Annotated in this window: 206 protein-coding genes, 2 tRNA genes, 1 other RNA gene, 3 pseudogenes and 1 riboswitch (1 of these 213 cut by a window edge); of the genes and pseudogenes, 101 read left to right on the top strand and 111 right to left on the bottom strand. The window is 64.4% G+C overall.

The window, feature by feature from the left end; all coding sequences use genetic code 11:
- Positions 1–215: pseudogene (locus tag EN853_RS02160) on the top strand (5-aminolevulinate synthase); the annotation flags it as partial.
- Between the two features lie 155 nt (positions 216–370).
- On the opposite strand, the gene EN853_RS02165 reads toward EN853_RS02160, so the two are convergent.
- Complete coding sequence (locus tag EN853_RS02165) at positions 371–1537, bottom strand: pyridoxal phosphate-dependent aminotransferase (RefSeq protein ID WP_127857636.1); 1167 nt, start codon at positions 1535–1537, stop codon at positions 371–373.
- A 111-nt stretch (positions 1538–1648) separates the two neighbouring features.
- Entirely contained in the window at positions 1649–2071 is a 423-nt protein-coding gene (mscL, locus tag EN853_RS02170; protein ID WP_127857637.1) for a large conductance mechanosensitive channel protein MscL, read from the bottom strand.
- Positions 2072–2413: 342 nt separating this feature from the next.
- On the opposite strand from mscL, the gene EN853_RS02175 reads away from it, so the two are divergent.
- Positions 2414–5899, top strand: coding sequence for a PAS-domain containing protein (locus EN853_RS02175; protein ID WP_167524351.1), 3486 nt, complete (start codon positions 2414–2416; stop codon positions 5897–5899).
- 117 nt (positions 5900–6016) lie between these two features.
- Here EN853_RS02175 and EN853_RS02180 read toward each other — a convergent pair whose 3' ends face one another.
- A complete protein-coding gene (locus EN853_RS02180) occupies positions 6017–6652 on the bottom strand; it encodes a TetR family transcriptional regulator (RefSeq protein ID WP_127857639.1) in 636 nt (211 codons plus the stop codon).
- 88 nt (positions 6653–6740) lie between these two features.
- Here EN853_RS02180 and EN853_RS02185 point away from each other — a divergent pair, with 88 nt between their 5' ends.
- Both EN853_RS02185 and EN853_RS02190 read left to right on the top strand, forming a co-directional pair.
- On the top strand, positions 6741–7397 hold the full coding sequence (locus EN853_RS02185) for an O-methyltransferase (RefSeq protein WP_127857640.1): 657 nt from the start codon (positions 6741–6743) through the stop codon (positions 7395–7397).
- Positions 7398–7515: 118 nt separating this feature from the next.
- Positions 7516–8817, top strand: a complete 1302-nt coding sequence (locus tag EN853_RS02190) for an MFS transporter (RefSeq protein ID WP_127857641.1) — start codon at positions 7516–7518, stop codon at positions 8815–8817.
- A 17-nt stretch (positions 8818–8834) separates the two neighbouring features.
- Here the strand turns inward: EN853_RS02190 and EN853_RS02195 are convergent, their stop codons facing one another.
- Together EN853_RS02195 and EN853_RS02200 are read right to left on the bottom strand one after the other, a co-directional pair.
- Positions 8835–9494, bottom strand: coding sequence for a response regulator transcription factor (locus EN853_RS02195; protein WP_127857642.1), 660 nt, complete (start codon positions 9492–9494; stop codon positions 8835–8837).
- Positions 9495–9658: 164 nt separating this feature from the next.
- Complete coding sequence (locus EN853_RS02200) at positions 9659–10096, bottom strand: hypothetical protein (protein ID WP_127857643.1); 438 nt, start codon at positions 10094–10096, stop codon at positions 9659–9661.
- A 114-nt stretch (positions 10097–10210) separates the two neighbouring features.
- Between EN853_RS02200 and EN853_RS02205 the strand changes: the two genes are divergently transcribed.
- Both EN853_RS02205 and EN853_RS02210 read left to right on the top strand, forming a co-directional pair.
- Positions 10211–10561: a DUF952 domain-containing protein gene (locus EN853_RS02205; protein WP_127857644.1), complete on the top strand. Its 351-nt coding sequence runs from the start codon at positions 10211–10213 to the stop codon at positions 10559–10561.
- On the top strand, positions 10558–11637 hold the full coding sequence (locus tag EN853_RS02210) for a quinone-dependent dihydroorotate dehydrogenase (protein ID WP_127857645.1): 1080 nt from the start codon (positions 10558–10560) through the stop codon (positions 11635–11637). The genes EN853_RS02205 and EN853_RS02210 overlap by 4 nt, the downstream gene beginning before the upstream one ends.
- On the opposite strand, the gene EN853_RS02215 is transcribed toward EN853_RS02210, so the two are convergent.
- A complete protein-coding gene (locus tag EN853_RS02215) occupies positions 11630–12970 on the bottom strand; it encodes an MATE family efflux transporter (protein ID WP_167524352.1) in 1341 nt (446 codons plus the stop codon). The genes EN853_RS02210 and EN853_RS02215 overlap by 8 nt on opposite strands.
- A gap of 139 nt (positions 12971–13109) precedes the next feature.
- Here EN853_RS02215 and EN853_RS02220 point away from each other — a divergent pair, with 139 nt between their 5' ends.
- Positions 13110–14012, top strand: coding sequence for a histone deacetylase (locus tag EN853_RS02220; RefSeq protein ID WP_127857646.1), 903 nt, complete (start codon positions 13110–13112; stop codon positions 14010–14012).
- A gap of 11 nt (positions 14013–14023) precedes the next feature.
- Here the strand turns inward: EN853_RS02220 and EN853_RS02225 are convergent, their stop codons facing one another.
- The 3 genes from EN853_RS02225 to EN853_RS02235 form a co-directional block, all read right to left on the bottom strand.
- A complete protein-coding gene (locus EN853_RS02225; protein WP_189343852.1) occupies positions 14024–14293 on the bottom strand; it encodes a DUF6460 domain-containing protein in 270 nt (89 codons plus the stop codon).
- A 123-nt stretch (positions 14294–14416) separates the two neighbouring features.
- Positions 14417–15172, bottom strand: a complete 756-nt coding sequence (locus tag EN853_RS02230; RefSeq protein WP_127857648.1) for a glycosyltransferase — start codon at positions 15170–15172, stop codon at positions 14417–14419.
- The gene (locus tag EN853_RS02235; protein ID WP_127857649.1) at positions 15151–16137 is read right to left on the bottom strand and encodes a hypothetical protein; all 987 of its coding nucleotides are present in this window, start codon (positions 16135–16137) and stop codon (positions 15151–15153) included. Before EN853_RS02235 ends, EN853_RS02230 begins: the two co-directional genes overlap by 22 nt.
- A gap of 135 nt (positions 16138–16272) precedes the next feature.
- On the opposite strand from EN853_RS02235, the gene EN853_RS02240 reads away from it, so the two are divergent.
- Positions 16273–16346, top strand: a tRNA-Gly gene (locus EN853_RS02240).
- A 264-nt stretch (positions 16347–16610) separates the two neighbouring features.
- Here the strand turns inward: EN853_RS02240 and EN853_RS02245 are convergent.
- Together EN853_RS02245 and EN853_RS02250 are read right to left on the bottom strand one after the other, a co-directional pair.
- Positions 16611–16937 carry a protamine-2 (modular protein) gene (locus EN853_RS02245; protein WP_127857650.1) on the bottom strand — a complete coding sequence of 109 codons (327 nt, stop codon included), beginning with the start codon at positions 16935–16937 and terminating at the stop codon, positions 16611–16613.
- Between the two features lie 103 nt (positions 16938–17040).
- The gene (locus EN853_RS02250) at positions 17041–18030 is read right to left on the bottom strand and encodes a LysR family transcriptional regulator (protein ID WP_127857651.1); all 990 of its coding nucleotides are present in this window, start codon (positions 18028–18030) and stop codon (positions 17041–17043) included.
- 293 nt (positions 18031–18323) lie between these two features.
- Here EN853_RS02250 and chvE point away from each other — a divergent pair, with 293 nt between their 5' ends.
- The 5 genes from chvE to EN853_RS02275 all read left to right on the top strand — a co-directional run bounded on the left by chvE (position 18324) and on the right by EN853_RS02275 (position 24273).
- Complete coding sequence (gene chvE / locus EN853_RS02255; protein WP_127857652.1) at positions 18324–19394, top strand: multiple monosaccharide ABC transporter substrate-binding protein; 1071 nt, start codon at positions 18324–18326, stop codon at positions 19392–19394.
- A gap of 188 nt (positions 19395–19582) precedes the next feature.
- On the top strand, positions 19583–21118 hold the full coding sequence (mmsA, locus tag EN853_RS02260) for a multiple monosaccharide ABC transporter ATP-binding protein (RefSeq protein ID WP_127857653.1): 1536 nt from the start codon (positions 19583–19585) through the stop codon (positions 21116–21118).
- The gene (gene mmsB / locus EN853_RS02265; protein WP_127857654.1) at positions 21115–22407 is read left to right on the top strand and encodes a multiple monosaccharide ABC transporter permease; all 1293 of its coding nucleotides are present in this window, start codon (positions 21115–21117) and stop codon (positions 22405–22407) included. Before mmsA ends, mmsB begins: the two co-directional genes overlap by 4 nt.
- A 402-nt stretch (positions 22408–22809) precedes the next feature.
- Positions 22810–23799 (top strand): AraD1 family protein, encoded by a 990-nt coding sequence (araD1, locus tag EN853_RS02270; RefSeq protein WP_127857655.1) that lies wholly within the window; start codon positions 22810–22812, stop codon positions 23797–23799.
- Positions 23800–23826: 27 nt separating this feature from the next.
- Entirely contained in the window at positions 23827–24273 is a 447-nt protein-coding gene (locus EN853_RS02275; protein ID WP_127857656.1) for a hypothetical protein, read from the top strand.
- An 18-nt stretch (positions 24274–24291) separates the two neighbouring features.
- On the opposite strand, the gene EN853_RS02280 is transcribed toward EN853_RS02275, so the two are convergent.
- Together EN853_RS02280 and EN853_RS02285 are read right to left on the bottom strand one after the other, a co-directional pair.
- Positions 24292–25059 (bottom strand): ABC transporter substrate-binding protein, encoded by a 768-nt coding sequence (locus tag EN853_RS02280; RefSeq protein ID WP_127857657.1) that lies wholly within the window; start codon positions 25057–25059, stop codon positions 24292–24294.
- 90 nt (positions 25060–25149) lie between these two features.
- Positions 25150–26247 carry a 2'-deoxycytidine 5'-triphosphate deaminase gene (locus EN853_RS02285; RefSeq protein WP_189343857.1) on the bottom strand — a complete coding sequence of 366 codons (1098 nt, stop codon included), beginning with the start codon at positions 26245–26247 and terminating at the stop codon, positions 25150–25152.
- A gap of 207 nt (positions 26248–26454) precedes the next feature.
- A riboswitch (SAM riboswitch) is annotated at positions 26455–26532 on the top strand.
- 56 nt (positions 26533–26588) lie between these two features.
- On the opposite strand from EN853_RS02285, the gene EN853_RS02290 reads away from it, so the two are divergent.
- From EN853_RS02290 to EN853_RS02315, 6 genes are all read left to right on the top strand, one after another.
- Complete coding sequence (locus EN853_RS02290; protein WP_127857659.1) at positions 26589–27776, top strand: O-succinylhomoserine sulfhydrylase; 1188 nt, start codon at positions 26589–26591, stop codon at positions 27774–27776.
- Positions 27777–27958: 182 nt separating this feature from the next.
- Positions 27959–29467 (top strand): alpha-N-arabinofuranosidase, encoded by a 1509-nt coding sequence (locus tag EN853_RS02295; RefSeq protein ID WP_127857660.1) that lies wholly within the window; start codon positions 27959–27961, stop codon positions 29465–29467.
- A gap of 316 nt (positions 29468–29783) precedes the next feature.
- Positions 29784–31067 (top strand): ABC transporter substrate-binding protein, encoded by a 1284-nt coding sequence (locus EN853_RS02300; RefSeq protein WP_127857951.1) that lies wholly within the window; start codon positions 29784–29786, stop codon positions 31065–31067.
- An 84-nt stretch (positions 31068–31151) separates the two neighbouring features.
- Positions 31152–32036, top strand: a complete 885-nt coding sequence (locus tag EN853_RS02305) for a sugar ABC transporter permease (protein WP_127857661.1) — start codon at positions 31152–31154, stop codon at positions 32034–32036.
- Between the two features lie 74 nt (positions 32037–32110).
- Positions 32111–32923: a carbohydrate ABC transporter permease gene (locus EN853_RS02310; RefSeq protein ID WP_127857952.1), complete on the top strand. Its 813-nt coding sequence runs from the start codon at positions 32111–32113 to the stop codon at positions 32921–32923.
- 69 nt (positions 32924–32992) lie between these two features.
- On the top strand, positions 32993–33925 hold the full coding sequence (locus EN853_RS02315) for a helix-turn-helix domain-containing protein (RefSeq protein WP_127857662.1): 933 nt from the start codon (positions 32993–32995) through the stop codon (positions 33923–33925).
- A 34-nt stretch (positions 33926–33959) separates the two neighbouring features.
- Here EN853_RS02315 and EN853_RS02320 read toward each other — a convergent pair whose 3' ends face one another.
- Positions 33960–35105 (bottom strand): ceramide glucosyltransferase, encoded by a 1146-nt coding sequence (locus EN853_RS02320; RefSeq protein ID WP_127857663.1) that lies wholly within the window; start codon positions 35103–35105, stop codon positions 33960–33962.
- A gap of 222 nt (positions 35106–35327) precedes the next feature.
- On the opposite strand from EN853_RS02320, the gene apaG reads away from it, so the two are divergent.
- Together apaG and EN853_RS02330 are read left to right on the top strand one after the other, a co-directional pair.
- Positions 35328–35720 carry a Co2+/Mg2+ efflux protein ApaG gene (apaG, locus tag EN853_RS02325; RefSeq protein ID WP_124996092.1) on the top strand — a complete coding sequence of 131 codons (393 nt, stop codon included), beginning with the start codon at positions 35328–35330 and terminating at the stop codon, positions 35718–35720.
- 202 nt (positions 35721–35922) lie between these two features.
- The gene (locus EN853_RS02330; RefSeq protein ID WP_127857664.1) at positions 35923–36732 is read left to right on the top strand and encodes an alpha/beta hydrolase; all 810 of its coding nucleotides are present in this window, start codon (positions 35923–35925) and stop codon (positions 36730–36732) included.
- Between the two features lie 120 nt (positions 36733–36852).
- On the opposite strand, the gene EN853_RS02335 is transcribed toward EN853_RS02330, so the two are convergent.
- From EN853_RS02335 to EN853_RS02345, 3 genes are all read right to left on the bottom strand, one after another.
- Positions 36853–37887 (bottom strand): Hsp33 family molecular chaperone, encoded by a 1035-nt coding sequence (locus tag EN853_RS02335; RefSeq protein ID WP_127857665.1) that lies wholly within the window; start codon positions 37885–37887, stop codon positions 36853–36855.
- A gap of 108 nt (positions 37888–37995) precedes the next feature.
- A complete protein-coding gene (gene argF / locus EN853_RS02340; RefSeq protein ID WP_127857666.1) occupies positions 37996–38907 on the bottom strand; it encodes an ornithine carbamoyltransferase in 912 nt (303 codons plus the stop codon).
- Positions 38908–38923: 16 nt separating this feature from the next.
- Entirely contained in the window at positions 38924–40123 is a 1200-nt protein-coding gene (locus EN853_RS02345) for an aspartate aminotransferase family protein (RefSeq protein WP_127857667.1), read from the bottom strand.
- 356 nt (positions 40124–40479) lie between these two features.
- On the opposite strand from EN853_RS02345, the gene EN853_RS02350 reads away from it, so the two are divergent.
- The gene (locus tag EN853_RS02350; RefSeq protein ID WP_127857668.1) at positions 40480–40995 is read left to right on the top strand and encodes a GcrA family cell cycle regulator; all 516 of its coding nucleotides are present in this window, start codon (positions 40480–40482) and stop codon (positions 40993–40995) included.
- 102 nt (positions 40996–41097) lie between these two features.
- Here the strand turns inward: EN853_RS02350 and EN853_RS02355 are convergent, their stop codons facing one another.
- The 3 genes from EN853_RS02355 to EN853_RS02365 form a co-directional block, all read right to left on the bottom strand.
- On the bottom strand, positions 41098–42108 hold the full coding sequence (locus tag EN853_RS02355; protein WP_127857669.1) for a magnesium and cobalt transport protein CorA: 1011 nt from the start codon (positions 42106–42108) through the stop codon (positions 41098–41100).
- An 88-nt stretch (positions 42109–42196) separates the two neighbouring features.
- Positions 42197–42922 carry a phosphate signaling complex protein PhoU gene (gene phoU, locus EN853_RS02360; RefSeq protein WP_127857670.1) on the bottom strand — a complete coding sequence of 242 codons (726 nt, stop codon included), beginning with the start codon at positions 42920–42922 and terminating at the stop codon, positions 42197–42199.
- 108 nt (positions 42923–43030) lie between these two features.
- Positions 43031–44296, bottom strand: a complete 1266-nt coding sequence (locus EN853_RS02365; RefSeq protein WP_127857671.1) for an ATP-binding protein — start codon at positions 44294–44296, stop codon at positions 43031–43033.
- 191 nt (positions 44297–44487) lie between these two features.
- Between EN853_RS02365 and ppk2 the strand changes: the two genes are divergently transcribed.
- Positions 44488–45393, top strand: a complete 906-nt coding sequence (gene ppk2, locus EN853_RS02370; RefSeq protein WP_127857672.1) for a polyphosphate kinase 2 — start codon at positions 44488–44490, stop codon at positions 45391–45393.
- An 80-nt stretch (positions 45394–45473) separates the two neighbouring features.
- Here ppk2 and EN853_RS02375 read toward each other — a convergent pair whose 3' ends face one another.
- The 3 genes from EN853_RS02375 to EN853_RS02385 form a co-directional block, all read right to left on the bottom strand.
- Positions 45474–46220: an enoyl-CoA hydratase-related protein gene (locus EN853_RS02375; protein WP_127857673.1), complete on the bottom strand. Its 747-nt coding sequence runs from the start codon at positions 46218–46220 to the stop codon at positions 45474–45476.
- 11 nt (positions 46221–46231) lie between these two features.
- Entirely contained in the window at positions 46232–46870 is a 639-nt protein-coding gene (locus EN853_RS02380) for an acyl-homoserine-lactone synthase (RefSeq protein WP_127857674.1), read from the bottom strand.
- A gap of 282 nt (positions 46871–47152) precedes the next feature.
- Positions 47153–47884: a LuxR family transcriptional regulator gene (locus tag EN853_RS02385; protein WP_127857675.1), complete on the bottom strand. Its 732-nt coding sequence runs from the start codon at positions 47882–47884 to the stop codon at positions 47153–47155.
- A 299-nt stretch (positions 47885–48183) separates the two neighbouring features.
- Between EN853_RS02385 and EN853_RS02390 the strand changes: the two genes are divergently transcribed.
- Entirely contained in the window at positions 48184–48984 is an 801-nt protein-coding gene (locus EN853_RS02390) for a transporter substrate-binding domain-containing protein (RefSeq protein WP_127857953.1), read from the top strand.
- A gap of 66 nt (positions 48985–49050) precedes the next feature.
- Here the strand turns inward: EN853_RS02390 and EN853_RS02395 are convergent, their stop codons facing one another.
- Positions 49051–49464 (bottom strand): tellurite resistance TerB family protein, encoded by a 414-nt coding sequence (locus EN853_RS02395; protein ID WP_127857676.1) that lies wholly within the window; start codon positions 49462–49464, stop codon positions 49051–49053.
- A gap of 157 nt (positions 49465–49621) precedes the next feature.
- Here EN853_RS02395 and EN853_RS02400 point away from each other — a divergent pair, with 157 nt between their 5' ends.
- On the top strand, positions 49622–51271 hold the full coding sequence (locus EN853_RS02400) for a lysine--tRNA ligase (protein WP_127857677.1): 1650 nt from the start codon (positions 49622–49624) through the stop codon (positions 51269–51271).
- On the opposite strand, the gene EN853_RS02405 is transcribed toward EN853_RS02400, so the two are convergent.
- The 8 genes from EN853_RS02405 to EN853_RS02440 form a co-directional block, all read right to left on the bottom strand.
- Positions 51234–52151 (bottom strand): thermonuclease family protein, encoded by a 918-nt coding sequence (locus tag EN853_RS02405; protein WP_348631556.1) that lies wholly within the window; start codon positions 52149–52151, stop codon positions 51234–51236. The genes EN853_RS02400 and EN853_RS02405 overlap by 38 nt on opposite strands.
- 10 nt (positions 52152–52161) lie before the next feature.
- Entirely contained in the window at positions 52162–52803 is a 642-nt protein-coding gene (locus EN853_RS02410; RefSeq protein WP_127857679.1) for a helix-turn-helix transcriptional regulator, read from the bottom strand.
- Between the two features lie 94 nt (positions 52804–52897).
- A complete protein-coding gene (locus EN853_RS02415; protein ID WP_127857680.1) occupies positions 52898–53440 on the bottom strand; it encodes a thioesterase family protein in 543 nt (180 codons plus the stop codon).
- Positions 53441–53452: 12 nt separating this feature from the next.
- A complete protein-coding gene (locus EN853_RS02420; RefSeq protein ID WP_127857681.1) occupies positions 53453–55672 on the bottom strand; it encodes a 3-hydroxyacyl-CoA dehydrogenase NAD-binding domain-containing protein in 2220 nt (739 codons plus the stop codon).
- 15 nt (positions 55673–55687) lie between these two features.
- Positions 55688–56896: an acetyl-CoA C-acetyltransferase gene (locus EN853_RS02425; RefSeq protein ID WP_127857682.1), complete on the bottom strand. Its 1209-nt coding sequence runs from the start codon at positions 56894–56896 to the stop codon at positions 55688–55690.
- A gap of 31 nt (positions 56897–56927) precedes the next feature.
- Complete coding sequence (locus EN853_RS02430; protein WP_127857683.1) at positions 56928–58100, bottom strand: acyl-CoA dehydrogenase family protein; 1173 nt, start codon at positions 58098–58100, stop codon at positions 56928–56930.
- A gap of 52 nt (positions 58101–58152) precedes the next feature.
- Complete coding sequence (locus tag EN853_RS02435; protein WP_127857684.1) at positions 58153–59949, bottom strand: acyl-CoA dehydrogenase; 1797 nt, start codon at positions 59947–59949, stop codon at positions 58153–58155.
- A 226-nt stretch (positions 59950–60175) separates the two neighbouring features.
- Positions 60176–60637, bottom strand: coding sequence for a MerR family DNA-binding transcriptional regulator (locus EN853_RS02440; RefSeq protein ID WP_127857954.1), 462 nt, complete (start codon positions 60635–60637; stop codon positions 60176–60178).
- A 451-nt stretch (positions 60638–61088) separates the two neighbouring features.
- Here EN853_RS02440 and EN853_RS02445 point away from each other — a divergent pair, with 451 nt between their 5' ends.
- From EN853_RS02445 to EN853_RS02460, 4 genes are all read left to right on the top strand, one after another.
- Positions 61089–65180 carry a peptidoglycan-binding protein gene (locus tag EN853_RS02445; protein WP_127857685.1) on the top strand — a complete coding sequence of 1364 codons (4092 nt, stop codon included), beginning with the start codon at positions 61089–61091 and terminating at the stop codon, positions 65178–65180.
- Between the two features lie 190 nt (positions 65181–65370).
- On the top strand, positions 65371–66288 hold the full coding sequence (locus EN853_RS02450; protein WP_127857686.1) for a sulfite exporter TauE/SafE family protein: 918 nt from the start codon (positions 65371–65373) through the stop codon (positions 66286–66288).
- Positions 66288–67082, top strand: a complete 795-nt coding sequence (locus EN853_RS02455) for a TIGR02186 family protein (protein WP_127857687.1) — start codon at positions 66288–66290, stop codon at positions 67080–67082. Before EN853_RS02450 ends, EN853_RS02455 begins: the two co-directional genes overlap by 1 nt.
- Before the next feature lie 197 nt (positions 67083–67279).
- A complete protein-coding gene (locus tag EN853_RS02460; RefSeq protein WP_127857688.1) occupies positions 67280–68536 on the top strand; it encodes an Hsp70 family protein in 1257 nt (418 codons plus the stop codon).
- Between the two features lie 2 nt (positions 68537–68538).
- On the opposite strand, the gene EN853_RS02465 is transcribed toward EN853_RS02460, so the two are convergent.
- Complete coding sequence (locus tag EN853_RS02465) at positions 68539–69459, bottom strand: LysR family transcriptional regulator (protein ID WP_127857955.1); 921 nt, start codon at positions 69457–69459, stop codon at positions 68539–68541.
- A gap of 278 nt (positions 69460–69737) precedes the next feature.
- Between EN853_RS02465 and EN853_RS02470 the strand changes: the two genes are divergently transcribed.
- Genes EN853_RS02470 through EN853_RS02480 form a run of 3 tightly spaced genes read left to right on the top strand, consistent with a single transcriptional unit; the run spans position 69738 to position 74350 of the window.
- On the top strand, positions 69738–72668 hold the full coding sequence (locus tag EN853_RS02470; protein WP_127857689.1) for a molybdopterin oxidoreductase family protein: 2931 nt from the start codon (positions 69738–69740) through the stop codon (positions 72666–72668).
- Positions 72665–73399 carry a 4Fe-4S dicluster domain-containing protein gene (locus EN853_RS02475; protein ID WP_127857690.1) on the top strand — a complete coding sequence of 245 codons (735 nt, stop codon included), beginning with the start codon at positions 72665–72667 and terminating at the stop codon, positions 73397–73399. Before EN853_RS02470 ends, EN853_RS02475 begins: the two co-directional genes overlap by 4 nt.
- A gap of 12 nt (positions 73400–73411) precedes the next feature.
- The gene (locus EN853_RS02480; RefSeq protein ID WP_127857691.1) at positions 73412–74350 is read left to right on the top strand and encodes a DmsC/YnfH family molybdoenzyme membrane anchor subunit; all 939 of its coding nucleotides are present in this window, start codon (positions 73412–73414) and stop codon (positions 74348–74350) included.
- A 2-nt stretch (positions 74351–74352) separates the two neighbouring features.
- Here the strand turns inward: EN853_RS02480 and pdeM are convergent, their stop codons facing one another.
- The 5 genes from pdeM to EN853_RS02505 all read right to left on the bottom strand — a co-directional run bounded on the left by pdeM (position 74353) and on the right by EN853_RS02505 (position 80699).
- On the bottom strand, positions 74353–75069 hold the full coding sequence (gene pdeM, locus EN853_RS02485; protein ID WP_127857692.1) for a ligase-associated DNA damage response endonuclease PdeM: 717 nt from the start codon (positions 75067–75069) through the stop codon (positions 74353–74355).
- Between the two features lie 20 nt (positions 75070–75089).
- A complete protein-coding gene (locus EN853_RS02490; protein WP_127857693.1) occupies positions 75090–77624 on the bottom strand; it encodes a ligase-associated DNA damage response DEXH box helicase in 2535 nt (844 codons plus the stop codon).
- Positions 77625–77848: 224 nt separating this feature from the next.
- On the bottom strand, positions 77849–78709 hold the full coding sequence (locus EN853_RS02495; protein WP_127857694.1) for an NlpC/P60 family protein: 861 nt from the start codon (positions 78707–78709) through the stop codon (positions 77849–77851).
- An 89-nt stretch (positions 78710–78798) separates the two neighbouring features.
- Positions 78799–79149 carry a MarR family winged helix-turn-helix transcriptional regulator gene (locus tag EN853_RS02500; protein WP_059185013.1) on the bottom strand — a complete coding sequence of 117 codons (351 nt, stop codon included), beginning with the start codon at positions 79147–79149 and terminating at the stop codon, positions 78799–78801.
- A gap of 185 nt (positions 79150–79334) precedes the next feature.
- Positions 79335–80699: a leucyl aminopeptidase family protein gene (locus EN853_RS02505; RefSeq protein WP_127857695.1), complete on the bottom strand. Its 1365-nt coding sequence runs from the start codon at positions 80697–80699 to the stop codon at positions 79335–79337.
- Between the two features lie 367 nt (positions 80700–81066).
- Here EN853_RS02505 and EN853_RS02510 point away from each other — a divergent pair, with 367 nt between their 5' ends.
- Positions 81067–81894 (top strand): tetratricopeptide repeat protein, encoded by an 828-nt coding sequence (locus EN853_RS02510; RefSeq protein ID WP_127857696.1) that lies wholly within the window; start codon positions 81067–81069, stop codon positions 81892–81894.
- Positions 81895–81971: 77 nt separating this feature from the next.
- Here the strand turns inward: EN853_RS02510 and EN853_RS02515 are convergent, their stop codons facing one another.
- From EN853_RS02515 to EN853_RS02555, 9 genes are all read right to left on the bottom strand, one after another.
- Entirely contained in the window at positions 81972–82988 is a 1017-nt protein-coding gene (locus EN853_RS02515) for a type II secretion system F family protein (protein ID WP_127857697.1), read from the bottom strand.
- 12 nt (positions 82989–83000) lie between these two features.
- The gene (locus EN853_RS02520; RefSeq protein ID WP_127857698.1) at positions 83001–84014 is read right to left on the bottom strand and encodes a type II secretion system F family protein; all 1014 of its coding nucleotides are present in this window, start codon (positions 84012–84014) and stop codon (positions 83001–83003) included.
- Positions 84015–84043: 29 nt separating this feature from the next.
- Positions 84044–85543, bottom strand: coding sequence for a CpaF family protein (locus EN853_RS02525; protein ID WP_127857699.1), 1500 nt, complete (start codon positions 85541–85543; stop codon positions 84044–84046).
- 31 nt (positions 85544–85574) lie between these two features.
- Complete coding sequence (locus EN853_RS02530; RefSeq protein ID WP_189343854.1) at positions 85575–86858, bottom strand: CpaE family protein; 1284 nt, start codon at positions 86856–86858, stop codon at positions 85575–85577.
- A 30-nt stretch (positions 86859–86888) separates the two neighbouring features.
- Positions 86889–87620, bottom strand: coding sequence for a CpaD family pilus assembly protein (locus tag EN853_RS02535; RefSeq protein ID WP_127857701.1), 732 nt, complete (start codon positions 87618–87620; stop codon positions 86889–86891).
- Between the two features lie 14 nt (positions 87621–87634).
- Entirely contained in the window at positions 87635–89176 is a 1542-nt protein-coding gene (locus EN853_RS02540) for a type II and III secretion system protein family protein (RefSeq protein WP_127857702.1), read from the bottom strand.
- Positions 89173–89985 (bottom strand): Flp pilus assembly protein CpaB, encoded by an 813-nt coding sequence (cpaB, locus tag EN853_RS02545; RefSeq protein ID WP_127857703.1) that lies wholly within the window; start codon positions 89983–89985, stop codon positions 89173–89175. The genes EN853_RS02540 and cpaB overlap by 4 nt, the downstream gene beginning before the upstream one ends.
- A gap of 297 nt (positions 89986–90282) precedes the next feature.
- Complete coding sequence (locus EN853_RS02550) at positions 90283–90801, bottom strand: prepilin peptidase (RefSeq protein WP_127857704.1); 519 nt, start codon at positions 90799–90801, stop codon at positions 90283–90285.
- 173 nt (positions 90802–90974) lie between these two features.
- Entirely contained in the window at positions 90975–91148 is a 174-nt protein-coding gene (locus EN853_RS02555; RefSeq protein WP_127857705.1) for a Flp family type IVb pilin, read from the bottom strand.
- A 357-nt stretch (positions 91149–91505) separates the two neighbouring features.
- Here EN853_RS02555 and EN853_RS02560 point away from each other — a divergent pair, with 357 nt between their 5' ends.
- The 3 genes from EN853_RS02560 (at position 91506) to EN853_RS02570 (ending at position 93299) form a co-directional block, all read left to right on the top strand.
- Positions 91506–91928, top strand: a complete 423-nt coding sequence (locus EN853_RS02560; RefSeq protein WP_127857706.1) for a pilus assembly protein N-terminal domain-containing protein — start codon at positions 91506–91508, stop codon at positions 91926–91928.
- A 159-nt stretch (positions 91929–92087) separates the two neighbouring features.
- Positions 92088–92663, top strand: coding sequence for a TadE/TadG family type IV pilus assembly protein (locus tag EN853_RS02565; protein WP_127857956.1), 576 nt, complete (start codon positions 92088–92090; stop codon positions 92661–92663).
- Between the two features lie 24 nt (positions 92664–92687).
- The gene (locus EN853_RS02570) at positions 92688–93299 is read left to right on the top strand and encodes a TadE/TadG family type IV pilus assembly protein (protein ID WP_127857707.1); all 612 of its coding nucleotides are present in this window, start codon (positions 92688–92690) and stop codon (positions 93297–93299) included.
- Between the two features lie 5 nt (positions 93300–93304).
- Here the strand turns inward: EN853_RS02570 and EN853_RS02575 are convergent, their stop codons facing one another.
- Positions 93305–94204: a PhnD/SsuA/transferrin family substrate-binding protein gene (locus EN853_RS02575; RefSeq protein WP_245516794.1), complete on the bottom strand. Its 900-nt coding sequence runs from the start codon at positions 94202–94204 to the stop codon at positions 93305–93307.
- Between the two features lie 172 nt (positions 94205–94376).
- Between EN853_RS02575 and EN853_RS02580 the strand changes: the two genes are divergently transcribed.
- The 11 genes from EN853_RS02580 to EN853_RS02630 all read left to right on the top strand — a co-directional run bounded on the left by EN853_RS02580 (position 94377) and on the right by EN853_RS02630 (position 105883).
- Entirely contained in the window at positions 94377–95624 is a 1248-nt protein-coding gene (locus EN853_RS02580) for a phosphopentomutase (protein WP_127857709.1), read from the top strand.
- On the top strand, positions 95608–96498 hold the full coding sequence (mutM, locus tag EN853_RS02585; RefSeq protein WP_127857710.1) for a bifunctional DNA-formamidopyrimidine glycosylase/DNA-(apurinic or apyrimidinic site) lyase: 891 nt from the start codon (positions 95608–95610) through the stop codon (positions 96496–96498). Before EN853_RS02580 ends, mutM begins: the two co-directional genes overlap by 17 nt.
- A 41-nt stretch (positions 96499–96539) precedes the next feature.
- Positions 96540–97313, top strand: coding sequence for an enoyl-CoA hydratase (locus tag EN853_RS02590; protein WP_127857711.1), 774 nt, complete (start codon positions 96540–96542; stop codon positions 97311–97313).
- A gap of 247 nt (positions 97314–97560) precedes the next feature.
- The gene (rpsT, locus tag EN853_RS02595; RefSeq protein ID WP_127857712.1) at positions 97561–97827 is read left to right on the top strand and encodes a 30S ribosomal protein S20; all 267 of its coding nucleotides are present in this window, start codon (positions 97561–97563) and stop codon (positions 97825–97827) included.
- Positions 97828–98735: 908 nt separating this feature from the next.
- On the top strand, positions 98736–100208 hold the full coding sequence (gene dnaA, locus EN853_RS02600; RefSeq protein ID WP_245516795.1) for a chromosomal replication initiator protein DnaA: 1473 nt from the start codon (positions 98736–98738) through the stop codon (positions 100206–100208).
- Positions 100209–100406: 198 nt separating this feature from the next.
- Positions 100407–101525 (top strand): DNA polymerase III subunit beta, encoded by a 1119-nt coding sequence (gene dnaN, locus EN853_RS02605; RefSeq protein ID WP_127857714.1) that lies wholly within the window; start codon positions 100407–100409, stop codon positions 101523–101525.
- Positions 101526–101593: 68 nt separating this feature from the next.
- A complete protein-coding gene (gene recF, locus EN853_RS02610; RefSeq protein ID WP_127857957.1) occupies positions 101594–102733 on the top strand; it encodes a DNA replication/repair protein RecF in 1140 nt (379 codons plus the stop codon).
- A gap of 241 nt (positions 102734–102974) precedes the next feature.
- Entirely contained in the window at positions 102975–103730 is a 756-nt protein-coding gene (locus tag EN853_RS02615; protein ID WP_127857715.1) for a molybdopterin-synthase adenylyltransferase MoeB, read from the top strand.
- A 4-nt stretch (positions 103731–103734) separates the two neighbouring features.
- Positions 103735–104223, top strand: a complete 489-nt coding sequence (locus EN853_RS02620; RefSeq protein WP_127857716.1) for a GNAT family N-acetyltransferase — start codon at positions 103735–103737, stop codon at positions 104221–104223.
- Positions 104220–105473, top strand: coding sequence for an aconitase X catalytic domain-containing protein (locus EN853_RS02625; protein WP_127857717.1), 1254 nt, complete (start codon positions 104220–104222; stop codon positions 105471–105473). The genes EN853_RS02620 and EN853_RS02625 overlap by 4 nt, the downstream gene beginning before the upstream one ends.
- Positions 105470–105883: a DUF126 domain-containing protein gene (locus tag EN853_RS02630; protein ID WP_127857718.1), complete on the top strand. Its 414-nt coding sequence runs from the start codon at positions 105470–105472 to the stop codon at positions 105881–105883. Before EN853_RS02625 ends, EN853_RS02630 begins: the two co-directional genes overlap by 4 nt.
- Positions 105884–105956: 73 nt before the next feature.
- Here EN853_RS02630 and EN853_RS02635 read toward each other — a convergent pair whose 3' ends face one another.
- Complete coding sequence (locus EN853_RS02635) at positions 105957–106958, bottom strand: D-glycerate dehydrogenase (protein WP_127857719.1); 1002 nt, start codon at positions 106956–106958, stop codon at positions 105957–105959.
- 169 nt (positions 106959–107127) lie between these two features.
- Here EN853_RS02635 and EN853_RS02640 point away from each other — a divergent pair, with 169 nt between their 5' ends.
- Positions 107128–107685, top strand: coding sequence for an SH3 domain-containing protein (locus tag EN853_RS02640; RefSeq protein WP_127857720.1), 558 nt, complete (start codon positions 107128–107130; stop codon positions 107683–107685).
- Between the two features lie 50 nt (positions 107686–107735).
- Here EN853_RS02640 and EN853_RS02645 read toward each other — a convergent pair whose 3' ends face one another.
- Positions 107736–108116 (bottom strand): DUF4260 domain-containing protein, encoded by a 381-nt coding sequence (locus EN853_RS02645; protein ID WP_127857721.1) that lies wholly within the window; start codon positions 108114–108116, stop codon positions 107736–107738.
- A 9-nt stretch (positions 108117–108125) separates the two neighbouring features.
- Positions 108126–108557: an iron response transcriptional regulator IrrA gene (irrA, locus tag EN853_RS02650; protein ID WP_127857722.1), complete on the bottom strand. Its 432-nt coding sequence runs from the start codon at positions 108555–108557 to the stop codon at positions 108126–108128.
- 246 nt (positions 108558–108803) lie between these two features.
- On the opposite strand from irrA, the gene fabA reads away from it, so the two are divergent.
- The 4 genes from fabA to EN853_RS02670 all read left to right on the top strand — a co-directional run bounded on the left by fabA (position 108804) and on the right by EN853_RS02670 (position 113148).
- Positions 108804–109319, top strand: coding sequence for a 3-hydroxyacyl-[acyl-carrier-protein] dehydratase FabA (fabA, locus tag EN853_RS02655; RefSeq protein WP_127857723.1), 516 nt, complete (start codon positions 108804–108806; stop codon positions 109317–109319).
- A gap of 126 nt (positions 109320–109445) precedes the next feature.
- On the top strand, positions 109446–110666 hold the full coding sequence (gene fabB / locus EN853_RS02660; protein WP_127857724.1) for a beta-ketoacyl-ACP synthase I: 1221 nt from the start codon (positions 109446–109448) through the stop codon (positions 110664–110666).
- A gap of 13 nt (positions 110667–110679) precedes the next feature.
- Complete coding sequence (gene fabI, locus EN853_RS02665; RefSeq protein ID WP_127857725.1) at positions 110680–111492, top strand: enoyl-ACP reductase FabI; 813 nt, start codon at positions 110680–110682, stop codon at positions 111490–111492.
- Between the two features lie 102 nt (positions 111493–111594).
- Positions 111595–113148 carry a bifunctional diguanylate cyclase/phosphodiesterase gene (locus tag EN853_RS02670; protein WP_127857726.1) on the top strand — a complete coding sequence of 518 codons (1554 nt, stop codon included), beginning with the start codon at positions 111595–111597 and terminating at the stop codon, positions 113146–113148.
- 144 nt (positions 113149–113292) lie between these two features.
- Here the strand turns inward: EN853_RS02670 and EN853_RS02675 are convergent, their stop codons facing one another.
- The 10 genes from EN853_RS02675 to rimP form a co-directional block, all read right to left on the bottom strand.
- Positions 113293–114303 carry a class I SAM-dependent methyltransferase gene (locus EN853_RS02675; protein ID WP_127857727.1) on the bottom strand — a complete coding sequence of 337 codons (1011 nt, stop codon included), beginning with the start codon at positions 114301–114303 and terminating at the stop codon, positions 113293–113295.
- Between the two features lie 70 nt (positions 114304–114373).
- The gene (gene pnp, locus EN853_RS02680) at positions 114374–116524 is read right to left on the bottom strand and encodes a polyribonucleotide nucleotidyltransferase (protein ID WP_127857728.1); all 2151 of its coding nucleotides are present in this window, start codon (positions 116522–116524) and stop codon (positions 114374–114376) included.
- A gap of 369 nt (positions 116525–116893) precedes the next feature.
- Positions 116894–117205: a 30S ribosomal protein S15 gene (gene rpsO / locus EN853_RS02685; protein WP_277816125.1), complete on the bottom strand. Its 312-nt coding sequence runs from the start codon at positions 117203–117205 to the stop codon at positions 116894–116896.
- 147 nt (positions 117206–117352) lie between these two features.
- On the bottom strand, positions 117353–118441 hold the full coding sequence (gene corA, locus EN853_RS02690; RefSeq protein WP_127857729.1) for a magnesium/cobalt transporter CorA: 1089 nt from the start codon (positions 118439–118441) through the stop codon (positions 117353–117355).
- Positions 118442–118665: 224 nt separating this feature from the next.
- Positions 118666–119619, bottom strand: coding sequence for a tRNA pseudouridine(55) synthase TruB (gene truB / locus EN853_RS02695; RefSeq protein WP_127857730.1), 954 nt, complete (start codon positions 119617–119619; stop codon positions 118666–118668).
- Positions 119620–120045 carry a 30S ribosome-binding factor RbfA gene (rbfA, locus tag EN853_RS02700; RefSeq protein WP_127857731.1) on the bottom strand — a complete coding sequence of 142 codons (426 nt, stop codon included), beginning with the start codon at positions 120043–120045 and terminating at the stop codon, positions 119620–119622. It abuts the gene before it with no gap.
- A 122-nt stretch (positions 120046–120167) separates the two neighbouring features.
- Positions 120168–122747 (bottom strand): translation initiation factor IF-2, encoded by a 2580-nt coding sequence (infB, locus tag EN853_RS02705; RefSeq protein WP_127857732.1) that lies wholly within the window; start codon positions 122745–122747, stop codon positions 120168–120170.
- On the bottom strand, positions 122744–123394 hold the full coding sequence (locus EN853_RS02710; RefSeq protein WP_127857733.1) for an RNA-binding protein: 651 nt from the start codon (positions 123392–123394) through the stop codon (positions 122744–122746). The genes infB and EN853_RS02710 overlap by 4 nt, the downstream gene beginning before the upstream one ends.
- A 32-nt stretch (positions 123395–123426) precedes the next feature.
- Complete coding sequence (gene nusA / locus EN853_RS02715; protein ID WP_127857734.1) at positions 123427–125022, bottom strand: transcription termination factor NusA; 1596 nt, start codon at positions 125020–125022, stop codon at positions 123427–123429.
- A 46-nt stretch (positions 125023–125068) separates the two neighbouring features.
- Positions 125069–125701, bottom strand: coding sequence for a ribosome maturation factor RimP (rimP, locus tag EN853_RS02720; protein ID WP_127857735.1), 633 nt, complete (start codon positions 125699–125701; stop codon positions 125069–125071).
- Positions 125702–125993: 292 nt separating this feature from the next.
- Here rimP and EN853_RS33835 point away from each other — a divergent pair, with 292 nt between their 5' ends.
- Positions 125994–126155 (top strand): hypothetical protein, encoded by a 162-nt coding sequence (locus EN853_RS33835; RefSeq protein ID WP_167524356.1) that lies wholly within the window; start codon positions 125994–125996, stop codon positions 126153–126155.
- Positions 126156–126198: 43 nt separating this feature from the next.
- Here the strand turns inward: EN853_RS33835 and EN853_RS02725 are convergent, their stop codons facing one another.
- From EN853_RS02725 to EN853_RS02810, 18 genes and pseudogenes are all read right to left on the bottom strand, one after another.
- A complete protein-coding gene (locus EN853_RS02725; RefSeq protein WP_127857736.1) occupies positions 126199–126909 on the bottom strand; it encodes a tRNA (guanosine(46)-N(7))-methyltransferase TrmB in 711 nt (236 codons plus the stop codon).
- Positions 126906–128171: a methionine adenosyltransferase gene (metK, locus tag EN853_RS02730; RefSeq protein ID WP_127857737.1), complete on the bottom strand. Its 1266-nt coding sequence runs from the start codon at positions 128169–128171 to the stop codon at positions 126906–126908. Before metK ends, EN853_RS02725 begins: the two co-directional genes overlap by 4 nt.
- Before the next feature lie 167 nt (positions 128172–128338).
- Complete coding sequence (locus EN853_RS02735; protein WP_127857738.1) at positions 128339–128761, bottom strand: helix-turn-helix transcriptional regulator; 423 nt, start codon at positions 128759–128761, stop codon at positions 128339–128341.
- 139 nt (positions 128762–128900) lie between these two features.
- Complete coding sequence (gene lnt / locus EN853_RS02740) at positions 128901–130490, bottom strand: apolipoprotein N-acyltransferase (protein WP_127857739.1); 1590 nt, start codon at positions 130488–130490, stop codon at positions 128901–128903.
- A gap of 97 nt (positions 130491–130587) precedes the next feature.
- Positions 130588–131057, bottom strand: a pseudogene (locus tag EN853_RS02745) (VOC family protein).
- 12 nt (positions 131058–131069) lie between these two features.
- Complete coding sequence (locus tag EN853_RS02750) at positions 131070–132146, bottom strand: hemolysin family protein (protein ID WP_127857740.1); 1077 nt, start codon at positions 132144–132146, stop codon at positions 131070–131072.
- Positions 132147–132174: 28 nt separating this feature from the next.
- Positions 132175–132672 (bottom strand): rRNA maturation RNase YbeY, encoded by a 498-nt coding sequence (gene ybeY / locus EN853_RS02755; protein ID WP_127857741.1) that lies wholly within the window; start codon positions 132670–132672, stop codon positions 132175–132177.
- 11 nt (positions 132673–132683) lie between these two features.
- The gene (locus EN853_RS02760) at positions 132684–133676 is read right to left on the bottom strand and encodes a PhoH family protein (protein WP_241855517.1); all 993 of its coding nucleotides are present in this window, start codon (positions 133674–133676) and stop codon (positions 132684–132686) included.
- Positions 133677–133813: 137 nt separating this feature from the next.
- Entirely contained in the window at positions 133814–135223 is a 1410-nt protein-coding gene (gene miaB, locus EN853_RS02765; RefSeq protein WP_127857743.1) for a tRNA (N6-isopentenyl adenosine(37)-C2)-methylthiotransferase MiaB, read from the bottom strand.
- A 187-nt stretch (positions 135224–135410) separates the two neighbouring features.
- Positions 135411–136211, bottom strand: a complete 801-nt coding sequence (locus EN853_RS02770) for a 1-acyl-sn-glycerol-3-phosphate acyltransferase (RefSeq protein WP_127857744.1) — start codon at positions 136209–136211, stop codon at positions 135411–135413.
- A gap of 27 nt (positions 136212–136238) precedes the next feature.
- Entirely contained in the window at positions 136239–136733 is a 495-nt protein-coding gene (gene rimI, locus EN853_RS02775; protein ID WP_127857745.1) for a ribosomal protein S18-alanine N-acetyltransferase, read from the bottom strand.
- Complete coding sequence (gene tsaB / locus EN853_RS02780) at positions 136733–137485, bottom strand: tRNA (adenosine(37)-N6)-threonylcarbamoyltransferase complex dimerization subunit type 1 TsaB (protein ID WP_127857746.1); 753 nt, start codon at positions 137483–137485, stop codon at positions 136733–136735. The genes rimI and tsaB overlap by 1 nt, the downstream gene beginning before the upstream one ends.
- A 147-nt stretch (positions 137486–137632) precedes the next feature.
- Positions 137633–138736 carry a DUF1513 domain-containing protein gene (locus tag EN853_RS02785; protein ID WP_127857747.1) on the bottom strand — a complete coding sequence of 368 codons (1104 nt, stop codon included), beginning with the start codon at positions 138734–138736 and terminating at the stop codon, positions 137633–137635.
- A 4-nt stretch (positions 138737–138740) separates the two neighbouring features.
- On the bottom strand, positions 138741–139820 hold the full coding sequence (locus EN853_RS02790) for an imelysin family protein (protein WP_127857748.1): 1080 nt from the start codon (positions 139818–139820) through the stop codon (positions 138741–138743).
- Positions 139820–141424 carry a di-heme oxidoredictase family protein gene (locus tag EN853_RS02795; protein WP_127857749.1) on the bottom strand — a complete coding sequence of 535 codons (1605 nt, stop codon included), beginning with the start codon at positions 141422–141424 and terminating at the stop codon, positions 139820–139822. Before EN853_RS02795 ends, EN853_RS02790 begins: the two co-directional genes overlap by 1 nt.
- 12 nt (positions 141425–141436) lie before the next feature.
- Complete coding sequence (bfr, locus tag EN853_RS02800; RefSeq protein ID WP_127857750.1) at positions 141437–141922, bottom strand: bacterioferritin; 486 nt, start codon at positions 141920–141922, stop codon at positions 141437–141439.
- The gene (locus EN853_RS02805; RefSeq protein WP_127857751.1) at positions 141888–142199 is read right to left on the bottom strand and encodes a (2Fe-2S)-binding protein; all 312 of its coding nucleotides are present in this window, start codon (positions 142197–142199) and stop codon (positions 141888–141890) included. The genes bfr and EN853_RS02805 overlap by 35 nt, the downstream gene beginning before the upstream one ends.
- 58 nt (positions 142200–142257) lie before the next feature.
- A complete protein-coding gene (locus tag EN853_RS02810; RefSeq protein WP_189343855.1) occupies positions 142258–143574 on the bottom strand; it encodes an imelysin family protein in 1317 nt (438 codons plus the stop codon).
- Between the two features lie 431 nt (positions 143575–144005).
- Here EN853_RS02810 and EN853_RS02815 point away from each other — a divergent pair, with 431 nt between their 5' ends.
- Complete coding sequence (locus EN853_RS02815; RefSeq protein ID WP_127857752.1) at positions 144006–145259, top strand: FAD/NAD(P)-binding oxidoreductase; 1254 nt, start codon at positions 144006–144008, stop codon at positions 145257–145259.
- A gap of 1 nt (position 145260) precedes the next feature.
- Here the strand turns inward: EN853_RS02815 and EN853_RS02820 are convergent, their stop codons facing one another.
- Entirely contained in the window at positions 145261–146538 is a 1278-nt protein-coding gene (locus tag EN853_RS02820; protein WP_127857753.1) for a 4-aminobutyrate--2-oxoglutarate transaminase, read from the bottom strand.
- Between the two features lie 182 nt (positions 146539–146720).
- The gene (locus EN853_RS34465) at positions 146721–146945 is read right to left on the bottom strand and encodes a hypothetical protein (RefSeq protein ID WP_245516814.1); all 225 of its coding nucleotides are present in this window, start codon (positions 146943–146945) and stop codon (positions 146721–146723) included.
- Here EN853_RS34465 and EN853_RS02825 point away from each other — a divergent pair.
- Genes EN853_RS02825 through EN853_RS02835 form a run of 3 tightly spaced genes read left to right on the top strand, consistent with a single transcriptional unit; the run spans position 146938 to position 152086 of the window.
- On the top strand, positions 146938–147918 hold the full coding sequence (locus EN853_RS02825) for an efflux RND transporter periplasmic adaptor subunit (RefSeq protein ID WP_348631557.1): 981 nt from the start codon (positions 146938–146940) through the stop codon (positions 147916–147918). The genes EN853_RS34465 and EN853_RS02825 overlap by 8 nt on opposite strands.
- The gene (locus EN853_RS02830) at positions 147915–148988 is read left to right on the top strand and encodes an efflux RND transporter periplasmic adaptor subunit (RefSeq protein ID WP_127857755.1); all 1074 of its coding nucleotides are present in this window, start codon (positions 147915–147917) and stop codon (positions 148986–148988) included. The genes EN853_RS02825 and EN853_RS02830 overlap by 4 nt, the downstream gene beginning before the upstream one ends.
- Complete coding sequence (locus EN853_RS02835) at positions 148988–152086, top strand: efflux RND transporter permease subunit (protein WP_127857756.1); 3099 nt, start codon at positions 148988–148990, stop codon at positions 152084–152086. The genes EN853_RS02830 and EN853_RS02835 overlap by 1 nt, the downstream gene beginning before the upstream one ends.
- Here EN853_RS02835 and EN853_RS02840 read toward each other — a convergent pair.
- The 12 genes from EN853_RS02840 to ffs all read right to left on the bottom strand — a co-directional run bounded on the left by EN853_RS02840 (position 152083) and on the right by ffs (position 163725).
- Entirely contained in the window at positions 152083–152436 is a 354-nt protein-coding gene (locus EN853_RS02840) for a hypothetical protein (RefSeq protein ID WP_127857757.1), read from the bottom strand. The genes EN853_RS02835 and EN853_RS02840 overlap by 4 nt on opposite strands.
- Positions 152437–152477: 41 nt before the next feature.
- Entirely contained in the window at positions 152478–153227 is a 750-nt protein-coding gene (locus EN853_RS02845) for an ABC transporter ATP-binding protein (protein WP_127857758.1), read from the bottom strand.
- Positions 153224–154084 carry an ABC transporter ATP-binding protein gene (locus EN853_RS02850; protein ID WP_127857759.1) on the bottom strand — a complete coding sequence of 287 codons (861 nt, stop codon included), beginning with the start codon at positions 154082–154084 and terminating at the stop codon, positions 153224–153226. The genes EN853_RS02845 and EN853_RS02850 overlap by 4 nt, the downstream gene beginning before the upstream one ends.
- On the bottom strand, positions 154081–155007 hold the full coding sequence (gene nikC / locus EN853_RS02855; protein ID WP_127857760.1) for a nickel transporter permease: 927 nt from the start codon (positions 155005–155007) through the stop codon (positions 154081–154083). Before nikC ends, EN853_RS02850 begins: the two co-directional genes overlap by 4 nt.
- A gap of 196 nt (positions 155008–155203) precedes the next feature.
- The gene (locus tag EN853_RS02860) at positions 155204–156271 is read right to left on the bottom strand and encodes an ABC transporter permease (protein ID WP_127857761.1); all 1068 of its coding nucleotides are present in this window, start codon (positions 156269–156271) and stop codon (positions 155204–155206) included.
- A gap of 18 nt (positions 156272–156289) precedes the next feature.
- A complete protein-coding gene (locus tag EN853_RS02865; protein WP_127857762.1) occupies positions 156290–157921 on the bottom strand; it encodes an ABC transporter substrate-binding protein in 1632 nt (543 codons plus the stop codon).
- 268 nt (positions 157922–158189) lie between these two features.
- On the bottom strand, positions 158190–159419 hold the full coding sequence (locus EN853_RS02870; RefSeq protein WP_245516808.1) for a lytic murein transglycosylase: 1230 nt from the start codon (positions 159417–159419) through the stop codon (positions 158190–158192).
- Positions 159420–159462: 43 nt separating this feature from the next.
- Positions 159463–160068: a recombination mediator RecR gene (recR, locus tag EN853_RS02875; protein WP_127857764.1), complete on the bottom strand. Its 606-nt coding sequence runs from the start codon at positions 160066–160068 to the stop codon at positions 159463–159465.
- 104 nt (positions 160069–160172) lie between these two features.
- A complete protein-coding gene (locus EN853_RS02880; protein ID WP_127857765.1) occupies positions 160173–161153 on the bottom strand; it encodes a cell wall hydrolase in 981 nt (326 codons plus the stop codon).
- Between the two features lie 217 nt (positions 161154–161370).
- A complete protein-coding gene (locus tag EN853_RS02885) occupies positions 161371–161694 on the bottom strand; it encodes a YbaB/EbfC family nucleoid-associated protein (RefSeq protein WP_127857766.1) in 324 nt (107 codons plus the stop codon).
- Positions 161695–161716: 22 nt separating this feature from the next.
- A complete protein-coding gene (locus EN853_RS02890; RefSeq protein ID WP_127857767.1) occupies positions 161717–163528 on the bottom strand; it encodes a DNA polymerase III subunit gamma/tau in 1812 nt (603 codons plus the stop codon).
- A 100-nt stretch (positions 163529–163628) separates the two neighbouring features.
- Positions 163629–163725, bottom strand: an RNA gene (gene ffs / locus EN853_RS02895) — signal recognition particle sRNA small type.
- A 181-nt stretch (positions 163726–163906) separates the two neighbouring features.
- Here ffs and EN853_RS02900 point away from each other — a divergent pair.
- From EN853_RS02900 to EN853_RS02910, 3 genes are read left to right on the top strand one after another with little or no spacing between them, the layout of a single operon-like run.
- Positions 163907–164326 (top strand): HIT family protein, encoded by a 420-nt coding sequence (locus EN853_RS02900; protein WP_127857768.1) that lies wholly within the window; start codon positions 163907–163909, stop codon positions 164324–164326.
- Positions 164327–164363: 37 nt separating this feature from the next.
- Positions 164364–165305, top strand: a complete 942-nt coding sequence (nudC, locus tag EN853_RS02905) for an NAD(+) diphosphatase (RefSeq protein WP_127857769.1) — start codon at positions 164364–164366, stop codon at positions 165303–165305.
- Positions 165306–165320: 15 nt separating this feature from the next.
- Positions 165321–165623, top strand: a complete 303-nt coding sequence (locus EN853_RS02910; RefSeq protein ID WP_127857770.1) for a Dabb family protein — start codon at positions 165321–165323, stop codon at positions 165621–165623.
- A gap of 78 nt (positions 165624–165701) precedes the next feature.
- Here the strand turns inward: EN853_RS02910 and EN853_RS02915 are convergent, their stop codons facing one another.
- The gene (locus EN853_RS02915) at positions 165702–166565 is read right to left on the bottom strand and encodes a prephenate dehydratase (RefSeq protein WP_127857771.1); all 864 of its coding nucleotides are present in this window, start codon (positions 166563–166565) and stop codon (positions 165702–165704) included.
- 9 nt (positions 166566–166574) lie between these two features.
- Positions 166575–167303, bottom strand: a complete 729-nt coding sequence (locus EN853_RS02920) for a 3-deoxy-manno-octulosonate cytidylyltransferase (protein WP_127857772.1) — start codon at positions 167301–167303, stop codon at positions 166575–166577.
- 189 nt (positions 167304–167492) lie between these two features.
- Here EN853_RS02920 and EN853_RS02925 point away from each other — a divergent pair, with 189 nt between their 5' ends.
- The 7 genes from EN853_RS02925 (at position 167493) to EN853_RS02955 (ending at position 176947) form a co-directional block, all read left to right on the top strand.
- Entirely contained in the window at positions 167493–168140 is a 648-nt protein-coding gene (locus tag EN853_RS02925) for a cytochrome c family protein (RefSeq protein ID WP_127857773.1), read from the top strand.
- Between the two features lie 210 nt (positions 168141–168350).
- A complete protein-coding gene (locus EN853_RS02930) occupies positions 168351–170195 on the top strand; it encodes an extracellular solute-binding protein (RefSeq protein WP_167524364.1) in 1845 nt (614 codons plus the stop codon).
- A 14-nt stretch (positions 170196–170209) separates the two neighbouring features.
- Positions 170210–172072, top strand: coding sequence for an extracellular solute-binding protein (locus EN853_RS02935; protein ID WP_245516796.1), 1863 nt, complete (start codon positions 170210–170212; stop codon positions 172070–172072).
- Positions 172073–172102: 30 nt separating this feature from the next.
- Positions 172103–173203, top strand: a complete 1101-nt coding sequence (locus tag EN853_RS02940; RefSeq protein WP_127857776.1) for a microcin C ABC transporter permease YejB — start codon at positions 172103–172105, stop codon at positions 173201–173203.
- Positions 173203–174342 carry an ABC transporter permease gene (locus tag EN853_RS02945; RefSeq protein ID WP_127857777.1) on the top strand — a complete coding sequence of 380 codons (1140 nt, stop codon included), beginning with the start codon at positions 173203–173205 and terminating at the stop codon, positions 174340–174342. Before EN853_RS02940 ends, EN853_RS02945 begins: the two co-directional genes overlap by 1 nt.
- On the top strand, positions 174339–175967 hold the full coding sequence (locus tag EN853_RS02950) for an ABC transporter ATP-binding protein (RefSeq protein ID WP_127857778.1): 1629 nt from the start codon (positions 174339–174341) through the stop codon (positions 175965–175967). Before EN853_RS02945 ends, EN853_RS02950 begins: the two co-directional genes overlap by 4 nt.
- Before the next feature lie 38 nt (positions 175968–176005).
- Complete coding sequence (locus tag EN853_RS02955; RefSeq protein ID WP_127857779.1) at positions 176006–176947, top strand: glyoxylate/hydroxypyruvate reductase A; 942 nt, start codon at positions 176006–176008, stop codon at positions 176945–176947.
- Here the strand turns inward: EN853_RS02955 and EN853_RS02960 are convergent.
- Entirely contained in the window at positions 176941–177492 is a 552-nt protein-coding gene (locus tag EN853_RS02960; protein ID WP_245516797.1) for a hypothetical protein, read from the bottom strand. The two genes, EN853_RS02955 and EN853_RS02960, sit on opposite strands and share 7 nt — an antisense overlap.
- Entirely contained in the window at positions 177482–178399 is a 918-nt protein-coding gene (locus EN853_RS02965; RefSeq protein ID WP_127857780.1) for a methyltransferase domain-containing protein, read from the bottom strand. The genes EN853_RS02960 and EN853_RS02965 overlap by 11 nt, the downstream gene beginning before the upstream one ends.
- Positions 178400–178505: 106 nt before the next feature.
- Here EN853_RS02965 and EN853_RS02970 point away from each other — a divergent pair, with 106 nt between their 5' ends.
- Entirely contained in the window at positions 178506–179516 is a 1011-nt protein-coding gene (locus EN853_RS02970) for a ligase-associated DNA damage response exonuclease (protein WP_127857960.1), read from the top strand.
- A gap of 76 nt (positions 179517–179592) precedes the next feature.
- Positions 179593–181194 (top strand): cisplatin damage response ATP-dependent DNA ligase, encoded by a 1602-nt coding sequence (locus EN853_RS02975; protein WP_127857781.1) that lies wholly within the window; start codon positions 179593–179595, stop codon positions 181192–181194.
- Between the two features lie 104 nt (positions 181195–181298).
- Here EN853_RS02975 and EN853_RS02980 read toward each other — a convergent pair whose 3' ends face one another.
- Positions 181299–182498, bottom strand: a complete 1200-nt coding sequence (locus EN853_RS02980; protein ID WP_127857782.1) for a hypothetical protein — start codon at positions 182496–182498, stop codon at positions 181299–181301.
- Between the two features lie 345 nt (positions 182499–182843).
- Here EN853_RS02980 and EN853_RS02985 point away from each other — a divergent pair.
- The 10 genes from EN853_RS02985 to EN853_RS03030 all read left to right on the top strand — a co-directional run bounded on the left by EN853_RS02985 (position 182844) and on the right by EN853_RS03030 (position 190705).
- A tRNA-Thr gene (locus tag EN853_RS02985) sits at positions 182844–182919 on the top strand.
- A 346-nt stretch (positions 182920–183265) separates the two neighbouring features.
- Positions 183266–185089 carry an adenylate/guanylate cyclase domain-containing protein gene (locus tag EN853_RS02990; protein WP_245516798.1) on the top strand — a complete coding sequence of 608 codons (1824 nt, stop codon included), beginning with the start codon at positions 183266–183268 and terminating at the stop codon, positions 185087–185089.
- Between the two features lie 70 nt (positions 185090–185159).
- Complete coding sequence (locus EN853_RS02995) at positions 185160–185348, top strand: DUF2158 domain-containing protein (RefSeq protein WP_127857783.1); 189 nt, start codon at positions 185160–185162, stop codon at positions 185346–185348.
- Positions 185349–185482: 134 nt separating this feature from the next.
- On the top strand, positions 185483–185920 hold the full coding sequence (locus EN853_RS03000) for an acid-shock protein (RefSeq protein ID WP_127857784.1): 438 nt from the start codon (positions 185483–185485) through the stop codon (positions 185918–185920).
- A 45-nt stretch (positions 185921–185965) separates the two neighbouring features.
- A complete protein-coding gene (locus tag EN853_RS03005) occupies positions 185966–186508 on the top strand; it encodes an RNA polymerase sigma factor (RefSeq protein ID WP_127857785.1) in 543 nt (180 codons plus the stop codon).
- An 86-nt stretch (positions 186509–186594) separates the two neighbouring features.
- Complete coding sequence (locus EN853_RS03010) at positions 186595–187044, top strand: hypothetical protein (RefSeq protein ID WP_127857786.1); 450 nt, start codon at positions 186595–186597, stop codon at positions 187042–187044.
- Positions 187041–187487: a periplasmic heavy metal sensor gene (locus tag EN853_RS03015; RefSeq protein WP_127857787.1), complete on the top strand. Its 447-nt coding sequence runs from the start codon at positions 187041–187043 to the stop codon at positions 187485–187487. Before EN853_RS03010 ends, EN853_RS03015 begins: the two co-directional genes overlap by 4 nt.
- Positions 187488–187596: 109 nt before the next feature.
- Positions 187597–187881, top strand: coding sequence for a hypothetical protein (locus EN853_RS03020; protein WP_127857788.1), 285 nt, complete (start codon positions 187597–187599; stop codon positions 187879–187881).
- A gap of 104 nt (positions 187882–187985) precedes the next feature.
- Entirely contained in the window at positions 187986–189437 is a 1452-nt protein-coding gene (locus tag EN853_RS03025; protein ID WP_127857789.1) for a DUF1800 family protein, read from the top strand.
- Positions 189438–189466: 29 nt separating this feature from the next.
- A complete protein-coding gene (locus EN853_RS03030; protein WP_127857790.1) occupies positions 189467–190705 on the top strand; it encodes a DUF1501 domain-containing protein in 1239 nt (412 codons plus the stop codon).
- A 51-nt stretch (positions 190706–190756) separates the two neighbouring features.
- Here EN853_RS03030 and EN853_RS03035 read toward each other — a convergent pair whose 3' ends face one another.
- From EN853_RS03035 to EN853_RS03065, 6 genes are all read right to left on the bottom strand, one after another.
- Positions 190757–191023, bottom strand: a complete 267-nt coding sequence (locus EN853_RS03035) for a hypothetical protein (RefSeq protein WP_127857791.1) — start codon at positions 191021–191023, stop codon at positions 190757–190759.
- An 86-nt stretch (positions 191024–191109) separates the two neighbouring features.
- On the bottom strand, positions 191110–192693 hold the full coding sequence (locus tag EN853_RS03040; RefSeq protein ID WP_127857792.1) for an indolepyruvate oxidoreductase subunit beta family protein: 1584 nt from the start codon (positions 192691–192693) through the stop codon (positions 191110–191112).
- Positions 192686–194839, bottom strand: a complete 2154-nt coding sequence (locus EN853_RS03045) for an indolepyruvate ferredoxin oxidoreductase subunit alpha (protein WP_127857793.1) — start codon at positions 194837–194839, stop codon at positions 192686–192688. Before EN853_RS03045 ends, EN853_RS03040 begins: the two co-directional genes overlap by 8 nt.
- Positions 194840–194888: 49 nt before the next feature.
- Entirely contained in the window at positions 194889–195371 is a 483-nt protein-coding gene (locus EN853_RS03050) for a MarR family transcriptional regulator (protein WP_127857794.1), read from the bottom strand.
- On the bottom strand, positions 195371–196942 hold the full coding sequence (locus EN853_RS03055; protein WP_127857795.1) for an NAD(P)/FAD-dependent oxidoreductase: 1572 nt from the start codon (positions 196940–196942) through the stop codon (positions 195371–195373). Before EN853_RS03055 ends, EN853_RS03050 begins: the two co-directional genes overlap by 1 nt.
- A gap of 307 nt (positions 196943–197249) precedes the next feature.
- The gene (locus EN853_RS03065; RefSeq protein ID WP_127857796.1) at positions 197250–198041 is read right to left on the bottom strand and encodes a cyclase family protein; all 792 of its coding nucleotides are present in this window, start codon (positions 198039–198041) and stop codon (positions 197250–197252) included.
- A gap of 118 nt (positions 198042–198159) precedes the next feature.
- Here EN853_RS03065 and EN853_RS03070 point away from each other — a divergent pair, with 118 nt between their 5' ends.
- The 18 genes and pseudogenes from EN853_RS03070 to EN853_RS03155 all read left to right on the top strand — a co-directional run bounded on the left by EN853_RS03070 (position 198160) and on the right by EN853_RS03155 (position 216936).
- On the top strand, positions 198160–199734 hold the full coding sequence (locus tag EN853_RS03070) for an NAD(P)/FAD-dependent oxidoreductase (RefSeq protein ID WP_127857797.1): 1575 nt from the start codon (positions 198160–198162) through the stop codon (positions 199732–199734).
- A 110-nt stretch (positions 199735–199844) separates the two neighbouring features.
- The gene (locus EN853_RS03075) at positions 199845–201371 is read left to right on the top strand and encodes an ABC transporter substrate-binding protein (RefSeq protein ID WP_127857798.1); all 1527 of its coding nucleotides are present in this window, start codon (positions 199845–199847) and stop codon (positions 201369–201371) included.
- A gap of 70 nt (positions 201372–201441) precedes the next feature.
- Positions 201442–202449, top strand: coding sequence for an ABC transporter permease (locus EN853_RS03080; RefSeq protein WP_127857799.1), 1008 nt, complete (start codon positions 201442–201444; stop codon positions 202447–202449).
- Positions 202442–203290, top strand: coding sequence for an ABC transporter permease (locus EN853_RS03085; RefSeq protein ID WP_127857800.1), 849 nt, complete (start codon positions 202442–202444; stop codon positions 203288–203290). The genes EN853_RS03080 and EN853_RS03085 overlap by 8 nt, the downstream gene beginning before the upstream one ends.
- Complete coding sequence (locus EN853_RS03090) at positions 203287–204165, top strand: ABC transporter ATP-binding protein (RefSeq protein WP_127857801.1); 879 nt, start codon at positions 203287–203289, stop codon at positions 204163–204165. Before EN853_RS03085 ends, EN853_RS03090 begins: the two co-directional genes overlap by 4 nt.
- Positions 204158–204988 carry an ATP-binding cassette domain-containing protein gene (locus EN853_RS03095; RefSeq protein ID WP_127857802.1) on the top strand — a complete coding sequence of 277 codons (831 nt, stop codon included), beginning with the start codon at positions 204158–204160 and terminating at the stop codon, positions 204986–204988. The genes EN853_RS03090 and EN853_RS03095 overlap by 8 nt, the downstream gene beginning before the upstream one ends.
- A 78-nt stretch (positions 204989–205066) precedes the next feature.
- Positions 205067–205666, top strand: a pseudogene (locus tag EN853_RS03100) (VOC family protein).
- Between the two features lie 135 nt (positions 205667–205801).
- On the top strand, positions 205802–208096 hold the full coding sequence (locus EN853_RS03105) for a bifunctional salicylyl-CoA 5-hydroxylase/oxidoreductase (RefSeq protein WP_127857803.1): 2295 nt from the start codon (positions 205802–205804) through the stop codon (positions 208094–208096).
- Complete coding sequence (locus tag EN853_RS03110) at positions 208093–208866, top strand: SDR family NAD(P)-dependent oxidoreductase (protein ID WP_127857804.1); 774 nt, start codon at positions 208093–208095, stop codon at positions 208864–208866. Before EN853_RS03105 ends, EN853_RS03110 begins: the two co-directional genes overlap by 4 nt.
- Positions 208860–209324: a MarR family transcriptional regulator gene (locus EN853_RS03115; protein ID WP_127857805.1), complete on the top strand. Its 465-nt coding sequence runs from the start codon at positions 208860–208862 to the stop codon at positions 209322–209324. The genes EN853_RS03110 and EN853_RS03115 overlap by 7 nt, the downstream gene beginning before the upstream one ends.
- The gene (locus EN853_RS03120) at positions 209321–210133 is read left to right on the top strand and encodes an enoyl-CoA hydratase family protein (RefSeq protein ID WP_127857806.1); all 813 of its coding nucleotides are present in this window, start codon (positions 209321–209323) and stop codon (positions 210131–210133) included. The genes EN853_RS03115 and EN853_RS03120 overlap by 4 nt, the downstream gene beginning before the upstream one ends.
- Before the next feature lie 30 nt (positions 210134–210163).
- Positions 210164–211312 (top strand): acyl-CoA dehydrogenase family protein, encoded by a 1149-nt coding sequence (locus EN853_RS03125; protein WP_127857807.1) that lies wholly within the window; start codon positions 210164–210166, stop codon positions 211310–211312.
- A 43-nt stretch (positions 211313–211355) separates the two neighbouring features.
- Complete coding sequence (locus tag EN853_RS03130) at positions 211356–211751, top strand: RidA family protein (RefSeq protein WP_127857808.1); 396 nt, start codon at positions 211356–211358, stop codon at positions 211749–211751.
- 166 nt (positions 211752–211917) lie between these two features.
- The gene (locus tag EN853_RS03135; RefSeq protein ID WP_127857809.1) at positions 211918–212646 is read left to right on the top strand and encodes a GntR family transcriptional regulator; all 729 of its coding nucleotides are present in this window, start codon (positions 211918–211920) and stop codon (positions 212644–212646) included.
- A 157-nt stretch (positions 212647–212803) separates the two neighbouring features.
- Complete coding sequence (locus EN853_RS03140) at positions 212804–213943, top strand: aminotransferase class V-fold PLP-dependent enzyme (protein WP_127857810.1); 1140 nt, start codon at positions 212804–212806, stop codon at positions 213941–213943.
- Positions 213944–214026: 83 nt separating this feature from the next.
- Positions 214027–214812 carry an ABC transporter substrate-binding protein gene (locus tag EN853_RS03145; protein ID WP_127857811.1) on the top strand — a complete coding sequence of 262 codons (786 nt, stop codon included), beginning with the start codon at positions 214027–214029 and terminating at the stop codon, positions 214810–214812.
- A 111-nt stretch (positions 214813–214923) separates the two neighbouring features.
- A complete protein-coding gene (locus EN853_RS03150; protein ID WP_127857812.1) occupies positions 214924–215601 on the top strand; it encodes an amino acid ABC transporter permease in 678 nt (225 codons plus the stop codon).
- A 39-nt stretch (positions 215602–215640) separates the two neighbouring features.
- Entirely contained in the window at positions 215641–216936 is a 1296-nt protein-coding gene (locus tag EN853_RS03155; RefSeq protein ID WP_127857813.1) for a cysteine desulfurase-like protein, read from the top strand.
- A 167-nt stretch (positions 216937–217103) separates the two neighbouring features.
- Here EN853_RS03155 and EN853_RS03160 read toward each other — a convergent pair whose 3' ends face one another.
- Genes EN853_RS03160 through EN853_RS03180 form a run of 5 tightly spaced genes read right to left on the bottom strand, consistent with a single transcriptional unit; the run spans position 217104 to position 222348 of the window.
- Positions 217104–217931 (bottom strand): dipeptide ABC transporter ATP-binding protein, encoded by an 828-nt coding sequence (locus EN853_RS03160; RefSeq protein WP_127857814.1) that lies wholly within the window; start codon positions 217929–217931, stop codon positions 217104–217106.
- Positions 217928–218782, bottom strand: a complete 855-nt coding sequence (locus EN853_RS03165; protein WP_127857815.1) for an ABC transporter ATP-binding protein — start codon at positions 218780–218782, stop codon at positions 217928–217930. Before EN853_RS03165 ends, EN853_RS03160 begins: the two co-directional genes overlap by 4 nt.
- Positions 218782–219666, bottom strand: a complete 885-nt coding sequence (locus EN853_RS03170; protein ID WP_245516809.1) for an ABC transporter permease subunit — start codon at positions 219664–219666, stop codon at positions 218782–218784. The genes EN853_RS03165 and EN853_RS03170 overlap by 1 nt, the downstream gene beginning before the upstream one ends.
- Positions 219667–219692: 26 nt before the next feature.
- On the bottom strand, positions 219693–220700 hold the full coding sequence (locus EN853_RS03175; protein WP_127857817.1) for an ABC transporter permease subunit: 1008 nt from the start codon (positions 220698–220700) through the stop codon (positions 219693–219695).
- A 49-nt stretch (positions 220701–220749) separates the two neighbouring features.
- The gene (locus EN853_RS03180) at positions 220750–222348 is read right to left on the bottom strand and encodes an ABC transporter substrate-binding protein (RefSeq protein ID WP_127857818.1); all 1599 of its coding nucleotides are present in this window, start codon (positions 222346–222348) and stop codon (positions 220750–220752) included.
- Positions 222349–222828: 480 nt separating this feature from the next.
- Here EN853_RS03180 and EN853_RS03185 point away from each other — a divergent pair, with 480 nt between their 5' ends.
- Both EN853_RS03185 and EN853_RS03190 read left to right on the top strand, forming a co-directional pair.
- Entirely contained in the window at positions 222829–224799 is a 1971-nt protein-coding gene (locus tag EN853_RS03185) for a long-chain fatty acid--CoA ligase (protein ID WP_127857819.1), read from the top strand.
- A complete protein-coding gene (locus EN853_RS03190) occupies positions 224796–225509 on the top strand; it encodes a 50S ribosomal protein L11 methyltransferase (protein ID WP_127857820.1) in 714 nt (237 codons plus the stop codon). Before EN853_RS03185 ends, EN853_RS03190 begins: the two co-directional genes overlap by 4 nt.
- On the opposite strand, the gene EN853_RS03195 is transcribed toward EN853_RS03190, so the two are convergent.
- On the bottom strand, positions 225506–226231 hold the full coding sequence (locus tag EN853_RS03195; RefSeq protein ID WP_127857821.1) for an HAD family hydrolase: 726 nt from the start codon (positions 226229–226231) through the stop codon (positions 225506–225508). The two genes, EN853_RS03190 and EN853_RS03195, sit on opposite strands and share 4 nt — an antisense overlap.
- Positions 226232–226236: 5 nt before the next feature.
- Positions 226237–227880: a glucose-6-phosphate isomerase gene (gene pgi / locus EN853_RS03200; protein WP_127857822.1), complete on the bottom strand. Its 1644-nt coding sequence runs from the start codon at positions 227878–227880 to the stop codon at positions 226237–226239.
- A 322-nt stretch (positions 227881–228202) separates the two neighbouring features.
- Here pgi and EN853_RS03205 point away from each other — a divergent pair, with 322 nt between their 5' ends.
- Complete coding sequence (locus EN853_RS03205) at positions 228203–229696, top strand: PLP-dependent aminotransferase family protein (RefSeq protein WP_040993852.1); 1494 nt, start codon at positions 228203–228205, stop codon at positions 229694–229696.
- Positions 229697–229916: 220 nt separating this feature from the next.
- Positions 229917–230686, top strand: the beginning of a protein-coding gene (locus tag EN853_RS03210) for a trimethylamine methyltransferase family protein (RefSeq protein ID WP_127857823.1). The gene runs 820 nt beyond the window's last position; the window shows 770 of its 1590 coding nt (coding positions 1–770); it begins with the start codon at positions 229917–229919; its stop codon lies beyond the right edge, outside the window.

Below are 230686 nucleotides of genomic sequence, written 5' to 3' on the forward strand. Positions count from 1 at the left end.
TCCAGCCGATCAACTATCCGACGGTGCCGCGCGGCACCGAGCGGCTGCGCATCACGCCGACGCCCTTCCATTCGGACGCACTGATCGCCGAGCTGCAGGACGCGCTGGTCGAGACCTGGGACGCCCTTGGCATCCCTTATGCCACCTCCGGCCGCCCTGCCGTCGCCAAGAGCGACCGCATCATTCCGTTGCTGGTGCCGAAGTCAGGCGGCTGAAGCCCGTCTTAAACTCTACTCCGACGGCCATCTGACGCAGGTTTCTCCGCTTCCGGTGCTCACGGACCTAAATGTCCGCTGCGCTCCGTTCTCGAAACCCACGCCAGCTGACTCGCCGGAGCGAGTTTCAATCCGGGCTTCATCGACGTGGTGAGCTAAGCGGTCCTCATCCATTTCGCCAGGCGGTGCGCCGCTTCCTCGAGCTGATCGAGGCGGCGGTGGAAGCATAGCCTGAGGAAGGCCTCGCCGCCCGGGCCGAAAGCGGTGCCGGGCGCCAGGCCGACATTGGCGTTGTCGACGATGTCGAAGGCGGCGGTGCGGGAATCGGTGATGCCGTCGACCGTGAAGAACAGGTAGAAGGCGCCCTGTGGTACGGTGAAGCGTGCCTTGCCGGTCGCGCCCAGGATATCGCAGACCAGATCGCGCGCCGCTCGCGCCCGTTCCACCTGTTCCACGATGAAACCATCACCCTCGTCGAGGGCGGCGATGGCGCCGCGCTGCATGAACTGGGCGACGCCCGAGGTCGAATACTGGATCAGGTTCTCGAACACCTGCTGCAGGGCGGGATGGGTCTTGATCCAGCCGACGCGCCAGCCCGTCATCGCCCAGTTCTTGGAGAAGCTGTTGACGAAGAGGATGCGGTCTTCCGCCGTCGCGACATCCAAAAAGGACGGCGCGCGGCCGTGGCCATAGTGGAACAGCGCATAGATTTCGTCGGCGATGATCCAAAGGTTCTTCGCGCGGGCAAGGTCGAGAATCGCTTTGAGCGTCTCCTTGTCGGCGGTCCAGCCGGTCGGGTTGGACGGCGTGTTGATGAACAGCGCCTTCGTGCGCGGCGTGATGGCCGATGCGATCTTGTCGACATCGCAGAACCAGCCGTTGCCGGACTGATCGAGCGTAACCGCCACCGGAACGGCGCCGGCGACACCGGCGGCGGCGGCGAAATTCGGCCAGGCCGGCGACAGATAGATCACCTCGTCGCCGCTGCCCGCGATGGCGTCGATGGCGAGCTGGATCGCATGCATGCCGGAAGCGGTGACGATGAACTCTTCCTCGGCGAAGCACTTGCCGAAATGCCTGGCGTAGTAGCGGGCGAGCGCCTGCCTGAGCTCGGGAATGCCTTTCTGCCAGGTGTAGAAGGTCTCGCCGGCGGCCAATCCCCGAGCGGCCGCATCGCTGATGAAGGCAGGCGTCGGCAGGTCGCCCTCGCCGGCCCAAAGCGGGATCAGGCCTTCGCGCAAGCGGCCGTGGTTCACGACGGCGACGATGCCGCTTTCGGGCGCGGCGCGGGCCTCGGCGCGCAAGGTCTGGATCAGGGTCATGCAAGAATCCGTGCGGGTTTTCCACGACTGCTAACGTCTTTTACGACAGCCGCAAACAGAAAACCCCGGCCGCGAACGGCCGGGGTTTTGGTCCAGCGTTCGGTCCGCAGATTACTTCTTGGCGAGCAGGTCGCGGATTTCAGTAAGAAGCGCGACATCGGCAGGTGGCGGCGCGGCAGCGGCGGCGGGCTTCTCGCGTTCCAGCCTCCTGCGCAGATTGTTCACGGCCTTGACCATCAGGAAGATGATGAAAGCAAGGATCAGGAAATTCAACACCACGGTGATAAAGCTGCCATAGGCAAAAACCGCGCCCTCTTTCTTGGCATCGGCCAGCGCAGTCGAATGGACATTCGAGGACAGTCCAAAGAAATAATTGTTGAAGTCCAGCCCGCCGAAGATCGCGCCGACAATCGGCATGATGATGTCGTTAACCAGCGAATCGACGATCTTGCCGAAGGCCGCGCCGATGATGACGCCGACGGCCAAATCCATCACATTGCCCTTTGAGATGAATTCCTGGAATTCTTTCAGCATTCGTCCCTCCTTGCCATAACAGGCCGCGCTGCCGCCCCGGCTCTCCGGCGCGCCGGCCTAAAATCACAATAACAAAAACCCCCGGTTGCAAAACCGGAAAAAGGGCGAAGCCACCGGTTTGTGCTGTGCCGCGTCATCAACCGCATATGCGCCGAAAGCCGCGATGGACTTGGGCTCCAAGCTGTGGTTGCGTCTAGCGTGGTCCAGCGTTTGATGGAAACGCTGAACCGCATTAAGTATTTGTTCTTACGCAATTCCGGGCGGAAAACCGCGATACGCTTTTATCGGAATTGCTTGGGGCGCGGACCGGGTGAGGAACCGGTCAGGGAGGAAATACGAGCCGTGCAAGGCTGGTTCGTCGTCATCATCGCGATCGCCTATGTGACGCTGCTTTTCGCCATCGCCAGCGTCGGCGACCGGCGCTCGGCGGCAGCCGGGCTCGGCCGGGCGCGGCCTTTCATCTATGCGCTCAGCCTCGCCATCTACTGCACCTCCTGGACGTTCTTCGGCTCGGTCGGGCTTTCCTCCGAGCGCGGGCTCGAATTCCTCGGCATCTATACCGGCCCGGTGCTGGTCTTCGTCTTCGGCTTCCCGCTGCTCAACCGCATCGTGCGGCTGGCCAAGAGCGAGAAGATCACCTCGATCGCCGACTTCCTCGGCGCCCGCTACGGCAAGAGCTTCGCCGTCGCGGCGATCGCGACGATGATCGCGACAGTCGGCGCCGTGCCTTATATCGCGCTGCAGCTGAAGGCGATTTCGGGCTCGGTCAGCCTGATGATCGAGCATTACACCGGATCGCCGCCCTCCTTCGATCCGTTTGTCAGCGACATCTCGCTGGTGGTCGCGATGCTGCTCGCGTTATTTGCCGTTCTCTTCGGCACCCGCCACGCCGACGCCACCGAGCACCAGGACGGGCTGGTGCTGGCGGTGGCGGTGGAAACGGTGGTCAAGCTCGCCGCTTTCCTCGCCATCGGCCTGATGGTGACCTTCCTGATCTTCGGCGGCCCAGGCGACATGCTGGCGACGCTCGCCGCGAACGCCGAGGTGCGCCAGGCCATGGGTTACAACACTTCCCTGGCCACCTGGCTGGTGCTGACGACCTTGAGCGGCTTTGCCATCCTGATGCTGCCGCGCCAGTTCTACGTCGCCATCGTCGAGAACCGCAGCGAGGCGGAGCTGCGCACCGCGACCTGGGTGTTCCCGCTCTATCTGGTGGCGATCAACCTGTTCGTGCTGCCGATCGCCTTTGCCGGCCTGTCGCTGGTCGGCGCCAGGACCAGCAGCGACCTCTACGTCTTGTCGCTGCCGCTGTTCAGCGGCCATGACGTGCTGGCCATGGCCGCCTTCATCGGCGGCCTGTCGGCGGCGACCGCCATGGTCATCGTCGAGAGCGTGGCGCTGTCGATCATGATTTCAAACGACCTGGTGATCCCGCTCTTCGTGCGCCGCCTGCTCAGGACCACATCTTCGCAGAACGAGGACTGGTCGACGCTGATCCTCAATGTGCGCCGTGCCTCGATCTTCATCATGCTGTTCATCGCCTTCCTCTACTATCGCGAGAGCACCAACAGCGCGCGGCTGTCCTCGATCGGGCTGATGTCCTTCGCAGCGATCGCGCAATTCGCGCCGGCGCTGATCGGCGGGCTGATCTGGCGCCGCGCCAATGGCCGCGGCGCCGCCCTCGGCATGGTCGCCGGCATCGCGGTCTGGGGCTACACGCTGCTGCTTCCTTCGCTGGTCGGTGCCGGCTCCGACATTGTCGTCCATGGCCTGTTCGGCTTCGAGGCGCTCAGGCCGCAGGCGCTTTTCGGCACGGTCGGCGAGCCGCTGAACCATGGCGTGCTGTGGAGCCTGTCGATCAACACGCTGTTTTTTGTCCTCGGCTCCCTCTCCCGCGCGTCCGTGCCGCTGGAGCGCATCCAGGCGGCGATCTTCGTGCCGCGCGAGGCCGGGCCGATGCCGAGCCTGCGCCGCTTCCGCACCGCCGTCACCGTCAACGACCTCAAGGACACGATCTCCCGCTATCTCGGCGTCGAGCGCACCGAACGCTCCTTCCAGTCCTTCGAGAAGAACGAGAACGTCTCGCTGCACGGCAAGGAGCAGGCGAGCATGGACGTCATCCGCTTCTCGGAGCAGTTGCTGGCGAGCGCCGTCGGCTCGTCCTCGGCGCGGCTGATCCTGTCGCTGCTGTTCCGACGCAATGACCGCGACTCCAAGGATGCCTTTCGGCTGCTCGACGACGCCACCGAGGCGCTGCAGCATAATCGCGACCTGCTGCAGATCGCGCTCGACCAGATGGGGCAAGGCATCACAGTCTTCGACCGGGATTTGCGGCTGATCTGCTGGAACCGGCAATACCGGGCGCTGTTCGACCTGCCGGACGAGATGGGCCAGGTCGGCGTCTCGCTCGACCAGATCCTGCGTCATCTCGCCGAGCGCGGCGACATACCCGCCGACCAGCGGGTGGCGATGCTCAACCGGCTGACCAGCTTCGTCAGCCCCTGGCAGATGGAGCTGAAGACCAGCGGCCGCATCCTGGAACTGCGCTCCAACCCGATGCCGGACGGCGGCATCGTCGCCACCTATGCCGACATTTCCGGCCGCGTCGAGCAGGACCTGGCGCTGAAGCGGGCCAATGAATCGCTGGAGCAGCGGGTCAGGAGCCGCACCGCTGAGCTTACCCGCGTCAACGAGGAGCTGGCGCAGGCGCAGATGCTGGCCGAGGAGGCCAACCTCAGCAAGACGCGCTTCCTTGCCGCCGCCGGTCACGACATCCTGCAGCCGCTCAACGCCGCCCGGCTCTATTGCTCCTCGCTGATCGAGAAGGCCGGCAAGGGACCTGCCGGCAAAGCCGCGACCAACATCGAATCCTCGCTGGAATCGGTCGAAACCATCCTCGGCGCGGTGCTCGACATCTCGCGACTCGACGCCGGGGCGCTGAAGCCCGAGGACACCGCCTTCAGCCTCGGCGGGCTGCTCAGCCAGATCGGCAACGACTTCCGGCCGCTTGCCGCCGAAAAGAAGCTCGATCTCAAGATCATGCCGTCTTCGCTCGGCGTCATGACCGACCGCAACCTGTTGCGGCGGCTAATCCAGAACCTGGTTTCCAACGCCATCAAATATACGCGCGAAGGCCGCATCCTTGTCGGTGTCAGAAGGCGCGGCGAACTGGCAGAGATCCAGGTGATCGACACCGGTATCGGCATTGCAGGCGACAAGCTGAACACCGTCTTCCACGAATTCACCCGGCTGGACGAAGGCGCGCGCGAGGCCGAGGGCCTCGGCCTCGGGCTCTCCATCGTCGACCGCATTGCCAGGGTGCTCAGGCTCGAAATCCGCATCTATTCCAACCCGGGCAAGGGCACGCGCTTCTCGGTCATCCTGCCGGTCGCTGCAGTGGCGGCGCCGCCCCGCGAGGTCGGGAAGGCAACCACGCGCGCGTCATCGTCGGCTACCGGGCTCAACGTGCTGTGCATCGATAACGACGCGCGCATCCTCGACGGCATGCGGCTGTTGCTCGAGGGCTGGGGCTGCAGCGTCGAGACGGCTTCGGGATCGGGCGATCTGTTGCGGCCGGGCGCGCCAAGGCCCGATATCGTGCTTGCCGACTATCATCTGGACGGCGGCACCGGGCTCGACGCGATCGGCAGGCTGCGCGCCGTATACGGCCAGGACCTGCCTTGCGTCTTGGTCACCGCCGATCGTTCCAGCGAAGTGCGCACTGCTGCGGGCCAGCTCGACGTTCCGGTCATCAACAAGCCGCTGAAACCGGCGGTGCTGCGTTCGATGATGGCAAGGGTAAGGGCGCTGGCGACGGCGGCGGAGTGACTGCCTGGCTCGTGTCGGTGTTCTGCCCGCCTGGAGCAATTCGCCGTTTCGCGGAAACGCCGCTCTAACTATTCGTTTCCACGCAATTCCGGACGGAAAACCGTTCCTGGAATTGCGCTAACCGCCGTGACCGAGACTTCCGAGATAGGCGCAGAACATGTCGGCGAGCGCGTCGGCATAAGTCTCAATCTCCTCCGATGTCCGCGGGCTTGCCGAGAAATCCTGCCCCACCGTGCTGAGCGTCGTCAGGATGAGCTCGCCAGCCATGGCGCGCGCAGCTTGCGAGGCCTCGGGCAAGGCCTCGAGCATGAATTTCTCGGCCGTGCGCTCCGCCGAACTCCTTGCCTCCCGCGCCTCGGGCGCGTCCCGGTAAAGCGGCGCGGCGTCGTTCAGCGCGACCCGTACCGCGGCCTCTTCGCATTCCGAACGGATGAAGGCATGGACGAGGATGCGCAGCCGTTCGAGCGGCGGTTTTCCGCCATCCTCGAGGATGGCGCATAAAAGGTCGGTCGTCTGCTGCCATTCATCGCTCTGTAGCCGGAACAGAAGAGCCGCCTTGTTGGGGAAATATTGGTAGAGCGAGCCGACGCTGACGCCGGCCTTCTCGGCGACGCGCGTGGTGGTGAAACGCTGCACGCCCTCGCTGGCCAAAACCTGAGCAGCCGCCTGCAGAATCGCCGCGACAAGCTCCGTCGCACGGGCCTGTTTGGGCTTTTTTCGCGTGGAAATTGAAGGGCTTGGGCGTTGGATCATGGCCGCGCTCGGGAATGCGAATTGGAAACCTGAAGGATTATTCGTATTTTTCGAGGCGACACAAGAGCGCATTCGAACGGAGCCCACCATGACCACCCTGAACGCAACCCCGCTCGCGCCGCTGCTCGCCCGCCTGTTCGAGGAAGCCGCCACGGCGACCAGCCCGGCGATAGCCCGGTACTCGGGCGAGGAACGGGCGCGCCTGCTTCAGAGCAAGACCGAGTATCTCGATTTCTACGGCAACCTTAAGGATCTCTGGCTGGCAGTCTCGCCGGAGACCGGCACGCTGCTCTACATGCTGGCGCGCAGCTCCGGCGCGCGCATCGTCGTCGAGTTCGGCACTTCGTTCGGCATCTCGACGCTCTATCTTGCCGCGGCGCTCAGGGACAATGGCGGCGGCCGCCTGATCACGACGGAGTTCGAACCCTCGAAGGTGACGCGGGCCAAGGCCAATCTGACGGAAGGCGGCCTTGTCGACCTGGTGGAGATCCGCGAAGGCGACGCGCTGGAGACGCTGAGCAGGGACCTGCCCGATCGAATAGACCTTCTGCTGCTCGACGGCGCCAAGGCGCTCTATCCGGAAGTCCTCAGCCTGGTCGAGAGCCGGCTCAGACCCGGCGCGCTGGTCATCGCCGACAATGCCGACTTCTCACCGGAATATCTGGAGCGAGTGCGCTCGCCGGCAGGAGGCTACATGTCCACCCCTTTCGGCGATGACGTGGAGCTCTCGATGCGGCTGGGCTGAGCACATCCGCTCCAGGCCAACAGATAAACGGCTCATGCTGCTCTTCGAGCGGCCGTAGGCGTTCACGTCAGCCAACGCGCCATCCGGGCCTTCGGGCCTCTGACGCGTAGGTGACATCATGACCATAATTTCATCCTCCTGGCGCGGGCTGCCGCGCCCGGCGCTGCTCGGCCTCTTGCTGTTCTTCTGCGCAGGTTTCGCCGACGGCGCGCTGGTGCCTTTCTTCCCGCTGTGGGCGAGCAGCGAGGCCGGCATTCCCGTCGGCGCGATCGGCCTGCTGTTCGGCTGCTACGCCGGCGGCGAGCTGATCGCGGCGCCGCTGATCGGCGGCATCGCCGATCGCGTCGGCCGGCGGCCGGTGCTGATCTTCTCGTCGCTCGGTGTCGGATGCGGCTTCGTCGCGCTGTTCTTCGTGCAGGGCGCTGCCGCGACCGCGATCGTTTTGCTTTTGACCGGCTTGTGCGAGTCGGTGCTCCATCCGACCATCCTCACCGCGATCGCCGATGTGACGGCGCCGTCGGCGCATCCGCGCTGGTTCAGCATGGCGCGCGTCTCCTCGAGCGCGGGACAGATCCTCGGACCGGCCTGCGGCGCCCTGCTTGCGTTGATCTCGCTCAGCGTCGTTTTCCTCGCCGCCGGCGGCATGCTCATCCTGGGCGGCATAGTGATGCTGGCCGCGCTTGGCGAGACGATGGGCAGCGGACGTGGCACAGCTAGCGATCACGACGAAGAGGAAGATGGGCTGTCGGCGCTGCTGCCGGCGTTCAGCGACGGGCGCCTGGCGAAGCTCCTTCTCTGGGTCGTGCTGTTCGAGATTTCCGGCAACTGGATCGAGGCCGTCATCCCGCTCTATGCGCATGATGCCGGCACGCTTTCCCCATCCGGCGTCGGCGCGTTGTTTGCCTATGCGGCAGCACTTACGGTCGGCCTGCAGATGCTGGTGAACCGCTTTGCCGAGACGCGATCAGCGCTTTGGCTGACAGCCGGCGCGGGCCTCTCGACGATCGCCGCCTTTATACTGCTCATGACCTCGCCGGCGATGCTGCCGCTGATTGCCGCGGTGAGCCTCTGCTCGGTGGCGCAGATGCTGGTCGGGCCGCTCGTGCCGACCGCCGTCAACGCGCTTGCACCCGAAGCGCGGCGTGCCTCCTACATGGCGGCTTCGTCGGTGGCGGTGGATCTCAAGGACTCGCTCGGACCCTCAATCGGCACCGCACTCTATGCGCTCGCACCCCGCCTGCCGTGGGTCGCCGGCATTCCGCTGGTGGCGATCGCGTCGCTCGGACTGGGCGTTGCGATTGGGAGGGCGCGGCACGTTTCCGGCGCGGCGACCTCAAAGGCGGGTTACAGCGCAGGGGCCGCCGGGCCGGAGGAACCCGCGGCCTGGCCGACAGGCCCGGCGATGGAGGAATATTCCTGAAGCAAGAGGGCTGGCGATCAGGCGACCGGCTGCAGCGGGTCGCCGCCGATCTTGGAAAGCTGGATGACCGCCTGGGTACGGCTGTCGACGCCGAGCTTTTGCAATATGGCCGAGACATGCGCCTTGATGGTGGCCTCGGACACCCCGAGCTCATAGGCGATCTGCTTGTTGAGCAGGCCTTCGGCCAGCATGCCGAGCACCCGCGTCTGCTGCGGCGTCAGCGCCTGCAGCCGCTTGATCAGGTCCGAGATTTCCGGGTCGCGCTCGACGCCGAGCTCGATGCCGGCAGGCGCTGCGATATCGCCGGCAAGCACGGCCTGCACGGCGCGGCGTATCTCCTCCATGCTTGCCGATTTGGAGATGAAGCCGGAAGCGCCGAGATCGAGCGCGCGGCGAATGGTGACCGGATCATCATGCGCCGACACCACGACCAGCGGCACCGAGGAATGGATGCCGCGCAGCGAGATGAGACCCGACAGGCCGCTGGCGCCCGGCATCGACAGGTCGAGCAGCACCATGTCGACATCTTCATTGGCCACGACCAGCGCCTTGGCGCTCTCGAAATCGCCGGCCTCATGGATGGCGGCGACGTCGCCGATGCCGGCAAGCGCCTCCTTCAGCGCGCCGCGAAAAAGCGGATGATCGTCGGCAATGACGAAAGTGTGGCCCGACGGCAAATATTCCTCCCCGGATCCCATCGGTGATTTATGTGCTTCTTGCGGGATCGGACCCGATTATGCGGCGGCGCGGCGCGTTTTCAAGCGGCAAAGACCGTTCTGGCTCTTTGTTTTAAGCAATTCCGGACGGAAAACCGCTTCGCACTTCCTGCATCGCTCGTGGCTCACGTCTTTTGCGGGCTGGGCTTCACGCCGCCGTCGCCGTTTTCCTTGTCCATATCCTTGACGATGTCCATGAAACTGCGGAAGAAGCGCTCCATGTAGCTCATCGTCTTGTTGAAATCTTCCTCGCTCGGCAGCTGGGATTCCAGCCGGGCGGAGAGCGAATTCTCGAGCTTGGCGACGCGCTCGTCGAGCGCCTTCACCGAACCCTGCAGCCGGTCGATCTCGTCCTGGAAGGCGGCGCGCTCGTCGGCCGCCATCTTGCAGACGAGCTGGCCGGAGCGTTCCTCGCAGATCGACATGGCGCCGGTCTGGGTGTCCATGCGGACATAGCCATTGGCCGACTTTTCCAGCCGATAGCGGTCCGTCTCCTCGGAATAGGCCGATGCGGCGACCAGCGAGCACAGCGCCGCCGGGATCAGGATCTGCTGCAGACGCATGTTGTTTTTCCTCCATGAGCCGTTGCGCAAAGAATATTACAGGTTTGCGCCTGAAATGGGGAAGAGTCCGCAAGCGCCCTTTCCCCCATGGTTCGTTCGGACTATAGCGCGACAATGTCTCAGATTATCTACAAGATCGCGCCCGAAGCGCTGTGGCGCGAAGCGGAGCGGAACGGCCGCTTCACCGGAGCGCCGATCGACGTCGCCGACGGCTTCATCCATTTCTCCACCGCGGCGCAGGCGCGCGAGACGGCGGCCAGGCATTTCGCCGGCCAGGCGGACCTGCTTCTGATCGCAATCGACGAAGCACGGCTGGGCGATGCGCTGAAATACGAAGTCTCGCGCGGCGGCGCCTTGTTCCCGCACCTCTACGCTCCGCTCGGCCTCGATGCCGTTGTCTGGGTCAAGCCGCTGCCGCTCGGCGCGGATGGGTCGCATCGATTTCCGACGCTGGAGGGCGAATGAGCGTGCTGGACCGGATCGGCCAAAAACTGCTTTTCGCATTCGATCCGGAAACCGCGCATGGGATGTCGATCGCGGCGCTGCGATGCGGCCTGCCGGTCGCCTCGCCTCCGCCGCCCGACGCCCGGCTCAGGGTCGGCGTTTGCGGCCTCGATTTCCCGAATCCGCTCGGCATGGCGGCGGGCTACGACAAGAACGCCGAAGTGCCGGATGCGCTGCTCGGGCTCGGTTTCGGTTTCGCCGAGGTCGGCACGATCACGCCGCTGCCGCAGCCGGGCAACCCGAAGCCGCGCATCTTCCGGCTGACGGCAGACGAAGCGGTGATCAACCGGCTGGGCTTCAACAATGAAGGCCATGGGGCCGCCGAAAAGCGGCTTGCGGCGCGCAAGGGGCGCGGCGGCATCGTCGGCGTCAACATCGGCGCCAACAAAGACAGCGCCGACCGCATCAGCGACTATGAGCGCGGGGTCGCCCGCTTCGCGCCCCACGCCAGCTACCTCACCGTCAACATCTCCTCGCCCAACACGCCAGGCCTGCGCAACATGCAGGCGCGCGAGCAGCTCGGCGAGCTGCTGTCGCGGGTGATGGCCGCGCGTGCTGCGGCTTCGGCGCAGCCGCCCGTCTTCCTCAAGATCGCGCCGGACCTTGTCGAAGCGGAGCTCGAGGACATCGCCGCCGAGGTCGCCGAGAAAAAGATCGACGGCATCATCGTTTCCAACACGACGCTGTCACGGGCCGGGTTGCGCAGCGCAGGCCTCGCCGGCGAAACCGGCGGCCTGTCGGGCAAGCCGCTGTTCGAGCGCTCGACCGCCGTGCTGGCGAAGATGCGCAAGCTGCTCGGCCCCGAGATGGCGATCATAGGTGTCGGTGGCGTCGACTCAGCGGAAACCGCGCTGGAGAAGATCCGCGCCGGCGCCGACCTGGTCCAGCTCTATACCGGCATGATCTATGCCGGTCCGGCGCTGCCCGGCCGCATCGTTGCCGGCATGGCGCGCTTTGCGGATCGGGAACGGCTGACGTCGCTGCGCGCGTTGCGCGACACGGCCTCAGCACGTTGGGCCTCGAAGTCTCTCAGCTAAAGGCGGTCCGAACCCTGAGCCGCAGCACCGCGAAAAGGCTCAAACCCCGCACCAGCAGGAAGACATGCAATGATGCCCATAGGCCGCTGTTGCCGAAGGTCGGAGCCAGCGTGATCAAAGCGGCGCTGAAGGCGAGGAACGACAAAAGCATCATGTTTCGCATGTCGCGCGACCAGGTGGCGCCGATGAAGACGCCATCCATCTGGAAGGCGAGCACGCCGCTCAACGCCGTGAAGGCGGCCCAGGGCAGGTAGGTGTCGGCGGCCGTGCGGACATCCGCCGAGGTCGTCACCAGCGCCACCAGATTGGCGCCGGCCGTGAGCAGCACCAGGGTCGCAACGCCCGCGAGGCCAAAACCCCAGACCAGCGTCAGCCGTACGGCCTGGCGGAAAGGGTGGGCCGCCTGCGCGCCGATGGCGCGGCCGGCGAGCTGCTCGGCAGCGGTGGCGAAGCCGTCGAGGAAATAGCCGGCGATGAGGAAGAAGTTCATCAGCACGGCGTTGGCGGCGAGCGTCACCGTGCCGAACTGCGCGCCCTGCCTGGTAAACAGCGCGAAAGCGGCGAGCAGCGAGAAGGAGCGGATCATGATGTCGCGGTTGAGCGACAGCATGCGCCGGTAGGCCGGCAGGTCGAGGATGCGCCGGCGCGACGGCCGCTCCAGCTTGCGGATCCGCGCAAGCACGATGGCAAGGCCGAGCAGCATCGCCAGGAACTCGCCGGTTACGGTCGCCCAGGCAACGCCGGCGACGCCCCAACCGAGTTTCAGACCGAGCAGGAAGCAGAGCAGGATGTTGATGCCGTTGAGCACCGCCTGCAGCATCAGGCCCAGCCCGCCCTCGCCGCGGCCCAGCACGTAGCCCAATATGGCGTAATTGACGAGCGAGAAGGGCGCGGCAAGCAACCTGATGCGGATATAAACCGACATCGCCGCGCTGACGCTCGGCTCGGCGCCGATGAACCACTGGCCGGCAACGGCAAGGAGCGGCGCAAGCGCCGCGAGCACGACGCCGGCGACGACCGCGATCAGCACGGCGCGCCAGAGCACGGCCTGTTCCTCCAGCGGATCGCCGCGCCCGAAAGCCTGGGCGACAAGGCCGGTGGTGCCGGAGCGCAGGAAGTTGAAGGTGGTGAAGACGACGTCGAACACCAGCGATCCCGCCGCCAGTCCGCCGAGCAGGGCGGCATCGCCGAACTGCCCGACCACCGCAGTGTCGACGATGCCGAGCAGCGGCGTCGTGAGATACGCAAGCGTCATCGGCACCGCAATCGCCAGCACCGAGCGATTGGTGACGATGAAGGATCTGGCGTTGACCTGGGTCGAACCCTTGTCCAAAGGACCACGGCCTCGTTTGTTGCGGCTTGATCGAGCAACCGATGTGCCCCAGTTTGCCGCTGCCGCGCAATCGCCCAGCAATGGCGGCCAACCGAATTCCCAGACTGGCGCAGGAAGATTGGCGCGGGCCGTCCCCATCATGCCATTGCAGATCGTCCACCATCCCGACTACGACGCCGGCTTTGCGGTCAACCACCGCTTTCCGATGAGCAAGTATCCGCTCTTGATGGAGGCCCTGCGGCGCCGTGGGCTCGCCGAGCCGGAGGCGCTCGCGACGCCGGAACCAGCGCCGGCGGCGTGGCTGAGGCTTGCGCATGCGGCCGACTATGTCGGCCAGGTGCTCGCTTGCGAGGTGCCTGAAAAAATCGAGCGCGAGATCGGTTTTCCGGTCGGCCGGCGCGTGTCGCTGAGGGCGCAGCTCGCCACCGCTGGCACGGTGCTGGCGGCGCGGCTGGCGCTGAAGCATGGCATAGCCTGCAACGCCGCCGGCGGCAGCCATCACGCCCGGCGCGCGCAGGGCGCCGGTTTCTGCACCTTCAACGACGTGGCCGTCGCCTCACTGGTGCTGCTTGCCGAGCGAGCCGTCGAAAACATCCTGGTCGTCGATCTCGACGTGCACCAGGGCGACGGCACGGCGGACATTTTGAAGGATGAGCCCCGCGCCTTCGCCTTTTCCATGCATGGCGAACGCAACTATCCGCCCCGCAAGATCGCCTCGGATTTCGATATCGCCTTGCCGGACGGCACCGGGGATGCCGCCTATCTCGACCGGCTCGGCGCCGTTCTTCCGGAGCTTTCCGCAAAACGGCGCTGGGACATTGTCTTCTACAACGCCGGCGTGGACGTCCATGTCGAGGACCGGCTTGGCCGGCTGGCGCTCTCCGACGAAGGCCTGCGCAGCCGCGAGGCGATGGTCATCAGGCATTTCCGCATGTCCGGCGTTCCGCTTTGCGGCGTCATCGGCGGCGGCTATTCGACCGACGTGCCGTCGCTTGCCGCACGCCACGCCATCCTGTTCGAGGCCGCGGCCGCCTATGCCTGACGCTCGCCAGGCTACTTCCTGTAGCTGGCGATCCTGAGCAGGATGAAGGCCGGAACGACGATCGCGGCACCAAGCAGGATATAGCCCAGGAAGCGGTCGATGGCGTGGAAGCCGAGGTTCCACAGATCGACGAAGAACTGGCGGATGCCATAGAACACGTCCATCGGGCTCCAGCCGAAGGCGTGCATGACGAGGCCGACGAGGAAGGAAACCACCAGCAGCTTCACGAGCACCCTGAGTGGCGTGTCGCCGAGGAAGCGTGTCAGTGCGGACAAGACCATTTCTCCCGTTCGATCGCCCCGATTCGGAGCGTGGTTCCAGGAATACGCACTCAGTTGCTTACCATCAAGCCGAGGGACGAGCCCCACGTGCGGGATCCGGTAGGCAGGCCACGGCTCGCGCCGTCAGATTCGCCAGCGGAAGATGCGGGCCCAAAGCGGCCGGTCGCGGTAGACTTCCCTGGAGCGCCACAACCTGTTGTATCGATTGCCGCCGCCGATACCGAGTTGCGATATCGGCTTGCCGCCCCGCTTGCGCTTGATCGCCACCGGCTCGCCATCATGGCTGAGGTAATGGCTGAAATCCGTGGAAAACTGGGGAGCCGAGGCAGGCGGCATCGACCTGACGGCTTCGCCGACGATGAGGTCTTCCGGTTCGCAGGTCAGCGCGACGGCCTTGCCGAACAAGGTTGGGCCTGTAGGGCACAGCGCGGTCGGCCCGTAATATTCCCGTTTCACATTGGCGCAGACAAGCTCGATCGCCTTGGCGAGCGCCTGGTGGCGGGGTGGCGCGGCAACAACGCCGATGCTGGTATCCCAAGGGGTCGAGGTGAGGAAATCACGAAAGATCGACAATTTTCCGTCGCCGCGCGGCACGCCGCGCAGGAAGAAATAGGAGAGATCGGCGTAGAGGCCGCCTTGCTCATGGAGCAGGCAATATTTGGCGAGATCCGCTTTGTAGGAATAAGGCCGAAGCGTTCTGAACGCCGAAAGCACCTCTGCTCCGAAATGCATTGAAATGAACTCGGCCAATGCCGCTTCCCGGAATAGGAGGTGCTCTTCGCCGGGATGGGCAGCCGTGAGCGAACGGATGTTTTCGGCAACGAGCCCGGAAAGCTGCTCGCTGCCGTCATCGGTTATCAGAATGCTGAAGAGAGGCATCCGGCTTCCCTCTCGATCGAAATACCTTCGTGGGCCTTCAACTTCTCCCAGTCGCGCCACTGGTGGGGACAGGACTTCAGATAGGCCAGGTGCCGGTCCGCAAAGTCCTGCGCGGCGCCCTGGATCAGTTCGGCCTTGTCCCGGCCGCGATCGACATCGATCGGCTTTTCCACTGTCACCCGTATCTTGCCCGTGCTGTCGTCACGAACGACGAAGACCGGCAGCACCGGAGCACCGGCAATCCTGGCCAGGCGGGGCGCACCGCCGGCCAGTTCAATGGCCGATTGGCCGATCCGCGCGCGCACCAGCAACTCACCCTCCCAAGCGCCCGCGTACACAAACTTGCCCTGGCGAAGCAATCGCCTCGCCTCGTTCATGCTGGCGGCCGGATTGGCGCGGTCTATCACGATACGACCTGCCGCATATCTGAGCTCCACGCTGGTCCTGATCGGATTGAGGAACCGGATGCCGAAGCGCGATTTCGAGAAACCATGCTCGGGCCTGCTGACATGAAAGACGTCGAAGCCGGCCTTGGCGAAAGCCATTTTCCCCGCAAGCCCATTGAAGGCGAAATGAGCGACCCACAGGACGGCGCCATGACCCTTGCTGCTCGCCGCCTCGAGATGCTCGGCGCCGCGCAGTTCGATCTCGGGTCGCCAGCCGACAAGCCACTCCCGTACGATCTGGATGTTGTGTTCGCTGCGCATTGCGCCGACGCGAAGCCGATCCTCACGGCCGGCTACCCCGAAACCTGCAAGATCCGGTTGCTCACCGACGTCGCGCCGAGCCTCAGGAACGCGTTTCAGCCCCTCCAGCCATATGCAGATGTCGCGCCATCTCTTCTCGGGCACGAGAAGAGAGACGAGCACAAAAACAGGAAGCCTCAGCAGGAATCCGAGGTCCTCCAGAACGAAGACCCTTCCGGAGCGAGAGGCTCGCTTCCTCTTCCGAACATTGATTTGCAAGCTGGGTCCCCACCCTTACCCTGCGACGGCATTACCACGTCGGCGGGCGGCGTCAAAGCGCTTGTGGATCGCTCCGCGGCTTTCGATGCATCGCCGATTGCTAGATGCGGGGCCATCATGGTACGAGGCTGCAGCGCGGGTATGATGTAATGGTAGCTTGTCAGCTTCCCAAGCTGAACGCGCGGGTTCGATTCCCGCTACCCGCTCCAGTTTCCACTTCTCAAAGCAAAGCGCTTGTCGTGTGCGCTGCGGCCGAAGGGTGATCGCGCGGCCGCCTAGAGCGGTGCAGCGTTTCACGGAATCGCCGAACCGCTCTAAATATTTGTCTTACGCAATTCCGGACGGAAAGCCGTTAGACGCTTTTCCTGGATTTGCTCTGGCGGAACAGCCTCGGCGAGCTACCAGCAAAATTGGGTCTCGCACGGGTGTGCAAGACCCAATCCACTTCCTTCAGGGGCTGTTTGGCGCTTGAACTACAGCCAGATGCCTATCCAGACGCGTTCGCGCCAGCAGCGGCGATGCCAGTAGCCATAGCGCCAGTAGCGACGGCAGACCCGTCTCCACACGCGGCGCCGTCTGCGGCGACGGTGGCCGTAATGCCAATGACGATGGTAAACCTGCTCCAGCTCGGCCTGATCCTCTCCGTCCTCGAAAACGGTTGGATCCGGCTTGTCGAGCTCATCGAGAATACCATTGCCGCCGGGAATTCCGGCAACCGCCTTGCCGGATCCGGCGAGGCTTGCAAGTGCCGCCGCCCCCGCAACGCCAAGCATTCCAGTCAGAAACAACCGACGTTCCATCAAAACCTCCGACTGTTGAGCATCGGCAGTTCGTTCCCTCGCCCGAAACGGGCTCCAGTGAGCTGCCGATCGGTTTGAACGTACGAGCGGCGTTCTCGTTCCACTACCCCACTTCGCGCAAGATGAAGTCGTGCAGCATCTTGGCGGCGGGCGAGAGCACGCGGTTCTTGACCGTGATGAGGCTGTAAGGCCTGACCTCGATGTCGAACTCGGTCTGCACGACGTCGATCGCTCCGGACAGCCCGTCGGCGCTCTGGATGAACTTGGCCACCTGGACCGAAACAGGGGCGATAGCGTCTGATTGCGCCACCATCACCAGCGTCAGCAGCAGCGAGGACGTGTTGAGGATGCGGTCGGGAAGCGGGATGTTGCGGTTCAGGAAATTGCTTTCCATCGCCTGGCGCAGCGGCGAACCGCCGGACTGAAAGACCCAGTCATAGGCCGCCGTCTCCTCCAGGCCGACCATCTTGCCGCTGGCAAGCGGATGGTCGCGGCGCACGATCAGGCAGGCCTTCTCGATACCGATGACGCGCGATTCGAACAGCCGCGGATTGAGGTCGTCGGGAATGCGGGCGATGATGAAGTCATGGCGGGAAGCGATCAGTTCGCGGGCGAGCACGTTCGACGTCTCGACCTGCATGGTGATCTCGATGCGCGGATAGATGCGGCGGATCTCGCGAATCGCCGGCACGGCCAATTCGATCGCCGGCGCGGTCACCGCGCCGAGGAACACCGAGCCGCCCTTGCCGGTCTTGAGCTCGGAAATCTCGCGGTCGGCTTCGCGCATCTCGAGCAGGATGGAGCGGGCGCGTCTGGCGAGCGCCTGGCCGTAAGGAGTGAGCGTGATGCCGCGTGGAAGACGCTCGCACAACTTCACGTCGAGCACCGCCTCCATCTCGGCGATCATGCGCGAGGCGGCCGGCTGAGAGATGTTCATGACCTGGGCAGCGGCGCTCACCCGTCCGTGATCGTCAAGGGCAGCGATCATGCGCATATGGCGCAGGCTGAGGCCGCTGCGCAGGAGTGTTTTCCCATTCTCCGGCAATTTCTCGTAACCGCTTGAAATCACATCAGGATCGCGCAATGCCGCCATGATCTTCCCGTCACTCCACCAATGTTTCGTCGCGCGCTAAAATATACCAGTTTCGATATAGCAACCACCAAAGATCGCATTTGACAGTTATGTCAAAGGGACACACCCTTCGCGCGTTCCGAGACGCAACGATCGGCAACGAGCAAATTCGTATCGATTGAAATTGGGTCACGGGACCGATTGGGAGGATACCGGAGATCGATAAAGCCGACAGCAGCGCGCGAGCGCTACTGTTCGACTGCGCGGCCCGCGAAGCCCCGAGGTGTCGCGTCCATCAACCAGGGAGAGTAAATGTGAAGATCATCAAGACGCTGGCCGCCATCGCGGCCCTTGGCATCGCCGCCACGACCTATTCGGCGCATGCCGCCGACAAGGGTCTCGTCGGCGTGCTGATGCCGACCAAGACCTCGCAGCGCTGGATCAATGACGGCGACGCCGTCAAGTCCCAGCTCGAGGCCCTCGGCTACACCGTCGACCTGCAGTATGCGCAGGACGACATCCCGAACCAGCTCAGCCAGCTGGAAAACGAAATCACCAAGGGCCCGAAGGCGCTGATCATCGCCTCGATCGACGGCACCACCATGGCCGATGCGCTGCAGAAGGCCAACGATGCCGGCGTCGTCACCGTCGCCTATGACCGACTGATCAAGAAGACTCCGAATGTCGACTACTACACGACCTTCGACAATTTCGGCGTCGGCGTCATCCAGGCGAATTCCCTGGTCAAGGGCCTCAAGGAGCGCTTCCCGAACACCAAGCCGTGGAACGTCGAGCTGTTCGGCGGCTCGCCAGACGACAACAACGCCTTCTTCTTCTACAACGGCGCGATGTCGGTACTGCAGCCGCTGATCGACGACGGCTCGATCAAGATCAAGTCCGGCCAGATGGGCATGGACAAGGTCGGCACGCTGCGCTGGCTGGCAGCCACCGCCCAGGCGCGCATGGACAACCTGCTTTCGGCCAACTACTCGGACGGCAGCCGCGTCGATGGCGTTCTGTCGCCTTATGACGGCCTGTCACGCGGCATCACCGCCTCGCTGCGCGCCGTCGGCTACGGCACGGACGCTCAGCCGTGGCCGATCGTGACCGGCCAGGACGCCGAGACCGCCTCGGTCAAGCTGATCATCTCGGGCGAGCAGTACTCGACCGTGTTCAAGGACACCCGCGAACTGGCCAAGGCCACCGTCCAGCTGGTTGACAAGGTGCTTTCCGGCGGCAAGCCCGACGGGCTCGACGAAAAGACCTACAACAACGACGTCAAGGTCGTTCCCTCGATCCTCTTGACGCCGCACGAGGTCGACAAGTCGAACTACCAGGCTCAGGTCGTCGACTCCGGCTACATCAAGGCCGACGAGCTGAAGTAAGCCAGCCTTAAAGAAGGGGTCCTGCGCGACGCAGGGCCCCTTTTCGTTCAGAAGCGACCCCGGTATTGTTTCTTGCCGGTTTCTGCAGCGCCATGCGCCGTCGCGGCGCGGACAGGACTGCAGCATGTTGATTTCGCGCATGACACTTTCCGGTAGCGGAAGGCATGCGCCAGGGAGCGGAATTCCTGATGACTTCGACGATTTTGGAGATGCGCGACATCACCAAGACGTTTCCCGGCGTGAAGGCGCTGTCGAACGTCAATCTCAGCGTCGAGGAGGGAGAAATCCATGCCATCGTCGGCGAGAACGGCGCCGGCAAATCGACGCTCATGAAGGTGCTGTCGGGCGTCTATCCGTCCGGCACCTATGAGGGCGATATCGTCTTCCGCGGCCAGGAATGCCACTTCAAGGGCATCCACGACAGCGAGCATATCGGCATCGTCATCATCCACCAGGAGCTTGCCCTGGTGCCTATGCTGTCGATTGCGGAAAACATCTTCCTCGGCAACGAGCACGCCACCTATGGCGTCATCGACTGGAACGCCAACGAGAAGCGCACCAAAGCGCTGCTCGACAAGGTCGGCTTGAAGGAAGACCCCAAGACGCTGATCACCAATATCGGCGTCGGCAAGCAGCAGCTGGTCGAGATCGCCAAGGCTCTGAGCAAGGAAGTCAAGCTCCTGATCCTCGACGAGCCGACCGCCTCGCTCAGCGAAAAGGACAGCCAGGCGCTGCTCGATCTACTGCTCGAGTTCAAGCGCCAGGGCATGACCTCGATCCTGATCTCGCACAAGCTCAACGAGGTGAACCGGGTCGCCGACAAGGTGACGGTCATCCGTGACGGGCGCACCATCGAGACCCTGCCCAGGAAGGATATCAGCGAGGACCGCATCATCACCTCGATGGTCGGCCGCTCGCTCGACGACCGTTATCCGCCGCGCGAGCCGCAGATCGGCGACGTTGTTTTCGAAGTGAAGGACTGGTCGGTCTACCACCCGATCCATGCCGAACGGCAAGTGATCAAGAACATCAGCCTCAATGTGCGCAAGGGCGAGGTGGTCGGCATCGCCGGCCTGATGGGCGCCGGCCGCACCGAATTCGCGATGAGCCTGTTCGGCCGCACCTACGGCCGGCATATCACCGGCGAGGTTTTGCTCGAAGGCAAGCCGATCGACCTCTCGTCGGTGAGCAAGGCGGTGGAAAACCGCATCGCCTATGTCACCGAGGACCGCAAGACCTACGGGCTCAACCTCATCGACCACATCAAGCACAATGTGACTTTAGCCAACCTGGGAGGTGTTTCCAGCCGCGGCGTCATCGACGACATGCGCGAGATGAGCGTCGCCAACGACTATCGCAAGAAGACCAACATCCGCGCTTCCAGCGTCTACCAGCTGACCGGCAACCTGTCGGGCGGCAACCAGCAGAAGGTGGTGCTGTCGAAATGGCTGTTCGCCGACCCCGAAGTGCTGATCCTGGACGAGCCGACGCGCGGCATTGACGTCGGCGCCAAGTACGAAATCTACACGATCATCGCCCGTCTCGCAGCCGAAGGCAAAGCGATCATCGTCATCTCTTCGGAAATGCCGGAGCTGCTCGGCATCACCGACCGCATCTATGTCATGAACGAAGGGCGTATCGTCGGCGAAATGGCGGCAAGCGATGCCAGCCAGGAAAAAATCATGCGCGCCATCGTTCGGGGAGAAGGAAAAAAAGCATCATGAGCACAGACAGCGCTCCCGCGCCGCAAAGCGGCACCGCCGAAGACGTCAAGCATGGTCCGCGCATCGCCGTCTCGGCGCTGACGACAAATCTGCGCGAATACGGCCTGATCATCGCACTGATCGTCATCATGCTGTTCTTCCAGTACACGACGTCGGGAACGCTGTTCAAACCGGTCAACCTCTCGAACCTGGTGCAGCAGAACTCGTTCATCATCGTGATGGCGCTTGGCATGCTGCTGGTGATCGTGGCCGGCTATATCGATCTCAGCGTGGGATCGGTCGCAGGCTTCATCGGCGCGCTGGCGGCGATGATGATGGTCATCTGGCCGCTCGGGATATTCAGCAATCCGCTCGTCGTCTCGATCGTCTGCCTGATCGTGGGCGCCCTTATCGGCGCGGCGCAAGGCTACTGGATCGCCTATCACCGGATACCGAGCTTCATCGTGACGCTGGCGGGCATGCTGATCTTCCGCGGCATCTGCCAGGCGCTGCTAGGCGGCGGCTCCTCGGTCGGCCCGCTTCCCGACAGCTTCAAGGCGCTGAGCTCGGGCTTCATTCCGGACGTCATCGGCCCGCTGACGCTGATCCCGCCGACAGTGAACGCCGCCGGCAAGACCATCGTCGGCAGCGGGCTCACGCTGCACATGACCACGATCGTGCTCGGCCTGGTCGCGGTGCTCGCCTACGCCTATTTCGGGCTGAGGGCCCGCCGCAAGCGCGAGCGCCATGGCTATGAGGCCGAGCCCTTCCCGCTGTTCGTCATCAAGACGCTGGTGGGCAGCGCGCTGGCGCTGTTCCTGGTCTTCCAGTTTGCGAGCTACAAGGGCCTGCCGGTCGTGCTTATGGTCATGGGCGTGCTGATCTCGCTGTTCGTCTTCGTCACCAAGCGCATGACCATCGGCCGCCGCATCTATGCGATGGGCGGCAACGCCAAGGCGGCGCAGCTGTCGGGCATCAACACCGAAAGGCTGACGCTGCTCGTCTTCATCAACATGGGCGTGCTGTCGGCGCTCGGCGGCCTGATCATCGCGGCGCGCCTCGGCCAGGCGGTGCCAGCCGCGGGTCTCGGCAGCGAGCTCGACGTAATCGCGGCCGTCTTCATCGGCGGCGCCTCGGCGATGGGCGGCGTCGGACAGGTCATCGGCGCCGTGGTCGGCGGCTTCATCATGGGCGTGATGAACAACGGCATGTCGATCATGGGCGTCAACGTCGACTGGCAGCAGGTGGTCAAGGGCCTGGTGCTGCTCGGCGCCGTGATCTTCGACGTCTACAACAAGAACAAGGCCTGACAGGCCAGATCAATCCAGGAAAAGCGCACAGCGGTTTTCCGTGGGATTGCGTAAGAACAAATATTTGGGGCGGATCGGCGGTCCAGAGGCCGAACCGTCCCAACGAGGAAAGCAGGAGGCATACGGGTCCAGATCGCGAGGCTGCCGGCTTGCCCGTCGGCGCCAAGAAGTCCCCCGATGGACCGGGCTCGCGAGCGCAATCCGGAGGAAGAATTCAACCGTGGCACGGATCGGTACCGGGCCGCGCGGGTCAGGGTTTGCCATCGGCAGCCGGGCTTAGAGCAATTCCAGGAAAAGTGCGTAGCGGTTTTCCGTTCGGGATTGCGTAAACACAAGGAGCTAGAGCGGGTCTGTTTTCCGTCAAAACTGAACCGCTCTAGGCAAAAGAGAGAGGGTTTCATCATGCTGATTTCCCAGATCCTCGACGACGCCGAGACGATCCGCGTCGTTGCCCGCAGCGGCGGCAAGACCCGGATCATCAACGGCGCACGCAGCGTCTATTCGCTGGCGATGGAGGCGGCGCGCACCGGCACCGGGCTCGAAGCGCTGATCGAGCGCAAGGGCTATGGCGAGACCGTCGATCTCGACGCCGTCTACAAGAAGGGCCGTCTGGTGTCGCCGATCAATCATCCGGATCCCGCCCATCTGCACCTCACCGGCACGGGTTTGACCCATCTCGGCTCCGCGGCGACACGCGATTCCATGCACAAGAAGCTCAGCGACGGCGAGGAGCAGCTCACCGATTCCATGAAGATGTTCCGCATGGGGCTGGAAGGCGGCAAGCCGGCCAAGGGCCAGATCGGCGTGCAGCCGGAATGGTTCTACAAGGGCAACGGCACCATGGCGGTGGCGCCGGGCGCTGCGCTGATGTCACCCGCCTTCGCGCAGGACGCCGGCGAAGAGCCGGAGATCGCCGGCATCTACGTCATCGGTGACGACGGCGCGCCGTTCCGCGTCGGCTTCACGCTGTCCAACGAATTTTCCGACCATGTGACCGAGCGGGTGAACTACCTGTTCCTGGCCCATTCCAAGCTGCGCAATGCCTCGTTCGGCCCGGAAATCCTGATCGGCGACCTGCCCGCCGACATCAGGGGCGCATCGCGGATCTGGCGCAACGGCAAGGTGCTTTGGGAAAAGCCGTTCCTGTCGGGTGAAGCGAACATGTCGCACACCATCGCCAATCTCGAGCATCACCACTTCAAATATTCGGCCTTCCGTCAGCCCGGCGACGTGCATGTGCACATGTTCGGCACCGCGACGCTGTCCTTCGCCGACGGCATCCGAACCGAGGCCGGCGACATGTTCGAGATCGAGGCGAAGGATTTCGGATTGCCGCTGCGCAATCCGCTGGAGATCGAAAAGCCGGTGATGGTGACGGTCAAGGCGCTCTGAGCTCGCGAACGGTTTGGAGCCGGGTCAATGGGCTATATCTCGCCAAGCGCTAGAAATCTGGGCATCGCGCTTTTGATCGCTTGCTGGTCATCCGCGGCCTATGGTGCCGCGCAATGCAGCAAGACCTCCTATGGTGAGGCTCGCACCCTGATAACCAGCCGACTGCTGGAGACCGGATATTCACGAACTCAAACCCGCTTCCTAATGCGAAATGCCGATCAACGGATTTCACAACTTCGCAGCGCCGCGCTGAGCGACAGAGCCAAGCCTTGCCGCATCGACTCTGCTCGCGCCTATGTCCTTGGGTGTGTGGGCGATCAGCTATTCCCGTTGAAGGGATCAAAGGCATCGCTCGATGCCATGCGACAGGCTTCATTCTGGGGTAAAACGCGTCTAACTGGACGCGAGCTGCTTTTTATCGGCAGCTTCAACGCGTGCCTCGGCGCCGCGAAACAGGCGCTGTTTCGCGGCTAACCATAGGCAGCTCCGGCCTCAATAAATATCGAAGTCGAAATATTTGGCCTGGATCTTCTTGTAGGTGCCGTCGGCGACGATGGCGTCAATGGCGGCGTTCAGCCGATCACGCAGCGCGGTGTCCTCCAGACGCACCGCGATGCCGGCCTCGGTCTCGGTGCCCTTTACGTCGCCGACCAGCTTGCAGCAGCCGTCGCTTGCCTTCTTCAGCCAGTCGACCAGCACGAATTTATCCGAAATGACGGCGTCGAGGCGGCCGTTTTGGAGATCGGTGATCGCCTCTTCCTGGGTCGGATAGAGCTTGGCTTCGGCGCCGGCCTTGCCATATTTGTCCTGAGCATGGTCGGCTTGCGTGGTCGAGGCCTGGGCGCCGACGGTCTTGCCGGCGAGCGCGGCCGGCTCAGTCGAGGCGATGTCGCTGTCCTTGAGCGCCACCAGCGCCAGCGGGGTCGTATAGTATTTGTGGGTGAAGGCGACCTGCTTCTTGCGCTCCTCGGTGATGCTCATCGAAGCGATGATGGCGTCGAACTTCTTGGCTTGCAGGGCCGGGATGATGCCGTCCCAGTCCTGGGTGACGATCTCGCATTCGACCTTCATCTGCGCGCAGAGCGCATTGGCGATGTCGATGTCGAAGCCCTCGACCTTGCCGTCCGGCGTGATGGTGTTGAAGGGCGGATAGGCGCCCTCGGTGCCGATCTTGATCTTTTCCGCTGCGATCGCAGAACCGGCACCGAGCGCCAGCATGGCAGCGGCCGCCGCCGAAACGATCCATCTGGATATCTTCATTTTTCGTCTCCCTCAGTCAGGTTCAAGAACCAATGAGGCACAGCCAAGCATGGCGCGCGGGGGCGGGCAAGCGGAGTCTGATGTTGATGATCAGCGCGCGGCGCGAAAATGCTTGGAGAGTTTCAGGCCCTGCGCCTGGTAGTTGGAGCCGAGGTCGCTGCCATAAAGCGCCTGCGGCCGCTTCAGCATGTGCTCGTAGACGAGGCGGCCGACGATCTGGCCGTGATCGAGGATGAAGGGCACTTCGTGGCTGCGCACCTCGAGCACCGCGCGGCTGCCGCTGCCGCCGGCCGCGGAGTGGCCGAAACCGGGATCGAAGAAGCCGGCATAGTGGACGCGGAACTCGCCGACCAGCGGGTCGAACGGCGTCATCTCGGCGGCATAGAGCGGCGGCACATGCACGGCTTCGCGCGAGACCAGGATGTAGAACTCGTCCGGGTCGAGCACCAGCTCGCCGGCGCCGCTCTTGTAGAGCGGCTCCCAGAAGTCGACGACATCCTGCGCGGCGCGCTTGTCGACGTCGACGAGGCCGGTGTGGTGCTTGCCGCGATAGCCGACCAGGCCGTCCTTGTCCCCGTCGAGATCGATGGAGAGCGCGATGCCGCCGCCGGAAATGTTGGGCGGCTCGGTGGCGACCAGCATCTCGGCGCGGTGGAGGTCACGCAGCTCGGCCTCCGACAGCACCGCGTTGCCGATGCGGAAGCGTATCTGCGACAGGCGCGAGCCGGCGCGCACGACGATCGGGAAGGTGCGCGGGCTGACCTCGAGGTACAGCGGTCCATGATAGCCGGCGGCGATCTTGTCGAACTCGTGGCCGCGATCGGTCATGACGCGCGTGAAGATATCGAGACGGCCGGTCGAACTCTTCGGATTGGCCGAAGCCGACACTTCTGACGGCAGCGCCAGGCTTTCGAGCAAAGGCACGATGTAGACGCAGCCCGTCTCCAGCACCGCGCCCTCGGCAAGGTTGATCTCGTGCAGCTTCAGCCGGTCGAGCTTGTCGGCCACCAGGTGATCGGGACCTGGCAGGAAGGATGCGCGCACGCGGAACGCCCTGTCGCCCAATCTCAGATCGAGACTGGCCGGCTGGATCTGGTTGGTGTCGAGCGCGCGCGGCGACTTCAGCGCGCCCGCCTCGAACAGCGCCGCGATGTCCCGATCCGTAAGAATGCCTGTCTGCCGCAAGATCTGGCTCCGCTAGAGCAATTCGCCGTTTCGCGGAAACGGCGAACCGCTCTACCTTTTTGTTTTGACGCAATTCCGGGCGGAAAACCTTTTCACACTTTTCCTGGAATTGCTCCAAGGCCGGGCAAGCGCATGGTTGCACGCACCTGCCTGGTACAAACCTCTTAATCAAGCCGGCAATTGACGCAAGCGCGGTGCGGGTCTAAAGGGTCGTTATCCCGTGGTGATTTGGCCGGTCGGCTTGCAGCCACGTTAAACAAGTCGCTAAAGGACCGTTGGGCTGCAAGGCCGTATGGACCGGTTGCGACATCGCGGCCGGTTTTTTTGTGTTTGGAAGCAGGGCTATGACGAAGACGCGCAATTGGAAACCTCAGACGGCACTCGTGCATGGCGGGACGCTGCGTTCCGGCTTCGGCGAGACCGCCGAGGCGATGTATCTCACCCAGGGCTATGTCTATGAGACCGCGCAGGCCGCCGAAGCCCGTTTCAAGGGCGAGGAGCCGGGCTTCATCTATTCGCGCTACGCCAACCCGACGGTGGACATGTTCGAGAAGCGCATGTGCGCGCTGGAAGGCGCCGAAGACGCCCGCGCAACCGCTTCCGGCATGGCGGCGGTGTCCGCCGCACTTCTGTGCAGCGTCAAGGCCGGCGACCATGTCGTTGCGGCGCGGGCACTGTTCGGCTCATGCCGCTGGGTGGTCGAGACGCTGGCGCCGCGCTATGGCATCGAGGCGACGCTGGTCGACGGCACCGACATCGCCAATTGGGAAAAGGCGATCAGGCCCAACACCAAGCTGTTCTTCCTGGAAAGCCCGACCAACCCGACGCTGGAAGTGGTCGACATCGCCGCCGTTGCCGCTTTAGCCAATTCGATCGGCGCGCGCGTGATCGTCGACAATGTCTTTGCCACGCCGCTGCAGCAGAAGCCGCTACAACTCGGCGCCCATGTTGTCGTCTATTCGGCGACGAAGCACATCGACGGACAGGGCCGCTGTCTCGGCGGCGTCATCCTGTCGGACAAGAAGTGGATCGACGAGAACCTGCACGACTATTTCCGGCACACCGGCCCGAGCCTGTCGCCCTTCAATGCCTGGACGCTGCTCAAGGGCCTGGAGACGCTGCCGCTGCGGGTGCGCCAGCAGACGGAAAGCGCAGGCAAGATCGCGGACTTCCTGGCTGGCAGGCCGGAGATCTCCCGCGTTATCTATCCGGGCCGGGCAGACCATCCGCAGGCGGATATCGTCAGGAAGCAGATGTCAGGCGGCTCGACGCTGATCTGCATCGACGTCAAGGGCGGCAAGCAGGCGGCCTTCGCCTTCCAGAACGCGCTCGACATTGTGCTGATCTCCAACAATCTCGGCGACGCCAAGAGCCTGATCACCCATCCCGCGACGACGACGCACAAGAACCTCAGCGACGAGGCGCGCGCCGAACTCGGCATCGGGCCCGGCACGCTCAGGCTCTCCGTCGGCCTGGAGGATACCGACGATCTGCTCGGCGACGTCGAACAGGCGCTGAGGGCCGCCAGATAGCAGCGACCAGACCGGCAGCTTCCCGGTTTGACGCGATGCTGTCGGCAGCGTTTCGACAGCTCGGACCGAACGCACCTCCAAGTCCAAAAGTCGCCTCAAGCTGCGATTGACAGAGGTCGCAGCCAATGTTCAAATGCCCTGGTACATATCAGATTAGATGATATAAAGGGTAGGCGACGGACATGAAGGCGCATATAGCGGTCCACCGGGATTTCAAAATCGGGACCATCGACGATCGCATCTACAGCGCCTTTCTGGAGCATCTTGGGCGAGCCGTCTATGGCGGCATCTACGAGCCGGGCCACGCGACCGCCGACGAAGACGGATTCCGCGGCGATGTGCTCGAACTGGTGCGCGGCCTGAACGCGCCGCTGGTTCGCTACCCCGGCGGCAATTTCGTCTCCAACTACGACTGGCTGGACGGGATCGGGCCGAAGAATGAGCGGCCCGTACGGCTAGACTTCGCCTGGAAGACGACCGAGACCAACGAGATGGGGACGGATGAGTTCATTCGTTGGTGCCGCAAGGCCGGGACCGAGCCCATGCTTGCGGTCAATCTCGGCTCGAAGGGGTTCACAGAGGCGCTCGCCATGCTCGAATACTGCAACCATCCGGGGGGCAGCTACTGGAGCGACCTGCGCAGGAAGAACGGCTCGGCCGAGCCGCACAACGTTCGGGTCTGGTGCCTCGGCAACGAGATGGACGGGCCGTGGCAAATGAACCATCGCACGGCCCATGAATATGGCCGCGTCGCAAACGAGGTCGGTCGCGCGATGAAGGTCTTCGACCCGACCCTCGAGCTCGTCGCGTGCGGCTCCTCCAACCACAACATGCCCACCTATCCCGCCTGGGAGGCCGAGGTCCTCGAGCTCGCCTACGACAATGTAGACTACATCTCGCTGCATCAATACTGGGACAACTGGGACGATGACTACCTGAACTTCCTCGCCAAGTCCGTTCCGGTCGACCGCTACATCCAGACGATCAGCGGCGTAATCGACTACGTGAAGGCGAAGAGGCGCTCCAAGCACAACGTCTACATCTCCTTCGACGAATGGAACGTCTGGTATCACACCCGAAAGAAAGGCGTCAGCGACGGCGACGGGGTCAATTGGGCCAAGGCGCCCAGCTTGTTGGAGGACGCCTACAATTTCGAGGACGTCCTGCTTATCGGCTGCGCGCTCAATACATTCATCCGCCGGTCGGATCGTGTGAGGATCGCCTGCATCGCGCAGCTCGTGAACGTGATCGCACCCATCATGACGCAAACCGGCGGGCCGGCCTGGAAGCAAACCATCTTCTATCCCTACTACTACGCCTCCCTCTACGGCCGTGGCGATGCTTTGAACGTGGCCGTGGACGTGCCGACCTACGATGCCAAGATGGCGGATGACGTTCCCTATCTGGACGTCGCCGCGGTGCGGAGCCGGGACGGCGCGACCGTGGCGTTCTTCATGGTCAACCGCCACCCGGACGAGGCTTTGGCTATCGACATCGATATGGCCGGCTTCGCGCCGAAGAGCATCGCCGAGCACGTGTTGATTGCCCATCCTGACCTCAAGGCCACGAACACGGCCGCCAAGCCGGACCGCGTCTCTCCCAGCATCGGCGATGGGGTTTCGGTCATTGACGGGCGGGTCAAAGGGAACTTACCGCCGCGGTCCTATCATCTGGTACGCGTGAGCGTCTGAGACCGCAGGCAGGAGAGCGCAGGTCCTAATATACCAAACAATATGATACATACCATAAGATTGGTTGACCGTCCTACAAGCCAAAGGTATCGTTGAAATCAGGGAACCAAACGGAATCTCGATCCACGTTTGTTTTGCCATGCCGTCAGGGGATAGCGGGCGTGAGGAGCGTCCATGTTCCGCCCTGCCGGTCTTGATGCAACAGCAGTGGGCACGGCAGGCAGGATCGGCTGCCGATGCCAAACCGTCTGGAGGAATTCGAGCGCTGCGGCGACTTCTCGAAGCAAGCGAAAAATAGCCGAAAGGGAGGATCATGATGAGGACAATTCTGAAGAAGGCGCTGCTCACGGCGGCACTGATCGCATTCGCTGCCGGCGCGCAAGCGAAGGAGACGATCGTCTGGTGGGATTTCCTGAGCGGCGGCGACGGCGTGCGCATGAAGTCGCTGATCGATCAGTTCAACAAGGAACACGCGGATTCGATCGAGATCCAGGCGACGACGCTTGAATGGGGCGTGCCGTTCTACACGAAGGTCCAGACCTCGGCCGCCGTCGGCGAGGGACCGGATGTCATGACTTACCACCTGTCGCGCCTGCCGCTCGGCGTCGCCACGGGGACGCTGCGCGAAATCACCCCCGAGGAGTTGAAGGCCGCCGGCCTCTCGGCCGACAATTATGCGCCCGCCAACTGGAAAGCTGCCCAGGTGGACGGAAAGCAATACGCCATCCCCTTCGATATCCATTCGGTCGTTCTCTACTACAACAAGGACAAGCTCGCTGCAGCGGGTCTCCTCGGCCAGGACGGCCTGCCGAAAGGCCTCGACGGCGTCGACAATTTCCACGCAGCTCTCGAGAAACTGAAAGCCGGCGGCTCGGAATATGGCGTCTCCATCCACAGCGCTGCCGGCGACTCGCAGTGGCGCATCTTCTACTCGCTGTTCAGTCAGCAGGGCGGCAAGTTCCTCTCCGACAACGGCAAGTTTCTGGAAGGTGACAATCTCGACAAGGCAGTCAAAGCCACGAGCGTCGTCGCCAAATGGGTCGCCGACGGGCTGGCGCCCAAGTCGACCGACTATCCTGCCTCGATCGCGCTCTTCACGTCGGGCAAGGCCGCCATGCACATCAACGGTGTCTGGGAGGTGCCGACCTTCACGGATCTCGCCAAGCAGAACAAGCTCGGCTTCGAATGGGGGGCTATCCAGCTTCCGACTTTCTTCGACCAGCCGGCAACCTGGGCCGACTCGCACTCCTTCGCGATCCCGAACCGCAAGGGCAAGGAGATCTCGCCGGAGAAGCTGAAGGCAGTGCTGGAGACCGTCAAATGGATGAACGAGCACTCGCTGTTCTGGGCAACCGCAGGGCACATCCCCGCCTTTTCACCAGTCACTTCGAGCGACGATTTCAAGAAGATGCAACCAAACGCCACCTATTCAACACTGGCGAAAACAGCGGTGTTCGATCCGAGCTCCAAGCTCGCCGGTGTGGCCTCGCCGGTCTATGATGCGGCAGGAAACTTCCTGATGCCGGCGATCAACGGCGAGCTCGATCCGCAGGCGGCGATGGAGCAGATGCGCGACGATCTGGACGGTCAGACCGAGTAGACCTCCCGAGGAGTCCGCCGACGGCTGCGGTCGTCGGCGGACGGCCCTTGGAGACGGATTGGATCGAACAGGAGACCCGGTGCGATGCTAGCAAGCACCAGACGCGCCGAACGCCGTAGCGCTTTCATTCTGATTGCGCCCTTCTTGCTCATCTACCTGGTGCTCTTCATATATCCGACCCTGAAGATGCTCGAGCTCTCTTTCACGAACGCGCCGCTTATCGGCGAGGGAGATTGGGTCTATTTCAAGAACTATGTTCGGCTCTTCGGCGACAGGCTGTTCAAGACGGCGGTCTGGAACACCGGCTATTTCGTCGTGCTCACCGTGGTGCCGAACGTGGCGATCGGGCTCCTCATCGCGCTGATGGTGGACCGGCTGAAGGGATGGACGCAAAGCATCGTTCTTGCCGCCTTTTTCCTACCCTACATCCTGCCGGTCTCGGTGGTCTTCCTGATGTGGCGCTGGATCCTCGATCTGCAGTTCGGGATTGCGCAGTACCCGATCGAGCTCTTCTACGGTGAGCGCGTGCCTGTCTTCCGCACGATCCCGTGGTTCCTCCCCATGGTAGGGCTGATCACGATCTGGTGGACCAACGGCTTCAATGTTTTGCTCTTCATAGCGGGGTTGAGAAACATATCCCCGGAGATATATGACGCCGCGGCGATCGACGGCGCCAATCGCTGGCAGCTGTTCTGGAAGATCACCTGGCCGCTGATCTGGCCCGTCACGGCGCTTGTGGCGACGATCCAGCTCATCCTCCAGCTCAAGATATTCGATCAGGTCTATCTGTTTTCGATCGGCGGCCGTTCCGAGCCGACGATGGTGTTGGTGCAGTACATCTACCGCGAGGCCTTCCAACGCAATCATGGCGGCTATGCCGCAACGATTGCCACCGCGCTGTTCGTGCTGATCGCCGCGCTCTCGGTCCTGCAATACCAGGTGCTGCGCGCCAGGGGCGCCGAGCGATGAGCGTCGAAACCGGCCGCATCAAACTGCCAACCATCGGCGCCGAAGGCCGGCATCGCAGGCTGCGGGCCTTCGATATGGCGGGACTGGTTCTGACGCTGGCGACGTTCGTATTCGCTATCATCTGGGCCTTTCCGCTGTACTGGGCCATGGTGACCACGCTCAAGCCGGAATACGAGGTCGTCCAACCTGGAGTCCGCTTGTGGCCCGAAACCTTCACGCTCGAGGCCTACGCCTACGTTCTCCTGAACACGAAGATCGGGCTCTGGTACCTGAATTCGCTGGTGACCTCCGCAGCGGTCACCATGATCGTCATCTTCACGGCTGCGACCTGCGGCTATGCGATATCACAATTGCGCTTCCCGGGCCGCCGTCTGCTCTATCTGACGATCATGGCGAGCTTCATGGTGCCCATCCAGGCGCTGATAGTCACCCACTTCGTGCTGATGTCGAATTTCGGCACCCTCAACACCTGGCTCGGCATCATCCTCCCCCAGCTCATCGTTCCAGTCGTCGTCATCGTCTACAAGCAGTTCTTCGATTCGATCCCGCGCGACTTCCGTGAGGCGGCGATCATGGACGGCGCCAACGATTTCCAGCTTCTGTTCAAGATCTACCTGCCTATGAACTGGGGGGTGACCACGGCGCTGGCCATAATCACCTTCATCGGCGCATGGAACGCTTTCCTCTGGCCGTTCCTGGCGCAGAGTTCCGAGGAGACGATGAACATCACGGTCGGCGTCACGCAGGTGCACTCCGCCTTCGGTGTCCAGTATGCGCGCGAGCTGGCGGGCGCCGTGCTGGCAGGACTTCCCGTTGCGCTCGCCTATCTGATTTTCCAGCGCCGCGTGACCCAGGCGATAACGCTTTCGGCCGGCATCAAAGGCTGACCATCGGTTTGACTATCAGTAATTATGATATAAACACTGCCTCCTTTCCCGCTCAGGTCGCCGTCGTCCATGAAACCCAACTTCCTCACCATCGATCCGGAGGACGACATCGAGGTCTTGAAGGGACTGGCGTCACCGATCCGCGTACGCATCCTCAAGCTCCTGCGCAGCGAAGGCCCGCTCAACGTCAACGACATCACCCGCCGGCTGGAGCTGCCGCAATCGACGGTCGCCATCAACGTACAGACACTCGAGGAAGCCGGCCTGATCGTGACCGAGGCTGTCAAGGCCAGGAAGGGTCATCAAAAGATCTGTTCGGCCCGCTTCGATGAGATCATCGTGCGGTTCGAGGCGGAGGAGGAACTTCGACGCGACGCAAACGTCATCGAAGTCGCGATGCCGCTCGGCCTGTTCACCTCAGTCGAGGTCAGTCCGCCTTGCGGTCTCTGCTCGACTGATGGCGTGATCGGCCTGCTGGATGTCCCTGATTCCTTCCTCGATCCTGCGCGCGTCCAGGCGGCGCTCATCTGGTTCGGAATGGGCAGCGTCGAGTACAAATTTCCCAACAACGCCAAGTTGCTCAACGCCCAGATAGAGTCGATCGAGTTCTCGATGGAGCTCTCGTCGGAGGTGCCCGGCACCAATATGGACTGGCCTTCCGACCTCTCGCTTTGGGTGAACGACGTGGCCGTCGGCACCTGGACGTCGCCGGGCGACTATGGCGACAAGCGCGGTGTCTATACGCCAAGCTGGTGGAAGCTGGCAGGCTCACAATATGGCAAGTTGAAGAGCTGGCGGATCGGCCAGTCGGGGTCTTTCATCGACGGGGTCAGAATCTCCGACGTCACCGTGAACGACCTCGGCATCACCGAGCATCGCTCGATCCGGATGAGGATCGGCATCGACGCGAAGGCGAAGCATCCTGGCGGCGTCAACATATTTGGGCGCGGCTTCGGTAACTATGACCAGGATATAGTCATGCGGCTTGAGCTCGGTCGCTGACGACGAATGAGGGCGTGCGTCGCCTGTGCGCAGCTCAGGCGATCTCTTCCAGCTCGGTCATCTCCCCGGTGCGGATGGTCATGGCGTTGCCGCGCCACTCGACGGCGCCACCCAGCCAGCCGCGCGCCCAGATGGCGGGGAGCATCGCGTCGCGCACGATCATCGCGGTCACGCTGCGCGGCGACAGATACCAGCCCTTGGACCAGGCGAGCAGGCATTCCGGCACATAGGCGATCGCCAGCACGCAAAGCGCCGTGGTGGGGAGGCTGACGCCCGCGCCTGCCGCCGCGATCAGCGCGAAAAGCAGCGGCATCGCCGCACCGGTCAGGATCTCGGGCGCGAAGAAAAGCGGAAAGGTGACGCGGCGCAGCCGCGCCCAGCGCGCCTGGCGCGACCAGATTTCGGCAAGCCGGCGCTGGCCGAGCGGCTGCTCGAAGGGCGAGGCGACGAGATTTACACGCAGCCCCAGGCTGTTGACCAGCTTGGTGGCTGCAGCATCCTCGGCGATCTCGGCGGCTAAAGCATGGATGCCGCCACGGGCATCGAGCATCGGCTTGTTCCACAGCATGCTCTTGCCCTGGGCGAAGCCGAGACCGAGCGCTTCTCCGGTATATTGCCAGCGCGCCTGCAGGGTGTTGAGGAAGGCGCATTCGACTTCGGCCCAAAAACCATCCGGCCGCGAGCCAATCGGCGTCGAGCAGACGAGGCCGGTATCCGGCCGCCAGGCCGCCATAAGATGCTGGACATAGTCTTTGGGCATCAGCACGTTGGAATCGGCGAGGACCACCCAATCGTGCCGGGCCGCCTGCCAACCCTTGACGCAGTTGTTGAGCTTGGGATTGGCGCTGATCCTGTCATCGCCGACGAGCAGCCGCGCCGGAACCTTGGGGAAGCGCGCGATCGCGGCGTTGATCAGCCTGACCACGGGGTCTTCGGCGTGGGCGACGCAGAAGATCAGCTCATAGCGTGGCCAGTCGAGCGAGAAAGCGCGGCCCAGCGTCTCCTCGGTGAACGGCTCGACGCCGCGCGACGGCACGACGATAGAGACCGGCGGCTGCTTGCCGGAGGGCGCAGGAATGACCCGATGCGCCTCCAGCCGCAACGATGCAAGCAGGATGCCGGCGAGATTGGAAAGAAGAAGGGCTGACGAGGCAAAGGCGGCTGCGAAGGTCGGTTCCATCGAGATCTGGTCACTCCGGAAGGGCCGACGGCAGCGGCTTTCATCAGTCGACAGAGCGCCCGAGTCGCCCGGCGCAGTTCGCGCACACCAACATTGTCATGTGTCACTTAAATGACATTGTTTGTCGGCACTGCGCTTTAAGGTCGGCAGGTCAGGCTGCTTTTCGTTGATTTAGCTGCGGGGGCGACAAATATTTCCCTTGCGCAGCACCGGAGTTGCCCCATGTATCGCGCCGTCACGCGCAACATAGAAGTGCAGGTCAGGCCGTTCTATCTGGAGGATCGTTCCGATCCGTCCGAGAACCGCTATGTGTGGGGCTATCAGGTGACGATCGACAACCGGTCGGACGAGTTCGTGCAGCTTCTGTCGCGCTACTGGCACATAACCGACGGCCGCGGCCGCGTCGAGGAAGTGCGCGGCGCGGGCGTCGTCGGCGACCAGCCGGAACTCAATCCGGGCGACAGCTATCAGTACACATCGGGATGCCCGCTCTCGACGCCTTCCGGCATCATGGTCGGCCACTACACGATGCGCAACGGGCGCGGCGAAACGTTCGACGTCGCCATCCCCGCCTTCTCCCTCGACATGCCGGGGACAAGGCGGACGGTGAACTAGTGGCCGCTAACCCCCGCACTTTGGTACTGGCACATAGACTGGTTGCATTCGCCGCCTCTAACCAACCAACCAGATGCGCGCGAGTTAATGCAGGATCGGCACTTCCGTCGCCAATGCCACGCGATGCCGTGGAAGCGTTGCGCCAGCTTTCGTAACTATACTTAGCATTGAGCAGGGGGCTGGCCATGCGCCAGACGGCGGCTTGAAGCGCGATATCGAAACAGGGTTATTTCTGGGCCGGATGCCGTTCGCGAGAGTTGGACGGGGACCGGAACCTCTTCTCATCATCAACGGCGGCCAAGGGTTCATGATGAAACCCCTGCCATCCAGGCTGAAAAAGGACGCCGGACGGCTCATTCGCATCCTTCCACCCGACGTGAGCTTTGTGCTGATCGGCTACGATCCCGATCCAGAAGTCGGTCTTTCGCTCGAGGGCATGGCCAGAGACATCGCGGAGATCATTGACGGTAACTTCAAGAAGCCAGCGTGCTTGATGGGTATTTCCTACGGCGGCGTTGTCGCAACGCAGGTGGCCGCCCGGCATCCGGGCCATGTGGGCAAGCTGATCCTGCTGGCCAGTGCACACGGTTTTTCGGCTGATGGAAAAAAGCGGCTACAGAGACAAATTCGACTCGCAAAAGCCGGACAATTTCACGCGTTGTTGGCGGAATTCACAACGGTATTTCGGCGGCCATGGCTGAACCTTCTCTTGCGTCTTCGCCTGAGGTTCGAAGGACGCAGACTGATTGAACGGATCGGAGCGCCGGGTTCGATTGTTCGCTATCTCGAAGCAACACTCGACAACGAGGTGGCAAAGGAAGACCTCCGCAATATATCGGCACGGACGTTGATCCTCGGCGGCGAAAAGGACCAGTTCTTCGGCGGCGGCATGATGGAAGCCACCGCGAGTGCAATCAGCGGAGCGCAGCTCATCGTGCTCGATGAAGAGACCCATATGGCCCCAGTCGAACGAGTGTCAGATGTCCGCAAGCACCTCCAAGAATTCATTTGACGCTGACAACGGTGCGGCGCCAAAGCCCCGTCAAAAAGGGTAGCCAAAGGCAAGCCAAGCATCCTCTCCCCGGCCGGGGAGAGGATAGGCTGCGAAGCGGTTTTCTTTAGGAAAGCGACCCTATTGGGCCGAGCCGAACTCCGCAGGATCGAAGTCGTACCTCGTGGAGCAGAATTCGCAGGCGACGTGGATGCCGCCGTCCTCGGTGCTGTCGTCGATCTCCTCGGCGGAAAAACCTTCGAGGATGCCGCGGATCTTGTCACGCGAGCACGAGCACTGGTCGGCGACAGGCACGCCGCGGAAGACGCGCACGCCATGCTCGTGGAACAGCCGGTAGAGCAGCCGCTCGGCGCCCACCGTGGGATCGATCAGTTCGGTCGGCTCGGTGGTGCCGAGCAGGGCCAGGAGCTCCTGCCAGGAATTGTCGGCCGGCTCATGCGCTACCTCCCGCGGATCGCCGTCGCCGCCCGAAATATCGGGCACGCGCATGCGCTCCGGCGTCTGCGGCAGGAATTGCGCAAGGATGCCGCCGGCGCGCCACTGCTCGCGGGCGCCGCCAGGCCCCGGCGTCACCAGCTTGGCGACCGACATCCTGAGGTCCGTCGGGATCTGCTCCGACTGGCGGAAATAGGTGCGCGCGGCGTCTTCCAGCGACGTGCCGTCGAGCTGGACGATGCCCTGATAACGCTGCGTGTGGGCGCCCTGGTCGATGGTCAGGGCCAGGACGCCGGTGCCGAGCAGCTTCTCCTGCGAGGTCTCGCCGGCGGCAACCAGCGCCTGCAGCCGGTCGGCGTCGAAGCGCGCATAAGCGCGCAGCGCATGCGGCGTGGTGAAATCCGCCACCAGCATGTCGACCGGCCCGTCGGTGCGGGTCTGCAGGATGAACTTGCCCTCGAATTTCAGCGACGTGCCGAGCAGCACGGTGAGCACGCAGGCTTCCGCCAGCAGGCGCGCGACCGGTTCGGGATAGTCGTGGCGGCTGAGGATGGCGTCGAGCATCGGCCCGAGCTGCACGGTACGGCCGCGCACGTCCAGGGGCGCCACCTCGTAAGGCACGACATGGTCGTCGCCGGCGAAGCCGAATTCGCCGAGTTTGGGTTGATGTTCAGCCAATGGACTGGTTTCCAGCATGACAAAGCTCCAGGGCGCGGCCATGCCGCCCTGCGGGCCGCATGCGTCGAAGCGCGTTCGATTTCAGTGATGGCCCGCAAATAGGCATCACATCGCTCTGGATCAAGTTGGCCCGGATCACGCCGGCCTCGATCAAGCGCCCAGGCACCAGGCCAGCACCGCCTTCTGAGCGTGCAGCCGGTTCTCGGCCTCGTCGAACACTACCGAGTGAGGTCCGTCGATCACCTCATCGGTGACCTCCTCGCCGCGATGCGCCGGCAGGCAGTGCATGAACAGCGCATCGGACTTTGCCCTGGCCATCAGCGCGGCATTGACCTGGTAAGGCAGGAAGACGTTGTGGCCGCGGGCGCGATGCTCCTGGCCCATCGACACCCAGCTGTCGGTGACGACGCAATCCGCCTGGTCGACCGCCTCCTCGGCCGAGCGGGCAAACCTGACCTTGCCGCCATTGGCCTTTGACCAGTCGACATATTTCTCGAACGGCTCGCTGCCCTCGGGCACCGCGACATTGAGATTGAAGCGGAACCGCGCCGAGGCTTCGAGCAGCGAATGCAGCACATTGTTGCCGTCGCCGGTCCAGGCGAAGGTCTTGCCGGCCACCGGACCGCGATGCTCCTCGTAGGTCATGATGTCGGCCATAAGCTGGCAGGGATGGGTATCGTCGGTCAGCCCGTTGATCACCGGCACGGTGGCGTTCTCGGTGAGTTCCAGCAGCCGGTCGTGCGAGGTGGTGCGGATCATGATGGCGTCGACATAGCGCGACAGCACCTTGGCGGTGTCGGCGATGGTTTCGGAACGGCCGAGCTGCATCTCGGTGCCGGTCAGCATGATGGTCTCGCCGCCGAGCTGGCGCATGCCGACGTCGAAGGAAACGCGCGTGCGCGTCGACGGCTTGTCGAAGATCATCGCCAGCACCTTGCCTTCGAGCGGTTTCGAACGCTCGCCGGCCTTGAGCCTGGTCTTTCGCGCCACCGCGTCGTCCAGCATCAAGCGCAGGTCGCCTGCGGAAACGGCGGACAGGTCGGTGAAGTGGCGAACGCTCATCGGCAACATTCCAGAATTACTTAGCGGCTTCGGCCGCAATCGCGTCGGTCAGGCCCTTGGCGCCCGAGCGGATGCGCTTCAACGCCTCGCCGATCTCGGCATCGGTGACGGTGAGCGGCGGCAAGAGGCGGATGACGTTGTCCCCGGCCGGCACCGCCAGCAAGTGCTGGTCGCGCAGCGCCATGTTCACCTTGGTGTTGGGCATGACGCATTTCAGGCCAAGCATCAGGCCGGTTCCGCGAATGCCTTCGATGACATCTGGAAATTCGTCGGCCACCGCCGCCAGGCCCTGCTTCAGAAGCAGCGCCTTGCGCTGCACGTCCTCGAGGAAACCGTCGGCCAGCACGACGTCGAGCACGGCGTTGCCCACCGCCATGGCCAGCGGATTGCCGCCGAAAGTGGTGCCGTGCACGCCGGCCGTCATGCCGGTCGCGGCCTCATCGGTCGCGAGGCAGGCACCCATCGGGAAGCCGCCGCCGATACCCTTGGCGATCGCCATCAGGTCAGGCGTCACACCGGCCCATTCATGCGCGAACAGCTTGCCGGTGCGACCGATGCCGCACTGGACCTCGTCGAAGATCAGAAGCAGGCCGTGCTGGTCGCAGAGCTGCCGCAACCGTTTCAAGGATTGCGTCGGCACCGGGCGGATGCCGCCCTCGCCCTGCACCGGCTCGATCAGGATCGCCGCTGTCTCGGGCGTGATCGCCTTTTCAGCGGCGTCGATGTCGTCGAACGCCACCTGGTCGAAGCCCTCGACCTTCGGACCGAAACCCTCGAGATATTTGTACTGGCCGCCGGCGGCGATCGTCGCCAGCGTGCGGCCATGGAAGGCGCCCTCGAAGGTGATGATGCGGGAACGCTCCGGATGGCCCTTGACGAACTGGTAGCGCCGCGCCGTCTTGATGGCGCATTCCAGGGCCTCGGCGCCCGAATTGGTGAAGAACACCTTGTCGGCGAAGGTTGCATCGACCAGCCGTTCGCCCAGCCGGCGCTGCTCGGGGATCTCATAGAGGTTCGAGACGTGCCAGAGCTTGGCGGCCTGTTCGGTGAGCGCGGCAACCAGATGCGGATGGCTGTGGCCCAGCGAATTCACGGCGATGCCGCCGGCGAAGTCGAGATATCGCTCGCCCTTATTGGTGACCAGCCAGGTCCCCTCCCCGCGGTCGAAAGCCAGGGGTGCGCGAGCAAAGGTCTCGTAAAGCGCCGAACCGCTCATTATATGCGTCTCCGGAACCGGAAATCAAAAAAGCCGCCAATGCGGCGGCCTTTGCGGCTTATCGTGTTTTTCGGCCATGAAGTCAACGAAAAGGTCGCGCAGAAGCGCGCGGCAACGCTCCGACGGCGCGCCGGCTCATAAGCGGTCAGGCAAGTTGGGGAAAACCGAAAAAACCGAATCGTGTTGCCCTGGGGACTCTTGTCACCGAGTCAGCGCTTAAGGTAATTGTAGTCGAGAAATAACTAGATTTCGTGCGGCGGATCTAATCACCCGGTACATGTGGTGTTGTTTGCCCGGCGGGAGCCGGGGCGGGAAAGGATTCTGACTGCCGTACGCCTCAGCAGGAGCGCGGTCTCATGAACTGGACTGACGAGCGGGTCGAACTTCTCAGGAAATTATGGTCGGAGGGTCTGAGCGCCAGCCAGATCGCCGCGCAGCTCGGCGGAGTGAGCCGCAACGCCGTCATCGGCAAGGTGCATCGCCTGAAACTTTCCGGCCGTGGCCGCGCGACTGCAGCGCCTGCGCGACAGAAGAAGGCGACACAAGGAGCATCGATGCAGAAAACGGTGGCCCGTGCCGCAAGTGCCGCACGTCATGTGACGGCTACAATCGGCGCGACCGCGCTGCAGGTGCAGTTCGACGCCGAGCCGGTGGCGCGCCACTATATCCGCCCGGTCGAGAACGTGGTCGTGCCGATCTCGCGCAACCTGCAGCTCGTCGAGCTGACCGAGCGCACCTGCAAGTGGCCGAACGGCGATCCGCTGTCGGAAGATTTCTCATTCTGCGGCAACGACGCCGCCGAGACCGGGCCATACTGCAAATATCACGCCCGTGTCGCGTTCCAGCCTGCGGCGGACCGGCGGCGTAGATAAGGGAATAGGAGAGCAGGGCAGTAAGGGAGTAGGTTGGATAGCGCTTTGTAAGCGCGACTTCCGGCAATTCCTGACATACTCCCTTACAGCCTTACTCCCCTTTCACAACCAACCATTCTTCCTGAACCGCCAGTACAGGAACACGCAGATCATCGCGATCGCCACCAGCACGGTCGGGTAGCCATACTCCATCCGGAGTTCCGGCATGTCCGTGAAGTTCATGCCGTAGATGCCGGCGAAGGCCGTCGGTACCGCCAGGATGGCAGCCCATGAGGCGAGCTTCTTGGAAATCGCCGTTTCCTGGCTCTGTCCGACCAGAAGGCTGGCTTCGAAGGCGAAGGCCAGGACCTCGCGCAGGCTGTCGATCTTTTCCTGCACGGTGCGGATGTGGTCCGTCACGTCGCGGAACAGCGGATGCATGGCGGCTTGGATCTGCGGCAGGTCGGCGCTGGTCAGGCGGCGGCAAACCTCCACCAACGGCAGCGCCGCGTTGCGCAATCTCAGCAGATCGCGGCGCAGCATGTAGAGCCGTTCGATGTCTTCGCCGCTCATCGGCTTCAGCAGCACCTTGTCTTCGATCTGCTCGACCTCGTCCTCGATCTGCTCGAGCACCGGCATGTAGTTGTCGACGATGAAATCGAGGATGGCATAGAGGACGAAATCCTCACCCTTGGCGAGCGACGACGGGCAGCTTTCCCAGTGCTGGCGCACCGGGGCGTAGGAGGTCGAAGGGCCATGCCTGACGCTGACGATATAGCCGGTGCCGACGAAGAGATGCGTCTCGCCGAAGGTGACGCGGCCATCGATCAGCTGGGCGGTGCGGGCAACGATGAACAAGGCATCGCCATACTGCTCGATCTTCGGCCGCTGATGCGGATGCTCGGCGTCCTCGATGGCGAGATCATGCAGATGAAACTGCGCCTGCACCCTGAGCAGCAGGTTGCGGTCCGGCTCGAGCAGGCCGATCCAGACGACATGGCCGGGCCTTGCCGCCCATACACCAGCCTCTTCTATCGGAATGTCGGCGATGCGCTTGCCGGCTGAATAGACGCTCGAGGCAATGATGCCGGACGTCGGCTGCGGGCCCGGGGTCAGGTTTCGAACTTGTTCCATCGCAAACCTCCCGAAACAACAACTGACGAAATCGCTGCAAGTGGAGGAGCTTAGCCTAAATTAGAAATCCGTTCGAGGGCCGCCCCGTTCACTTAGCCGGCACCGCCCCCGGGGACACCACCTGGTCGGTCTTGTCGCTCTTAGGCCGATCGGCCGGCATCTGGTCGCCGGTGACGATATAATAGATGGTCTCGGCGATGTTGGTGGCGTGGTCGCCGATCCGCTCGATGTTCTTGGCGCAGAAGAGCAGATGCGTGCAGGGCGTGATGTTGCGCGGATCTTCCATCATGTAGGTCAACAGCTCGCGAAACAGCGAGGTGTACATGGCGTCGATCTGGTCGTCGCGGTCGCGCACGAAACCGATCTTCTCGACCGAGCGCGAGGCATAGACGTCGAGCACTTCCTTGAGCTGTGTCAGCGCCAGATCGGCCAGCGCCTCGAGGCCGCGGAAGAGGCTGCTCGGCTGGCGGCCATCGATGACCGCAGCGACGCGCTTGGCGACGTTCTTGCCGAGATCGCCGACGCGCTCGATGTCGGCCGAGATGCGGATGGCGCCGACGATCTCGCGCAGGTCAGTCGCCATCGGCTGGCGCCTGGCGATGATGACGATGGCCTTGTCGTCGATCTCGCGCTGCCCCTCGTCGAGGACGAGATCGTCCTGGATGACCTTCTGGGCGAGGCCAGGGTCGGCGTTGACCAGGGCTGCGACCGCCTGCTCGACCATCCGCTCTGCATGCCCGCCCATAGCGGCTATGCGCTTCGACAGGAACTTCAGTTCTTCGTCATAGGCACTGACAATGTGGACGGACTGCATGGCTATGCCTTCCCGGTTTTTGCCGGCTGGTGCGTTCCCTCAATCTGTCGCTGATACGCGAACCGGATGACAGAAAGAAGAAATTGCCGGTTGGCAAGCAATACTCGATCAGCGAGCCGGCAAATGAACCGTGAACGCCGCGCCCTTGCCGACTTCCGACTTGATCGACAGCCTGGCATTATGACGGGTCAATATATGCTTGACGATAGAAAGGCCAAGACCGGTGCCCTTCTGGGTCCGGCTGTTTTCGACATCGACGCGGTAAAAGCGCTCCGTGATGCGCGGAATGTGTTCCTCGGCAATGCCAGGACCATAGTCCCTTATGGTGACGTCGATGCCTGCATCCTGGCCATCCTCGCCGGCGGCGATGGATACGGTGACGCGCCCGCCTGACTGGCCGTATTTGCAGGCATTCTCCAGCAGATTTTCGAAAACCTGGAACAGCTCGTCGCGGTCGCCGGGCACCGAAAGCGGTCCCTCGATGAAGTCGCGCTCGATGACAACGCCGTTCTCGCTGGCCAGCGGCCCGAGGGAATCGATGACGCTGTCGATGGTCTGGCGAAGATCGACCTCGGTTCCCGTCCTCAGATAGGGTTTCATCTCCAGCCGCGACAGCGACAACAGGTCGTCGATCAGGCGCGCCATGCGGCCCGTTTGGTTCTGCATGATCTGCAGGAACTGGTCGCGCGCCGCCGGATCGCCGCGCGCCGGGCCGCGCAGCGTCTCGATGAAGCCGGCGATCGAGGCAAGCGGGGTGCGCAGCTCATGGCTGGCATTGGCGATGAAATCGGCGCGCATGCGGTCGATGCGGCGCGCCTCGCTCTGATCCTTGAACACCAGCACATAGAGACCGGTGGCATGGCCGACCGAGGACGCGCTCACCCGGTATGTCCGCTCGACGGGCAGCTTTTCGGTGTAGTCGACGACGTCGGACGACACGGCTCCCGAGACAATGCCGTCAAGCAGAGCCTGCATTTCGGGCGCGCGGAATTTCAGCGACAGCGACATGCCGGGCGCCAGTCCGCCGAAGGCGGCGAAGGCGGCCGCATTGGCATGGACGATTGCCGCCGTCCGGTCGAAGATGATCAGCGGATCGGCAACGGCCGCCGCGAGATACTCGCCGGAGAGCCGCTGCAGGCCGTTTGCCTCGATCGCCGCCGCTTCGTCGGCGGACTGCCGTTCGACGTCGGCGGGCAGCATTGCGGCCGCGACCAGCAGTGCCAGTGCCAGCAGCGGCACATAGATCGAAAAGCCGCCGAAAGCGTAGACGGCGAGGACCGCGGCGACGGCCGCCACGAGCGACCAACGCCTGCGCCGCAGCCGGGCTACGGCCGCCTGCACTGCGTCTTTCCGGTCTGCGCCCGTATCGACCATGCGCTGCCCCGCATCCTTCCGTCCGTGAATTCGCCGGACCGGACCGGCGCATGACCCCCGAAAAATCGGAATCGATTTTCTGCAATGTTCATGCGCAAAATCAACATGCTACGACGCCCTTGCGTCCGGACGGACGTGACGCCTTACAGGCTCCCATAGCATGAGTCCGCAAGCTGGAAAGGTTCGCCTCGATGAAAAATGCCAAGGAAAAAGCCGAAGCGGCGCCCGCCGCAGGACCGATCAAGATCAGGATCGGCGGCAAGGAACGCGAGTTCGACATCGACAACCCGGTGCTTCCGGACTGGATCGAGGACAACAAGCTGACCGCCGGCGGCTATCCTTACAACAAGAAGATGAAGAGCGAGGATTACGACAAGGAGCTCGAGGAACTGCAGATCGAGCTGGTCAAGGCGCAGGCCTGGCTGCAGGCGACCGGCAAGCGGGTGATGGCGCTGTTCGAAGGGCGAGATGCGGCCGGCAAGGGCGGCACGATCTTCGTGCTGCGGCAGTATATGAACCCGCGCACGGCGCGAAACGTGGCGCTGACCAAGCCGACGCCGACGGAAACCGGGCAATGGTACTATCAGCGCTATGTCGACCATTTCCCCACCTCGGGCGAGTTCGTCACCTTCGACCGCTCCTGGTACAACCGCGCCGGCGTCGAGCCCGTGATGGGGTTCTGCACGGCGGAGCAGCACGAGAAATTCCTCGACGAGACGCCGCATTTCGAGCGCATGATCTGCAACGAGGGGATTCACTTCTTCAAATTCTGGCTGAACATCGGCCGCGAGACGCAGCTCGAACGCTTCCACGACCGCCGCTGGTCGCCATTGAAGAACTGGAAGTTCTCGCCGATCGACGTCGCCGGCATCAACAAATGGGACGACTACACCAAGGCGCGCGACCTGATGGTCGAGCGCACCCACAAGGAGTTCGCGCCCTGGATCATCGTGCGCGCCAACGACAAGCGCCGCGCGCGGCTCGCAGTAATGCAGCGGATCCTGTTGTCGCTGCCTTATGACGGGCGCGATCTCGACGCTATCGGCAAGGAAGACAGGAAGATCATCGGCCAAGGGCCGTCGTTCCTGGAGAAGTAGCTTCTCCGGCGCCCGCCAACCGGGCGCCCAAAATTACAGCGCCGCGCAGTGGTGCGCGGCGCTGAGGTTTTATGCGGGAATCAGGCGGCCAGGCGGGCGATCCGCTGCAGCCGCTTCAGCGTGGCGTCGTCCTGAAGCGCCTGCTGGAACAGCGATATCTCATGGTCGATGCGGTCGCACAGAGGGTCCGTATCGCCCTTGAGCAGAGCGCGCGTCTGCAGCAATGCGGCAACCGGCTTCTTGGCGAGCTGCCTTGCCCTGACCAAGGCCGTCTCCTCGGCACTGCCATCCACGATCTCACCGACCAGGCCGAGCGCCTTGGCGTCGTCGACGCCCAGCGTGTCGCCCAGGCAGAAGAAGCGGAAAGCGCCGGCATAGCCGAGCTTCTGGGGCGCCAGGATGCTGGTCGCGGCGTCCGGGACGAGGCCGAAATCGACGAACGGCACCCTGAAGGTGCTGCCTCTGGAAGCAATCACCATGTCGCAGTGGAACAGGATCGTGCAGCCGACGCCAACGGCATCCCCGTCCACGCAGGCCAGGACCGGCTTGGGGAAGGTCGCAAGCATGCGGAACATGTCGGTGACGGCGGCAATCAGCTGCTGGTGTTTGGTGGCGTCGAGGAACTCCGAGAAGTCGCCGCCGAGGCAGAAGCAGCCGGCGAGGCCGCGCAGCACGACCACGCGGACGTCGTCATTGACGGCGGCCTCGTGGAAGGTGCTGGCGAGGCTCGCATAGGCGTGCCTGTCCAGCACCGGTCGACCGTCATGCGAGGACACCGTGACGACCAGCGTGTGGCCGCGCAGTTCGGGTTCGGGATGGAAGCTCATGACCACCTCCTTCACGAAGCCTGCCTAAGGCCGAGCTGGCCGGGATAACCCCGGTTGAGCACCGGCAGGAAGTGATTGCGGCGCTGCCTGATCACATTCAGCGTGTGCTCGGTGAAGGTGAGCAGCGTCGCCACGACCTGCTGGTTGCCATAGGTGCGCTGGTAACCGAGCGGCGTCGCCAGGAAATGCAGCTGCAGCGCCCGCAGCACCCACATCGGTTCGAACTCGATGATGACCTGGTTGACATTGCGCTTGAGGCCCCATTCGACGAAGCCGGCGATCAGCTCGGTGCCGACCGTCGAGACGCCGCGCTTGCCGTCACGAAAGCCCGGCGCCACCGCATAGCGGGTCAGTTCCCAGACGCTCGGTCCTGAGGGGGACGCCCCCTCGCAGAGATCAGACAGCACGTCGGTCAGAAGGTGCGCCCGCGTCGTCGGCAGCATGCGCTGGTAGCCGGCGAGTTCGCCGTTGCGGATGACGAGGTGATGTTCGGCCTCCTCATGATCGAACTGATCGATCTCTAAGCCATCCGGGCGATCGAGATCGGTCCACCCCATCTCCTCGACGAAGATCTTGTAGCGCAGGCGATGGACCGCTTCCCAAAGGTCGGGGCGTTCCATCAATTCCTGAGTGGTAAGGGAAAAAAGCATTAGCCGTCTCCTAGGCTTAAGAGGAAGATACGGCCGGGCTTTCCCGAAAATATTACGCGATCGCGTAGGCAAGTATTTTTAGGCCAGCACGGCCGACCTGGCTAATATAGCCACGCCTAATCGCCTCGGCGACAGCCCGCACACTGGGGAGGCACCGAGTTTGCTTTTGGCGTTAAGAAAGCATTAGCCGTCTCCCGGGCCCAAGAGGAAGACACGGCCGAACTTTCCCGAAGATAGCATGCGATGGCGTAGGCAAGAATTTCTACGCCGGCCGCGGCCAGCCTAGCTAATATAGCCGCGCCTGATCGCCTCGGCGACTGCCTGCACCCGGTTGGCTGCACCCAGTTTGCTTTTGGCGTTAAGAAGATGTTTCTCGGAGGTATGCTCCGAGATGCCGAGAATTTGCGAAATCTCCCACTCGGACTTGCCGACGGCCGCCCACTGCAGGCATTCGCGCTCGCGCGGTGTCAATTCAATGTGATCGATAACCTTGCCGGCCATCGTATGAAGCTGCATGGCGCGGCCGATGGCGTAGGTGGACGCCAGCGAAACCATCCCGAACTCGGCCTCCGACAACTCGACCGACTCACCACCCAGCGAGACCATGACGATCTGGCCGTCGAGCGTGACCAGCGGAAAGGCGAGGCCGTCGCGAAGCTTGAATTCGCGGGCATCGCCCATGACCTCGTCGCTGCTCTTGTCGATGACGATGGCCTGCGAGGCCTCCCGCCACTGGAACGGGGCCTGCAATTGCTTCATATGGCTGACGACCGGATCATGGTCGACATAGTTGCGCGCCACGTAGCGCTCCAGCCACTCGCCCGGCCAGTCGCAGAGCAGCACGTGGTCCTTCTGCTGGCTGCGCGGCGTGCCGGGTTGCGGCACGGTGCCGGCCATCAGCGCCGTCAGCCCGAAACCCGAGGTGACGTCGAGCAACCGCTCGCATACCGCCTCCGCCGTGTTGGCATGCTGCAGTTGGTCTATGTATTCCAGAGTTCTATCGAACATGCTCATCGCAACATCTACCCCATGTTGCTGGTTCTGCTTCGTTGCCAACGGTAGATGCCCGAACCACCCTTCGCCATCAACCCCAGTTCGCAAGCTTTCTCGCGCCGCCGGTTATCTCCCCCGAGTCCAGCGCGCGCCGCCACTTGCGAATATGCTAAACCATACGCCTAATTCGCCCGTTTGAAATCAAAAACAATTGTGCCTGCTCTATTTTCGTACGAAAAGCCAAGAACATGACTGGGCGGAGCCTTATGGTGACATTGCGGTGGATATTTCTGGCCCTGCTGCCGGCGCTGATCGGTGGGATGCCGCTCGCCGGCGCGACTCAGGCCGCGGAGCCGCAGGTGCCGGTGCTATGGGACGCCAAGGAGCGGCTGCCGAAGCCCGATGTTTCCGCGCTGCCAAGACTGAGATTCCTCACCACCACCGACTTTCCGCCCTTCAACTTCCTCGACGGTTCGGGCCGGCTTTCGGGTTTCCACATCGACCTGGCGCGGGCTATCTGCGCTGAACTCGGCATCGTCGAGAAATGCCAGATCCAGGCCCTTCCCTGGAACGAGCTCGACGATGCGCTGCAGAAGGGCGAAGGCGAGGCGATCATCGCCGGCATCGCGGCGACGCCGGAAAGCCGCGGCAAATACGCGTTCTCGCGCTCCTACCTGCAGTTTCCGGCGCGCTTCGTCATGCAGAAGGCCAAGGCCTTCACCGAGCCGATCCTCGACAAGCTGCGCAGCAAGCGGGTCGGCGTGATTGCAGGCTCGGCGCATGAGAAGATGCTGCGCGACTATTTCGGCACCGTGCAGGTCGTGCCCTTCGACAAGCCCGAAGACCTCTATGCGGACCTCAAGGCCGGCAAGATCGATGCCGCCTTCGGCGACGGCATGCGCTTTGCCTTCTGGCTCGGCGGCTCGGACGCCGCCGGCTGCTGCCGATTTGCCGGCGGCCCGTATCTGGCGCCGGAATATCTGGGCTCGGGCATGGCGATCGCCACCCGGGCGGGCGATCCGGCACTGGCGGCCGCCTTCGACTACGCGCTGCAGGAAATCTCGATCAACGGAACGTTCGCCGAGTTCTACCTGCGCTACTTCCCGGTGAGTTTCTTCTGAGGGCTGCCGATATTCAGGCGATGCCGGCCTGACCTGAACCTCAGCGGCCTTCGGTCCGTGCCTTTGTCAGGTCAGCGTGCGCAGGCGCGCCTTGGCCGCGCGAGCAATGGCGGCGACTGTCAGCGTGTCGAGATCGAGCTTGAGGCGGATGAGCTGCAGCACCCGCACCTCCTCCATGCGCATTTCGAGATCGACGGCCGCGACCTCGAAAGCAGCGGCGTAAGCAGTGTCCCGCAGCCGCTCCGGCAGCGTCTCGGCGACACGCGCGAGCACGCCCTCCAGCCCAGCCTTGTCATGCAGCGCCTTCTGGCATTCCTGCGCCACCGCAACCAGCTTGTCCTGATTGAAATCGACGAAAACCGGCCAGGAGCGGACGACGTCGCCGATCCGCGCCAGTTCGACATCAGTCATGTCGCGGTCGGACGCCGAGGTGATGACCATCAGGTAGATCAGGGCTTCATGCGGCGTCAGCGAAGGCATTCAAAACTCCTTGATACATCGCGCTCCAACGTAGGAGCGCCATTGTCGCGCCGCAAGGAAAACCGCCGCAAATCGTTGACGCTCCGGCCAGTCGCGCCTAGAGACCGGTTGAAAAACCTCATCGCGGCGAAAGCCGGCACATGACTGGAACTTTGACATGACGGGATCAAACATCATCGATCTCAATCCCGAGATGCTTGCGGCCGCCGCCGAAAGCAAGGCTTGGCCGTTCGAAGAAGCCAAGAAGATCATTGCCCGCTACAGGGACAAGGATTTTCCCGAGACCGTCCTGTTCGAGACCGGCTACGGCCCGTCCGGCCTGCCGCATATCGGCACGTTCGGCGAGGTGGCGCGCACCACCATGGTGCGGCACGCCTTCCGGGTGCTGACCGGGGACAGGGTCAAGACCAAGCTGTTGTGTTTTTCCGACGACATGGACGGCATGCGCAAGATCCCCGACAACGTGCCGGATCGCGCTGCGCTGGAGCCCTACCTGCACAAGCCGCTTACGGCGGTGCCCAATCCGTTCGGCGGCGACTATGCAAGCTTCGCCGACCACAACAACGCGATGCTGTGCCGCTTCCTCGACACCTTCGGCTTCGACTACGAATTCGCCAGCGCAACCCAATATTACAAGTCCGGCCGCTTCGACGAAGTGCTGCTGCGCGCGGCCGAGCGCTATGACCAGATCATGGCGGTGATGCTGCCGACGCTTGGCCCGGAGCGCCAGGCGACCTACAGCCCGTTCCTGCCGATCTCGCCGAAGAGCGGCCGCGTGCTCTATGTGCCGATGAAGCATGTCGACGCCAAGGCCGGCACCATCACCTTCGACGATGAAGGCACCGAGACGACGCTGCCGGTCACCGGCGGCAAGGTGAAGCTGCAGTGGAAGCCGGATTTCGGCATGCGCTGGGCGGCGCTCGGCGTCGATTTCGAGATGTTCGGCAAGGACCACCAGACAAATGCGGCGGTCTACGACCGCATCTGCAACATCCTTGGCGGGCGCGCGCCGGAGCATTTCGTCTACGAGCTGTTCCTCGACGAGAACGGCCAGAAGATCTCAAAGTCGAAGGGCAACGGCCTGACCATCGACGAGTGGCTGACCTATGCGCCGACCGAAAGCCTCGGCCTCTACATGTACCAGCGGCCGCGGCAGGCCAAGAAGCTCTATTTCGACGTCATCCCGAAGGCCGTCGACGAGTACTATTCCTTCCTTGGCGCCTACCCGCGGCAGGACTGGAAGGAGCGGCTCGGCAACCCTGTCTGGCACATGCATGACGGCAATCCGCCGGCCATCGACCTGCCGGTGCCGTTCGCGCTGCTGCTCAATCTGGTCAGCGCGTCCAACGCGCATGACAAGGCGGTGCTGTGGGGCTTCATCTCGCGGCACGCGCCGGGCGTGACGCCGAAGACGCATCCGGAGCTCGACCGGCTGACAGGCTACGCGATCCGCTATTTCGACGACTTCGTGAAGCCGACCAAGGTTTATCGCACCCCCGACGCAGTGGAAAAGGAAGCGCTGGCGAAGCTTTCGGAGGCGCTCGGCGCGCTACCGCAGGCTGCGGACGGCGAGTCGATCCAGAACGCGGCGCTCAACGTCGCGCGGCGGATCGAGCGCTATCAGGACCATTCCAAGCAGAGCCCGGAAGGCGGACCCGGCGTGTCGGTCGCCTTCTTCCAGATGATCTACCAGGTGCTGATCGGGCAGGAACGCGGGCCGCGCTTCGGTTCCTTCGCGGCGCTCTACGGCATCGCCGAAACGCGCGCGCTCATTGAGCGGGCGCTGGCTGGTCAACTGGCGGCGTAGGGGCGCCGTCCTCCGCCGGCAGGATGGAATTCGGCGCGGCAGGCGCCTGGCCGGTGGCGGCCGGTAGAGCCGGCAGGCCGCCGAGGTTCGGAGCCGCGCCGAAAATGCCTTTCTTCGCCGCGCGCGCCCTGTCGCCTGACTCGGCATAGGGGCCGCCTTGCGCGGCACGCGCCCAGCCGTTTTCCACCAGCCACTCGCCGATATCCTTGTTGCCGACCCGGCATTCGGCCGAGATGGTGTCGCGGCCGCCCTCCGGCGGCACCGCGCAGACCACGGTGCGTCCGCGCAGGAAAGCGCGGAACGCCGTCCTGGCGCGCGCGCCGCAAGCCCAGGATTCGCCTTCGTCGCTGCAGGTTTCGTCCGCCTTGACGACGTCGATGCCCGATACGGCGACCGCGTAGCCTTCTGCCTCGATGAGGCCGGCGGCGGTGGCGACCGGCTGGAGCAACTTGGTGCCGTTCCAGTCGCCGGGCATTTTCAGCTTGGGCGGCCTGGGCGGGCCGGCCAACGCCAGATCGCTGAGCGGCGCGCGCGGCTCGACCCGTTCCAACAGCTCCTCGGAAAGTTCGGGCGGCGCCACCACCTCCGGATCGATCGCCCGCGAATGGGCCGCCGGTTTCGGTGGCTGCGGAGAGCCCGGCGCGGGGATGGCGGAGGTTGCCGGTTCCTTGACCGCTGGTTCCTGGGTCGTTGGTTCCTGAGTCGCCGGGTCCTGGGGCGCCGCGTCGAGGTCTTGGCCGAGGATGGCGTCGGCGGCAGGATCGATCTGATCGACCGCAACGACGCTTTCGCTGCCCTTCAGGGAACGGCCTCCGGCAACGACCAGCGCTGCCATTGCCGGGACCGCCAGAAGCGCGAGGGCAAGATGGAGGACCCGCACCTGTCCGGACCTACTGGCTTGCCCAGACGATCCGCGCCACCCATTCGACATCGCGCATCGGGATGTCGCGGTCCGGGTGGACGGGATTGAGCGAGACCAGCACGATCGACTTCGCGGTTTGCCGGTCGAGCACCTTGGCCATGACCTCGCCGGCAGTCGTCTTGACGACAACGCGGTCGCCCTTGCGCGTCGGCGCGCCCGGCTCGACGATCAGCACGTCGCCGTTGCGGTAGAGCGGCAGCATGGAATCGCCCTGGACTTTCAGCGCATAGGAGGTTTCCGCCGTCCGCGTCGGAAGCTCGACCAGATCCCAGCCCTGCCCCGAGGGATAGCCGGCATCGTCGAAGAAGCCGCCTGCGCCCGCCTGGGCAAAGCCAAGCAGGGGCACCGCCACGCGCGGCTGCGGCACTGCGGAGCCGCCGCGACCTTCGACCAGTATAGTGAATTCTTCCAGCGAGGCGCCGGTGGCCTCGATGATCTTGGCCAGCGACTCGGTGGACGGCCAGCGCGGCCGGCCGTCGGAGGACAGACGTTTCGACTTGTTGAAAGCGGTGGAATCGAGGCCCGCGCGCCTGGCGAGACCGGAAGCCGACAGCGAATAGCGCTCGGCAAGAGCGTCGATTGCGGCCCAGACGCGATCGTGTGAGAGCAAAACCGCTCTCCTTCGAAACAGGAAAAAATGCCTCAGCGCTGTCTAGCGCGCGACCATGCGATTGTCCACCGGCGAAGCGCCGGATTGCCGACAATTAAGCCCCTTTGGCAAGTTTCCGCAAATTCTGATGAGAGGCCATGAAAGCCTGCTCGGCTTCCGTCGGCCGGCGCGGTTGCGCGGAACGCCCAAGCGCGGCGACGACCTCGTCGATCTCGAGAAAGCGGCGGCCACGGCGGTCATAGACGCCGCCGGCGGTCATGATCAGCGCGGCCGTCTCGCCATTGTCGAGGACGAATCGGTGCTTGCCGATGACCGAGGTGCCTTCCCAGGTTTCGATCGACGACACCACCTCGAAGCGGCGCCACAGCCTGATCTCGCGCACATAGGCAACCTGCAGCCCGCCGATCATCGGCGCCCAGCCATTTTTACGCGCCAGCGCGATCAGGCCGGCACGCAGGAAGATGTCGATCCGGCCGAGATCGGCCAGCATCATGTAGCGGGCATTGTTGAGATGGCTGTTGAAATCGATGTCGGTTGGCAGGCAGCGGAAAGCCAGCCGGCTTTCGCCGCCGATCGAGTAGGGGCCACGGCTTCGCGCCGTGGCCATCATGCGCGCCATGCGCGCCCAGACGTACATCTGCGTCGGCCGTCAGGCTGCCTGCTTGACCTCGCCCTTCTGGTAGGGGTCGAAGCGCTGGTAGAAGGTCTCGCCCTTCTCGGCCATGTCGAGCAAAAGCTTGGGCGCCTTGAACTCGGCGCCGTACTTCTTCTGCAGGCCCTTGGCGATCTTTACGAAACGCTTGGCGCCGATGCCGTCGATGTAGGAGAGCGCGCCGCCAGTGAAGGGAGCGAAGCCGAAGGCGAGGATCGAGCCGACGTCGGCCTCGCGCGGATCGGTGACGATCCCCTCTTCCATGACGCGAACCGCTTCCAGAGCGATGGTGACCAGCAAGCGCTCCTTGAGCTCCTCATAGTCGACCTTCTCCGGCTTGAGCTGCGGATAGAGGTCCTTGAGGCCCGGCCACAGCTTCTTCTTCGCCGGCTTGGCCGGATAGTCGTAAAAGCCCTTGCCGTTCTTGCGGCCGAAGCGGCCATGCGTGTCGACCATGGTGTTGATGAGCGCCATCTGGTTCGGATCAACCGCCTTCTCGCCGAGATCCTTGATGGTCTGCTTCATGATCTTCTGGGCAAGGTCGATGGCGGTCTCGTCGGTCAGCGCCAGCGGGCCGACCGGCATGCCGGCAGCCTTGGCGGCATTCTCGATCATCGCCGCCGGAACGCCCTCGATCAGCATCTTGTAGGCTTCCGACATGTAGCGCAGCACGCAGCGGTTGACGTAGAAGCCGCGCGTGTCGTTGACGACGATCGGCGTCTTCTTGATGGCGCGCACGAAATCGATGGCGACGGCGAGCGCCTTGTCGCCCGTCTTCTTGCCGAGGATGATCTCGACCAGCATCATCTTGTCGACCGGCGAAAAGAAGTGGATGCCGACGAAATTCTTCGGCCGCGCCGAATTCTTCGCCAGCGACGTGATCGGGATGGTCGAGGTGTTGGAGGCAAAGATCGCCGAGGACTTCAGCACCGCTTCCGCCTTCTCGGTGGCCAGCTTCTTGACGGCCGAATCCTCGAAGACGGCCTCGACGACGAGGTCGCAGCCGGCAAGGTCGGCATAGTCGGCTGTCGGCGTGATCAGCGACAGCAACTTGTCCTTCTCCTCGGGCTTGGCGCGACCCTTCTTCACCTGGTCCGCCATCAGGCTGTCGGAATGCGCCTTGCCCTTCTCGGCCGATTCCATATCACGGTCGAGCAGCACCACAGGGATGCCGGCCTTAGCCGTGACATAGGCAATGCCCGCGCCCATGAAGCCGGCGCCGAGAATGCCGATCTTCTTGAACCTGGTGTCCGGCACGCCGGACGGACGGCGCGCGCCCTTGTTCAGTTCCTGGAGTGAGATGAAGAGCGAGCGGATCATCGCCGCCGCTTCCTTGGTCTGCATGATCTCGGTGAAGTAGCGCTGCTCGATCTTCAGCGCCGTGTCGAAAGGAACCAGCAGGCCTTCATAGACGCATTTCAGGATCGCAGCGGCCGCCGGGTAGTTGCCGTAGGTCTCGCGGCGCAGGATGGCGATGGCCGGCGGCCAAAGATTGGCGCCGGCCGCCGAATAGATCGGCCCGCCGGGCAGCTTGAAGCCCTTCTCGTCCCAGGGCGCCACCGGCTTCAGGCCGTTCCTGATCATCGCCTTGGCGGTCTCGACGAGCTTCTTCGGCTCGGCGATCTCGTGGATCAGGCCCATCGACTTGGCTTTCTGCGGCGTGAGATTCTGGCCGGTCGTCAGCATCTGCAGCGCCTGCTGCTGGTCGGTCAGCCGCGGCACGCGCTGGGTGCCGCCGGCGCCCGGGAAGATGCCGATCTTCACCTCGGGAAGCGCCATCCTCACCTTGTCGGAATCGGCGGCGACGCGGCCGTGGCAGGCGAGCGACATCTCGAAGGCGCCACCCATGCAGGTGCCGTTGATCGCCGATACCCACGGCTTGCCGGAGGTCTCGATCTTGCGGAACAGGCCGGTCATGTAGCCGGCATTGTCGAACAGCGCCTTGGTCGCCTTCTCGAGGTCCTTCTCCTTGTCGACGGCGAAGGTGGCGAGCATCTTCTGCAGCATGGTGATGTCGGCGCCGCCCGAGAAAGTGTCCTTGCCGGAGGTGATCACCGCGCCCTTGACGGCGGCGTCGCCGGCCACCTTATCGACGATGGAATTGAGCTCGCGCATCGCCTCCTCGGTGAAGACATTCATCGAGCGTCCCGGCATGTCCCAAGTGATCAGCGCGATGCCGTCGGCGTCGATGTCGAGGGTGAAATTTGTGTGGCTCATCTTTTTCTCTCCCCGTCAGACGCGTTCGATGATGGTGGCGGTGCCCATGCCGGCGCCGATGCAGAGCGTGACCAGCGCGGTGTTCAAGTCGCGGCGCTCCAGCTCGTCCAGCACCGTGCCGAAGATCATGGCGCCGGTGGCCCCGAGCGGATGGCCCATGGCGATGGCGCCGCCGTTGACGTTGATCTTGTCGTGCGGGATGTCGAAGGCCTGCATGTAGCGCAGCACGACGGAAGCGAAGGCCTCGTTGAGCTCGAACAGGTCGATGTCCGACAGTTTCATCTTGGCGCGCTTCAGGAGCTTCTCGGTGACGTCGACCGGGCCGGTCAGCATCAGCACCGGCTCGGAGCCGATATTGGCGAAGGCGCGGATGCGTGCGCGCGGCTTCAGGCCCATCGCCTTGCCGGCCTTCTTCGAGCCGAGCAGCACGGCGGCGGCGCCGTCGACGATGCCGGACGAATTGCCGGCGTGATGGACGTGGTTGACCTCCTCGACTTCCGGATGCTTCTGCACGGCCACCGCGTCGAAGCCGCCCATTTCGCCCGGCATGACGAAGGACGGATTGAGCGAGGCGAGCGACTGCATGTCGGTCGAGGGCCGCATGTGCTCGTCATGGTCGAGGATGGTGAGGCCGTTCTGATCCTTGATCGGGATCACCGAATTCTTGAAGCGCCCCTCGGCCCAGGATTTTGCCGCGCGCTTCTGGCTCTCGACGGCGTAAGCATCGACGTCGTCGCGGCTGAAGCCGTATTTCGTGGCGATCAGGTCGGCCGAGATGCCCTGCGGCACGAACCAGCCCGGCAGGCCAACCGAAGGGTCCATGAACCAGGAACCGCCGGACATGCCCATGCCGACGCGCGACATCGATTCGACCCCGCCGGCGATCACGATCTCGTCCGCGCCCTGCGCGATCTTGGCGGCGCCGAAATTGATGGCATCGAGGCCGGAGGCGCAGAAGCGCGAGATCTGCATGCCGGGCGCCTTGGTGTCGTAGCCGGCCTCGAAGGCGGCGGCGCGCGGAATGACCGAACCCGCCTCGCCGACCGGATCGACGCAGCCGAAGATGATGTCGTCGACATTGCCGGTGTCGAGCCCGTTGCGGTCACGGAGCGCCTCCAGCGTCTTTGCCGCGAGCCGCACCGCCGGCACCTCGTGCAGCGAGCCATCCTTCTTGCCCCTGCCGCGCGGCGTGCGCACGGCGTCATAGACGTAAGCTTCGGCCATTTTTCTGCTCCTTGGGTTTGCCGAACGCCGCTCAGAGAGAGCGCCCGATCAGCAATTTCATGATCTCGTTGGTGCCACCGTAGATGCGCTGGACGCGGGCGTCGCGGTACATGCGGGCGATCGGATACTCATTCATGTAGCCATAGCCGCCATGCAGTTGAAGGCATTCGTCGACGACTTTGCCCTGCAGGTCGGAGAGCCAGTACTTGGCCATCGAGGCCGTAACAGGATCGAGGCCGCTATCGATGTGGCGCGCGACGCAGTCATTGTAGAAGACACGGCCGATCGTGGCTTCGGTTTTCAATTCGGCGAGCTTGAACTGGGTGTTCTGGAAATCGATGATCGCCTTGCCGAAGGCTTTGCGTTCCTTGACGTAGTCGATGGTCAGCGCCAGCGCCCGCTCGATCATGGCAATGGCGCCGGTGCCGATCTGCAGCCGCTCCTGCGGCAGCTGCTGCATCAGCTGGACGAAGCCCTTGCCTTCCTCGTGGCCAAGCAGGTTGGACGTCGGCACGCGGACGTCGTTGAAGAACAGCTCGGACGTGTCGTTGGCCTTCAGCCCGATCTTGTCGAGGTTGCGGCCGCGCTGGAAACCCTCGACCTCGTCGGTCTCGACGACGATCAGCGAGGTGCCCTTGGCGCCCTTTTCCGGATCGGTCTTGGTGACGACGATGATCAGATTGGCGAGCTGGCCGTTGGTGATGAAGGTCTTGGAGCCACTGATCTTGTAATGATTCCCGTCCTTCTCGGCGCGTGTCTTGACGCCCTGCAGGTCCGAGCCGGCGCCGGGCTCGGTCATGGCGATGGCGCCGATCAGCTCGCCGGTCGCCAGCTTCGGCAGCCACTTCTGTTTCTGCTCCTCGGAGCCATAATGAAGGATGTAAGGGGCGACGATCGAGTTGTGCAGGCCGATGCCGAAACCGTCGACGCCGACATGGCCGATCGCCTCGATGATGGCACTCTCATGCGCGAAGGTGCCGCCCGAGCCGCCGTATTTTTCCGGCATCGACGCACAGAGCAGTCCGGCGGCACCCGCCTTCAGCCAGCTCTCGCGGTCGAATATCTCGTTCTTCTCGAACTCGTCATAGCGCGGCGCGATCTCCTCCGACATGAAGCGCTGCGCCATGTCGTAGAGCATGCCGACGTCGTCCGCCGCCCAGGCGGGCTTCGGCAAGCCAAGAATTTCGGCTGGATTTGTCGCCACGATTTCCTCCGCGTTCCGACAAGTGTGGGCCGGCGTTGCCGGCCCGCCAAACCTAGAACGCTTCCGCCGGCAGCGCCATTAGCGTGTCCGCACCACTGGAAATGCGGGCAAGCCGCGTCGCCGTCTCCGGCATGACGCGCTCCATGAAGAAGCGCGCCGTTGTGAGCTTGTTGTCGTAGAACGACGCGGCCCCATTGGCGCCTTCCGCGAGCTTCGTGTGCGCGGCCTTGGCCATCTGGCCCCACATGTAGCCAAGCGCCACAAGGCCGAAGAGGTGCATGTAGTCGGTCGAGGCGGCACCGGCATTGTCGGGCTTGGCCATGCCGTTCTGCATCAGCCACATGGTAGCCGCCTGCAGATCGTTGAGGCCCTTCTTCAGCGCCTTGGTGAACGGCGCCATCTTCTCGTCAGTGCGGTTCTCCTCGCAGAACTCGCCGACCTCCTTGAAGAAGGACTGCACCGCGCGGCCGCCATTCTGCGCCAGCTTGCGGCCAACGAGGTCGAGCGCCTGGATGCCGTTGGCACCCTCATAGATCATCGCGATGCGGGCATCGCGCACGAACTGGCTCATGCCATGCTCTTCGATGTAGCCATGGCCGCCGAACACCTGCTGCGCCATCACCGCGTGATCAAAACCCTTGTCGGTGAGCACGCCCTTGACCACCGGCGTCAGCAAACCAGTGTAGTCGTCGGCCGCCTGGCGGTCCTTGTCGTCGCCGGCGCGATGGGCGACGTCCGACTTGATCGCCGTCCACAGCGCCAGCGCGCGGCCGGCCTCGTTGAACGCCTTCATGGTCATCAGCGAGCGGCGGATGTCGGGATGGACGATGATCGGGTCGGCCTTCTTGTCGGGCGCCTTGGCGCCGGAAAGCGAACGGCCCTGGAGGCGGTCCTTGGCGTAGGAAACGGCGTTCTGGTAGGCGATCTCCGAAATGGAAAGCCCCTGCAGGCCGACGCCGAGGCGCGCCTCGTTCATCATCGTGAACATGGCCTTCAGGCCGCCGTTCAATTCGCCGAGCAGCGTGCCCTCGGCCTCGTCATAGTTCATGACGCAGGTCGAATTGCCATGGATGCCCATCTTCTCCTCGATCGAGCCGCACGACAGCGAATTCCTCTCACCCGGATTGCCCGAGCCGCCGAGCTTGAACTTCGGCACAATGAAGAGCGAGATGCCCTTGACGCCTACCGGCGCGCCCTCGGCGCGGGCCAACACCAGATGGACGATGTTGTCCGCCATGTCGTGCTCGCCGGCGGAGATGAAGATCTTCTGGCCGGAAATCCTGTAGGTGCCGTCGCCATTGGGCACCGCCTTGGTGCGCAGCAGGCCGAGGTCGGTGCCGCAATGCGGCTCGGTGAGGTTCATGGTGCCGGTCCAGGCACCCTCGATCAGCCTCGGCAGCCAGGCGGCCTTCTGCTCGTCGCTGCCGTGGGTGACGATGGCCGCGATCGCGCCCTGCGTCAGGCCGGGATACATCATCAGCGCCATGTTGGCCGAAACCATGTATTCGGAGACCGCGGTGTGGACCGTGTAGGGCAGGCCCTGGCCGCCGAACTCGGCGGGTGCCGCGAGCCCCATCCAACCGCCCTCGCGATACTGGTCGAAGGCGTCCTTGAAGCCCTTCGGCGTCGTCACCGAGCCGTCGTCATGGCGCACGCAGCCTTCCATGTCGCCGACCCGGTTCAGCGGATGCATGACGTTTTCGGCAAGCTTGGCGCCTTCGGCGAGGATCGCTTCGACCACGTCGGGCGTGGCGTCGGAAAAGCCTGGAAGATTGGAATAGCGCTGATAGCCGAGCACGTCGTTGAGCACGAACAGCGTGTCCTGGACGGGCGCCCTGTAGATCGTCATGCCTTCCTCCACCCTTGCGGTCCCGGCCCGCCAGCAAGTTCCCGATCCAGGTCCGGATGGGGAGGCCGAGCCAATGTCGACGCCCCGATAGCAAAAATTGACGTTTGCGTAAACGTCAATCTTGTCGCAGCCAAAAAGATTTTTGGTGAGCACACCGCAAGGGCAACAAAAAAGCCGCGCGGCATGGCCACGCGGCTTTTTTGCTTTTTCGGAGGGTCGCGAACGATCAGCCGGCGGCGCTTGCCTGCAGCGCAGCGCGTTCGGCTAGCATCCGGCGCACCGCCGTCATCGAATTGCTCAGCTCGTTGACAGCGTCCTCAATCAGCGCCCGCTGCTTCTGCAGGCGGGCGAGCTGCTTCTCCGACTTGTCGAGCGCCAGCCGCAACTGCTTGGTGTTGGAGCCGGTCGGATCGTAGAGATCCATCATCTGCTTGACGTCGCGCAGCGAGAACCCGACCTTGCGGCCGAGCAGGATCAGCTTCAGCCGGGCCTTGTCGCGGCGCGTGTAGAGACGGGTCGAGCCGTCGCGCTTCGGATTGAGCAGGCCCTTGTCCTCATAGAAACGCAGCGTGCGCAAGGTCACGCCGTATTTCTTGGCCATCTCGCCGATGCGGACGAATTCCTCGCCGGCCTCGGCCGGTATGTCATTGCTATTGGCCGCGGCTTCGCCGGGCGAAACGAGTTTCATGGTCACTGGCTTTCCCCTGATGGCGTCGCGGTCGCGGACCAAGCGTCGCCTGAGTGGAAGCGGGGGCGTGCTTCCAATCGTGGTTTCGACAAATCAATCGCAAGAGGCACGGCTTCGCACCTTTTACGTTTACGTCAATTCTATATCGACAGCCGGCACCTGACGCAAGGGCGTTGTCTCAACGGAACTTTATGCCGCACCTCAAAGGGCGGCCCAGGATTATGCGCGACTTCTTAAGCTTGGTTAACGTCTTGTTTACCACGTTGGGCGAAATGTGCGCATGTCGGTCACCCGTGTTTATCCTGTAGCGAATTTTTCACGGTCTTCGAAGCGTGGGTGAAAAACCCGGGAAGCCCGTCTTCCTCCGCAGCAGAGCCGCGCGGCCGCCTTCGTTCCCGGCACGACTTTGGGAAACCGGCCTCGGCCGGTCATTCTGAACACGGGCGCATCGATGAACAGCAAGCGGTCTTATCTCGATACACTCAATGCCGGCAGGCAACGCCGGCCGCACACCTCGCTGGAGGAGCTGAACCGCTCGCTCGAAACGCTTGAGCAGCGGCTGGAACGGACCCGCACCGATACGCCCGAGCGCCCCGATCCGCGGCGACCGGCCGCCGAGCCACGCTATGCCGCCGCGCAGCCTTATGGGTCGCCCCGCTGGTACGAGGACCCCTACACCACGCAGAGGGAGCAAAATCGGGGACAGCACAACCCGGCGCCCGCCGACTTCGGCCCCAACTACCAGGCCATCGCCCGCGACATCGACCGGGTGCGCGGGCAGGAGGACGGCGTCGCGATGGTGGGTAAGATTGCCGTCGAGCTGCGCGGCCTGCGCGAGGAGCTGCGCCACCAGATGACCGCCGGCCTGCAGCGCGAATTCGACGCGCTGCGCCAGGATATCGATCGCGCCATGCAGGCGAGCAGCCGGCATGGCGCTCCCGCCGACAAGAGCAGCGCCGAGCTCGGCCTCGAGTTCGAGCGGCTTTCCGGCGCCATCCACACGCTTGCCGAGAAAAGCGACGACCGCAGCGTGAACCTGCTGCGGCTGGAGCTGGAGCAGGTCAAGGCGGCACTCGACACGCTGGCGCGCGAGGAAAGCGTGCAAGCTGTCGACCAGAGCGTGCGTGCGGTCGATCGCCGCTGGGACGATTTCGATCGCCGCTGGAGCGCCTTCGAGGACCGCGTCGACGCCGACCAGCGCCAGCGCGCCGAAGGCCCCGGCCTTTCGGTCCTCACCGACCGGCTGGAGCAGATCAGCAGCGCGGTCAACAACCTGCCGCAGTCGCTGTCGCTCGCCTCGCTGGAGGAAAAGGTGCGCACCCTTGCCGGCGCGGTCGACCGTTTCGCCAGCCAGCAGACGATGCGCGGCGGCGAGACGCTTGCCATGATCGACGAGCGGCTGGACGAGATCTCGCGCGCCATCGTCGCCTCGACGGTGGCAGCGCAGGCCAATGCCTTCGATCCGGAAACCCTCGGCCGCATCGAGATGCGGATCGCCTCGCTGGCGCAGCAGATCGAGGAGGTCGCGCAGACGCGCCCCGGCGCCGAGGTCATCGACCGCCTCAACCTCCTGTCCAGCCGGGTGGACGAGCTCGCCGGACGCACCAACCTGCCGGAGCAGGCGATGGAGCGTCTGGGCAAGCAGATCGCCTTGATCACCGACAGAATAGACCACGCGCCGGCAATGCCCGACGCCGACCACATCTTCCAGGGCCTGGAGCAGCGCTTCGACGCGCTGTCCAACCTGCTCGAGCGCCGCCAGGGCGATGCGATCGAGCAGGGCAACATGCTGTTCCGCGACCTCGAGCGGCGGCTAGACGAAGTGGCCGACAGGCTCGACCAGCGCGTGCGGCAGGACGACGGCGCCGGCATCATGGAGGCGATCGACGCGCGCTTCACCGCGCTTGCCAAGCACATCGAGACGCGCGCCCCCGATCCCGCCAGCGACATGGCGATCCGCGGCCTGGAAAGCCGTCTTGAGGACATTTCCAGCCGGCTGGAAATGTCTGCGGCGCAGGTCGCGGGCATCGACCCGGCCCTGATCCGCAGCCTGGAGACGCAGGTGACCGCCCTTTCGGCGCATCTTTCGAAGCCGAGCGCGCCGCTGCCCGAGTTCGAAGACATCAGCCCGCGCCTCAATGAGATCGAGAAGTCGCTGGCGGGCACACGCGATTCCATTCTCAGCGTCGCGCGCGAGGCGGCGGAGAACGCCGTCCGGTCGCTCGCCGAGTCGGGCTCCAGCACGGCTGCTTCCAACGCGGCCGCCGTGGGCGGCCTTGCCCAGGACCTGAAGACGCTCGAAGCGCTTACCCGCCGTTCCGACGAGCGCAATTCGCGAACCTTCGAGGCGATCCACGACACGCTGCTCAAGATCGTTGATCGGCTCGGCTCCCTGGAGGCCGACGAGCCCAGCGAAGCGGTCAGCGAACTGGTCGACCCGCAGCCGGGCGCCAGGCGAGCCGCCCGCGCCGGCAAGATCGCGGTGCAGGATGCGCCGTCGATGGATATCGACCAGCCATTGCCGTTGACCGGAGACATGGCCGATCTCGACGCGCGCGCCGCCTCCATCCTGCGCAACGAGCCGGTTTCGAAAAGCGAGCCGGTCGCACGGGGCGACCAGGTCACGCGTGGCGAGCTTAGCCCGCGCACGCCCGCTGAGGCCGCGGCAGCCGCCGCCATGGCGGCGCTCGGGTCGGACGCGATCGGCGAAAAGACCGGGAAGGCCGGCCGCAAGACGTCGATGTTCAGCGGGCTGGCGCGCGCCTTCAAGGGCAAGAAGGACGAGGACACGGCACCGCCTGCCGACTCGACACCGGCCGGCGACGTTCCGACCGTCGACATCGACGAACCGCTCGATCCCAAAGCGGCCAACCGGCCGCTGGAGCCGGGCTCCGGCGCGCCGGACCTCAACGCCATCATGAAGCGCGTGCGCGATGAGCGTGGCGGCCAGCCGGCCAAGCGCAGCGAGACCGACGCCGCCAAATCCGATTTCATCGCGGCCGCGCGCCGCGCGGCGCAGGCCGCCGCCGCGGAGGCCGACGCGCTGAAGCGGCAGTCGACGGTGACCGGTCCGGTGAAGGCGCTCAGAATCGGCGACCTGCTCAAGGCGCGGCGCAAGCCGATCCTGATGGCGGCCGCCGCGATCATGATGGCGCTGGCCGGCCTGCAGCTCGGCAAGGCCTTCTTCTCGGATCCGGCGCCGGTCGCCAGCAATGACGTCGCGCCGATCGTCTCCACGCAGACGGTCGACACCGCGTCGCTCAATGCCGGCGTGCCCAAGGCCGACACGAACGCCGCGAAGCCCGAGAGCGCGCCGGGGCACGTCGTCAGGCAGGCCGAGCCCTTGAAGGATGACCCGGCGCCACAGGCAGCCGTTCAGCCGTCCAGTCCGGAGTTGCCCGCCGCCGCGGTGCCAGCCGAGCCGGCGCCCGCTCCGATGGCGCTCGCCGCGCCGTCCCAGCCTGCGCCGGCGCCGCAGGCCTCGGCCAAACCATCCGAACCGGCTGCGCCGGCCGCGAACGCACCAGCGATGGACACGGATGCGGATGCACAGCCTGTGCCGGGCGCACCGGCAGCCGGGGCACCGACGGACGGCGCTTCTTCGGCCAGCACGCCGGCAACCACCTCCGCCGACACCACCGGCACCGTCCCACCGGCCGGCAGCCAACCCGCAAATTCGGCCGCCAGGATCGATGTGCCGACCGAAATCGGCCCGGTGGCGTTGCGCGACGCGGCAGCGGGCGGCGACGCCAAGGCGCTGTTCGAGATCGGTTCGCGCTACGCGGAATCGCGCGGCGTCAAGGAAGACATGGCGGCGGCCGCCAAATGGTATGAAAAGTCCGCCTCACTGGGCTTCGCGCCGGCCGAATACCGCATCGGCAATTTCTACGAGAAGGGCATCGGCGTCGCGCGCGACATCAAGAAGGCCAAGACCTACTACCAGCTCGCGGCGGAACAGGGCAACGCCAGCGCCATGCACAATCTGGCCGTCCTGTTCGCCATGGCGGCGGACGGCGTGACCGACAATGAGTCGGCGGCGCACTGGTTCCAGGAGGCGGCAGACCTCGGCGTCAAGGACAGCCAGTTCAATCTCGGCATCCTTTCGGCCAAGGGCGTCGGCATGAAACAGAACCTGGAGGAATCCTACAAATGGTTCGCCCTCGTCGCCAAGACCGGCGACAAGGACGCCGCGGCCAAGCGCGACGAGATCGCCAACGCGCTCAGGCCCGAGCAGCTCGAGCGCGCCCGCGCCGCCACGGAACTGTGGAAGGCAAAGCCGCTCAACGCGACCGCCAATTCGGCCGATGTGCCGGAATCCTGGCAGGACAGCACGCCGCAGACCACCGCCAGCATCGACATGACGAAGGCGGTGAAGAACATCCAGCTCATCCTTAACAAGAACGGCTACGATGCCGGCGGCGCCGACGGCGTAATGGGCGACAAGACCAAGAACGCCATCATGGCCTTCCAGACCGACAACAAGATGAAGCCGACCGGCGAGATCGACGCACCGCTGGTCAAGGCGCTGTTGGCGAAGAAATAACGGCAGGCGCGTCGCTTCCGCGACGGCTTGCCACAGATTTGCCTGTTAACTGATTGAGATGGTTTTTGTTTCGGCGCGGTGGCGGGGTTGACCCCGCCGCCGCGTCGGCGCAAGAAAAAATTGGCTTTTCGGTGCGAAACTGCTGGGGACGGCGGCATTCGCCGGCAGGCAAACTGATCGAGACTGACGGGTGGGCATCTATCTCCCGATTGCGGAAATTTCCGTCAACGTCTTCGTGCTGCTGGCGATGGGCGCGGCGGTGGGTTTCCTGTCGGGCATGTTCGGCGTAGGCGGCGGCTTCCTGATCACGCCGCTCTTGATCTTCTACAACATCCCGCCGGCGATCGCTGTCGCCACCGGGGCCAACCAGGTCATCGCCTCCTCCTTTTCCGGCGCGCTGTCGCACTTCAAGCGCGGTACGCTCGACTTCAAGCTTGGCGGCGTGCTTCTGGCCGGCGGCATCGTCGGCTCGACCGCCGGCATCTATGTCTTTGCGCTGCTGCGCCGGCTCGGCCAGTTGGACCTGTTCATCTCGCTGCTCTATGTCGCGCTGCTCGGTACCGTCGGCGGGCTGATGCTGGTCGAGAGCGTGAACGCGCTGCGCGCCAGCCGCAGCGGCGCGGCGCCGGTGCTGAAGAAATCCGGCCAGCACAACTGGATCCACCGGCTGCCGTTCAAGATGCGCTTCCGCGCCTCGAAGCTGTTCGTCAGCGTCATCCCTGTGCTCGGCCTCGGCGCGGCCATCGGCTTCCTGTCGTCGATCATGGGCGTCGGCGGCGGCTTCATCATGGTGCCGGCGCTGATCTATCTGCTCAAGGTGCCGACCAATGTCGTTATCGGCACCTCGCTGTTCCAGATCATCTTCACCTCGGCCTACACCACGCTGGTGCATGCCACGACCAACCAGACCGTGGACGTCATCCTCGCCTTCCTCCTGATGGCCGGTGGCGTCGCCGGCGCGCAATACGGCGCCAAGGCCGGCCAGAGGCTGCGCGGCGAGCAACTCAGGGCACTTCTGGCGCTGCTGGTGCTGGCCGTCGCCATCCGCCTTGCCATCGACCTGTTCGCGACGCCGCCCAATCGTTATTCGCTCGCGGGCCTGACCTGATGGCGGGACTGAGAGCATTCGCAGCCACCGTCTCGTTTTCGCTGCTCTTCGCCCTGTCGCCGGCGGCGGCGCAGACGCCGCCGGCCGTCGAGAGCATCCAGATCGGCCTGTCGACCGACGCCATCTCGATCACCGCCGGCTTCTCGGGCGCCGACCTCACCATCTTCGGATCGCTTGAAAATCCCGATCCGCTGGTCTCGCGGCAAGGGCGCTACGACGTGATCGTGGTGCTCGAGGGACCGCCGCGGCCGGTGGTGGTGCGCCGCAAGGACAGGGTGCTCGGCGTCTGGATCAACCTGGAATCGGAGACGTTCGATAACGTGCCGGTGTCCTATTCGGTCGCCACGACGCGGCCTTTGCAGGACATCGCCGAACCGACCAAATACAAGCAGCTCTCGCTGGGCCCGCAGAACCTCTACATGAAGCCCGCCGTCGAGACCGACAGTCCAGCGACGATCGAGGAATTCACGGCGGCGCTGCGCGAGCGCAAGACGGCAACCGGCCTCTACAGCGAGAATGTCGGCGGTGTGCAGTTCCTGTCGCAAAGCCTGTTCCGCGCCACCGTGCGGCTGGCGCCCAACATTCCGGTCGGCACCCACAAGGCGCGCGCCTTCCTGTTCAAGAGCGGCATGTTCGTCAAGGAGAGCTCCGCCCAGCTCGAAATCCGAAAGTCCGGTTTCGAGCAGTCGATCTTTCGCGTCGCGCACGATTATTCCTTCCTCTACGGCGTGTTCGCCGTGTCGCTCGCCATGCTCACCGGCTGGCTCGGACGCATCGTCTTCCGCAAGGATTGAGGCTTCCGGGGAAAATGGGAAGACCCATTTTCCCGTGAAAAGAGGGTTCCCCTCTCCGCAATCTTGCGGTAGACCCCCGCCTCCCGCCCGACGGGCAACCTACGCAAAGTCAATTCGGCAAAGCGGTCCGGCCATCCGGATGACGGCGCGCGACGTGTCGCCATCAATCCGCTGCCAACCAATGACAGGAGGCTGCGATGCAATCGGCATTCGGCGGCATCGATTTCGGCACGTCCAATTCCACGGTGGGCGTGATCCGCGACGGCCGCGCTCGACTGGTCGCGCTGGAGGGCGAACAACCCACCTTGCCGAGCGCCGTCTTCTTCAACTTCGAGGACGGCCACACCTATTTCGGCCGCCGCGCCATCGCCGACTACACCGACAGTGTCGAAGGCCGGCTGATGCGTTCGCTGAAAAGCGTTCTCGGCAGCTCGCTCGCCAACGAGAAGACGCGCATCAAGGCACGCCTGATCGGTTTCGTCGACATCATCGGGTTCTTCATCAGCCATCTGAAGAAGCGGCTGGAAGAGGATGCCGGCGGCCCGGTCGAGCGCGTCGTGCTCGGCCGTCCCGTTCAGTTCGTCGACGATGACGCCGAAGCCGACGCGAAGGCGCAGAGCGAACTCGAGAAGGCGGCGCGCGCGCAGGGCTTCAGGCACATCGCCTTCCAGTTCGAGCCGATCGCGGCGGCGCTCGACTACGAACAGACCGTCGCCCGGGAAGAGCTGGCGCTGATCGTCGACATGGGCGGCGGCACCTCCGACTTCTCGGTGGTGCGCGTCTCGCCGGAGCGCGCCGGCTCGGATGACCGCAAGGGCGATATCCTCGCCAATCGCGGCATTCATATCGGCGGCACGGATTTCGACCGGCTGCTCAGCATCGCCCATGTCATGCCCGAGCTCGGCTATCTGACCCGGACCAAGGACCACAAGCGCAATCTGCCGGCGAGCTATTTCGTCGATCTCGCGACCTGGCAGCGCATCAACCTCGTCTACACCGCCAAGGCGATGTCGGATCTGAGGCAAATCCGCTTCGAGGCCGAGCGGGCCGATCTCGTCGACCGCTTCATTCACATCGTCGAGCATCGCTTCGGGCATGCGATGGCCGGCCTGGTCGAAAGGGCCAAGATCGCGCTGACCGACCAGTCTTCTGCCGAGGTGAAGGTGTCATTGCCCGGCGCGCGCTTCGCGGCCGGGATCACGCGCGCCGGCCTGGAGGAGACGATCGGCCACGACATCGAGCGGGTGACCGCGACGGTCCGGCAGACGATCGCCGACGCTGGCGTTTCCGCTTCAGCCATCACCGCCGTGTTCCTCACCGGAGGCTCGACTGCCATTCCGCTGGCAAAGCGACGGATCCTTTCACTGGTGCCGCAGGCTTCCGTCATCGAAGGCGATATGTTCGGCTCTGTCGGACTCGGGCTAGCGCTCGATGCGCAACGGAAGTTCGCCTGACCTCATCCTGGGACGCGGTCTGGATGCGGCCTGGCGTCAGCCGATCTTTCCACCAGATGCGCCTTGAGTGCCATCTGGGCGAGGCTCGCCTGCCGGTCGCGGTGGGTGATCATGGCGAAATCGCGCTTCGGCAGATCGACCGGCACGGATCGCAGGCTGCCCTCCGCCAGGGAGCGCGCGACGACCAGCTCGGAGATGATGGTGGCGCCGGCTCCCGCCTCCACCGCCTGGCGCACGGCCTCGTTGCTGGGCAGGACGAGGAAGATCTGCAGCTCGGCCGGCGAGACCCCTTCATGGCGCGCAAAGTCCTCCAGCGCCTCACGCGTGCCCGATCCGCCTTCCCTGATGATCCAGCGCAGCCTCCTGATATCTGGATGTCCGGGCGAGGTCTCGGCGATTGCCGGATGCGAGCGCGCCACCACGAGCATGAGGCGGTCCTCGTCGACCTTGGCGCGTCGCAGGATGTCTGACTCCGTGCGTCCCTCGACCAGGCCGAAATCGGCCCGGCCGTCCAGCACATTGGCCTCGACCTGCCTTGTGTTGCCGATGGTGACGCTGAGCCGCACCGCCGGATAGGCCTCGTGGAAGGAAGCCAGGCGCCGCGGCAGCCAATAGCTGGCGATCGTCTGGCTGGCCGCTATCGACAGGCTGCCGGTGACGGTCTGCGAGACATGTTCCAGCACATTATGGGCGGCGGCCGCCCGTTCCAGAACCGCCTTGGCCTCGGGAAGAAAACGATGGCCGGTCTGCGCCAGCTCGATGTTGCGGCCGACCCGGTTGAACAGGCGCACGCCATGCTGGCTTTCGAGCGCGCGGATGGCCGCCGAAGCGGCGGACTGCGAGATGCCGAGCCGCTCCGCCGCCTTGGTCATGTGGCCGTGCTCGGCGACGGCGACGAATATGCGCAATTGATCGAGGGTCATGAGCAACTAAGAAGCAAAATCGATCGGAATTACAAGAGCTGCTTGTTAGACGGATCAATTGCTTTGTTCTAACTTTCCGCCTGAGCTTGGAAAAATTTGGCTTCCTTGCCGCCAAGGTTGGAAATGGTCGGGCGCTTCAAATTTCTGCTCGCGCATTGGAGCCGCCGGCTCAGGCGGCAGTTGGCCGGCGAGCGCTATCATCCCGAGCTGCACTATATGCGCGGCCCGGGGCCAAAGACGAAAGCCAAGATGGCGAGCGGCGAGAGTGTTCGCGGATCATGAGCCCAGTTGCGCCGCGCGGCGCCAATTCCGCACCTTCCCAGCAGCCGCTGGCCGATAGCCAGGCGCCTGACGAAGGCGACGGCGTAGACACCTCGCCAAGCGTCTCCGATCGCATCGCCAAGACCACCTGCTACATGTGCGCCTGCCGCTGCGGCATCGACGTCCACATCAAGGACGGCAAGGTGCGCTACATCAACGGCAACAAGGACCACCCGGTGAACCGCGGCGTGATCTGCAGCAAGGGCAGCGCCGGCATCATGCAGCACTACAGCCCGGCGCGACTGAGCAAGCCATTGCTGCGCACGGGTCCGCGCGGCTCGGGCGAATTCCGCGAGATCGAGTGGGACGAGGCGTTGGCCATCGCTACCGAGCGGCTGTCGGCGATCGGGTGCACAGATCCCAGAAAGCTCGCCTTCTTCACCGGACGCGACCAGTCGCAGTCGCTGACCGGCTGGTGGGCGAGCCAGTTCGGTACCCCCAATTTCGCTGCCCACGGCGGCTTCTGCTCGGTCAACATGGCGGCCGGCGGGCTCTACACGATCGGCGGTTCCTTCTGGGAGTTCGGCGAGCCCGACTGGGACAACACGAAGTACTTCATGCTGTTCGGGGTTGCCGAGGACCATGATTCCAATCCGATCAAGATCGGCCTCGGCAAGCTCAAGGCGCGCGGCGCCAAGGTCGTTTCGATCAATCCCTGCCGCACAGGCTACAATGCGATCGCCGACGACTGGATCGGCATCCGGCCGGGCTCGGACGGCTTGCTTGTGCTTGCTCTCGTCCACGAACTGCTTAAGGCCGGCCGCATCGATCTCGACTATCTGTTGCGCTATACGAACGCGCCGGTGCTTGTCGTGCAGGAGCCCGGATCCGCCGATGACGGACTGTTCGCACGCGACGAGCCCGGCAACCTGCTGGCTTGGGACAGGGCGGCGAAGGTTCCTGTCTACGCAACTGACCCGGATGCCAAACCAGCGCTGACCGGCAGCTACACGGTCAATGGCCGCCGCTGCATGCCCGTGTTCCAGCTCATCGCCGACCGCTACCTGGACGAGAGCTATTCGCCTGACGCGGTTGCCGCGCGCTGCGGGGTCAGCGCCACCACGATCCGCCGCATCGCGGCCGAGTTGGCGCATGTCGCCTTCGAGCAGACGATCGAGCTGCCGGTCGCCTGGACCGACTGGGCTGGCCGCCGCCACGAAACGATGAAGGGGCGGCCGGTCTCGATGCATGCCATGCGCGGCATCTCGGCCCATTCCAACGGTTTTCATACCTGCCGCGCCATCCACCTGCTGCAGGTGCTGCTGGGCACCGTGGACGTGCCCGGGGGCTTCCGCTTCAAGCCGCCCTATCCCCGTTGCGCACCGCCGGGGCCGAAGCCAGCGGGTAAGAATGTGCGGCCGATGACGCCGCTGGAAGGCATGCCGCTCGGCTTCGTCTCAGGGCCAGACGATCTGCTCGTCGACGAGACCGGCCGGCCTACCCGCATCGACAAGGCCTATTCCTGGGAGGCGCCTTTAGCCGCGCACGGCCTGATGCACAGCGTCATCCGCAATGCCTGGGCGGGCGATCCTTATCCGATCGACACGCTGATGATGTACATGTCGAACATGGCCTGGAATTCCTCGATGAACACCGTCGAAACCATCGCCATGCTCACGGACAAGGATGAGGTCGAAAACTATAAAATCCCCTTCATCATCTATTCCGACGCCTATTATTCCGAGACGGTGCCGTTCGCCGATCTGGTGCTGCCCGACACCACCTATCTCGAGCGGCACGACTGCATCAGCCTGCTCGACCGGCCGATCAGCCATGCCGACGGACCGGCCGACGCCATCCGTTATCCCGTGGTGCAGCCGGATCGGGACGTGCGGCCGTTCCAGTCCGTGTTGATCGAGCTCGGTGCACGGCTCACCCTGCCTGGCTTCGTCAACGAGGACGGCTCGGCGAAATACCGCGACTACGCCGACTACATCGTCAATCACGAGCGCACGCCCGGCATCGGACCGCTTGCCGGCTGGCGCAGCAGGACCGGCGGCTCGATCGGCAAGGGCGAGGTCAACCCGGACCAGTTGCAGCGCTACATCGACAATGGCGGCTTCTGGCATCACGCCTTTGCCGACGACCAGCGCTATTACAAGATGGCCAACGGCGCATATCTCGATTTCGCGGTGCAGATGGGCTTCATCGCCAAGGCCGAGCCGATCGTTTTTCAGCTTTACTCGGAGCCGATGCAGCGCTTTCGGCTGGCCGCGCGCGGCCATGGAAAGGTGCAGCCGCCCGAGGCGGAACGAGGCCGCATCGAGGCCTCAATGGACCCGCTGCCGTTCTGGTACGCGCCGTTCGAGGATGACACGGTCGACCTCGAAAAGTATCCATTGCATGCGCTGACGCAGCGGCCGATGCACATGTACCATTCCTGGGGCTCGCAGAATGCATGGCTGAGGCAAATCACCAGCCAGAACCGGCTGTTCGTGCATTCAGAGACCGCCGCCAAGCTTGGCCTTGCCGACGACGACTGGGTGTGGATCGAAAGCGTCAACGGCCGGGTGAAGGGCCAGATCAAGCTGATCGACGGCGTGAATCCGGACACGGTCTGGACCTGGAACGCCATCGGCAAGCGGCGCGGCAGCTGGGGCTTGAAGGACGATGCGGCCGAGAGCAATCGCGGCTTCCTGCTCAACCATATCATCGGCGACCAGACTGCGGCCGATGCCAACGGCAGGCGCTATTCGAACTCCGATCCCGTCACGGGCCAAGCGGCGTGGTTCGACGTGCGCGTGCGCATCGTCAGATGCGCCGCGCAAGAGGCCGGCTTCACCGAGCCGCAATTCGAGCGTTTTGCCCAGCCGCCGCATTTCGAGCCCTCTGTGGATGTGCTTCGTTTCGGCGCCGAATTCCGCATCAAGAGGGAAGCCGCCGAATGACCTGCCTTCCCGCCCATACCGAGAAGAAGCTCGGCCTCGTCATCGACCTCGATACCTGCGTCGGCTGCCAGGCCTGCGTCACCGCCTGCAAGGAATGGAACACAGGCGGCCATATGGCGCCGCTGACCGACATCGATGCTTATGGCGGGCATGCCGACGGCGTCTGGTTCAACCGCGTGCACAGCTATGAGCACACGACCGAGATGGGCGGCCGCACGGTCAATTTCCCGCGCTCCTGCCTGCATTGCGAGCAGCCGGCCTGCGTCACCGTCTGCCCGACGGGCGCCTCCTACAAGCGCGCCTCGGACGGCATCGTTCTGGTGGACGAGGACAAATGCATCGGCTGCAAGCTGTGCAGCTGGGCCTGTCCCTATGGCGCGCGCGAGTTCGACACCGATGTCGGCGTGATGAAGAAATGCACGCTCTGCATCGACCGCATCTACAACGACAACCTGGCCGAAGAAGACCGTGTGCCGGCTTGCGTCGCCGCCTGCCCGACCAGTGCCCGGCATTTCGGCGATCTCGGCGATCCGACGTCCGCCATCTCGCAGCTTGTGGCCGAGCGCAGCGGCGTCGACCTCATGCCGGAGCTCGGCTACAACCCGACCAACAAGTACCTGCCGCCGCGCGCCCATACCGGACGCTCGGCAAAAGTGGACGCGCCGGCGCTGGAGCCGATCCGGGCCGAGGGCGGGTTCCTCGGCTGGATCGACCGCATGCTTTCGAACTAGCCTCAGCCAATCATGCATCCCGCCTTCGCGATCGTCTTCTTCACAACCGCCACCGGGGCCGGCTACGGCCTGCTGGCGCTGCTCGGCGTGCTTGGCGGGCTAGGATTCATCCCGGCCGATTTCTGGCTTGGCCTTGTCGGCATGGCGCTTGCGCTCGCACTGATAGCGGCCGGTCTGCTCTCCTCGACCGGTCACCTCGGCCGGCCCGAGAGAGCCTGGCGCGCCTTCTCGCAATGGCGCAGCTCCTGGCTGTCGCGCGAAGGCGTGGCGTCGGTCGTGACGTTTGTGCCCACCGCGCTGTTCGGCATCGGCTGGGTGTTTCTCGGTCGCAGCGGCGGCTGGGTGGCCGGCGCCGGTCTGCTGGCGGCGGCCGGTGCGGTCACCACCGTCTGCACGACAGGCATGATCTACGCATCGCTGAAGCCGATCGCCCAATGGCACAGCCGCTATACTTTGCCGGCTTATCTTGTCTTTGCGGCGATGACCGGCGGTGTGCTGCTGAACGTCCTTCTCCAGGGTTTCGGCCTCGGATCGACGGCGGTGCTTGCTGGCGCATTGCTAGCCACGCTCGCGGGCTGGGGCTGGAAACTCGCGACCTGGCGGTACAACGACCGGCTGGAGATCCCGACCACCGCCAACACGGCGACCGGTCTCGCCGGCGGCACGGTGCGGTCGGTCGAATGGCCGCACACCCAAGAGAACTACCTGCTCAAGGAGATGGGATTCCGCATCGCGCGCAAGCACAGCACTAAGCTGCGGCGGATCACGCAAGGGCTGGCCTTCGCTCTACCAGCCTTGCTGCTTGGCGGCGTGTTCGTCCTGCCTTGGCCGGTCGCCCTTGTGCTTTCAGCGCTCGCCGCGATCCTGCAGTTCGCCGGCATGCTGGCGGAGCGCTGGCTGTTCTTCGCCGAGGCGAAGCATACGGTCACGCTCTATTACGGCAGAGAGTAGGTTCACCCCGGCCGCAGCATCGAGCCGGAGATGGCAAAGATGCGCTCGGCGCCGAGCATATAGGCAACAAGCGTTTCCAGCCGGAACAGGCCGGCATAGGCGCGGTCGAGCACGTTGAGTGAGCCGGTATAGGCGCCGAAGGCCGGCATGATCATGCGGCCGCCATCGCCAGCGAAGCAGCGCCGCCGGACCGAGCGACCGCGCTGGACGATGCGGGCGCAGGGATGGAGATGGCCGGCGATCTCGCCTTCGACCCGCTGCTTCGAGGGCTCGTGGCGGAAGACCAGCGAACCGATGGCGAGTTCCCTCACGGTGTCTCCGGGCAGGTCGGCAGGCGCCTCCGGATCATGGTTGCCGGCAACCCAGAACCAGTCGCGGCCGGCCATCATCGCCTCCAGCCGTTCGCGGAAGCTCGAATGCATGCGCTCGGCGCCGCCGCCGTCGTGGAATGAATCGCCAAGGCTGACGACGATGCGCGGCTGATAGTCGGCGATCACCGCCTGCAGGCGCAGCAAAGTGGCGCCAGTGTCGTAAGGCGGGATCAGCGCGCCGCGCTTGGCGAAAGAAGAACCCTTTTCGAGATGCAGGTCGGAGACTGCGAGCAGCCGCAGATCGGGGAAATAGAGCACGCCGCGCCGGTCGCAGACCGCGCGCTCGCCGGCGATGCCGATCAAATCGGCCTCGGCGATCAGCGTTGCGCGCGACAACGAAAAATTCATCCCCTCTCCGTCTTCAGCCTTCAGCTTCGGCCCATCGCTTCTTCGACCAGATCGGCGGCCTCCATCAAGAGTGTGTCGTTGGCGCCGCCATTGACCGATTCCTTGCCGATCTCCAGCATCACCGGCACCGCCAGCGGCGAGATCTGATCGAGATGCTTATGCACGATTCGACCGCGCACGCGCGAGAGCATCTCGCCAAGTCTGCTGACATCGAGCAGGCCGGCCGACGCATCGGTGCGTGTTGCCTGCAGCAAAATATGGTCCGGCTCATGGCTGCGCAGCACATCATAGATCAGGTCTGCCGAGACCGTCACCTGGCGCCCGCTCTTCTCCTGGCCGGGATAGCGCTTCTCGATCAGCCCGGCGATGACGGCGCAGGTGCGGAAGGTGCGCTTCAGCATCCAGCTGTCGTTCAGCCAGGCCTCGAGATCGTCGCCAAGCATGTCCTCGTCGAACAGTGCGGCCAGCGACGGCTTCTTCGCCTTGAACAGAGCCGCCATATCGTCCAGCGCCCACACGGCAAGCGAATAGTCGGTCGCCACGAAGCCGAGCGGCCTGGCATGCGCACGCTCCAGCCGGCGCGTGAGCAGCATGCCGAGCGTCTGGTGCGCCAGCCGGCCCTCGAAGGGATAGGCGATCATGTAGTTGCGGTTGCCGCGCGGAAAGGTCTCGACCAGAAGATCGCCGCGCTTCGGCAGCACCGACTTCTCCTTCTGCAGCCTAAGCCAGTCGGCGACCTGCTCCGGCAGGGCTTTCCAGCGATCGCTGTCGGCCAGCATGGCGCGCACCTGCTCGGCAAGATAAGTCGACAGCGGGAACTTGCCGCCGGCATAGGACGGCACGATGATGTTGGCGCCGGCGCCGTTGGAGACGACGCATTCGTTCTCGCGGATGCCTTCAAAGCGCAGCACCTTGCCGGCGAAGAGAAAATTGTCGCCGGGGCGCAGCGTCTCGGCGAAATACTCCTCGATCTTGCCGAGCACCGGTCCGCCGCGGCCGGCCATGCCCCGCCCCTGCCGGACATAGCGGACATTGAGCTCCGGCATTTCGACGATGGTGCCGACATTCAGCCGGTATTGCTGCGCGACGCTTGGATGCGAGATGCGCCATAGCCCGTCCTTGTTCCGGCGGATGCGGGCATAGCGCTCGTAGTTCTTCAGCGCGTAGCCGCCGGTGGCGACGAAGTCGATGACCCGGCCAAAGGTCTCCCGCTCCAAAGCTGCGTAAGGGGCTGCGCCACGCACCTCCTCGAACAGAAGGTCGGCATCGAACGGTCCGCCGCAGGCGACGCCCAGCACATGCTGCGACAGCACGTCGAGCGCGCCCTTGATCAGCGGCGTCGTGTCCTGCGCGCCGAGATAGTTGGCGTCGAGCGCGGCACGGCATTCCAGCACCTCGAAGCGATTGGCTGGGATCAGGATCGCCTTCGACGGCTCGTCCATGCGGTGGTTGGCGCGGCCGATGCGCTGCGCCAGCCGACTGGCGCCCTTCGGCGCGCCGACATGCACGACAAGGTCGACATCGCCCCAGTCGATGCCGAGATCGAGCGTGGAGGTGGCGACGATTGCGCGCAGCGCATTGTCGGCCATCGCCTTCTCGACGCGGCGGCGCTGGCCGACATCGAGCGAGCCGTGATGCAGCGCGATCGGAAGCGCGTCCTCGTTGGCCCGCCAGAGCTCCTGGAATAGCAGCTCGGCCTGGCTGCGGGTGTTGACGAAGAGAAGCGTCGTGCGGTGCTTTCTGATCGCCTCGTAGATCTCTGGAATGGCGTAGCGGGCCGAATGCCCAGACCACGGCACACGCTCGCGCGAGTCGAGAATGGAGATATCGGGCTTGGCGCCGCCGGCAACCGTGATCAGCCCGGCCATCTCGGAACTCTTTGCGTCTATGGGCCGGTTCTGCGCGACCAGCCAGCGCCGCAGTTCGTCCGGCTCGGCGACGGTCGCCGACAGGCCGATGGTCTGCAGCCCGGGGACGAAGGCGCGCAGCCGCGCCAGACCTAGCGCCAGCAGATGCCCGCGCTTCGAGGTGACGAGTGAATGCAACTCGTCGAGCACCACGTACCGCAGGTCCTCGAAGAAACGCCTGGCGTCATTCGAGGCGATCAGCAGGGCGAGTTGCTCGGGCGTGGTGAGCAGGATGTCGGGCGGCACTAGCTTCTGCCGCTGGCGCTTGTGCGAGGGCGTGTCGCCGGTGCGTGTCTCGATAGTGACCGGCAGTCCGATCTCCTCGACAGGCTTGCCGAGATTGCGCTCGATGTCGACGGCCAAAGCCTTGAGCGGCGAAATGTAGAGCGTGTGGATGCCGCGATGGGCTTCGCCGGGCTTGCGGCGCGAACGTCGCGCAAGCTCGGTGAGTGACGGCAGGAAGCCGGCCAGCGTCTTGCCGGCGCCGGTCGGCGCGATCAGCAGCACCGACTGCCCAGCCTCGGCCTTCGCCAGCAGCTCGAGCTGGTGGACGCGCGGCGACCAGCCTTTCTCGCCGAACCATCTTGCGAACGGCTCGGGCAGGAGAACGGAGGCATTCTGTTCGGCAAGGCGCGGCTGCTCTGTCACGCGCCAGAGGTAGCGCGACGACGCGTGATCGCCAAGGAAAATCGGAACAAAAGGGGATCGTTCTTCCCTTCCCCCTGTGGGAGAAGGTGGATCGGCGCGCAGCGGCAAGACGCATGAGGGGTGTTCCAGCTTGGCGCAACTCACCCTCACCCGAATTGCCAACCGATTTGCGAAGAGCAAATCGGGGCAATCCGGCCTCTCCCTCAAGGGGAGAGGTAAGGGCGCTACGGCCTCCGAAACCCTGTCGGCCCGCCATAGAGATAGCCGATGCGGTCGATCGCCTCCTTCAGCCCTTCGCGTGAGACCAGCATGGTGTGGCCATTGGCGTGGATCATGTCCTTCGCATCGGTCATGATGGCGACGTGGCCCTTCCAGAAGACGAGGTCGCCGCGCTGAAGTCCGGAAAAATCGGGACCGGGTTCGAACGGCGTGCCGATCGATGCCGCCTGCATGTCGGAGTCTCGCAGCACGTCCTTGCCGGTCATGCGCATCGCAAGTTGCACCAGCCCGGAGCAGTCGATGCCGAAGCCGGAAACGCCGCCCCAGAGATAAGGCGTGCCGAGGAAGCTCTCCGCCACCGTGACATAGTCATCGGCAAGGTCAGCGATCGGCTGCAGGTGACCCGCGACGATCGCCTGGCCGGACGGCAACAGCGCATAGTGCGTGCCGCGGGTTTCGGCCCCACCCGTCACCGTCACCGTCGAGCCCATCGACAATTGCCCGCCGATCGGAAAGCGCAGGTCAGGCCCCGGATAGAGGAAGGTGCGCGGGACCGAGACGATGTGGGTGGGCGCCTGCTTGCGCGGACCAAGCACATTGTCGGCGACATAGCCGACATAGCCGTCGCGCTCGGCCTGCACCCAGGCCCAGCCTTCCGCGTCCTCGAAGACAAGCACGTCGTCACCGAAGAGCGCCTGGGTGTTGACGCCGGCATCGGGGCGCGGCGCCTTGCGCAGGTCGGCGACGGCGGACGTGATCCGCGCCGGGCGGCCGGCAACGAAGCGGTCGGCGGCGACCTCTCCTTTCAGCCTGGTATCGGCCAGATCGGAACGGAAGGCATGAAGGCGGGCATCCCTGGCGGTCAAATCGGCAATCCAGTCAAATCGAATATCTAGTTCTTTGTTGGAGCATGATCTTATCCGAAAAACCGGTTCCCACTTTTCGGGATCATGCTCTAGATGGGCAGTTCATGCGCCCGGTCAACGATACCATCGCCGAAGCGCTCGACAAAGAGCGCGCCTTCGACCGTGCGCCGGATCAGCACATTGCGCTTGTCGAGCTCGTCGCGGTGGCGCGAGACCAGCTTCAGCGCGCCCATCGTGTCGAGTGCCCGGGTGATGACCGGCTTGGTGACGTTGAGCCTCGCGGCCAGCCCGCGCACCGTATGCGGCGGCGGGTCGAGGTAGATGGTGAGCAGGATCGCCGTCTGGCGCATGGTGAGGTCGGGCGCGCCGTCGCGCACCTGCGACAGCAACACCTGCTGCCACAGTCGCAAGGCCTGGCTCGGGCGCATCGAGATCGACATCCGCCCAGTATGGCGGCAATTCGTTTCGCTTCCGTTTCAGTCCTTGGCGTTTTGCCGGCTTTCCGGTGCATATTTGTTTCACGCAATTCCTGACGGAAAACCGCTGCGCACTTCTCCTGGAATTGCCGCTTTTGGTTTTCGCAATTCCGGACGGAAAACCGCTGCGCACTTTTCCTGGAATTGCTTTATCCAAACCGTGTCGAGATGATCCGCTCCAGCGCGCGAATGCCTTGCGCTTCGCCGCCGGTCAGACCGTACGGGCGATCATTCGGGTTCCAGGCAAAGATGTCGAAATGCGCCCAGCCGGGCGTCTTCTCGACGAAGCGCTTGAGGAACAGAGCCGCGGTGATCGATCCGGCAAAGCCGTCGGTCGTGACGTTGTTGATGTCGGCGACCTTCGAGGAAAGCTTTGCATCGTAGGGCCGCCATAGGGGCATACGCCACAGCGGATCCTCGACAGCGAGCGAAGCCGCCGCCAGGTCGGCCGCCAGCGCCTCGTCGCCGGTGTAGAAGGGCGGCAGGTCTGGACCGAGCGCGACGCGCGCGGCTCCGGTCAGCGTCGCCATGTCGATGAGCAGCGCCGGCCTTTCCTCGTCGGCAAGCGCCAGCGCGTCGGCCAGCACCAGCCTGCCTTCGGCGTCCGTGTTGCCGATCTCGACCGTGATGCCCTTGCAGCTCCTCAGCACGTCGCCCGGCCGGAAGGCATTGCCGGCGATCGAATTCTCGACCGCGGGGATCAGCACCCGCAACCGGACATTGAGCTTCGCCGCCATGATGATGGAGGCGAGGCCCAGCACGTTGGCGGCGCCCCCCATGTCCTTCTTCATCAACAGCATGCCCGACGACGGCTTGATGTCGAGGCCGCCGGTATCGAAGCAGACGCCCTTGCCGACCAGCGTCACCTTCGGCGCGTCGCTCGGGCCCCATGTCATGTCGATCAGCCGCGGCGCGCCGGTGGAGGCGCGGCCGACGGCATGGATCATCGGAAAATTCCGCACCAGGAGATCGTCGCCCTTGACGACGGAGATATCGGCGCCGTGGCTGGCGGCCAAGGTCTGGACGGCCTCCTCCAGTTCATCGGGGCCCATGTCGCTGGTCGGCGTGTTGACCAGATCGCGCGTCAGGAAAATGCCCTCGGCGACGCGGCGCACATGCGCGCCGTCGGCCCCCGACGGCAGCGCGAAGCGCAACGCCTTGCCGGGCTTCTTGCCGTAGCGGGTAAAGACATAGCCGCCGAGGATGAGAGCCAGCGCGGCAAGGTCGGGCGCGGGCAAATCCTGGGCAAAATGCCATTCGCCCTCGGGCAGCGATCTCGCCAGGGCACCTGCGGCAAGCTGGCTCTCACCGTCGCCGGTGCCGTACAGCGCGCCGGCGAGCGCGCCACCCTCGCCCGGCAGGATCAGCGTGCGGCCTGCCTCGCCGGAAAAGCCGTTGGCCCGTGCCCAGGCGATCGTCGCCGGCGAGAGGCCGGCCTGGTCGAGGCCATCCTTTCCCACCAGGTGAACTGGCAAGGCGGCCTCCGATTTCTGGTCAACGAGTTCGACAGGCATTCGATGGTCTCCGAATAGGGGAATTTGCGTCTGCGCCAACCGTTCACTGGCAGAAGCGCCCGAAGATCACAACCGCAAAGCGGCAGCAGGGCGAGTTGCTCCTTCCGCCGGTGGCGCACGAGACGTGCCTTCGCGCCTTGCTCTCCAGCAGCGGCGGCGATCTCGCGAAAGTCCCGCCACGTGTTGTCCTGGTCGTCGGGAACGACGAGCACCACGTTCAGCATTTTCCCGCCCCTGCCGGGCTGATTCAGTCCGTTCCAGAACCAGCCCGCCAGCAAATTTAACCATCCGTTAGGGTTAACAGAATATTTCTGCGGGAGGGAAGACGGCCAGCCAACCGCCGCACAGGAATGGAGACCAGGTGCAGATGCCGATCACAGCGCCGAACGTCACAAGCAAGCGTCTGGTCACAACGGCATTGGCGGTCGCGCTGGCGGCCAGCGTGGCGGGCTGCGGCAGCACCAGCAAGCTCACGACGGGCTCCATTTCCCGCTCCGAGAACAGGCCACTGGAAACCATGTCGGCCAGCGAACTGCACGGCGCCACGACCAGGCTTGGCGAATCCTACGCCAGGAACCCGAACGACAAACGCATCGCCACGAACTTCGCCGCGGCCCTGCAGATGGATGGCGACGCCGAACAGTCGCTGGCCGTGATGCGCAAGCTCGCGATCGCCTACCCCAAGGACCGCGACGTGCTCGCCGCCTACGGCAAGGCGCTTGCCGCGAACGGGCAGTTCGAGCAGGCGCTCGATGCGGTGCGCCGCGCGCAGACGCCGGAATATCCGGATTGGCGCCTGGTTTCGGCGGAAGCCGCCATCCTGGACCAGATGGGGCAGCGGGACGAGGCACGCCAGGACTACCGAAAGGCGCTCGAGCTCAAGCCGAACGAACCTTCGATCCTCTCCAATCTCGGCATGTCCTATGTGCTGGAGGGGGATCTCCGCACAGCCGAGACCTACATGCGCTCGGCCGTGCAGCAGCCGAACGCCGACAGCCGCGTGCGGCAGAACCTGGCGCTGGTCGTCGGCCTGCAGGGCCGCTTCGACGAGGCCGAAAAGATTGCCTCGCAGGAGCTTTCGCCCGAGCAGGCGCAGGCCAACATCGCTTATCTGCGCCAGATGCTCGCCCAGCAGAACGCCTGGAGCCAGCTCAAGGATCAGGACAAGGGCAAGGCGAAGGTCGCGACCAACTGACCGGGCGCGCTGTTTCCGGCGATTGCAAGGCCGCACGGCACCTGCCGCGCGGCCTTTCCCATATCCGGCTGGATTTTCTACTGGCTGCTGGAGTTGTGCTGGTCGCCGAAGATGCCGCGCTGGCTGACCTGGATGCCGGCCGGCCCCAGAATGATGGCGAACAGGACCGGCAGGAAGAACAGGATCATCGGCACGGTGAGCTTCGGCGGAAGTGCCGCGGCCTTCTTCTCGGCCGCGTTCATGCGCATGTCGCGGCTTTCTGAGGCCAGCACGCGCAAGGCATGCGCTACCGGCGTGCCGTAGCGCTCCGCCTGAACCAGGGCCTGGGACACCGATTTCACCGAATCCAGGCCGGTGCGGCTTGCCAGGTTCTCATAGGCGACCTTACGTTCCTGCAGATAGGAGAGCTCGGCATTGGTGAGCACGAATTCCTCAGCGAGCGCCACCGACTGCGCGCCGATCTCGTCGGCGACCTTGCGAAGAGCTGCTTCCACCGACATGCCGGATTCGACGCAGATCAGCATCAGGTCGAGCGCGTCCGGCCATGCCAGCTGGATCGACTGCTTGCGCTTGGTCGCGCGGTTGTTGACGTAGAGGATCGGCGCATAGAAGCCGCCATAGGCGACGAGGATGCACACAAACAGCTTGACGAAGGCCGGCTGCTGCGCCAGGCCGCCGAGAAGGAACAGGTAGACCGCCGCCAGCGCGAACCCGATGAAGGGCAGGATCAGGCGGAAGAACAGGAAGCGTGTCAGCGGGTTCTGGCCGCGGAAGCCCGCCACTTTGAGCTTCTGCAGCGTGCCCTCGTCGGCAAGCGCGCGCTTCAGGTCCAGCCGGTCGACGATGTTGCGCATGCCGATCGACTGCTCTTCGCGCAGGCCCTTGCGGCGGCGGTCGGCTTCGCTGGCGAGGCGTGCACGCTGCCTGGAGCGCAGCTCATCGCGTTCGAGCGCCACGGCTTTCATGCGCGCCTTGAGCTGATTGCCGCCAAGCGCCGGCAGGAGCGTGAAGACGGTCGCAAAAACCGCGATGCCGACCAGCAGCGCGATGAGAAAGGAAGGATCGGTTAGCGTCTTGACGACCTGGTCTGTCATTGGGCCGCGTCCCTACACTTCGAAATTCATCATCTTGCGCATCACCAGGATGCCGATCGACATCCAGACGCCGGAGCAGCCGAGGATCAGATTGCCGACGCTGGTCGTGAACAGCGGCATGATGTAGTTCGGGCTCGAAAGATAGACGAGAAAGGCGACGACGAACGGCAAGGCGCCGATGATGACGGCGGATGCCTTCGCTTCCATCGACAACGCCTGCACCTTGGCCTTCATCTTCTTGCGGTCGCGCAGCACGCGCGAAAGGTTGCCCAGCGCCTCGGAGAGATTGCCGCCGGCCTGCGACTGGATCTGGATGACGATGCCGAAGAAACCGGCCTCGGTACACGGCATGGTCTCGGACATGCGCAGCGTGGCATCGGGGATCGACATGCCCATCTGCTGGGAATCGACGATGCGGCGGAACTCTGCCCGAACCGGCTCGGGAGATTCGTTTGCGATCAGGCGGATCGCATCGTTCAACGGCAGGCCGGATTTCACCGCGCGCACGATGATGTCGAGGGCATTCGGGAATTCCTCCAGGAAAGCCTTCACCCGGCGCGCGCGGCGAAACGACACGAACCAGCGCGGCAGGCCGAAGGCCCCCGCCAGGAGAGCGCCGGGCAGCACCAGCAACGGCGCGCCGGCGAGATAGGCGAGGAACGTAAGCGCTATGCCGCAGATCACCGAGTAGATGTAGAAACGCTCGATGGAAACCGTCATGCCGGCCTGGCGGATCTGGGCCCTCAGCGGCGGCTTCTTGATGTTGCGGTCACTGGTTTTCTGCTTTTCATCGAGCTGCTTGAGCGAATCCTGGAGGGACTTGCGCCGCCGGACCGCTTCCGCGGCCCGATCGCGCGAAGCCTTCACCACCGACCGGTCGGTCTCGGCCGCCTTGATGGTCTCAAGCCGCTTGCCGGCCTGCCTTTCGTTATCGATGCGCGTGAACAGGAAAGCATAGGCCACCGCGCCGGCGCTTAAGGCCGCAAGCACGACGAAAGCCAGAACCGTGGTGTTAATTCCGAACATCGACCGGGGCCCCTACACCTCCAGATGCATCAGTCAGCGCGCTTCTCCATGGCCTCGAGCGCGTTGGCGAGGCGCTGCTCCTCGCCGTAGTAGCGGGCACGATCCCAGAAATGTGGGCGGCCGATGCCGGTCGAGACATGCTCGCCGATGAGACGGCCGCTCGCGTCTTCGCCCTTGATGTTGTAGAGGACGAGGTCCTGGGTGATGATGACGTCGCCTTCCATGCCGATCACCTCGGTGATGTGGGTGATGCGGCGCGAGCCGTCGCGCAGACGGGCCGCCTGGATGATCACGTCGACCGAGCCGACGACGATCTCGCGCACCGTTCTTTGCGGCAGCGAATAGCCGCCCATGGCGATCATCGATTCAATGCGGTTCAGGCATTCGCGCGGGCTGTTGGAGTGGATCGTACCCATCGAGCCGTCATGGCCGGTGTTCATCGCCTGCAGAAGGTCGAACACTTCCGGACCGCGCACCTCGCCGACGATGATCCGTTCGGGCCGCATGCGCAGGCAGTTCTTGACCAGATCGCGCATGGTCACCTCGCCCTCGCCTTCGAGATTGGGCGGCCTGGTTTCGAGACGGACCACGTGTGGCTGCTGCAGCTGCAGCTCGGCAGAGTCCTCACAAGTGATGACCCGTTCCTCTCGATCGATGTAGTTGGTGAGGCAGTTGAGCAGCGTCGTCTTGCCCGAGCCGGTGCCGCCCGAGATGACGACATTGCAGCGGACGCGGCCGATGATCTTGAGGATCTCCGCGCCTTGCGGCGAGATGGCCCCGAACTTGACCAGCTGGTCGAGCGTCAGCTTGTCCTTCTTGAACTTGCGGATGGTGAGCGCGGTGCCGTCGAGGGAGAGCGGCGGCGCGATCACGTTGACGCGCGAGCCGTCGGGAAGACGCGCGTCGCAGATCGGGCTCGATTCGTCGACGCGGCGGCCGACCTGGCTGACGATGCGCTGGCAGATGTTGAGCAGCTGCTGGTTATCGCGGAAGCGAATGCTGGTCGGTTCGACCTTGCCGTTGACCTCGATGTAGACGTTCTTGGAGCCGTTGACCATGATGTCGGCGATGTCGTCGCGTGCGAGCAGCGGCTCGAGCGGCCCATAGCCAAGCACGTCGTTGCAGATGTCCTCGAGCAGCTCTTCCTGCTCGGAGATCGACATCGCGAAGTTCTTGATCGCGATGATGTCGTTGACGATGTCGCGGATTTCCTCGCGCGCGCTTTCCGGATCGAGCTTGGCGAGCTGCGACAGGTCGATCGTGTCGATCAGCGCGGAAAACACCTGGCTTTTGGTGTCGTAGTAGGTCTCGCTGCGCTCGCGCTGGACCCTTCGCGGCGGCTCGGGCGCCATCGGCGGCGCCTCGACCGGACGGCGAACGGGCGGCGCGGCGGGCGCGCTCGGCGCCGCCGCGGCAGGCCGATCGAGCGCCATCGTCCCGGCCGGAGCGGGGGCGGCGGGAGGAGGTGCCGGCGGACGGAATTCGGGGGCTGCCCGGCTGCCGTCGTCTGTGCCTCTTTTACCAAACATGATCGACTACCCGATGCCGCTCAGCGGAGCGTCACTTCCTGTTGCGCGAAAGCTTGCCGAGGATGGAGCCCAGGCCTGCCTTCTTCTTCGTCTTGATTTCGCTGCGCCCGGTCAGCACATGCGCGATTTCGTTGATCGTGCCGACGACCGGGCTCTTGGCGTCCATCTCGCCGAGCATGCGGCCGTTGTTGGCCGCGTTGCCGAACAGCAGCGGCTCGAAATTGATCACCGCCATGGGCGTGATGCCGAGCGGTTCGGAAAAATCAGATGCCGCGATCTCCGGCCGTTTCGGAACACCGGCCTGGTTGATGATCAGCTTCGGCGGCGGATCGTTCGGACGCAGCCGCTTCAGCATGTCGACCATATTCTTGGTGTTGCGCAGATTGGCGAGTTCGGGCGTGGCCGTGATGACGATCTCATCGGCCTTGATCAGCGTGCTCTTGGCCCAACCGCTCCAGATATGAGGCAGGTCGAGCACGAGCAGAGGCGCGCTGCGCTGCGCCGTTTCGATCACCTGGGAGAAGGCGTCCGGATCGAAATCATAGACACGCTCGAGCGTGGAGGGCGCCGCCAGCAGCGACAAATGCTCGGCGCACTGCGCGAGCAGCCGGTCGAGATAGACCTCGTCGACGCGTTCGGGCGAAAACACCGCCTCGGCGATGCCCTGCGCGGGGTCCTGGTCGAAGTTGATGTTGGCGGTGCCGAAGGCGAGATCGAGATCGGCAACGACGACTTCAGACTTGAACAATGAAGACATCGCCCAGGCGACGTTGTGAGCGATCGTCGAGGAGCCGACGCCGCCCTTGGCGCCGATGAAGGCGATGGAGCGGCCGATCGGATCGGACTCGGGATCGACGAAGATCGACGACACCACGCTGACGATGTCGGTCATCGAAACCGGAGCAATGACATATTCGGAAATGCCGGAACGGATAAGCTCCCGGTAGAGGCCGACATCGTTGTAGTGGCCGATGACCACGACCTTCGAGGACGGATCACAATATTCCGCGAGCTGGGTGAGTTGCTCCAGCAACTGCTTCGGCTCGCTGCGCGATTCCAACAGGATCAGGTTGGGCGTCGGCGCCGACTGGTAGAACTCGATCGCGGTGGCGATGCCGCCCATATGGACCTTGAGGTGGGCCTTGGCCATGCGGCGGTCCTCGCCGGCACGCTCGATGGGGTTGGCGACGCCATCGGTCTCGCAGAAGGCCTGAATCGAGATGCGCGGCACCGGGCGCAGCGCCTGCATGGCGGCGATGTCCTGTTGCGAGAGATCGCCGGTATCCGCGGGCGTGTCGTAGGCAAGATTGCTCATCGTCATGCTCTTTCCGTCATCCGCCGCGGCTCAGTAGGTCACTTCCGAATTGCCGAGGAACTCGTCCGAAATGCCTCTGGCGCGATAGACATCGATCACTTTGCCGCGGTTCTCGGCGTCGATTTCGGACTGCTTGCGCGGCCCGATCAGATCGTTGGGGTTGGCCATCTGCGCTGCGAGGTTGTTCTGGTAGGAACAGCCGAAGTCGGCGTAGTGCTTGTTCTCCGACGTCTCCGCAAGGTCGTCCGGCCAACGTCCGCATCTGTCGGTCTGGGCCCTCACCGCGACAAAGGCGACGCGGACCGGCGCCGAAGCCTCCGGCACGGCCGACTGATAGGACGTCATCACGATCCGGCTGCGCTTGACCCCGGCGGCCATTGCCAGCCTGGCGAAATCGCGGCTGGCGGCGCTGGCGGCGACCTGATTGGCCGATCCGACCGGGGTTGCGATCGTCAATGTCGGCGCGGCGCTCTTGTCGTAGCCATCGAGAAAACCGAGCAGCGCGTCGCGCTGCGCGCCGGTCATGCCGCGATCGCCGGCGCCGACCGGCAGATCGATCTTCTGATTCTTCTCGGCGATGACGATCGGATGGTTGGTGCGATAATCGTCCGGGATCGCGCCGACTGTCACACTGTCGCGCCCGGCGCAGCCGGCAAGCGATGCCGCAAGCGCGACCGCAAGCGCCGGGACCACGGACCGGAGGATCCGCTCTCGGCCGGATGCTGCCCGGATCGTCATGACCTTCAATGCTGACTTGGACATGTCCGCTTTCCCGCTCACTTGTAAATGAAGCCAACGACGCCGTGGTAGCGGCCGGATGGCCTGTCGGTCTGCATGGTGCCGTAGACGCGATTGACGCGGCCAAGGAACATGCCGGCGCCATCGCTCGACGGATTGAAATTGTCGTCGGGCTTGGCCAATTCGTTGCGCGCCACCGGCCTTGCCAGGTACGGCGTGATGATGATGACGAGCTCGCTCTCGTTGCGCACGAAATCCCTGCTGCGGAACAGCGTGCCGAGCACGGGGATCTTGGCCAGGCCGGGCAAGCCGGCGACAGCCTGGCGAACGTCATCCCGAACGAGGCCCGCAATCATCATCGACCCACCCGAAGGCAATTCGACGGTAGTGTCGGCCAGCCTTTTGCGGAGCGACAAGATCGTCATGCCGGGCATGGTACGGCCTCCCTCGAGGGTCGCCGAACCTTCCGTGGTCGGCTCCGAAACCGCGGTTCTGACCTTGAGGCTTATGCGCCCGGCCGACAGCACAACAGGCTGGAATTCGAGGCCGATGCCGTACTCGATCTTGTCGAAGCTGTATGTGGTCAAGCCGGTCTGATTGTCAGTCGACACGTTGCTCGAACGGCTGGCGGCCAGATTGTATTCGCCGCCCACCTTGAACGTAGCCTTCTCGCCCGAAACGGCGGTGAGGGTCGGCTCCGCCAGCGTCTTCATGACGCCGCTTTGCTCCATGGCATTGATGTAGGTCTGGATGCCGTTTCCGGCGCCGTCTCCAAGCAACAGGCCGGTTGACTGTGAAAGCGGCTTGCCCAGCCCGAAGGCGGGCGCGCTCGCCGTGCTGTAGGAAATGCCATTGGCGCTACCGCTGCCGATCATGTTGACGCCGAGCTGCTTCATCACGGAGCGACTGACTTCCGCCACCGTGACCTTCAGCGTCACCTGATCGTCGCCGACGATCTGCAGCAGATTGACGATCTTGGAGACCCGGCGCTCCTGGTCGGGATTGTTGATATCGACGCCGCCATTGGCCGACCCGCCGGCGGCTGTCTGCGAGTATTGGCCGGTCGTGGCTTCACCGCCCGAGACGAAGATGGTGGCGAGGTCGACGGCGCGCTTGGCATCGAGCGGCGTGTCCACCATGCCGGTGAGGATCACGTTGTCGTTCAGCAGCTCGACCTTGATGTCCGAGGACGGAAGGAAGCGCTTGAGATAGTCTTCCAGTCCGGCGACGTCACGTTCGACCGCAAGGTCGAGGCTGGCGATCTGCTCGCCATTGGGACCGAAGACGAAGATGTTGGTTTCGCCGACCGCCTTGCCGAACAGATAGATGCGGCGCGCCGTGCGCGTCACCGCGTCGGCGACCGCCGGATTGGCGACAAGGATGTCGTAGGCGTCGTTCGGCAGATCGATGACCACCGACTTGTTGAGACCGAGCTTGACGCGCTGCGTGGCAACCGAGGCCGTCACGCCTGCCGCCCTGTTGGCGGCCTTGGCCTCGACGAGGCCGGGCGCATTGGCGCCGAGCAGCAACAGGCCGATTGCCGCCGCCGCCAGGACGGGGAGTTTGCCGTTTAGCTTCATTTCCTTGCTCCCACTTCGGAAACTTCGCCCGACTTGATCAACCGCACCGTGCCGCGCCGGCCGTTGCCGTTCACCAGATAGTCGGCCTCGCCCAGGCTTTTCTCATTCGCGTCCACGATCGGACGCAGCGCCAGCGTCAGGCGGTCCGCCATCTGCTGCGCCACCGTAATGATCTCCGCCTGCTGCGGCGTCAGCTCCAGCGTCGCGGTCTGGCCGACCCTGGTCTTCTTGCCTTCCTCGTCCTCCTGGATGGTCTGGTCGATGGCCAGGACGCGGATATTCTTGAGGATGGTCTCGGTGTTGAAACCGGTGCCGCCGTTGCTGGCATCGGCGCGCCGGGTCATGATGACGTCGACGAAATCATTGGGCAGGATGAAGCCGCCTGCCGACGTGTCGGCCGATATGGCGGTCGCGACGGCGCGCATGCCGGACGGCAGGATCGACGACATGAAGCTCTGCCCCTCGCCGACCAGCTTGGAGCGCCGCAACGGCTCGCCGGTATACATGGCCACGCGAGCCACCGAGCCCTTGAGCTTTTCGACTGCGTCCGGCTCGGCCGCACGGGTGATGAAATTGGCGTTGACGCCGCTGGCCGGCCATTGCTCCCAGCTGATGTTGTTGCCGAGCTGGCTGCCCATTGCGACGTCGCCGGAAAGCACCAGCACATCCTGCAGCGCGATCGCAGGCTGCTTAGGAGCGTTGACTACGACCTGGGGCGCCGGCGCCACCACCATGTTCTTTGCGACGTAACCGGCACCACCCGCCGCGGCTACGGCCACGCCCAGAATAATAAGTCGGGATGCTGGCATTTCGTCCGAACCCTTCGCCTCAAGGCAAACCACCTCGCCAGGTCGGACTTTGCAGCTGCAATCGTCAAAACAAGGTTAATGCAATGCTTACGATCGTGATTAATTTAAGGTTTACTCAAATTGGATGGAACCGCTTGCCGTTAACGAAAAAGGCGGCCGGGCCGCCTCGACAAATCCCTCTCGCCAAACAACCAGCCAATGCATGCCGCCCACAGCGCGCGCGGCGGCTCTGGGAAACGACACGCACAAAAACAAGGCCTGAGCGCGCCGCCTGAATCCGTCTCGGCGCGACGCGATTTATGCGGTGAGCCTGTCCAGCGCCCAGACCATCAGCGGAGTGTCCGGAAAGGTGATGAGCCCGCCGAGACCGAGCGCGACGCCATAAGGAATGCCTACGCTCTCATCGGCAAAATGGCGCAGAAAACGGTTGTGACCGGTGTAGACCGCGAATGGCGATTTCCGGTAGGCCAGAATGGCAACCGTCAGCAGGCCGCCGATCAACGTCGAGGTTACCAGGTAGCCGATAAGATTGATGTTGAGCCCCATCCATACCGCGGTCGCCGCCAGCAGCTTGGCATCGCCGCCGCCCATGCCGCCGAGCGCGAACAGGCCGAACGTCACCGCCAGCACCAGGGCACCGGCGGCGAAATGCCCGCCATAGGTTGCCCAATCCATTCCGGTCAGCGGAGCCACAAGAGCGAACGTCGCCAGGAGCAGCACCGGCACGCGGTTGGCGATCGTCATCGACAAGACGTCCGAGATCGCCGCGAACAGCATGCAGAAAGGAAAGACGACGAAGATCACAGCTTCGAGCATGGGACAACACAGTGCCGTGAGGAAACTAACGCGCCCAGTCTAGGCATATGGCGTTAACGGTCGGTGAGTGTCGAGCGATCAAAATCGCGCGCAACCAGATGCTGCAACGAACAAGGGCCGCCTCAAGGCGGCCCTTCTCGTCGAGAGCGACTTCGTCGCCACTCGATGTGTTACTAGTTGGAGTTTTGGACCGCACTGGCAATCGCCTTGAACTTGTCGTTCAGGGCGGTGCCGAGCGAGCCAGCGCCGACCATGATGGCGAGCGCGATAAGCGCGGCGATCAGACCGTATTCGATTGCGGTCGCGCCGGATTCATCCTTCACGAAACGTGCGATGAGGTTAGACATTCGAGAGCTCCTACTCCACGTGTTACAGCACTTCCGTCAACTTCTCTTGCCGGTTGATCGGATGCTGCGAATCTAGGGAGAAGCCCTTTCAATCGGCTTAATAAATACCCTTACCGATTCCTTTCCCGGGACGAACCCTTTGCTTGGTTAACCGTGCCCTAAACCTTCGGAAGCGGGTCGGCGGGCAGAGAAAAGGGCGGAGTCCCGGCGCACGCGCAACAATGCTAAAACAGCGCATGCTGGGGGCCGATGCGCCTTGGACGAACCAATCCTTATCGCGACAACTCGGCGTTTAACCGTTGGTTCACCAATCTCGTTCATGTTCCGTTGAACAGTCTGCCGCCCCGGAGCGCATCAATGACCTTGTCGAGATCGCCATTTCCAGTCGCCGCGCTGCTGGCGGTTGCCGCTCTCGTTTTGCCGGCCAGGGCAGGCGCCGGCATCGAGGTCACCATGAACCAGGCCAAGATCGTCAAACTGGCGCGCGCGGCCGACACGGTCGTCATCGGCAATCCGGCAATCGCGGACGCCGCCGTGCAGGACGCCTCGACGGTCGTTCTCACCGGCAAGGGCTTCGGCGTCACCAATCTGGTGGTGCTCGACTCGGACGGCAGCCCGATCATCGACGAGCAGGTGACGGTCGTGCGGCAATCAGCGTCATCGGTGCGCATCTACAGGCGCGCCGAAGTCCAGACCATGTCCTGCACGCCCTATTGCGAGAGCTCGTACAAGAGCGAGGCCGAGAAAACGTCCGAAAGCGAAATGAACGCAGCCCGCTGAGGCGGCAAGCGCGCGACGTTAATGGCGGGTTAAGGCTCGCCTGGCGAATTTAACGCTCATCCAAACCGGACCTCAATGGGTCTTCACTATGTTGCCGCCGGCATTGCAGGGGAACGGCAGGAACGGGACATGGGCAACGATCGGGCACCCGAGGGTGGGATGGACAGCAAGGGACCGGCAAAGCCCCGCCCCGGCTTCTTCAGCGACAGGCGCGGCAGCACGGCGTTGGAATTCGCGATGCTGGCCATGCCGTTCGCCCTGCTCGTCTTCGCCATCCTCGAAAGCTGCATCTCATTCGCCGGCCAGGAAGTGATGGCCAACGCCACCGATGATATCGCCCGGCAGTTGCGGACAGGACAGCTCAAGAAGGCAACCGTCACCGACGCCTCGATCAAGAAGCTGATCTGCGACAAGCTGGCGGTCATGGTCACCACGAATTGCCCTGGGTCCGGGTCAAGCGCGTCACTGCTGGTGGACCTGCGCGAATATCCGACCTTCGCCGACGCCGCCGCGGCGGGCTTCAAGATCCAGAACGGCGAGATCGTGCTGACAGGCACGACCTCGACAAGTTTCACGGTGTCTCCCGGACTGGCGGAATCGAGAAACATGCTGCGGGTCTTCTACAAATGGCCGGTCATAACCGATTTCCTGGCCAAGCAGATGGCCAATCTGAAAGACGGCAAGACGCTGCACTTCGCATCCGTGACCTGGCAGAACGAACCATTTGACGACTGAGATAAGGCGGCGTTGGGGTAAGACATGCACGGTGCGGGGGCACACAGGGGAATTTCGGCCATTGCGACGCGGTTTTGCCGCGATCGCCGGGGCGTCGCGGCAATCGAGTTCGCATTCATCGTGCCGGCGCTGCTCATCATGTACTTCATCACGATGGAAGCCTCGCAGGCGATCGAGACCAGCAAGAAGGTCAGCCGCATCGGCAGCATGGTGGCGGATCTCGTCACGCAGCAGACGAGCGTCAAGAAAGCCGATCTCGACGCGATCATGAAGATCGGCACCTCGACGCTGCAGCCCTACAACCGCTCTACGCCGACGATCATCATTACCGGGATCCAGATCACCGACGAGGCTTCGCCCAAGGTGAAGGTGGCATGGTCGCGCAAGCTTGTGGGCACCACCTACAGCGCCGATGCGGCTAAGGACAGCATCACAACGATTCCGGCAACACTGAACATACGCAACACCTTCCTGGTGCGCGTAGAAAGCGACCTCGGCTACAAGCCGATCATCACCTGGTCCGCCGACGGGTCGAAGACGCTTGGACTGACCTCGGCCTTCAACAACATATCGATGGGCGAAACCTACTATCTGAGGCCGCGCCGCGGCCCATCGGTCCCCTGCAGCGACTGCTGAAAAGACTATTCCTGGCCGCCCGCTTCTCGCCGCACGATGGCCAGCGCCGTTGCGTAGTCTTTCGGCACGGCCAGCTCGAACCCGCCGGAATGCGTCGATTCCAGAAGGTCGTAGACGTCGGGGGTCTGCGACTTGAGATTGGTCAAAAAAACGCCCAGCCGGCGCTTCGCTTCGCCGTCGAGATCGCTGCGCACGGCATGAGGGCCGTATCGCAGCGGGGCCGAGGTCCATAGCACCCGAAGCGATGTCTTCGGAACACCGGCGACCTCAAGCCGCATGATCGTGCCGCCCGTACCGGTGGGCTGGCCGTCGACTCCAACAGGCTCCCAGCCGAACAGGCCGTCGGCCTCGCCGTCGCCGAGCATCGTTTCGGCCGCGGTGGCCGAAGGCGCGCGCGTCAGGAAAGATGAATCCTCAGCGATCTTTACGCCTTCGCCGGCCAGGCCGGCCAGCGGCAGCAGAGACCCGCCGACATTGTCAACGGGCGCGATCGCGATCCGATGCCCGGCCAGCGTGGCGAGATCCGGCACTTTGCCGTCGCGCGTCACCAGTACGGAACGGATGCCGACCGCCCCATCGCTATCGACCGGCGCGACCAGCGGCTCGACACAGCCGCAGCGCTCCGAAGCCGTGGCATAAGCGAGCGCCGAATAGACCGCGTACTGGACGCGGCCGCTTGCCTGCGCCTCGATCAACGCAGCGTAGTCGCGGGCAACCACGAACTCGACCTTCATGCCGAGGGCGTTGGCATAGGCGTCCGTTAAGCGTGCCAAGCCAGGAACCGCGTTGCCGCCTCCGGGCTCGGCGACGATGCCGATGCGAAACGTGCCGATGTCGTCGCGCCAGTCGGCGCGCGCCGACGGAGCCACGCAAAGCACGGCGAGCGCCGCCGCGCACGTCCTCAAAGACCGGCCTGCCGCGGATCTTCCGTCCTTGCCCATCCCTTGCCGCACTCCCGCCGATGCTGCGCCCGATCGCACGAATATGGCGCCTCGCCGTTGCGGTTTGGTTTCCGATTTGCCAACGCCACCGCGGAACGTTATGTCTGGCTGCCTAGACAGGCAATGACGGCACTCTATGGCGCGGGCTTTCCTATTCGTTCTCGATTCCTTCGGCATCGGCGGAGCGGCCGATGCCGAACGCTACGGCGATACTGGCGCCGACACGTTCGGACACATCGTGCAGGCCTGCGCCGACGGCCGCGCGGATCGCAAAGGCTTGCGGCAGGGCCCGCTCGCCGTGCCCAACATGGCCTCGCTCGGGCTTGCCCGCGCGGCACGGACGGCAACCGGCCTGACGCTCGACGTCGAAATGCCCCTGCTTGCCGGATCCTTCCACGGCGCGGCCCAGGAGGTCTCGAGCGGCAAGGACACGCCGTCGGGACATTGGGAGATCGCCGGCCTGCCCGTGCTTTTCGACTGGGGCTACTTTCCCGACACCGTGCCGGCCTTCCCGGCCGAGCTGACCGACGCGATCATCCGCGACGGCAAGGTGCCGGGCATCCTCGGCAATTGTCATGCGCCCGGAACCGAGATCATCGAGCGTTTCGGCGAGGAGCACATCCGCACCGGCAAGCCGATCTGTTACACCTCGGTGGACTCTGTATTGCAGATCGCCGCGCACGAAACGCATTTTGGCCTCGAAAGACTGTATGAGCTCTGCCGGACGGTGCGCCGGCTGGTCGATCCGCTGAAGATCGGACGGGTGATCGCGAGGCCCTTCGTGGGCGAGACAAAAGCCACCTTCCAGCGCACCCACAACCGTCGCGACTATGCCGTGCCGCCGCCGGAGCCGACACTGCTCGACCGGCTGACGGGGCGCGGCAGCAAGGTCATCGCCGTCGGCAAGATCGGCGACATCTTTGCCCATCGCGGTATCTCGCAGGTGCGCAAGGCGGGCGGTAACATGGCGATGTTCGACGAGGCGCTGGGCGCCATGGACGATGCCAGCGAAGGCGATCTGGTGTTTGCCAATTTCGTCGACTTCGACACCGAGTTCGGCCATCGGCGCGACGTCGCCGGTTATGCCGGAGCGCTCGAGGCCTTCGACCGCCGGCTGCCGGAAGCGCTGTCGCGGATCAGGCCGGGCGACCTGCTCATCCTCACCGCCGACCATGGCAACGATCCGACCTGGCGCGGGACCGACCATACGCGCGAACGCGTTCCAGTGATCGGCATCGGCCCGGGACTGAAAGGCGGCGACATCGGGCTCAGGCCGACCTTCGCCGATATCGGCGAGACTGTCTCCGATCATCTTGGCCTCGCGCCCGGCCGCCACGGAACATCCTTCCTGACCACGATCGGCGGCCATGCCGGAACTGCCTGAAGTCGAGACGGTGAGGCGCGGGCTGCAGCCGGTTCTGGAAGGGGCGCGGCTAGTCAACGTCGAGGCGCGCAGGCCCGACCTTCGCTTTCCCTTTCCCGAACGCTTCTCCGAGCGGCTTACCGGCAAGACCGTGACGGCGCTCGGCAGGCGCGCCAAATATCTGACGATGCACATCGAGGGCGGTCCGGTGCTGATCTGCCATCTCGGCATGTCGGGATCGTTCCGCGTCGAAGCCGCCGGGAACAGCGACACGCCCGGCGCCTTCCATCACGAGCGCTCGAAGAGCGCCGCGCACGACCACGTCGTGTTCGATGTCGCTTCGCCCAAGGGTAAACGATCCCGCGTCATTTTCAACGATCCGCGCCGTTTCGGCTTCATGCTGTTTGCCGAAGGAGCGCCGGACACGCATCCGATGCTGGCGGGGCTGGGCATCGAGCCTACCGGCAACGCGCTCGACGGCCCCCTGCTCGCCACCCTGCTCGAGGGCCGCAGATCGCCGCTCAAGGCGGCGCTGCTCGACCAGCGGCTGATCGCCGGGCTCGGCAATATATACGTCTCGGAGGCGCTGTGGCGCGCCGGCCTGTCGCCGCTGCGCGAAGCCCGCACCATCGCCGGCTCCGGCAAGAAGGCGAAAGAGCAATGCGAACGCCTGGCCGCGGCGATCCGCTCGGTCATCGCCGACGCGATCGCCGCCGGCGGATCCTCGCTGCGCGACTATGTCCAGGCAGACGGATCGCTCGGCTACTTCCAGCATTCCTTCGCGGTCTACGATCGCGAAGGCGAGCCATGTCCGAAACCTGGCTGCGGCGGCCACATCGAGCGCATCGTGCAGAGCGGTCGCTCGACCTTCTATTGCCGGACCTGTCAGCGGTGAGCTAGACCAGTCTCCCCAATCGAAGCGAGGAGACGATGCCCATGACCTACGAAACCATTCTCGTGGAGACGCGGGGCAAGGTCGGGCTGATCACGCTGAACCGGCCCAAGGCGCTCAATGCCCTGAATTCGCAGGTGCTGACGGAGATCGTGGCCGCTGTGAACGCGTTCGGCGCCGATGCCGGTATCGGCGCGCTGGTCCTCACAGGCTCGGAAAAGGCCTTCGCGGCCGGCGCCGACATCAAGGAGATGCAGGCAATCTCCTTCGCCGACGCCTACGGCCAGGACTTCTTCGTCGGCTGGGAGGAACTCACACGCGCGCGCAAGCCGATCATCGCGGCGGTCGCCGGCTATGCGCTCGGCGGCGGCTGCGAGTTGGCCATGATGTGCGATTTCATCATCGCCGCCGACAATGCGAAATTCGGTCAGCCCGAGATCACGCTCGGCGTCATGCCGGGCATGGGCGGATCGCAGCGGCTGACCCGCTTCGTCGGCAAGTCGAAGGCGATGGACATGTGTCTGACCGGGCGGATGATGGATGCTGCCGAAGCCGAGCGCTGCGGGCTGGTGTCGCGGGTGGTGCCGGCTGCCGATCTGGTCGAGGAAGCGCTGAAGGCGGCTGCGAAGATCGCCGAGTTTTCGCTGCCATCGGTGATGATGACCAAGGAAGCCGTCAACCGGGCCTATGAGACGACGCTTGCCGAGGGGTTGCGCTTCGAGCGCCGCCTGTTCCATTCGCTGTTTGCGCTCGACGACCAGAAGGAAGGCATGGCCGCCTTCGTCGAGAAGCGGAAGCCGAATTTCACCAACCGCTAAGCTATGTCGCCGCAAAACGTGCCGCGATTTGGAAAAAAGGCGGCATGCATCGAGACGACGACTTGGGGCGGGTCGTCCGTTTCGGCGCGGCGCAGCTTCAAGCCCCAAAAAGACCGCGAAGCAGCGTTGACGCGCCGGAAAAGCTGAACTATAAGCCGCACCAACCGAGGCGGCCCCGTGGCTGCCCGTTTGTTTTTTGCGCCCTGCGGCACCCCGCTGGCGCCCACCAGATCAGAAGAGAGGCATCATGGCCAATACGTCCTCGGCCAAAAAGGCAACGCGCAAGATCGCCCGCCGCGCAGCGGTCAACAAGAACCGCCGGTCGCGCGTCCGCACCTATGTCCGTAAGGTCGAAGAGGCGCTCGCCGCCGGCGACAAGGCTGCTGCGCTGGAAGCATTCAAGGCGGCGGAGCCGGAATTGATGCGCGCCGCAACCAAGGGTGTCATCCACAAGAACACAGCCTCCCGCAAGGTTTCGCGGCTGGCCCAGCGGGTCAAGGTGCTGTCGGCCTGACCGACTTCCATTTAGAATCACTATCCTTGGACCCGGCCGCACAGGCCGGGTTTTTTCGTTTGCCGGCAAGTACTTAAAAAGAACGCTCGCGCAACGGCGTTCGGTCCGAATTTCAAAGTTGCGATTGTTTTGCCGGCATATACATAATTGGTGATGTAGTTGCTCGCCGGATGCGGGCATGGCCGCAGGTTAGCCTGTCACAAATTCATTTTATTTTTCAATAACTTATGGATGGTCATCCACAGCTTGTTCAACGTGCGGAGGAGCGGCGGGGGACAAGTAGGTGTCAAGAGAATTATTTCAGAAAATTTCGTGTTGGCCGGCCTTTTTCATATTCGCCGGAAAAGGGTTTGAATCACAATGGCTTTGTCAAAACATGCCCTAGAGGCACCCGCTCCCAACACGTCTCCGGTAACCAGATTCGTTAAAAATCGGTTAGACGTGGCCTTGCCCTATCCACAGCGATTTCGGTAATGTCCATCCATCGAAGGGACGGGCGTTAGCCCCTGACCCAGCCTGAATCGGCCAGCACAAAATGGCGGAATTCATGACGTGGAGTAATTCCGCGCGTGGCTCGGTCTGTCTCTTCGATGCGGGTAGGGGACTGGCGTAATTGTACATGGCAGGTCGATGTCGCGCCGGCGTTTTCGCCGGACGGTGAAGTATTGCCCTGACATGTTCAGACCGGCTTGCGAGAGCCGGCATTGGTCCCTTGCGCAACGTTGCGACGATATCGCCGGCGGCGGCGATGGAGGCGCAGCGAAACGTCGCCGGACCCAGGGTGCAGGAGGCGCACTCCCGGCGGAAAAGGGTACGAGAAGACAAGGAACTTGATCATGCAGAGCGGCATCGAGCGGGAGATAGCAGGCGAACTCCCATTCCCTACAACCTTCGTCGGAGGGGACGGCATGGCGGCATCCAGCGACGCTGAACAGAAGTTCGAGCGGGTCAAGGCCCAGTTGAAGGCGCGTCTGGGAGCCGAGGTCTATTCGAGCTGGTTTGGCCGCATGAAGGTTGCCGAAGCGTCGCGCGGCATTGTCCGCATCTCCGTGCCCACGGCCTTCCTGCGGTCGTGGATCAACGGCCACTATCTCGACCTTATCGCCGAACTGTGGAGGCATGAGGATCCCGACATCCTGAAGATCGAGATCGTCGTGCGGACCGCCACGCGGCAGGGCCGCAACAATGTCGAGCCGGAGATCGCACCTGCGCGCAAGATGACCAGGCAGGCACAGACGGCGCTTGCCGCCGGCACGGCGAGCGCCGGTCGGGCGGAACGGACGCCGGCGCCCCGCCAGGGCATGCCGGTGGAGACCGAGTTCCGCCATAACGTGCTCGGGTCGCCGCTCGACCCGCGTTACACTTTCGCGTCGTTCATCGAGGGTCCCTCGAACCGGGTGGCCTTCGCGGCCGCCAAGGCGGTGGCGGAATCGCAATCGAGCGCGGTACGCTTCAACCCGCTCTTCCTTCACGCGACAGTTGGCCTCGGCAAGACGCACCTGTTGCAGGCAATCGCGGCGGAATCGCTGCGGCACAATCCGAAATCGCGCGTGGTCTATCTGACGGCAGAGTATTTCATGTGGCGCTTCGCCACCGCCATCCGCGACAACAATGCGCTCACCCTCAAGGAGCAGTTGCGCGATATCGATCTTCTGATCATCGACGACATGCAGTTCCTGCAGGGCAAGTCGATCCAGCATGAGTTCTGCCATCTCATCAACATGCTGCTCGACAGCGCCAAGCAGGTCGTGGTCGCCGCCGACCGCCCGCCGTCGGAACTGGAATCGCTTGAGCCGCGCGTGCGTTCTCGCCTCAATGGCGGCGTGGCGCTGGAAATGTCGGCGCCGGACTTCGCCATGCGCCTCGGCATGCTGAAACTCCGTCTCGCCACCGCCAAGATCGATGATACCTCGCTCGACATCTCGGACGAGATCCTCGACCATGTCGCCCGCACGGTGACGGGCAGCGGGCGCGAGTTGGAAGGCGCTTTCAATCAGCTTCTGTTCCGCCAGTCCTTCGAGCCGCAGATCACCATCGACCGCATCGACGAGATTCTCGGCCACATCTACCGTTCGGGCGAGCCGAAGCGGGTGCGCATCGAGGACATCCAGCGCATCGTGGCGCGTCACTACAACGTGTCGAAGACGGAGCTGCTCTCCAACCGGCGCACGCGCACCATCGTCAAGCCGCGGCAGGTGGCGATGTATCTGTCGAAAGTGATGACGCCGCGCTCGCTGCCGGAGATCGGTCGGCGTTTCGGCGGCCGCGACCACACGACGGTGCTGCATGCCGTGCGCAAGATCGAGGACCTTTCCGGTGCCGACAACACGCTGGCGCAGGAGCTGGAGCTGCTCAGAAGGCTGATAAACGAGCAGGCCTGAGCGGTCCGGGAAAGCCGGCGGCGCGCTTCGCCGGCTTTATCCCCAGAAAGCCCGCGCAACCGGCCGGAACCGGTGCCGCGGGCTTGCGTTTGCAGGGTTTTTACTGTCAGCTTACATAGATTCTGAGCTTTTCGGAGCTTTTCGCGGGACGCCGCTCCCTGGTGACCCGCTCATTCATTGAAGCGAGCCTGTTTGGTCATGCGTGTCATCCTGGAACGGTCCAATCTCCTGAAGTCCCTCAACCACGTTCATCGCGTGGTGGAGCGGCGCAACACCATACCGATCCTGTCGAATGTGCTGCTCAGCGCCGAAGGCGCCAGCCTGGAAATGAAAGCGACCGACCTCGACCTCGAAGTGACGGAAGCCACGCCCGCCAAAGTCGAGCGCGGCGGCGCCACCACGGTCCCGGCGCATCTGCTTTACGACATCGTGCGCAAGCTCGCCGACGGCGCCGAGGTGATGCTGAAGACTGATGAAGACGGCAACGCGATGACCGTCACCTCCGGGCGCTCCAGCTTCCGCCTGCAGTGCCTGCCGCAGTCCGATTTCCCGGAGCTTTCAGCCGGCTCCTTCTCGCACATCTTCCGGCTCGACTCGGTGGCGCTCAAGGGCCTGATCGAGAAGACGCAGTTCGCCATTTCGACCGAGGAGACGCGCTACTATCTCAACGGCATCTTCCTGCACACGCATGAGGTCGGCGGCAAGCTGAAGCTGCGCTCGGTCGCGACCGACGGCCATCGCCTGGCGCGCGCCGAGATCGACGCGCCGGCAGGTTCCGAGGGGATGCCCGGCATCATCATTCCACGCAAGACGGTGAGCGAGCTGCAGAAGCTGGTCGACGACCCGGATGTCGCGGTGACGACGGAGCTGTCGGACACCAAGATCCGCTTCACCATCGGCAGCGTCATTTTGACCTCGAAGCTAATCGACGGCACCTTCCCGGACTATCAGCGCGTCATTCCGACCGGCAACGACAAGAAGCTGATCATCGACCGCCAGAGCTTCGCCGCCGCCGTCGACCGCGTCTCGACCATTTCGTCCGAGCGCGGCCGGGCGGTAAAACTGTCGATCAACGACGGCCAGCTCACGCTTGCCGTCAACAATCCGGATTCGGGCAGCGCCACCGAGGAGCTGGCGGCCGATTACTCGTCCGACCCGATCGAGATCGGCTTCAACGCCAAATATCTGCTCGACGTCGCCGCTCAGCTCACCGGCACGGAGGCGAAGTTCATGCTCGCGGATGCCGGCTCGCCGACGCTGATCCACGACATGGCCGACGAGACCGCGCTCTACGTGCTGATGCCGATGCGGGTGTAGCCGCATCCGGTTTCGCGCCGGCTGGCGATGGAGCGATGATTGCGGCGGCTTGCACGGGCGGACAGCGGTTGCCGGAGCAGACCCACATAAGTAAGCTTACGCTTACCAATTTTCGCAACTATGCGGGACTTTCGCTTGAGCTCGGCCCCGGCGCCGTGGTGCTGTCCGGCGACAATGGCGCCGGCAAGACCAATCTGCTCGAAGCCATCTCACTGCTGACGCCGGGACGCGGGCTTCGCCGGGCACCCTATGCCGACGTGGCGCGCGAGGGCGGCGACGGCGGCTTTGCCTTGCATGCCCGGATCGAAGGGCCGGAAGGCGAGGTCGAGATCGGCACCGGCATTTCCGGCGGCGATGGCGCCGGAGAAGGCGGCAGACGCGTTCGCATCAACGGCGCGCCGGCGAAATCGGCGGAGGATATGCTGGAATGGCTGCGTGTCGTCTGGCTGACACCGGCGATGGACGGGTTGTTTCCAGGACCGGCCGCCGACCGCCGCCGCTTCCTTGACAGACTGGTGCTGGCGATCGATCCCGGCCACGGGCAGCGGGCCCTGGACTATGAAAAGGCGATGCGCGGGCGTAACCGCCTGCTTACGGAAAGTTCCCGCGACAGTGGCTGGTTCGACGCGATCGAGACGCAGATGGCCGAGACCGGCGTGGCGATCGCGGCGGCGCGAGCGGAACTGGTACGGCTGCTTGCCGCCATGATCGACAAGCTGCCCGGCAGCGGCCCCTTTCCGCAGGCCGACATAAGCCTCTCCGGCGAATTGGAGACCGAGATCGCTGTCTCGCCGGCGGTCGACGTCGAGGAGCGTTTCCGCCGCACGCTCGCCAATGGCCGGGAGCGCGACCGCGCCGCCGGCCGCACGCTCGACGGGCCGCATCGCTCGGATCTCGTGGTCCGGCACAGGCCGAAGTCGATGCCGGCCGAGCTCTGCTCGACCGGCGAGCAGAAGGCGCTGCTGGTCGGCATCGTGCTGTCGCATGCTCGGCTGACCGGCGAGATGTCGGGCCTGACGCCGATCCTGCTGCTCGACGAGATCGCCGCGCATCTCGACAGCGGACGGCGCGCGGCGCTGTTTTCCATCCTGGAAGAGCTAAACTGCCAGGCCTTCATGACCGGCACCGACGCCGCGCTGTTTTCCAGCCTCGCCGGGCGCGCGCAGTTCCTGACGGTCGATCATGGCAGCGTTGGGCCAACAGGCTGATTCTCTTGAAGAACCCAACGGGCGTCAGCGCCTACCCTGCGGGACAAGGCTTCGCCTTGCCCGTACTTGCCTCTGCGGGACAAGGCTTTGCCTTGCCCGTACATGCCCCTGCGGACAAGGCTTTGCCTTGCCCGTACATGCCCCCCTGCGGACAAGGCTTCGCCTTGCCCGTACTTGCCCCTGCGGGACAAGGCTTCGCCTTGCATGTGACAAGATTTTCCGCCCGCGATAAGGTCCAGCCATGACCAATGCCGCCCTGACCGACGAAGAGCTCGAACGCTATGCCCGCCACATCGTGCTGCCGGAAATCGGCGGCCCCGGCCAGCAGAAGCTGAAGCGGGCGCGGGTGCTGGTGATCGGCGCCGGTGGGCTGGGGGCGCCTGTGCTTGAATATCTTGCCGCGGCCGGTGTCGGCACGCTCGGCATCGTCGACGACGATGACGTCTCGCTGTCCAACCTGCAGCGGCAGGTAATCCATGGCAGCGACACGATCGGCATGGCGAAGACCGACAGCGCTTCGGCGGCAATCATGCGCATCAACCCCAATGTCGGGGTGGAATTGCATCGCCTCAGACTGACGGCGGAAAATGCCCCTGCCCTCGTCGCCGGCTACGATGTCGTCGTCGACGGCTCCGACAATTTCGCGACACGCTATGCGCTGGCCGATGCATGCGCCCAGGAACAAAAGCCTCTGGTCACCGCCGCCGTCGGCCGCTTCGACGGCTCGGTGACGGTGCTGAAGCCGTACGAAACGGGCGCCGACGGCAAACGCAACCCAGGCTATCGCGACCTTTTCCCGGAAGCGCCGCCCGAAGGGCTGATACCATCCTGCGCCGTTGCAGGCATCGTCGGCGCGCTGACGGGCGTCGTCGGCACGCTGGAGGCGATGGAAACGATCAAGCTGATTGCCGGCATCGGCGAACCGCTGGTCGGCCGGCTCCTGCTCTACGACGGGCTTACCGCCCGTTTCGACACCGTCCGCTACAAGGCAGCCTGAACCGATGGACCGGCCGGCCACTCCCTTGGTCGCCGAGCTTGCGCCGGACTACGCGCGGTGGGACGAATTGCTGGCGCTGATCCTGCGCGCTTTCGCCTATATGGACGAAGTCATCGACCCGCCATCCTCTGCGCATCGTCTGACGCCGGAAAACCTCGAGAGCAAGGCAAGGCAGGAAACGGTGTTCCTGGCGGTGGAGAACGGCCGGCTCGCCGGCTGCGTCTTCGCGCTGGAAAGGGCTAACGATTTCTATGTCGGCAAGCTCGCCGTCGAGCCCGGCCTTCAAGGGCGGGGCATAGGCGCACGGCTGATGCAGGCCGTGGAGGATCTTGCCCGTCGGCGCGGCAAGCCTGCCATCGAACTGCAGACGCGCATCGAGCTCGCCGCAAACCACGCGGCCTTCGCCCGGCTCGGCTTTCGCGAGACCGGGCGCACAGCGCATGCGGGCTATGACCGGCCGACCTCGATCACCATGCGCAAGGTGCTGTCTTGAGCCTCGCGCTCAGCCCGGAGGAACGAGCCATTGCCGCCGGCGAGGACGGCGCGGGAATGGCGATGCGCATCGTCGCCGAGAGCGCGCGGCTGCTCGGGGCGCCGCGGCTGATTCCGATCGCCTCCGCGCATATCGACGGCGCGCTCTACCATGGCGATTCCGGCACGCTGTTCGCCGAGCGGCTGGTCGAGGGCGGCGCCAGGGTGGCGGTACGTTCGACGCTCAATGTCGGGGCGCTCGATCTGATGGGCTGCTCGCGCGTTCGCCTGGAAGAGCCGCAGCGCGGCATGGCACGACGGATGATGGAGGCCTATCGCAAGCTCGGCTGCGAGCAGAGCTGGACCTGCGCGCCCTATCAGGCCGGGCATAGGCCGGCGCAGGGCAGCGATGTCGCCTGGGGTGAATCCAATGCCGTGGTGTTCTGCAATTCGGTGCTGGGCGCCCGCACGAACCGCTATGGCGACTTCCTCGACATTGCCTGCGCCATCATCGGCCGGGCGCCCGACTATGGCCTGCATCGCCCGCAGAACAGACGGGCACGGCTGGTGTTCGACGTCTCGACCCTGTCGCCCTCCTTCCTCGCTTCCGAGATCGCCTGGCCGGTGCTGGGTAGCCTCTATGGCCGCATGGTCGGCAACACGATCGGTGTCGTCGCCGGCATCGCCAATCACCCCGGCGAGGACGCGCTGAAGGCCTTCGGCGCCGCCGCGGCATCGTCCGGCGCGGTTGGCCTGTTCCACATTGCCGGCGTGACGCCAGAAGCTCCCGACGTCGAGACCATTCTGGCCGGGCCGGAACCGGAGACCGTGGTCCATGTCACGCCACAGATGGCGGCGAAGGCGCGCTCCAGCCTTTCGACGGCGGTTGCGGCCAGAACCATCGACGCGGTGGCGATCGGCAGCCCGCATCTGTCTGACGCCGAGTTCGACACGCTGGAGCGGCTGATCGCAGGAAGACGGCTCGCCGTACCGATTTATGCCTGTACCGGCCGTCACGTGCTTGCCTCGCTGGAGCGGGACGGACGGCGAAAGAGGCTCGAAGCATACGGGGTCGTCATCGTCGCCGACACCTGCGTGGTGGTGACGCCGATCATGCCGGAGATCAGCAACGGCGTATTGATGACCAATTCGGGGAAGTTCGCGCATTACGCTCCGGGCAACACCGGCTACGCGGTCCTCTACGCCTCGCTCGCCGACTGCGTCGAAAGCGCCGTTCTCGGCAAGCCGCGCTTCACGGATATCGCGGCATGAGCGCCGCCGCCGAGATCCTGGTTCCGGGCAAGGCTGGCGAAGGGGAGGCCTTGGTGCTGATGGCGCCGATCAGCTTCTGGGGCGGCGTCGACCCGAAGACCGGGCGCATCGCCGATGTCCGCCATCCGCAGCACGGTGAGACGATTTCCGGCCGGGTGCTGTTCCTGCCGGGCACGATCGGCTCGTCGTCGGCTTCGGCGGTGCTGATGGAGCTGGTCCACAACGGCCGTGCGCCGGCAGCCCTGGTGCTGCACGAGCCGGACGCCATCCTGCTGCTGGGGCTGATCGTCGCCCGGGAAATGGGCTGGGAGACACCGATGGCGGTGCGGCTCGGACGTGACCTGTTCGAGGCCTATCGCGGACGCACCGTGGAAGTCGCCGGCGACGGCGCCCTTACCGTCGCCGCCTGAACAACCGCTCCAACTTATCTATTCTTGCGTAATTCCGGACGGAAAACCTCTGCACGCTTTTCCTGGAATTGTTTCAAGTCCTCAGCGGCAGCACGCGGTCCGGCGGGCGGTGGCCGTCGAAGAAGGCGCGGATGTTGATGATCACCTTCTCGCCCATGTCGATGCGGCCTTCGAGCGTTGCCGAGCCCATGTGCGGCAAAAGCACGACCTTGCCCTTGGCGGCGAGCTTCAGGAGCCTGCTGTTCAGCGCCGGCTCGTGCTCATAGACGTCGAGGCCGGCGCCGGCGATCTTGCCGTCCTGGATGAGCTTGATCAGCGACTCTTCGTCGATGATGTCGCCGCGCGCGGTGTTGACGATGTAGGCAGATGGCTGCATCAGCGCCAGGCGCCGGGCGGACAAGAGATGGAAGGTTGCCGGGGTCGACGGGCAGTTGACCGAGATGATGTCCATGCGGGCAAGCATCTGGTCGAGGCTTTCCCAATAGGTCGCTTCCAATTCGTCCTCGACCGCCGGCAGCACGCGGTGGCGATTGTGGTAGTGGATGGACAAGCCGAACGCCTTGGCACGCCTGGCGACCGCCGTGCCAATACGGCCCATGCCGACGATGCCGAGCCGCTTGCCCCAGATGCGGCGGCCGAGCATCCATGTCGGCGACCAGCCGGCCCATTTCTTGTCGCCGGTGAGCACATTGGCGCCTTCGGCAAGCCTGCGCGGCACGGCGAGCATCAGCGCCATGGTCATGTCGGCAGTGTCTTCGGTAAGCACGTTCGGCGTGTTGGTGACGGTGATGCCTTTCTTGGCCGCCGCGGCGACATCGATCTTGTCGACGCCGTTGCCGAAATTTGCGATCAGCTTGAGATTGTCGCCGGCCTGGGCAATCAGCGCGGCATCGATATGGTCGGTGATGGTCGGGACGAGCACATCGGCTTCCTTGACCGCCGCGACCAGCTCCGGCTGGGTCATCGGCCGGTCCTCGACATTCAGCCGCGCATCGAACAGCTCGCGCATGCGGGTCTCGACCGGATCGGGCAGCTTGCGCGTGATGACGACGAGGGGCCGTTTTTTGCCTGCCATTTTATCCCCGAAGCTTCCTCGAAACCGATCTCGTTGAGACCTCTTTAACCAAGAACGGCGAAACTTGTAGCCGATCGCGGCATCAGCCCACTCCTGTAACAAGCGGTGCCGCCGAAGACAAAGAAAAAGGGGCGCTCATCCCTAAGGACCGGCGCCGAAAGGAACAAAGGTGTCTGGTTTCGCGTCGCTTCGCCTGGCTTTCAGCGCAGCCGTCCTCGGCGCTTTGCTTTGTGGCCCGCAGGCATCCGCGCAAAGTGCGGCCGCGCCCGCGCAAACGGTGACGCTCGGCCCAAGCGGCCTGCCGCTGCCGCGTTTCGTCAGCCTGAAATCGGGCCGCGTCAACTCACGCGTCGGCCCAGGCGCCAACTATTCCGTCGACTGGATGTACATGAAGGCCGGCCTGCCGATGGAGATCATTCAGGAATTCGATACCTGGCGTCGCGTGCGCGACGCGGACGGCTCCGAGGGCTGGATCAACCAGTCGCTGCTTTCGGGCCGCCGCACCGCGATCGTCGCCCCCTGGCAGCGCGGCAAGGGCGGCCGAATCAATCTGCTTGACGATCCCGACAAGGATGCCAGCGTTGTCGCCATCCTCGAGCCCGGCGTCATGGGCTCGATCAAGAAATGCGACGGTCAGTGGTGCGAGATGACCTTCGAGGGCCATACCGGCTGGATCGCCCAGTCGCAGGTCTGGGGCGCCTATCCCGGAGAGCGGGTCAAGAACTAGGGCGTGTCGATATTCAGGTGATGCCGGCCTGACGTGAGTCGCAACACACCCTAGCCGGCCGCGCCCCTTCGGTCGCGGCCGATCCGCCCGAGATGCGTTTCCTGAAAACCGGTGGGTAGTTTCAGGCCGTAGCCGAGCGCGCGGTCGATGGCGATGTGGGCGATCCAGATGAGCGCCACCGCTGTCGTGATCGGAGCGCCAAACAGGACGCCCGCGAGCGCAAGGACGAGCGGGGCAACCAGGATGTGCAGGGCGTTGTAGGTGACGGCGCCGATCCGCGGCCCGGCGAGATAGCCCAGCATCGACAGGTCCGGCGCCAGGATGAGCAGCGCAAACAGCCACCACGACACACCGGTCATCTTGTAAAGGATGATGGCCGCCACGGCTGCGGCGACCCATTCCAGCCGGATCGTCAGATCGACGGACCGCATCGCCGCGGATCAGTCGCGGCGCTTGGGGCGCAGCCTCACGACGATATCGACATTGGCGATCTCCATGCCTTCCGGAGGCTCCGGCAGGTTGGAGACGCCCACCGGGCCGCTGGCGATATCGAAGATCCGGTTCTCGCCCTCGACATAGAAGTGGTGGTGGTCCGAAGTGTTGGTGTCGAAATAGGTCTTCGACCCTTCGACCGCGAGGATACGCAGCAGGCCGGCCTGGGTGAACTGGTGCAGCGCGTTGTAGACGGTCGCAAGCGAAACCGGCACGCCGGCGGCAACCGCCTCTTCATGCAGCTCTTCGGCCGAGAGGTGACGATCGCCCTTGGCGAACAGCAGATCGGCCAGCGCGATGCGCTGGCGCGTCGGCCTCAGGCCGGCTTCGCGAACCCGCTTGTCCACAGCGACATTTTCCTTCCGGCAGCCCGAATCCATCTATCCCGTCAAAGCTCGTGGCTCAGCGCCATAGACAGGTCCAGCATGGCAAAAAGACGTCAATGCCAAAAACTGGACACCTCCCGACATATATTCTGTCGCCCAAATGCGATCAATAGCGCGCATTGACCCGGGCAGGCGCACGGGTTAAGCGCAAACGCCGGTTTCCGGCCGCAAACAGAGTGTGTTAGGAAACCAACGAACTGGGCGCCCTGCGGCCCGGAACGAAAAACGGGGACGGAGTTAATGGCGGATCAAAAGTCCAGCTACGATTACGAGGAACTGCTTGCCTGCGCCCGCGGCGAGCTGTTCGGACCGGGAAACGCCCAGCTGCCATACCCGCCGATGCTGATGTTCGACCGCATCACCGAGATCAGCGAGACCGGCGGCGCCTTCGACAAGGGCTTCATCCGCGCCGAATTCGACATCAAGCCGGATCTGTGGTTCTTCGCCTGCCATTTCATCGGCAATCCGATCATGCCGGGCTGCCTCGGCCTCGACGCCATGTGGCAATTGACCGGCTTCTATCTCGGCTGGCTCGGCGAGCCGGGCAAGGGCATGGCGCTGTCGACCGGCGAGGTAAAGTTCAAAGGCATGGTGACGCCGTCGGTCAAGAAGGTCGAATATGGCGTAGACTTCAAGCGCGTGATGCGCGGTCGCCTCGTGCTCGGTATCGCCGACGGCTGGCTCAAGGCGGATGGCGAACCCATATACGCGGCAACGGATCTGAAGGTGGGCCTGTCCAAGCAGTCCGCCGCCTAATCGTTTCGCCACAGGGCCTTGCGTATCCGACGGATGCGCAGGGACGCCTCGGCAGTTTATTTTGCGTATGATCGAAGGCTAAAACCGACTAGGTTTTTCGCCAGAATACGCCGGAAGGAGTTGCGAATGAGACGTGTCGTAGTGTCAGGCCTCGGCATTGTGTCGTCGATCGGCAACAATGCCAATGAGGTGCAGGCCTCGCTTTACGATGCCAAGTCCGGCATCAGCTTTTCCAATTCCTTCGCCGAGCACGGCTTCCGCTGCCAGGTTTGGGGCGCGCCGACGCTCGATCCGTCGGCGATGATCGACCGCCGCGCCATGCGATTCCTGAGCCAGGGTGCCGCCTGGAACCATGTCGCCATGGACCAGGCGATCGCCGACGCCGGTTTAGGCGAAAGCGACATCACCAACGAGCGGACCGGCATCGTCATGGGCTCCGGCGGACCATCGACCAGGACCATCGTGGAAGCCGCCGAAACGACGCTCAAGAATGGCAGCCCGAAGCGCATCGGCCCGTTCGCGGTGCCGAAGGCGATGTCGTCGACCGCTTCGGCCACCCTTGCCACCTGGTTCAAGATCCACGGCGTCAACTACTCGATCTCTTCCGCCTGCTCGACCTCGGCGCACTGCATCGGCAACGCCTATGAACTCATCCAGTGGGGCAAGCAGGACATGATGTTTGCCGGCGGCCACGAGGATCTCGACTGGACGATGTCGGACCTGTTCGACGCCATGGGCGCCATGTCGTCGAAATTCAATGACAAGGCATCGACGGCATCTCGCGCGTATGACGTCAACCGCGACGGCTTCGTCATCGCCGGCGGCGCGGGCGTGCTGGTGCTGGAGGAACTGGAGCACGCCAAGGCGCGCGGCGCCAAGATCTATGCCGAGATCGTCGGCTACGGCGCCACGTCCGACGGCTATGACATGGTCGCCCCTTCGGGAGAAGGCGCGGTGCGCTGCATGCGGCAGGCGCTTGCCACCGTGTCTTCGCCGGTCGACTACATCAACACGCACGGCACCTCGACACCGGTGGGCGATTCCAAAGAAATGGGCGCCATCCGCGAGGTGTTCGGCGACAAGATGCCGTTCATCACCTCGACCAAGTCGCTAACCGGCCATTCGCTCGGTGCTGCCGGCGTCCAGGAATCGATCTACTCGATCCTGATGATGCAGGGCGGCTTCATCGGCGAGAGCGCCCATATCGAGGAGCTCGATCCGGAATTCGAGGGCATGCCGATCGTGCGCAAGCGCATCGACAACGCCAAGATCGACACCGTTTTGTCCAATTCCTTCGGTTTCGGTGGCACCAACGCAACGCTGATTTTCCAGCGCTATTCCGCATAAGGATCTGCCGGACATGGAAGGGTTGATGAAGGGCAAGCGCGGGCTTGTCATGGGGGTCGCCAACGATCATTCGATCGCCTGGGGCATCGCCAAGAAATTGTCCGAGCACGGGGCCGAGCTTGCCTTCACCTACCAGGGCGACGCCTTCGGGCGGCGGGTCAAGCCGCTGGCCGAGAAGCTCGGCGCTTCGCTCGTCGTGCCTTGCGACGTCGAGGACAGCGCCTCGGTCACCGCGACCTTCGAGACGCTCGGCAAGGCCTGGGGCGGGCTGGATTTCGTCGTCCACGCCATCGGCTTTTCCGACAAGAACGAGCTCAAAGGCCTCTACGCCGACACCAGCCGCGACAACTTCGTCCGCACCATGGTGATCTCCTGCTATTCCTTCACCGAGGTCGCCCGCAATGCCGCCGCGCTGATGACGAATGGCGGCTCGATGATCACGCTGACCTATGCCGGATCGGTCCGGGTCATGCCGAACTACAACGTGATGGGCGTCGCCAAGGCTGGGCTGGAGGCAAGCGTGCGCTATCTCGCCAATGACTACGGCCCGCGCGGCATCAGGGTGAACGGCATCTCGGCCGGACCGGTGCGGACCCTCGCCGGCTCCGGCGTGTCCGACGCGCGCCATATGTTCTCCTATCAGCAGCGTAATTCGCCGCTACGGCGCACAGTGACCATCGACGAGGTCGGCGGCTCGGCGCTCTACCTGCTCTCCGATCTGTCTTCGGGGGTTACTGGTGAGATCCACTATGTCGATTCCGGCTACCACATCGTCTCCATGCCGGCGCTCGAGGAGCTGAAGCAGAACGACGGCAACCGCGAATAGTTCGCCAACGCAGAGGGTATTTTCCGGTAAAATTGGAGGCATCGGCGGAAACTCATTTTAAGGAGATATCCGCTAGAAGGTCCTGCAGTTCAGGGACCTTGCATGTCTGCAGTCAGCAACCCGAAGCGAACACCGCTGTTCCGGCTGATCACCGTCGCCAGCTCTGGCATGGGAAGCTTCATCCTCGGACTCTGGGGATTGCGTTTCGGTTTCGGCGACGGTCTGGCCGGCATGTCGGCAGAAACGATGGCCGGCATCATCGCTGCGCTCTGCGCCCTTTCCGCCGGCGGTGCGGCGCTCTCCTTCTTCGCCGGCGTCGATGAATCGACCGAATACGTCATCAAGGAAACGCATTTCGACAAGCTGACCGGCCTGCTGTCCCGCCCGGCGATGGTCGGCCAGATCGCCGCAGCCGCGTCGGAAACGATCCGAACCGGCGAACCGGTCTACCTGATCGATATGGACATCGATCGCTTCAAGCAGATCAACGATGCCATCGGCTACACCTATGGCGACGAGCTGATCCGCGCCTTCACCAAGAGGCTGAGGGAGAACATGCCGGAGGGTGCGGTGATCGGGCGCATCGGCGCGGGCGAATTCGCAGTGCTCTTGCCGGACCAGGAGCTGCGGGGATCGCTCGAACGGTTCCTCGAACAGTTCATAAACCAGATGATGGAGCCCTATCAGCTCCAGACGCACCTGCAGTCCGTCAGCATGTCCGTCGGCATCGTCGCCATGCCGAAGGACGGCGTCGATCCGGTGCTCGTCCTTCGCCGCTCGAACCTGGCGCTGCAGAATGCGCGCGCCAGCGGCATCGGCAACTGGTCGGTCTTCCATGCCGATATGGGGCGGGTGGCGGACCACCGGCAATGGATCGAATCCGAGCTGAAAACCGCCTTCGACCGCGGCGACTTCAATCTCCATTACCAGCCGCAATTCGACCTGCCGAGCGACCGCATCGTCGGCTACGAGGCGTTGATCCGGTGGAAGCACCCGGAACGCGGCATGATCCCGCCGATGGAATTCATTCCGATCGCCGAGGAAACCGGCATGATCAACCCGATCGGCGAATGGGTGCTGCGCAAGGCCTGCAGCGACGCTCAATACCTGCCAGAGGATTGCTTCGTCGCCGTCAACATCTCGCCGGTCCAGTTCATGACCAAGGATTTCGTCGGCATCGTGCGCGAGACCATGGCATCGACCGGCATCAAGCCGTCGCGGCTGGAGCTGGAGGTCACCGAAACGGCGATGATGCAGGACCGGGACCGGGCGGCCGTCATCCTCAAGCAGCTCGCCGACATGGGTATCTCGGTGGCCGTCGACGATTTCGGCACCGGCTATTCGAACCTGAGCTACCTGATCGACTTCTCGTTCGGCAAGCTGAAGATCGACCGCTCCTTCGTCAGCCGGATCGACACCGACTCCAGCTCGGGCGCAGTCGTGTCGACCATTGTCGGGCTGTCACGTGCGCTCGGCGTCGGCATCATCGCCGAAGGCGTCGAGACCGAGAACCAGGCGACACTGCTCAGGGCCGCCGGCTGCGAGGTCGTGCAGGGCTATCTGTTCGGCCGGCCGGCGCCGCTCAAGATAGAGCTCGGCCAGGCGCGTCCCGCGCACGGCAGGCGCGAGCCCGCACGCCTGGTCAGCCTGCAGTAATCCGCTTTTGATCCTGCGCAATTCCGGACGGAAGGCTACGGTGAAGTCGCCGAGCCTAACCGCTCTCCACTTTTCCTGGAATTTCGTTCTTCCTTGACGCAATTCCGGACGGAAAACCGCTCTCCACTTTTCCTGGAATTGCTTCTATCGCCGTGCCGAAAAGACCTTGAACATGCCGTCGCGCGCGATCTCGGCGTGGCTGGAGAATGCCCCCGCCAGCACCTGTTCGTAGGGCAACTGCCGGTTCGCCACCATGAACAGGCGTCCACCGGGTTTCAGCGCCTTCGACGCCGCACGGATCATACCGGCGCCGATGCCCGGTTCGGCAGCCCTGCCGCTGTGGAAGGGCGGATTCATGACGATGGCGTCATAGCGCCGCTCGACGGTTTCGGTCAGTAGATCGGTCCAGAAGAAGCGCGGCTCGACGGCGGCCGGGCGGAGATTGACCTTCGCCGCCTCCAGCGCCTCGAAATCCGCTTCATAGAGGTCGAGGCCGGAGAGGCCCGTCGAGCGGTCCGCCACTTGTGCCGCCAGGTAGCCCCAGCCGGCGCAGAAATCGGCGACGTTGCCCGCAAGGCCCTGCGGCAGGCTGTCCAGCAGCAGCTTCGACCCGGCGTCGACACGATCGAAGGAGAACATGCCAGGCGCGGTACGAAAGTGGCCTTCAACGACCAGATCCGGGTTGGCGGCGCGAAGCGCCCGGGCCGCATTTAAGCCGCCCTGGCGGAACCAGAAAGCGACGCCGTGATGTTTCGGCAGGTGGGCGTCCAGCGGCGCCAGCGCATCGATGCGTTTGCGCAGACTGTCGATGCCATCGTCCTTGCCGCCGGCGACGACGACCAGCCCTCCCGGCACCACACGCTCGATGGCTTCGGCGATCCGCAACTCGTTCTGGCCGCGATGCCGGCTGGCCAGAATGAGAGAGGCGTCAAAGGCCGAACCCTCCGCCTGCGGCGTGACCGTGTAGCCGGCCGATTGCAAGACCCGAAAATGCGGCCGGAAACCTTGCACGAGATGCAGCGCGGCTTCGAAGCCGTCAGGCAGACGGAAGCCGGGTTCGGCCCCCAAAAACAGCACGCGAGCGTCCTTTCGCGGCAGGGGGAGCGCCTCGGCCTCGAAAGGATGAAACAACGTCTTCAGCGGCTCAGAGGCCATTCACATGCCCTTGAAACAAAAACGGGCGCGACCTTGCGGCGCGCCCGTCTCAATTATCCGGTCAGGCCGATCAGGCGGCGTCTTCCTCGCCTTCCGGCTTCTTCTTCTCCTGGACGATTTCCTTGCCGGTCGCCTGGTCGACGACCTTCATCGACAGGCGAACCTTGCCGCGCTCGTCGAAGCCCATCAGCTTGACCCAAACCTTGTCGCCTTCCTTGACGACGTCGGAGGTCTTGGCGACGCGCTCATTGGCGAGCTGCGAAATGTGGACGAGGCCGTCGCGCGGACCGAAGAAATTGACGAAGGCGCCGAAGTCGGCCGTCTTGACGACGGTGCCTTCGTAGATCTCGCCGACTTCCGGCTCTGCGACGATGGTGTGGATCCACTTCTTCGCCGCCTCGATCTCCTTGGCGTTCGACGAAGCGATCTTGACCGTGCCGTCGTCCTCGATGTTGATCTTGGCGCCGGTCTTCTCGACGATCTCGCGGATCACCTTGCCGCCGGAGCCGATGACGTCGCGGATCTTGTCGGTCGGAATGTGCATGACCTCGATGCGCGGCGCGAACTCGCCGAGCTCGGCGCGCGCGCCGGAGATCGCATGCGCCATCTCGCCGAGGATGTGCAGGCGGCCGCCCTTGGCCTGTTCGAGGGCGATCCCCATGATCTCCTCGGTGATGCCATCGATCTTGATGTCCATCTGCAGCGAGGTGACGCCGTTGGCGGTGCCGGCGACCTTGAAGTCCATGTCGCCGAGGTGGTCCTCGTCGCCGAGGATGTCGGAGAGCACCGCAAAGCGCTCGCCTTCCTTGATCAGGCCCATGGCGATGCCGGCCACGGGCTTCGCGATCGGCACGCCGGCATCCATCAGCGCCAGCGAGGTGCCGCAGACGGTCGCCATCGAGGACGAGCCGTTGGACTCAGTGATCTCCGAGACGACACGCAGCGTGTAGGGGAACTGGTCGGCGGACGGCAGCATCGGGCGGATCGCGCGCCAGGCAAGCTTGCCATGGCCGATCTCACGACGGCCCGGCGAGCCCATGCGGCCGGTTTCACCAACCGAATAGGGCGGGAAGTTGTAGTGGAGGAGGAACTTCTCCTTGTACATGCCGGTCAGCGAATCTACGAACTGCTCGTCCTCGCCGGTGCCGAGCGTGGCGACGACCAGCGCCTGGGTCTCGCCGCGGGTGAACAGCGCCGAGCCATGGGTACGCGGCAGGACGCCGACCTCGGAGATGATCTTGCGGACGGTCTTCAGATCGCGGCCGTCGATGCGCGAGCCGGTGTCGAGGATGTTCCAGCGCACCACCTTGGCCTGGAGCTCCTTGAAGACGGCGCCGATCTGCTCGGAAGTGTACTTGGCTTCCTCGCCTTCGGCCGGAGCGAACGCCGCCTTGACCTTCGCCTTGACGGCGTCGACGGCGGCATAACGCGACTGCTTGTCGGTAATCTTGTAGGCCTCGCGCAGCTCGTCGCCGACGATCTTCAGCATCTCGCCTTCGAGCTCGGAATAGTCGGGAGCGGTGAAGTCGCGCGGCTCCTTGGCGGCTACCTCGGCCAGCTTGATGATCGCCTCGATCACCGGCTGGAAGCTCTTGTGGCCGAACATGACGGCGCCGAGCATCAGTTCCTCTGAGAGCTCCTTGGCCTCGGATTCGACCATCAGCACGGCGTCGGCGGTACCGGCGACGACGAGGTCGAGCTTCGATTCCTGCATCTCGTCGATATGCGGATTGAGCACATACTCGCCATTGATATAGCCGACGCGGGCGCCGCCGATCGGACCCATGAAGGGCACGCCGGAGAGCGTGAGCGCAGCCGAGGTGGCGACGATCGACAGGATGTCCGGATCGTTTTCAAGATCGTGCTGGACGACGGTGACGACGATCTGGGTGTCGTTCTTGTAGCCGTCGGCGAAGAGCGGGCGGATCGGGCGGTCGATCAGGCGGGAAACCAGCGTTTCCTTCTCGCTCGGACGGCCCTCGCGCTTGAAATAGCCGCCCGGGATCTTGCCGGCGGCATAGGTTTTTTCCTGGTAGTTGACAGTGAGCGGGAAGAAATCGAGGCCGGGCTTCGGCTCCTTCATCGAAACGACGGTGGCAAGAACCACGGTCTCGCCGTAGGTGGCGAGGACGGCGCCGTCAGCCTGGCGCGCGATCTTGCCGGTTTCCAGGATGAGCGGACGGCCGCCCCACTCGATTTCCACTTTGTGCTGATTGAACATATCTTGTCCTTCATATGCGGAAAGGGCCGCACCGAACTCACCGGTCGCGGATCATCCCTTCCCTGGCTTCCTTCGGGCAGCCACGGGCAAGACAACGGGAAGCTCGAAAGGTCCGGCCAACAAGCCGAGCGAGCATCCTGCAATCCTGCCCCATGACCGTCCATGGGCGGTTCCGAGTGGCCCTCTGCACTCCCGGAACCGGGTCTGGCCGACCGGTCGGCCAGCCTTGCGCATGACGCCGAAAACCCCTGTTTTCGGAACGCGCCTCGCGCGAATGCAAATTCCCTTTTCAGCACCGAAGCACCGGACCATCCGATGCGCCAATGCGCGACCGGCGGGCCCTCCGCAGAGAGCCCGCCGGTCAATTCGTCAGCGACGGAGACCGAGCTTGTCGATCAGCGTCTGATAGCGGGCGTCGTCCTTGCGCTTGAGGTAGTCAAGCAGGCTGCGACGCTGGGAAACGAGAGCAAGCAGGCCACGACGGGAATGATTATCCTTCTTGTGGTCCTTGAAGTGCTCCGTCAGGTTCTTGATGCGCTCGGAAAGGATGGCAACCTGGACTTCCGGCGACCCGGTATCGCCCTTGGCGGTTGCGAATTCAGTCATCAATTCCTTCTTGCGATCGGCAGTAATCGACATCGTGTTTTTCCTTATCTGTTCGAGGAAACGGGACGCCCTCAGCCGGGATGTCGTCCAGCAGGGGCCGGTGCAAGCGACGCGTCAGGGCGCGAAGCTGCGGCGCATATAGTGCAATTTCCGGCAAAACACCAGCCCAATTGTCAAGCCGGCTTGTCGCAGGTCTTGTCGCAAAAACAGAGGGTTCTGCCGCTACAGCCACTTCTTCCATTTGAAGAAGGCGACGAGGCCGACAGCGACGACCAGCATGAACAAAAGTGCCGCCGGGTAGCCATAGTAAGTCTTCAGCTCCGGCATGTTCCAGGGCGAGCTTTCCGGCTCGAAGTTCATGCCCCAGACACCGACAAGGAAGGTAAGCGGCATGAAGATCACAGATACGATCGTCAGATAGGAGATGACGTCGTTGGTGCGCGCCTGGGTCAGCGACAGATGCATCTCGATCAGGCCGGTCAGCATGTCGCGCTGGTTCTCGACCAGCTCGATCAGCCGCAGCGAATGGTCGAGCGTGTCGTTGAAGAAGATCTTGGTCTCGGCCGTCACAAAGGGAACGTCGTTTCGGATCAGCGTCGCCAGCGCATCGCGCATCGGCCACAGCACGCCCTTCAGCACGTTGGCGTCGCGCCGCAATTCATGCAGCTGCCGCATTTGGTGCTTGTGCGGCGTGTTGAGCATCTGATCCTCGATGCCGTCGACCACTTCGCTCGCCGCCTCGATCGGCGGGAAATAGCTGTCGACGATGGCGTCGATCAGCGCGTAAGCGAGATAGTCGGCGCCGCGCGAGCGCAGCCGGTTGGGCATGGCCGCCGCGATGCGCTTGCGCACCGGGTCGAACGGATCGCCTTCGCGCTCCTGGAAGGTGACGACGAAATTCCTGCCGAAGAACACCGCGATCTGCTCGTAGCGATGGGCGGTGACGTCGTCGATCATGCGCATGGCAACGAAGGCATGGTCCTCGAAGAAGTCCACCTTCGGCCGCTGGCCGGTGTTGACGACATCCTCCAGCGCCAGCGGATGCAGGTTGAAAATCCGGCCGATCTCTTCGATCAGCTGGATGTTGGCTAGGCCGGTACAATCCAGCCAGACGACCGGCCATTTTTCGCAATGGGCATTGAGTTCGTCGATGCTGGCATTGTCGATGGTCTTGAATTTTTCGGGCGAGATCAGCGTCAGCCTGAGCTCGCTGCGCCGCGCTGCCGGATCGGCGATCAAGGTGCCGGGCGAAGCGCCGACCGGCGGCCGGCGGGTCTTCAATGGCGCCCGTTTCCTGTCGTTGTCAGCCATATGTCCCCCGACGCCGAGCGCCCGTCAGCCCGAGTCTTCCGCTGAGACTAGAGCGGTTCATCGTTTAACGGAAACGCGGAACCGCTCTATCTTTTTTGCTTCAACGCAATTCCGGACGGAAAACCGTTTCACACTTTTCCTGGAATTGCTCTAGCGCATGACCTCGCCGCCCGGAACCGGTTTTCAGAAAGGATCATGCGCAGATTCAAGGCGTTAGAGGAGACCTACCCGACAAAGACCCGTTTGGGCTTGAACATGCCCTGCTCGATGGCGCCGATGGCGACGAGCTTGCCGCGCGCGGTGGCGCAGGCCTCCTCGGCCTCCACCGGCGCGTCGCGTCCGCGGATGATGACGGGATTGCCGAGGCGGATCTTGGTCGCCGCGTCGTCGCTGACCGCGACCTGCGGCAGGCAATCGAGGGCTGCCGCGGTATCGACCAGCAAAGCGTCGATGGCGCTGAAATCGACCGGAGCCTCGTCCGCGTCTTCGTCGGCCTTGCCGCCAAAGCGCGCGGCATCGAGTTCGGCAAGGGTGACGAAATCGTCCGCCGTGAACGGCTCGACCTCGACGCGGCGCAGTTCGGCGATGTGGCCGAAGCAGCCCAGATCGCGGCCCATGTCGCGCGCCAGCGAGCGCACATAGGTGCCCTTGCCGCATTCAACCTCGAAAACGGTTTTATCGGCGCCATGCTCGACGATGTCCAAACGGCCGATTTCGATCTCGCGGGCGGGAATATCGACCGTCTCGCCGTCGCGGGCGAGGTCGTAAGCACGCTCGCCGGCGATCTTGATGGCCGAGAATTGCGGCGGCGTCTGCATGATGACGCCGGTGTATTTCGGCAGCAGCGCCCTCACTTCCGCCTCGGCCGGGCGCCTGTCGGAACTGTTCGTCACCGGGCCTTCGAGGTCGTCCGTCGAGCGCTCCTCGCCCCAGGCGACGGTGAAGCGGTAGACCTTAGCGCCGTCCTGCACATAAGGGACGGTCTTGGTCGCCTCACCGAGCGCGATCGGCAGCATGCCGGAGGCCAGCGGGTCGAGCGTGCCGGCGTGGCCGGCCTTCTCCGCCTGGAACAGCCATTTGATCTTGGAAACCGCCTCGGTCGAGCCCATGCCGACCGGTTTGTCCAGCACCACCCAGCCGGAAACCGGCCTGCCCTTCTTCTTGCCGCGACGCGCCACTTATTCCTCGTCCTTGTCGTTGTTCTTGTTCTGGTCATCAGGGCCGAGATCGCGCGCGACTTCCGGCGACTTGAGCAATTGGTTGATCCTGGCGAAATTGTCGAAGGACGTGTCGAGCCGGAAGCGGAACTCCGGCATGTACTTCATTTCCCTGAGCGCGCCGGAAACGCGGCCGCGGATGAATTTCGCATGCCTGTTGAGCGCCTCGACCACAGCACCCGTATCGCCGGCGCCGAGCGGCGAGACGAAAGCGGTGGCGATCTTGAGGTCGGGCGACATGCGCACTTCCGAGACCGAGACGACGGCGTTCTCGATCACCGGATCGATGATCTCGCCGCGCTGCAGGGTTTCGGAAAGAGCATGGCGCACCTGCTCGCCGACGCGCAGCATGCGCTGGGAGGGGCCTGATGGTGTCGAACGGGACATTTTCTTCGGTCCGGAAATCGTGAAGCGCGGGATGGGACCGCGCCACATGTCTCAATATGCACAAGTCTCTGGGCGGCAGCCTTTCGGCCGCCGCCCTGGTCATTCGGCGATTATATCCGAATTTAGAGCGTCCTGCTCACCATCTCGACGCGGAAGCACTCGATGACGTCGCCGACGCGCATGTCCTCGTAGTTCTGGAACGCCATGCCGCATTCCTGGCCGACCGGCACTTCCGAAACCTCGTCCTTGAAGCGCTTGAGCGTCTTCAGCGTGCCTTCATGCACGACGACGTTGTCGCGGATCAGGCGGACGCCGGCGCCGCGCTCGACCTTGCCTTCGGTGATACGGCAGCCGGCGATCTTGCCGACCTTCGAGATGTCGAAGATCTCGAGGATCTCCGCATTGCCGATGAAGGTCTCGCGCCGCTCCGGCGAGAGCATGCCGGAGAGGGCCGCCTTCACGTCATCGACCAGGTTGTAGATGATCGAGTAGTAGCGGATCTCGATGCCCGCGGCCGCCGCGGCGGCGCGCGCCTGCGCGTTAGCGCGGACGTTGAAGCCGATGATCGCCGCGCCCGAGGTCTCGGCAAGCGAGACGTCGCTTTCGGTAATACCGCCGGCACCGGCGTGGACGATGCGCGCGCGCACCTCGTCGTTGCCGAGCTTTTCGAGCGCGGCATTGATCGCCTCGATCGAGCCCTGCACGTCGCCCTTGATGACCAGCGGGAATTCCTTGAGCCCGCTCGTCTGCAACTGCGACATCATCTGCTCGAGCGAGCCGCGCTGGCCGGCATGCCTTGCCACCGCCTTCTCGCGCGCCAGGCGCTGACGGTATTCGGTGATCTCACGCGCACGCGCCTCGTTGTTGACGACGGCGAAGCGGTCGCCTGCCTGCGGCGTGCCCTGGAGGCCGAGCACCTCAACCGGCATCGCTGGCGGCGCTTCAGGAACATGCTCGCCGCGATCGTTGACCAGCGCACGGACACGACCCCATTCGTTGCCGGCGACAATGATGTCGCCCGGCATCAGCGTGCCGGTCTGCACCAGCACGGTGGCGACCGGACCACGGCCCTTGTCCAGCTTGGCCTCGATGACCGCGCCTTCGGCGGTACGGTCGGGGTTGGCCTTGAGGTCGAGGATTTCGGCCTGCAGCAGGATGGCCTCGAGCAGCTTGTCGATGTTGGTGCCCTTGGTCGCCGACACTTCGACGTCCAGCACCTCGCCGCCCATCGATTCGACGAACACTTCGTGGCGCAGGAGCTCGGCGCGCACCTTCTGCGGGTCGGCGTCGCGCTTGTCGATCTTGTTGATCGCCACGATGATCGGCACGCCGGCCGCCTTGGCGTGATTGATCGATTCGATCGTCTGCGGCATCACGCTGTCGTCGGCCGCCACCACCAGCACGGCGATGTCGGTCACCTGGGCGCCGCGGGCGCGCATGGCGGTGAAGGCGGCGTGGCCGGGCGTGTCGATGAAGGTGATCTTCTGACCGTTCTTGTCGACCTGATAGGCGCCGATGTGCTGGGTGATGCCGCCGGCCTCGCCGGAGACGACATTGGCGTTGCGGATGGCGTCGAGCAGCGAGGTCTTGCCGTGATCGACATGGCCCATGATGGTCACCACGGGCGGACGCGACACCAGGTCTTCCGCACGATCGGCGATGTTGAACAGGCCTTCCTCGATGTCGGATTCGGCGACGCGGCGCACCGTATGGCCGAATTCGGAAGCGACCAGCTCGGCCGTGTCGGCGTCGATGACGTCGCCCGGCTTCAGGATCTGGCCCTGCTTCATGAAGAACTTGACCACGTCCACGGCGCGCTCGGACATGCGCTGCGCCAGTTCCTGGATGGTGATGGTTTCGGGCAGGATCACTTCACGCATGACTTTCTCGCGCGGCTCGTTGTGCAGCGCGCGTTTGAACTTTTCCTGGCGGCGTCGCATCGACGACAGCGAACGACCGCGCGCATCCTCGTCGGAAAGCGCCGAATTCAGCGTCAGCTTGCCGCGGCGGCGGTCTTCCTCGCCCTTGGTGGGCTTGGCCGGGCGCGCCACCTCGGGCGTCGCCAGGCGGCGGGCGGGCGCACCTGCACCACCACCGCTGCCGGCGCCGGCACGCCGCGGCTTGACCTCTTCGTCGTCATCGGCCGGGGCAAGGTCAGCGGCCACCGGCGCGCGGCGGCGGGCCTCTTCCTCGGCGCGGCGGCGGGACTCGGCCTCAGCCTGAAGGCGCGCCTCTTCCTCGGCCTGGCGGCGCGCGGATTCCTCGCGCTCGCGCTTGCGGCGCTCTTCTTCCTCGGCGCGGCGCTTGGCCTCTTCCTGGGCGCGCTGGCGATCCTCGATCTCACGCGCCTTGGAGCCTTCGAGCGCCTTGCGGCGCGCTTCCATCTCGCCGCGCGACAATTCGTTCAGCACCATGCCGGAGCGTTCCGGCGGCGGGGGCGGCGCCTTCGGCGCTTCCGGTACGGCGCGCGCGGGTGCCGCGGCGGCGGGCTTCGGCGTGAAGACGGACGGCGCCACCGGCTCCGGCTTGTCGCCAGGCAGCGAGAACTTCCGCTTCTTGGTCTCGACCACGACCGACTTGGTGCGGCCGTGCGAGAAATTCTGCCGCACGGTGCCCTGTTCGAGGCCGGGACGCTTCAGCGTCAAGGTCTTCTTCGGCGTAACGCTCAACGTCTTGTCGTCGCCCGATTTCGTATCGCTCATTCCATATCCTCTGCGGCATCATCTTCGTCAGCAACGGCCGCAAGCATTGCCAAATCGTCCGGGGTTCCGCCCCGATACCGGTCGAGCGCGACCATGCGCTTCTCAACCGCCTTTCCCGCGTCCTGCGCGAGGACGGCAGCATGTATCACATTTGTACCCCCCAATGCCAAGCTCAACTCGGCCTCGGGGAAAAGTTTGTAGGCAAGGATGGCGGGGCCGCCGAGATGGACGGTCGCCCGCCGCGCCTGACTGATCTTGCGGACGCCATCGTCCGAGGCTTCGGCCGCATGCAGCACGAAGAGCGCCTGCCCGTCGCGCACGGCAGCCTCCACCTTGGCGGCGCCAAGAACGACCGCTCCGGCCTTGCGAGCAAGACCCAACATGCCCAGAGCGGATCTGGAGAGTAGGCTGTCGACCATGCCGCCGAGATCAGCGGGAACGGCGACCTGCGCCTTGAAGGCGCGCGCGAACAGATTCTTCGCCACTGCCTTTTCGATATGTAGGCGATCGGCGGTGACCCAGCAACCGCGGCCGGGCAGATTTCTCTTGATGTCCGGAACGACGGCCGAATCCGGGCCGACGACGAAGCGGATCAGTTCATCCGCTTCGGCCTGCCTGCGCGTAACGATGCAGGTGCGATCGTTCATCTCGTCCACGGGCTTTGCGATGCGCGTTCACCTCACGCACCGACGGTTTCGTCAGCCGCTTCTTCCTCAGCGGCCAGTTCTTCCTCGGAGATCCAGCCAGCCTTCTTGCGAGCGGCCAGCACCATCTCTTCGGCTTCGGCGCGCGAGACGCCGTGATCGGCGAGCACGCCCGGAAACACCTTGGTCTCGCCGTCCTTGCGTTCCTTCCAGCCGATCAGGTCGTCGGCGGCATAGCCGGCGAAGTCCTCGATCGTCTTCACGCCGTCCTCGCCAAGCGTCACCATCATGGCCGTGGTGATGCCGGGAATCTCGCGCAGCTCGTCCTTGACGCCGAGCGCCTTGCGCTTCTCGTCGTGCTCGGCCTCGATCTTTTCGAGATATTCGCGGGCGCGGGTCTGGATTTCCGACGCGGTGTCCTCGTCGAAGCCGTCGATCGAGGAAATCTCGCTGGAATCGACATAGGCGACCTCCTCGACGCTGGTGAAGCCTTCGGAGGCAAGCACCTGGCCGACCATCTCGTCGACGTCGAGGGCCTCCATGAACAGCGCCGAACGCTCGACGAATTCCTTCTGACGGCGCTCGCTCTCTTCCTGCTCGGTCAGGATGTCGATGTCCCAGCCGGTGAGCTGCGAGGCAAGGCGCACGTTCTGGCCGCGACGGCCGATGGCCAGCGACAGCTGATCGTCCGGCACCACCACCTCGATGCGCTCGGCATCCTCGTCGAGCACCACCTTGGCGACTTCGGCCGGCTGCAGCGCGTTGACGATGAAGGAGGCGGCCGAAGGCGACCACGGAATGATGTCGATCTTCTCGCCCTGCAGCTCGCCGACCACCGCCTGGACGCGGCTGCCGCGCATGCCGACGCAGGCGCCGACCGGATCGATCGAGCTGTCGCGCGAGATGACGGCGATCTTGGCGCGCGAGCCCGGATCGCGGGCGACCGACTTGATCTCGATGATGCCGTCGTAGATTTCCGGCACTTCCATGGTGAAGAGCTTGGCCATGAACTGCGGATGCGTGCGCGACAGGAAGATCTGCGGGCCGCGCTGCTCGCGGCGCACGTCATAGACATAGGCGCGGACACGGTCGCCATACTTGTAGTTCTCGCGCGGGATCAGCTCGTCACGGCGGATAATCGCCTCGCCGCGGCCGAGGTCGACGATGACGTTGCCGTATTCGACGCGCTTGACGGTGCCGTTGACGATCTCGCCGATGCGGTCCTTGTATTCGTCATACTGACGATCCCGCTCGGCTTCGCGCACCTTCTGGACGATGACCTGCTTGGCCGACTGCGCGGCGATGCGGCCGAAATCCATGGGCGGCAGCTGCTCGGCGATGAAGTCGCCGAGTTGGGCGTCGGGGTTGCGCTCGCGCGCCGTGGAAAGGGCGATCTGCGTCGCGTAATCCTCGACCTTCTCGACCACTTCCATCAGCCGCTGCAGCTTCATCTCGCCCGTGTTGGGATTGATGTCGGCGCGGATGTTGGTTTCCTGACCATAACGCGAGCGCGCCGCCTTCTGGATCGCATCGGCCATGGCGGCGATGACGATCGACTTGTCGATCGACTTTTCACGCGCGACCGCATCGGCGATCTGCAGCAGTTCGAGCCTGTTGGCGCTTACAACCATTGTCTTTCTCCCGACTTCGCTCCGGGCACCCGTCCCTGGAGCTCGATCAACTTTCCTGTTCGGTTTCGTTTCCTTCGCCGGCAGCGGCATCTTCCGCTTCGCCCCGGCGTTTCTTTGCTTCCTTGCGGGCCCTGTTGTCCTTCGACAGGGCCTCGCGGATAAGATCGTCGGTCAGCACGAGCCGCGCCTCCGCAATCGCATCATAGGGCACGCGCACCGTCGGCTCTTCGCCATAGGCCGCCTTGTCGCGCTCCAGCAGGATGCCGTCGGCGTCCGCCTCGGCAATCTTGCCCTTGAAGCGCTTGCGGTCGCCGATGAGGACCGACGTCTCCATCTTGATCAGATGGCCGGCCCAGGTGGTGAAATCCGATTTGCGCACCAGCGGCCGGTCGATGCCCGGCGACGACACTTCGAGATGATACGCCTTTTCGATCGGATCTTCGACATCGAGCGCCGGCGACACGGCGCGGCTGACCTCTTCGCAGTCCTCGACGGTCATGGTGCCGTCCTCGCGCTCGGCCATGATCTGCAGCGTCAGCCCGTTCTGGCCGGTCAGTTGCACCCGCACGAGGCGGAAGCCGATGGCCTTGAGCACCGGCTGCACAACCAGCGCAATGCGCGCATCGATGCCGCTTTCGCGGATGATACGGTCGTCGGCTTCGCCTGCCGCTGCGGTCATAAGATTCCTGTCGCTTTGTCGCTCCGGCCGGCAGGTAACAAAAAAGAGCGGGACCGGGTGGACCCACTCTTCGTCATACCGACCAAGAATTTGAGGCTGATATAGACGATCCCGACCGGCGTTTCAAGCCTGTGAGTGGCGCCGGCCCAAACTTCACCGCAGCGGGCGAGCATTGCCTCTGGAGCATAACGGCTATGCGCCGGCACCTCTGTGATTGGCGCCTGCCAGGAGCTATTTATGTTGCCTCGCAAAAGGAAAGGCCGCGCGCGGTTGCGCGCGAAGGGTATTTGTCATGGACCGTGGGCTGTTTTTCGTAATCAGTGATTTTTTTGGCACTTTCGGCAGAGCGGCTGCCGCATCGCGGGCGGTCGAGGCCGGCCGGAAGCCGCGTCACAGCGACCTGAAGAAGCTCGGTATCGACCCGACCGCCTTCGACAGGATCGGCCGCTTCTGAGCCGCGGACAACCGGGCGCTCCGGCCCCCATGAAATTTTCGAGCTACTTCCGGGTAAAGGTCAGATAGGCGGGCCGCCTTCCCTCGCGGATGGCCTTTGCCTCGTAGCGCGTGCCGGGCCAGCCCTCATAGGGTTTGTGCCAGTCGGCGGCCTCGCTCGCCTGCCAGGCGAAGGCGCCGTGGTCGCGGCAGGCAAGCAGCGTCCAGTTCACATAGCTGTCGATATCGGACGCGAAGCGGAACCTGCCGCCCGCTTTCAGCACCCGGGCGAACCGGTCGAGGTTGGCGCGACTGACGAAGCGCCGCTTCCAGTGCTTCTTCTTCGGCCATGGGTCGGGATAAAGCAGGTCGATGCCGTCGAGCGAGGCCGGCGGCAGCCAGTCGAGCAGGCGCGTGGCGTCGTCGTCATAGACCCTCAGATTGGCGAGCGGGCGCTTGCCGAGCGCCGTCATCATCTTGGCCATGCCGTTGACGAACGGCTCGACGCCGATGAAGCCGGTCGCCGGCGCTTCCGTCGCGCGATGCAACAGATGCTCGCCGCCGCCGAAGCCGATCTCGAGCTGGAGGGCTGAAACGTCTGCCTTGAACAGCGTTGCGAGGTCCGCCGGCGCCTCCGCCGACAGGTCGAGCCTGTAGGCGCGCAGGCCGCTTTCCAGCGCCGCAGCCTGCTGCGGGCGAATGGTCTTGCCGTGCCGGCGGCCGAAAAATCCTTCGGTCGCGCGGCTCGGCCGGTCCTTCGGGTCTACTTGTGTCAGGCGGCGACCGCGTCCTTGAGCGCCTTGGCGAGGTCAGTCTTCTCCCAGGAGAAGGAACCGTCGCGACCAGCCTTGCGGCCGAAATGGCCATAGGACGAGGTCTTGGCGTAGATCGGCTTGTTAAGGTCGAGGTGACGGCGGATGCCGGACGGCGACAGGTCCATCACCTTGCGCAGCGCCTCCTCGAGCCTGGCCTCGTCGACCTTGCCGGTGCCATGCAGGTCGACATAGACCGACAGCGGCTGGGCGACGCCGATGGCGTAGGATAGCTGGATGGTGCAGCGGTCGGCGAGCTTGGCCGCCACTACGTTCTTTGCCAGATAGCGCGCCGCATAGGCTGCCGAACGGTCGACCTTGGTGGTGTCCTTGCCGGAGAAGGCGCCGCCGCCGTGCGGCGCCGCGCCGCCGTAGGTATCGACGATGATCTTGCGGCCGGTGAGGCCGGCGTCGCCGTCAGGTCCGCCGATGACGAATTTGCCGGTCGGGTTGATGTACCAGTTGCAGTCCTCGGCGACCTTGAGATCGCCAAGCGCCTCGATGATGTAGGGTTCGACGACCTTGCGCACCTTCTTGGAATCCCAGCTCGAATCGAGATGCTGGGTGGAAAGCACGATCTGCGTCACTTCCGCGGCCTTGCCGTCGGCATAGCGCACGGTGACCTGGCTCTTGGCATCGGGGCCGAGCTTGCCGGCCTCGCCATTGCCTCCATGGCGCGCCGCGGCGAGCAATTCGAGGATCTTGTGGCTGTAATAGATCGGCGCCGGCATCAGGTCCGGCGTCTCGCGGCAGGCGTAGCCGAACATGATGCCCTGGTCGCCGGCACCTTCCTCGCCCTGTCGGTCGGCGGCATTGTCGACGCCCTGGCCGATGTCGGGCGACTGGCCGTGCAGCAGCACTTCGATCTTGGCTGTCTTCCAGTGGAAGCCTGCCTGCTCGTAGCCGATCTCGCGGATCGCCTTGCGGGCGATCGACTTGAACTTGGTCGGATTGACGATCGGGTGACCCGCCGCATCCTTGAGGATGTTGCCGGCCTTGTCCTTCTTCAGCAGCGTCTCGGGAACCCTGACCTCGCCGGCGATGACGACGCGGTTGGTGGTGGCCAGCGTCTCGCAGGCGACGCGCACCTTCCACGGGTCCATGCCCGTCTTCTTGGCTTCACGATAGACGAGATCGACGATCTCGTCGGAGATACGGTCACAGACCTTGTCGGGATGGCCCTCAGAGACGGATTCCGAGGTGAAGAGATAGTTCTGCCGCGTCACGGGTGTCCCCTCTTGAAAAAAGATCGGCAGGGCTGCCGATTTTTGGCGCGCCACGTGTTAGCGGTGCCGGGCGCTGCTCGTCAAGCGGCGCGACGGATCTGGCATGACTATCGACGCAATCAGCTTGTGCCACCGGCGGCAGGACCGCCGGCGACATGGGCCCGGGTTCAGTCGGCGTCGTCCGGCGAAAGGGACTTCACAAGATCGATGATCCGGCGACGCACCTTGACGTCGGGAATCTTGACGAACGCACGATTGAGCTGAAGCCCCTCCGGGCTGCCGCAGAATTCGATGGCGAACGCCATCGAAGCATCCTCGGCGAATCCTCGATTGCCGGCCCCGGCCTCCTGCCCCGGGGCGTCTTCGAAGAAGAAGGCGACGGGGACGCTCAGAATGGATGCGATCGCCTGCAAACGACTGGCTCCGACCCTGTTCGTCCCCTTTTCGTACTTCTGTATCTGTTGAAACGTGATGCCGAGATTTTCACCCAGCTTTTCCTGGCTCATTCCAAGCATATTGCGACGCAGCCGAATACGACTCCCGACATGGATATCGATCGGATTCGGCTTCTTCTTGTTCTCTTCTGTCATTTTTTCCTCGCCGAATTTTTCCGGCTTTTTCTATTTTTGCCGCCCAAACGAAGCCGGAGCCACCTGCCCCAACAGACCCCTCCAGCCGACTTCGAGAAAATTTTAGGCGTTACAGTATGAGTTTCTAATGTGCCGACTGTCAATTCACCCGTAGCCGCTGCCTTACATTCAATGTGAGGGCCGCGAGGGCAAAGAGCAACATGATCAGCAATCCGTTAATTCGGCGCTGGCCGGCGGTCAGGAGGGCGCGCCCAGAAACCGGGACATGCGCATCGATGGCGCCGCGCGCGTCGAGCGCCAGCGCATCGACAATGCGCCCGCGCGAATCAACAACGGCGGAGATGCCGTTGTTGGCCGCGCGCAACAAAGGCAATCCGTTCTCCACCGCGCGAATCTGCGCCTGCCTGAAGTGCTGATAGGGGCCTGGCGTGTCGCCAAACCAGGCGTCGTTGGTGACGTTCACGACAAGTTCAGATGATGCCGCATCAACCGCCACAAGGTCAGGAAAGATGACCTCATAACAGATGAAGGGAGCCGCCCGCAGGCCGTTCGGCACCGCGATTGGATGCCGCTCGTTGCCGGCGGCGAAGTTCATCGGCCCGGCAACGAACTGGCCTATGCCGAAACGCTCGAACAGCCCCCCAAAAGGCAGATATTCGCCGAACGGTACCAGATGCACCTTGTCGACCGCGTCGACGATCTCGCCCTTGTCGTCGATCGCCACCACGGAATTGTAATAGCGGCTGCCGGCGCTCCCCGAGCCGCCCTCCTCGCGCACCACGCCGGCAATCAGCATTTGGCCGTCGCCCAGCATGTCACCCAGCGCCGTCAACGCGTCCGGACGCTCGGTGAACAGGAACGGCACCGACGTCTCCGGCCACAGAATCAATTGCGGCTTTGCATGGCCCTGCTCCGGCGCCTTCGCCGAAATCCCCATCAGCGTGGCGAAGATGCGGTCACGCACCGAGGCGTCCCATTTCTCGCTGAGATCGACGGCGGGCTGGACGATGCGGACATCGATCGAGCTGGTGGCCGGCTCGGCCGGGACGACGAGCCTGAAATAGCCGAAGCCGACGTGAGCGGCGACGAGGATGACGAACAAGGCCAAGCCCAGCCTGAGATGCCGGCGCGCGGCGACAAGCGCCGGCAAGGAAAAGACGAAGACGGCGAGCGCGTTCATGCCGATCATGCCCGTCACCGACACGCTCTGCATCAGGAGCGGCACCGGCATCGCGGCATAGCCGACGGCATTCCAGGGAAAGCCGGTGAAGAGAAAATCGCGCAGCCATTCGGCAAGGCCGAAGCCGAAGGCGAGTGCCGCGATGCGGCCGATATCGCTGCTCCAGAAAAGCCGCGCCACGACCGCCGCAAAGCCGTAGAAAAAGGCGAGCCCGAAGGGGATCCCGACCACGGCGAAAGGCAAGGCCCAGGCGAAGCTGTCGGCCTCGACCAGGAGCGCCTGACCGATCCACCAGAGGCCGGAAAGGAAATAGCCGAAGCCGAACCACCAACCGATAGCGAAGGCCGGCCGCAGGCGTTTGAGCCAGCCGTCGGAGGCTTCGCCGGTGGCGCCGTCGAGCAGCCAGACAAGCACCGGAAACGAGACGAAGCAGACGGCGAAGAAATCGTAGGGCGCCTGGGCGAGGACAGCGAGGGCTCCGGCGCCAAACGCCACCAGCGCCCGCCGCCATCCCCACAGCAGAATTATCCGGCCGGCAAAGCGCTGCATCTAGCTTCCCAAGTCGCACGAATCAGGCAGCCAGAGATTTAACAGGCCGAGCCGCCGGCTCCAAACACGGATGAGCGCAACCTAATTCACGGTCGCGCTATCTATGCCAGCCTTCGATGCGCAGACCGCTCATTTGCTCCGCCTCGTCCTTGGACACCACGCGCATGGTCTGCGTGAAGGTCCAAACATGGCCCTCGGGGTCGCGAGCGCGGTATTGGCGCTCGCCATAGAAATGATCGGCCGGCTCTTCGAGGATTTCAGCCCCGCCGCGCGTGCCTTTTCGCAATGGGCGTCGATGTCGTCCTTCAAACGGATGTAGACCGACTGCGTGTTCTTGCCGCCGACAGAAGCGGGGCTGGCAATGTGCCCGGCCCATTCGGAATCGACGATGATGTAGCCGTCGCCGAACCGCATTTCGGCATGGATGAGCTGCCCGTCCGTATCGCTCACCACCATGCTGGGCTCGAAACCGAATGCTGCCTGCAGCCAGGCCAAAGCCGCGCGCGGATTTCGATAGAAGACGCCTGAACCGAGGACTGCGTGCTTGAACGGGTCGCCGACCGGCATGGCGCGACGATATCAGGCCTGCTCGGTGCGCGCCGCGCGGCGCCGCTGCCGTTCGCCCTTCGGGCTCTGCACGATGCGCACCCGCTTGACGCGGCGCGGGTCGGCGTCGAGCACGTGGAACTCGAAGCCCGGTATGGCCTGCACCACTTCGCCCCTGGCCGGGACCCGACCCAGCGTGTTGAAGATCATGCCGCCGATGGTGTCGACATATTCGCCATGCTCGCCGGCGGCGAAGTCCTCGCCGATCATCTTGGCGACCTCGTCGATCTCGGCCTTGCCGTCGACGACGAACACGCCGTCGCCGGTCTGGGTGATCATCGGCTCGTCGTCGTCGTGCTCGTCCTCGATGTCGCCGACCACCATCTCGACGATGTCCTCCAGCGAGGCGAGGCCGTCGGTGCCGCCATATTCGTCGATGACCAGCGCCATCTGGGTGCGTGTCGTCTGCATGCGCCCCATCAGGTCGGAAGCAAGCATCGAGGGCGGCACGAAGAGCACCGGGCGGATCAGATCGAGATCGCCGATGGTGCGCGCGAGGTCGACCTGGGCGAGATCGAGGACCGTCGGCGCCGGGGCCTTCCTGCTCGCGCGGCCTTTCTTGACGCGGGCGAGCTTGGTGATGTGGGCGAGCACGTCGCGGATGTGGACCATGCCGCGCGGGTCGTCGAGCGTTTCGGAATAGACCGGCATGCGGGAATGGCCGGACTGTTCGAACAGGCCAAGCAGATCACCAAGATTGGTGTTGATCTCGACCGCCTCGATGTCGGCGCGCGGCACCATCACATCCTCGACGCGCACTTCGCGCAGCCGCAGGATGTTGTTGAGCATGGCGCGCTCGCCGGGCGAGAAGGATTCGGCGTCGCTCGCCGTCTCGGCCAGCGCGCCGGCGATCTCCTCGCGCAGGTTGGTGCCGTTGCGATGCCGGAACAGACCAAGCACGCGATCGAAGAGCGAGGGACCGGCATGCGCAGGCTCGACGGCCACGCTGCCGGTCGGAATACTCGGACTGGAGCCCTCTTCCGATTTCTCGGAAGGCTTGGCCGCACTGCCGGCGTCCGGACGGGCGGCAGTCTCTGGTTTGTCGTTCATCGTCATCAGGTCAATTGGTCTTTTTTTGTTACGCGTAGGGATCGGGAATGGCAAGCCTCGCAAGCGCCGCGCGCTCGATCGCTTCCATCTCCTCGGCCTCGGCGTCGGTCTCGTGATCATGGCCAAGAAGATGCAGCAGGCCATGGATGACGAGATGGGTGATATGGTTCGCCAGCGGCTTGTCTTCCAGGGCAGCCTCGCGCGCGACCGTCTCCGAGGCCAGCACTATGTCGCCCAGCATCGGCGGCAGCTTGCCGCCTTTCGGGAAGGAAAAAGCCGGGAAAGACAAGACGTTGGTTGGTTTATCCTTGCCACGCCATTCGGCGTTGAGGGTCTGGATATGGGCATCGTCGGAAAAAACGATGCTGAGCTCGGAAGCGCCCTTCGTGCCGGTTTCGGCAAAGGCGGCCGCGACGGCCCGATCGACGAGGCGCGTCAGCGCAGCCTCGGCAGGCCAGTCGCCGGCCTCGACGAAAATATCGATGTCGACCGGCGTCGCGCCGCTGGATTCCGGATTTTCAGCCATTTGGCCTTCGATCAGCTTTCGGCGCCGAGCCCTCTGGCCAGCTTGCCGTCGCGGTCATAGGCCTTGACGATCTCGGCGACCAGCGGATGCCGCACCACGTCGCCCTCATTGAAGCGGACCGTGACGATGCCCGGCACGCCGTCGAGGATGCGCAGCGCCTCGACCAGGCCCGACTTGGTGTTGGGCGGCAGGTCGATCTGGGTCGGATCGCCGGTGACGATCATGCGCGAATTCTCGCCGAGACGGGTCAGGAACATCTTCATCTGCATCGGCGTGGTGTTTTGCGCCTCGTCGAGGATCACCGCCGCATGCGCCAGCGTGCGGCCGCGCATGAAAGCCAAAGGCGCGATCTCGATGACCTCGGCGGCAATCGCCCGCTCGACCTTGTCGGCCGGCATCATGTCATAGAGCGCGTCGTAAAGGGGCCTCAGATACGGATCGACCTTCTCCTTCATGTCGCCGGGCAGGAAGCCAAGCCGCTCGCCGGCCTCGACCGCCGGGCGCGAGAGCACGATGCGCTCGACCATGCCGCGCTCGAGCAGCATCGCCGCATGGGCCACCGCAAGATAGGTCTTGCCGGTGCCGGCCGGGCCGATGCCGAAGACCATTTCGGAACGCTCCAGCGCGCGCATATAGGCGTCCTGGTTGAGCGAACGGGCGTAGATCGTGCGCTTGCGCGTGGCGATCTGGGCGGCCGAAACCTTGCCCTTGCGCTCCATGGTCGGCAGCGTCAGCTGGTCGTCGGCGGCGATCGCCATGCGCACCGCGCCATCGACGTCGGACTGGCCGATATCGGCGCCCTTCTGCAAAATGCCGTAGAGCGTGTCCAGCGCGCGGCGCGCCTGCTCGGCAGCGGACGCCGTCCCCTTGATCGCAAGCTGGTTGCCGCGCGAGCGGATATCGACGCCGAGCTTTTGCTCGAGCCGGGCCAGATTCTCGTCGAACTGGCCGTAGAGGGCGCTGGCAAGCTTGTTGTTGTCGAAGGTCAGTACGATGTGCGCCATGTCGGAAGCCCCGGACGCCTGGTTCTGGGGCGGATTCTTCAGTTCAGCAGCGCTCAACCGTCTCTCCTCATCTGCCGAGGCTTGTGGCTATGCATGTCGTCATCCCAATAGCGCGGGCATTTTTTGGGCGACATGCATCAGGCCAACTCGGCGAACAGGCTGTTGGGGCCTGTCTTCGTGATTCGTACGCCAATAATGTCACCGATTCCACCGGCCTTGTCGTCAACAATAACGGGCTGCAGCCATGGCGAGCGGCCGACTTTCTGCCCAGGGCGGCGGCCAGGCTTCTCGATCAGCGTGCTGACGGTGCGGCCGACCATGCTGGCGATGAAGCTCTGCTGCTGCTCGTTGATCAGCGCCTGCAGCCGCTGCAGCCGCTCGTCCTTCACCGCCTCGGACAGATGGCCGTCCATTTCGGCGCCCGGGGTGCCGGGACGAGGCGAATATTTGAACGTGAAGGCCGAGGCGTAACTGACCTCGCGCACCAGCTCGAGCGTCGCCTCGAAATCCGCTTCCGTCTCGCCGGGGAAGCCGACGATGAAGTCGCCGGACATGGCGATGTCGCCGCGGGCCGCGCGGATGCGCTCGATGAGCACCAGATAGTCACGTGCCGTGTGCCTGCGGTTCATCGCCTTCAAGATCCGGTCGGAGCCCGACTGCACCGGTAAATGCAGATAAGGCATCAAGGCGGGCAGGTCGCGATGCGCCGCGATCAACTCATCATCCATGTCGCGAGGATGGCTGGTGGTGTAACGCAGCCGCGCCAGGCCCGGGATCTCCGCCAGCCGGAAAAGCAGGCGGCCAAGACCCCATTCCTCGCCGTTTTCGCCCTTGCCGTGCCAGGCGTTGACGTTCTGGCCGAGCAGCGTCACCTCGCGCACGCCGGCCTCGGCCAGGCGCTCGGCCTCGGCGACGATCTGGGCCACCGGCCGCGAGACTTCGGAGCCGCGCGTATAAGGCACGACGCAGAAGGTGCAGAACTTGTCGCAGCCCTCCTGGACGGTGAGGAAAGCAGTGACGCCGCGCTTGGCCACCTCGGCACGCTTCGGCTGCGGCAGATGCTCGAACTTGTCCTCGATGGCGTAGTCGGTCTCGACGATCTTCTGGCCGCCGCGGACCCTGGCCAGCACATCGGGCAGGCGGTGATAGGTCTGCGGGCCGATAACCAGATCGACCGCCGGCGCGCGGCGGATGATCTCGGCGCCCTCGGCCTGCGCCACGCAACCGGCGACGCCGATCAGCAGCTCGCGCCCCATTTCGGCGCGCTCGGCCTTCATGTCGCGGATGCGACCAAGTTCGGAATAGACCTTTTCGGCCGCCTTTTCCCGGATATGGCAGGTGTTGAGCAGGACCAGATCGGCGTCCTCGACAGCGTCGGTGGCGACATAGCCGTCGGCAGCCAGCGCATCGGTCATGCGCTGGGAATCGTAGACATTCATCTGGCAGCCATAGGTCTTGACGAAGACCTTTTTCGCGGCCGTCGCTGGCGCCTGCTGATGTTCCGGCGCCGTGCCGATGCCGTGGCTTTCGATCGTGTTCAATTCCATCGGCCGGCTTCTAGCGCCTTTCCGTGACAAAAAACAGACGATTCTGGCCGTCCAGGGCGCCGCGCGTCCGGTTTCGGGCCATGCGCTAAAGCATGTCTCCCGAAAGTGGGAACCGGTTTCGGGACAAAGACATGCGTAGAATCAAAACCTAAAGCACACGGAGCGGATCTGAAAGATCGCGACGCCTTTAGCGACTGGGACGTGGGTCGGCGAGCGCGGCCTGCATCATCTCGCGCACCTTGGCTTCCATCAGCCGTGCCGTTTCCTTGCGGTTCGAACCCTTGGCGAACGGCACCGGATCGCCGAAATGCACCTCGGCGTCGACCGCGCCTTCGGCAAGCAGCACCTTCAGATGCGGCATCAGATCCTGGTCGCCGATCCAGGCGGCGATCGGCCGGTGGCGGCGGCCCATCGGCGCGCCATGGACGCGCGTGTAGGCGATCGCCACCGGCTGGATGAAAACCTGTTCTGCCGCCCCTTCGGAAATCGCCATCGAGGCCGCGCCGAACAAAGTGCTCTTGAACGGCAGCACCAGATTGCCGTCGCCCGTCGAGCCCTCAGCGAACAGCACCATCGCGTCGCCATTGGCCATGCGCCTGGCGATCTCGCTCGCCTGGTCGCCGGAGGTGCGCTTGCGCTCGCGCTCGATGAAGACGGTGCGCTGCAGCTTGGACAGCATGCCGATCAGCGGCCAGCCTTCCATGTCGGCCCTGGCGATGAACTTCACATCGACAAAGGAGCCGAGCACCATGATGTCGGTCCAGGAGATGTGGTTTGCCGCGACCAGCAACGGGCGCTCCCTGGACAGCGCGCCCTTGACGTGCACGCGGATGCCGAGCGCCTTGAGGATCATGCCGTGCCAGATCCTCAGGACGACCGTCTCCGGCCAGAGCCCGGTCTTCATCGACAGGAGTTGCAGCGGCACCATAACCAGCGTGCCGACGACGACCAGGGCGAACGCCAGGAAAGTCCGCAATTTCTTGATCATTCGCTCCCGCCCTGTAGCGCCGTCTGGCTAGCGAAGATCGCGGCGCATGACAAGCGCGCCAGTCGGGCCGTGCTCGGTCGACCGGTAGTAGTTCGGACGCTGGCCGACCTGGCGGAAGCCGAGCCTGCGGTAGAGCGCGATGGCCGGCTGATTGGTCTCGTCGACTTCGAGGAAGAGCGCCTCGGCGCGTTGCGCATGCAATTCGCGCAGCACCGCATCCATCAATTGCCAGCCGAGCCCCTGGCGGCGATGCGCGCGGGCGACGGCAACGGTCAGGATCTCGCCCTCGCCTGCCGCCAGACGCGCCAGCACGAAACCGACCGGAGGCTTTGCGCCCTGCCCGGTCTCGCGCGCGGCGTAGCCGAACACGGTGTCTTGCTCGAGCAGCGCCGCAAACTCTCCATCGGTCCAGGGCCGAACAAAATCCTCGCGGTGCAACACCGAGACGGCGGCACTGTCGGCTACCGTCAGCGGCTCCAGCGCATAGTCCCTGCGGCGGGGTTTAAGAAAAGGTATGCGCATCAGGACTCTTTCTCTCCTGAATCCCGCCTTTGGGGATTCCGGCCTTGTTTTTCCGAACCATGACCCTGCGGCGGGTCACGATCCTGTCTTGGCAGAATGAAGCCTGCCTGCGGCTTGGCGTCGGCGCCGCGCAAGTAGAGCGGCTTTGGCTTTTCGCCTGGCTCCTTGCCGGCAGCCAGCCTGGCATAGGTCGCGATGTCCGCGGTGGCGGCGACCGGGCCGATATCGAAGGTGCGCCCTGCCGCGGCGGCAATCTGCGGCGCAGCGGTGCCGGCGAGGACCGCGGCCGCGTCGACCGCCATTGCGGTCGCTTCGGGGAGCGTGGCCACCGCGGGACCGTAAGTCAAGACTAACGCTCTGTCGAAAAGAGCCGCATGGAGCTCTGCCCGGCCGGCGTCGAGTGCCGCAAGCACGGCACGGCCTGGAAAGGCATTTGCGGCTTCCGCTGCCAGCGCTTCCAAGGTCGTCACGCCGATCGCCGGGATTTTCAGCGCCAGCGCCAGGCCGCGCGCGGTCGAGACGCCGACGCGCAGGCCGGTGAAGGAGCCTGGCCCGATCGAGACGGCGATGGCATCCAGGTCGTCATATGCAACGCGGGCGGCTTTCAGGGCGGTCTCGATGACGGCCATCAGATGCTCCGCATGGCCCTTGCCCAGGTCGAGGACCTGACGGCCAAGCTCGCTGCCCGCGCCCGCATCATAGACGCAGGCGGCACAGAGACTGGCGGCGCAGTCGATGGCGAGCAGCTTCATATTGGCAGCTTTATATGGCCGGTTAACGAACTGGATCGAAACACAATTCCCTCTGCCCGGCATGGCCCGCCACTGCAAGGGCCAGGCGGCATAAATGTGAAGCGGCTTCGCTTGCGTGCATCACCAACGCCAGCATCTTGTCGGCCGTCAGACCACGGCCGCAATGCGCAGCATGTGGTTGTCCCAGACATAGCCGGGTTCGGAACGTGTACCGGCGCCGCCGACGATCTCGCCGGCGCCGGTGGTCGCCATGTAGCCGGCAGCATCCGGGGCAAGGCCACAGACCTCGACAAGCGACTTGGTCACCACAACGCGCCCGCTGGCGGCTTCGATGACGGCAAGCGAATTGCCTTCCGGCGAGGTCACGGCGACCGTACCGGCGGCGGGATTGGCGGCGACCGAGCCGATATAGTTGCGGAAACCCGACAGCACGTCCTGCGGCATCTCCAAAAGCTCCAACTCCTTGCCGCGTATGGCGCGCCCGACCAGCGCCGGGCGATCGGTCGCCGGTCCACGATACTGGCAGCCGAACCACACGGTGCCCGCCTGGTCGCGGTCCATGTGGCGGATCGAGAGCTGGTGCAGCGCCGTCGGCAGCTCATGCTTTTCGATCAGATCGCCGGTGATGCGGTCGACCAGCGTGTAGGAAGGCTTCATCGTCGCGATATTCAGTTCGGCGCGGCCGAAATCCGGATGCGTCTCGATGCCGCCATTGGCAATGGCGAGCGTCCTGCCGTCGCCAAGCAGCAGCAACTCATGCGGCCCCATGCCGTGGGTCGGGAACTCGCCGACGCGGCTGAACTTTGCCTTCGCGTCGTAGACGCCGACGACGCCGGCGGCGTTGTCGAAATCATTCTCGGTGGCATAGAGCAGGCGGCCGTCAGGCGAGAACACGCCATGGCCGAAGAAATGCCGGCCCGCGATGCTGGCGATGGTCAATGGCGGCGCGCGCCCGGCATGGTCGAAGACGACGGCGAAGGTGCCGGGCTGGCGGGCGAAGACGACCGAGCGCATCGACCCCGGGTCGAAAGTGACGTCGTGGCCACGATCCGGCAGATCGACGGTGTGCAGGATCTTGCCGGCCTCGGAGAGCACGGCGGCGCCGAAGCTGCCGTCACGCTTGACGAAGGCCGTGGCAAAGACGGCGTCGGCAGCAAGCGTATCCGCCCAGGCACGCGGCGCCATTGCGGCGGCGAAGCTCGCGCCGGCAGCGCGCAGGAAATCGCGGCGATCGATCAGCGAGGTCCTCAAAGCGTCAATCCCCATCGAGCGATGAAAAGCCGGCGGTGAGGCCGAACTCTGCGGTCATCCTGGTGCCGATCAGGGTCGAGAGGCTGGAGGTGATTAGCGCGAAATGGTCAAGCTTGCCGCGCAGCGCCGGATCGGCGAGCGCCTTGTCGATCGGACCCGTGATGGATTTCGCCGTGGCCACGCCGTTGGTGAGCTGGATGTGGATGGATTCGGCCATCCACCGGGCATCGGCGGGCAGCGCATCGCCAAGCTTCGAGGCCTTGAACAGCCGGTCTATGCCGGACAGGTTTCCGGCCAGCGAATTCGTCGTGTTCTGCGAACGCCAGTAGATTGCTTGCTTCGGCTTGTCGGCTTCCGGCTTCGCGCCAAGGAAGCCTTTGAGCCGCACGTCGCGGATCATGTCCAGCTCATTGATGAAGACGCCGACCAGTTCCGTCACCGCCTCCGTGCCGTTGCGGTAGAGCGGGTTCTTCGACCCCGGATTGGCCCAGAGCGCAGCAAAACCGTCCGGCTTGTTCCAGGCGTCGCGAACCTCGCTGGCGATCGTTTCGATGTTGCCGGCGACCGCAGCCCCATAGGCGCAGCGATAGGGCTCGTCCGTCCCGGCAAGCGTTTCAGCGCCATCGCCGAACAGCACGTATTCGAGCGCGCCGAGCCCCTGCATGGCGACGCTCTTTGCCGCCAGTTGCGCGGGATCGGTGGCGGAAGGGTCTTTCGCGGCGAGCGTCGCCTGCACCTGCCTCAGGCCGATGCTCTTGCGGTCCGGCCAATAGAGCATGCGCTCCAGCCGGTTATTCTCCTTGATCGGCCCGAAGGCGATGATCTCGGCCACCGACCAGGCTTCGACCGTGGCCGAATAATCCGCGCGCGCCGCATCGAGATTTTGCTCCGACGGCGTCGCGCAAAGCTGGCGCATCGCCTTGGTCAGGCTCGTGGCACGATCGTCGAGGCTGGCATAGGCAGGGCCCACAAACCCGTCGATCGCGCGTCCGATGACATCGGAGGTTCTGACCGCGGCCGATGCCGGCCACGCGGCGGCCAGAAACAAGGGAAAAGCAAGGACGGCTACGATGCGTCTCGACATTAAAGCGACTCCAGGAATTTGATCAGCGCGTCACGGTCGGCGGCAGCGGCGCCGGCGAAGCAGTCGCGCGCCTTCTGGCCCTCGCCGCCGTGCCAGAGGATCGCCTCGGCAAGCGTTCGCGCGCGCCCGTCATGCAGGTAGAAGCTGTTGCCGTTGACCGTCGCGATCAGGCCTATGCCCCAGAGCGGCGGCGTGCGCCATTCGCTGCCGCTCGCTTCCCCCACACGCTGCCCGTCCGCAAGGCCTTCGCCCATGTCGTGGAGAAGGAAATCGGAATAGGGCCAGATCAGCTGGAAGGCCTGCGCCTTGTTGGGCGTGCCGCGCATGGTGACGAATTTCGGCGTATGGCAGGAGATGCAGCCCATTTCGTAGAATTGCCTCTTGCCGGCAAGAACGTCCGGCTCGCCGATATCGCGCCGCGCCGGCACCGCAAGGTTCTGCGAATAGAAGGTGACTAGGTCAATGACCGGGGGCGGCGCCTCCACTTTCCCCAGGCGCTCCTGCACGCCATTCGGCATGGCAAGGCAATCCCTTTGCGCTTCGGTGCAGTCGCCCCAATGTTTCGGCACTTCCGGCGTCGAGATGCCGATGTCGCCGGCGAAGGCATCGGCTGTCTGCTGGCGGATCGATGCGGCCTGCGCCTTCCAGCCGAAGCGGCCCAAAGTCACCGCGCCGCTCAGCTCATCGCGCACGATGTTGGGTCGGCCGGAGATGCCGTCGCCGTCGCGGTCGTCCGGATCGGCATTCGAGAGGATATCAGCTGGAGCGATCTGCTCGATCAGGCCGAGGCCGATCATCGGCGGCGTCAGGCGCGGCGACAATGTGGTGCGCGGATCGAGGGGGCCATAGGCGAGGTCTTCGATCGAGTAGCCGGGCTTGCGCAGCGAAACGACGGCGCCGTCGGCAAGCTTCACCTTTTCCTCGGTATAGACGACGCGCATCCGGCCTTCGCCCTTGAGGCCGGGCACCGCCAGATCCTGCAATTGCGAGCCATAGACCGGATCGGGGAAGTTCAGCACCTTCTGGTCGGCGAGCGCAGCCTTCTCTTCGGCATTGCTTGCGTCGCGCGCGAGGCGGAGGAAGATCGACGTCGAGCCGATGCCGCCTTCCGGCGGCCGGCCGCGGCCGTCCTTCAGGTGGCAGTTCTGGCAGGCGCGCTCGTTGAAGAGCGGGCCGAGACCGTCCGAGGCCTGGGTCGACGACGGTGACGAGACCCAGTTCTTGCGGAAAAGCGCATTGCCGAGCTTGAAAGTGCCTTCTTCCTCGAAGGTGATGTTGGCGGACGATTGCGAGAACGCGTCGCGGTTGATGTCCTTCTCCGATGTGCCGGCACCGCCCTGCATCAGTTCGAACGGCTCGGGCTTGGCGAAATCGGTGGTCAGCCGGGTGACGGCCAGGACGCGCGCCTGATCCCTCGGCGTCAGATCGGTGCGACGGCTCGTCGGCAGACCGGCCGGCTCACCAGCCGAGGTCGACGTAGCAAGCGTGATTGCCAGCAAAAGCGAAGCCCCGCGATAAATCCGGTGTCGCGGGGTCTTGGGGAGCGGCAGGCCATCATTTCGGGCCCGCCGCGAGCGGCGCGAAGAATCTACCGGGCGCCGCATTCCCGCATGTCCTTATTCCGCCTCGTTGGCCGAGTCGGCGTTGAGCTGGCCGTACTTCTCCTCGCCGATCGAGGCAAGCAGGTCGAGCTGCGTCTCCAGAAAGTCGATGTGGCCTTCCTCGTCGGCCAGTAGGTCCTCGAACAGCTTCATCGACACGTAGTCTCCCGCCTCCTGGCAGATCTCGCGCGAGCGCTTGTAGGACGTGCGCGCGTCATATTCGCCGGCGAGATCGGATTCGAGGACTTCCTTGACGTTCTGGCCGATGCGCAGCGGCGCGACGGACTGCAGGTTCGGATGCCCTTCGAGGAAGATGATGCGTGCCACCAGCCGGTCGGCGTGATGCATTTCCTCAATCGATTCCGCCCGCTCCTTCTTTGCGAGCTTCGTGTAGCCCCAGTCCTCGAGCAGACGATAGTGGACCCAGTACTGATTGACGGCCCCAAGCTCCAGAAACAGGGCTTCGTTAAGCCGCTCGATGATCTGCGGTTCGCCTTTCATGGGTTCTGCTCCCGTATTGGACCCGCAAGCCTCTCACGCGGTCCAGGTGTGAAACGATGTCCGCGCCGCTTCCCTCTGAACGGGCGTGGTAGTTCTCGGTGACCCGAATGATCGTTTCCACCACATTTGGGAAGCAGCCGCAACAGCGGCCGCGCTTGCGCATGGCATGATAGACCTTGGCAGGCACAATAAGCTGCCAGGGATCTTCATCCAGCAGACTGACGATCGTCTGCTCGATCTCCTTTTCGGTAATGATGTTGCAATGGCAGATCAGCATTTACTTGCCCTGGCTGACGGCGCCGCCCGGACGCCGTTGGCTGTACTTGCCCGACAGTTTACTTGAACACCTTGTCCGGCGCATCGAGGCTGTCGGAGCCCTCGAAGGCGATGGCGTTGAGCTTGAGCGAACCGACAGCGCGTTCGATCGACTTGGTCTGGTCGATCAGCGCGTCGATCGCCGCCTGCACGGTGGCGTTGCCTTCCGCGTTGCCCTCGGCGATTTGCTGGTCATAGGCCTGGCCGGCCAGCGCCCGCGCCTTGATCGCTTCCATCTTGGCGACCGTGACGTCGAGCTTGTCCGACAGCTCCTTCTCGATCGCAGGGTCGGTGGCCTTGACCATGTCGGACACCGACGGGCCGGACACCACGGTGCCGTCCAGACGGGTATAGCTGGCGTGATAGGCGGCGCGGATGCCGATCGCATCATAGAGATGGGAAATGTGGGTGTTGTCGGAGAAGCAGTCGTGCTCCTCTTCCGGATCGTGCAGCAAGAGGCCGAGCTTCATGCGCTCGCCGGCCAGCTCGCCGTACGACAGCGAGCCCATGCCGGTGAAGATGGTGGAGATGCCGGCGTTCGGCTCGCCGTCAGTGAGGCTCTTGCGTGCCGCGCCGTCTTCCTTCCAGTCGTTGACCATCTCCTGCAGGTCGGAGACCAGCAAGTCGCTTGCCGACTTCAGATATTCGGCGCGACGATTGCAGTTGCCGCCGGTGCAGTTCTTGACATCATAGTCGGTGTAGGGGCGCTCGCCGACGCCGGGCCCGGTGCCGTGCAGGTCCTGGCCCCAAAGCAGGAATTCGATCGCGTGATAGCCGGTCGCCACATTGGCCTCGACGCCGCCGGCTTCCTGCAGCGTGCCGGAGAGGAATTCGGGCGTCAGCTTCGAGGCGTCGACCTTCTTGCCGTTGATCTCGATCTCCTTGTTGGCGATGACGTTCGCCGTATAGAGCGAGTTCTCGTCCGACTCGGTGCCGTAGCTTTTGGCGACATAGTCGATCAGGCCTTCGTCCAGCGGCCAGGAATTCACCTTGCCTTCCCAGTCGTCGACGATCTTGTTGCCGAAGCGATAGACCTCGGTCTGCTGATAAGGGATGCGCGCCGCCTTCCAGGCCTCGCGGGCAGCGTTGAGCGTCTCGGCCGAGGGCTTGGCGATGAGCGCATCGACGGCCTTGTCGAGCGCTTGCGCGGTGGTCAGCGAATCCTCGTATTTGGCGAGCGCGATATCGGCATAGGTCTTGATCACCGCCTTCGGGTCCGTTTCGGCCTTCGCCGGCAGCACGAACACAGCCGCCGTCAGCGCCGCGGTGGCGCCGATCGCGGCAAGCCTGCTGCCCCAACGTGGCGCAATAATTCGCGGCGAAATTATCGCTTTCATCAATCCCATCTCCTCAGAAATTCAATGACATAGGTGCGCGGCCGCAAGCGTGCGGCGCCGGCACAAGCACCAATGACCGGAAAGGCAAAGTTGCCGCGCGATGGCACGGCCAATCAGCAAAAGACACCGAAATGCCTCCAATCGAAAGGGTTCAAGGCCCAGACATCAAAGGAATGCGCCAGGAGCGCGGCCCTCCATAAAGCGGCGGAAAGGTTGGAAGTCAACTGGTGAGGCAGAGAAAATTCAATTGAAACAACAGTTTAGAATTATTCTAAACTGCAATTATCAACTTTAAGCCCGATATGGACGCCGAACATCCGGATTGACAGGCGGCCGTTCTGGGTGCGACCGGGACGTGGGCTCTTGCGGCGGCGGCAGACAATCGCCACCTGGCTGAAGATCCTAGATTCGAAAGCGAAAAAAGGGCTGCGATGAAGAACGGGGTGGTCATTGTCGGTGCGGGTCATGCCGGCGTGCAGGCGGCGGCCAGCCTGCGCGAGGAAGGCTATGACGGACCGGTCATCCTGATCGGCGACGAGAACGAGCTGCCCTATCACAAGCCGCCGCTGTCCAAGACCTTCATCAAGGATGCCGAGGCCAAGCCGCAGCCGCTGCGCGGCGAAGCCTTCTATACGGGCAATGCCATCGATTACCGGCCTGGCGTTTGGATCGACAGGATCGATGTTGGCGCGCGCAGGCTCGACGTTTCCGGCGGCAGCGCAATTCCCTTCGATCGGCTGGTGCTCGCGACCGGATCGCGGCCGCGCCTGCTCAAGCTCGATGGCGCGCAGCTCGCCGGCGTTGTGTCGCTGCGCTCGCTGGCCGATGCGCGGCTGATCCGTGAACTCAGCGCGCAAAGCGAGGACGTCGTCATCCTGGGCGGCGGCTTCATTGGGCTGGAGATCGCGGCAACGCTGAGGGCCGCCGGCCGCAAGGTCACCGTTGTGGAAGCCCTCGACCGGCTGCTCGGCCGCGCCGTTGCGCCGGCGATCGCCGCCCATGTGCGCCAGCGCCTGGAAGCGATCGGCGTGCGTATCTTGACCGGTACCACGATCGCCAGGCTGGACGGCGAAGGCGGCCGAGTCTCGGCCGCGATCACGTCGAGCGGCGAGCGCCTGCCGGCGCAATTGGTGATCATCGGCGTCGGCGTGGTCCCCAATGTCGAACTGGCGGAAGCCGCCGGCATTGCGATTGCCAACGGCGTGCGTGTCGACCAGCATATGCAAAGCTCGATCCCCGAAATCCTCACCGTCGGCGACGCCGCCTCCTACCGGCACTGGTTCACCGGCGGTGACGTGCGGCTGGAATCGGTGCAGAACGCCACCGACCAGGCGCGCCTTGCCGCGCGCATCATCCTTGGCCATACAGACGCCTATTCCGCGGTACCCTGGTTCTGGTCGGACATCGGCGACATGAAGCTGCAGATGGTCGGCCTAACGCAAGGCGGCGACAGCCATGTCGTGCTGGGCGAGCCGTCCGAGAACAGGTTCTCGATCTACCATTATGCGGGCAACCGGCTGCTCGGCATCGAATCCGTCAACCGGCCGGCCGACCACATGCTCGGCCGCAAGATGCTCGGCGCCGGTTTTTCGCCAGCGCCGCAGACGGTCGCGGCAGGGCTGGATGCGCTGAAGGCGGCGCTTGCCGCCTTCAGCCAGGACGAGCCCGCGAGGGCGACGGGCTAATTCAAGCCGCCCGCGCTTCGCGGATCGAGGTCTCCAGAATGTCAAGCGCTTCGGTCATGACGCCGTCCTGGATGGTGATCGGCGACAGGAAGCGGATGACGTTGCCGTAGACGCCGCAGGTGAGCAGGATCAGGCCCTTGTCGAGCGCCTTCAGCCTCACCGCATTGGCGAATTCCGCTGACGGGAGGCCTTTCTTGACGTCGTTGAACTCGACGGCGTTCATGAAGCCCGGGCCGCGGATGTCGACGATCTCCGGCACGTCGTCGCGGATCGACTCCAGCCGCTGCTTCAGCCTGGCGCCCAGCGCATTGGCGCGGTCGCAGAGTCTTTCTTCATCGATGACGTCGAGCACCGCGTGGGCTGCCGCCACGCCGATCGGGCTCCCACCATAGGTGCCGCCGAGCCCGCCGGGGCCGGGCGCGTCCATGATCTCGGCACGGCCGGTGACGGCCGAGAGCGGGAAGCCGCCGGCGAGGCTCTTGGCCATGGTGGTGAGATCGGGCGCCACGTCATGATGCTCCATTGCGAACATCTTGCCGGTGCGGGCAAAGCCGGTCTGCACCTCGTCGGCGACGAGCAGGATGCCGTGCTGGTCGCAGATCTTGCGCAGTGCCGTCATGAATTCGCGCGGCGCCTCGTAGAAGCCGCCCTCGCCCTGCACCGGCTCGACGATGATGGCGGCGACGCGGGCCGGATCGACATCGGCCTTGAACAGCTTGTCGAGCGCTGCGAGCGAATCCGCGACCGAAACGCCGTGCAGCGCGACCGGGAACGGCGCATGGAAGACGTCGGCCGGCATGGCGCCGAAGCCGACCTTGTAGGGCACGACCTTGCCGGTCAGCGCCATGCCCATGAAGGTGCGGCCATGGAAGCCGCCGGAAAAGGCGATGACCGCCTGACGGCCGGTGGCGTTGCGGGCGATCTTTATCGCGTTCTCGACCGCCTCGGCGCCGGTGGTGACGAAGATCGTCTTCTTGTCGAACTTGCCGGGCAGCATGCCGTTCAACCGCTCGGCGAGCCGCACATAGCTCTCATAAGGCACGACCTGGTGGCAGGTGTGGGTGAAGCGGTCGAGCTGCGCCTTGACCGCCTCGATCACCTTCGGGTGGCGGTGGCCGGTGTTGACCACGGCGATGCCCGAGGAGAAGTCGATGTAGCGGCGGCCCTCGACATCCCAGATCTCCGAATTCTCGGCGCGATCGGCGTAGATCTGCGTGGTCATGCCGACGCCGCGCGAGATCGACTGGTTCTTGCGTTCAGAAATGGCTGAATTCTTCATCTCGTCCCTCATCGGGCAGGCGCCCGCTTTGTTTTGATGCCGTCAAAGCCTCTTCTGACCCTATTTCAGGTTTTCCTCAAGTCGGCACATTGGCCCAGTCGATTGGGCCTGGCCTGGCCGGAAATCGATCTTCGCCAGGCGGTTGATCCGGCCAGAAACTGTTTCCTTTTCCCGTCGATCGATTATCCTCGCCTTATCCGCGACGTGCCGCCGTCAGGAGCGGCTTTCGCGGGATCGAGGGGAACCATGAGCAGGAACGCGACATCGTCCGCCTTGCCGTCTTCGCCGCCCAGCCCCCTGTTTCGTTCAAACACCTTGTTGCTGCTGGCCTGTGTCGCAACACTGCCGGTTTCAGGCTGCCAGAAACAGCAGGCGGCGGAAAAGAAGCTGCCGGTCTTGGTGACCACGCAAACAGTGGCGCTTGCCGACTATGCGCCGAGGACCTCGCTGACCGGCGTGATCGCGGCCCGCACGCTCAACAATCTGTCGTTCCGCGTCGGCGGCCGCGTCGCCGAGCGGCTTGTCGATGTCGGCCAGCATGTCGACCAGGGCGCCGTGCTTGCCCGCATCGATCCGCAGGAGCAGGAATCCGACCTGCGCTCGGCGCAGGCGGATCTTGATGCCGCGCAGGCGCAACTAACCCAGGCCGCAGCCACCTACCAACGGCAAAAGACGCTGCTTTCGCAAGGTTTCACGACCCGGCGCGACTTCGACAGCGCCGACCAGACGCTGAAAGTGGCGCAAGGCAGCCTCGACGCCGCGCAGAGCGCTCTGGCCAACACCAAGGAAAACCTCTCCTACACCGAGCTCAAGGCGGGCGCTCCCGGCGTGATCACCGCGCGTCAGGTCGAGGCCGGACAGGTGGTGCAGGCGGCGCAGACCGTCTTCACCATTGCCGAGGACGGCGACCGCGACGCCGTCTTCAACGTGCATGAGACGCTGGTTGCCAGGACGCCTTCGGGGCCGGCGGTGACGATCACGCTGCTGTCCGACCCGCAGATCAGGGCAGTGGGAAAAGTGCGCGAAATCTCGCCGGCGGTCGATCCGGCCTCGGGGTCGATCAGGGTGAAGGTCGGCATACCCAACACACCCGCCGGCATGCCGCTGGGCGCCGCCGTGATTGGCTCGGCCAGCGCCAAGCCGGTCAAGGCCATTCTGCTGCCCTGGCAGGCGCTGACGTCCACCGCCGGCAAGCCGGCCGTCTGGGTCGTCGATCCATCAAGCAAGGCCGTGTCGACGGCCGAGGTGGAGGTGCTGGCCTTCGATTCAGGCGTGGTCGTCGTCGACAAGGGATTGCAGGAAGGCCAGAACGTCGTCACCGCCGGCGGGCAACTGCTCAGTCCCGGCCAGACGATCGAGGTCGCGGGAGCGAGCCAATGAACCGGCTGCCGCTTGCCGCCGCGCTCCTCATCACCGCGTCGCTTGCCGCGTGCTCGCGCTCGGAAGAGAAGCCGCCCGAGATCATCCGGCCGGTGCTGTCGATGGTCGTCGAACCGAAGACAGTCGAGACCTTCGGCTTCGCCGGTTCGGTCGAACCGCAATTCAGCGCCGACCTTGCTTTCCGTCTGCTTGGCCGCGTCGTCTCGCGCGACGTCAAGGTCGGCGACATCGTCACGAAGGGCACGACGATCGCAGCACTCGACCCGACCGCGCTTGAACTCGCCGTCCAGGCATCGAAAGCGGATCTGTCGAACGCCCAGGCTCAGTTCGCCAATGCAGCGGCCAGCGAAGAGCGCCAGCGCGCCCTGCTTGCCTCCGCCAACACCCCACAGTCCGTCTTCGACGCCGCGCAGCAGGCCCGGCAAGCGGCGGCCGCCGGCGTCGAGCGGGCTAACGCCGCTTTGGCCAAGTCGCAGGAACAGCTTGGCTATGCCCGGCTGTTTTCCGACTTCGACGGCGTCGTCACCGCGGTCGGTGCCGAGGTCGGCCAGACTGTGTCGCCCGGACAGACCGTCGTCACCGTGGCGCGCACCGATCCGCGCGAGGCGGTGGTCGACATTCCCGACCAACTGATCGGCGATCTCAGCGTCGGCACGCTGTTCCAGATCATCCTGCAGTCGCTGCCCACCATCACCACCGAGGCCAAGCTGCGCGAGATCGCGCCGCAGTCGGAAGGGTCGACCCGCACGCGCCGCGTGCGGCTGACGCTGACAGACCCGCCCACGGCCTTCCGGCTTGGCTCGACGATCACGGCGACCCGCATGACCAAGGTGGCGCCGACGATCGAGCTGCCGATGTCGGCGTTGCTCGAAAAGAACGGCTCCGAGAAGGTCTGGATCGTCGATCCGCAATCGTCGAGCGTAAGCGCGCGCGATATCAAGGTCGGCTCGAGGAACGGCGGCACTTTCACGGTGGCGTCGGGGCTCGAAGCCGGCATGCGGGTCGTCACCGCCGGCGTGCACAGCCTGATCGAGGGTCAGAAGGTCAAAGTGCCGGAGGATGGGGTCTGATGAAAGGCTTCAACCTCTCCGACTGGGCGCTCAGCCACCGTTCGCTGGTCTGGTATTTCATGCTGGTCTTCGTGGTGGCCGGCATCTTCTCCTACCTCAACCTCGGACGCGAGGAAGATCCCGCCTTCACCATCAAGACGATGCTGATCCAGGCCAACTGGCCGGGCGCCTCGGTCAACGAGACGGTCCGCCAGGTGACCGACCGCATCGAGAAGAAGCTCGAGGAGCTCGACAGCCTGGACTACACCAAATCCGTCACCACCGCAGGCAAGACCGTCATCTTCGTCAACCTGAAGGACACCACGAAGGCGCGCGATGTCGTGCCGACCTGGCTGCAGGTCCGCGACATGGTCAACGACATCTGGCCGGAGCTCCCGCAGGGCGTCCAGGGACCATTCTTCAACGACCGCTTCGGCGACGTCTTCGGCAACATCTACGCCTTCACCGCCGACGGGCTGACGCCGCGCCAGCTACGCGACTATGTCGAGGATGTCCGCACCAAAATCCTGACCGTGCCGAACGCCGGCAAGGTCGACCTGGTCGGTGCCCAGGACGAGGCGATCTATCTCGAATTCTCTTCCCGTCAGATCGCGGCGCTCGGCCTCAACCAGCAGCAGATCGTCGCCAGCCTGCAGGCACAGAACGCGATCACGCCGTCGGGCGTGATCCAGTCCGGTCCGGAACGTATCAGCGTGCGCGTCGGCGGCCAGTTCACCTCCGAGGAGAGCCTGCGCGCCATCAACTTGCGCGTCAACGACCGCTTTTTCCGGCTGAGCGATGTCGCGACGATCACGCGCGGCTACGTCGATCCGCCGACGGCGCTGTTTCGCTTCAACGGCCAGGACGCAATCGGGCTTGCCATCGGCATGAAGCCGAACGCCAATCTGCTCAAGTTCGGCGAAGCGCTGCGCGAGGAGATGAATAAGGTGCTGGCCGACCTGCCGGTCGGCGTCGGCGTGCATCTGGTCGCCGACCAGCCGGTGATCGTCGAGGAAGCGGTCTCCGGGTTCACACGAGCGCTGTTCGAGGCGGTGGCGATCGTGCTCGCGGTGTCCTTCATCAGCCTCGGCATGCGCGCCGGCTTCGTTGTCGCGTTGTCGATCCCGCTTGTTTTGGCCATCACCTTCACGGTCATGGCCTATCTCGGCATATCGCTGCAGCGCATTTCGCTGGGTGCCTTGATCATCGCGCTGGGCTTGCTGGTCGACGACGCCATGATCGCGGTGGAGATGATGGTGGCGCGGCTTGAGGTCGGCGACAATCTGCGCAAGGCGGCAACCTATGTCTACATCTCGACCGCCTTCCCGATGCTGACCGGCACGCTGGTGACGGTTGCCGGCTTCATTCCGATCGGCCTCAACAACAGCGCCGCAGGCGAATACACCTTCACGCTGTTCGTCGTCATTGCGGTGTCGCTGCTGGTGTCATGGATCGTGGCGGTGCTGTTTGCGCCGCTGCTCGGCGTCACCATCCTGCCGGCGACGATGAAGGCCAAGCACCACGACCAGCCTGGACGCTTCACCACGCTGTTCCGGCGCGTGCTCGTCTTTTCGGTGCGGCGCCATTGGCTCACGATCATCGCGACGGTGCTCTTGTTCGCGGCCTCCATTGCCGGCTTCGGCCTCGTGCAGCAGCAGTTCTTCCCGCCGTCCGACCGGCCGGAACTGGTCGTCGACTGGAACCTGCCGCAAAACTCGTCGATCACCGAGACGCGCGACCAAATGGAGCGCTTCGAGCAGCGGGCGCTGGTCGGGAATCCCGACATCGACCATTTCTCGTCCTATATCGGCCAGGGCGCGGTGCGCTTCCTGCTCGCCTATGACGTGCAGCCCGCCAATCCCTACTTCGGCCAGACCGTCATCGTCACCAAGAGCATCGAGGCGCGCAACCGGGTGAAGCCGGCGCTGGAAAAACTGCTGCGCGAGGAGTTCGTCGGCACCGATGCCTTCGTCAAGCCCCTCGAGCTCGGGCCGCCGGTCGGGCGCCCGGTTCAGTACCGTGTCGGCGGTCCAGACATCCAGACGGTGCGGGGCCTGGCGCAGCAATTTGCCGCCATCATTTCCGCCAATCCGAAGCTTGCCGCCCCCACCTTCGACTGGAATGAGCCGCAACGCGTGCTGAGGGTCGACGTGCTGCAGGACAAGGCGCGCCAGCTCGGCATCACCTCCTCCGACATCGCGAGCGCGCTGAACAGCACGGTCGGCGGCGCCACCATCACCCAGGTGCGCGACGCGACCTACCTGATCAATGTCGTGGCGCGCTCGCGCGAAGCGGACCGCAGTTCGATCTCAACGCTGCAGAACATGCAATTGCCGACCGGAACCGGCGAGTCGATCCCATTGGCTGCGATCGCCACTTTCCGCTACGAGCTCGAACAGCCGACGGTCTGGCGGCGGAACCGGACGCCGACAATTACCGTGCGGGCCGGGCTGGTCGGCGACGTGCTGCCGGCGACCGTCGTCAATGAGCTGAAGCCGTCTGTCGATGCCTTCATCGACAAGCTGCCGCCGGGCTATTCGGTGCAGACCGCCGGCTCGGTCGAAGAAAGCGCGAAAAGCCAGGGACCGATCGCGGCCGTGGTGCCGTTGATGCTGTTCATCATGGCGACCATCCTGATGGTGCAATTGCAGAGCTTCCAGCGCCTGTTCCTGGTGGTGGCGGTGGCGCCGCTCGGCCTGATCGGCGTGGTGGCCGCGCTGGTGCCCAGCGGCGCGCCGCTCGGCTTCGTCGCCATCCTCGGCGTGCTGGCGCTGATCGGCATCCTGATCCGCAACTCGGTCATCCTGATCGTGCAGATCGAAGACCTCGTCGCCGAAGGCAAGGACCGCTGGGCGGCCGTGATCGAAGCGACCGAGCACCGCATGCGGCCGATCGCGCTGACGGCCGCGGCCGCCAGCCTGGCGCTGATCCCGATCGCGCGCGAAGTGTTCTGGGGGCCGATGGCCTACGCGATGATGGGCGGCATCATCGCCGGCACGGCGATCACGCTGCTCTTCCTGCCGGCGCTTTATGTGACGTGGTTCCGGATCAAGGAGCCGAAAGAGGGACAGAGGTCCCCGGTTTTGGATGCCGGCGAACCGTTACAAAGCCCAACTTAGCTTTCTGCCGGGTCATTGTTGTCATTGAAGCCCACGGGCGGAGATTTTGCCCGCTGCCAAGGCGATGATTTCGAGCTGCGCCAAGCGTGCCAGCCCTTTGGCAAATCGGCCAATGCCAACATGCTCTTGTCCCGCTCAACCACCTCTCGCAAGCCAACGAGCATCATGTCGCTATCATCCCGATCTCGCGTGTCGCTGCTGTAGAACTGCCAACTGCCACCTTCATCATCATCGTCGTCGTCATTATCATTTTCATGCACAATGTATGCGATCCAGTCGCCGTGTCTGAATATGCCCTTGTCCGATAACACCGCGACGTTCGGCGGGTCTTCGAAGTCCCATCGCTCCATACGAAATTCTCCTAAACTGGCTATGCGCCAATAGGACGAACTCATGCCGTCCTCACAAATCCCTCGCTCGCCCTCAGCAGGTTGCGCGTATAGTCCTCGCTCACACGGTGGCCGATCAGCTGGCTCGCGGTCAGTGTCTCCACCGCCTCGCCGTTTTGCATCACCATCAGCCGCTCGCACATATGGGTGATGATGGCGAGGTCGTGGCTAACCATCAGGAAGGTGAGCTTGCGGCGGCGCCGGACCTCTTCCAGAAGGTTCAGCACCTCGGCCTGCACGGAGGCATCGAGCGCCGAGGTCGGCTCGTCGAGCAACAGGATCGAGGGCTCGAGGATCAGCGCGCGGGCAATCGCGACGCGCTGGCGCTGGCCGCCGGAGAGCTGGTGCGCATAACGGAAGCGGAAGCCGTTGCCGAGGCCGACCTCGTCCAGCGCGCGCTCGATGCGCTTCTCGCCATGGGCGATGCCGTGGATGGCTAAAGGCTCCTGCAGCAGGCGGTCGACCGTCTGGCGCGGATGCAGCGAGCCGTAGGGGTCCTGGAAGACCATCTGCACATCGCGGTAAAACGCCTTGTCGCGCGTCTTGCCCAAGGTCTTGCCGTTGACGGTGATGGCGCCGCCGGCGACAGGCGCCAGGCCGGTGATTGCCTTGAGCAGCGTGGATTTGCCGGAGCCGCTTTCGCCGACCAGCCCGTAGGATTCGCCTTCCCTGACTTCGAGGTCGACGCCCTTCAGCGCGCGGAAGCGGTCGAACACCACCTCCAGCCGTTCGATGGAAAGAGCCGCGGTCATGCCGCCCACTCCGGCTTGCGGTCGAGCACCGGCAGCGGATGGCGCTCGAAGCCTATACGCGGCATGCAGTTGAGCAGGCCGCGCGTGTAGGGATGCCGGGCGTCGCGCAGCTCGGACGCCTTGAGCTGCTCGACCACCTTGCCGGCATACATGACGACGACGCGGTCGCAGAAGGACGAGACGAGCCGCAGGTCGTGCGAAATGAAGATCAGCCCCATGCCGCGTTCGGCGACGAGCTTGTCTAGGATGTTCAGCACGTCGAGCTGCACGGTGACGTCGAGCGCCGAGGTCGGCTCGTCGGCGATCATCAGCTCCGGCCCGGCGATCAGCATCATGGCGATCATGGCCCGCTGGCCCATGCCGCCCGAGACTTCATGCGGGTGAAGGTCGAAGACACGGGCCGGATCGCGGATCTGCACCGCGCGCAGCATCTCCAGCGCCCGCTCACGCGCCTCGGCCTTGGAGACCTTCTCATGCGTGCGTAGCGTCTCGACGATCTGGCGGCCGATGGTCATCACCGGATCGAGCGAATATTTCGGATCCTGCAGGATCATGGCGATGCGATTGCCCCGCAGCGCCCGGCGCTCTCGGGGCGGCGCGGAGAGCAAGTCGATGCCGTCGAAGCTGAGCTTCTTCGCCGACACCTGCGCCTGCGGCGAGGTCAGCCCCATGATGGCGCGGCCGGTCTGCGACTTGCCGGAGCCGCTCTCGCCGACGATGCCGAGACGCTCGCGGCCGAGCGAGAAGGAGACGCCGCGCACCGCCTGCACGAGGCCGGTGCGGGTCGGGAAGGTAACGCGCAGATCGTCGACTTCGAGCAGCGCGCCTTTTGTTTGCTTGTCCGGATTGCCGCTCATTGGTCACCGCTCCGGGGATCGAGCGCGTCGCGCAGACCGTCGCCGAGCAGGTTGAAGCCGAGGCTGACGATCAGGATCGCGGCGCCCGGCGCGCCGGCCACCCACCACTGGTCGAGGATGAAGCGGCGGCCCGACGCGATCATCGCACCCCATTCGGGCAGCGGCGGCTGCGCGCCGAGACCGAGGAAGCCGAGGCCGGCGGCGGTCAGGATGATGCCGGCCATGTCGAGCGTCACGCGGATGATCAACGAGGAGATGCAGAGCGGCATGATGTGGCGCAGCACGATGCGGAACGGCGAAGCGCCCATCAATTGCACCGCCTTGATGTAGTCGGAGTTGCGCACCGTCAGCGTCTCGGCGCGGGCAATGCGCGCGTAAGGCGGCCAGGAGGTGATGGCGATCGCCAGCACCGCGTTCTCGATGCCGGGCCCGAGCGCCGCGACGAAGGCCAGCGCCAGCACGAGCTTGGGGAAGGCCAGGAAGATGTCGGTGATGCGCATCAGGATGGCGTCGGTCCAGCCGCCGGCGTAGCCGGCGACGGTGCCGACGAGGAGGCCAATCGGTGCGGCGATGATGGCGACGAGGATGACGACGTAAAGCGTCCAGCGCGAGCCGTAGACAATGCGCGAATAGATATCCCGGCCGAGGTCGTCGGTGCCGAACCAGTGCGCGGCGCTCGGCGCCAGCAGGCGGGCATTCTTCAGATCGCCCACGGTCGGCGAATAGGGCGCCAGCATGCCGGCAAGGGCGGCGACCACCACCAGCCCGAGGATGATCAACAGGCCGACTACGGCCAGCCGGTTGGCCGTGAAACGCCGCCAGGCGACATAGGCACGGCCGAGCCGTGCCTGCATGCGCGAGGCCGGCCGCTCCGACAGCAACCATTCGCGACGAGAGAGGGAGCCGGCGTCAGAGGCGGTCATGACGATGCCTCTTGAAGGTGTCGACCCCCACTCCGGTCTGCTTCGCAGACCACCCCTCCCCCGTTCGACGGGGGAGAGGAAAGACGCCAATCATGCGACCAGCTTTTCCTCTCCCCCAGGCAGGGGGAGACGTGGCCCGAAAGGCTCGAGTGGGGTTGATTGGCCGCAGCCAAGCCCGAAAGTGCGATACCTCTGCTCATCCGGCCTTGGTCCTTGGATCGAGGAGACGGTAGAGCAGGTCGGACAGAAGATTGATGCCGATGAAGACCGAGCCGATGATGATGGTGCCGCCGAGCACCGCGTTCATGTCGGCGTTGGTCAGCGAATTGGTGATGTAGAGGCCGATGCCCGGCCAGGAGAAGACGGTTTCGGTCAGCACCGAGCCCTCGAGCAGGCTGGCGTAGGAAAGCGCGATCACCGTCACCATCGGCACCGCCGCGTTGCGCAGCGCGTGGCCCCAGATGATGCGTGTCTCCGACAGGCCCTTGGCGCGCGCGGCGACGATGTATTCCTGCGCCATCTCGTTCAGCATGAAAGAGCGCGTCATGCGGCTGATATAGGCGAGCGCGAAATAGCCGAGCAGCGAGGCCGGCAGGATGATGTGGCGGTAAGCGTCGTAGAAGACGTCCCATTGCCCCTGCATGGCCGCGTCGAGCAGGTAGAAGCCGGTGATCGGCGTGAAGGTGTACTCATAGACGACGTCGAGCCGCGCCGGAAAGGCGACCCATTGCAGCTTGGCGTAGAAGAGCACGAGCCCGAGCAGGCCCAGCCAGAAGATCGGTACCGAATAGCCGATCAGGCCGATGACGCGCGCGATCTGATCGATGAAGCTGCCGCGCCGGACCGCGGCCAGCACGCCGAGCGGCACGCCGAACACCGCGCCGATGATGGTGCCCAGCGTCGCCAGCTCGATGGTCGCTGGGAAGACGCGGCGGATGTCGGACATCACCGGGTTGGTGGTCAGCACCGAAGTGCCGAAATCGCCGCTCAGCGCGCTTTTCACATAGATGTAGAACTGCTCGATCAAGGGCAGGTCGAGGCCCATTTCGCGGCGCGTGCGCTCGACGACGGCGGTAGGGGCCCGGTCGCCGAGAACGGCCAGAACCGGGTCGATCGGAATGACCCGGCCGATGAAGAAGGTCACCGCGAGCAGACCGAGATAGGTCGTTACCGCGATGACCAGAAAGCGGCCAAGCGACGATAGAATGCTGACGGCACGGGCGCTGCCGCGCCCGGCCGCCGCCTGGTTTTCAGCTACGCTCACGCGGCGCGTCCGAAAACGCTATTCCTTCGAAACCGCCCCGACGAAGTTGGTGTCGAAGCTCGGGCCGAGCGCGAAGCCCTTGAGGTTCTTGCGCAGCCCCGCCACTTCGAGCTGCTGGTGGATGACGACGAAGGGGCTGGTGTCGAGGATCTTCTTCTGCAGATCCTTGTACATGTCGGCGCGCTTGGCCGAATCCTTCTCCAGCAGCGCCGCCTCGGTTTCCTTGGTCAAGTCCGGAATGTCCCAGGCATTGCGCCAGGCCAGCGTCTTGATCTTCGCCGCGTCGGAATTGTCCGGGTTCGAGGCGAAGGTCTGGGCATTGGAGTTGGGATCGAAATAGTCCTGGCCCCAGTTGCCGATATAGATGTCGTGGTTGCGGGCGCGGTACTTGGTCAGCGTCTGCTTGCCGTCGCCGGGGATGATCTCCAGCTTGATGCCGGCCTGGCCGAGCGTCTGCTGGATCGATTCCGCCATGCCGGTGGTGGGCTGGCCGACGCGCACGTCCATGGTGACTTTGAAGCCGTCAGGCAGACCGGCTTTGGCGAGCAATTCCTTGGCCTTGGCGACGTCGAGCTTGAAGGGATTGTCGTCGATGGCGCCGAGGTCACCCTTGGGCAGGAAGGACTGGTGGATCTCGCCGATGCCCTTGAGGATGGTCGAGCTCATCGCGTCATAATCGACCAGATATTTGAACGCCTGACGAACCTCCGGCTTGGCGAGGTTCGGGTTCTTCTGATTGAGGCTGATATAATAGACCGTGCCCTTCGGCGCGCTGGTGGTGGTGAGATCGCCGTTCTTGGCAATGGCGTCGAGGTCGTTCGGCTCGAGGTTGCGGGCAACGTCGATGTCGCCGGCCTCGAGCGCCAGACGCTGCGCCGAGCTTTCCTTCATGTTGCGGTAGATGACGCGGGCGAGCTTGGCCTTCTCGCCATTGTAGTTGTCGTTGCGCTCCAGAACGACGGCCTCGTTGGCACGCCATTCGCGCAGCTTGTACTGGCCGGAGCCGGCATAACCGGTCTTCAGCCAGGCATTGCCGAAGTCGTTGTCCCATTTGTAGTCGGCGCTCGGCGTGACGGCGGCGACATGTTCCTTGACCAGCTTGCTGTCGACGACGGAAGCGACGGTCGCCGACAGGCAGTTCAGCACGAAGCTTGGCGCGTAGGCCTTGTCGACGACGAACTGGAAGGTGGTGTCGTCGACTGCCTTGGCCTTCTCGGTGACGTTATCGCCGCTGATGCCGAACTGGTTGATGATGAAGGCCGGGCTCTTGTCGAGCTTGATGGCGCGCTCGAAGGAATAGGCAACGTCGGCGGCGGTTATCGGATTGCCGGAGGCGAACTTCATGCCGGGCTTCAGCTTGAAGGTATAGGTCAGGCCGTCGTCGGAAACGCTCCAGCTATCGGCGAGATCGCCCTTGACCTTGGAGGTGTCGCTCAGGTCGAGGCGGACCAGGAGGTCATAGGTGTTGCCGGTGACCTCGGCAGTCGACAGCTCGAACGCCTCGCCCGGATCCATCGAGATGATGTCGTCGATGGCAAAACCTTCGACCAGCGTGTCCGCGGGCGTGACAGCGAAGGCGGGCGCTGCAAGCAGCGCAGACATAGCCACACCCGCGAGCAAGCCACGGAGAGCAAACTTTTCCAGCATCATGATGATCGTTCCCTGTTTTGTTGACCTGAGTTCCCGGCTCAGGGCCGCATTATTCTTTGCGAAGCCGACGACGGCTTGGACCACTTACCGTCGTGGTTTTTGTCCAGTTGGTCAACACCCATTCAGCAGCGCTCGAACCGGCAACGCGCATTTTGCGAAACAGCTTATTGGGCCAGAATGGGCCGCCGCGAGTCGACCCGTGCGCCGGCTAATCGAGGCCTCCAATTGGGAAAAATCTGCTAAACTTTTGACGCTTGGAAGTCGCCCGTCATTTCAGCTGCGCGACCAGGCTTGCGTCGGGAAAACAGGTCGCCGCCTTGCCGTTCTTCGCCTGCCAGGAGCCGATCGAGCGACGTGTCTTGAAGCCGGGCAGACCGTCGGCGCTGCCGACATCGTAGCCCTTCGCCTCCAGCGCCCGCTGCAGCGCCGCGATATCGGACCGGTGGAGATCGCCGACCGGCCCCCAGATTCCGGCGAAGGCGGCGTCACCCTTTGCAATGCGGTCGGCGGCGTGACCGATGAACAGCGCATACAGGTCGCTGGTGTTGTACTCCTTCAGCACATAGAAGTTCGGCGTGACGATGAAGGCCGGGCCGCTGCGCCCGGCGGGCATCAGCAGAAAACCCTCGGCCTTGAGCTCGCTTGCCGGAAACGCTTTGCCGTCAGCGCGCCTGATGCCCATCGCGACCCAGTCGGAAATCCTCTTGCCCTGGTCGGGTCCTTCGAGCGAGCAGGAGATGTTTGCCGGCGCGATCACCTCGGTCCCCCAGCCGCGGCCCCTCGCCCAGCCGTAGTGGACGAGGTAGTTGGCGATCGAGGCGAGCACGTCGGGCGTCGAATTCCAGATGTCGGGCCGGCCGTCGCCGTCAAAATCGACGGCGTGCTTGAAGAAGGAGGTTGGCATGAATTGCGGCTGGCCGAGCGCGCCGGCCCAGGACGACTTCATCGCATTGACCGGGGCAAGCCCGCGCTCGACGATCTCGAGGGCCGCGAGCACCTCGGTGCGGAAGAAATCCTTCTTCGTCGACATGAACGCCTTGGTGCCCAGCACCTCGAAGGCGTCGTAAGGCATCTTGGCGGCGCCGAAGCCGGTCTCGCGGCCCCAGATCGCCAGCACGATCTCGTTAGGCACGCCGTAGCGCTTCTCTATCAGCCCAAGCACCCTGGCGTTGGCGCTGTCGCGCGACCGTCCGCCGGTGGTGACAGCCCGGATGATCTTCTCGGCGAAATAGTTGGCGGGCGGGCCGAACTCGGCCTGATGCTGCTTCTCAGGCGTCGTCGGCTTCTCGCCGGGCATGACGAGGTCTGGAAGCTTGAGGTTCGGCTTCACGCCGAGAAAGGCTTCGTCGAAGGTTTTCTTGGAGATGCCTTTGGCCTTGGCTTCGGGCCAAAGGTCCGTCTGCAGCCACGCCTGGAACTGGTCGTCTATGGGGGCAGCGGAGGCGGTGGTGGCGAGCAGGAAAATGACGAAGGCTGCGAAGAGGGAAAGGAAAGCCAATGTTCCATGTTCGCGTTCTGTCACGAGCCCCTCCCCTGCCCCCTCAAAACGCCGTCCTCGATCGCAGCGCCGCGGCCAGCGTGCCTTCGTCGAGATAGTCGAGCTCGCCGCCCACCGGCACGCCGTGCGCAAGCCTTGTCACCTTGACGTCGAAGCCAGAAAGCCGGTCGGTCAGGTAATGCGCCGTGGTCTGGCCCTCGACTGTGGCGTTGACGGCGAGGATGACCTCCTTCACCTCGCCACCGGCGACGCGATCGACCAGCGAGCGGATGTTGAGCTGGTCGGGGCCGATACCGTCGAGCGGCGACAGCGTGCCACCGAGCACGTGATAGCGCACGTTCATGGCGGCGGCGCGCTCCAGCGCCCAGAGGTCGGAGACGTCCTCGACGACGATCAGCGTGCCGGCGTCGCGGCGGGGGTCGGTGCAGATCATGCAAGGGTCGGAGGTGTCGACATTGCCGCAGGTCGAGCAGATGCGCACCTTGTCGACCGCCTCGCCCATGGCGGCGGCCAAAGGCTGCAGCAACTGCTCCTTCTTCTTGATGAGATGGAGGGCGGCGCGCCTGGCTGAACGCGGCCCGAGCCCCGGAACCTTGGCCAGGAGCTGGATCAGGCGTTCGATCTCTGGACCGGCGATTCGTTTCGACATCGCTCTGATCTAGGATTTTTCAGAGCAGTTTGGAACAGTTCGCAGCGGCACACGACCCGCATGCTGCCAAGGCGGGTCGTGCATCGAGGGTCGACGCAACAGGTTTAGAGCGGCCGGTTCTGGCTGACGATCAGCGCGCCGATGGCGTCGGTGTTCTCAGGCGTCGACTCGAACCCCATCGCCGCTTCCTGCGGGGCGCTCGGTACGGAGGTGATGTAGCGGCCCTTCACTGTGCCGCCGAAGCGGGACGCGTCAGGTTCCTCCATCGGCTCCTGCATCGCCACCATCGTCGGCTTCGCCGTGACGCGGCCGGATTTCTGCGCCGGCGCTGCGGAGGCCGTCATATAGGTCTGCTGGGCGGGGACGATTGCCGCCTTGGCGGGAAGCGCCGGCGCGGCGGCCGCGGTCATGGCAGCCTGCTTGGCCGGGTCGGCATGGACGATCGTCTTGACCACCGGTTCGGCGGACGCGACGAGCACTGGAGCGGCAGGGTCGATCTTCTGCGACTTGCCGGAAGCCATGGCGACCATGGGCTCATCCGGCAGCGGCTGCCAGTTGCGGCCGCGCTTCTCATAGAAGGCGTTGCCACCGGCCACCATCGTGTAGTGCATGTTGTTGTAGGGGAACCGCAGGCCTGCGGTGTGGAAATACATCGTGTTCTTGAGCTTGGCCTTGCGCTCGCCCTTGAGCACAGCCTCGGCGGCTTCCTCGACATCGGGCAGCGCCTTCGAATTCATCGGTCGCGTCAGCACGCCGGGAGCGAACTGGCCCCTTTCACCGACGACCTCGCAGATGGTGCTGCCGTGCTGGCCGGAACGCAGCCGGTTCATCACGACGGTGCCGACCGCGATCATGCCGTCGCGGCTCGAGCGGTTGGACTCGAAGAACATCGCCCTTTGCAGGCATTCCTTGTCCTTCATCGTGTATTTGTAGGAGCGCGAGCTGAGGAAGCTCGGCGTGACGGCATCGGTCAGGCTCGCCACCGACATGCCGTGTGAAGCGGTCTGGCTGCAGCCGGCCAGGAACAAGGGGGAAGCGGCGATGCCGATAAGCAGCACCGGCGTCTTCCATCGCGTCGCGATCAACAAAAAAGCCTCATTTCCAGATGCCAGCCCGCCCCGAGATGTGGCAAGAATGAGACTCTTTCAGGCAAAAAGATGGCTAGATGGTTAGCAAACTCTGGACTTGGGTAAAACTTTATGAATGTCGCGAAATGAGCCCGTGAGCATAACCGGCGAAATGGTTAATATTGCGGGCCGGGCTCGATTTTCGTTCATAATCAATTAACTGGCGGCAGCCAGCTCAGAACGGCAATTTCATTCCGGGCGGTATGGGCAGGCCCGCCGTCAGCGCCTTGGTCTTTTCCTGCATGACCTGCTCTACCTTATTTTTGGCGTCATTGTGGGCGGCCAGAAGCAAGTCTTCCAGGATCTCAACCTCATCGCCCTTGAACAGCGAGGGATCGATCTTCAGCGCCTTCATTTCGAACTTGCCGGTCAGCGTCACGCTGACCAGGCCGCCGCCCGCCTGTCCGGTGGCTTCGAGCGTCGCGATCTCGTCCTGCATGGCCTGGAACTTGGCCTGCATTTCCTTCGCCTTGCCCATCAGGCCGAGAAGATCTTTCATCGGGTAGTCCTCTAAGATTGTTTCAGGTCTCGTCGTCATCCGCGGCCGGCTCGACCGGTACTTCGGCCTCGGTCTCTTCCACTTCCGGGACATCCGGAATTCGCACGTCGATGATCTTGGCGCCCGGGAAGCGGGCGAGGATAGCGGCGACCGTCGGGTCGCTCCTGGCGTCCGAGAAGGCGGTCTCGCGCTTCGTCGTCTCCATCTCGGCGAGCGTCTGGCCGCCTTGTTCCTTCGACAGCGAGACCAGCCAGTTGCGGCCGGTCCAGGCGCGCAGCTTCGCGGTCAGATCGTTGAGCAGCGTCTTGGGCGCATCGTCGGTCAGGCTGACGTCGAAGCGGCCTGGCTCGACGCGCACCAGCCGCACGCAGCGCTTCAAGAGCACCTTGAAGGCGATGTCGCGGTTGGCGTCGGCAAGGGCTGCGATATCGGCCAGCGACTTCACCGGAACGGCGGGCGTTTCGACAACCGGCTCCGGCGCCGGAACGAAGGCTGCGGGCGTTGGCTGCGCCTCGACCAGCCGCATCGTCTGCGCACCGCCGGTGGAGGACGGCATCCGGGCCTGCGCCACAGCGCTTGCGCCGCCGCCATTGCCGGCCGGCGCGCCGTTGGCGCGCGGCGCGCCGTTCGGCACCGTTGCGGCGCCTTCCAGCGATTTCAGCGCCTCGTCCAGCGTCGGCAGGTCGGCGGCGTGCGCCAGCCGGATCAGCACCATCTCGCCGGCGCTGACCGGGCGGTTCGAGGACTGCACCTCGGGGATGCCCTTGAGCAGCATCTGCCAGGTCCGAGCCAGCACGCGCACCGACAGCGCGCTGGCGAATTCGGCGCCGCGTCGGCGCTCGTCCTCGGAGAGCGAAGCGTCGTCGGCCGCGGCCGGCACGAAGCGCAGCCGGGTGACGAGGTGGTTGAACTCGGCAAGATCGGTGAGCACGGCTGCAGGATCGGCGCCTGTGTCGTATTGCGCACGGAATTCGGCCAGAGCCGCCGCCACGTCACCCTTCATCACATGCTCGAACAGGTCGATGATGCGGGCGCGGTCGGCCAAGCCCAGCATGGCGCGTACCGCCTCGGCGCTGACGGCGCCGCTGCCATGGGCGATCGCCTGATCGAGGATGGAGAGCGAATCGCGCGCCGAGCCTTCGGCGGCGCGGGCAATCATCGCCAACGCCTCGTCGTCGACGGAAATGCCTTCCTTGGCGGCGATCGAGGAAAGATGTGCGACGAGCGCGCCGGCGTCGATGCGCCTCAGGTCGAAGCGCTGGCAGCGCGACAGGACCGTGATCGGCACCTTGCGGATCTCGGTGGTGGCGAAGATGAATTTGACGTGCGGCGGCGGCTCTTCCAGCGTCTTCAACAGGCCGTTGAAGGCCTGGGTGGAGAGCATGTGCACTTCGTCGATGATGTAGACCTTGTAGCGGGCCGAGACCGGCGCGTAGCGGACACGGTCGATGATGTCCCTGATATCGTCGATGCCGGTGTGGGAGGCGGCGTCCATCTCGATGACGTCGACATGACGGCCTTCCATGATCGCCTGGCAGTGCTCGCCGGGAATCGACAGGTCGACCGAGGGCTGGTCGACGGTTGCCGTCTTATAGTTCAGGGCTCGCGCGAGGATGCGCGCCGTCGTCGTCTTGCCGACGCCGCGCACGCCGGTCAGCATCCAGGCCTGGGCGATGCGGCCGGTGGCGAAGGCGTTGGTCAGCGTGCGGACCATCGGCTCCTGGCCGATCAGCTCGGAGAAGTTCGAGGGGCGATATTTGCGCGCCAGCACGCGATAGGCGCCGGCCTTTTCCGTCTCCGGATTTTTTGGCCCCAAATTTCCGGCTTCGCTCATCCGCCGTCAAAAGCTCCAAGGACCGCAGGCGGCCGATTCCTGCGCATAGTCTCGCCCGCACGGCTCGGCGCCGTCAATGTCGCGGGAGAAAGGCGAAGAGGCGGGAGGCTGGAACAATGACCCGTTCCGGGCTCGTTAGGGCTGCTTCCTTCCGGACCTGACCCGGTTGGCGAGTGGATCGTCCACCACCAACCTCCCGCGCTCCATATCGGCAATTCAGCGGCGAAATGCAAGGGTCGTGGTGAATGACCGGCCGCGCCGTGCGGGCGACAAAGCCTTCAAATCCACAATAGCGGCCAATGATTCGCTTGCAGCCACCTTGCCGCCGCTCTAGCGTTCCCCGGTTTGGAGAATATTAGAAAAGCGAAGGAAACGCCCATGCTGCCTGGCCTCAAGGCCGGATTCACGCTGGACGCCCGATTGGAGGCGGACAGTGAGCAGCTCATGTGGCTCGGCCTTTGCGAGCTTCGGCTGATGAACGATCGCCGCTGGCCGTGGCTGGTCCTGGTGCCGCAGCGGCCTGGCATCGAGGAACTGCACGACATGACGCCGCTCGACCAGGCGATGCTGACCTTCGAGACCAATATGGTGGCGCAGGCGCTGAAGAGGGTGACCGGCTGCACCAAGATCAATACGGGCGCGCTCGGAAACATCGTGCGCCAGCTGCATGTCCATGTCATCGCCCGCACCGAAGGCGACCCCGGCTGGCCGGGGCCGGTCTGGGGGCACGGCATGCGCGAGCCCTATCAACGCCCCGAACTCCACCGGTTTGCCGAAACGATCAAGGCAGCGCTATAAGCCGACCAGTGTTCACCCTGTGTCCTCCCCGAGTCCCATGAGCTTTCGCCTGTTTGACGCGCCATTGCGCGAGCCGAGCCAGTTCGTCGGCTTCGCCGGCAACCAGATCGACCGGCAATCGGAAAACCGTGCCGACGACGCGGTCGAGAAGGCGCTTGCCGAGCGATCGGCGCGGCTGATGCTGATGCATGGCGGCAGGCTTTATCTGAAACTCAGCGACGGCAGTTTCGACCCATGGTTCGAGGCCGCGGAAAGCCAGGCCTTCGAGGCCGCGCTCGACCGCGGTGTGCTGCTCGGCTTTTCCGAGAACGGCCCGGTGCTTGCGGTGCCCGCCGGCATCGAGCCGGACAACCTGCCGGAAACGATGAAGGCGATCGACTACCGCTCGGTCTACATGCAGGGTCTGATCGATGAGGCGGCGGCCGGGGCGCTGGCGCAAGGTGCGGCGCTGCTCGCCTGGCACGCCAGCCATGGCTTCTGCTCGAAATGCGGCAACCGCTCGGAAATGCGCGCCGGCGGCTACAGGCGCCACTGCCCGGCCTGCGGCACCGACCATTTCCCGCGCACCGATCCGGTGGCGATCATGCTGACGGTGACGCGCGACAAATGCCTGCTCGGGCGCGGCCGGCATTTCGCGGCGGGCATGTATTCGGCCCTTGCCGGCTTCATCGAGCCCGGCGAGACGATCGAGGCGGCGGTGCGCCGCGAGACGCTGGAAGAGGCCGGGATCCGGCTCGGCCGCGTCGTCTATCACGCCAGCCAGCCCTGGCCGTTTCCCTATTCGCTGATGATCGGCTGCTTCGGCGAGCCGCTCAACGAGGATATTCAGGCCGACCTCAACGAGCTCGAGGACTGCCGCTGGTTCTTCCGCGACGAGGTGCGCTCGATGCTGGAGAGAACCCATCCCGGCGAACTGATCACGCCGCCGAAAGGGGCGATCGCCCACCATCTCATCCGCGCCTGGGTGGACAGCGAATAGGAGCAGGAGCCGAAAATGATCCGTCATACCGTCGTGTTCACGCTGAAGCATCCGCCGCATTCGCTGGAGACAAAGCGGTTCCTCCACGATGCCAAGAAGATCCTCAGCGGGATCAAAGGCGTGACGCATTTCGAGCAGCTGCGCCAGGTCAGTCCCAAGAACGACTATCAGTTCGGCTTCTCGATGGAGTTCGCCGACCAGGCCGCCTACACGCGCTACAACGAGCATCCCGACCACGTGGCGTTCGTGCGCGACCGCTGGGTGCCCGAGGTCGAGGCGTTCATGGAAATCGACTACGTGCCGCTCGGCTTTGGCTGAGGTCGACAACGTCCTAGATTGGCGCGGACGTCTACGCTTTGGACGAAGGCTCCAGTTGGCTGGCCGGAAGAACCAGCTTCAGTCCGCGACCTTCCACTGCTCACGCGATGCGCTCGCCGGATAGACGCCGAGGATGCGCATCTCGCGCGAGAAGAAGCGCAATTCGTCGAGCGCCAGCTTGACCAGCGGATCGTCGGGGTGGCCTTCGATATCGGCATAAAACAGCGTCGCGGTGAAGGCGCCGAGCTGGTAGCTCTCGAGCTTGGTCATGTTGATGCCGTTGGTGGCGAAGCCGCCCATGGCCTTGTAGAGCGCGGCCGGCACGTTGCGGACACGGAAGATGAAGGTGGTCATCATCTTGGCGTCCGGCGAAGGACGTTCGGCCCATTGCTTGTTCTTGGTCAGCACCACGAAGCGGGTGACGTTGGAGTCGGTGTCCTCGACATTCTTCTCGATGATGTCGAGACCGTAGAGCTCCGCGGCGAGCGCCGGCGCCAGCGCGGCCATGGTGCGGTCCCTGACCTCGGAGACCATCTTCGCCGACCCGGCCGTGTCGCCGGCGACCACAGGCTTCCAGCCGTTCTTGCGGATGTATTTTCGGCACTGGCCTAGTGCGTGGATATGGCTGTGCACGGTCCTGATCTCTTCGCGCTTGACGCCCGGCAGGACCATCAATTGGAAATGGATCGGCAGGAAATACTCGCCGACGATGTGCAGGCGCGATTCCGGCAGCAGGTGATGGATGTCGGCGACACGGCCCGCGATCGTGTTCTCGATCGGGATCATCGCAAGCTCGGCCTTGCCGGTCTCGACCGCGTTGAAGGCGTCCTCGAAGGTCGGACAGGGCAACGGCTCCATCGAGGGGAACATGTTGCGGCAGGCGGTGTCGGAATTGGCGCCCGGCTCACCCTGGAAGGAGATTCTGTTGGTCTTTTCAGGCATTGGGATGTCTCAGTTTGAAAGGATCTTCCTAGCGCGCTCGAGGTCGTCGGGCGTGTCAACGCCGAGCGGCAGCGACTTGACGATCTCGGCGTCGATGCGCATGCCGGCTTCCAGTGCCCGCAGCTGCTCCAGCCGTTCGCGGCGCTCCAGGGGCGACGGCTTCAGCGCCACGAACTGTTCGAGCGCGGCGCGGCGGTAGGCGTAGAGGCCGATGTGGTGATAGAGCGGGCCCTCGCCCCACGGCGCCGTGGCGCGGGTGAAATAGAGCGCCTTTAGCCTCGTCGCGGAGAGCGGCGAGCCGACGATCTTGACGACGTTCGGATTGGTCTTTTCCTCGTCGCGGACGATCTCGACGCCGAGCGTGGCGATATCGACCGCGCTGTCCTGGAACGGCCGGAGCGACGCGCCGATGATCTCAGGATCGATGGTCGGCAGGTCGCCCTGGACGTTGACGATCGTCTCGACCTTTTTCTCCGGATCGAGGGCGGTGAGCGCCTCGAAGATGCGGTCGGAGCCGGATTCGTGGTCCGCGCGCGTCATCACCGCGTCGAATCCATGCTCGCGGACTGCCGTTGCAACCGCTTCGGTGTCGGTCGCCACCACCACGCGGCCAAGTCCCGCCTCGGCGGCGCGGCGGGCAACATGGACGATCATCGGCACGCCGGCGATGTCGGCCAGCGGCTTGCCCGGCAGGCGCGTCGAGGCCATGCGGGCGGGGATCAGGATCAATGTCGACATGGGACTTTCAGGGCGGCCGGGAACGCGGGTGGAAAGTGGCAAAACGTCTCACTGGAAGCGCCCTTATAGGTGTTGCAACGCCGAAGCAAAAGACCTAGTTTCCGCCCGATTTGACTGGCCCTTGCGGGCCTTCGATACCGACGGACGGTGTGGACGGGACGGTCCGCCGGAACAGGGAGCAAGGGGCGTATGGATTCCAACGAAGTCAACAAGCTGCTCGGCGGATTCCTCGGAACCTGCTTCGTGGTCTTTTCCGTGGGCATCGTGTCGAACGCGCTGTTCGCTTCGCCTGCACCCGAAAAGCCCGGTTTCGCCATCGAGGCTCAGGAGCCGACCGAAGGCGGTGGCGCAGCTGCCCCGGCCGCGGAAGCCAAGCCGATCGCCGACCTTCTCGCCACCGCCAATGCCGAGGCGGGCGCCGCCATCTTCAAGAAGTGCCAGGCCTGCCATTCCGGCGAGAAGGGCGGCCCCAACAAGGTCGGTCCGGATCTCTGGGACATCGTCGACCGGCCCGTCGCCGAGCATGAGGGCTTCGCCTATTCGGCCGGCATGAAGGATTTTTCCAAGGGCGGCGCCGAGAAATGGACCTACGACAACCTCAACCACTTCATCACCTCGCCGAAGAAGTTCGTGAAGGGCACGGCGATGGGCTTCGCCGGCCTGCCGAAGGACGAGGACCGGGCCAACGTGATCGCCTACCTGCGCACGCTGTCGGACAATCCAAAGCCGCTGCCGCAGGCCGGCGCTTCGGCCGAAGCCAAGCCGGCGGAAGGTGCCGCACCGGCGAAACCGGCCGAAGGCGCTGCTCCGGCCAAGCCGGCCGCTCCCGCTCAATAAACAATTTGTCATTGTGACACCTTGGAAAAGCCGGGTTCGTCCCGGCTTTTCTGTTAGGAAAGCCGCATATTGGGCGACAAAGACCGCCCTTGCGGTTTTCACCGGCGTCAAATGATCTAGATTGCCGGTGGGTACTGCTCGCGACGAGGAGAACGCATGACGGTTGGCCGCTCCCGGAGACTTTTCCCATCGACGGCACTTTTCGCATCGATGCTGGCGTTCGCCCTTGCAGCCAGCCTGCCGGCCGGTGCCGCCGACGAATGGCACACCACCTCCTCGCTGATCGGCCCTTCCAAATACGGCGAGAATTTCCAGCACTACGACTACGTCAATCCGAATGCGCCGAAGGGCGGAACCTACAACTCCGTGGTTACCGGCACTTTCGACAGCTTCAATCCTTATATCGTGCAGGGATCGCCGGCCGCCGGCTTCGTGCCGTTCGGCGGCGGGCTGCTCTACGACACGCTGATGGAACAGGCACAGGACGAGGGCAGCGTCAGCCATCCGCTGGTCGCCGAGGCCTATAAATACCCGTCGGACTATTCGTCGGCGACCTACCGGCTCGACCCGCGCGCCAAATGGCACGACGGCCAGCCGATCACCGTCGACGACGTGGTCTGGTCGTTCCAGGTGCTCAAGGCCAACAGCCCGATGTACAACCGCTATTTCGAGAACGTGACCGAAGCGGTCGCCCTCTCGGATCGCGAGGTCGAGTTCCATTTCAACCAGAAGGGCAATCGGGAACTGCCGAAGATCCTCGGCGACCTCGTCGTGCTGCCGAAGCACTGGTGGGAAGGCACGGACGCCAGCGGCAAGAAGCGCGACATCACCAGGCCGACGCTGGAGCCGCCGCTGGGCTCGGCCGCCTACAAGATCGCCAGCTTCAAACCCGGCTCGGAAATCGTCTGGCAGCGCGTGCCCGATTATTGGGGCGGCAAGCTGCCGGTGAAGATCGGTCGCGAGAATTTCGACAGCCAGCGCTTCACCTACATCCTCGACGACAATGCCAGTTGGGAGGCGTTCAAGAAGGGCGGGCTCGACGACATCAAACCGGAAAACAGCTCGCGGCGCTGGGCGACGGCCTACAACTTCCCGGCGGTTAGCGCCGGAGACGTGGTCAAAAAAGAATTCAAGACAACCTCGTCCGAGCCGATGCAGGCTTTCGTGCTCAACCAGCGGCGGCCGCTGTTCCAGGATCGGCTGGTACGCGCCGCGCTGACCTATCCGTTCGACTTCGAGACGATGAACCGCACGCTGTTCTACAATTCGAACACGCGCACCCACAGCTATTTCGGGGGCACGGAACTGGCGTCGAGCGGGCTGCCGCAAGGCAAGGAGCTCGAAATCCTGGAGAAGTATCGCGACAAGCTGCCGCCGGAGCTGTTCACGCAGGAATTCCAGCTGCCGGTCTACGATTCACCGCAAGCCGAACGCAAATATCTGAAGCAGGCTGTCGACCTCTTTGCCAAGGCCGGCTGGGTGATCAAGGGCGGCAAGATGGTGAACGCCAAGACCGGCGCGCCGTTCAAGTTCGAAATACTCGGCTCGAACGACACCGACCAGGTCATCGCCGGTCCCTGGATCGCCAACCTGCGCAAGATCGGCGTCGACGCGACGCTGCGGATCATCGACCAGACGCAGTACATCAACCGCGTCAACAATTTCGACTACGACGTCATCACCAGCATACTCCTGCAATCGGAATCGCCTGGGAACGAGCAGCGCGACTTCTGGAGCTCGAAGGCGGCGGACTCGCCCGGATCGCGCAACTATTCCGGCATCAAGAACCCGGTCGTCGACGCACTGGTCGACCACATCATCTTCGCCACCGATCGCGACGATCTCGTCGCCGCCACCCATGCGCTGGATCGGGTGCTGTTGTGGAATTACTACACCGTGCCGCAATACCACCGCGCGGTGGTTTGGCTTGCCTATTGGAACAAGTTCGGCATGCCGGAAAAGCAGCCCAGCTACCGCGGCGCCGATATCGATTCCTGGTGGATCGACACGGCGAAGGAGAAGGCGCTGGCCGCCAAGTACAAGGGGCTCAACTGATGGGGCGGCACGGGTTGCTCCCTCGTCGGGACTTCCTGGCGCTCGGCGCCGCAACGGCGGCCTCGGCGCTGCTTCCCGGCAAGGTCTTTGCCGCCATTCCGACCGAGGTGAAGATGCACGGCCTGTCGGCTTTCGGGGATTTGAAATACAAGGCGGATTTCGCGCATTTCGACTATGTCAATCCGGACGCGCCGCAAGGCGGAACGTTCAACTTCCTGCCGTTCAACTGGAGCACGAACCAGACCCCGCTGACCTTCAGCACGCTGAATTCATTCGTCCCGAAGGGAGATGCGCCGCAGCGCATGGAAATGTGCTTCGATGCGCTGATGGTCAGGGCGCTCGACGAGCCCGACGCCGTCTACGGGCTGATCGCCGAAAATGTGATGATTTCCGACGACCGCAACAGCTTCACCTTTTCGCTGCGCCCGCAGGCCCGCTTCCATGACGGCACGCCGCTGACAGCCGACGATGCCGCTTTCACCTTCAAGCTGCTGAAGGACAAGGGGCACCCGGACTATTCGCTGTCGCTGACGCATCTGGTGGATGCGGTGGCGGTGGACGCCCACACGCTCGAGCTCAAATTCTCCGGCAAGCAGTCGGCCCGCACCATTCTCAATGTCGTCGGATTCCCGATCCTGTCGAAAGCCTTCTATACTGCCAATCCCTTCGATTCATCGCAAATGAACCCTCCATTGGGTTCAAGCGCCTACAAGGTCGGCCGCTGGTCGGCCGGCGCATGGATCGAATACGAGCGGGTGGCCGACTATTGGGGCAACGATCTTCCGGTCAATCGCGGGCAGAACAATTTCCAGCGCATTCGCGTCGAGTTCTACCAGAACCGCAATGCCGCGTTCGAAGCGTTCAAGAAGGGTGAGATCCTCTACAAGGAGGAATCCGTTTCGCGCGTCTGGGCGACTGGCTACGATTTTCCCGCCGTCACGGCCGGCAAGGTGGTCAAGCACGAATTCCCGGCCGAGAAATTGCCGTCGATGCAAGCCACTGCCGTCAACCAGCGCCGCGAACAGTTCCGCGACCCGCGCGTGCGGCAGGCGATCGGGCTTTGCTTCGACTTCGAATGGACGCGTCGCAATTTCTTCTACGGCTCCTATGAGCGCTCGCAATCCTGCTTCGAAAAGTCGGACTTTCGCGCCGAAGGCATGCCGTCGCCGCAGGAATTGGCCCTGTTGGAACCGCTGCGGGACCAGATCCCACCCGAGACTTTCGGCGAAGCCGTGACCCAGGCCGTGTCGAACGGCTCTGGGCGCGACCGCCAGTTGCTGGGCAAGGCGGTCAAGCTTCTCGCCGAGGCCGGTTGGAAGCGATCCGGCGATTTCGCCGTCAACGACAAGGGCGGACGCCTATCGGCGGAGATCCTCGTCGACGACGAAGCGTTCTTGCAGATTTACTCGCCCTGGGTCGAAAATATGAAGGCAGTCGGCATCGACGCCTCCATCCGGCTGGTCGATGCCGCGCAGTATCAATTGCGCCAGAGCACATTCGACTACGACCTCATTTCGGCGGCTTTCTCCCTCAGCGCGACGCCGACCCGCGACGACCTCGAAATCTTCTTCCATTCACGAAGCGCCTCCGTTTCAGGCTCGCGCAACCTGCCGGGCACAGCGAGCCCCGCGATCGACGCGCTGGTCGATGCCGTCGGCGCCGCCAACGATCGCGAGAGCCTGACAATCGCCATGCGGGCGCTCGACCGGGTCTTGCGCGCTCGGCGCGATTGGATTCCAAGTTGGTATCTGGCGAATCACCGAAGCGCCTATTGGGATATGTTCGGCTTTCCCGAGCAGAAACCTGATTTCGGCTTTCCGGTCGAGGCGCTGTGGTGGGTCGACAAGGGCAAGGCGGCAAAAATTGGCAAAGCCTGACATTCCCCTTCATGCAGGGCCGGCTGCCTGATGGGCGCTTATATCCTGCGCCGCATCCTTCTGATGATCCCGACGCTGTTCGGCATCATGGCGATCTCCTTCGCGGTCATCCAGTTCGCGCCGGGCGGCCCGGTCGAGCAGGTCATCGCCAGGCTGACCAACCAGGGCGGCACCGACCGCCTCGGCGGCGGCGGTGGAGACGCCGGCACCAACACCACCAATTTCGATGTCGCCGGCGATGTCAGCTCGAAATACCGCGGCGCGCAGGGGCTGGATCCCGAATTCATCAAGAAGCTGGAAAAGCAGTTCGGCTTTGACAAGCCGCCGCTCGAGCGCTTCGGCATGATGTTGTGGAACTATAGCCGCTTCGATTTCGGCGACAGCTATTTCCGCGACATCTCGGTGCTCGACCTGATCCTGGAAAAGATGCCGGTGTCGATCTCGATCGGGCTGTGGATCACGCTGTTGTCCTACCTGATCTCGATCCCGCTCGGCATCCGCAAGGCGGTGCAGGACGGCTCGACCTTCGACGTCTGGACCAGCGGCGTGGTGATCGTCGGCTACGCCATTCCCGGCTTCCTGTTCGGCATCCTTTTGATGGTGCTGTTTGCCGGCGGCTCGTTCTGGGACTGGTTTCCGCTGCGTGGCATCGTTTCCGACAATTGGGACCAGTTGTCCTGGCCGGACAAGATCATCGACTATTTCTGGCACATGACGCTGCCGCTCACCGCACTTGTGCTGTCGGCCTTCGCCACGACAACGCTGCTCACCAAGAACTCCTTCCTCGAGGAGATCCGCAAGCAGTATGTGGTGACGGCGCGGGCCAAGGGCCTGTCGGAGCGCAAGGTGCTCTACGGCCATGTCTTCCGCAACGCCATGCTGATCGTCATCGCCGGCTTTCCCGGCGCCTTCATCTCGGCCTTCTTCACCGGCTCGCTGCTGATCGAGAACATCTTCTCGCTCGACGGCCTCGGCCTGCTCGGCTTCAAGTCGGTAATCGACCGCGACTATCCGGTGGTGTTCGCCAATCTCTACATCTTCTCGCTGCTCGGCCTGTTCGTCGGCCTGCTGTCGGATCTGATCTACACCTGGGTCGATCCGCGCATCGATTTCGAGCGGAGAGACATCTGATGGCGCAAGCTGCCGCCGAGACGACAGCGAGCCGGCCGGCCCGGCCATGGCTCTCGCCGCTCAACCAGCGGCGGCTGCAGAACTTCAAGGCGAACCGGCGCGGCTACTGGTCGCTGTGGATCTTCCTCCTGCTCTTCGTGTTGTCGCTGTTTTCCGAGCTGATCGCCAACGACAAGCCGATCATCGCCTCCTACAAGGGCGAGATCCTGTTCCCGGTGCTGGTGGCCTATCCGGAAGAGAAGTTCGGCGGCTTCTATGCCGTCACCGACTATCGCGATCCGGTGATCCAGGACGAGATCAATGCCAATGGCTGGATGATCTGGCCGCCGGTGCGCTATTCCTACCAGACCGTCAACAACGCCATTCCGGAAGCAGCACCCGCCAAGCCGTCCTGGCTCTACGACAAGAAGGCGCGCTGCAACCAGTATCCGCAAGGCGAGGCCGATCCCAACTGCATCGTCGGCAACTGGAACTGGCTTGGCACCGACGACCAGGCGCGCGACGTGCTGGCGCGCGTGCTCTACGGTTTCCGCATCTCGGTGCTGTTCGGATTGATCCTGACGCTCGGCTCCTCGCTGATCGGCGTCGCGGCGGGTGCCGTGCAAGGCTATTTCGGCGGCTGGACCGACCTTCTGTTCCAGCGCTTCATCGAGATCTGGTCGGCGATCCCGGTGCTCTATCTGCTGCTGATCGTCTCGGCGATCCTGCCGCCCGGCTTCTTTATCCTGCTCGGCCTGATGCTGTTGTTCTCCTGGGTGGCGCTGGTCGGCGTCGTGCGCGCCGAGTTCCTGCGCGCGCGCAACTTCGAATATGTCAACGCGGCACGCGCGCTCGGCGTGCCCAACCTGACCATCATGTTCCGCCACCTGCTGCCCAACGCCATGGTAGCGACGCTGACCTTCCTGCCCTTCCTGCTCTCAGGCTCGATCTCGACGCTGACCTCGCTCGACTATCTCGGCTTCGGCCTGCCGCCCGGCTCGGCCTCGCTCGGCGAGCTGCTGAAGCAGGCGCAGCGCAATCTCAACGCGCCCTGGCTAGGCATTTCCGGCTTCATCGTGATCTCGCTGATGCTGTCGCTGCTGGTTTTCATCGGCGAGGCGACGCGCGACGCCTTCGATCCGCGCAAGACGTTCAAATGAGCGAGCACCTGCTTTCCGTCCGTGATCTGAGCGTCGCCTTCGCGCAAGGCGGCAAGCAGTCGATGGCCGTCGACCACATCTCCTTCGACATCGCCAAGGGCGAGACGCTGGCGCTGGTCGGCGAATCCGGATCCGGCAAATCGGTTTCGGCGCTCTCGGTGCTGAAGCTCCTGCCCTACCCCTCGGCCAGCCATCCGTCGGGAAAAATCCTGTTCCACGGCGCCGATCTGCTCGACGCCAACGAAAAAACCTTGCGCGGCGTGCGCGGCAACAAGATCACCATGATCTTCCAGGAGCCGATGACCTCGCTCAATCCGCTGCATACGATCGAGCAGCAGATCGTCGAGGTATTGAAGCTGCATCAGGGCCTCGGCGACAGGCAGGCGCGGGCGCGCGTGCTGGAACTGCTCACCGAGGTCGGCATACGCGATCCGCAGAAGCGGCTCGACGCCTATCCGCACCAGCTCTCCGGCGGCCAGCGCCAGCGTGTCATGATCGCCATGGCCTTGGCCAACGAGCCGGAACTGTTGATCGCCGACGAGCCGACGACGGCGCTCGACGTCACCGTGCAGGCGCAGATCCTCGAACTGCTGGCCGACCTGAAGCGCCGCAAGGGTATGTCGATGCTCTTCATCACCCACGACCTCGGCATCGTGAGAAAAATTGCCGACCGCGTCTGCGTGATGACCAAGGGCAGAATAGTCGAGACCGGACCGACCAAGGAGATCTTCGCCAACCCAAAGCACGCCTATACCAAGCACCTGCTGGCCGCCGAGCCGAAGGGCAAGCCGCCGGCGGCCAATGCCGATGCCAAGGCGGTGATGACCGGCGAGGACATCAAGGTCTGGTTCCCGATCAAGCGCGGCTTCTTCCGCCGCACCGTCGACCATGTGAAGGCGGTGGACGGCATCGACGTCACGGTGCGCGCCGGCCAGACGCTCGGCGTCGTCGGCGAATCCGGTTCCGGCAAGACGACGCTCGGGCTGGCCTTGGCGAGGATGATCTCGTCGACGGGCACGATTCGTTTCGATGGGCGCGACATCAACCAGCTTTCCTTCAGCGCCATGCGGCCGCTGAGGCGCGAGCTGCAGATCGTCTTCCAAGACCCGTTCGGATCCTTGAGCCCGCGCATGTCAGTCGCCGAGATCATCGAGGAAGGGCTGAAGATCCACGCGCCGAAACTCTCGCCCGACCAGCGCGACGACAAGGTCGTCGAAGTGCTGAACGAGGTCGGCCTCGATCCCGAAACGCGCCACCGCTATCCGCATGAATTCTCGGGCGGCCAGCGCCAGCGCGTCGCCATTGCGCGCGCCATGGTGCTCAACCCGCGCTTCGTCATGCTCGACGAGCCGACCTCGGCCCTCGACATGAGCGTACAGGCGCAGGTAGTCGACCTTTTGCGCAATCTGCAGGCCAAGCACAATCTCGCCTATCTCTTCATCAGCCACGACCTGAAGGTCATCCGCGCCCTTGCCAACGACGTCATCGTCATGCGCAATGGGCAGGTCGTCGAGGCCGGCCCGTCCGAACAGATTTTCGGCAGCCCGCAGACCGACTATACAAGGGCGCTGATCTCGGCCGCCTTCCGGATCGAGACGGCACCGACCGGAGTGGTCAGCCAGTAGGCTCGCCGGGGCTTCAATAACTGGAAAGAAATCCGCGAATGGAAAAAGGCAAAATCCTGCTTGCCCTCACCGGCTTTCACCCGCAGCGCTGGCGCGAACTGCTTTCGGCCGAGCGCGAGGTGGTGCTGGAGCCGGACGGCCCCGGCGATCCCTCGATCTCCTATGCGGTGGTGTGGAAGCAGAAGCCCAACCTCTTGTCGTCGCTGCCCAACCTGCGCGCCATCTTCTCGATTGGCGCCGGCGTGGACCACATCTTCGCCGACCCAGGTCTGCCCGACGTGCCGATTGTCAGGGTCGTCGCCGACAACCTCACCCAACACATGACCGAATATGTCGTCTGGCGGGTGCTCGACCACCATCGCCAGAGCAGGCACTACCGCGCGCAACAGCAGAAGAAGATTTGGCGCGAGCTGCCGCAGCGACCGGCGGAAGACATCTCTGTCGGCATCATGGGTCTCGGCAATCTCGGCCGCGCCGCTGCCTCGGTGCTTTTGTCACTCGGTTTCGCGGTGAATGGCTGGTCGCGTACCGAGCGGCCGATGAAGGGCGTTTCGAGCTATTCGGGAGAGAACGGCCTGGTCCCCTTCCTCAACGCCACCGACATCCTGGTGGTGCTGCTGCCGCTCACCCCCAACACGCAAGGCATCATCAATTACGGCGTGCTGAAGGAATTGCGCAGGCGCAACGGCCTCGGCGGCGCTGTGCTGATCAATGCCGGGCGCGGGCGTTTGCAGAAGGATGCCGACATCCTGCGCGCGCTGAATGACGGCACGCTGAAGGAAGCGAGCCTCGACGTGTTCGAGGTCGAGCCACTGCCGAAGACGAGCCCGCTGTGGAGCCATCCGAAAGTGTTCGTCACGCCGCACGCGGCGGCGACCTCGGACCCCACGCACCTGGTGCCGATCATGCTCAAGCAGATGGCGGCCTTCGAGCGCGGCGAAAAGCTGGAAAACCTGGTGGACCGCGAAGCGGGCTATTGAGGCGGAGAAGAAGGCTTCGAGCCGGGCAGTTCGAACTTGTCCTTCTTCTTCGGCTTGCCGCAGTCGCGGCGGTCGATCGAGCGGCTCATGGCGTCGATCTCGCCGCTCGCCTTGTCGGTGTCGCGCTGCGCCTTGGAGCGCATGTCCGGCATGAACGGACCGAAGCCCATGGCCGGGTTGGAGAAAGTCGGCTTGGCGGTGATCGGCAGGTTGTTTTGCTGCGCCACGTGATTGCGCTGCGCCAGCAGTTGATCGCAGGGCACACTGTCATATTGCAGCGAGGACTGGACGTTCTCATCCTGGCGTTCGGCCATCGAGGTGCCGCCGACGCAACCAGCCGTCATCAGGCAAGATGCCAACACCACCATGTTCCAGCGCATGGTATCCCTCCGTGCGGTATCCGCCCCACCCTTCATTTCCGCAATTCCGGACGGAAAACCGTTCCACACTTTTCCTGGAATTGCTCCGCACAACCTCGTCACGCGATTCGGGCTTTTTCGCAGCAGAGGATTCAACACGAACATCGGCGATCCTTCACGCCACATGGCGCCTCCCGGCCACAATAGCCAACCCACCTACCGGCTCGTCGCGATCATGCCTGATGGTCGTGCTCTCCAGCGACAGCACGGAAAAACCGCTGGAGGCGAGAACGCGCCGCACGTAGGCTTCGGAGTGCGCGTAGCGCCGCGACGGCAGCAGGGCAAAGTCATCGCTGTCGGCAAGTGTCTCGACCGAGAACGCAAACATGCCGTCATCGGTGAGGGCGTCGGCAATCGCCCCGACGATGCGCTCCAGCGCGCCGACATAGATGAACACGTCGGCCGCGACCACAAGGTCGGCTTTCACGCCGGCATGGGAAAAATGCTGAAGGTCCGCCTTCGAAAGCCGGTCGTAGATGCCCTTGGCGCGCGCCTTCCTCAACATGCCGGCCGAGATGTCGCAGCCTTCCAGCCGATCCACGATCGGGCGCAGCCTTTCACCCATCAGGCCGGTGCCGCAGCCGAGGTCGATGGCGAGCCGAAAGCGATCCGGCCTTGCCGCGCGAACTGCCCGGTCGAGAAAGTCGGGCATCCGGTAGCCAAGCTTCTCGACCAGCGCCGCCTCGAAACCGTCGGCATAGTGGTCGAACAGGGTCTCGACGAAAGCGCTGGGCGGAGCCGCCGCCGTCGGCGCATGGCCGATCAATTGCAGCTTGAGCGCGGCGCCCAGCCGATCCGCCGGATCGAGCCTCAACGCCATCGTCCAGGCCTGGGCGGACTGGTCGAGAAAGCCGGCCGCCTCTTGCATTTCACCGAGGCGAAACCAGCCCGCCGCCCATTGCGGCGCCAGTTCCAAGGCGCCGAGCAAAAGCTCCGCAGCCTGCGCCGGCTCGCGGGAGGCGAACAGCATCTCGGCGAAGTCGGCGCGACGATCGGCGGTCAAGTCGCCGGACGAGGCCTGAAGCGGCTTCATGGTTCAAGGATCCCGCCGGCGATCGAGCCGGCGGCAGCGTGTAGGATGAGTCAGCAGTCTTTTGCAACAGGCTTCCCGCGGCGAATTTAGCCATTATCTTCACGACATGCGCGCCAGCGACCTGCTCAAGTCCCGCCCGGAAGGACTATTCTGCCCGCCCGGCGATTTCTTCATCGACCCGGTGCGGCCGGTTGGCCGGGCGCTCATCACGCACGGCCATTCCGACCATGCGCGCTCCGGCCACCGCTCGGTGCTTGCGACGCGTCAGACGCTCGACATCATGGGGCTGCGTTACGGCGAGGATTTTGCCGGCACCACGCAGGCCGCCGTTCTCGGCGAGACGATCGATATCAACGGCGTCTCCGTCACCTTCCATCCAGCCGGGCATGTGCTTGGCTCGGCTCAGATCGCGGTCGAGCACCAGGGCATGCGCATCGTCGCCTCCGGCGACTACAAGCGCCAGAAGGACGCCACCTGCCAGCCCTTCGAGCCGGTGCCCTGCGATGTCTTCATCACCGAGGCGACCTTCGGACTGCCGGTGTTCCGGCATCCGCCGGACAGCGCGGAGATCGGCCGGCTGCTCAAGTCGGCGGCGCAATTTCCCGAGCGCTCGCATCTGGTCGGCGCCTATGCGCTCGGCAAGGCGCAGCGCGTGATGCGACTTCTTCGCGATGCCGGCTATGACCGGCCGGTCTATATCCACGGCGCGCTGGCCAAGCTCAGCGAATACTACCAGAGCCAGGGCATCGATCTGGGTGCCTTGCAACCGGCGACGGTCGAGAGCGGCAGCAAGGCCGATTTCGCCGGGGCCATCGTCGTCGGCCCGCCGGCCGCCTTCGCCGACCGCTGGGCGCGGCGCTTCGCCGATCCGATCTCCTGCTTCGCCTCGGGCTGGATGCGCATCCGCCAGCGCGCCAAGCAAGGCGGCGTCGAGCTGCCGCTGATCATCTCCGACCATGGCGACTGGGACGAACTGACCGAAACAATCAAGGAAACGGGCGCCGGGGAGGTCTGGGTGACGCATGGCCGCGAGGAAGCGCTGGTGCGCTGGTGCGAGCTTGAGGGCATTGCTGCAAGGCCGCTGCATCTGGTGGGCTACGAGGACGAGGGCGACTAATGCGCCAGGGTTCGCCAATCGTCACCGCCGCGCTCTACGGTGGCCCCCTTTCCCCGCTGGCCGGGCTCACAACGCCATGAACCGCTTCGCCGAGCTCCTCGACCGGCTGGTGCTGACGCCGTCGCGCAACAGCAAGCTGACGCTGCTTACCGACTATTTCCGCAGCGTCGAGGACCCGGACCGCGGGCTGGCGCTGGCGGCGATCACCGGCGACCTGTCGATCGCGGCGGTGAAGCCCGCGATGCTGCGCGCGCTGGTCACCGAGCGGATGGACCCGGTGCTGTTCGGCTATTCCTACGACTATGTCGGCGACCTTGCCGAGACGGTGTCGCTGGTCTGGCCGCAGCCGGCCGGCCAGATTGCTAACCACGCGCCGACACTGGCCGAAGTTGTCGGCAAGCTGCAGGCGGCGAGCCGCTCCGACGGGCCGAAAGTGCTGGCGCGGCTGCTCGACAGCGCCAGCATCTCGGCGCGCTTCGCCATCATCAAGCTGGTCACCGGGGGGTTGCGCATCGGCGTTTCGGCACGGCTCGCCAAACAGGCGCTGGCCGATCTTGGCCAAGTCGACGTCGCCGAGATCGAGGAGCTCTGGCACGGCCTGACGCCGCCTTACAGCGAGCTGTTCGCGTGGCTCGAGGGCCGCGCGGAAAAGCCCCGAAGCGCCGCGCTCGCGCTGTTCCGACCCGTCATGCTCTCCAACGCCGTCGACGACGGCGACCTGGAAAAGCTCGATCCGGCCGACTATGCGGCGGAGTGGAAATGGGACGGCATCCGCGTACAAGCTGTGTGCGAAGGCGGCATCCGCCGGCTCTATTCGCGGACGGGCGACGATGTCGCTGGCGCCTTCCCGGACCTTGCCGCGGCGATGGATTTCGAGGCGGCGCTCGACGGCGAATTGCTGGTGGGCGATCCGCGCGAGGCGACAGGAACCTTCTCGGACCTGCAGCAGCGGCTGAACCGCAAGAGCGTGTCGCAGAAAATCCAGCAGCAATATCCAGCCTTCATGCGCTGCTACGACGCCCTGCAGATCAACGGCGAGGATTTGCGCGCGCTGTCTTTCGCCGAGCGCCGGACAAGGCTCGAAACCTTCGTCGGCAGCCTCGACCCCAGCCGCTTCGACCTCTCGCCTCTGGTCGAGTATCCGGATTGGGAGGCGCTCGAGCGGCTGCGCCAGGCGCCGCCGCATCCGGTCATCGAAGGGGTGATGCTGAAGCGCTGGGATTCGCCCTATCTTGCCGGCCGGCCGAAGGGCCCCTGGTTCAAGTGGAAGCGCGATCCGCATACGGTCGACGCGGTGCTGATGTATGCGCAGCGCGGCCATGGCAAGCGCTCGAGCTTCTACTCCGACTACACTTTCGGCGTCTGGGCCGGACCGGAAGGCGCGGAAGAGCTTGTGCCGGTCGGCAAGGCCTATTTCGGCTTCACCGACGAGGAGCTGCGGCAGATCGACAAATATGTGCGCGACAACACGATCGAACGGTTCGGGCCGGTGCGCTCGGTCCGCGCCGACCGCAAGAACGGGCTGGTGCTGGAAGTGGCTTTCGAAGGCCTCAACCGCTCGACCCGGCACAAGTCGGGTGTCGCGATGCGCTTTCCGCGTATCTCGCGGCTGCGCTGGGACAAGCCGGCCGCCGAGGCCGACCGCATCGAGACGCTGCAGGCGCTGTTGGACAGCTGAGCGGTTCATCGTTTCACCGAAGCGCAGAACCGCTCTAGCTCTCTGTTTTTTAGCAATTCCGGACGGAAAACCGGGTCACACTTTTCCTGGAATTGCTCGAAATCCTATTCAGCGATCGAAACGCGTATCTCATAGATGTCGACCGACTTGCCCTGCTTGTCGAAGTCGGAATTGACGGCGATGGTGCCGGCAGCGCCCGGATGCTTGGCCGGGAACTGCACATCGAACAGGTACTCGTTACGCTCGTGGCCGACGGCGTAGCGCTTGCGGCCGCAATCGCCGAGCTCGCCGAAATTGCAGTCGACCGAGATCTGCGTCTCCTTGCCCTCTTCCGAGCGGGCGATGATGTCGAACATGGCGTGCTTGCCGGCGAGCTTTTCCAGGACGCCCTGGCCGACGTCGAAGGCGATCGCCGAGCCGGACGCGCCGGAGCGGATGCGCAGGAACTGCCCGGTGTCATCCTTCATCACGTCGGCAGCAGCGTCGGACGGTGTGCTGACATGGGTCGGATCGCTGGGCGAGAAGACGTTGATCCAGTTCTTCGACTGGTCCGCCTCGCCCGGCTTCTGCGGCGAGCCGGTTTCGCCATCCGGCTGCGAGGACTCTTCGCCCTCCAGCGTCGGAGTCGGTTCCGGCGGACCGGTGTTGAGCTCTGCCGCCGTCTTGAAGACGCCTGTCTGCTTGGCGAAATAAAGGCCGATGCCGGCCGCAGCGATAAGCGTCGCGACGACGAAGATCGCCGTCAGCGGCAAGCGCCGGCCCCGTATCCGCCGCTCATCGCGGTCCGGCGCCACCTCGGCGCCGTTGCCGACGGAGGCTCCGGGAGCATCGTCGAGTGTCGGCGCGTTGGGAAGCGCCTCGTCCGGCATGATGTCGGGCACGCGGGGCAGCACGCGCGAGCGCGGCGCATCCGCAGCGTCGGGCTGCACCGGACCATCGACGGTGATCGACGGCGACGGCGACGCCTGGGCCGGAGCCTGCCGCGGCGCATCCACCGGCGGTGCGGAAGACTGGGCCGGCATGTCCACCGAGGGCGCCGGGCCGCCATAGCCGGCAGGCGAGCCGCTCTCGGACGGAAGCATGACGTCCGGAACGGCCGGCAGGAATTCGGATTCGATCTCGGCGATCTTGGCCTGCACCGCCTTGCGGCGGTTGATGGCGGCCTCCACGGTCACACTCGGATTGGCCTGCAGCACGCGATCCAGCGCGGCAAAGGCCGAGCGATAGACCTTCTCGCGAAACGCCCGGTCCTCGGCATTGCCTTTCTCGAAGGCGTTGCGGATCGCTTTCTCGATGGCGTCCAAGCGAGCTCCCTCTGCGCGTTCGCTCACAGTTCATCGATCGTTAGCCGCAGGCGACCAATCAATCAACGGGCGAGCGGCAGCTTTGCCGACGCATCCAAAGCCCATTTCGGCGTTTTTTGTTGAAGAATCAACATTTTTTGTCACCGCCGCCGGATCGGCCCCGGCGGACGGTCGGCGGCCGCCTACGGCCGGCGGACCGCCGCGGCGGGCGCCAAAGGCCGCCGCGTGGCGGCAGCCGGCAGAAATAGCCGCGCATCGGCGCCGGATTTCGCCGCCAGCCATCTTGAATTAGCTGACGGTTGAGTCTATCACGCAGCGCATCTTGGAAGCCCAGCGGCTTCCCGGGCCGCTTTAGCTCAGTTGGTAGAGCACATCATTCGTAATGATGGGGTCGCGTGTTCGAGTCACGCAAGCGGCACCAGTTTCTTCCGAAAAGCGTGTTATTCCAGCACCATACACCTGTTGGGTGGATTTGGATCCACCCATGGTCGCCTCAAGCGGACACGCTCCGGCGCCGGACGGTATGATCCTCGATACAGAAGCGCCGCCACGGTGGCGTCAACCGGTTACACAGAGCAGGGAATATCCCCGGCCTTCTGGGAGTGGCGTTTGAGCGTCCCCAGAGGTTGCGTGGGCGGGTCGTCGGCTGGCTGTTGGCGCGCCACAGGGACGCTCCACGCCTCGCGAGCGGGATAGCGATCTCGTAACGGCAAGGTCGAGCTGCTCTCCGTTCCAGCGACAGGCGGAGACCGGGGAAGATGGATAACATGCACATGGGGCGTGTTGAAGCTGGCAGGACATGGACGCTGGGCGGCCCGCGTGCAGGCGCTTGGCAGAGCGGTGCAATGACCACGCAGCGCCACCTCGCAGCGATCCTGGCCTGCGACGTGGTCGGCTACGCACGCCTGACGGAGCGTGACGAGCGCGGCACGCTCGAGCGGCTCAAGACCTACCGCAAGCAACTCCTCGAACCGCTGGTCTCCCAGAACCAGGGGCGGATCGTCAAGCTCACCGGCGACGGCATGCTGTGCGAATTCGCGAGCGTCGTCAACGCGGTGACCTCGGCGATGGCGATCCAGCAGGCCCTGGCAGAACACGAGGCGGAAACGCCAGAGGAAGAGCGGATTCGCTTGCGCATCGGCGTCAATCTCGGCGACGTGGTCTGCGAGGAGGACGGCGACCTCTACGGCGACGGAGTCAACATCGCTGCCCGCCTCGAAAGCATCGCCGATCCCGGTACCGTGTTCGTCTCGGGCACCGCCTACGACCACCTCCAGGGCAAGCTTGACTGCGGCTTCACGCCGCTCGGCAACCTGCGCCTCAAGAACATCGAGCGGCCTGTGCGCGCCTACCGCGTCGAGACCGACGCCGGCGGCTCGGTGGCTGCGCCGCCTCCCCTGCCCGAAAAGCCCTCGATCGCGGTTCTGCCCTTCACCAACATGAGCGGCGACCCCGACCAGGAATACTTCGCCGACGGGCTGGTGGAGGACATCATCACGGGATTGAGCCGGGTGAACTCCTTCTTCGTGATCGCCCGCAATTCGTCCTTCACCTACAAGGGCCGCGCGGTGGACCTGCGGCAGGTCGGGCGCGAGTTGGGCGTGCACTACGTGCTCGAAGGCAGCATCCGCAGAGCCGGATCGCGGGTTCGCATCAGTGGGCAGTTGGTGGACGCGATCAGCGGACACCATGTCTGGACCGACCGCTTCGAAGGCGACGTGAACGACATCTTCGACCTGCAGGACAAGGTGACCGAGAGCGTCGTCGGCGCTGTCGAGCCGAGCATCCGGCTGGAGGAGATCAAGCAGGCGCGAATGAAGCCTACCGATTACATCAGCGCCTACGACCTCTACCTTCGCGCGCTGCCGCGCTTCTACAGCATGACGCGCGAAGGCTTTGCCGACGTGCGCCGGCTGACCAACGAGGCGCTCAGCATCGACCCCGGCTTCACCTTGGCGAAGGCGCTCGGCGCCTATATCCGCAGCCTATCCGTGAGCCAGTGCTGGCACGAGCCCGACGACATGCGAGTCGCCGCGCGCATGGCGCGCGAGGTGCTGGCGGAAGCGCGCGACGACCCCACCAGCCTCCGCTTCGCCGCGCAGGTGATCGCCTACAGCGCGAGGGACTACGAGATGGCGCTGGGCACGATCGAACGATCCCTGCTGCTCAATCCCAATTCGGCGCAGGGCCATACCGGCAGCGGCTGGGTGAACGCACATTCCAGCCGCCCGCTCGCGGCGATCGAGCACTTTCACAGGGCAATGCGGCTGAGCCCGGTCGACCCCGAGAAAGGCATCGCGCTCTCCGGCATCGGGATGAGCTACCTGATGCTCGAGCGCTACGAGGAAGCGCTGGCATGGGGAGAACGCGCGCTGCATGAGATGCCGAACTACGGCTCCTCGCACCGGGTGGTGATCATGGCGCTGGTCAAACTCAACCGGCTGGACGAGGCGCAGGCCGCGGCGCGCCGGCTGATGGAGGCGTTCCCGACCTTCACGCTCACCCTGCAGAGGCAGATCAACCCGTGGCTGGACAAGGTGTTCGCCGAGCGTTACGTCGAGGCGCTGGGCATCGCCGGCGTGCCGGAGTGATCAGGCACATCGACCATTGTCGCGACTCAGGTTTGGTGGAAAACTCATGGCCTCAGCATGGGAGGCCGAAATGCCCAATAGTTTCAAGACCGGAGACGTCGTCAGACTGAAATCGGGAGGCCCGGAGATGACAATCAGCGACGGCGCGGCTTCCGGCACCTATCTCTGCCACTGGTTCAACCGCGAAGGCGATGTCTGGACCCCGCAGCATGCCGGCTTCAAGCCGGACCAGCTGGTGGTGGTCGGCGAACGGAAATAGTTTCCGCACCCTTGAAAGGCGCTTTCCGGCACCGCCAACCTTGCATGGCGGAGCCACCGACGGATTTTCTCTGTCACCGCGTTTAACGGCTGGAGCGTGGCCGCCAATGGCCGCGCGCAACCGGAGACGAGAGCATGATCCGCCCCACGATATTCGTCGTTGCCCTTGGTCTGCAGACCGCGGCCGCGGCCGCCCAGACAACGACGCCAACCCCCGCCCCCGCACCGACCCAAGCAACGCCAAGCGCAACGGCTCCCGCCACCGCCAAACCGGGCATCACGCTGGCAAAATTCGAGGCACGCCGGGAGAAGGCCTTCATGGCCGCCGACACCGATGGCGACGGCAAGGTCAGCCTCACCGAATGGACGGCGTTCCAGACCGGGCGCAAGGCCAAGGGCGATCCGGCCAGGTCCTTCGCACGCATGGATGCCAACCACGACGGCTTCATCGACAAGTCGGAACTCGACGCCTTGCTTGCCAAGCGCTTTGCCAGGCTCGACAAGAACAGCGACGGCACGCTCGGCGCCGACGAGAGGCCGGGCCACAAAACCGCTCCCAATCAGGAGCAATGACCGAGAGGTTATGCAGCACGATGATCACTGCGAGCGCCCAGGCTGATGGGCGCCGATCCGGACGAGGAACTGGTCCGGCGCATCAGCGCCGGCGACCAGGCCGCGGTGCAGGCGATGGTGGCGCGCAAGCTGCCGCGCATCCTGGCTTTGGCCACAAGGATGCTGGGCGACGCGGCCGAGGCCGAGGACGTCGCCCAGGAGACTTTCGTGCGCATCTGGCGCCACGCCTCCAGCTGGCGCCAGAGAGGTGCCCGCTTCGACACCTGGATCCACCGGGTGGCGCTCAACCTCTGCTACGACCGGCTGCGGCGCCGGCGCGAATGGACGGCGGACGAGTTGCCGAAGGTGCCAGATGAGGCGCCGCTTCCCGACGCGGTTCCCGCAGACGAAGGCCGGCGCGTGCAGCAGGCGCTGCAACGCATCGCGCCGCGCCAGCGCGAGGCGATCGTGCTGGTCTATTATCAGGAGATGTCCAACATCGAGGCCGCCGGCGCCATGCAGGTCAGCGTCGATGCGCTGGAAAGCCTGCTCGCGCGCGGTCGTCGCGCGCTGCAGGCAATGCTCGTCGGAGACGATGGCGATGATTGAGACGGTGAAGCATCTGGCGGTTCCTGGGGCATTGCCGATCCTAGCGGCGTGGGGGGCCACGTCAAAACCGTGGAAGGGGAAACGAGATGGCTGAGGAAAGAAGGACCTCGGACGTGCGAATGGATGCCCGGCGCTTCGCCGCGCTAGCGGACGCGTATGGCAGCGCCCTGCATCGCTGGCCACAGGCCGAGCAGGCCGCCGCCGCGCTGTTTTCGGAGACCGAAGAAGGCCGCGCCGTCCTGCGGCGCGCCGGCAGGCTCGACACCATCCTCGACCGTCATCACGTCGAGGCCCCAAGCCGGACGCTGCATGGCGAGATTGTCGCGAGAGCCGCCACGCAACTGAGGCAAGGACGCCATCGCCACCTCTGGTGGCTGGGCTTCGGGCTCGCCGGGATCGGCCTTGCAGGCGCGGTGGCCGGGCTGGCGCTGGTCACCGTCGTCACGCCCGACGCCTCGTCCGACCGCTACGTGATGGACGCCAACGCAACGTCGTTCGGCGATGCCGGTCCCGACGCCGACACGGAGGACCTATGAGCACTCGTCTTTTCGCGGCATCGCTGGTGCTGAACGTCTTTCTGATCGGCGCGGTAGCCGGCGGCGCAGGCTGGCTGATCGGCAGGTCCAATCCGGGCTATTCGCTGGAATCGGCGGGCAGCCGGCTCCCAGCCGATGATCGCAAGGCATTCCGCCAGGCGTTGCGAGAGGTGCGTCGCGAGGCCCGCGCAATCATCCTCGACGGGCAGCAGGCGCGGCGCGAGGCGGCCAATCTCTTGCAGCAGCCGACGCTGGACACGAACGCTCTTGCCGCCGCCCTGGAGCGGGCGCGCAACGCCGACGCCACCATCCGCAGCCGGCTGGAACAGCGCATCATCGAGTTCGCGGCGTCGAGTTCACCACAGGACCGCAAGCTGCTGGCCGACGCCCTGCTGCGCCATGTCGGCAGGCAGCGGCCGCCCCTTGCAAAAAATACGCCATAGGCAGCGACGGAAACCGCCGGCCACTTCCGTTCAAGGAAAAGAGGGACAGGCCTGCCCGCGGGAATGCGGGCGGGTTCTCTTCAACCTCGACAAACCTCGGGAGCATCCCATGAACGGTCTGACGAAATATTCGCTCGCTGCCGCCCTCGCCGTCGGCGGGGTGGCCACGGCAAGCGCCGCCTCGGCAATGCCGATCGCGCCGGTTGCGGCACCTGCCATCGTCGAGCATGCGGCCTGGGGCTGCGGTCCCGGCTGGCATCCCAACCCGTGGGGGCGCTGCGTGCCCAACCGCCGCGTGATCTATCCGGGCTACTACTATTGGGGCGGACCGAGCGTCTATATCGGCCCGGTCTGGCATCCGTGGCATCGCTATCACCACTGGCGCCGCTGGTAAGCCGCTGGCCGATCTCATGATTGCCGGTGCCGGCATCATGAGATCTTTCGACCATCAGCAGATGCCGCCGACGCGACCTGCGTCGGCCTGCGACGGAGGCTGCAATGGCCCTGCCCGTTTCAAATGCCGTTCCGCCCGATCCGGCGCTTGTCGCGCTCAACCGCTTCGGGCTCGGCGCGAGACCGGATGACGATCTCGGCAAGATCGCCGCCGACGCGCGCGGCTTCCTCAAGGCAGAGCTCAAACAGCAGGATATCGCGCTCGTCTCGATCGAAGACCCGGCGAACGCCGGGCTGCTGGACAGCACCGCGGCGATCCAGGCCAGCATGGCGGCAAATGCCGAGCGCAAGGCCGAAAGGGATCGCATGGCGCAGCCGACCGCCGAGCCCACCGCAATGGCGGCCGTCTCTCCCGACGCGAAAGCCAAGTCCACCGTCCCCAAGGTCGAGGCCGATATCTGTCGGGACGAGGCGCAAGCCCGCTTCGACAAGGCGCTGAACGCCGGGCCCGGCTTTGTCGAACGGCTGGTCGGCTTCTGGTCGAACCATTTCTGCGTCTCGGTCGCCAAGGGCCAGATCGTGCGGGCCTGCGCCGGCGCCTTCGAACGCGAGGCGATCCGCCCCTTCGTGCTCGGCCGCTTCGCCGACATGCTGCTGGCGGTCGAGCATCACCCGGCGATGCTGTTCTATCTCGACAATCAGCAGTCCATCGGCCCCGATTCCCGTGCTGGCAAAAGGCGCGGCCGAGGCCTCAACGAAAACCTTGCCCGCGAGATCCTGGAACTGCACACGCTGGGCGTCGACGGCGGCTACAGCCAGGCCGATGTCACCAGTTTCGCCGGAGTGCTCACCGGTTGGACGATGGCTGGGCGCGAAGGACGCCTGGGCGAGCCGGGCAGCTTCGTCTTCAACACCAACGCGCATCAGCCGGGCGAAGCTGTCCTGCTCGGCAAGACCTATCCGGCCGGCGGCATGGGCCAGGGCGAGGCCGCGCTCAACGACATTGCCCGGCACCCCGCGACGGCGCGGCACATCGCCGGCAAGCTCGCCCGCCATTTCATCGCCGACGATCCGCCGCCACAGTCCGTCGCGCATCTGGCCGCGGTCTTCACCAAGACAGATGGCGACCTGCGCGCATTGGCGCTGGCGCTGGTGGACATGCCCGAGGCCTGGTCGATGCCGCTCGCCAAGCTGCGCGCGCCCTTCGACTACGTCATGGCCCTGAGGCGGGCAGTCGGCCCGTCCGCAGGGAAGGAGCCGCAACGGACGCTTGGCTGGCTGAGGGCCTTGGGCGAGCCGCTCTGGCAACCGCCGGGCCCGAACGGCTTTCCCGACCACAGCGATGCCTGGGCTTCGGCCGAAGGCCTGAAGACCCGCCTCGATATCGCCTGGCAGACGGCGCAGCAGGCGGACGATATCGGCAATCCCGGCGACATGCTTTCCACCCTGATCGGCGCCTCCGCCTCGGCCGAGACGCGAGAAGCGATCGCGCGCGCGGAATCCAGACGGCAGGGCCTGGCGCTGCTGCTGATGGCCCCGGAGTTCCAGCGAAGATAAGCGCCGGTGAACAGCATGGAGAAGCAGCGATGAGCCTTCTTTGCGAGACCCCAAACCCATCACGCCGCGCCGTGCTGATGACCGGCGGCGCGCTGTTTGCCTGGGCCCATCTGCCACGCTTCGCGCGCGCCGCCGACAGGCGCGATCCGCGCCTGATCGTGATCGTGCTGCGCGGTGCCCTCGACGGCCTGTCGACTGTCGGCCCGGTCGGCGACCCCGATTATGCCGGCCTGCATGGCGACATCGCGCTTTCGCTTTCAGGTCCCAACCCGGCGCTGCCACTCGACGGTTTCTTCGCGCTCAATCCTGCGATGCCGACGTTCGCGCGCCTGTTCAAGGCGGGCCAGGCGACCGTCGTGCACGCCGCCGCGACAGGCTATCGCGACCGCTCGCATTTCGACGGCCAGGACGTGCTGGAAAGCGGCCTGCCTGGGCCCGGCAACGCGACCACCGGCTGGCTAAACCGGGCGCTGGCAAATCTGCCGGCGGGCGAGCGCGTGGCGAAAGCCGGCGGGCTGGCGGTCGGGCCGTCGACGCCTCTGGTGATCCGCGGCGCCGCGCCCGTGCTCGGCTGGGCGCCACAGGCTCTGCCGGCGCCCGGCGACGCGCTGGCGGCGCGTGTGCTCGACCTCTACAATCATCGCGATCCCCTGCTGGCGGCAGCCCTGCAGAAGGGCCTCGATGCCGACCGGATGGCGATGAGCGACGAGTTCGACGGCAAGACGATGAAGCCGAAAGGCGGCCTCGACAATGCCGCCGGCATGCGACAGTCCGCGCAAGGCGCAGCGAAGCTGATGGCGTCCGATGACGGCCCGCGCATCGCGGCGCTCGCCTTCGACGGCTGGGACACGCATGTCAACGAAGGCGGCGCCACCGGCCGGCTCGCCAACCTGCTCGGCGGCCTCGACGGCGCCTTCGAGGAATTCGAGACAGGGCTCGGCCAGCGCTGGCAGGACACGGCGATCGTCGCGATCACCGAATTCGGCCGCACCGCCCGCATCAACGGCACGGTCGGCACCGATCACGGCACCGGCACGGTGGTGCTGCTTGCCGGCGGCGCGGTCAAAGGCGGCCGCGTCGTCGCCGACTGGCCGGGCCTGAAGCCGGCACAGCTTTACGAAGCCCGCGACCTGGCGCCGACCAGCGATGTGCGCGCGGTGCTGAAGGGACTGCTCGCCGACCAGTTCGGCCTTTCGGCCGCGTTGCTCGGCGACAAGGTGTTTCCGGACTCGGCGGCGGTGAAGCCGATGCGCGACCTCACCACCTGAACGAAAAACGCCCGCGCCGTTTCCAGCGCGGGCGTCGGTCCCAAAAAGCGATCACCAGCTCCAATAGCCGGGGTGCCAGCGGTGGTGATACCAGAAGCCGGGGTGCCAGTGGCGCGCCGGCCGGATGAACCGGCGACCGTTCGGCACGCATCTGCCCCACCGGTTCACGTGCCAGCCGGGACCGCAGCGCCAGCCGACGGTTTCGATCGGCAACGGCGCGGCGCTGGGTTTTGCCAGCGGCACGGCCTGGGCACCGGCGCCGGACAGCATCAACGTGCCGGCAGCAAAGGCAAACGGCAGAAAATACTTGGTGAGCATAAGGTTCGTCTCCGTGATTCATCCCTACCTCCATGAAACGGAGGGGAGGACCGAATCCCGTCGGAGCGAGGCGGGTCACATCTTCGTTATCGGGTGCTTTCGTTCAGCGTTGCCACGGTCTTCAGCGCGCCGTCGAGCATCTCGCCCTTTTCGTCCTTTAGCGCTGCCTCGCGCAGGCGGCGGATCCAGTCGGCGGCGTCTTCGCGACCGTCGAGCATGGGAAGCGCCGACAGCACGCGGTCGAATTTCGACTGGGCGCGGGCGTGGGTGTCGCTGTAGCCCTTGATCAGCCGGCGGCAGTTGAGGATTTCCGTACCGAGCGCATGGTTTTCGCGCGCGTGTGCGAGCGCCAGTTCGTACCAGCGCTCCAGATGCTCGACCTCTATCCTGTGGCGCAGCAGGCGGCGGCGCCAGCGGCGCAGGCCGCCGATGAACCACAGCATGGCGAAGCCGGTAAAACTGTCGGTGCGGATATGGCGGCCGCGGTTGATGCGGCGGTCGAGGAAGGCGGCGAGCTTCGGCCGGCTCTCGATGTAGCTGCCCAGCCCCACCGGCAGCGTGCCGCAGAATTCCTCGATGCGCGGATGAAAATATTCGGTGACCTGCAGCACCGAGCCTTCCCTGACGCCGACCTCCTTTCGCACCCGCCGGTCACGGGTCGAGCGGGTCTTGAGATCGGCGACACGGATCATGTCGTCGTAGCACATGGCGTTGGCGAGATGCTTTGCCGCCGCGATCGACAGCACGTAGCCATGTTCGGCATTGTCCAGCGCGACGGCCTTGTCCAGCCGGTCGAAATATTCGTCGCCATAGGCGATGTCCTGGTAGTCGACGACCTTTCTCAGGCCGCGTTCGGCCATGTCGCGTACCGGCTCCGGCAGCGCCGCGACGCGGGCGGCAAGGTTCTGCCAGCCTTTCAGGAGCGCCTCCGGACCACTGACCTTTGCTGTTGATTTGGCTTCGGGAGCGGCGGGGTTCCCCGCCGCCTTGTCGCCGGCCGCAGCCGCCGCGATGCCGCGCGCGCGGTCATAGGCGGCGCCGAAGGCGGCAAGGCTGGCCTTGACGCCACGACCGCCGGCGCTGACCGCCTGCTCGTAGCTTTCGCGGGTGAAGGGCAGCGCATCGGAACCGGCCAGCGCGCCGAGCAGGCTGGCAGAGATCATGGTGCCGTTGTCGGCGGCGATCTTCTCCATGTCGAAGGCAATGAAGCGTTTTGCGGCGGCTTGCGCCGTCGCCTGCACCTTCTCAGACGACGCGCGGCCGTCGCCCGGCTCGATCTTTTCCGAAACGGCGGCGATGCGGTGCGAGGAGGCGATCAGCGTCGTGCGCTCGGGCGTGATGAAGCCGCGGATGATGGCGCGGCCGGCTTCCATCAGCTCTGCGGCGATCAATATGTCGACGTCGCCTTGCGAGGGCGACAGCGCAAAGACCGGCAGCCGGCCGGTGTCGCGGGCCATCTCGATGTAATATATCGTCGCCCCCGTGCGCTGCGCGACGCCGGCGACCGACGTCGACTGCGCGACGTAGCCATTGCGCTCGGCAACGTCGGTGATCCAGTCGGCAAGGACACCGCCGCCCTGGCCGCCGACAGCGAGCACAGCGAGCTTTATCACCCGCTCGTCATCATGGGCGCCCGCCTTCGGGCGCAGGGGCGAAGCCTGGTCAAGCATCGGCGAACATCAGGCGGCGGCTCTCGCGACGGCGCTGCAAAAGGCCGATGACGGCGCGGCGCGCGCTTTCCAGGAAACGGTCCCAGCGGCCGGGATTGTGGACGACATCGGCGCGATAAAAGGAGGGGCAAAGCACGGCGGCATCCGCGACCTCGCCGCAATTGCCGCAGCCGACGCAATTCTGGTCGATGCTGGCGACGGGGTCATCGCGCAGCGGATCGTCGAGCGACTTCACTGACAGCGACGGACAGCCGGAGAGCCGCATGCAGGCGTGGTCGCCGGTGCAGACATCCTCGTCGACGCCGAATTTCGGCTTCACCACCCGCGCGCCGCCCTTGATCGCCTTATCGACCAGCGGCTTCTCGCGGCGCTGACGGTTGAGCATGCATTCGGACGAGGCGACGATGACCTTCGGCCCCTTCTCCTCGGTGGTCAGCGCCTCGCGCAGCGCGGCTCGCATCTTGCCGACATCGTAGGTGCGATCGATGTGGCGCAGCCATTTGACGCCCATGCCCTTCACTGCTTCGGTGATCGGATGCTTGGTCGACTTGGTGCGGTTCGAGGCGCGCGACGACAGGATATCCTGGCCGCCGGTGGCGGCCGAGTAGAAGTTATCGACGATGACGATGACGCCATCATTCTTGTTGAACACGGCGTTGCCGATCGAGGAGGTCAGGCCGTTGTGCCAGAAGCCGCCGTCGCCGACGAAGGAGATCGAGCGCCGCTTCGCCTCGGGCGAATTGAAGGCGGAGGCCGAGGCCGGCCCAAGTCCGTAGCCCATGGTGGTGGCGCCAAGCTCGAAGGGCGGCATGATCGAGAACAGATGGCAGCCGATGTCGGAGGCGATGTGGTGCTTGCCGAGCTCCTGCTCGACCAGCTTGGTCGCGGCAAAGATCGGTCGCTCCGGGCAGCCGACGCAGAAGCCGGGCGGACGGCCGGGAACGACATTGACGAGATCGGCCGTATCGACCCCCTCGCCCTTTTTATTGGGCGCGCGAACCTCGCCCGGCAACAGATGCGGCGCGTTCGCTTGCAGGAACGAGCCGATGCCGTCGAGCATCACCTGTCCGGTATATTCGCCGGCCATCGGCAGATGCTCCTTGCCGACCAGTCTGGTGCCGCGCCCGGCCTTGTGCAGCATGGCGGCAAAGGCTTGCTCGATGTAGTTGGGCTGGCCCTCTTCGACGACCAGCACCGCCTGCTTACCCTCGCAGAAGGCGAGGAACTCGTCGTCGACCAGCGGGTAGACGGCGTTGAGCACATAGAGCGACACTTCGGTGTCGCCATAGGTGTCGGCGAGGCCGAGCCGCTGCAGCGCGCGGATGACGGAATTGTACATGCCGCCCTGCATGGCGATGCCGATCGAGCCATGATCCGAGCCGAATATCTCGTTGATCTTGCGGCTTTTGATGAAATCGACCGCCGCCGGCCAGCGCTTCGCCACCTTCTCTTTCTCATGCAGGAAGGAAGCCGGCGGCAGCACGATGCGGCCGGTGTCGCGGCGCGGCGCGGCGAGCGCGTCAGCGACCGACATCAGCGGGCGCTTGTTGTCCTTGGCGATGAAATGGCCGTGGACGTGGCAGCAGCGGATGCGCACCTGCAGCATGACCGGCGTGTTCGATTCCTCCGACAGCTCGAAGCCGTCCTCGACCGCCTTGACGATCGAGGGCAGGTTCGGGCGCGGATCGAGCAGCCAGACCTGGCTCTTCATGGCGAAGGCATGGCTGCGCTCCTGCATGATCGAGGAGCCTTCGCCATAGTCCTCGCCGACGATGATCAGTGCGCCGCCGGTGACGCCGCCCGACGCCAGGTTGGCTAACGCATCGGAGGCGACATTGGTGCCGACCGTCGACTTGAAGGTGGCCGCGCCGCGGATCGGATAGTGCACCGATGCGGCAAGCATGGCGGTGGCGGTGGCTTCGGAAGCGCTCGCCTCGAAATGCACGCCGAGCTCGCCCAGAATGTCCTGCGCGTCAGCGAGCACATCCATCAGGTGGCTGATCGGCGCGCCCTGGTAGCCGCCGACATAGCCGACGCCGCATTGCAGCAGCGCCTTGGTGATGGCGAGGATGCCTTCGCCTGCGAATTCCTCGCCGGCCCCTAACCTCAGTTTTTCGACTTCCTTGGCAAAAGACCGTTCGGCCATTTCTGCCTCCTTCCGTTGCCGCCGTTGGCTGGCGGCGCGTACATCAGACTCAAATGTCGTGCTTGCGGATGTTCTTCAGCATCTTCTGCAGGATCGCGATCAGAGCCACGTATTCGGCATCGTCAACACCCTCGAACATCGCCTCGAAGGCGTCGTGCATGGCCGGCCAGGCGCGGGTGAACAGCGCACGGCCATCATCGGTCAGGAACACGTGACGGATGCGGCTGTCGGTGACCCCCTGCTCGCGCCGCACCAATCCCTGCCCTTCCAGCGCGTCCAGCGTGCGGCTCAAGGTCGACTGCTCGATCACCGTATAGACCGAGAGATCATTGACGGTGACGCCGTCGGTGACCGAGAGCACGGCCAGCGTGCGCACCTGCGGGATGGTCAGGCCCTGCTTGCGGAAATCCTCGCGCAGCGTGGCGTTGTAGCGGCCCATGATGCGGTTCATCAAATAGGGCGCGAACTGCTGCAGGCCGATCTCGCCGAGGGTCGAGATGCGCTGGCGCTTTTCCGGAAGCTTCCCGTCCATCAGAGCCTCCCCGCCAAGAGGAAGCCGGAGCCGCCACCCAGCCCTGCGCCCGGATGCGTCGAAGCGCCAATGTGGTAGAGGCCCTTGATGCCGGTGTCGTGGTTGCGGCTCGCCTTGAAGGGCCGCCACAGGAAGGCCTGGTCGATGGTGGAGGAGCCGCCGTAGGGATCGCCGCCGACTAGATTGATGTTCATCGCCTCCAGGTCGGCCGGCGAATAGGCGCGGCGCGCGATCACGCCCTCGCGGAAACCGTCGATGTGATGGGCAAGGATCACCTCGACCCTGTCGGCAAAGGCCTCGCGCAACGCGTCGCTCCATCGTCCGTCAGCCGGTGTCTCCAACCGGCCCGCCGCATCGCCTTTGATAACGCGTGGCGCCTCGGGCAGTTGCAGCCACAGGATCGCCTTGCCCTCAGGACAGCGCGACGGGTCGAGCGCATGCGGCTGGCCGACGCAGATGGTTGGCACTTCCGGCAGCAGGCCACGCACCGCCTCGTTGCAGGCTTTCGAGACGCCGTCCAGTCCCGGCGTCAGATGCAGCAGCGCCACCTTGTCGAGGCCCTCACCACGCCATGCCGGCGGGCTGTTGAGGGCATAGTGGATCTGGAAGTTGCCCTTGCCGTAGCGATAGTCTCGAGTCGCTTTTGCCGCAGTCTCCGGCGCGTCCTTGCCGAGCAGACGGCCGTATAGCTGCGTCGGCGTGACCGAGCAGATGACGCTTTTCAATGCCGTCACCGTCTCGCCCGAAGCCAGCCTCACGCCGGTGGCTCGGCCGCCGGTCTGGACGATCGAGGCGACATCGGCATTGACGCGGATTTCGCCACCGCGCTCCTTGATCAGCGCCTCGAAAGCGGAGAGCAGGTTCTTCGCGCCGCCCTTGACGATCGGCGCACCGGCCGCCTCCAGCGCAAAGGCGATGACCTTGGCGATCTGGCCGGAGAACGCGTCTTCCGGCCCGAGTCCCGCATGCAGCACCCAGGGCGCCCAGAGCGCGCGGACCGTGTCGGATGTATAGCCGGTTTCCAGCCAGCCGCGCGCGGGCACCAGCGCCTCGCCGAGGAAAGCGGCAAGGGTGCGCGGGCCGCGCCGCCAGGCCTCGCCGGCCATGAGCTTCGTCGTCGGATAGGACCAGAGCGCGCCGCCGAGCAGGCCGAAGAGCAGCCCGGCATTGCGCTCGATGCCGCCGACATCGCCGCCGTGGCGGTCGCCGTCGCCGGAGCTTATTGCGTTCAGCGCCGCGATGTTGGCGGCGCGGTCGGTGGTCAGCACCGCATGGCTGCCGTCGGGCCGCAGCACGCCGGTGGGGGTCGCGGTGTGGCAGAACTCCAGCCCATGCCGCGCAAGGTCCTTGCCGAGCGCGGCAAAAGCCGGGGAGGTGATGAACAGCACGAAGGTCGTCGCCATCACGTCATGGACGAAGCCGGGCGCCGTGATCTCCTCGGTGCGCATGCAGCCGCCGATGCGGTCGTTGCGCTCGAGCACGAGCACCCTGGCGCCTTTTGCGCCGAGCATCGCCGCGCAGACCAGGGCGTTGATGCCGCTGCCGACGATGATGTGATCGGGGGCGTTCATTGGTGGTGGCTCCCGGCCGTCGCGAAGTGACGTTCAGTCGCATGGGTTGGCGCTCTACGGCGCCCCCCTCTGTCCTGCCGGACATCTCCCCCTCTAGGGGGGAGATTGGATGTCGCGATGGCTTTCGCCAATCGCCAAAGTCGCAGGAATGAGCGGGGCGCGGAAGCTGCCAATCTCCCCCCTTGAGGGGGAGATGTCCGGCAGGACAGAGGGGGGTGAGCGCAAGCCTTGCCAAGCTGCCACCCCCTACCCGTCATCACTCCATCATCCGCAAGCATGATCTTCTCCCGAAGACCGCCGCCTCGCCCTATTTGCCCGGCACCAGCGCCAGCGCGCGGATCGGGCTGCCGGTGCCGTGCTCGATCTTGAGCGGCGCGGCGATCAGGATCGCGCCCTTCGGCGGCAGCTGGTCGAGGTTGCATAGGCTGGCGAGCCCATAGCGGTTGGCCTTGTGCATCAGCGTGTGTGCCGGGAATGGCGGCTCCATGCCGCCGGCCTTGCCGGCATCGGTGCCGATCGTCTCCGAGCCCCAGCCCTTGATGTCCTTGCTGATCAGGAACTGGATGGCTTCGGCCGTCGGCCCGGGCGTATGCGGGCCGGTCTCGTTGGCGTTGAGGAACTCGGCTTCCGAACCGTTGCGCTTGTACCAGTCGGTGCGCATCACCACCCATTCGCCAGGATTGATGGCGCCGTGCTTGGCTTCCCAGGCCTTGATGTGGTCGACGGTAAGCAGGAAGTCGTGGTCCGCGGCGGCTTCCTTCGAGCAGTCGATGACGTTGACCGGGCCGACGAAATTCTGCGCCGGAATGGTGTCGGTGGCGCCATCCGGATAGTCCTTGCCGGTGATCCAGTGCTGCGGCGCGTCGAAATGCGTGCCCGAATGCTCACCGAGCTTCAGCCAGTTCCAGGCCCACCACGGACCGTTCTTGTCATACTTGGAGATGGCGTGGATCTCGACCTTCGGCGTGTCGACGGCAAGCTCCGGCGGCAGCTTGATCAGCGGCGTGTTAGGCCCCAACGGCGCCGACAAATCGACCACCTTGATGGCGCCCGAAAGCAGCTGGCCGGCGACCTCGCCGAGGAGTTTCTGCGTGTCCATGGTCTCTGTTCCCTCTTGTCTCTGATGATCAAGGCTCGTTGCGGCCCTTAATATCCTACTAGACGAAAACATATGCATCTGCAATTATCTTTAAGCATAAAGCTTTTTGGGGCGGGGCGTGAGCGAGTTCGACGCCATCTTTGTCGGGGCGGGCCACAACAGTCTGGCATGCGCAGCGCATCTGACGCTCAAAGGCTGGAAAATCGCCATTTTCGAGCGCAACCAGACGATCGGCGGCGCGGTCCGGACCGGCGAATACACGCTTCCAGGCTTCCGGCACGATTTCGGCGCGATGAATCTGAGCCTGTTCGCCGGCTCGGCCTTCCACCGGAAATATGCAAATGAATTGAAAAGCCACGGGCTGGAGTTCGCGCCGGTGGCCGACTGTTTCGCCAGCGCCTTCCCGGACGGGAAATGGTTCGGCGTCAGCAACGATCTCGAAAAGACCGCGTCGCGGCTCGCCGCCTTCTCCGCTGCCGATGCCGCCGCATGGCGCCGGCTGGTCGGCGCGTTTCCGGGTGAAGCCGAGCACCTGTTCCGCCTGCTGGGATCGCCGATGAGCGCGCGGGCGCTGGCCGGCACGGCCTGGAATCTCTGGCGCAAGAAGGGCTTTGCCGGCGCGCTCGACACCGGCCGGCTGCTTCTCTCTTCGCCGCGCGCGTGGCTGGAGGAAAATTTCGAGACGCCGCATGTTCGCACGACGCTCGCCGCCTGGGGCATGCATCTCGACTTCGCGCCCGACATCGCCGGCGGCGCCGTGTTCCCCTATCTGGAATCGATGGCCAACCAGAGTTTCGGCATGGTGCTGGGCAAGGGCGGCGCCGACACCATCACCCGCGCGCTGGCCGGCATGGTCAATGCGACCGGCGGCAAGATCGTCACCGGCGCGGATGTGGCGGAGATCACGGTTGTCGGCGGCCGGGCGACCGGCGTGCGGCTCGCGTCCGGCGATTTCCACGTCGCCAGCAAGGCCGTCATTGCCGGAGTCGCGCCGGGAGCGCTTGCGGGCAAACTTCTGCCCGACGGCTCCGGTGACCCAGGCTTCGACGTGGCGATGAAGACATTCCGCCACGCGCCGGGCACGATGATGGTCCATCTGGCGCTCGACGACCTGCCGGACTGGAGCGCCGGCGCCGAGCTTCGCCAGTTCGCCTATGTGCATCTGGCGCCGTCGCTCGACGCCATGTCGCGCACCTATCAGCAGGCGATCGCCGGCATACAGCCCGACCAGCCCGTGCTCGTCGTAGGACAGCCGACGGCTGTCGATCCCTCGCGTGCGCCCGAGGGCAAGCACGTGCTGTGGGTGCAGGTGCGCATGCTGCCGGCAGAAATCCTTGGCGATGCCGCGGGCAAGATCGCGCCGGGTCACTGGGACGCGGTCAAGGATGCCTATGCCGAGCGCGTGCTCGACATCATCGAGAGCTACGCGCCTGGCCTGCGCAGGAAGATCCTCGGCCGCGCGATCTTCTCGCCGCTCGACCTCGAGCGCGAGAACCCGAACCTCGTCGGCGGCGACCAGATCTGCGGCAGCCATCATCTCGCGCAGAATTTTCTCTTTCGCCCGGCACGCTCTTTCGCGCGCTGGAACACGCCGGTCACAAACCTCTACCTGACCGGCGCCGCGACATGGCCCGGCGCCGGCACCGGTGCCGGCTCGGGCTTCATGCTCGCGCAACAACTGGGAGGACATTGAGCCGAAGAATTCCAGGATGGACAAGGCGCGGTTGCCCACCAGACCTACCGAATGAAACCGCCGCGCGGACAATGACAGTCAAAGATGGACAACCAACAAGGGGAACGACCATGACCATCAACAGACGCGATTTGCTTGGATTCGGCGCCGCGGCGATCGGCGCGGCCACGCTCGGCCTGCCGAGGGCGGCAAAGGCGGCGGACGAGCTCACCATCGCCTACAACGTCAACCTGCCGTCCTGGGACCCGACGACCGGACCATCGGCGGTCAATCCGACCATCCAGGGCCTTTACCAGTCGGTATTCGACCAGTTCATCCCGCAGAAGCCGGACCTCTCCTTCACGCCGGGCCTGCTCACCGAATGGGGCTGGAACGACGACCGCACCAAGGTGACGATGACGGTGCGCGACGGCGTCAAATGGCATGACGGCTCGCCCTTCACAGCCGAGGACGTGGTCTGGTCGCTGCAGCGGGCCGGCGACGAGAAGACCGGCAACCCGATCCAGTTCGTGTGGAAGAACGTCAACAACTTCAAGATCGACGGCAACAAGATCACCGGCGACGTGGTGCAGTTCGACCCGGTCTATTTCAAGTGGATGTCGTTCCTGACCGGCTACATCATGCCGAAGGCCTATTACGAGAAGGTGGGCGCCGAAGGCTTCGAGAAGGCGCCGATAGGCACCGGCCCGTACCTGGTCGACAAGTTCGAGCGCAACGCCTTCCTGAGGCTCAAGGCCAATCCGCACTACTGGGGCGCCAAGCCGGCCTTCGAGAATGTGACGATCAAGTTCGTCGCCGATGCGGCAAGCCGCGTCGCCGAGATCGAGTCCGGCTCCTCGCAGGTGACGCTCGAAATCCCCTATGAGGAATATGACCGGCTGATCGCCAAGGACGGGCTCGCCGGCTCGATCAAGAACGTCTCCGACATCGGCATGATCTTCTTCAACGACATCGAGGCGATGCTGGACAAGAACGTCCGCCAGGCGGCCGTGATGGCGGTGGACAAGGAGCTCTTGGTCAAGCGCCTGCTGCGCGGCTACGGCAAGCCGATCGCGACGCTGGAGACGCCGGAATACGCGGCCTTCGATCCATCGATCAAGGTCGAGCACAACCCGGAAAAGGCCAAGGAATTGCTAGCCGCTTCCGGCTATTCGCCCAAGAAGCCGGTGAAGTTCACGATACAGACGACCAAGGGCTTCAAGCCCAAGGACTATGAGATGATCCAGGCGATCGTCGGCATGTGGCGCAAGGTCGGCATCGAGGCCAATATCGAGGTCTACGAGATCGCCAAGCATTACGAGCTGCGCGCCGCCGACAAGCTGGCGCCGGCCGCCTTCTACAACTGGGGCAATGCGATCGGCGACCCGACCACCTCGACCGGCTTTGCCATGTACGGCCCGAGCCCGCATTCGGTCTGGGATAGCAAGGACCTGATCGACATGATCAATCCGCTGTGGGGCGAGACGGACGAGACCAAGCGCATCGCCGGCTGGAAGGCCGTCGACAAATACATCGCCGAGCAGGCCTATGTGCTGCCGCTGATCCAGTATGCGCAGCCGATCGTGCACTCGAAGAAGGTCAATGTCGTACAGCACGTGTCCGGCGCGCTGCTGCCGGCACTGATGACCCCGGCCTGATCATCGGCCTTGGATTGTCACGCGCGCCGTCCGCAAGGCGGCGCGCATTTTCATCCGGGCATACAGGCTGATGCTGCTGCAAAGATTCCTTGTTCGTCTTTTGACGATGTTTGTCACGCTGTTCGGCGTGGCTATCGTCGTCTTCGTCGTCATCCGCGTCGCGCCCGGCGATCCGATCGCCATGATGCTGCCACCGGGCGCCAGCGACGACGACATCGCGCGGCTGCGCGCGCTCTACGGCCTGGACAAGAGCATCGTACAGCAGTTCTTCATCTGGCTCGGCGGCATGCTTCACGGCGATTTCGGCACCTCGATCTCGCTGCGGCAGGATGTGCTCGGCCTGGTCTTCAATCGGCTGCCAGCGACGCTTGAGCTGGCGACCGTCGCGCTGCTGGTGGCGATCGCGATGGGCGCTGCGGCGGCGATCCTCGGCGCGCGCTCGCGCGGCACGGCGGTCGAAGCCGGCATCGACATCGCCAGCGGCGCGACGCTGTCCATACCCGACTTCCTGTGGGGCCTGGTGCTGATCCTGCTGTTCGGCGTGCTGGTGCCGGTGTTCGACATTTCCGGCCGGGTATCGCCGCAGCTCGACCTGCCCTTCGTCACGCAGTTCTATCTCGCCGAGAGCATGCTTCGGCTGCGCTTCGATCTCACCTGGGATCTCATCAAGCACATGCTGATGCCGGCGGTTGCGCTGGCCCTGCCGCTGGCGGCGATCATCGCGCAGCTCCTGAAGCAATCACTGAAGGAAGTGCTCGACCTCGACTATGTCGTGCTGGCCAGGGTCAAAGGTTTTTCCGAAACGCAGGTCATCCTGCGCGAGGTGTTGAAGAACGCGGCACTGCCGACGCTGACCTTGGTCGGCGTGCAGTTCACCTTCCTGATCGGCGGCACGGTGATCGTCGAGCGGCTGTTCTCCTATGAGGGCCTCGGCAACATGGCGATCGATGCCGTGATCAACCGCGACCTGCCGCTGATCCAGGGCATCGTGCTGGTCTTCGCGCTGCTCTTCGTGCTGATCAACCTTGCCGTCGACATGATGTATGCGCTGCTCAATCCGAGGCTGCGCCATGGATGAGGCGCGCATCTCAAGACGCGGGTTGAGCCCGCGACTGTGGCTGGCGGGCGGGTGGCTGCTTATTGCGCTGCTTGCGGCGATCTTCGCGCCGCTGATCGCGCCGCAGGACCCGCTGGCGCAGGACCTGATGCTGGAACGGCTGCCGCCCTTCTGGCTCGACGGCGCCGAGCCCGGCTATTGGCTGGGCACCGACAGCCTCGGCCGGGATCTGCTGTCGCGCCTGATCTTCGGCGGCCGCATCGCCTTCATCGTCGCCTTCGCCGCGGCGACGTCCGCCTGCCTCATCGGCTCGGCGCTCGGACTGATCGCCGGCTATTTCGGCGGCTGGGCCGACCGCATCATCTCGCGCATCGTCGATGTCTGGATGGCGTTCCCGCCGGTGCTGTTCGCGATCCTCTTGGTGGCGGTGCTGGGCACCGGCTTGAGCTCCGTCATCATCGCGATTGCCGTCATCGACTGGACGCGCTTCTGCCGGGTGATCCGCGCCGAGGCGATGAGCCAGGCGCGCATGGACTATGTCGAGAGCGCGCGCATCGCCGGCTATGGCCGCATCGGCATCATGCTGCGCGAGGTGCTGCCCAATGTGCTGCCTTCTGTGGTGGCGCTGCTGTCGCTCGAAATGGGCATCGCCGTCATCGTCGAGGCGATCCTGTCCTTCGTCAATCTGTCGATCTCGACCGACGATCCGACCTGGGGCGGCATCATCGCCGAAGGCCGGCTGTCGATCCATCAGGCATGGTGGGTGCTGGTGTTCCCGCTGATCACGCTGATCCTCACCGTGCTCTCCTTCAGCCAGTTCGGCGAAGGCCTGAAGGCACGCTTCGATCCGGTGCTGCGATGAGCCCTTGCCTCGAAATCCGCCGCTTGAGCGCCGTGCTGCCGGACGGCCAGCGCGTGCTGCGCTCGATTTCGCTCAACGTTCAGCCGGGCGAGGTGCGCGCGCTGGTCGGTGAGAGCGGCGCCGGCAAGACGATGATCGGCAAGGCGGTGCTCGGCGTCCTGCCGAAAAGCGTGCGCATCGTGGAAGGCGAGATGCTGATCGAAGGCGAGGACCTCGGCCGCCTCGATGCGAAGGCGCGGCGGGCCCTGATCGGCGCGCGCACGGCGCTGATCCCGCAGGATCCGCTCACCGCGCTCAATCCGTCGCGCCGCATCGGCCCGCAGACGACCGACAGGCTGGTGCGCATCCTCGGCTGGAGCGGCGAGAGGGCCGACAAGCGCATCCGGCAATTGCTCGACGAGGTGCATATCCGCGATCCGGAACGAGTGCTGAGGAGCTATCCGCATGAGCTGTCCGGCGGCATGCGCCAGCGCGTCCTCATCGCGGCGGCCTTCGCGGCGGAACCCAGGCTGATCGTCGCCGACGAACCGACGACGGCGCTCGACGTGACCGTGCAGAAGCAGATCCTGCGGCTGATCGCCGAACTGCAGCGCGACCACGGCACGGCGATCCTGTTCGTGACCCACGATCTCGGCGTGGTCGCCAAGATCAGCCAGAAAGTGTCGGTGCTCTATGCCGGCAAGGTGGTCGAGGAAGCCGAGACTGCCGATCTCTTCGCAGCGCCCCAGCACCCCTATACGCGGGCGCTGATCGCGGCGACGCCGCGCTACACCGATCCCTACGCTTCGCTGAAGCCGGTGGACGAAACCGTGCTCGCGGGGCTCACTGCCGAGATCGCCGCCGCCGACAAGGCATGGAGGCCCAGCCATGACTGAGCCGCTGTTTTCCGTGCGCGGGCTGAATGTGGCGCTGCCCGACATGACGCGCAAGCCGCTGATCGGCCGCGCGCCACCTGCGGAAATCCTCAAGGGTCTCGATTTCGACCTGCCGAAGGGGTCGGTCACCGGCATCGTCGGCGAATCCGGCTCGGGCAAGTCGACGCTCGGCCGCGCGCTGGTCAGGCTGATCGAGCCGAGCGCAGGCTCGATCCGCTTCGATGGGCGCGACATCAGCCATCTTTCCGAAGCCGACCTCAGACCGCTGCGCCGCGACCTGCAGATGATCTTCCAGGACCCGATGTCGTCACTCAATCCGCGGCATACGATCTTCACCATCATCGCAGCACCCTTGAGGCAGAACGGCCTGGGCGACAGGCTGAAGGAACGCGTGGCCGAGGCCCTGCAGCGCGTTGGCCTGCCGCAGAATTTTGCCGGCCGCTACCGCCACGAGCTGTCCGGCGGCCAGCGCCAGCGCGTCGGCATCGCGCGGGCGCTGGCGCTGTCGCCGAAATTCGTGTTGGCCGACGAGATCGTCTCCGGCCTCGACGTCTCGACGCAGGCGCAGATCCTGACGCTACTGGAAAAGCTGGCGGCCGAGATGGGCCTGACCATCGCCTTCATTAGCCATGATTTGTCGGTGATCCGGCGGCTCTGCCAGCAGGTCATCGTCATGCGCGAAGGCAGGATCGTCGAATTGAGCGCCACCGATGCGCTGTTCGACAATCCGAAGGAGGCCTACACGCGCGACCTGCTTGCCGCCATTCCGCTGCCCGAGATTGACGCGGACTGGCTGCGGCCGCCGGCGAAGGCGCCGGCATAAAGGCTGTTCATGCCGCACGCCGAACAGCGGGCCTCGGATGTGCGCAATGATCAAGTCAGCCCGCCAAGGGAGGGTGACATGAACCATGCAATCGGCGGCACGATGCTCGCGGCAATCTTGTTCGGCTCAATGGGAGCGGCTTCTGCCGATTCGATCCCCGGCATGCGCGGACACGACCATACCGGCGTCACCGTGCCGGACATGAAGCAGGCCGTCGACTTCTTCACCAATGTCGTCGGCTGCAAGAAGGCGATGTCGTTCGGCCCGTTCGCCGACGACAAGGGCACCTTCATGCAGGACCTGCTCGGCGTCGATCCGAAGGCGGTGATCGAGGAGATCACCATGGTCCGCTGAGGCACCGGTTCCAACATCGAGCTGTTCAAATACACCGCGCCCGACCAGAAGGACCTGCAGCCGAAGAACAGCGATATCGGCGGCTTCCACATCGCCTTCTATGTCGACGATGTTGCGGCCGCCAAGACCTATCTCGACGCCAAGGGCGTGAAGACAAGGCTGGGACCGCTGCCGGTCAAAGAGGGGCCGGCCGCCGGCCAGACCATCCTCTATTTCCAGGCACCCTGGGGCCTGCAGTTCGAGGCGATCAGCTATCCGCAAGGCATGGCCTACGAGAAAGGCGCCGAGACGGTGCTGTGGAACCCCAAGGATCCGGCCAAGTGACCAGTTCCATGAGCGTCCGGGGATTGTTCAACTATGAAACTTTAAGCTTGAAATAATTTCCGAATGGCGCGATACTGACAATCGGAGCCGCCGGCGATGACGGCGGTTCCGGATGCGAAGAGGAGATCGCAAGACATGAAGGTTGCGGTTCTCGGCGGCGGACCGGCCGGACTCTACTTTGCCATCTCGCTGAAGCTGCGCGACGCCGCGCATGAGGTGACGGTCTATGAGCGCAACCGCCCGGACGACACGTTCGGCTGGGGCGTGGTGCTGTCTGCCGAGACGCTGGACAACCTGACCAGGAACGACCCGGTCAGCGCGGTCTGGATCAAGAAGCATTTCGCCTATTGGGACGATATCGCCGTTGTCCATGACGGCGTGCGAACCGTTTCCACCGGCCACGGCTTCTGCGGCATCGGCCGCAAGCGGCTCTTGATCCTGCTGCAGCGCAGGGCGCGCGAGCTCGGCATCAAGTTGATGTTCGAGACCGAGATCTCGGACCCCAGGCCGTTCATGGAAACGCATGACCTTGTGGTCGCGTCCGACGGGCTGAACTCGAGGTCACGCGCGGCTTTCGCCGATGTCTTCAAGCCGGACATCGACACCCGCAAATGCAAGTTCGTGTGGCTCGGCACGACGCAGAAATTCGACGACGCCTTCACCTTCATCTTCGAGAAGACGGAGCATGGCTGGGTGTGGGCGCATGCCTACCAGTTCGACAGCGAGACCGCGACCTTCATCGTCGAATGCAGCGAGCAGACTTGGGCTGCCTTCGGCTTCGGTGCGATGACGCAGCAGGAATCGATCGCGGTCTGCGAGCGCATCTTCGAAAAGCATCTCGGCGGCCATCCGCTTATGACCAACGCCAACCACATCAGAGGTTCGGCCTGGATCAACTTCCCGCGCGTGCTGTGCGAGCGCTGGTCGTACAAGAACCTGGCACTGATGGGCGATGCGGCTGCGAGCGCGCATTTCTCCATCGGCTCCGGCACCAAGCTCGCATTGGAAAGCGCCGTCGCGCTCGCCGATTACGTCGAGTCCGAGTCGGACCTCGAGGCAGCCTTCCGCAAATACGAGGACGCGCGGCGCACCGAGGTGCTGAAGCTGCAGTCGGCGGCGCGCAACTCGCTCGAATGGTTCGAGGAGGTCGAGCGCTATCTCGGCCTCGACCCGGTGCAGTTCAACTATTCGCTGCTCACCCGCTCGCAGCGCATCAGCCACGAGAATTTAAGGTTGCGCGACGCCGAATGGCTGGCGGGCGCTGAGGAATGGTTCCAGCGCAAGGCCGGCGCCGGCGGCAACAGCTTACGCCGCGCGCCGATGTTCGCGCCGTTCAGGCTGCGCGACATGGCGCTCAGCAACCGCATCGTCGTCTCGCCGATGGCGCAGTACAGGGCGGTCGACGGCTGCCCGACCGACTGGCATTTCGCCCACTATGCCGAGCGCGCCAAGGGCGGCGCCGGCCTCGTCTATATCGAAATGACTTGCGTCAGCCCCGAGGGCCGCATCACCCCCGGCTGTACGGGCTTCTACAAGCCGGAACATGAGGTCGCCTGGAAGCGCCTGGTCGATTTCGTCCATGCCGAGACGGAAGCAAAAATCTGCGCCCAGATCGGGCATTCCGGCGCCAAGGGTTCGACCCGGCTCGGCTGGGAAGGAACGGACGAGCCGTTGCCATCCGGCAACTGGCCGGTGATGGCGCCTTCGGCAATCCCGTGGTCGCCCGAGAACCAGGTGCCGAAGGCGATGGACCGCGCCGACATGGATGCTGTGCGCGACCAGTTCGTCGCCTCGGCGGAGATGGCCGAACGCTGCGGCTTCGACATGCTGGAGATCCATGCCGCGCATGGCTATCTGCTCTCCGCCTTCATCACGCCGCTAACCAACAGGCGCACCGACGACTATGGCGGCTCGCTGGAAAACCGGATGCGCTATCCGCTGGAAATCTTCCATGCGGTGCGCAGGGTGTGGCCGGAGGAAAAGCCGATCTCGATGCGCATCTCGGCCAATGACTGGGTGGGCATCGAGGGCGTGACGCCGGCCGAAGCGGTCGAGATCGCCAGGCTTCTGCATCAAGCCGGCGTCGACCTCTGCGACGTCTCGGCCGGCCAGACCACCATCGCCGCCAGGCCGGTCTATGGCCGCATGTTCCAGACGCCGTTCTCCGACCGCATCCGCAACGAGGTCGGCATGGCGACGATGGCTGTCGGCAACATCTACGAGCCCGACCACGCGAATTCGATCCTGATGGCCGGACGCGCCGATCTGGTGGCGCTGGCAAGGCCGCATCTCACCGACCCCTACTGGACGCTGCATGCGGCGGTGGCGCTCGGCGACCGCGGCGTCAAATGGCCGGATCCATATCTGCGCGGACGCGACCAGATCTACCGGCTGGCCGAGCGCGAAGCGGCAGCGGGGTTGAAGGTATGACCTCGGCTCTGGCAATCATGGGCAGGCACGCCCTGGTCACCGGCGGCGGCTCCGGCGTTGGGCGCTCGATCGCGTTGGCGCTGGCGGGCGCGGGCGTCAACGTCACCATATGCGGCCGGCGCGAGGCGGCGCTGGCGGAAGTGGCCCGCGAGAACGACCGCATCGTTGGCATTGCCGCCGATGTCACCGATGAAGCGGAAATGGCCGCCCTCCATGAGAAAGCGGAAGCCGCGCGCGGACCGATCGACATCGTGGTCGCCAATGCCGGCATGGCCGGCAGCGCTCCGGCGCACAAGATTTCGCTGGCCGACTGGCGACGCTCCCTCGATGTCAACCTCACCGGCGCCTTCCTGACGGTGAAGCCGGCGCTGGCCGGCATGCTGGCGCGAAAGTCGGGCCGCATCGTCTTCGTCGCCTCGACGGCGGGTCTCAAGGGCTACGCCTATGTCGCGCCTTATGTCGCGGCCAAGCATGGTGTCGTCGGGCTGATGCGTTCGCTTGCCGCAGAGACCGCCAAATCCGGCGTTACCGTCAATGCGGTGTGCCCAGGCTTCGTAGAAACCGACATGTTGGAAGAGTCCGTCCGGCGCATCGTAGAAAAAACCGGCCGCGCCGCCGATGAGGCGCGGGCGAGCCTTGCCGCGATCAATCCGCAGGGCCGCTTCATCCAGCCTGAAGAGGTAGCCGCCGCGGTGCTGTGGCTGTGCGGCGACGCCGCGCGATCGATCACCGGGCAGGCGATCTCCGTCTCGGGAGGCGAAACATGGTAGCGGGACCGACATCCGCCGGTCCGGGCAAGGACAGGCTGCGCCTGTGGATACGCCTGCTGCGCGCCTCGCGCACCATCGAGGCCGAACTGCGCGAGCGGCTGAAGAAGGAGTTCGACACCACGCTGCCGCGCTTCGACGTGATGGCGGCGCTTTACCGGTCGCCGGAAGGCATGCTGATGAGCGACCTGTCGCGATTCCTGCTGGTGTCGAACGGCAACGTCACCGGCATCGTCGACCGGCTGGTTTCGGAAGGGCTTGTCACCCGCGCGCGCCGCAACGGCGACCGCCGCACCTCGATGGTGCGGCTGACCGAGGAAGGTTCGAGGTCTTTCGCGGCAATCGCCGCTGCGCATGAAAGCTGGGTCGGCGAGTTGCTCGGCAATGTCAGCGAGGACGAGGCGCGCAGGCTTGCCGGCATGCTGAAATCGTTCCGCAGCAATTGGGAGGGACGCGAATGAGCGCCATGGCCAAGCTCAAGCCGAAGCACTTCCTCTGGGAGGTCGAAGGCCGGGTGGCAAAGATCCGGCTCGACCGGCCGGAGCGCAAGAACCCGCTGACCTTCGACAGCTATGCGGAGCTGCGCGACACCTTTCGCGACCTTGTCTATGCCCAGGATGTCGACGCCGTCGTGTTCCTGCCCAATGGCGGCAATTTCTGCTCGGGCGGCGATGTCCACGACATCATCGGGCCGCTGGTGAAGATGGACATGAGGGCGCTGCTCGCCTTCACGCGCATGACCGGCGACTTCGTCAAGGCGATGCTTAACTGCGGCAAGCCTATCATCTCTGCCGTCGACGGCGTGGCGGTCGGCGCCGGCGCCATCATCGCCATGGCCTCCGACATCCGCATCGCCACGCCGGAGGCAAAGACCGCCTTTCTGTTCACCCGCGTCGGCCTCGCCGGCTGCGACATGGGTGCCTGCGCGATCCTGCCGCGCATCATCGGCCAGGGCCGCGCGGCCGAGCTGCTCTATACCGGCCGCACCATGAGCGCGGCCGAAGGCGAGCGCTGGGGTTTCTACAACCGCCTGGTCGAGCCGGCCGCGCTCGAGGCCGATGCGCTCGACATGGCGGCGCGCATCGTCTCCGGACCGACCTTCGCGCACGGCATCACCAAGACGCAGCTCAACCAGGAATGGTCGATGGGCCTCGACCAGGCGATCGAGGCGGAAGCGCAGGCGCAGGCGATCTGCATGCAGACCGGCGACTTCGAGCGGGCGTACAAGGCGTTCGTCGCTAAGGAAAAGCCGGTGTTCGAGGGGAATTGAGGATGTTGTCTTCGCTCAAGAAGGGCGCAAATGCCTGACCGTTCCTTCCTCTCGTGGCCCTTCTTCGACGACCGCCACCGCGAACTCGCCGAACGTCTCGACGCCTGGTGCGCGAAAAACCTTCCCGTCGATCGCCACGATGTCGACGCCGCCTGCCGCGCGCTGGTGGGGAAGCTTGGCCGCGACGGCTGGCTGAAGCCGACGGCGCTCGATCCCGCCAACCCCGGACCGCTCGACGTGCGCACGCTCTGCATCACGCGCGAAACGCTTGCCCGTCATGACGGTCTGGCCGACTTCGCCTTTGCCATGCAGGGCCTCGGCACCGGCGCGATCTCGCTGTTCGGCACGCCGGACCAGCAGCGCTGGCTGGAAAAGACCCGGGCCGGCCAGGCAATCTCGGCCTTTGCACTGTCGGAGCCGCGCTCAGGCTCGGATGTCGCCAACATGGAGATGACGGCTGTCCGCGACGGCGACTTCTACCTGCTGTCGGGCGAAAAGACCTGGATCTCCAATGGCGGCATCGCCGACCTCTACGTCGTCTTCGCTCGCACCGGCGAGGCGACTGGCGCCAAGGGAATTTCCGCCTTCATCGTGCCAGGCGACGTCAAGGGCCTTGGCGTTGCCGAACGGCTGGAAGTGATCGCGCCGCATCCGCTTGCCCGGCTGTCGTTCGACAAGGTCCGCGTCCCGACTTCGGCCCTGATCGGCAAGCCCGGCGACGGTTTTCGTATCGCCATGTCGGTGCTCGACGTCTTCCGCTCGACCGTTGGCGCCGCGGCCCTCGGCTTCGCCCGCCGGGCACTGGATGAAAGCATCAAGAGGGTGGCCGAACGGGAACTCTTCGGCGCTGCGATGGCCGAACTGCAGATGGTGCAGGGCCACATCGCCGACATGGCGCTCGATGTCGACGCCGCCGCGCTGCTCATCTACCGCGCCGCCTGGACCAAGGACATGGGCGCTGCGCGGGTGACGCGCGAGGCGGCGATGGCTAAGCTTTTTGCCACCGACAAGGCGCAGGAGGTGATCGACAAGGCGGTGCAGCTGCATGGCGGCGACGGCGTGCGCAAGGGCCACATCGTCGAGAGCCTCTATCGCGAGATCCGTGCGCTGCGCATCTATGAGGGCGCTTCCGACGTGCAGAAGGTGGTGATCGCCAGGCAGGTCATGGGAGCGGCGTAACGCCATGCTTGCGAACCGCATTTGAAATAGGGGGAGGCTAGACATGCACACCATCCTGCAGCCTGAAGGCTGGGCCAAACCGATCGGCTACGCCAATGGCGTCGCGGCGCGCGGGCGGCTGGTGTTCGTCGGCGGCCAGGTCGGCTGGAATGCCGAGGGCAAATTCGAGACCGACGACTTCGTCGGCCAGGTGCGCCAGACGCTCGCCAATATCGTTGCGGTGCTCGCGGAAGCCGACGGAGAGCCGCAGCACATCACCTCGATGACCTGGTACTTCACCGACAAGGCCGAATATATCGCCAACCTCAAGGGGATCGGCGAAGCCTACCGCGCCGTCATCGGCCGGCACTTTCCGGCGATGGCCGCCATGCAGGTGGTGGCGCTGGTCGAGGACCGCGCCAAGGTGGAAATCCAGGCCACCGCAGTTATTCCCGACTGAAATCAACCAGCGGCATCGCCATAATCTCCGACAGCGGCGATGTTGCCGGCCTGCGCCGGCTTTTCACTTAGCCCAATTTGTGATCAGATGATCACGCCTGCTCCGGCAGGCGCGTTTCACATTTGTCCGCACATAGACTTTGTCGGCCGCTAAGGAAAGCAAAAGCGTGGCTCTGGGCTTCGAACCGATATCGGGACGTATCACCGTCCAGGATGGCGTCTATCAGCAGCTTCGCCATGCCCTGATGGTCGGCAGCTTCGACCCTGGACAGGTGCTGACCATCGCCTCGCTGGCCGAGGCCTTCGGCACGTCCAACATGCCGGTGCGCGAGGCACTGCGGCGGCTGGCTGCGGAGAATGCGCTGGAGATCTCACAGAACGGCTCGGCCTGCGTGCCGGTGGTGACACGAGCGCGGCTCGACGACCTCTGCCGGGCCCGCCTCGCCGTCGAAGGGCTGGCCGCCGAGCTCGGCGCGCCGCGTCTCACCGCAGCCGAGATCGCCTCGCTGCAGAGGGTCACCGACGACCAGCAGGCGATCGGCCGCGACGGCAGCATCTACGAGCTGATCGCCAAGAACCAGCAATTCCATTTCACCATCTATCGCGCCTCCGGCTCCGACGTGCTGTTCCAGCTCATCGAGACGCTGTGGCTGCGTTTCGGCCCTTACATGCGGCTTTTGTCCAACCATGTCGCGCCACTGATGCGCGCCGGCACCATGGAGCCATCGGGCCGGCACGTCGCGATCATCGCGGCGCTGAAGGACAAGGACTTTGTCCGCGCCCGCGACGAAGTGGTGGCCGACATCACTGCGACGCAGATGACGTTGCGCACCATCTGCCCGGATGTGCCGGAGCCGAGGCCGATCGATTTCGCCGCCTTTGGCAGGGCGCCCTGACAAAGCGGCGGAAGACGGGCTTCAGAACCACCTGTCGCAGGCCCTGGACCAAGAGAACAGCCGGATTTTGAAGCGCTGATCGGCATTTCTTTAGCCGCGGCGATTGATCCCTGTCCGCTTTTGTGATCACATGATCACAAGGAACGTGAGGCAGCAAATGTCCGGCTATTTTCTCTATCATTCGATCGGCACTTTCCCCGGCAAGGCCGAGCGGATGGCCGCCGCGCTGACAGAGTTTTCCTCTATCTGGTCGGCGGAAGACGACGGCCAGTGGCCGGCCGCCCTTGCCGCGCGGCAGCGCTTCATCGACGCGTGGACGCGGCTGATCGAGGCGCCGCGGAGCACGCTGACCAGCGCCGAGAACGTCACCTCAGCTCTCTACAGCCTGATCGGCGCCTTGCCGGCCGAGCGTCTGGCGGGAAAGCGGCTGCTGGTTGCGGCCGACTGTTTTCCGAGCCTGCATTTCCTGCTCGCAGGGCTCGCCAAGCGTTTCGGCTTCACGCTCGACACCGTGCCGCTGCGGCCGGGCGAGAGCTGGGTGCGCGACGAGGATTTTATCGCCCGCTGGCAGGACGATGTCGGACTGGCGCTTATCACCTTCGTCACCTCGACGGCCTCGCATCGCTGTGACGTCGAACGGCTCGCCGCGCATGGCCGCGCCTTGGGCAGCATCGTCGGCGTCGACGTCACGCAGGGCATCGGCGTGGCACCGTTTTCCGTTGCCGCGACGCCGGTCGATTTCGTCGTTTCCACATCGCTCAAATGGCTGTGCGGTTCTTCCGGCGCGGGCATCTTGCAAGTCGCGCCGCACCTTCTCGCGACATGCCGGCCGGAGCTGCGCGGCTGGTTCAGCCAGCCCAACCCGTTCTCCTGGGACCTCGACGCCTTCACCTATGCCGAAGATGCGCGGCGCTTCGATCATGGCACGCCGGCGATCCTGGCGAGCGTCGCCTCGCTGCCCGGACTGGAATGGGTGGAAAAGACCGGCATCGACGCCATCCGCACGCAGAACGCCGCGCTCGTCGAGAGCGTCATTGGCGCGGCGTTGGACAATGGCTGGGAGGTCCGTTCGCCGCTCGATGCCGGCGAGCGCGGCGGCAGCGTCATGCTCGGCCTGCCGCAAGGCGCAGAGCCAACGAAGATCATCGCGGCGCTGCGCGACGAGCGGCTTTTCTGCGACGCGCGCGGCACGACGCTGCGGCTGTCGCCCGGCATGGTCACCACGGAGGCGGCGGTCGAAACACTGATTGCCAAACTGCAGGAGCATTTCGGTTCGCGGCGGCGCCGCGCATCCTGATTTCAGGCACCGCCTCGCCTGCGGCGTCCGGGAGTTGGGCGCCGGAAGGAGCGGATGAGAAACCGAACCAGAGGGAAGCAAAGATGTTGAAACGTCTAGGACTGATTGGGGTGATCGTCGCCGCGGGCGTCGCCTTCGCGGCGCCGGCCTTTGCCGACAAGATCATGGTGGGCGCCTACCCGGCCAACCCGCCATGGGAATACAAGACCGATTCCGGCGGCTTTGAAGGTTTCGAGATCGACGTCGCCAACGACGTCGCCAAGCGCATCGGCGCCGATGTCGAATTCCAGGACCTCGGCTTCCAGGCGCTGTTCGCGGCGACCGCTTCGGGCCGCATCGACTTCGCCGTTTCATCGATCTCGGTCACCAAGGAGCGGCTGCAGAACCAGGGCTTCACGCAAGCCTATTACGACAGCGACGGCACCATCGTCGGCAAGGCGGATTCCACCATCAAGTCGCTCGACGACCTCAAGGGCAAGACCATCGGCGTGATCGCCGGCTCGACCGGCGAAGCCTATATGAAGGAGAACGCCGCCAAGCTCGGCGTCTCCGAGACCAAAAGCTACAACGCCCAGCAGGACCTTTTGCTCGACGTGCAGAACGGCCGCATCGACGGCGGTGCCGGCGAGCTCGCCGGCTTCCTGTTCGCCATCAAGCAGATGCCGGCGCTGAAGATCCTCGTGCGCATCCCGACCGGCGAGCGCTTCGCGATGATGACCAAGAAGGGCCATCCGCTGCTGGAGAAAGTCAACGACGCCATCAGCGAAATGAAGAAGGACGGCAGCATGGCCGCGATCCACAAGAAGTGGTTCGGCGTCGATCCGGAGGCCGGCACCAGCACGGTGACGCCGGGCCCGATCCCGCAATAGGCAGGCTGATTTCAATCCGCGATGAGAGCGCCGGGACTGCCGGCGCTCTCGCTTCACCCGCTCAGGCCGGCGCGGCTGCGATGGACCTGGCATTGCCTTCATGGTGAGCCGATGGAACTGATCGACACCTTCTTCAACTGGGGCATCCTGGTCCGATCGTTTCCGATCCTCATCCGCGGGCTCGGCAACACCATCCTGCTCGGCTGCGCGGCCATCGTCTTCGGCACCATCGCCGGACTGGCGATCTGCCTTGTGCGGCTCTACGCACCGAAGCCGCTGCGGCGGCTGGCAACGCTCTATATCGACATGTTCCGCGCGCTGCCGATCCTGGTGGTGCTGATCCTGATCTACTACGCCCTGCCCTTCGTCGGCATCCGGCTGTCGTCCTTCGTGTCGGCGGCACTTGCGTTGTCGCTGGTGCTCGCCGCCTTCACCGCCGAAGTCTGCCGGGCCGGCATCGAGAACATCCCGAAGGGCCAGTTCGAGGCCGCTGCCGCGCTCGGCCTGCCGTTCTGGGTCGCCATGCGCAAGGTGGTGCTGCCGCAGGCGATCCGCGTCGTCATCCCGCCGCTCACCAGCAACTGCGTCTCGGTGTTCAAGGACACCGCGCTCGCCTCGGTCGTGGCGATGCCCGACCTCCTGAAGCAGGCGACGGACGCGCAGGCGCTGATGGCCAATCCGACGCCGCTGATCGGCGCGGCGATCATCTATCTCGCCTTCCTGTGGCCGCTGGTGCGGCTGGTCGGCTACCTCGAAGCGCGCGGCAAGGCCCGGTCCGGCGCGCATTGATCCCTCCGAACTGACATTGATGACCTGAAGGAGACGTCCGTGAACCAGCACCACGTTTCGAAAGCGCCGGACAGCGCCGCTTCGTTCCCGGTCGAGAAGATCCGCGCCATGTTCCCCGCGCTCCGGCAGGCAGGCGACTTCATCTTCATGGACAACGCCGCCGGCGCGCAGATCCCGCAGAGCGTTCTCGACGCGGTGGCCACCCATCTGGTCGCACACAATGTGCAGCGCGGCGGCCGCTATGGCCGCAGCGTGACGGTCGATCAATCAGTCGCAGAGGCGCGCGAAAGCGTGGCGCTGTTGATCAACGCCTATAGTCCATCCGAAATCTGCTTCGGCATGAACGCCACATCGTTCATCCGCCTGGTCAGCCTCGGCATCGGCCAGATGCTTGCCAAAAACCCGGATGGGGGGCGCGACGAGATCGTTGTCACCGACATGGACCACGACGCCAACATCGCCACCTGGCTGGCGCTCGAGCAGGCCGGCGCGAAGTTCAAATGGTGGCGCATGCGCGAGGACGGCAATCTCCATGTCGACGACCTCAGGGCGCTGATGTCGGAACGCACCCGCCTTGTCGCCTGCACGGTGACGGCGCATTCGATCGGCTCGATCGTCGATGTCGCTTCGGTGGCGAACATCGCGCATGCGGCGGGCGCCGAAGTCTTCCTCGATTGCGTGCATTACGGGCCGCACGGGCTGATCGACGTGCAGGCCTGGGATTGCGACTATCTCGTCTGCTCCGGCTACAAGAATTTCTCGCCGCATATGGGTTTTCTCTGGGGCCGCTTCGAAACGCTGAAGCGGCTGCCGACATTCCGCGAGGATTTCATTCCCAACGAGCCGCCCTACAAGGTCGAGGCCGGCACCTTCATCTACGAGAACGTCTCCGGCATGGACGCCGCGGTGCGCTATCTGGAATCGGTCGGCCGCAATTTCTTGGCCCAGAACAACCGCTCGCGCCGCGACAACATCGTTGCCGGCATGAACGCCATCCGCGACTACGAGCTGATGCTGGCGCGCGAGATGCTGAAGGTGTTGAAGGCGTGCGGCGCCACGATCTATGGCGTTGCCGAGGAAGACCGTATCCACGAGCGCGTGCCGACCTTCTGCTTCAACATCGGCGAGCTCTCGCCGCAAAGGATCGTCGAGGAGATGGCCGCCATGCAGATCGGCATCCGCGACGGCCACATGTATGCGCCGCGGCTGATGAAGCGGCTCAACCTGTCAATGGACAGCGGCGCGATCCGCGCTTCGCTGGTGCACTACAACACGGTGGAAGAGGTGCACCGCTTCGGCGAAGCGCTGCGGACGATCATCGCCAAGCTGTCGTGAGCACTTTGGCGACAACGGCTGTTAGGGCCTGTTGAGACTCAGGTCAGGCCGGGTCGAGAATGGTGACTTGCGAGAACCGGAGCGGAGCGTACTTAAGTACGTGAGCACCGGAAGCGCAGGAAGCCGCCATTCGCAGGCCGGCCTCCCCTGAATATCGACACGCCCGGTCAGGCCGCCTTCTTCTTGGCCAACCTTGCCTTGATGCTCGCCACATCGGCGCGCGGCGTCGCGGCGAACAGCGTCTTGGTGTAGGCGTGCTTGGGGTCCGAAAACACCTCGTCGCGCGGACCGTACTCGACCGCTTCGCCGAAATACATCACCATCACGTCGTCGGCGATGTAGCGCACCACCGACAGGTCGTGGCTGATGAAGACATAGGTCAGCTTGAACTCGTCCTGCAGGTCGGCAAGCAGGTTGAGCACCTGTGCCTGCACCGAAAGGTCGAGCGCGGAAACCGGCTCGTCCAGCACCAGCAGGCTGGGATTCAGCATCAGCGCGCGGGCAATGGCGATGCGCTGGCGCTGGCCGCCGGAGAACATGTGCGGATAGCGGTTGTAATGCTCGGGGCCGAGGCCGACCTTCTTCAGCATCTTCATCGCAAGGTCGCGGCGTTCTTCGGCCGGCTTGTCGGTGTTGATGAGCAGCGGCTCGCCGAGCACGTCGCCGATCTTCTGACGCGGGTTGAGCGACCCGTACGGGTTCTGGAAGACGATCTGCACCTTGCGGCGCATCTCCTTGGTCAGCCCGTCTGTGGCGATGTCGACCTTGTTGCCGTCGATGAACAACTCGCCCGACGTCGCCGGGTCGATCAGAGTGATGATGCGGGCGAGCGTGGACTTGCCGCAGCCGGATTCGCCAACGATCGCCAGCGTCTTGCCCTTCTCAACGCTGAAGGAGACACCCTTGACCGCATGCACCGTACGCGCGCCGCGGAACAGTCCGCCGCCGACATGGTAGTCGCGCTTGATGTTCTTGCCTTCGACGACCTTGGTCATGCGTCGGCTCCCGAGGGCGCCGGCTCGAACAGCATGTCGGTGACGGTCGGCAGCCGGTCGCCGACGGCGTTCTCGGGCAGCGCCGACAGCAGTGCGCGCGTGTAGTTGCTCTTCGGCGATTCAAAGAGCGACAGCACGTCGGCCTCTTCCATCTTGCGGCCCTTGTACTGGACGATGACGCGGTCGGCGGTCTCCGCCACCACGCCCATATTGTGGGTGATCATGATCAGGCCCATGCCGTATTTGGCCTGCAGCGAGACCAGCAGGTCGAGGATCTGCTTCTGGATGGTGACGTCGAGCGCGGTCGTCGGCTCGTCGGCGATCAGGAGCTTCGGATTGCAGGCAATCGCCATCGCGATCATGACGCGCTGGCATTGGCCGCCCGACATCTGGTGCGGGAAGGAATTGAGCCGCTCCGCCGGCTCGGGGATGCCGACCTGCTTCAGCAATTCGATGGCGCGGGCCCGGCGCTGCGTACGATCCATGCCGAGATGGAAGCGCAGCACTTCCTCGATCTGGAAGCCGACGGTGAAGCACGGATTGAGGCTGGCGATCGGCTCCTGGAAGATCATGGCAATGTCCTTGCCGATGATCTTGCGGCGTTCGGCCGGGCTGATCTTGAGCAGATCGCGGCCGCCGAAGCTCATGCGGTCGGCGGTGACGGTGGCCGTCCATGGCAGCAGGCCCATCACCGCCAGCATCGACACCGACTTGCCGGAACCGGATTCGCCGACGATGGCGAGCACCTCGCGCTCGTCGACATGGAGCGAGACGCCGTCGACGGCGCGGAACGGACCGGACGCGGTCTGGAATTCGACGACGAGATTCTGGATGTCGAGCAGCGCCGCCATCACGACCTCCTGAGCTTGGGATCGAGGGCGTCACGCAGGCCGTCGCCGATCAGGTTGATCGCGAGCACGGTGATCAGGATGGCAAGACCCGGGAAAGTCACCACCCACCAGGCGCGCAGGATGAACTCGCGCGCCGAGGCAAGCATGGTGCCCCATTCCGGCGTCGGCGGTTGCGCGCCGAGGCCGAGGAAGCCAAGGGCGGCCGCTTCGAGAATGGCGTTGGAGAATGACAGCGTGCCCTGGACGATCAGCGGCGCCAGGCAATTCGGCAGGATCGTGCGAAGCATCAGCCTCAGATGGCCTGCGCCCGCGACCTTGGCGGCGACGACGTATTCGCGGCTCTTCTCGGCCATGACCGCGGCGCGCACCAGGCGGGCGAAATGCGGCTGCAGGACGAGCGAGATCGCCAGCATCGCATTGAACAGGCCGGGGCCGAGGATGGTGACCAGCACCAGCGCCAGAAGCAGCGACGGGAAGGCGAGGATCAGGTCCATGACGCGCATGATCGCCACGTCGACCCAGCCGCGGAAATAGCCGGCAAGCAGGCCGAGCGTGATGCCGCCGGTGAGCGCCAGCGTGACGACGACGGCGCCGATCAGCAGCGAGAAGCGCGCGCCGTAGAGCAGGCGCGAGAGGATATCGCGGCCGACCGGATCGGTGCCGAGGATGTATTGCGAGCTGCCGCCCGCCTGCCAGGCCGGCGGGCGCAAGAATGCGGTCTTGTCCTGCACATCGGGCGCATAGGGCGCGAGCAGCGGCGCAAAGAGCGCCGCCAGCACCAAGAGGATGAAGACGAAGAGGCCGATGACGGCGCCGCGATTGACCGAGAAATAGTGCCAGAAGGTCTTGAACCCGGTCAGGCGGTCCGGGCTGCCGGCGGCCATGGGAGCGATTTCGGTCGACTGGCTCATCACGCGGCCCTGATGCGCGGGTTGATGACAGCGTAGAGCACGTCGACGATGAGGTTCACGGCCATGACGATGAGCGCGATCAAAAGCAGACCTGACTGCACGACGACATAGTCGCGCTTGAAGATGGAATCGACCATCCACTTGCCGATGCCCGGCCAGGCGAAGATGGTTTCGGTGAGGATGGCGCCGGCAAGCAGCGTGCCGACCTGCAGGCCGATGGTGGTGACGACCGGGATCAGCGCGTTGCGAAGCGCATGCACGCCGATGACGCGGGCGGCCGAAAGGCCCTTGGCGCGGGCGGTGCGGACATAATCCTCGCCCAGCACCTCGAGCATGGCCGAACGGGTCTGGCGCGCGATGACCGCCAGCGGAATAGTGCCGAGCACGATCGCGGGCAGGACGAGATGGCTGAGCGCCGAGCGCAGCGCATCCCACTTGCCGTAAAGGATGGTGTCGATGGTCATGAAGCCGGTGATCGGCTTCAGGAAGAACTGCAGGCCCATGCGGCCGGAAACCGGCGTCCAGCCGAGATAGCCGGAGAAGAAGATGATGAGCAGCAGGCCCCACCAGAAGATCGGCATGGAATAGCCGACGAGCGCGGTCCCCATCAGCGACTGGTCGAACCATGAGCCGCGCTTGACGGCCGCGAATATGCCGGCCGGGATGCCGATCGCCATGGCGAAGACCATGGCGAAGAAGGACAGCTCCAGCGTCGCCGGGAAGAGCGTCTTGAACTCCTCGAGAACCGGGCGCTTGGATGAAATGGAGACGCCGAAGTCGCCGGTGGCGACCTCGCCGACATAGCGTGCATACTGCTCCCAGACCGGCAGGTTGTAGCCGAACTGTTCCTTGAGCTCTTCGTACCGCGCAGGGGTCACGCCATGCTCGCCGGCCATGGCCAGGATCGGGTCGCCGGGCAGCAGCCGGACGAAGGCGAAGGCGCAGATGGTGATGCCGACCAGGGTCGGGATCAGAAGGGCGATTTTGTTGAGAAGATATCTAATCATCGTGAAATGAATGGGGCGGCGCTAATTCGCGCCGCCCCGTTCGCAGATATTACTCGGCCTTGTCAACGCCGTCGAAGCGATGAATGCCAAGCGGGTCCATCTTGTAGCCGGTGACGTTGTTGCGAACGACCGAGTAGACTTGGCTGTGCGCCAGCAGGAAGGCCGGCGCCTGCTTGGCGAAGATCTCCTGCGCCTGCGCATAGAGCTTGGTGCGCTCGCCCTGGTCGCTGGTCTTCTTGGCCTTCTGGATCAGGTCCTCGAAGTCCTTGTCGCACCAGCTGGAGTAGTTCGAGACGCCGATGGCCGAGCAGGCAAAGAGCGTGGCGAAGAAGTTGTCGGGATCGCCATTGTCGCCGGTCCAGCCGATCTGGAAGGCGCCGGGACGCTCCTTCTTCTTGCCTTCCTCGCGATACTTCGTCCACTCGTAGTTGACGATCTCGGCCTTGACGCCGACTTTGGCCCAGTCGGCCTGGATCAGCTCAGCCGCGCGCTGGAAGTTCGGGTTGTAGGGACGAACGCGGTCGGAAGCCCAGAGCTGGATTTCCTTCAGCCCGGCATCGGCCAGCACTTTCTTGGCCGCTTCCGGATCGTAGGAATCGAACTTCACGTCCTTGTTCCACGACCACATGGTCGGCGGGATCAGGTTCTGGGCAGGCGTTGCGCCAGCATCCTGGAACAGCGACTTGATCAGCGCTTCGCGGTCGATCGCCTGGTTGAGCGCATGGCGAACCTCGGGCTTGTCGAGCGGCGGGATCGTCGTGTTGTAGCTCATGTAGCCGATGTTGAGGCCGGCCTGATCCATCAGGGTCACGTCCTTGTTGGCCTTGATGGTGGCGATGTCGGCCGGGTTCGGATAGGGAGCCACATCGCATTCGCCGGCCAGCACCTTCTGGATACGGGCGGTCGCGTCAGGCGTGATGGCGAAGACGAGATCGTCGATCTTCTCCTTGCCCTTGAAGTAGTCGGGGTGGGCCGCATAGCGGATGACCGAATCCAGCTGATAGTCGACGAACTGGAACGGGCCGGTGCCGATCGGCTTGGTCGAGAAGTCGGCCATCTTGCCATCCTTCTCGAGCTGGTCGGCATATTCCTTCGAGACGATCGAGGCGAAGTCCATGCCGAGGTTGGCCAGCATCGGCGCGTTCGGCTCGGTCAGCGTCAGCTTGACGGTGAGGTCGTCGACCTTCTCCCACTTTGCCACGTATTTCGGCATGTCCATGCCGGTGTAGTAGTCCCAGGTCAGGTTCGGCAGATACTTCTCGCCGTTCCACGGATTCTGCTTGTTGAACTGACGGTCGAAGGAGAAGACGACGTCGTCGGCATTGAGGTCGCGGGTCGGCTTGAAATAGTCGGTGGTCTGGAACTTCACGCCCGGATGCAGGTGGAAAGTATAGACCAGGCCGTCGTCGGAGATTTCCCATTTGTCGGCAAGGCCGGGCTCGATCTCGGTGCCGCCATGCTTGAACTCGACCAGGCGCGAATAGACGGTGCGCGAGGAAGCGTCGAAGTCGTTGCCGCCCGTCGTCGTACCCGGATCGAAATTGGCCGGCGACGCTTCCGAGCAATAGACAAGCGTCTTTGCATTGGCCATGCCGCCCAGGACGCTTGCAGCCAGCAACGCGGCTGCAAAAGTCATTGTCTTTTTCATTGAGCACTCCCTGATGTTCTTCCAAGCCCCTCTGTAGGCTCGCGAAGCGCGCATATAAGCACCGTTTTTCGGGCTTTGGAACACCCCGTTTGCGTACCCCATGGTAAGCAGGAAAAGAATCCGGATTTTCCTCAAATTTTGGAAAATGTGAGCAGATTTTTTCGCTCACGACATTGTTAACGACTGCATTTTTTTATTGATTGGCCGCCTCGCGAAACCGACGCTGGGGCTTCCCGATTGCAGTCCTGTTCCTCGTCGGCATGCAGCTCGAGGAGTGATCGGACGAAGAGATTTTCGACGGCAAATCTTTCCGCCGCTGCCGCTAGGGCAAGACTTGCACGGCCGCCGATAGACGCAATAGATAGACGACATGCCGGATTTCTTGGGGAATCCGCTATCGGCGCCCGGCGGAGGAGGCCTCTGACATTGGAGGCAGGCGCGGCGCGAGACAATGAGACCAAGATACCAGGGAGGGATTTGGTGGCAAAAGCAGCAAAGACAACGCCCCCGGCGAAGGCAACAGCCAAGGCCGCAGCCGCCAACGCCGGCGCGTCCAAGGCTTCACCTTCCAAGACAGCAAAACCTGCCAAGACGTCTTCACCCGCAAAGGCCGCCTCCAAGCCGACGGCCACGGCGACGAACCCCAAATCCGCCGCCAAGGCCGCTACCGCAAAGACCGGCAAGCCTGCGGCCGCCGGCAACCCCACGACCGCAAAACCGGCTTCGGCGCAGGCCAAGCGATTGCCAAAGGCGATCACCGAGCTCGCCGCCGGGCTGCCGGACAAGCCGTGGCTCAAGAACTATCCGAAGAACATGCCGGCCGAGATCGGTCCGCTGCCCTACAACTCCATCGGCGACTTCCTCGTCGGCGCCTGCAAGCAGTTTTCCGGCCAGCCCGCCTTTGTCTGCATGGGCAAGTCCATCTCCTACGCCGAGCTCGAGCGGCTTTCGACCGCCTTCGGCGCCTATCTGCAGTCGAAAGGCCTGGAGAAGGGCGCGCGCGTGGCGCTGATGATGCCGAACGTGCTGCAATATCCGGTGGCCATGATGGGCGTGCTTCGCGCCGGCTTCACAGTGGTGAACGTCAACCCGCTCTACACGCCGCGCGAGCTGGAGCATCAGCTCAAGGATTCCGGCGCGCAGGCCATCGTCATTCTGGAAAACTTCGCCAACACGCTGCAGGCGGTGATCGCCAGGACGCCGGTCAAGCATGTCGTGGTCGCGGCGATGGGCGACATGCTGGGCGGACTGAAAGGCGCGATCGTCAATCTCGTGGTGCGGCGGGTGAAGAAGATGGTTCCCGCGTGGTCGCTGCCTGGCCATGTCAAATTCAACGCCGCGCTGAAAACCGGCGCGGGCCACGGCTTCAAGCCCGTGGCGGTCTCCGGCGACGATATCGCTTTCCTGCAATATACCGGCGGCACGACAGGCGTCTCGAAAGGCGCGACGCTGCTGCACCGCAACGTCTTGTCCAACGTGGCGCAGAACTCGCTCTGGGTGGAGGACGCCTACACGGTCAAGCCGAAGCCGACGCATCAAAACTTCATCTGTGCGCTGCCGCTCTACCATATCTTCGCGCTGACGGTGAACGCGCTGATGGGCATGCAGCAGGGTGCCCAGAACGTGCTCATTCCCAACCCGCGCGACATTCCGGGCTTCGTCAAGGAACTGCAGAAATATCCCGCCCACATCTTTCCCGGCCTCAACACGCTGTTCAACGCGCTGCTGAACAACGAGGACTTCCGCAAGCTCGATTTCAAGCCGCTGATCCTGACGCTCGGCGGCGGCATGGCGGTGCAGAAGGGCGTGGCCGAGCGCTGGAAGGCGCTGACCGGATGTCCGGTGAGCGAAGGCTACGGGCTCTCCGAAACCTCGCCGGTGGCGACCGCCAACAAGTTCAGCTCCAGCGATTTCACCGGCACGATCGGCCTGCCGCTGCCTTCGACCGAGATCGCCATCCGTGACGATGACGGCAACAACGTGCCGCTCGGCGAGGTCGGCGAGATCTGCATCCGCGGACCGCAGGTGATGGCCGGCTACTGGAACCGGCCGGACGAGACCGCCAAGGTGATGACCAAGGACGGCTTCTTCAAGTCGGGCGACATGGGCTTCATGGACGAGAGCGGCTACACCAAGATCGTCGACCGCAAGAAGGACATGATCCTCGTCTCGGGCTTCAACGTCTATCCGAACGAGCTGGAAGAGGTCGTGGCGCAGCACCCCGGCGTGCTCGAGGTGGCGGCGATCGGCGTGCCGGACGAGCATTCCGGCGAGGTGCCGAAGCTGTTCGTGGTCAGGAAGGATCCGGCGCTTACCGTCGAAACGCTGACCGCCTACTGCCGCGAGAACCTGACCGGGTACAAACGGCCAAGATACATCGAATTCCGCGCCGAGCTGCCAAAGACGCCGGTCGGCAAGATCCTGCGGCGCGCATTGCGGGACCAGGCTTGAGTGATCCGAGGCCCAGCCTAGGGCGAGAGAAGACACCGGCGCTCGATCCGGCCGAATTCATCAAGGCGAACCTGCAGCTGGCGCCGGTATCCTCGCTGCCCGAAATCCGCCTCTATACAGCCCATCCCGGCAGCGGGCTCAGGCGGCTGCTGGAGCCGGGGGACGGCGCGCCCGAAAATACGGCCGGGCCGCAGCCGCCCTACTGGGCCTATGCCTGGGCGGGCGGCGCCGTGCTGGCGCGCTATGTGCTTGACCGTCCCTCGATCGTTGCCGGCAGGCGGGTGCTCGATCTCGGCGCCGGCTCAGGCCTGGTCGGCATTGCCGCGGCAAAGGCCGGAGCGAGCGAGGTGATCGCCGCGGAGATCGACCGCAACGGCGCCGCCGCACTCCGCCTCAACGCCGCGGCCAACGGCGTCGCCATCAGCATAGTCGGTAAGGACATCACCGCCGGCCCGCCGCCTGCCGTCGACCTGGTGCTCGCCGGCGATGTCTTCTACGGGCGGGCGGTGGCGCGGCAGGTCGTCCCATTCCTCGACCGGTGCCTTGCCGCCGGCATCGAGGTGCTGGTTGGCGATCCGGGCCGCGCCTGGCTGCCCAGGCAACGGCTTCGCCTGCTGGCTGAGTATCAGGTGCCCGATGTCGGCGGAAACGGCGGCGGCGAGCCGAAGCCGAGCGGCGTGTTCGCGTTCGTCGCGGAAAAGGCTGATTAGCCGGCCGGCACGCTCACCCGCGCCGACAGGAAGTCAGGCAAGTCGGCAACCGAATCCAGGATGACGTCGGCCATCGGCGACAGCGAGTCGCGCGTGCCGGTGCCGGAAAGGACGCCCACCGCCAGCCCGCAGCCGCCGGCCCGCGCCATTTCGAGATCGTGGCGGTTGTCGCCGACCATGGCGATCTCGCCGGGCCTCAGCCCGGTCAGGTCGCAGAACGCCACGATCGTATCGGGCGCCGGCTTGGGGTTCGCCACCGCATCATAGCCATAGGCGGCGTCGAAGAGCTGCGCGACGCCCAGCGTAGCGAGCGTCTTCTCGGCGCCGCTGGTGGAATCGTTGGTGGCGACGCCCAGCCGGAAGGACCGCTTGTGCAGCGCCCGCAGCGATTCAATGATGCCGGGAAGCGCTACCGCCATCGATGAGCCTTGCACCGAGGTGATCTCGTTGAAGCGAGAGACGGCCAGCATCTGGTCCTCGTCGGACAGGCGCGGGAACCAGAGCTCGACGACATCCATGTTCGAACCCGATGCAAAGATCGAATCGGGCTTGAAGCGCTTGGTGACGAAATCGAAGCCGGCGGCGGCGAGCAGCCTGTCCGCCTTCCAGCGATCGCCTTCGGCGGCATCCATGGCCATGAAATCGGCAATGCCGAGCCAGGTTGCGTTGAAATCGACAAGCGTGCCGTCCTTGTCGAAGAGAATGCCCTTGATGTCCGCCAAACCTGTCACTCCGCGCCGCGCAATTGGTGGATATGAGCCACCAGTCCGGCAGTCGAGGCGTCGCGTTTTGCGGCAGTCTCCTTGCCTTCTACGACAGGCAGCAGGCCTGTCGCCAATTCCTTGCCCAGTTCGACACCCCACTGGTCGAACGAGTTGATGTTGAACAGCGTGCCCTCGACGAAGACGCGGTGCTCGTAAAGCGCGATCAGCCGGCCGAGCGTGCGCGGATCGAGCTTCCTGTAGAGGATCGTCAACGACGGACGGTTGCCCGAAAACACACGGTGCGGCGCGATGCGGTCGACGTCGGCAGGCTTCATGCCCTTGGCCAGCATCTGCGCGCGCGCTTCCTCAAGCGTGCGGCCCTTCATGAAGGCTTCCGACTGCGCCAGGCAATTGGCGAGCAGAAGATCGTGCTGGTGCTTCAGCTCCGGCTCGTGACTGATCGCCGCGGCAAGGAACTCGACCGGGATGTAATCGGTGCCCTGGTGCAGGAGCTGGAAGAAAGCGTGCTGGCCGTTGGTGCCCGGCTCGCCCCAGACCAGCGGGCCGGTCGGCGTGGCGACCGCGCCGCCGTCCAGCGTCACGCTCTTGCCGTTCGATTCCATATCGAGCTGCTGCAGATAGGCCGGCAGGCGCGACAGGCGCTGGTCATAAGGAATGACGGCACGGGCCGGATATTTGCAGACGACCCGATGCCACCAGCCGATCAGCCCGAGCAAGACAGGCAGGTTCTTTTGCAGCGGGGTGGTGCGGAAATGCTCGTCCATTTCGTGCGCGCCGTCGAGGAAGGCGCGGAAGTTGCGTGGGCCGATGGCGATCATCACCGGCAGGCCGATGGCGCTCCAGACCGAGTAGCGGCCGCCGACCCAGTCCCAGAAGCCGAAGACGCGGTCGGACGCGATGCCGAACTTCGCCACCAGATCGAGTGCGGTCGAGACGGCGGCGAAATGCTTGCCGATCGCTTCCGAGCCCAGCGCCTTCTCCACCCATTTGCGCGCCGTCTCGGCGTTGGTCATCGTCTCGACGGTGGTGAAGGTCTTGGAAGCGACGATGAACAGGGTCGTCTCTGCGGAAAGGCCCTTCAGCGTGTCGTGGATGTGAGCGCCGTCGACATTGGAGACGTAATGCGTGCGCGGCCCGTCATGGTAGGGAGCCAGCGCCAGCGTGACCATTGCCGGACCGAGATCCGAGCCGCCGATGCCGATGTTGACGATGTCGGTGATCTTCTTGCCGGTGGCGCCGGCCGCCTTGCCGGAGCGGATGGCATCGGCGAAGGCGCCCATGGCATCGAGCACGGCAATCACATCAGCCTTGGTATCTTGGCCATCGACCACGACACTCTTGCCGGTCAGGTTGCGCAGTGCTGTGTGCAGCACGGCGCGGTTCTCGGTGATGTTGATCTTCTTGCCTTCGAACATCGCGGCGCGACGGCCTTCGAGATCGGCGGCGCCCGCAAGTTTCTCCAGCGTCGCCATCGTGCCGGCGTCGACCGCGCATTTCGACCAGTCGAGCAGAAGATCGCCATCAGTGGCGGAAAACCTCTCGAAACGCTTGGGATCGGCGGCAAAGGCCTCTCGCATGGTGCCTTTGGCCGCCGCGCGCTGCTCACGCAGAACGGTGACCTGCTTGTCGAAGGCTGACTGATCCAATGGCGGGCTCCTGGCGGGTTTTTAGACCATTTTAACAGGCCGGATGTTTCCGGCGCATGTCGGCGCGTCATTCTATTGTGCCGATTTCCATTTCATTCAAGCATGGCGATGACGCGGCGCATCACGGTTTTATGATGCGTTGCAGCATGATTTGACAACCGATGGATCACTTCCGTGACCAATGGATCACCTCTGTGACCAATGGATCACTGGCATAAATCCCAGCGATCAGAAAAATTGATTGGCGCAACACCTTGTGCCACCCCTACACTCGACTGGTCCAGCCAAGTGAAAACAGCTGGCCATCCGAGGAAGATCTCCCATGCCACAGCGCAATGACACGGCCATATGGTCCGGCCTGTTCCGGATTTCGGCCGAATCCGGACAAACCCTCCAGGCGCAGATCCGACAGGCGATCGTCGCAGCCATCCTCGACCGACAAATCGCTGCTTCGATGCCGCTGCCGTCCTGCCGGATTCTGGCGGAAAAACTTGGCGTTGCCCGCGGCACGGTGGTGCTTGCCTTCCAGCAGTTGGTCGACCAGGGCTTCCTGGTGGCGCGCGAGCGGCGCGGCCATTTCGTCAACCCCGACGTGCTGGCCACCCCCGCCAAGCCGCACCAGAAGGCGCCCGACCAGCAGAACGAGATCGACTGGAAGGCGCGCCGGCAGATCGCCGCCAGCGACATGCCGCCGCCGGCCAAGCACGACAACTGGATCAAGTCCTCCTATCCGTTCGTCTACGGCCAGTTCGACCCGGCGCTGTTCCCGACCGCCGAATGGCGCGAATGCAACCGCATGGCGCTGGCCGTACTCGAGATCCGCAACTGGGCGTCGGACATGGTGGACCGCGACGATCCGCTGCTGATCGAGCAGATCCAGGCCCGGCTTCTGCCGCGCCGCGGCATCTTCGCCAATCCGGACGAGATCATCGTGACGTTGGGCGCGCAGAACGCGCTCTACATGCTCGCCTCGCTGCTGATGACCAAGGGCTCGAAGGTGGCGATGGAAGACCCCGGCTACCCGGACGCCCGCTCGATCTTCCGGCTGGCGGGCGCCGATATCCAGCCGGTTCCTGTCGACCAGTCGGGCATCGTGACCTCGGCGATCCCCAGCGATTCCGGCTTCGTCTTCGTGACGCCCAGCCACCATTGCCCGACCATGGTGCCGCTTTCGGCCGAACGGCGGCAGGATCTTCTGGCGCGGGCCAACCGCAACAACCAGATCATCATCGAGGACGGCTATGACAGCCAGCTTCTTGACGAGGCGCCGCAGCAGGCGCTGAAGAGCCTCGATCGTTCCGGCCGCGTCATCTATGTCGGCTCGATGTCGAAGACGCTGGCGCCTGGCTTGAGGCTTGGCTACATCGTCGCCTCGGCCGGGCTGATCGCCGAGCTTCGGGCACTGCGCCGCTTTATGCTCCGGCACCCGCCGGCAAACAACCAGCGCGCGGTGGCGCTGTTTTTGTCGCTCGGCCACCACGAGGCGCTGGTGCGCAGGCTCTCCGCCGCCTTCGACGAGCGGCGCAAGCGTCTGGTCCATGCGATTTCTGCTTTCCTGCCAGAGTGGCGTTCGACCGATTCGGCGGGCGGCACATCGCTGTGGCTGGAGGGCCCGCGCGGCACCGATTCACGTGGGCTAGCCGAGGCGGCCGCGTCGCGCAGCGTCATCATCGAACCCGGCGACCGGTTCTTCGACCGCAGCGAAAAACCCTCCCGTTTCATGCGCTTGGGCATCTCCTCGATCTCGCTGCAGCATATCGAGCCCGGTATCCGCGAGCTCGCCACGGCAGCCGGCCGCAGGCCTGCCGCGGCCTGATCGCTGTAGATTTCCAAAGAGAGCCGGCGCTTCGCCGGCTCTCTTTGTTTTTGGCACGCCTCATAGCTTTAGCACTCTGGCATATTCGACGGGATTGGCTGGCTCATAGGCTGTACCAATGCCGGCGGCATAGTCGAGCAACAAAGGGGACGAGGCAGGCCGATGGTGGACCAACCGCCACGCACCCTGCCCCTGAAAAGCTAAAGGTGGAGTGCTTTCCATGTCAGTGGCTCTCGAGAAGCAGGAAGCGTCGTCGGACCAGCGTTCGCGGCGTTCCGGCGGGCGCGAAGCGCGCCGCGCTATGCGGGCGGCGCCTTTGGCAGACGACATCCGTCCGGTGCGGGCCGGCCTCGAAGGCGGCAGCTACGGCCCATTGAGCCAGAACGACCGCGAGCGCATCCACGAAGCGGTGCTGACGCTTCTGGAGACAGTCGGCTTCGCCAACGCTATCCCCTCCTGCATCGAGGCGATGACCAAGGTCGGCGCGATCTATGGCGATGACGGCCGCATCCGCCTGCCGCGCGCGCTGGTGCTCGACACGATCAAAAAAGCGGCGCGCCACTTCACGCTGCATGGCCAGGACCCCAAGCACGACATGGTGATCCAGGGCAAGCGCGTGCACTACGGCACGGCGGGCGCCGCGGTGCATCTGGTCGATGTCGAGAGGCGCGAATACCGCGAATCGCAATTGCAGGACATCTACGATGCCGCCCGCCTCGTCGACGGGCTCGACAACATCCATTTCTTCCAGCGCACGATGGTGCCGCGCGACATCCCCGACCCGCTCGAGATGGATTTCAACACGCTCTATGCCTGCGTGATGGGGACATCGAAGCATGTCGGCACCTCGTTCACGGTGCGCGAAAACGTCAAGCCGGCGCTGGAGATGCTTTATGCGATCGCCGGCGGCGAGGAGAATTTCCGCGCGCGGCCGTTCGTATCCAACTCGAACTGTTTCGTCGTGCCGCCGATGAAGTTCGCCGAGGACGC

This window comes from Mesorhizobium sp. M1C.F.Ca.ET.210.01.1.1, from assembly GCF_004791585.1.
Taxonomy (GTDB): Bacteria; Pseudomonadota; Alphaproteobacteria; order Rhizobiales; family Rhizobiaceae; genus Mesorhizobium.

Bases quoted from the DNA above. Each gene is read 5' to 3' on its own strand.
- EN853_RS02165 (WP_127857636.1), bottom strand. From the start codon at position 1,537: ATGACCCTGATCCAGACCTTGCGCGCCGAGGCCCGCGCCGCGCCCGAA.
- mscL (WP_127857637.1), bottom strand. From the start codon at position 2,071: ATGCTGAAAGAATTCCAGGAATTCATCTCAAAGGGCAATGTGATGGAT.
- EN853_RS02180 (WP_127857639.1), bottom strand. From the start codon at position 6,652: ATGATCCAACGCCCAAGCCCTTCAATTTCCACGCGAAAAAAGCCCAAA.
- EN853_RS02185 (WP_127857640.1), top strand. From the start codon at position 6,741: ATGACCACCCTGAACGCAACCCCGCTCGCGCCGCTGCTCGCCCGCCTG.
- EN853_RS02190 (WP_127857641.1), top strand. From the start codon at position 7,516: ATGACCATAATTTCATCCTCCTGGCGCGGGCTGCCGCGCCCGGCGCTG.
- EN853_RS02200 (WP_127857643.1), bottom strand. From the start codon at position 10,096: ATGCGTCTGCAGCAGATCCTGATCCCGGCGGCGCTGTGCTCGCTGGTC.
- EN853_RS02205 (WP_127857644.1), top strand. From the start codon at position 10,211: ATGTCTCAGATTATCTACAAGATCGCGCCCGAAGCGCTGTGGCGCGAA.
- EN853_RS02210 (WP_127857645.1), top strand. From the start codon at position 10,558: ATGAGCGTGCTGGACCGGATCGGCCAAAAACTGCTTTTCGCATTCGAT.
- EN853_RS02220 (WP_127857646.1), top strand. From the start codon at position 13,110: ATGCCATTGCAGATCGTCCACCATCCCGACTACGACGCCGGCTTTGCG.
- EN853_RS02225 (WP_189343852.1), bottom strand. From the start codon at position 14,293: ATGGTCTTGTCCGCACTGACACGCTTCCTCGGCGACACGCCACTCAGG.
- EN853_RS02230 (WP_127857648.1), bottom strand. From the start codon at position 15,172: ATGCCTCTCTTCAGCATTCTGATAACCGATGACGGCAGCGAGCAGCTT.
- EN853_RS02245 (WP_127857650.1), bottom strand. From the start codon at position 16,937: ATGGAACGTCGGTTGTTTCTGACTGGAATGCTTGGCGTTGCGGGGGCG.
- EN853_RS02250 (WP_127857651.1), bottom strand. From the start codon at position 18,030: ATGGCGGCATTGCGCGATCCTGATGTGATTTCAAGCGGTTACGAGAAA.
- mmsA (WP_127857653.1), top strand. From the start codon at position 19,583: ATGACTTCGACGATTTTGGAGATGCGCGACATCACCAAGACGTTTCCC.
- mmsB (WP_127857654.1), top strand. From the start codon at position 21,115: ATGAGCACAGACAGCGCTCCCGCGCCGCAAAGCGGCACCGCCGAAGAC.
- araD1 (WP_127857655.1), top strand. From the start codon at position 22,810: ATGCTGATTTCCCAGATCCTCGACGACGCCGAGACGATCCGCGTCGTT.
- EN853_RS02275 (WP_127857656.1), top strand. From the start codon at position 23,827: ATGGGCTATATCTCGCCAAGCGCTAGAAATCTGGGCATCGCGCTTTTG.
- EN853_RS02280 (WP_127857657.1), bottom strand. From the start codon at position 25,059: ATGAAGATATCCAGATGGATCGTTTCGGCGGCGGCCGCTGCCATGCTG.
- EN853_RS02290 (WP_127857659.1), top strand. From the start codon at position 26,589: ATGACGAAGACGCGCAATTGGAAACCTCAGACGGCACTCGTGCATGGC.
- EN853_RS02295 (WP_127857660.1), top strand. From the start codon at position 27,959: ATGAAGGCGCATATAGCGGTCCACCGGGATTTCAAAATCGGGACCATC.
- EN853_RS02300 (WP_127857951.1), top strand. From the start codon at position 29,784: ATGAGGACAATTCTGAAGAAGGCGCTGCTCACGGCGGCACTGATCGCA.
- EN853_RS02305 (WP_127857661.1), top strand. From the start codon at position 31,152: ATGCTAGCAAGCACCAGACGCGCCGAACGCCGTAGCGCTTTCATTCTG.
- EN853_RS02310 (WP_127857952.1), top strand. From the start codon at position 32,111: ATGGCGGGACTGGTTCTGACGCTGGCGACGTTCGTATTCGCTATCATC.
- EN853_RS02315 (WP_127857662.1), top strand. From the start codon at position 32,993: ATGAAACCCAACTTCCTCACCATCGATCCGGAGGACGACATCGAGGTC.
- EN853_RS02320 (WP_127857663.1), bottom strand. From the start codon at position 35,105: ATGGAACCGACCTTCGCAGCCGCCTTTGCCTCGTCAGCCCTTCTTCTT.
- apaG (WP_124996092.1), top strand. From the start codon at position 35,328: ATGTATCGCGCCGTCACGCGCAACATAGAAGTGCAGGTCAGGCCGTTC.
- EN853_RS02335 (WP_127857665.1), bottom strand. From the start codon at position 37,887: ATGGCCGCGCCCTGGAGCTTTGTCATGCTGGAAACCAGTCCATTGGCT.
- argF (WP_127857666.1), bottom strand. From the start codon at position 38,907: ATGAGCGTTCGCCACTTCACCGACCTGTCCGCCGTTTCCGCAGGCGAC.
- EN853_RS02345 (WP_127857667.1), bottom strand. From the start codon at position 40,123: ATGAGCGGTTCGGCGCTTTACGAGACCTTTGCTCGCGCACCCCTGGCT.
- EN853_RS02350 (WP_127857668.1), top strand. From the start codon at position 40,480: ATGAACTGGACTGACGAGCGGGTCGAACTTCTCAGGAAATTATGGTCG.
- EN853_RS02355 (WP_127857669.1), bottom strand. From the start codon at position 42,108: ATGGAACAAGTTCGAAACCTGACCCCGGGCCCGCAGCCGACGTCCGGC.
- phoU (WP_127857670.1), bottom strand. From the start codon at position 42,922: ATGCAGTCCGTCCACATTGTCAGTGCCTATGACGAAGAACTGAAGTTC.
- EN853_RS02365 (WP_127857671.1), bottom strand. From the start codon at position 44,296: ATGGTCGATACGGGCGCAGACCGGAAAGACGCAGTGCAGGCGGCCGTA.
- ppk2 (WP_127857672.1), top strand. From the start codon at position 44,488: ATGAAAAATGCCAAGGAAAAAGCCGAAGCGGCGCCCGCCGCAGGACCG.
- EN853_RS02375 (WP_127857673.1), bottom strand. From the start codon at position 46,220: ATGAGCTTCCATCCCGAACCCGAACTGCGCGGCCACACGCTGGTCGTC.
- EN853_RS02380 (WP_127857674.1), bottom strand. From the start codon at position 46,870: ATGCTTTTTTCCCTTACCACTCAGGAATTGATGGAACGCCCCGACCTT.
- EN853_RS02385 (WP_127857675.1), bottom strand. From the start codon at position 47,884: ATGAGCATGTTCGATAGAACTCTGGAATACATAGACCAACTGCAGCAT.
- EN853_RS02390 (WP_127857953.1), top strand. From the start codon at position 48,184: ATGCCGCTCGCCGGCGCGACTCAGGCCGCGGAGCCGCAGGTGCCGGTG.
- EN853_RS02395 (WP_127857676.1), bottom strand. From the start codon at position 49,464: ATGCCTTCGCTGACGCCGCATGAAGCCCTGATCTACCTGATGGTCATC.
- EN853_RS02400 (WP_127857677.1), top strand. From the start codon at position 49,622: ATGACGGGATCAAACATCATCGATCTCAATCCCGAGATGCTTGCGGCC.
- EN853_RS02415 (WP_127857680.1), bottom strand. From the start codon at position 53,440: ATGTACGTCTGGGCGCGCATGGCGCGCATGATGGCCACGGCGCGAAGC.
- EN853_RS02420 (WP_127857681.1), bottom strand. From the start codon at position 55,672: ATGAGCCACACAAATTTCACCCTCGACATCGACGCCGACGGCATCGCG.
- EN853_RS02425 (WP_127857682.1), bottom strand. From the start codon at position 56,896: ATGGCCGAAGCTTACGTCTATGACGCCGTGCGCACGCCGCGCGGCAGG.
- EN853_RS02435 (WP_127857684.1), bottom strand. From the start codon at position 59,949: ATGACGATCTACAGGGCGCCCGTCCAGGACACGCTGTTCGTGCTCAAC.
- EN853_RS02440 (WP_127857954.1), bottom strand. From the start codon at position 60,637: ATGAAACTCGTTTCGCCCGGCGAAGCCGCGGCCAATAGCAATGACATA.
- EN853_RS02445 (WP_127857685.1), top strand. From the start codon at position 61,089: ATGAACAGCAAGCGGTCTTATCTCGATACACTCAATGCCGGCAGGCAA.
- EN853_RS02455 (WP_127857687.1), top strand. From the start codon at position 66,288: ATGGCGGGACTGAGAGCATTCGCAGCCACCGTCTCGTTTTCGCTGCTC.
- EN853_RS02460 (WP_127857688.1), top strand. From the start codon at position 67,280: ATGCAATCGGCATTCGGCGGCATCGATTTCGGCACGTCCAATTCCACG.
- EN853_RS02465 (WP_127857955.1), bottom strand. From the start codon at position 69,459: ATGACCCTCGATCAATTGCGCATATTCGTCGCCGTCGCCGAGCACGGC.
- EN853_RS02470 (WP_127857689.1), top strand. From the start codon at position 69,738: ATGAGCCCAGTTGCGCCGCGCGGCGCCAATTCCGCACCTTCCCAGCAG.
- EN853_RS02475 (WP_127857690.1), top strand. From the start codon at position 72,665: ATGACCTGCCTTCCCGCCCATACCGAGAAGAAGCTCGGCCTCGTCATC.
- EN853_RS02480 (WP_127857691.1), top strand. From the start codon at position 73,412: ATGCATCCCGCCTTCGCGATCGTCTTCTTCACAACCGCCACCGGGGCC.
- pdeM (WP_127857692.1), bottom strand. From the start codon at position 75,069: ATGAATTTTTCGTTGTCGCGCGCAACGCTGATCGCCGAGGCCGATTTG.
- EN853_RS02500 (WP_059185013.1), bottom strand. From the start codon at position 79,149: ATGTCGATCTCGATGCGCCCGAGCCAGGCCTTGCGACTGTGGCAGCAG.
- EN853_RS02505 (WP_127857695.1), bottom strand. From the start codon at position 80,699: ATGCCTGTCGAACTCGTTGACCAGAAATCGGAGGCCGCCTTGCCAGTT.
- EN853_RS02510 (WP_127857696.1), top strand. From the start codon at position 81,067: ATGCCGATCACAGCGCCGAACGTCACAAGCAAGCGTCTGGTCACAACG.
- EN853_RS02515 (WP_127857697.1), bottom strand. From the start codon at position 82,988: ATGACAGACCAGGTCGTCAAGACGCTAACCGATCCTTCCTTTCTCATC.
- EN853_RS02520 (WP_127857698.1), bottom strand. From the start codon at position 84,014: ATGTTCGGAATTAACACCACGGTTCTGGCTTTCGTCGTGCTTGCGGCC.
- EN853_RS02525 (WP_127857699.1), bottom strand. From the start codon at position 85,543: ATGTTTGGTAAAAGAGGCACAGACGACGGCAGCCGGGCAGCCCCCGAA.
- EN853_RS02530 (WP_189343854.1), bottom strand. From the start codon at position 86,858: ATGAGCAATCTTGCCTACGACACGCCCGCGGATACCGGCGATCTCTCG.
- EN853_RS02535 (WP_127857701.1), bottom strand. From the start codon at position 87,620: ATGTCCAAGTCAGCATTGAAGGTCATGACGATCCGGGCAGCATCCGGC.
- EN853_RS02540 (WP_127857702.1), bottom strand. From the start codon at position 89,176: ATGAAGCTAAACGGCAAACTCCCCGTCCTGGCGGCGGCGGCAATCGGC.
- cpaB (WP_127857703.1), bottom strand. From the start codon at position 89,985: ATGCCAGCATCCCGACTTATTATTCTGGGCGTGGCCGTAGCCGCGGCG.
- EN853_RS02550 (WP_127857704.1), bottom strand. From the start codon at position 90,801: ATGCTCGAAGCTGTGATCTTCGTCGTCTTTCCTTTCTGCATGCTGTTC.
- EN853_RS02555 (WP_127857705.1), bottom strand. From the start codon at position 91,148: ATGTCTAACCTCATCGCACGTTTCGTGAAGGATGAATCCGGCGCGACC.
- EN853_RS02560 (WP_127857706.1), top strand. From the start codon at position 91,506: ATGACCTTGTCGAGATCGCCATTTCCAGTCGCCGCGCTGCTGGCGGTT.
- EN853_RS02565 (WP_127857956.1), top strand. From the start codon at position 92,088: ATGGACAGCAAGGGACCGGCAAAGCCCCGCCCCGGCTTCTTCAGCGAC.
- EN853_RS02570 (WP_127857707.1), top strand. From the start codon at position 92,688: ATGCACGGTGCGGGGGCACACAGGGGAATTTCGGCCATTGCGACGCGG.
- EN853_RS02580 (WP_127857709.1), top strand. From the start codon at position 94,377: ATGGCGCGGGCTTTCCTATTCGTTCTCGATTCCTTCGGCATCGGCGGA.
- mutM (WP_127857710.1), top strand. From the start codon at position 95,608: ATGCCGGAACTGCCTGAAGTCGAGACGGTGAGGCGCGGGCTGCAGCCG.
- EN853_RS02590 (WP_127857711.1), top strand. From the start codon at position 96,540: ATGACCTACGAAACCATTCTCGTGGAGACGCGGGGCAAGGTCGGGCTG.
- rpsT (WP_127857712.1), top strand. From the start codon at position 97,561: ATGGCCAATACGTCCTCGGCCAAAAAGGCAACGCGCAAGATCGCCCGC.
- dnaA (WP_245516795.1), top strand. From the start codon at position 98,736: ATGGCGGCATCCAGCGACGCTGAACAGAAGTTCGAGCGGGTCAAGGCC.
- dnaN (WP_127857714.1), top strand. From the start codon at position 100,407: ATGCGTGTCATCCTGGAACGGTCCAATCTCCTGAAGTCCCTCAACCAC.
- EN853_RS02615 (WP_127857715.1), top strand. From the start codon at position 102,975: ATGACCAATGCCGCCCTGACCGACGAAGAGCTCGAACGCTATGCCCGC.
- EN853_RS02620 (WP_127857716.1), top strand. From the start codon at position 103,735: ATGGACCGGCCGGCCACTCCCTTGGTCGCCGAGCTTGCGCCGGACTAC.
- EN853_RS02630 (WP_127857718.1), top strand. From the start codon at position 105,470: ATGAGCGCCGCCGCCGAGATCCTGGTTCCGGGCAAGGCTGGCGAAGGG.
- EN853_RS02635 (WP_127857719.1), bottom strand. From the start codon at position 106,958: ATGGCAGGCAAAAAACGGCCCCTCGTCGTCATCACGCGCAAGCTGCCC.
- EN853_RS02645 (WP_127857721.1), bottom strand. From the start codon at position 108,116: ATGCGGTCCGTCGATCTGACGATCCGGCTGGAATGGGTCGCCGCAGCC.
- irrA (WP_127857722.1), bottom strand. From the start codon at position 108,557: ATGGATTCGGGCTGCCGGAAGGAAAATGTCGCTGTGGACAAGCGGGTT.
- fabA (WP_127857723.1), top strand. From the start codon at position 108,804: ATGGCGGATCAAAAGTCCAGCTACGATTACGAGGAACTGCTTGCCTGC.
- fabB (WP_127857724.1), top strand. From the start codon at position 109,446: ATGAGACGTGTCGTAGTGTCAGGCCTCGGCATTGTGTCGTCGATCGGC.
- fabI (WP_127857725.1), top strand. From the start codon at position 110,680: ATGGAAGGGTTGATGAAGGGCAAGCGCGGGCTTGTCATGGGGGTCGCC.
- EN853_RS02670 (WP_127857726.1), top strand. From the start codon at position 111,595: ATGTCTGCAGTCAGCAACCCGAAGCGAACACCGCTGTTCCGGCTGATC.
- EN853_RS02675 (WP_127857727.1), bottom strand. From the start codon at position 114,303: ATGGCCTCTGAGCCGCTGAAGACGTTGTTTCATCCTTTCGAGGCCGAG.
- pnp (WP_127857728.1), bottom strand. From the start codon at position 116,524: ATGTTCAATCAGCACAAAGTGGAAATCGAGTGGGGCGGCCGTCCGCTC.
- corA (WP_127857729.1), bottom strand. From the start codon at position 118,441: ATGGCTGACAACGACAGGAAACGGGCGCCATTGAAGACCCGCCGGCCG.
- rbfA (WP_127857731.1), bottom strand. From the start codon at position 120,045: ATGTCCCGTTCGACACCATCAGGCCCCTCCCAGCGCATGCTGCGCGTC.
- infB (WP_127857732.1), bottom strand. From the start codon at position 122,747: ATGAGCGATACGAAATCGGGCGACGACAAGACGTTGAGCGTTACGCCG.
- EN853_RS02710 (WP_127857733.1), bottom strand. From the start codon at position 123,394: ATGAACGATCGCACCTGCATCGTTACGCGCAGGCAGGCCGAAGCGGAT.
- nusA (WP_127857734.1), bottom strand. From the start codon at position 125,022: ATGGTTGTAAGCGCCAACAGGCTCGAACTGCTGCAGATCGCCGATGCG.
- rimP (WP_127857735.1), bottom strand. From the start codon at position 125,701: ATGACCGCAGCGGCAGGCGAAGCCGACGACCGTATCATCCGCGAAAGC.
- EN853_RS33835 (WP_167524356.1), top strand. From the start codon at position 125,994: ATGGACCGTGGGCTGTTTTTCGTAATCAGTGATTTTTTTGGCACTTTC.
- EN853_RS02735 (WP_127857738.1), bottom strand. From the start codon at position 128,761: ATGACAGAAGAGAACAAGAAGAAGCCGAATCCGATCGATATCCATGTC.
- lnt (WP_127857739.1), bottom strand. From the start codon at position 130,490: ATGCAGCGCTTTGCCGGCCGGATAATTCTGCTGTGGGGATGGCGGCGG.
- EN853_RS02750 (WP_127857740.1), bottom strand. From the start codon at position 132,146: ATGAACGACAAACCAGAGACTGCCGCCCGTCCGGACGCCGGCAGTGCG.
- ybeY (WP_127857741.1), bottom strand. From the start codon at position 132,672: ATGGCTGAAAATCCGGAATCCAGCGGCGCGACGCCGGTCGACATCGAT.
- EN853_RS02760 (WP_241855517.1), bottom strand. From the start codon at position 133,676: ATGGCGCACATCGTACTGACCTTCGACAACAACAAGCTTGCCAGCGCC.
- miaB (WP_127857743.1), bottom strand. From the start codon at position 135,223: ATGGAATTGAACACGATCGAAAGCCACGGCATCGGCACGGCGCCGGAA.
- EN853_RS02770 (WP_127857744.1), bottom strand. From the start codon at position 136,211: ATGATCAAGAAATTGCGGACTTTCCTGGCGTTCGCCCTGGTCGTCGTC.
- rimI (WP_127857745.1), bottom strand. From the start codon at position 136,733: ATGCGCATACCTTTTCTTAAACCCCGCCGCAGGGACTATGCGCTGGAG.
- tsaB (WP_127857746.1), bottom strand. From the start codon at position 137,485: ATGAAGCTGCTCGCCATCGACTGCGCCGCCAGTCTCTGTGCCGCCTGC.
- EN853_RS02790 (WP_127857748.1), bottom strand. From the start codon at position 139,820: ATGTCGAGACGCATCGTAGCCGTCCTTGCTTTTCCCTTGTTTCTGGCC.
- EN853_RS02795 (WP_127857749.1), bottom strand. From the start codon at position 141,424: ATGCGGCGCCCGGTAGATTCTTCGCGCCGCTCGCGGCGGGCCCGAAAT.
- bfr (WP_127857750.1), bottom strand. From the start codon at position 141,922: ATGAAAGGCGAACCGCAGATCATCGAGCGGCTTAACGAAGCCCTGTTT.
- EN853_RS02805 (WP_127857751.1), bottom strand. From the start codon at position 142,199: ATGCTGATCTGCCATTGCAACATCATTACCGAAAAGGAGATCGAGCAG.
- EN853_RS02810 (WP_189343855.1), bottom strand. From the start codon at position 143,574: ATGAAAGCGATAATTTCGCCGCGAATTATTGCGCCACGTTGGGGCAGC.
- EN853_RS02815 (WP_127857752.1), top strand. From the start codon at position 144,006: ATGAAGAACGGGGTGGTCATTGTCGGTGCGGGTCATGCCGGCGTGCAG.
- EN853_RS02820 (WP_127857753.1), bottom strand. From the start codon at position 146,538: ATGAAGAATTCAGCCATTTCTGAACGCAAGAACCAGTCGATCTCGCGC.
- EN853_RS02830 (WP_127857755.1), top strand. From the start codon at position 147,915: ATGAACCGGCTGCCGCTTGCCGCCGCGCTCCTCATCACCGCGTCGCTT.
- EN853_RS02835 (WP_127857756.1), top strand. From the start codon at position 148,988: ATGAAAGGCTTCAACCTCTCCGACTGGGCGCTCAGCCACCGTTCGCTG.
- EN853_RS02840 (WP_127857757.1), bottom strand. From the start codon at position 152,436: ATGGAGCGATGGGACTTCGAAGACCCGCCGAACGTCGCGGTGTTATCG.
- EN853_RS02845 (WP_127857758.1), bottom strand. From the start codon at position 153,227: ATGACCGCGGCTCTTTCCATCGAACGGCTGGAGGTGGTGTTCGACCGC.
- EN853_RS02850 (WP_127857759.1), bottom strand. From the start codon at position 154,084: ATGAGCGGCAATCCGGACAAGCAAACAAAAGGCGCGCTGCTCGAAGTC.
- nikC (WP_127857760.1), bottom strand. From the start codon at position 155,007: ATGACCGCCTCTGACGCCGGCTCCCTCTCTCGTCGCGAATGGTTGCTG.
- EN853_RS02865 (WP_127857762.1), bottom strand. From the start codon at position 157,921: ATGATGCTGGAAAAGTTTGCTCTCCGTGGCTTGCTCGCGGGTGTGGCT.
- recR (WP_127857764.1), bottom strand. From the start codon at position 160,068: ATGTCGAAACGAATCGCCGGTCCAGAGATCGAACGCCTGATCCAGCTC.
- EN853_RS02885 (WP_127857766.1), bottom strand. From the start codon at position 161,694: ATGAAAGATCTTCTCGGCCTGATGGGCAAGGCGAAGGAAATGCAGGCC.
- EN853_RS02890 (WP_127857767.1), bottom strand. From the start codon at position 163,528: ATGAGCGAAGCCGGAAATTTGGGGCCAAAAAATCCGGAGACGGAAAAG.
- EN853_RS02900 (WP_127857768.1), top strand. From the start codon at position 163,907: ATGCTGCCTGGCCTCAAGGCCGGATTCACGCTGGACGCCCGATTGGAG.
- nudC (WP_127857769.1), top strand. From the start codon at position 164,364: ATGAGCTTTCGCCTGTTTGACGCGCCATTGCGCGAGCCGAGCCAGTTC.
- EN853_RS02910 (WP_127857770.1), top strand. From the start codon at position 165,321: ATGATCCGTCATACCGTCGTGTTCACGCTGAAGCATCCGCCGCATTCG.
- EN853_RS02915 (WP_127857771.1), bottom strand. From the start codon at position 166,565: ATGCCTGAAAAGACCAACAGAATCTCCTTCCAGGGTGAGCCGGGCGCC.
- EN853_RS02920 (WP_127857772.1), bottom strand. From the start codon at position 167,303: ATGTCGACATTGATCCTGATCCCCGCCCGCATGGCCTCGACGCGCCTG.
- EN853_RS02925 (WP_127857773.1), top strand. From the start codon at position 167,493: ATGGATTCCAACGAAGTCAACAAGCTGCTCGGCGGATTCCTCGGAACC.
- EN853_RS02930 (WP_167524364.1), top strand. From the start codon at position 168,351: ATGCTGGCGTTCGCCCTTGCAGCCAGCCTGCCGGCCGGTGCCGCCGAC.
- EN853_RS02940 (WP_127857776.1), top strand. From the start codon at position 172,103: ATGGGCGCTTATATCCTGCGCCGCATCCTTCTGATGATCCCGACGCTG.
- EN853_RS02945 (WP_127857777.1), top strand. From the start codon at position 173,203: ATGGCGCAAGCTGCCGCCGAGACGACAGCGAGCCGGCCGGCCCGGCCA.
- EN853_RS02950 (WP_127857778.1), top strand. From the start codon at position 174,339: ATGAGCGAGCACCTGCTTTCCGTCCGTGATCTGAGCGTCGCCTTCGCG.
- EN853_RS02955 (WP_127857779.1), top strand. From the start codon at position 176,006: ATGGAAAAAGGCAAAATCCTGCTTGCCCTCACCGGCTTTCACCCGCAG.
- EN853_RS02960 (WP_245516797.1), bottom strand. From the start codon at position 177,492: ATGTGGCGTGAAGGATCGCCGATGTTCGTGTTGAATCCTCTGCTGCGA.
- EN853_RS02965 (WP_127857780.1), bottom strand. From the start codon at position 178,399: ATGAAGCCGCTTCAGGCCTCGTCCGGCGACTTGACCGCCGATCGTCGC.
- EN853_RS02970 (WP_127857960.1), top strand. From the start codon at position 178,506: ATGCGCGCCAGCGACCTGCTCAAGTCCCGCCCGGAAGGACTATTCTGC.
- EN853_RS02975 (WP_127857781.1), top strand. From the start codon at position 179,593: ATGAACCGCTTCGCCGAGCTCCTCGACCGGCTGGTGCTGACGCCGTCG.
- EN853_RS02990 (WP_245516798.1), top strand. From the start codon at position 183,266: ATGCACATGGGGCGTGTTGAAGCTGGCAGGACATGGACGCTGGGCGGC.
- EN853_RS02995 (WP_127857783.1), top strand. From the start codon at position 185,160: ATGCCCAATAGTTTCAAGACCGGAGACGTCGTCAGACTGAAATCGGGA.
- EN853_RS03000 (WP_127857784.1), top strand. From the start codon at position 185,483: ATGATCCGCCCCACGATATTCGTCGTTGCCCTTGGTCTGCAGACCGCG.
- EN853_RS03005 (WP_127857785.1), top strand. From the start codon at position 185,966: ATGGGCGCCGATCCGGACGAGGAACTGGTCCGGCGCATCAGCGCCGGC.
- EN853_RS03010 (WP_127857786.1), top strand. From the start codon at position 186,595: ATGGCTGAGGAAAGAAGGACCTCGGACGTGCGAATGGATGCCCGGCGC.
- EN853_RS03015 (WP_127857787.1), top strand. From the start codon at position 187,041: ATGAGCACTCGTCTTTTCGCGGCATCGCTGGTGCTGAACGTCTTTCTG.
- EN853_RS03020 (WP_127857788.1), top strand. From the start codon at position 187,597: ATGAACGGTCTGACGAAATATTCGCTCGCTGCCGCCCTCGCCGTCGGC.
- EN853_RS03025 (WP_127857789.1), top strand. From the start codon at position 187,986: ATGGCCCTGCCCGTTTCAAATGCCGTTCCGCCCGATCCGGCGCTTGTC.
- EN853_RS03030 (WP_127857790.1), top strand. From the start codon at position 189,467: ATGAGCCTTCTTTGCGAGACCCCAAACCCATCACGCCGCGCCGTGCTG.
- EN853_RS03035 (WP_127857791.1), bottom strand. From the start codon at position 191,023: ATGCTCACCAAGTATTTTCTGCCGTTTGCCTTTGCTGCCGGCACGTTG.
- EN853_RS03040 (WP_127857792.1), bottom strand. From the start codon at position 192,693: ATGCTTGACCAGGCTTCGCCCCTGCGCCCGAAGGCGGGCGCCCATGAT.
- EN853_RS03045 (WP_127857793.1), bottom strand. From the start codon at position 194,839: ATGGCCGAACGGTCTTTTGCCAAGGAAGTCGAAAAACTGAGGTTAGGG.
- EN853_RS03050 (WP_127857794.1), bottom strand. From the start codon at position 195,371: ATGGACGGGAAGCTTCCGGAAAAGCGCCAGCGCATCTCGACCCTCGGC.
- EN853_RS03055 (WP_127857795.1), bottom strand. From the start codon at position 196,942: ATGAACGCCCCCGATCACATCATCGTCGGCAGCGGCATCAACGCCCTG.
- EN853_RS03065 (WP_127857796.1), bottom strand. From the start codon at position 198,041: ATGGACACGCAGAAACTCCTCGGCGAGGTCGCCGGCCAGCTGCTTTCG.
- EN853_RS03075 (WP_127857798.1), top strand. From the start codon at position 199,845: ATGACCATCAACAGACGCGATTTGCTTGGATTCGGCGCCGCGGCGATC.
- EN853_RS03080 (WP_127857799.1), top strand. From the start codon at position 201,442: ATGCTGCTGCAAAGATTCCTTGTTCGTCTTTTGACGATGTTTGTCACG.
- EN853_RS03085 (WP_127857800.1), top strand. From the start codon at position 202,442: ATGGATGAGGCGCGCATCTCAAGACGCGGGTTGAGCCCGCGACTGTGG.
- EN853_RS03090 (WP_127857801.1), top strand. From the start codon at position 203,287: ATGAGCCCTTGCCTCGAAATCCGCCGCTTGAGCGCCGTGCTGCCGGAC.
- EN853_RS03095 (WP_127857802.1), top strand. From the start codon at position 204,158: ATGACTGAGCCGCTGTTTTCCGTGCGCGGGCTGAATGTGGCGCTGCCC.
- EN853_RS03105 (WP_127857803.1), top strand. From the start codon at position 205,802: ATGAAGGTTGCGGTTCTCGGCGGCGGACCGGCCGGACTCTACTTTGCC.
- EN853_RS03110 (WP_127857804.1), top strand. From the start codon at position 208,093: ATGACCTCGGCTCTGGCAATCATGGGCAGGCACGCCCTGGTCACCGGC.
- EN853_RS03115 (WP_127857805.1), top strand. From the start codon at position 208,860: ATGGTAGCGGGACCGACATCCGCCGGTCCGGGCAAGGACAGGCTGCGC.
- EN853_RS03120 (WP_127857806.1), top strand. From the start codon at position 209,321: ATGAGCGCCATGGCCAAGCTCAAGCCGAAGCACTTCCTCTGGGAGGTC.
- EN853_RS03125 (WP_127857807.1), top strand. From the start codon at position 210,164: ATGCCTGACCGTTCCTTCCTCTCGTGGCCCTTCTTCGACGACCGCCAC.
- EN853_RS03130 (WP_127857808.1), top strand. From the start codon at position 211,356: ATGCACACCATCCTGCAGCCTGAAGGCTGGGCCAAACCGATCGGCTAC.
- EN853_RS03140 (WP_127857810.1), top strand. From the start codon at position 212,804: ATGTCCGGCTATTTTCTCTATCATTCGATCGGCACTTTCCCCGGCAAG.
- EN853_RS03145 (WP_127857811.1), top strand. From the start codon at position 214,027: ATGTTGAAACGTCTAGGACTGATTGGGGTGATCGTCGCCGCGGGCGTC.
- EN853_RS03150 (WP_127857812.1), top strand. From the start codon at position 214,924: ATGGAACTGATCGACACCTTCTTCAACTGGGGCATCCTGGTCCGATCG.
- EN853_RS03160 (WP_127857814.1), bottom strand. From the start codon at position 217,931: ATGACCAAGGTCGTCGAAGGCAAGAACATCAAGCGCGACTACCATGTC.
- EN853_RS03165 (WP_127857815.1), bottom strand. From the start codon at position 218,782: ATGGCGGCGCTGCTCGACATCCAGAATCTCGTCGTCGAATTCCAGACC.
- EN853_RS03170 (WP_245516809.1), bottom strand. From the start codon at position 219,666: ATGGCCGCCGGCAGCCCGGACCGCCTGACCGGGTTCAAGACCTTCTGG.
- EN853_RS03175 (WP_127857817.1), bottom strand. From the start codon at position 220,700: ATGATTAGATATCTTCTCAACAAAATCGCCCTTCTGATCCCGACCCTG.
- EN853_RS03180 (WP_127857818.1), bottom strand. From the start codon at position 222,348: ATGAAAAAGACAATGACTTTTGCAGCCGCGTTGCTGGCTGCAAGCGTC.
- EN853_RS03205 (WP_040993852.1), top strand. From the start codon at position 228,203: ATGCCACAGCGCAATGACACGGCCATATGGTCCGGCCTGTTCCGGATT.